The sequence below is a fragment of the Thioclava sp. F34-6 genome (assembly GCF_002213235.1).
GTDB classification, from domain to species: domain Bacteria; phylum Pseudomonadota; class Alphaproteobacteria; order Rhodobacterales; family Rhodobacteraceae; genus Thioclava; species Thioclava nitratireducens.
The window spans coordinates 166460-392626 of the sequence record NZ_NBOA01000003.1 but is presented as its reverse complement, the minus strand read 5'-3'; the positions used below and the strand labels follow the sequence as shown (position 1 = coordinate 392626).

The window sequence follows — 226167 nt, the reverse complement described above, 5'->3', positions numbered from 1 at the left end:
GAAAGCGTTCACCAAAGAGATTTGCGACGCCTGCAACGCGCCCACCGCAGCCTATGCCCGCTTCACCAGCGCGGAAGGTGCGAAGGGCTATGTCCGCGAACAGGGCGCCCCGATCGTGGTCAAGGCAGACGGTCTGGCCGCCGGCAAGGGCGTGATCGTCGCGATGACGCTCGATGAGGCCTTCAACGGCATCGACGAGATTTTCGGCGGCGCCTTCGGAAGCGCGGGCGCGGAAGTCGTGATCGAGGAATTCATGGAGGGCGAGGAAGCCTCTCTCTTCGTGCTTTGTGACGGCGAGAACGTGCTGGCCGTGGGCGGCGCGCAGGATCACAAACGTGTCGGCGAAGGCGATACCGGCCCGAATACCGGCGGTATGGGCGCCTATTCCCCCGCCCCGATCCTGAGCCCCGAGATCGAGGCGAAGGCGATGGACGAGATCGTCCGCCCCACCGTCGCCGAGATGGCCAAGCGCGGCACCCCTTTTCAGGGCGTCCTTTATGCCGGTCTGATGATCGAGAACGGCCAGCCGCGTCTCGTGGAATACAACGTACGCTTCGGAGATCCCGAATGTCAGGTGCTGATGCTGCGGCTCGGCGCACAGGCGCTCGACCTGCTGCTGGCCTGCGCGGAAGGGCGGCTGAACGAAGTGCAGGCGCAATGGGCGCCCGATCATGCGATGACGGTGGTTATGGCGGCACAGGGCTATCCCGGCGCCTATGAGAAAGGCTCGGTGATTGGCGGCCTCGACGCGCTGCCCGAGGACGGCTCGCACATGGTCTTCCACGCTGGCACCTCCGAAAAAGACGGCAAGATCGTAGCGAGCGGCGGCCGGGTTCTCAACGTGACAGCCCGCGGCGCGAACCTGCAGGAAGCGCGCGACCGCGCCTACGCGATGGTCGATGCGATCGACTGGCCCGAAGGCTTCTGCCGCCGCGATATCGGCTGGCGGGCGCTGAACTGACCTGATGGATGGAGGGGGCTCTGCCCCCGCTCGCGTTCCGCGAGCCCCCCGGGATATTTCCACCAAGCCGAAGGCGCGCAACGAAGTCTTAACGATGCCTGCGCTAACAAGAATTCGCGGAACAGGCGGGGACGCCGATGACCGCCCAAGACGAAAGTGCCCGGCTCGCCCGCCCTTCTGCGGATCGAGTCGGGCATTTTTCGTTTTCGGCTTGGGTCAAATATCCCGGAGGACTGGCGCAGCCAGCGGGGGCAGAGCCCCCTCGCTTGGCGCATCCTGATCCCGCCGGCTTGCGGTCCTCTTACCTCGCGAGACGCTTCCAACGCACCTCGGTGCCGCCTGCCGAAACGTCAGGCAGAAATTTTCCCCTTCGCGCAAAATTTCCTCTTGCAGCCTACGCCGCTATCCCCTAAATCCGCCTCCACCGAACCGGCGCGGGCGTAGCTCAGGGGTAGAGCATAACCTTGCCAAGGTTAGGGTCGGGCGTTCGAATCGCCTCGCCCGCTCCAGTTCGGTCAAATACCCAAGGATGCGGGCGTAGCTCAGGGGTAGAGCATAACCTTGCCAAGGTTAGGGTCGGGCGTTCGAATCGCCTCGCCCGCTCCAATACAAAAAAGCCTCCCTTCGGGGAGGCTTTTGTTTTTCCGCCGCACCGATCCTGCAATCGACAGCAGCCTGCTTGAGCGCGCCCCCTGCCCCGGCCTATAAGGCGATGAGTTTCAAGGAGGCGCCCAATGCGCAAGGCCACGATCAGCCGCAACACCGCCGAGACCGAGATCAGCGTCGAGATCGATCTCGATGGCACCGGTCAGTATGACAACAAAACGGGCGTGGGCTTTTTCGACCACATGCTCGACCAACTCGCGCGGCACTCGCTGATCGACATGACCGTGCGGGCGAAGGGCGACCTGCATATCGACGATCACCACACGGTCGAGGATACCGGGATCGCGCTGGGTCAGGCACTGGTGCAGGCGCTTGGCGACAAGCGCGGCATTCGCCGCTACGGCCATTTCGCACTGGCGATGGACGACACGCAGGTCTCCTGCGCGCTGGATCTGTCCGCGCGGCCGTTCTTCGTGTGGAATTGCGACATGCCCTCCCCGAAGATCGGCACGTTCGACACCGAGCTGGTGCGCGAGTTCTTCCAGGCGCTCGCAACCAATGGCGGGATCACGCTGCATATCGACCGGGTACATGGCTTCAACAGCCACCACATCGCCGAAGCCGCGTTCAAATCGGTCGCCCGCGCCCTGCGCATGGCGGTCGAGACCGATCCGCGTATGGGCGGCGTGCTGCCTTCGACCAAAGGGGCGCTTTGATGCTCACGGCACTGGTCGATTACGATTCAGGCAACCTGCACTCGGCCGAGAAGGCGTTTCAGCGCATGGCGAACGAGACCGGTCACGGCACGATCGTCGTGACTTCGGAGCCCGACGTCGTCGCGCGCGCCGACCGGATCGTGCTGCCGGGCGACGGGGCGTTTCCGTCCTGCAGCGCAGCGCTCTATCGCTTCGAGGGGCTGGCGCAGGCGATCGAAGAGGCGGTGACCGTGAAGGGCCGCCCCTTCCTCGGGATCTGCATCGGCATGCAGATGCTGGCGACGCGCGGCCTCGAGTTCCGCGAGACCGAGGGTTTCGGCTGGATACCCGGAGAAGTGGTGAAGATCGAGCCTTCCGATCCGTCGATGAAGGTCCCGCATATGGGCTGGAACGATCTGGTGGTCGGCTACAATCACCCGGTGCTGAAAGGTATCAACACCGGCGATCACGCCTATTTCGTGCATAGCTACCACTTCAACGTAGCCGAGCCCGAGCACCGTCTGGCCTATGCCGAATATGGCGCCGAGATCACCGCGATCGTGGGCCGTGACAATATCGTGGGCACCCAATTCCACCCCGAGAAGTCGCAGGCGACCGGGTTGCGGCTGATCGCGAATTTCCTCGGCTGGAAGCCCTGATGGCCCCCAAGGCGGTTCTGTCGTGGTCGTCGGGCAAGGATTGCGCGATGGCGCTGCATGCTTGCCGGACCGAAGGCCACGCGGATGTCGTGGCGCTGCTGTCGACGACCAACGAGGCTTTCGACCGGGTCGCGATGCACGGCACGCGCAATGAGCTGCTGCGCCGTCAGGCGAAGGCCACGGGCCTGCCGCTGATCGAGGTGCCGCTGCCCTGGCCCTGCTCGAACGAGGATTACGAGGCGCGGATGGCCTCTGCCATGGATCAGGTGAAGGCGCTAGGCGTCGAGACGATGGTCTTCGGCGATCTTTTCCTCGAAGACGTGCGCGATTACCGGATCGCGAAGCTGAAGCCGCTCGGCGTCGAGGCGCTGTTTCCGCTCTGGCAGCGCCCTACGGATCAGCTGGCGCGTGAGATGATCGCGGCGGGGTTCGTCACGCATCTGGTGACGGTGGACCCGAGCAAGCTCGATCCCAGCTTCGCGGGGCGGCGGTTCGATGAAAGCCTGCTGGCCGATCTGTCCGAAGGCGTCGATCCCTGCGGCGAGAATGGCGAGTTTCACACCGCCGTCAGCGCAGGCCCGATCTTCGACGCGGCGATCCCGGTGCGGGTGGGCGAAACCGTTATGCGCGACGGCTTCGCCTATGCCGATCTGATCCCGGAGTAACTCCGGCGAGAAATCCCGGCCCGCCGCATCCGCGCAAGGCCGGGGAGAAAAGTCACTTCACGCGCTGCCAGTCCTGCGATTTGCAGAAGAGGCCGCCGGCCACGCAACCCGCCAGCGCCATCGCGTTGCCCTGAACGGTAATCTTGCCGAGGTAGATCTTGTTGTTCGACGGACGCCAGACCTTGCCTTTGTACTTGTTGTCGCCCTGGGGCTCCATTCCGATCACGAGTTGCTTGCCGAGGTTCTCCGACTTGTACTCGCTGCCGCCCTTGAAGGTGCGCACGATGGTACCGCAGAATTTCGCACCGCAGGGCGCGATGTCCACATAGGCATAGGCGCCGTCATCGGGCTGCGTCTTCCAGGTGCCCTCGATCGGGTCGGCCAGCGCCGCGCCTGCGCCCAGTGCCAGAGTCGCTGCTGCGATCATCAATGTCTTCATGGCAAATCTCCTCCCTTTTGCCTGCTGGCCGCATCAGGCCATGCAAGACCGATTCCCGGCAAGACTGACGTGACGTCCGCGTCAGGCTTGGAAAATCCGCGAACCCGTGGCAAGAGGCGACGCGACAAATCAGGAGAGCCCCGATGATCCTCTACCCCGCGATCGACCTCAAGGATGGCCAATGCGTGCGCTTGCTGCATGGCGAGATGGACAAGGCCACGGTCTTCGGCGACGACCCCGCGGCGCAGGCGGCCAAATTCGAGGCGGCGGGCTGCGAATGGGTGCATCTGGTGGACCTCAACGGCGCCTTCGCGGGCGAGCCGGTGAACGCCGCCGCCGTCGAGGCGATCCTGTCGCGCATCAAGGTGCCCGCACAGCTGGGCGGCGGCATCCGCGACATGGCGACGATCGAGCGCTGGCTGGATAAAGGGCTTGCGCGGGTGATCCTCGGGACCGTCGCAGTCGAGAACCCCGATCTGGTGCGCGAGGCGGCGAAAGCCTTCCCCGGCCAGGTGGCCGTCGGAATCGACGCGCGCAACGGCAAGGTGGCGACCAAGGGCTGGGCGGAAGAGACCGATGTGATGGTCACCGATCTGGCGAAATCGTTTGAGGACGCGGGCGTCGCCGCGATCATCTACACCGACATCATGCGCGATGGCGCCATGGGTGGACCGAACATCGCCGCGACCGAGGCGCTGGCGCGCGCGGTCGAGATCCCGGTGATCGCGAGCGGTGGGGTCTCCTCCCTGCCCGACCTGATCGCCCTGCGCGACACCGGCGTGATCGCGGGCGCGATCTCGGGGCGCGCGATCTATGACGGAGCACTCGATCTGACCGAGGCGCTGGCTGCGTTGCGCGCCTGACGCAGCGCAGAGGAAATCCCGCAAAAGTGACACAAATCATTGCGTGGTGTGATTTTCCGCGTGAGGCTGGAGCCAGCGTTAACACCAAGTGTGGAGTGTGCCATGAAACGCATGATGACGATTGCCGCGGTGACTGCTTGCCTCGCAAGCGCCGCGCTAGCGAATGATACAAAGGGGTTTGTGGGTCTGAACTGGACCTTCGGCCCGGGCGCGAGCGGCCTTGAAGGGGTGTTCGGCGCGATGAATTACGACCTCGATCCGGATGGCGACATCAACGGGGCAAAGCTGTCACTGCATCTCGGCATGGGGCCGGGACCGGTGCAGGGCAAGATCAAGCTGACGGGAGTCGCCGGTCAGGACAACGCCATGGCGGAGCTGGGCATGGGCTATGGCAGCCGTGGCTGGTTCGGCACGGGCGGGCTGATGGGCGAGCATTGGACCGTCGGTGGCGATCTGTTCTTCCAGGGCGGCTGGGAAGGCTTCGGCGGCATTCACAGCCTGAAATTCGATCCTCCGAAGGCTTCGGCACCGCTGTCGCCCGGCTGAGTGAAATCGAGCAATCGATCGCATAAAGAGAGGGCGGCTTCGGCCGCCCTTTCACATGGCTCAGGCGCCCACGGACTTGCGCACCATATCCCAGTAGATATCGGCGACCATGGCGCGGCTCAGGCGTCCGCCTTCGCGGAACCATGTATTCACACCGGTCAGCATCGCGATGATCGCCATCGTCGCGAGTTTCGTGTCCGGGATTAGGAACACGCCTTCGTCCTGCCCGGCCTTCAGGATCTCTTCCAGCTCGGTCTCGTAGGTCTTGCGCAGCCCCTCGATCACCGCGAAATTCTCCGGGCTCAGGTTGCGCAGTTCCATGTAGCTGAGGAACACAGCCTCGGCCCGCTCGAGGTTGAAGCGGATGTGGAAGCGCACGAAACGCTCCAGCCGCGCATGGGCGTCGCCCCCGGCAGGCTCGGCGCGCCATGCGGCGATCAGCTCGTCCATATGGGTCTTGAGCAGATCGAAAAGCAGCGCTTCCTTGTCGGGCGTGTAGAGGTAGAGAGCCCCCGCCTGCACCCCCACCGCGCCCGCGATCTGGCGCATCGAAACGGCGGCAAAGCCGTACCGCGCAAAGAGCCTTTGCGCCTCGGCGCGGATCTTCGGGCCGGTAATCTCGGAATGGGAGCCTGTCTTGCGTGCCATGATACCGACGCTAACTGAACAAGCGTTCAATATCAAACCCGATTTGCGGCCCAATCGGCACTGGCAATGGGGCCGCGCGCGCAATAGTTTGGCAGCGTCCCGAGAGGAGAGACCATGCGCGCCCCTGCCCTGATCGCCCTGTTTGCCCTGCTGGCCTCGCTGACCGCCTGTTCGAAGCGGTCGACGGAGGGCTATCCGGCGCTGCTGCCGATGGACGAGATCCTGACCGATCAACCTCTCACCCCCGATCCGGCCCCCGAGCTGGAGGCGCGCGCCGATGCGTTGCGCGCCCGCGCAGACACGATGCGCAGCCAATAAAATCTCGCCACGGCGCGGTTGAAGCCGCACGCCGCGTTGCCCTGCCTGCGCTTTCCCGCTAACAGGGCGCAAACCACCAAGTTTCGCTCATGAGGTCCCTATGTCCGCCGTCTCCGATACCGCACCCTTGCGTCTTGGCATCGCGGGTCTCGGCACCGTGGGCATCGGTGTGGTGAAGATCTTGCAGCGCCATGCCGATCTGCTGGAAGCCCGCGCGGGCCGCCCGATCGAAATCACCGCCGTCTCGGCGCGCGACCGCACCAAGAACCGCGATGCGGACCTGTCGAGCTATGCATGGGAAGACGATGCGGTGACGCTCGCGCAGCGCGACGACATTGACGTCTTTGTCGAACTGATGGGCGGCCATGAAGGCCCCGCGAAGGACGCCACCGAAGCCGCGCTGAAAGCGGGCAAGGACGTGGTCACCGCGAACAAGGCGCTGCTCGCGCATCACGGTCAGGCGCTGGCGGAACTCGCCGAAAGCCTCGGCCGCACGATCCGCTACGAGGCCGCCGTCGCAGGCGGCATCCCGGTCATCAAGACGCTGACCGAAGGGCTTGCGGGCAACGGCATCCGCCGCGTGATGGGCGTGATGAACGGCACCTGCAACTACATCCTGACACGGATGGAAGATGCTGGCCTGCCTTATGACACGGTGTTCGAGGAGGCGCGCGCGCTTGGCTATCTCGAGGCCGATCCGAACCTCGATGTGGGCGGCATCGACGCGGGCCACAAGCTTGCCATCCTCGCCGCCATCGCCTTTGGCACGCAGGTCGCCTTCGACGACGTGACGCTGGAAGGGATCGGGCGCATCTCGATCGACGATATCCGCCGCGCGGGCGATATGGGCTACAAGATCAAGCTGCTGGGCGTCGCGCAGATGACCGGCCGCGGGCTGGAGCAGCGCATGACGCCGTGCCTCGTGCCCGCCACCTCGCCACTGGGACAGCTGACCGGCGGGACGAACATGACCGTGCTGGAAGGCGACTCGGTCGGCCAGATCGTGCTGCGTGGCGCAGGCGCGGGCGAAGGCCCCACCGCAAGCGCCGTTATGGCCGACGTGATGGACCTCGCGCGCGGGTTGCGGCTGCCGGTCTTCGGCCAGCCCGCCGACAAGCTCGAGGCCCCCACCCCCGCCGTGACCGCGATTGCGGCACCCTATTACCTGCGCCTGCAGCTGTCGGACAAACCCGGCGCGCTGGCGAAAGTCGCGACCGTTCTGGGCGAGGCGGGCGTCTCGATCAGCCGGATGCGCCAATACGGCCATGCCGACACCTCGGCCCCGGTGCTGATTGTCACCCACAAGACGACGCGCGACGCGATCGACGCGGCGATCAACGCGCTGCCCGCGACCCGCGTCGTCGAGGGCGAGCCGGTCGCAATCCGCATCGAAGAAGTCTGAGCATCGCGCGGCGAGAGCCATTTCGCCGCGCACCGCATTCCTGCTGATCTGACGCCGGGCGGCACCATAAGGCGCGCCCTATCCTCTCACGCCGGTTACATCGCCGTATCTTTTCACACCGCAAACGGCATAAGACCCCGGCTTGCGCGCCATTTTTCGCCGCGACAGGGGCTCGCCCCGCATGTTAGCGCTCCCGGGGTTGCCCTTCGGTCTCCCACAGGCTTTACCTGTCCGCAGCCCGTAACGCCCAGGCAGACAGGAAGACCTAAATGACCCCTCCGATTGATTTCAACGACCGCATGCTTTCGCTGGGCCTCGCCCGCGTGTCGGAAGCGGCGGCTCATGCATCAGCCGACCTGATCGGTCGCGGCGACGAGAAGGCCGCCGATCAGGCGGCGGTGAACGCGATGCGCGATCAGCTCAACAAGCTGGAAATCCGGGGCACCGTGGTCATCGGGGAAGGCGAGCGCGACGAGGCGCCGATGCTCTATATCGGCGAGGAAGTCGGCCAGGGCGTCGGCCCCGAGGTGGATATCGCGCTCGACCCGCTGGAAGGCACGACGCTTACTGCGAAGGACATGCCCAACGCGCTCACCGTGATCGCGATGGCGCCGCGCGGCACGATGCTGCACGCGCCCGACGTCTACATGGACAAGCTCGCGATCGGCCCGGGCTACGAGAAGGACGTGGTCTCGCTCGATATGACCCCGACCGAGCGCGTTCAAGCACTGGCCAAGGCGCAAGGCGTCGAAACCAAGGACATTGCGGTCTGCATCCTCGACCGTCCGCGCCATGAAGACATGATCGCCGAGGTTCGCGAGACCGGCGCGAAGATCCGCCTCATCACCGATGGCGACGTGGCGGGTGTCATTCACTGCGCCGAGCCCGATTTCACTGGCATCGACATGTATATGGGTTCGGGCGGCGCGCCCGAGGGCGTGTTGGCAGCCTCGGCGCTGAAATGCATGGGCGGCCAGATGTGGGGCAAGCTGTTGTTCCGCAACGACGACGAGCGGGGCCGCGCGAAGAAGGCGGGCATCACCGACCTCGACAAGGTCTATGCGCGCGACGACATGGTGCGCTCGGACGTGATCTTCGCCGCGACCGGCGTGACCGACGGGTCCATCGTGAAGGGCGTGAAGCGCGAGCCGACCTATATCGAATCCGAGACGATGCTGATGCGGTCGAAGACCGGCTCGCTGCGCCGCGTGATCTACCGCAACCCTGTGAAGTAACCGGCGCGCCTAGATATTTTTATCGAGAAGAAGAGAAAGGCCGGAGCGCGGTGCTCCGGCCTTTCGTCATTTTGGCTGGCGGCTACTCTGCCGCGTCGGCGTAGCTCTCGACCGGCGGGCAGGTGCAGATCAGGTTGCGGTCGCCGAAGACGTTGTCGACCCGGCCCACGGGCGGCCAGTATTTGTCGACGCGGAAGGCGCCTGCCGGGAAGCACCCCTGCTCGCGGGTGTATTTCCGGTCCCAATCGGCCACGAGGTCTTCGACCGTGTGCGGCGCGTGGCGCAGCGGGCTGTCCTCGGGGGTGATCTCGCCCGCCTCGATGTCGCGGATCTCGTCACGGATCGAGAGCATCGCGGTGATGAAGCGGTCGATCTCGGCCTTGGTCTCGGATTCCGTGGGTTCCACCATCAGCGTACCAGCGACCGGCCAGCTCATCGTGGGGGCGTGGAAGCCGTTATCCATCAGGCGCTTGGCGATGTCGTCCACCGTCACGCCCACCTCCGCGAAGGGCCGCGTGTCGATGATGCATTCATGCGCGACACGTCCACGATTGCCCATGAAGAGGATCGGGTAGCCCTCTTTCAGCTTCGCAGCGATGTAATTGGCAGCGAGGATCGCCACGCGGGTCGCCTGCGTCAGGCCCGGCCCGCCCATCATCAGGATATAGGCCCAGGAGATCAGCAGGATCGAGGCGGAGCCATAGGGCGCGGCACTAACCGGTCCCTCTTCGCCGCCGGTCTCGGGGTGGCCGGGCAGGTAGGGTGCGAGGTGCGATTTCACCCCGATCGGCCCCATGCCCGGGCCACCACCGCCATGCGGGATCGCGAAGGTCTTGTGCAGGTTGAGGTGGCTCACATCCGAGCCGATCTCGCCCGGTTTCACCAGCCCCACCAGCGCGTTGAGGTTCGCGCCATCGAGATAGACCTGACCGCCATATTCGTGGGTGATGTCGCAGATGCGTTTTACCGTCTCCTCGAACACGCCATGGGTCGAGGGATAGGTGATCATGCAGGCCGCGAGCTTGTCGCCCGCCTCTGCAGCCTTCGCTTCGAAGTCTTCGAGATCGACGTCGCCGTTGGGCGCCGATTTCACGACGACGACCTTCATCCCCGCCATATGCGCCGAGGCCGGGTTCGTGCCATGCGCCGACATCGGGATCAGGCAGACATCGCGCTGATCGTCGCCATTGGCGCGGTGATAGGCGGCGATGGTGAGAAGCCCTGCATATTCGCCCTGTGCGCCCGAATTGGGCTGCATCGAGAAGGCATCGTAACCGGTGATCTCGCACAGTTTCGCGGTCAGATCGTCGATCATCTCCGCATAGCCCTGCGCCTGATCGAGCGGCACGAACGGATGCAACGTGCCGAATTCCGGCCATGTGAGCGGCATCATCTCTGCCGCTGCATTCAGCTTCATCGTGCACGAGCCCAGCGGGATCATTGCGCGGTCGAGCGCGAGGTCGCGATCCGAGAGCCTGCGCATGTAGCGCATCATCTCGGATTCAGCACGGTTCATGTGGAAGACCGGATGGGTGAGGTAGTCGCTCTCGCGCAGCAGCGCATCGGGTACCGCCGGCTGCGTCGCCTTCGGCGCGGGATCGGTGATCCCGAAGGCGTCGAGCACCTTGGCGACGACGCCCGGATCGCTGGTCTCGTCGAGCGAGATACCGACCCGATCGCGGCCCACCTTGCGCAGGTTGATCCCGCGATGGCGGGCGGCCGCGAGGATGCCCTGCTGGCCCACGCCCACCTCGACGGTGATCGTGTCGAAGAAATTCGAGGGCTCCACCACGGCGCCTGCGGCTTTCAGCGCCTCGGCCAGTTGCACCGTCAGCAGGTGCACACGTTCGGAGATCGCGCGCAGACCGACGGGACCGTGGAACACGGCGTAGAAGCTCGCCATCACGGCGAGGAGCGCCTGCGCGGTGCAGACATTCGAGGTCGCCTTCTCGCGGCGGATATGCTGCTCGCGGGTCTGAAGGCTCAGGCGGTAGGCGCGGTTGCCTCGGCTGTCGATGGAGACGCCGACGATCCGCCCGGGCATCGCGCGTTTCATCGCGTCGGTGGAGGACATGAAGGCCGCATGCGGGCCGCCATAGCCCATCGGCACACCGAAGCGCTGCGCGGAGCCTACGGCTATATCGGCGCCCATCGCGCCCGGCTCTTTCAGCAGGCACAGCGCGAGCAGATCGGTCGCGACCACGGCGACGGCCTTCGCGGCATGAAGCGCCTCGCATTCGGCGGTGAAGTCGCGGACATGGCCATAGGTGCCCGGATATTGGAAGATCGCGCCGAAGACCTTCTCGGCTTCGAGCGTTTCGGGCGCGCCCACGATCACCTCGATCCCCAGCGGCTCCGCGCGGGTCCGGATCACGCCGATGGTCTGCGGGTGGCAATTCTCATCGACGAAGAAGGCAGTGGCCTTCGATTTCGACACGCGCTGCGCCATCGCCATGGCTTCCGCCGCTGCCGTGGCCTCATCGAGCAACGAAGCATTGGCGACCGGCAGCCCGGTCAGGTCCGACACCATCGTCTGGAAGTTCAGAAGCGCCTCGAGACGCCCCTGCGCGATCTCGGGCTGGTAGGGCGTATAGGCCGTGTACCAAGCCGGGTTTTCCAGAATGTTGCGCTGGATCGCGGGCGGCGTGACGGTGCCATAATAGCCCTGCCCGATCAGGCTGGTCATCACGCGGTTCTTCTTCGCGACGCCTTCCATCTTCTGCAGCAGCCCGTACTCGGTCAGCGGCGCCCAGCCCAGCGGCTCGGCCTGACGGATGCTTTTCGGCACCGTCTCGGCGATCAGCGCGTCGAGGTCCGGCGCCCCCACGGCCTTGAGCATCTCCTCCATCTCGGCCGGTGAGGGGCCGATATGGCGGCGATTGGCGAAATCGTAACTGTCGTAAGTCGTGGGGGTGAAGGTCATGGATATTACCCGATGAAGTCTTTGTAAGCGGCCTCGTCCATAAAGCCGTCGAGCGCGGAAGCGTCGGTGAGTTTCATCTTGAAGAACCACGCCTTGCCCAGCGGGTCTTCGTTCACGAGCGCCGGGTTGTCGGCCAGATCCTCGTTGATCGCGACGATCTCGCCGTCGAGCGGCGCGAGGATGTCGGAGGCGGCCTTGACCGACTCGATCACGCAGATCTCGTCGCCCTTCTCGACCGTGTCACCCACATCGGGCAGGTCGACGAATACGACATCGCCCAGCTGCTCGGAGGCGTGCTCGGTGATGCCCACGATCACGACGTCGCCTTCGGTCTTGAGCCACTCGTGGTCTTCGGTGAATTTCATGGAATGTCTCCCGGTTGGTTGTTCAGCGTTTGTAGGTTGCAGGGCGGAAAGGCATCGCCACGACCCTGGCGGGCAGACGCTTGCCGCGCACCTCGCCATAGACGGTGGCGCCTTCCTTCGTATCTGCGGGCAGATAGGCCATCGCCATCGGTGCCTCGATCGAGGGGCCGAAACCGCCCGAGGTCACACGCCCGATAGGCTGACCGCCCTCGGGTCCGGCGAAGATTTCCACGCCTTCGCGCATCGGCGCGCGACCCTCGGGGCGAAGCCCCATACGGAGGCGGCTCGGGCCGTTTTCCAGTTCGCTCAGGATGCGATCCGCCCCAGGGAAGCCGCCTTCGCGCTCTCCACCCTTGCGGCGCACCTTCTGGATCGCCCAGGCGATGTTGCCCTCGACCGGAGTCGTCGTGGTGTCGATGTCATGGCCGTAGAGGCAAAGCCCCGCTTCCAGTCGCAGGCTGTCGCGCGCGCCGAGCCCGATCGGCTCGACCGCCTCATCGGCGAGCAGTTTGCGGGCAAATTCCACCGCGCGGTCCGCGGGCACGGAAATCTCGTAGCCGTCTTCACCGGTATAGCCCGAGCGCGAGATCCAAAGCTCCGTCCCGTTCCAGTGATAGACGCCCACATCCATGAAGCGCATCTTGGCGGTGCCGGGCACCAGAGCCTCAAGAACGCCTTCGGCGGCAGGCCCTTGCAGCGCCAGAAGCGCGCGGTCGGTGAGTTCCTCGACCGATTCCAGATGCGCCCGCATATGCGCGATGTCGTCTTCCTTGCAGGCCGCGTTCACCACGACGAAGAGATGATCGCCTCGGTTCGCCACCATCAGGTCATCGAGAATGCCGCCATTCTCATCGGTGAACATCGCATAGCGCTGGCGACCCTCTTTCAGGCCCATCAGGCTGACCGGCACCAGCGCCTCGAACGCCTCGGCAGCGCCTTCGCCCGGCACGATCACCTGCCCCATGTGGCTGACATCGAACAGCCCTGCCTTGGCGCGGGTGTGCAGGTGCTCCTTCATCACGCCCAGCGGATATTGCACGGGCATCTCGTAGCCCGCGAACGGCACCATCTTGGCGCCCAGTTCCAGATGCAGATCGTATAGCGGTGTGCGTTTCAACTCGCTCATCGCGGCCTCCCCTTCAGCCGGATGATCCGGCATCGATTCATGAGCCCTCCGGCTCGCCCGATGCCCCCTCTGTCCGTGCCTGCGATGCAGACGCCTGAGATCGTTATCCCTTCGGCGGATGCCGCGATTGCACGCAGCATCACTCTCCAGAGTCCTTCGTCGGGCACGGTCCTTTTGCCTGAGAGTTTACCGGGGCGGTTGCTCCTTCGGCACCGAGGTTACCCCCGGATTCTCCCGTATCCGACTTCTTCCGATTACCTGAGGCCCCGCGCGACTGACAAGCCCCAATCGCCAAAAGCGCCGCTTCGCCGCCGAAAACGACCTCGTGAACGGGCAATTTGCCCAAACAAAAAGCGCGAGGAAAATCCCTCGCGCCTTTCGAATTGATCTCACGAGCCTGCGGCGGAGCCGTCAGCCGCGCGCCGGAACCTTGTGCAGAAGCGGCATCAGCTCGCCCATATCGGGCCCGTGCGCCATGCCGGTCACGGCCTTGCGCAGCGGCATGAACAGGCCCTTGCCCTTGCGCCCGGTCGCCTCCTTCACCTCAGAAGTCCAGTCCTTCCACGTGGTGTCGGAATAGGGCGGCGCGGGCAGCATCGTCATGGCCTGCGCGATGAACTCGCGATCTTCCTCGTCGATCTCCGGCTCCGCGCCGTTCAGACACAGATCGGCCCAGCCCTTCAGATCGTCGAGCTTGTCGATATTCTGCGAGGCGACCTTCCAGAAGCGCTCGCGCTGCTCCTCGGGGATGCCGAGATCCGCGATACGATCCGCCACGGCCGAGAACGGCAGGTGCTGGTTGCGCGCGCGGGTCAGCGGGATCAGGTCCGCCGGGTCGAATTTCGTGGGCGCCGAGCCGAAATGGTTCAGATCGAACCCGTCGGCCAGCTCGTCGATCGACATCTTCAGCTCGATCGGCTGGCTCGAGCCCAGACGCGCCATCATCGACAGCAGCGCCTCGGGGGCGATCCCTTCGGCGCGCAGATCGCGGATCGAGAGCGCACCGAGACGTTTCGACAGTTCCTCGCCCTGCGGGCCGGTCAGCAGCGAATGGTGTGCAAAGTTCGGAACCTTGCCGCCGATCGCCTCGATGATCTGGATCTGCGTCGCGGTATTGGTGACGTGATCGCCGCCGCGCACGATATGGGTGATGCCCATATCCGCGTCGTCGACCGGCGAGGCGAAGGTATAGAGCACCTGTCCCGAGGCCTTGATCAGCACCGGATCGGACACGCTTGCCGCATCAATCGACAGATCGCCAAGGATGCCGTCTTTCCACTCGATCCGCTCGAGTTCCAGTTTGAAGCGCCAATATCCTTCCTTGCCCTCGGCGCGAAGCGCGTCTCTTTCGGCATCCGACAGATGCATCGAGGCGCGGTCATAGACCGGCGGGCGACCCATGTTCAGCTGTTTCTTGCGCTTGAGGTCCAGCTCGGTCGGGCTCTCGAAGCATTCATAAAGCTTACCGTCGGCCTTCAGCTGTTCTGCCACCTCGGCATAGCGGTCGAGCCGAAGCGACTGGCGCTCTTCCCGGTCCCACTCGATGCCGAGCCATTCGAGATCCTGCTTCAGTGCGTCGATATATTCCTGCTTCGAGCGCTCCTGATCGGTGTCGTCAAGGCGCAGGATGAATTGACCGCCGGTCTTGCGGGCGATCAGGTAGTTCATCAGCGCGGTGCGCAGGTTGCCGACATGGATATAGCCGGTGGGCGACGGGGCGAAACGGGTAACGGTGGTCATCTGGGCAAACTCCTGTTGGCGCCTGCTCTTTCACAAGGCGGTGCGTTTGTCCATATGAGGGGCCATGCGAGAGGTGCAGAGCGGCTTGGAGGCGGCGATGGGCGAGGGTTACGATTGGGCGGATGTCACGGCGCCGGGCATCGAGGAGATCGAGGCGCTGGCCGAGGCCGCGCGCGCCGCCCTGCCCCCGGCTTTCGCGAAAGCTGCGGCAGAGGTCGCGATCCGGGTGGAAGAGTTCGCCTCCGAAGCGATGCTCGCCGATCTCGGCATCGAAGACCCTTTCGAGCTGACCGGGCTCTATGACGGCATCCCGTTGACCGAGAAATCCGTGATGGACCCCGGTGGCCACGCGGATGTGATCTGGCTCTTCCGACGTCCGATCCTCGACGAGTGGGTCTCGCGCGGCAACGAGCCCCTCGGTGCCCTCGTCACCCATGTTTTCGTGCACGAATTGGCACATCATCTGGGATGGTCCGACGGCGATATTTCTTCGATCGATCGCTGGTGGGAGTGAACCGAAGCGGCTCACGCTACGTTCACGAGTCTGTGGGAGCGGCGCGAAGCGCTCGACTTCGACATGCGAAGATCAACCATCGAGAGGGAGAGACCCGATGACCAGGACCTTCATGACCCGCCGTACAGCATTGAAAACCGCCGCTTTCCTGCCCGCCGCCCCCGCGCTTCTGACCGGGACCGGCGCCGCCGCGCAAAGCGCGAACGAAGCCCCGCCCGCGATCCCTCGCTATCGTCGGATGCAGATGGGAGATCTGACGATCACCACGCTGCTCGCCGGATCGCGCGAGCTGGAAGAGCCGCAGACGATCTTCGGGATGAACGCCAGCCCCGAGGACTTCGCCAAGCTCTCTGAGGCCAATTACATCCCTGCGGACAAGTCGCTTAACTTCTTCACCCCGACCCTGATCGAAACCGGCTCGGAGAAAATCCTCTTCGACACCGGCCTGTCGCCCGAGGGGATCACTTCGGCGCTCGCCGCCGCTGGGCATTCGCCCGAGGACATCACCCATGTCGTGATCACCCATATGCATGGCGACCATATCGGCGGGCTGATGGGCGATGGCGGCGAGACCTTCGCCAATGCTGCCTACATCACCGGCCAAAAGGAATTCGACCATTGGTCGAACGCGGGCAACGACACGTTCGAGGCCAAGGTCCGTCCGCTGGCCGAGAAGATGAGCTACCTCAAGGGTGGCGATTCGGTCGTCTCCGGCATCTCGGCGGTCGAAGCCTTCGGCCACACGCCGGGCCATATGGCTTTCATGGTGGAGTCGGGCGGCAAAGGTCTGATGCTCGCTGCCGACACGTCGAACCACTATGTCTGGTCGCTTCAGCGCCCGGAATGGGAAGTGAAATACGATATGGACAAGGAGCTGGCCGCGAAGACCCGCAAGGAGCTTCTGGGCCGTGTCGCCGCCGACAAACTGGCTTTCATCGGCTACCACATGCCCTTCCCGGGCGTGGGTCATCTCGAGGCACTCGACACCGGCTTCCACTTCCACCCGATCACCTATCAGCTCAACGTCTGATCCATCGTTTCGATTGTCCGGACGGTCCTTTCGCCGTCCGGGCGCCCACTACCTCAATCCCGCACGCCCCCTTGATCGCAGATCGTTAGCTGCGATGATCCCGATACCCACCACGGCTTCGGAGCCTGCGATGACCTCGATCCTCACGATCACGCTCAACCCGACGGTCGATCTGTCGATCGAAACCCCCGAAATCGCGCCCGATCGCAAGCTGCGCTGCACGCGGCCGCTGACCGATCCGGGGGGCGGCGGGTTGAATGTCAGCCGCGCGATCGCTGCCTTGGGCGGCAATTCCACGGCCTTCGTCGCCCTTGGCGGCACCACCGGGGACCGGGTGATGCGGCTCCTCGCCGAGGCCGGGATCGCTCTCTTCCCCTACCCCGCGCCGGGCGAGACGCGGATGAGCCTGACTGCCACCGACCAGAGCACGGGCGCGCAATACCGCTTCGTGATGCCCGGGCCGGACTGGGGCGCGCGCGATGTCGCCAAGGCGCTCAGCCGGATCGCGCGCGCCGCCCCTGAAGACGGGATCGTCGTGCTGTCCGGCTCGCAACCGCCCGGCGTGCCCGAGGATTTCCCCGCGCGGCTGGCGACGAAAATGGCCCGGACCAAGGCGCGGCTTTTCCTCGACACCTCCGGCAAGGCTCTGCACCAGTTGATGGAAAGCAAGGCGCAACCCGCCGACGTGCTGCGGATGGACGAACTGGAGGCCGAGGAGTTGGCGGACCGGAAACTGCCCGAGCGCAGCGACAGCGCCGACTTCGCGCAAAGCCTCGTGCAGCGCGGACTGGCCCATGCGGTGATCGTCGCGCGCGGCTCGGATGGCAACGTGCTCGCCACCAAGGACGCGCGCTGGTTTGCCGTGGCGCCTAAGGTCGATGTCGTCTCGAAAGTGGGCGCGGGCGACAGTTTCGTCGGGGCTTTCACACTCGCGCTCTCCCGCGGCAAACCTTTCCACGAGGCGTTGCAGCACGGCGCGGCAGGCGCGGCGGCCACCGTGACCACCCCCGCCACTGACCTGTGTTCCGCCGCGATGGTGCGCCGCCTTCTGCCGCATTGCCCCGTCGAGCCGATCTGAGCACTCTGCCCCTTTGCCTCGCGGCACCTGCGCGTTATGAAAGCGCCAAAGGAGCGCCGCCCATGCTGAAGACCCGCATTATTCCCTGTCTCGACGTCGCCGATGGCCGCGTCGTGAAAGGCGTCAATTTCGTGAACCTGATCGACGCGGGCGACCCGGTCGAGGCCGCGAAGGCCTATGACGCGGCAGGCGCAGACGAGCTGTGTTTCCTAGACATCCACGCGACCCATGAAAACCGCGGCACCATGTTCGATCTGGTGACCCGCACCGCCGAGCAATGTTTCATGCCGCTCACCGTGGGCGGCGGCGTGCGCACCCATGAAGACGTGCGCGCACTCCTGCTGGCAGGCGCCGACAAGGTCTCGTTCAACTCCGCCGCCGTGGCCGATCCGAACGTCATCACCGAGGCGGCCGACCGCTTTGGCAGTCAGTGCATCGTCTGCGCGATCGATGCCAAGACCGTGGAGCCGGGCCGCTGGGAAATCTTCACCCATGGCGGCCGCAAGCCGACCGGCATCGATGCGGTGGAATTCGCCCGCACCGTGACCGCGAAGGGCGCGGGGGAAATCCTGCTGACCTCGATGGATCGCGACGGTACCCGCGCAGGCTTCAATCTGGAGCTGACGAAGGCGATTTCGGACGCGGTGGACGTGCCGGTGATCGCTTCCGGCGGTGTCGGCAATCTCGATCACCTGGTGGAAGGCGTGACGAAAGGCGGCGCCTCGGCCGTACTCGCCGCCTCGATCTTCCACTTCGGAGAATACACGATCCGCGAAGCCAAGGAATATATGGCCGCCGCGGGCATTCCGATGAGGCTGCAATGAGCATTCTGGACCAACTCGCCGCGACCATCGAGAGCCGCAAGGGCGCCGATCCCGACACCTCCTGGACCGCGAAGCTGCTGGCCAAGGGCCCGGAGAAATGCGCCGAGAAATTCGGTGAGGAAGCGGTGGAGGCTATCATCGCCGCAGCGAAGGACGACCGCGAAAACCTGACCTACGAGGCGGCGGATGTGCTTTATCACCTCTTGGTGATGCTGGCGGCACGCGACGTAAAGCTGGCCGATGTGCTGGCGGAACTGGAGCGCCGCGAGGGCACCTCCGGCATTGCCGAGAAAGCCGCGCGCAGCTAAGGGGCGCTGCCCCTTCTTTCCTTCGGAAATTCATCCCAGGGATATTTCTGCAAGCCCGAGGACGCCCCGGAAACCTCTGGCATTCGGGCTTGTCGAAATATCCCGGGGGTGAGGGCGAAGCCCAAGGGGGCAGCGCCCCCTTTCCCCGTGCGAACCGCGTGCTAGCTGGCCTCTCAAACAGGAGGCTTTCATGGCTCAGACCCAAGACACCAACCGCAAGATCATCCTCGCCGAGCGCCCGAAAGGCGCGCCGAACGAGAACACGCTGAAACTGGAAACCGAGGCCGTGCCGCAGGCGGGCGAGGGCGAGATGCTGCTGCGCACCGTCTATCTGTCGCTCGACCCCTATATGCGCGGGCGGATGTCGGATGCGAAATCCTACGCCACCCCGGTCGAGATCGGCGGCGTGATGACCGGTCAGGTCGTGGCCGAGGTCATGGAGAGCGATGTCGCGGGCTTCTCGAAGGGCGATTACGTGCTCTCGCCCTCAGGCTGGCAGGATTTCTTCGTCTCGGATGGCACGCAGGTACTCAATCTCGGGCCGGAGCCGGAGAACCCGAGCTGGGCCTTGGGGATTCTCGGGATGCCGGGCTACACGGCCTATGCGGGCCTGCTGAAGATCGGCGAGCCGAAACCCGGCGAGACTGTTGTGGTTGCCGCCGCCTCCGGGCCCGTGGGCGCAACGGTCGGCCAGATCGCCAAGATCAAGGGCTGCCGCGTCGTCGGCGTCGCGGGCGGAGCCGAGAAATGCGCCCATGTCACCGGGACGCTGGGGTTTGACGCCTGCATCGATCACCGCGCCGAGGATTTCGCCGAACAACTGGCCGCGGCCTGCCCCAACGGCATCGACGTCTATTTCGAGAATGTCGGCGGCAAGGTGCTTTACGGCGTGCTGCCGCTTCTCAACCCCTTCGCGCGAATGCCGGTCTGCGGCATGGTCGCGTGGTATAACCTGCAAGGCCTGCCCGAGGGACCCGATCACGGGCCGCAGATCCTATCGACTATCCTGCGCATGAAGGTGAAGGTGCAGGGCTTCATCATCTTCGACAGCTTCCCGATCGAGCTTTATCAGGAATTCTCGGAGGCGATGACCGGCTGGCTGAAAGAGGGCAAAGTTCAGTACAAGGAGCAGGTGGTGGAGGGACTAGAGGCCGCGCCGCAGGCGCTTTACGATCTGCTGGAGGGCCGCAATTTCGGCAAGATGGTCGTGAAAGTCGGCTGAAGGCGAGAGATGTGCGCAGGGCTTTCGCATCCGTGACTTGCCCTGCGCCGCGCATCGCTTATCTCTACGCTTATGTTTGGACGCCTTTTCGATATGCTCAACGATCCCGCCCCCGATCCGATGGAGGGGGAAGATCGCGAATTGGCGCTAGGCGCACTTCTGGTGCGGCTCGCGCGGTCGGATGAAAACTATACCGAAGACGAGAAGATCCGGATCGACCGGGTTCTCGCGCAGCGCAACGGGCTTTCGAGCTTCGAGGCGACCGAGATGCGCAAGCGCGCCGAAGAGGTCGAGGCGGGTGCGCCCGATACCGTCCGCTTCACCCGCGCGCTGAAGGACAAGGTCGCCTACGAGGACCGCACCGGCGTGATCGAGGCGCTGTGGGACGTGGCGCTGGCCGACGGGGTACGCGACGCCCATGAGGATGCGCTGATCCGTCTCGCGGCGAAGCTTCTGGGCGTCAACGATGTCGATTCGGCGGTGGCGCGGCAGCGCGTCGAGGCCCGCCGAAGCTGAGTTAGAGGGACAGGCCGGCGTGGAGGCGCGACCGGTTCACGCATATTTTTTCCTCAGATGCTCGTGATTTCGGCCCCTTCCCCATCGTCAACCGGGCAGACGCAGTTGCAATCATCGGCCAAATCGCGCCAGATTGCGCGGATGGACAAAGAGAAGCTGCCTGCGTGACCCGAAACGAGCCTGCGCCCCAAGACGCGCCCGTCATCGAAATCCGTGACCTTCACAAGAGCTACGGCTCGCTCGAGGTGCTCAAGGGCGTCTCGATCACCGCCCCACGCGGCCATGTGGTGTCGCTGATCGGCTCTTCGGGCTCGGGCAAGTCGACCCTCTTGCGGTGCTGCAACCTGCTCGAAGACAGCCAGAAGGGCGACGTGATCTTCGAGGGCGAGCACGTCGCCTGGCGTGGCGAGGGACTCAATCGTCGTCCCGCCGACCGCGCGCAAGTCACCCGCTTCCGCACGAACCTGTCGATGGTGTTCCAGCAGTTCAACCTCTGGGCCCACATGACGATCCTGCAGAACGTGATGGAAGCGCCGGTGACGGTGCTGGGCCGCGACAAGGCAAAGGTCGAGAAGCTGGCGCGCGAATTGCTGGCGAAGGTCGGCATCGGCGACAAATGCGACGCCTGGCCCGCGCAGCTCTCGGGCGGCCAGCAGCAGCGGGCGGCGATCGCGCGGGCGCTGTGCATGGAGCCCAAGGCGCTTCTTTTCGACGAGCCCACCTCGGCGCTCGATCCCGAATTGCAGCAGGAGGTGGTGAAGGTCATCAAGGACCTCGCCGCCGAACACCGCACCATGATCCTCGTCACCCACGACATGCGGCTGGCACGTGACGTCTCGGACCACGTCGTCTTCCTGCACCAGGGCAAGATCGAGGAAGAGGGCCCGCCAGAGGCTCTGTTCGGCGCGCCGAAATCGACGCGCCTGCAACAATTCCTGTCGGCCACCGCGCCGGCGTGAACCAACCCAAGAACAAACAACGGGGAACCCAAGATGAAAAAACTGATCCTGACCGCCGCCATTCTCGGCCTGTCGGCCGGCATTGCCGCGGCTGAAACGGTCCGCATGGGCACCGAGGGCGCCTACCCTCCCTACAACTACATCGACGACAACGGCGAAGTTGCAGGTTTCGAGCGCGAACTGGGCGACAAGCTCTGCGAGATGGAGAGCCTCGATTGCACCTGGGTCACCAATGACTGGGATTCGATCATCCCGAACCTGCTGAGCGGCAACTACGACACCATCATCGCTGGCATGTCGATCACCGCCGAGCGCGAGAAATCGATCGACTTCACCCAGCCCTACTACCCGCCGGCGCCCTCCGCTTATCTCGCGATGGATCCGAACGTCGATCTCAAGGGCGCCGTGGTCGCGGCGCAGACCGGCACGATCCAGGCGGCCCATGTCGCCGAAAGCGGTGCGACGCTCGCCGAATACGCCACGCTCGACGACACGATCGCGGCGGTGAAGAACGGCGAGGCCGACGCGGTCTTCGCCGACAAGGACGCGCTCAAGCCCTTCGACGGTCAGGACAACCTGCAATTCGTCGGCGACGACGTGCCGCTGGGCAAGGGCATCGGCATCGGCCTGCGCAAGTCCGACACCGAGCTCAAGAACAAGCTCGATGACGGGATCTCGAAAATGAAGGCCGACGGCTCGCTCAACGAGATGATCAAGAAGTATTTCGGCGACAAAGCGCTGACCTTCAAAAACTGATCCAGAAAGCGGGGGGCGGGTCACGCGGCGCGCCCCCCGACCGATCCAGATGCTCAACAGCTGTTCCGATCCTTCCGCCCTTCACGGGCTTTCCTGGCTTCTGTGCTACCTGACAACGGGCAAGCACATGATGTTCTATGGCTCCTTTGGGATCGTGCTGATCCTGCTGGCCGTGACGGCGCCGGTGGCGCTGATCTTCGGTTTCGGGGGCGCGCTCGCCGCGCGGTCGACCCTCGCACCGCTGAAGCTTCTGGGACGCGGCTATATCGCGATGGTGCGCGGTGTGCCGGATATCATCTTCTTCCTCTTCGTGCCGATCGCGATGGACCAGGGGCTCGAATACCTGAAATCGCGCGCGATCTGCCCCGACCCCGGCCCCGCCTGGACGGGCAACGAGTTCCACGTCTGTGCCGCGGCGAAAATCCCGCTCGGTACCTCCCCACAATTCTACCACGAGGCCTATGGCTTCGCGCTGGCCGTGGTGGCCTTCTCCATCGTCTACGGGGCGTTCGCCGCGAACGTGCTGTTCGGTGCGATGCAGGCCGTGCCGCGCGCGCAGCTGGAGACCGCCGAGGCTTACGGCATGACTCGCGCGCAGGTGAACCGCCGCGTACTGATCCCGCAGATGTGGGCCTATGCGATCCCCGGCCTGTCAAACCTATGGATGATCCTCATCAAGGCGACGCCTCTGCTGTTCCTTCTGGGCATCGAGGATATCGTCTACTGGGCGCGCGAACTCGGCGCGACCAAGTCGCAGATCTACTCCTATCCACACCCCGACTGGCGGCTCTACTACTTCCTCGCGCTGCTGGTCTTCTATCTGGTGATGACCAAGCTCTCCGAGATCGTGCTGGCGCGCATCAACCGCCGCCTCTCCTTCGGGCAGGCCACGGCTGCCGGTGAAGCGCTGAGAAAGGCGGGCGCATGAGCTGCATTCAGACCATCGCGGATTACGGTCTGCGGTCCGTGGGCATCGGCGAGCGGCTGCTGCCGCGCTCCGATTTCACCATGTGCCAGCAATTCACCCTGATCGGCTCGGGGATGATCTGGAACCTCTATTTCGGCATCCTCGCGCTTCTGGCGGGCTTCTTCCTCGCGACCACGCTGGCAGTGGCGAAGAACTCCGAACGTGCAATTTTCCGCAAACCCGCGGACTGGTTCATTTTCCTGTTCCGCGGCTCACCGCTCTTCATCCAGTTTTTCCTCGCCTACGAGGCCTTCGCGATGCTGCCCCGGGCGGGCTTCCCGATCCTTGGCATCACGGTCGCGACGGACTGGATCACGCGGGCCTGGGCAGGCGCCCTGATCGTGCTGTTCTTCAACACCTCCGCCTATGCCGCCGAGATCTTCTACGGCGCGCTGCGCTCGGTTCCGAAAGGCGACATGGAAGCCGCGGACGCCTATGGCATGACCGGCTGGACCAAATTCCGCCGCGTGACATGGCCGACGATGCTCCGGCTCGGTTGGCCGTCCTACACCAACGAGGCGATCTTCCTGTTCCACGCCACCACGCTCGTGTTCTTCTCGGGCTTCCCGGCGTTCCGGCAGGAGGGCGACGCGCTCTATTACGCGAAATATTTCGCGGACAAGACCTTCAATCCCTTCATCCCCTACCCGATCGCGGCGTTCTATTTCATCCTGCTCACGCTCTGCGTCATCGCGGTCTTCGGGGTGATCAACCGCCGCCTGAACCGCCATCTGCCGCAGGAAAGCCGCAAGCGCTTCCGGTTCAGGCCGCAGATTATCAGGTGACACATGAACTGGCTGCACGACCATCCCGACGTTCGCACGATCCGCGTGGCGGCGGCCGATCTCAACGGGGTGGCGCGCGGCAAACGCCTGCCGGCTCGTTTCGCCGATAAGGTCTTCACCGAAGGGACGCGCTTTCCCTATTCGGTGATGAACCTCGACATCTGGGGCGAGGATGTCGAAGACAGCCCGCTTGTGTTCGAGTCCGGCGATGCCGACGGCCTTCTGATGCCGACAGAGCGGGGCTTCCTGCCGATGCCGTGGCTCTCGGCGCCGACGGCGCTGCTGCCGATCTGGATGTTTCACATGGACGGCACGCCCTATGCGGGCGATCCCCGGCAGGCGCTGGCCCGCGTCGTGGAACGCTACAAGGCTCTGGGGCTGACCCCCGTGGTCGCGACCGAGCTGGAATTCTTCCTGATCGACGATAGCGGCAAGACCCTGCGGGTGCCGCCCTCGCCGCGCTCGGGCAAACGCCGCACCGGCGGCGAGGTGCTATCGTTGCGCGCGCTCGACGCGTTCGACATTTTCTTCAGCCAGCTCTACGACGCCTGCGAGGCGATGGATATTCCCGCCGATACCGCGATCTCCGAAGCGGGTCCCGGCCAGTTCGAGATCAACCTTAGCCACCAACCCGACCCGCTGAAGGCCGCCGATGACAGCTGGCTGTTCAAGATGCTGGTGAAAGGGCTGGCACGCGCGCATGGTTTCGCCGCGTCCTTCATGGCGAAACCGTACGACGAATGGCCCGGCAACGGCATGCATATGCATTTCTCCGTGCTCGACGCCGAGGGCAACAACATCTTCAACGACGGCACGCCGCAGGGCTCGGATCAGATGCGCCACGCGGTCGCCGGCTGTCTGGCCGCGATGTCGGGCTCGGCGCTGATCTTCGCGCCGCATGAGAACAGCTATGACCGGCTGGTGCCCGACGCCCATGCGCCAACTGGGATCGCCTGGGCCTACGAGAACCGCACCTCGGCGCTGCGTATCCCGGCCTCTGGCCCGCAGGCGCGCCGGATCGAGCATCGCGTGGCGGGCGGCGACGTGAACCCCTACCTGATGATCGCCGCTATCCTGGGCGCGGCGCTGATCGGGATCGAAGACAAGATGGAAGCGCCCGAGCCGATCAAGGGCAACGCCTATGCGCTCGACCTGCCGCAGATGCCCACCGACTGGGAAGAGGCGATCGACGCCTTCCAGAATTGCGAGATCATGCCGCGCATCTTCGACCGCGAACTGATCACCAATTTCGCCATGACCAAGCGGCAGGAGCTGCATTACATGGCGGAGCTCTCGGATCAGGAACAGACCGAGCTTTACCTGGATACCGTCTGAAGGGGGCGCTGCCCCCTCGGGCTTCGCCCTCACCCCCGGGATATTTCTCCCAAGGGGAAGGGAGAGGCGGGGCGCAGTCAGAGGGGCCGCGCCTCTACCCGGATGAAGCTTTCGCCTCGGCCCGGGGATAGAGCCGGCCCATCGTCAGGCCGCGCGTGGCGTTGAGGATCATCAGCCCCGCCCAGAGCCCGTGATTGCCGAAAAGCGGGATCAGCACGAAAAGTGCCACCGTGTAGATCGCGACCGAGACGACCATCGCGTTGCGCATCTCGCGCGTCAGGGTCGCGCCGATGAAAATGCCGTCGAGCATCCAGGCCGGTCCCCCGATCAGCGGCGCGCCGGCGATCCAGATCAGGTAGTCGCGCGCCTCGATGCGGACATTCGGCGCGGTGGTCATCAGGTCGATGATCGCAGGGCCTGCGAGCAGGAAGACCGCGCCCAGCACGAGCGCGCCACCGATCCCCCATTGCGAGGACACGATGCTCGCCCGGCGCAGCCGTGCCGCGGAATGCGCGCCCACGGCCTGGCCCACGAGGCTCTCGGCGGAGAAGGCGAACCCGTCCAGCGCGAAGGCCGTGATCTGCAGGAATTGCAGCAGCACCTGATTGGCCGCGAGGGTCACATCGCCCTGCCCCGCGCCGAGGAACAGGAAGGAGGTGAAGCTCGCCTGCAGCAGGATCGAGCGGAGCATGATGTCGGTATTCACCCGCGCCATAGTCGCCAGTTTCACGCGGTCGAAGATCGCGCGCGCGCGCCACAGCCCTCCCGCAAAGGCAGCGCGACACAGCCAAAGCGCCAGCAGCACACCGCCGATTTCGGAGATGAGCGTGGCGCCGGCTACGCCTTGCACGCCCCAACCGAAGCCGAGAACGAACAGAAGATCCAGCCAGACGTTCAATGCGTTCATCGCCACCTGCAGCAAGAGGACCCCGCGCGTGCGCTCCAGCGCGATCAACCATCCGGTGAAAGCGTAGAGCGAGATCGTCAGCGGCGCGCCCCAGATGCGGATCTGCAGGTAGTCGCGGGCAAGACCCTCGACCTCGTCGCTCGCTGGGGCAAGCTGAAAAGCGGCCCAGAACAGCGGAAGTTGCAGCACGATGAGGCTCAGCCCGGCGATCCCCGCAATGATCAGCGCGCGCATCAGCCCGGCGGACACCTCGCCGGTGTCGCCCGTCCCATGCGCCTGGCTCACCAGCCCGGTTGTGCCCATCCGGAGGAAGCCGAAGATCCAGTAGAGCGAGGACAGGATCACCGCTCCGATCCCCACCGCCCCGATCGGCGCGGGCAGGCCGATCTGGCCGACGACAGCCGTGTCGACCGCGCCGAGGATAGGGATCGTAGCGTTCGAGAGGACGATGGGCAGCGCGATCTTCAGGACCCGCGCATGGGTAATCTCAGCCATTGGCGGAGGTATCGTCCCGCGCGGGCATCAGGAAGTGTCCGGTCGCCTGCGCGAAGATCCGGGTCCGGTTGTCCTGCCAGGCCTCGACATGGACGCTGGCGTAACGCCGCCCCGAGCGGTTGACCCGCGCCCGCGCATAGGCGTCGCGCGGCAGGCCGGAGCGCAGGTAATCCACCGTGAAGTCGATCGTCTTGGGCAGCCGCGGCAGGCTCTCGGGCGTCAGCGCGTCGAAATCGATCCGCCCCGCCTCGATATCGTCCCAGAGGTAGGACCAGCTGAGCTCGATGATCGCGGTGACCTCTAGAAAGGCCGCCGTCACCCCGCCATGGATCGCGGGCAGCATCGGGTTGCCGATCAGCTTGTGATCATAGGACAGAACACCGATCAGCTCGTCGCCGCGCCGGTCGAAACCGATGCCGAGGAATTGCGCGTAAGGAATGCCCTCGACGAGCATCTTGAGCGCGCCGTCACGGCGCTGCTTGACCTGCTGGACGGGTTCGGGCTTGGGACGGCTCATGCCTGGCCCTCCGATTTGGGTTTGTCGGGCCGCGAGACGGTGAAGGCACCGGTGGCAGTCGCCACGGGGCGCTCCGCGTCCTCGTCATGGGTGGTCGCACGCACGAAGGCCACCGAGCGGGTGACGTGATAGCATTCGGCCCGCGCGGTGATCTGCTGGCCGGGCGTCGCGGGGCGCATGTAATCGATGCGCAGATCGAGCGTCGCGGTAGAGGCGCCGGCCTGCGGGTGGCTCATTACGGCGGCGCCCGCGCAGGTATCCATCAGCGCCGAGACCGCGCCGCCATGGATCACGCCGGTGCGCGGATCGCCCACGAAGCGCGTGTCATAGGGCATCGAGAGGGTCGCGCAGCCGGGGCGGATCTCGTCCATCTGCATGCCCAGCGCGCGGGAATGCGGGATCGCCTCGATGAACTGGCGGGCCTGTTCGAGTATCTTGTCGTTCTCGTCGCTCATGAAATCATCCCCGAATGTCTTGCGCGACTATCCCCGCTGGCCGACGGGGTTACAAGACCCGCGCCTCAGCCCTGCCCCTGCGACATCAGGAAATAGCGCGCGATCCCGTAGAGGTAGAAACCGGTGAACATGATGTTGAGATATTTCAGCTGGCGCTCTGTATGCAGCCAGGCGTGATAGGCCCAGATCAGGCAGAATGGCAGGCTGAGAAACAGGTTGAGCGGGTACCAGTTCTGCACGATGGCAATGGTGGAGGCGATGCCGAGGGCGAGCGCGACCCATTTCATCTCTTGCTGATAGGCCGCAAGGCCACCTTCGCGCAGACGCAATGCCGAACGCATTCCCGCTCCTTCTGGTCGTCTTCGATATCGGGGATCGCGACCCCTCGGGCCTGCGATACGCTTGATATGCCACATGAAAGTAGACGCGTCCAGACGGGCGAGGCTCAGCGGCGCGCTGCGAAGAAATCCTTCAGGAGCGCCTCGGCCTCCGCCGCCCCGATGCCGTCGTAGATTTCCGGCACGTGGTGGCTCTGCGGATGCGCGAAGATGCGCGGCCCCTGCGCGACGCCGCCCGATTTCGGATCGGCCGCGCCATAATAGAGCCGCGCGATCCGGGCCTGCGAGATCGCCGAGGCGCACATCGGACAGGGCTCGAGCGTGACATAGAGGTCGTAACCGGGCAGCCGCTCCGAGCCGATCTGCGCACAGGCGTCGCGCATCGCGAGAATCTCGGCATGGGCCGTCGGATCGCCCAGCTCGCGCGTGCGGTTGCCCGCAGAGGCCACCACCCTACCGTCAGGGGAGACGACGACCGCGCCGACGGGCACTTCGCCGCGCTTGGCCGCCTCGCGCGCCTCTGCCAGCGCCTGTTGCATGAAAGACCGGAATTCCATGGCTCTTCATCGCCTGCAAACCCGCGCTTATCAAGACGCTTCCCACGCGCCTCGGAAAGGTGTAGATCGCGGTCTTTCGCGCCCGAGCGACTCGCGCGCCCCCTCCCCTAGAAGGAACCGGACATGACCGACACTCCCGAAAATTCCGCCCCGAAATCCGTCGAAAAATCCGCCGCGAAGGAACGCGTGGCCAAGGTGATCGCGCGCTCCGGCGTGGCCTCGCGCCGTGACGCCGAGAAGATGATCCTCGCCGGCAAGGTCGCGGTGAACGGCAAGCAGATCGACTCGCCCGCACTCGACGTGGCGGCCTCGGACAAAATCACCATCGACGGCAAGGCGATCGACGCACCGCAGGAGACGCGGCTGTGGCTTTACTACAAGCCGCTGGGTCTGGTCACGACCGAGAAAGACGAACAGGGCCGCCGTACGATTTTCGACGAAATGCCCGAAGGCATGCCGCGCGTGCTGAACGTGGGCCGTCTCGACCTCAACTCCGAAGGCCTGCTGCTCTTGACCAATGACGGCGGCCTCAAGCGCCGTCTGGAACTGCCCGAGACCGGCTGGCTGCGCAAATACCGCGTTCGCGTGAATGGCCGCCCGACCGAGCAGAGCTTCGAGCCGCTGCGCCAAGGCATAACCATCGACGGCGAAGAATTCCTGCCGATGGAGGTCTCGCTCGACCGTCAGCAGGGCGCGAATGCGTGGCTGACCGTGGGCATCCGTGAAGGCCGCAACCGCGAAATCCGTCGCGCCATGACCGAGATCGGCTTCCAGGTGAACCGCCTGATCCGGATCAGCTATGGTCCGTTCCGCCTGATGGACATGAAGGCAGGCGACGTCATGGAAGTGAAGCGCAAGATGCTGCGCGACCAGCTGGGCGGCCTGCTCGACGACAAGCCGGTGGGCGGCGAAGCGAAGCCCGAGCGCAAGGAGCGTGGGGATCGCCCGGAGCGCGGCGAGCGCAAGGACCGGGGCGACAAGCCGCGCTTCAAGCGGGATCGCGATGACGGCGGCCGCGATGACAAGCCGCGCTTCCGCAAGGATCGTGACGAAGGCGGCCGTGAGGATCGTCCGCGCAAGCCGCGCACGGGCGGCTTCAAGTCGCATCGTGACGAGGGCGACCGCGGAGATCGGGGCGAGCGCGGCGATCGTGGGCCGCGCTTCTCGAAGGACCGGGGCGACCGCCCGGATCGCGGGCCGCGTGGCGACAAGCCGCGCTTCAACCGGGACCGCGACGAGGGTAGCCGCGACGACAAACCGCGCTTCCGCAAGGACCGCGAAGAGGGCGGGCGCGAGGATCGCCCGTTCCGCGACGGGCCACGCAAGCCGCGGGCCGGTGGCTTCAAGTCGCATCGCGATGAAGGCGAGCGCGGCGATCGGGGTCCGCGTTTCTCGAAGGATCGTGGAGACCGTCCGGATCGTGGGCCGCGTGGCGACAAGCCCAGCTTCAACCGCGACCGCGATGACCGCTCCGGCGGGAAGTTCGGCGGCAAGCCCAGTGGGAAGTTCGGCGACAAGGCGCGCTTCAGCCGGGACCGCGACGAAGCGGGCCGCGACGACCGTGGCGGCGACAAGCCCCGCTCGGGCGGGTTCAAATCGCATGGTGGCAAACCGGGCGGGAAACCGCGTTCGGGCGGCTTCAAATCCCACGGCGACGCGCGCGGCGACCGGCCCGCACGTTCCGGCGGCTTCAAATCGCATGGCGGCAAGCCGGGCGGAAAACCCGGCGGCAAGCCCTTCGGCGGCAAGCCGCGCGGTGGCAACCGCGACTGACCGGCGAAAACACGCTGTGAGTGAGGGGAAAACCGCCGTGGTTTTCCCCTCACTTTTTTCCTCGGCGGGTTTACGCGAATTTCACACCGTCTCTCTGGCATAGACCCGCCAGCCTGCTTATAAAATATTATCAGGACGCCGGAATTCGCGTCCGATGGCAGGGGCTGGCGATGTCGCGCGAAGCGCAAAAGAGAATCGCTTTCTGGCTGATGATCGCGCTGACGCTGTCGGTCGCGTTCACCGGGAGCGTGTGATGGCTCAACGCTATGGCGGAAAATACTCGCCCCAAGGCCCGGCCAGCGGGCCCGACCTGCACGATCCCCGCAGCGTACCTCCCCATCGCCGTCCCGATGCTCGCCACCCCCAGGAAGGCCGTCCGTTCTGGATCGTGGCCGCCGCCCTGCCCTTTCTGCTGAGCGCTTTCGGCGACGGGCCCCTCACCTTGGCCCGCGCGCTCGCGGCTTTCGCGCTGATCGCGGGCGCCGCCTGGACGATCCGCGAGGGGCTGCGGGCGGAATTCGCCTATGTCGCCCGCGCCTCGGCCAAGCGGCCCGCCTTTCCTCGGAAGATTCTGGGCTCGGTCGCCTATGGGCTGGGCCTCGCCATCGGCGCACAAGCGCCCGGCCTCGGTGTGATCGGAGCCGCCGGGATCGGCGCGATCGGCACCGTTGTCTCGCTCGTGACCTTCGGTCTCGATCCGCTGAAGGACAAAGGGATGGACGGCGTCGATGAATTTCAGCAAGAGCGCGTCGCCCGCGTGGTCAAGGAGGGCGAGGCCTATCTGGAAGAGATGCGCAAGGCGATCACCCCCTCGGGCGAGCGTGTCCTGATCGGCCGGGTCGAGCAATTCGCCACCACTGCCCGCGATCTGTTCCGCGCGGTCGAGGAAGACCCCGGCGATCTGGCGCAGGCGCGGCGCTACATGACGGTCTATCTGCAGGGCGCGCGCGACGCGACGATCAAGTTCGCCGACCTGTGGCGCAACACCCGCGATCAGACCGCACGCGACGATTACGCGGCGCTGCTGGATGATCTGGAGGCGAATTTCACCGCGCGCACCAGGAAAATGCTGGAGGACGGCCGCGAAGGGCTGGAAATCGAGATCGACGTTCTGCGCGACCGGCTGGCGCGCGAAGGGGTCGTGCCGACGACCCGAAAGACATGACGAGGCGTGACGTGACACGTGACCCCGGGACCTGTCCCGACAGGCGCAAGGAGGCCCTGAGATGACCGAGACGACCCGCCAGAAGGCGACCGAGCTGATGACCGAAGTGGAAGGTGTCAGCGGCTCCCTGCTGCCCGAGCCGGGCCCGGCAGAGGCGGTGACCCCGCTCGATCAGGCTCCGCCGGAAACCGCCGAGGAAATCCGCAAGCGCATGGCCGAGCTGGACATGAGCGACACGAATTCGATCGTCCGCTTCGGTTCGCGCGCGCAGACCGATCTGCAATCGATCAGCCAGGAAATGCTCTCGGGCGTCAAGAACAAGGATGTCGGCCCCGCCGGGGACAGCCTGCGCCAGATCGTCACCACGATCCGCGGCTTCTCGGTGTCGGAACTCGATGTACGCCGCAAGCGCAGCTGGTGGGAGAAACTGCTGGGCCGCGCCGCTCCGTTTGGCAATTTCGTCGCCCGCTTCGAGGAGGTGCAGGGCCAGATCGACCGCGTCACCGACGAGTTGCTGAGCCACGAGCATAACCTGCTCAAGGACATCAAATCGCTCGATATGCTCTACGACAAGACGCTGCATTTCTACGACGAGCTCGCGCTCTACATTGCAGCGGGCGTCGAAAAGCTGGCCCAGCTCGACACGCAGGAAATCCCTGCAAAAGAAACAGAGATGGAAGCCGCTTCCGAAGATCAGAAAGTACTCAAGGCACAGGAACTCCGCGATCTGCGCGCCGCGCGCGACGATCTGGAACGCCGGGTGCATGATCTGAAACTGACGCGTCAGGTGACGATGCAGTCGCTGCCTTCGATCCGGCTGGTCCAGGAAAACGACAAGAGCCTTGTGACCAAGATCAACTCGACGCTGGTGAACACGGTGCCTCTCTGGGAGACTCAGCTGGCGCAGGCGGTCACGATCCAGCGCTCGCGCGAGGCGGCGGGCGCCGTGCGCGAAGCGAATGACCTCACCAACGACCTGCTGACCGCCAACGCCAAGAACCTGCGCGAAGCCAATGCCGAGATCCGCACCGAAATGGAACGCGGCGTTTTCGACATCGAGGCGGTGAAAGCGGCCAATGCCGATCTGGTCGCCACGATCGAAGACAGCCTGCGCATCGCCGACGAAGGCAAGCGCAAGCGGGCGGATGCCGAGAAGGAACTGATCGAGATGGAAGACAAGCTGCGCAACACCCTGTCGGCGGCGAAATCCTCCGCACAGGCCGGCGGAGCTGCGGGATGATGCGGATGCGTGCGGCCTTCCCGGTTCTTGCAGGGCTGGCGGCGCTGGCCCTTTCGGCCTGCACGCCGGGCTTGGGCGGCTCGCCGCTCGCACCGGACAAGACCGCGCGCCCGCCCAGCGCGCCAGCCGATCTCGACCGCTCCAAGGTCACGGAGCAGAGCGCGCTGTCGCGAGAGATGTCTGCCTATTTCGCCAAGACCGCCGCCGAGATGGAAAGCCGCGGCCAGCTGCGCACCGATGTCGCGCCGCGCGATGCACCGTTCAACCAGCGCCAACTGGTGCAGAACTTTATCCATATCGCGCTCTACGACGAATACGCGGCGCAGGGCGGCGGGTTCGTCGCCCGCCAGACCCCCTCTCGGCTGCGGCGCTGGGAGAAACCGGTTCGGATGGACGTCGATTTCGGCGCTTCGATACCCAAGGCCGACCGCGCCTCGGATGTCGCCGAAGTGCGCGCCTATGCGGGCAAGCTCGCGAGCGCCTCGCGCCATCCGGTCAGCGTTGTAAAGCATGGCGGCAATTTCCACGTGCTGTTCCTCAACGAAGACGAGCGTCGCGCGATCGGCCCGCGCCTGCGACAACTCGTGCCGGGGATCGATGAAAGTTCCGTCGAGGCGATCACGAACCTGCCGCTGTCCACCTACTGTGTCGTCTTCGCCTTCTCGCAGGGCGACAGCCCGATCTATACCGACGCGGTCGCGGTGATCCGCGGCGAGCACCCGCCGGAACTGCGCACCAGCTGTATCCACGAGGAGCTGGCTCAGGGGCTCGGCCTCGCGAATGACTATCCGCGCGCGCGGCCCTCGATCTTCAACGATGACGAGGAATTCTCGCTGCTGACCAAGCATGACGAGCTGCTGCTGCAGATGCTTTACGATCCGCGCCTGAAGCCCGGCATGACCGAACGCGAGGCCCGCCCGATCGTCACCACCATCGCCGCCGAATTGCTGGGCGGCGCAAGCTGAGAACCAAGAAGGAACCGCATCCATGGGCATTCTCGATTTCCTCTCGGGCGAATTCATCGACGTCATCGGCTGGACCGACGACACCCGCGACACGATGGTCTGGCGGTTCGAACGTGAGGGCCATGCGATCAAATACGGCGCCAAGCTGACCGTCCGCGAAGGTCAGGCCGCCGTCTTCGTCCATGAGGGGCAGCTGGCCGATATCTTCGGTCCGGGCCTCTACATGCTGGAGACGAACAACCTGCCGATTCTGACGACGCTTCAGCATTGGGATCACGGGTTCAAATCGCCCTTCCAGTCCGAAATCTATTTCGTCAACACAACGCGGTTCAATGACCTCAAATGGGGCACGAAGAACCCGGTCATGGCGCGCGATCCCGAATTCGGCCCGGTGCGCATCCGCGCCTTCGGCACCTATTCGATGCGCGTCACCGATCCGGGCAAGTTCCTGACCGAGATCGTCGGCACCGATGGCGAGTTCACCTCGGACGAGATCAGCTACCAGCTGCGCAACGTGATCGTGCAGGAGTTTTCGCGCGCCATCGCCAGCTCGGGCATCCCGGTCCTCGACATGGCGGCGAACACTGCGGACATGGGTAAGGTGATCACCAAGGCGATCGCACCCACCATTGCGAATTACGGGCTGGAGCTGCCGGAATTCTACATCGAGAACGTCTCGCTTCCCGAAGCGGTGGAGGCGGTTCTCGACAAGCGCACCTCGATGGGCATCGTGGGCGATCTGAACCGCTACATGCAATATAATGCCGCGGAGGCCATGGGGCAGCCGGGCTCGGGCGCCTCCGCCGGGATGGGCGCGGCGATGGGGGCCGGAATGGGCGCGGGCATGGGCATGGCGATGGGTCAGCAGATGGGGCCGTGGGGGCAGATGGGCCAACAACCCGCCGCCGCCGCGCCGCCGCCCCCTCCCCCGCCACCGGTCGAGAAGGTCTGGCATCTCGCGGTCAACGGCCAGACGCAGGGGCCCTTCGGGCGCGGCCATCTGGGACGCATGGTCTCGGAAGGCTCGCTCACCCGTGACAGTCTCGTCTGGACGCCGGGTCAGAACGGCTGGATGCGCGCCGAGGACGTGACCGAACTGGCGCAGCTCTTCACCATCGCACCGCCGCCGCCCCCGCCTGCTGCGAGCTGATCCGATGCTGGGTTTCCCGAAAGTGGGGCGGAGCGCAGCTGCCGCCCCTGCCGACCCACGCGGCGAGAGCCACTATCACTGCGAAAGCTGTGGAGCTGATCTGCGGTTTGCGCCGGGCCAGACGCGGCTCGTCTGCGACCACTGCGGCCATGTGCAGGACATTCCCTCCGCCACCGGGCGCGGTGAGGCCCGTTTGCGCGAATTGCCGCTCGACGATGCGCTGACCCGCGAATTGCCCGCGCAGGAGATGGAGGAGCACCGCACCGTCTCCTGCCCCAATTGCGGCGCCTCGATCGAGCTGCAGAATGGCGAGCACGCGACTGAATGCCCGTTCTGCGCGACGCCGGTGGTGGTCGATACCGGCACGACGCGGCTGATCAAGCCGCAAGGCGTGCTCCCCTTCCAACTGACCGAGGAACAGGCGCGCGCGGCGCTCTCGAAATGGCTCGGCTCGCTGTGGTTCGCGCCCAACGGGCTGTCGCAATATGCCCGCAAAGGCCGGCGCATGACCGGCATCTACGCGCCCTTCTGGACCTTCGATGCCGCCACCCGCACGCGCTATTCCGGGCAGCGCGGCGATGCTTACTACGTCACGCGCACGGTGCAGACCGACAAGGGCCCCCGCACCGAGCAGGTCCGCCGCATCCGCTGGACCCCGGTCTCGGGTCAGGTCGCGCGCGATTTCGACGATGTGGTGATCTACGCCGCGCGCTCGCTGCCGCCCGATTACGTGCAGGCGCTGCGCCCTTGGGATTTGACGGCGCTCGAACCCTACCGGCGCGATTACCTCGCGGGCTTCACCGCCGAGGGCTACACCGTGCAACTGCAAGAGGGCCATCATGCCGCGCAGGCAGAGATGATCCGCGTCATCCAGACCGACATCCGTCGCGATATCGGCGGCGACGAGCAGCGGATCGGCGCGATGGACCCGCAGTTCTCGGCCGAAACCTTCAAGCATATCCTGCTACCGATCTGGACCGCCGCGTACAAGTTCCGCGGCCGCTCCTACCGCTTCGTCGTCAACGCCCAGACGGGCCGCGTGCGCGGGGATCGCCCGTGGTCGGCATGGAAGATCGCACTGGCAGTGATTGCTGCACTAATCGTGGCGGGCGTGTTCTTCTACCTGAAGGGCCGCTGAGAGATCAGCCTTTTGCCAAGTCTTCCATCCCGAAGGCGACGCCCTGCGGCGCGAGCCATTCGGCGAAGCGCGCAATCTTCTCGTCAATCGAGCAGTTATTGGTCTGCCGCGCCATTTCGATGTCATAGGCGGCGCGAAGATCCATCTGGCGTTCGGGGCTCAGCTCTTTCCAGCGCGTCATGTCGTCTCCTTGCAAAGCCGAAGTGGGTTCCCGATATATCTTTCAACCCAATGTAAAGGAGGGGTGACATGACCCAATCCTCTCAAAGCTATCGTGTGACCTGCCTCGATTGCGGACAGGCCAACCGCGTCCCCGCCGAGAAGCTGGGCGCGAACCCGAAATGCGGCACCTGCGGCGGATGGCTCGTTTCGCACAAGGTGACGGAAGTAGATTTCAAGACGCTCGCCAAGGCCGAGAAGGACGACCTGCCGCTGCTGGTCGATTTCTGGGCGCCGTGGTGCGGCCCGTGCAAGGCGATGGCGCCGCAGTTCAACATGGCCGCAGAGAAGCTGACCCCGCATGTGCGGCTCGCGAAGATTAACACGCAGGTGAACCCTTCCGCGACTCAACGCTACCGGATTCAGGGCATTCCCGCTTTCATCCTGTTCGCGAAAGGCCGCGAGGTCGCCCGTGCCGCAGGGGCGCGCCCGGCAGGCGATCTGGTCAATTTCGTGAAGTCGAAAATCTCGGTGCCCGCATAAAGCGGATCGGCAGAAATTTTAGCGTGCGGCGCGGGCGGGCCGCTTGACAACGCCCGCGCCTTGCGCGAAATACCACGCCACGGTACGGGGCCTTAGCTCAGCTGGGAGAGCGCGTCGTTCGCAATGACGAGGTCAGGGGTTCGATCCCCCTAGGCTCCACCAAACCGCCTCTAAAAGCGCCCGACCTTCGGGCGCTTTTTGTGTTTTAAAGCGATCTCAAATACTTAGTGGAAGAGAGCCAGCCAGTGGCCCCGCTTTGTGGATGAACTATCCCCAGATTTCGTGGCACCCGCCCGGCTTATCCACCACAAATTGCTTTACAGAACGCAAACCTGCCTACACGATATGTTGTAGGGAAAGGCGGCTGCTACCGCCGTTCCTTGTAAAGCCGACAAGCCCTAGGGGAGCTGCACTCCGGGCATCTAAAAAGGCAGGGGGATACGAGCATGGCACTGAGCGAAGACTATCTGTACGCCGAGGAACTCCACCCGATCGACATCGTCGAGACGCTGGCCGAAGCCCATGAATGGGAATTCGACCGGGTTACCGATGACCAGATCGCAATGGCGGTCGAGGGTCAGTGGCGGACTTACTCGATCACCCTCGCCTGGTCGCCGATGGATGAAACCCTGCGGCTGATCTCCACTTTCGAGATGGATCCGCCCGCGACCCGTGAGGGCGCGCTCTACGAGCTTCTCAACCGCATCAACGACCGGGTCTGGACCGGCGCCTTCACCTTCTGGCCCGATCAGCGGCTGATGGTCTGGCGGCACGGGCTGGTGCTATCGGGCGGGCAGATGCCCGGGCCGGAGCAGATCGACCGGCTGATCGGCGCGGCTGTCGTGTCCTCCGAGCGGTTCTACCCGGCTTTCCAGCTGGCGACCTGGGGCGAGCGCACTCCCGAAGACGCGATGCAGGTGGCCATTGCGGAGGCCTACGGGCGCGCCTAATCTCCCCCCGAACAAAGGGGGAAGCATGAGCTTTGATAACATTTCCGACCGCGGCCTCGTCATTCTGGGCTGCGGACGCATGGGCGGCGCGATCCTTCAGGGGCTGTTGAAGGGCGGTCTGCCCGCAGCTTCGGTCTGGGTGGTCGATCCGAATCCATCCGACTGGCTGAAAGAGTCCGGCGTGAATCTCAACGCCGAACTGCCCGACAACCCGGCTGTCGTCCTCGTCGCGGTGAAGCCGCAGATGATGGCCGACGCGCTGCCGCAGCTGTCGGCCATGGCCGAAGGCGATACTCTGTTCGTCACCGTCGCCGCGGGGATCACCATCGAGGGCTACGAGAAGATGCTGGGCAAGCAGGCGCGTCTGGTGCGCGCCATGCCCAACACGCCCGCCGCGATCGGCCGTGGCGTGACCGCGATCGTCGGCAATCCGAACGCGACGAGTGACGATCTCGACACGGCGGATGCGCTGATGACCGGCGTGGGTCAGGTCGTGCGGCTCGACAACGAGGGCCAGATGGATGCGGTAATCGGCGTCTCCGGCTCGGGCCCGGCCTATGTCTTTCACCTGATCGAGGTGATGGCGGCAGCGGGCGAGGCCGAGGGGCTCGATCCCGACCTGGCGCTGCGGCTCGCCAAGGCGACCGTGGGCGGCGCGGGGCAACTGGCCGAGGACAGCGACGAGAGCCCGTCGAAGCTGCGCGAGAACGTCACCTCGCCCGGCGGCACCACGGCAGCGGCGCTCGAGGTTCTGATGGACCCCGAGGCCGGCATGCCGCCCCTGATGCGCAAAGCGGTCGCCGCGAATATCGCGCGCAACCGGGAGCTGGGGAAATGACCATCTCCTTCGACGACTTCATGAAGGTCGACATCCGGTGCGGCCGGATCACGCAGGCCGAGCCCTTCCCCGAGGCGCGCAAGCCCGCGATCAAGCTCTGGGTCGATTACGGCCCGGAGATCGGCGTGAAGAAAAGCTCCGCCCAGATCACGGTGCATTACGCGCCCGAGGAGCTGGTCGGCAAGCTGGTCTTCGGCGTGGTCAACTTTCCGCCGCGCCAGATCGGGCCGTTCATGTCCGAGGCACTGGTGCTCGGCGTGCCGGACGAGGCGGGCGAGGTCGTGCTGCTGACGCCCGACAAGGACGTCCCGATCGGCGGGAGGATGTATTGATGAAGCTCCTCGTGACCCGCAAGCTGACCGACGAAGTCGAGGCCCGCGTGGCGCGCGAATTCGACGTGACCTTCCGCAACGGGGCCGCGCCGATGACCGAGGAGGAAACCCGCGCGGCTCTGGCCGAGTATGACGCGCTTCTCGTCACGCTTGGCGACAAGGTGACGGCGGCGGCCTTCGAGGGCAGCCCGCGCGCGAAGATCGTGGCCAACTTCGGGGTCGGCTATAACCATATCGACGTGGCCGCCGCCGAGGCGAAGGGCATCACGGTGACCAACACGCCGGGCGCGGTGACGGACGCCACCGCCGATATCGCGATGATGCTGATCCTGATGAGCGCACGGCGCGCCTCGGCGGGCGAGCGGTTCGTGCGGCGCGGCGAGTGGACCGGCTGGACGCCGACGCAATTCCTAGGCCAGCACGTCTCGGGCAAGAAAGTCGGGATCATCGGTCTGGGCCGCATCGGCACGGCGATCGCGAAACGCTGCCATTTCGGCTTCGGCATGGAGGTGGCTTACACCAAGCGCACCCCCGTCGACCCGGGCTTCCCCGCGACGCATCTGAGCCAGGACGAGTTGCTCACCAGTTCCGATTTCGTGGTAATCGCGGTGCCGGCGAGCCCCGCCACGCATCACCTGATCGGCGCCGCCGAGATCGCGAAGATGCAGCCGCATGCGCATCTCATCAATATCGCTCGCGGCGATATCGTCGACGAGGCGGCACTGGTGGCGGCGATGCAGGGCAATGTGATCGCGGGCGCGGGCCTTGACGTCTATGAGCGCGAGCCCGACGTCCCCGAGGCCCTGCGCGAGATGGATAACGTCACGTTGCTTCCGCATCTGGGCACCGCCGCTCTTGAGGTGCGCGACGACATGGGCCACATGGCGGTCGACAATCTCATCGCCTTTCGTGACGGCAACACGCCGCCCAATCGCGTGTCGTCTTGACCTTTCACCTCCTTGGCGGGAGGCTCTGCCAAGGAGGATCCGATGCATCAAGCCGTCATTACCGGGACCGGGGTCTATACGCCGGAACACGTCATCACGAATGCCGAACTGGTCGAAGCATTCAACGCCTATGCCGATCTGTTCAACGCCGAGAACGCAGAGGCCATCGCCGCAGGCGAGATCGAGGCCAAGCCGCATAGCTCGGTCGAGTTCATCCTGAAAGCCTCCGGGATCGAGCAGCGCTACGTGATGGACAAGGAAGGCGTGCTGGACCCCACGCGCATGTATCCGCGCCTGCGCCAGCGTTCGGATGAAGAGCCCGGCATCATGGCGGAAATCGCGCTCGATGCCTGCCACAAGGCGCTGAAGATGGCGGGCCGCACGGGCGAGGACGTCGATCTGGTGATCTGCGCGGCCTCGAACATGGAACGCGCCTACCCCGCCATCGCGATCGAGATTCAGAAGCTTCTCGGCGCGGGCGGTTTCGCTTTCGATATGAACGTCGCCTGTTCCTCGGCCACTTTCGGCATTCAGGCCGCCGCCGACATGATCCGCACCGGCTCCGTGCGGCGCGCGCTGGTCGTGAACCCCGAAATCACCTCGGGCCATCTCGAGTGGCGCGACCGGGATTGCCATTTCATCTTCGGCGATGTGGCGACCGCGACGCTAATCGAACGGCACGAGGATGCGCCGCATGGTTTCCTGATCCGTTCCACCCGTTGCGCGACGGAGTTCTCGAACAACATCCGCAACAATAACGGCTTCCTGCGCCGCACCCGGCCCGATGGCGTGGCCGACCGCCGCGACATGCAGTTCATGCAGGAGGGCCGTAAGGTCTTCAAGGAAGTGCTGCCGATGGTGGCGGGCCATATCCACGACCACCTCACCGAGACTGGCGTGGCGACCGAGGACCTGCACCGCCTCTGGCTCCATCAGGCGAACAAATCGATGAACGACTTCATCGGCAAGAAAGTCTTGGGACGCGATCCCGAGGCGGGCGAGCAGCCCAATATCCTGCAGGATTACGCCAACACGTCGTCTGCCGGGTCGATCATCGCGTTTTCGAAATATTCCGACGATTTCAAACCGGGCGAGATCGGACTGATCTGTTCTTTCGGGGCGGGCTATTCGGTGGGCTCGGTCGTGGTCGAGAAGATCTGAGGCTTAGGCCTCTCCCATCGCCTCGCGCCAATGACGGCGGCAGAGGCTGACATAGGTCTCGTTGCCACCGATCTGCACCTGATCGCCATCGCGCAGCGCCTGTCCGTCCGGGCCCATCCGCACCACCATCGTGGCCTTCTTGCCGCAATGGCAGATCGTGCGGACTTCGCGCATCTCGTCGGCGAGCGCCAGCAGCGCCGCCGAGCCGGGGAACAGCTTGCCCTGAAAATCCACCCGCAACCCGTAGCACATCACCGGCACGCGCAGGTCATCGACCGCGCGGGCGATCTGCCAGACCTGCGTCTCGGTCAGGAACTGCGCCTCGTCCACGAAGATGCAGGCGCAGGGGCCGTCCGCCAAGCGCTTCTCGATCAGCGCGAACATATCGGTCTCTTCGGTGAAACAGGCCGCCTCCGCACCGATGCCGATCCGGCTCGCGATGCGCCCGTCGCCCGCGCGATTGTCGAGCCGCGCGGTCACGAGGAACGTCTCCATCCCGCGTTCGATATAGTTGTGGGAGGCTTGCAAGAGGATCGTGCTCTTGCCCGCGTTCATCGTGGAATAATGGAAGTAGAGCTTGGCCATGGCCTGCAATAGCCCGCGATTTTCAGGGGAGCAAGACTGCCCCAGCGACGTTCACGGACGGTCGGCGCTGTCCATCCAGATCGTGACCGGCCCGTCGTTCAGAAGCGCCACTTTCATATCCGCGCCGAACGCCCCGGTCTGGACCGGCAGGCCCAGAGATTCGAGGTGCCGGGCGAAATGCCGATACAGCCGATCGCCCTCTTCGGGCGGTGCGGCAGCAGAGAAACCGGGACGGTTGCCGCGCGAGGTGTCAGCGGCCAGCGTGAACTGGCTGACCACCAGACAGGCGCCGCCAATATCACCCACCGCGCGGTTCATCTTGCCCGCCTCGTCCTTGAAGATGCGCAGTTTCGAGACCCGCTCTGCCAGTTTCTCGGCCACTTTCTCGTCATCACCCTGCATCGCACAGCACAGGATCAGAAGGCCCGACCCGATCTCGGAGATGCGCTTGCCGTCGACGGTGACCGAGGCTTCGGAGACCCGCTGGACCAGCGCCCTCATGCCAGCTCGTCCGACCAGGGCGGGTTGGCCCCTGCCCGGCTGACGACGACCGCAGCGGCGGCCACGCCCAGCTTGAGGCAGTCGGAGATCAATTCGTCCTCGGCCCCTGCAAGCTTGCGTTTGTCGAGAGCATCGGCGCGATCCAGCGCCGCCAGAACGCCAGCGTTGAACGTGTCGCCTGCACCGACCGTATCGATTACCTCGACCTTGCGCGCGGGCACGAACACCTCGCAGTGCTTCGAGAAGCCATGCGCGCCGGTCGCGCCTTCGGTGACGAAGACCAGCTTCGGCCCCTTGGCGAGCAGCCCGCGCGCGAGATCGGCGATGGTGCCCGGCCCTTCGATCCAGCGCAGATCCTCGTCCGAGACCTTCACGATATCGGCCACGGCGAACATCCGTTCAAGCCGCGCGCGATAGGCCGTCTCGTCGCGGATGAAACCGGGACGGATATTCGGGTCGATCATCGTCACGCGGCTCTCCGCCTCGCGCAGCATCAGCGCCTCATAGGCCGCGCCGCAGGGCTCGACCGGCAGGGAGATGCCACCGAAGAACATCGCCTTCACCTCTGCCGGGATCGCAGGCATATCCTCGATCTTCAGCATGCGACCCGCGGTATTCTCGTCGTAGAAGGCGTAGCTCGCATGGCCGTCGGTGAGCGTCACGAAGGCCAGCGTCGTGGGCCGGTCCGAGCGGACCGAGAGCCCCGCATCGACGCCGCTATCAGAGAGTGAGTGGACCAGCATCTGCCCGAACAGATCCTCCGACAGCCCCGACAGGAAACCCGAGCGCGCCCCCAACCGCCCCAGCGCGATCGCGGTATTGAACACCGCTCCTCCGGGATAGGGCGCAAAGGCCGGCTCGCCTTGCGCGCTCTCGCGCGGGAGCATGTCGATCAGTGCCTCACCACAGCTCAGGATCATCGGGGCCTCTCCTCCGTCTTCGCGTTCCGATACCGCTAACACCTGCTACACGCGAAGCGGTCTCCGGGCAATCCCCGCTTGGGTCACGCTTCGCTCGGCCCGCCGCCACCGCCGCGCCGATTCCACCCTTCGATCAGCCATGCCCCCACCGTCAGCAGCGCTGCGAGGAGCAGCCAGACCCAGGCGGGCATCAGCGGCTGCACGCGGATATCGGTGGTGGCCGTTGCGCCGCGCGGCGTGATGCCGATCCAGCCGCGCCCTGCCGAGGGCCGCCCCGCACGCACCTCTCGGATATCGGGCACCCCGTCTTCGAGCCGCGTCACGCCGCCATTCGACGCCTCGACCACGGCAGCGAGGGGATCGCCGCTGGCAATCGTCTGTTCGAACTCGCGCGGGCTGGCGGGGCCCATCGCCACGACCCGCTCCAGATCGCCGTCCTTGAGCCGGTAGAGCCCTGCCTCGGGCGCGGTCCAGCGCGCGGTGAAGCGACCCGGCGCGGTCTCGGTCAGCGGCACTTCCTGCGTCGAGCCATCGGGCAGCGTCACGGTCACCGGCGGCGCGGTATCTTCCATCGTGCGACGGATGATCCGCATCGAAAGCGCGCCGGGATCGATCTCGGCATAGAGTGCCTCCTCTTCCAGCTCAGGCTCTTTCATCTCCCAATGCGCGATGCGGCGCAGCAATTCGAGCTGTGGCCCACCGCCGTCATAGCCGCGATCCCAGAGCCACGCCTGATCGGACGCCAAAAGCGCCACCCGCCCCTCGCCTTCGCGCGATAGCACCAGCAGCGGCTTGCCCTCGGCCCCGGACATGACGACCTCGCCGGTGGGGTTCGTCAGTTCGATCTGGCGCAGCCAGTGCCCCCAATGCGGGCCGTCTTTCTCGGCGGCCGTATCCTCGCCCTCGGGCGCAGGTGCCCCTTCCAGCCCGGCGGTCACCGGATGGCGCAGGCCCAGATCGGTCGGGCGCGGCAGAAAGCTTTCCGACATGACGCGGCCGGTGGGGCGCGCGGGCATGATGTCGCCAAGGCTCGTCTGATAGAGGCTCTCGACAGTTGCGAATTCCGGACCGGCGGCCACGAGGATCGCGCCGCCGCGCTCGACGTAATCCTTGATGTTGTCGAAATAGGCCGACGGCAGGATACCCCGTGCGCCGTAGCGGTCGAAGATGATCAGATCGAACTGGTCGATCTTGTCGACGAACAGCTCCTGCGTCGGGAAGGCGATCAGTGACAGCTCCGTCACCGGCACGCCGTCCTGTTTCTCCGGCGGACGCAGGATGGTGAAATGCACGAGATCGACGCCCGCATCCGACTTAAGAAGGTTGCGCCACGTCCGCTCGCCCGCATGGGGCTGACCCGAGACCAGAAGCACCCGCAGCCGGTCGCGCACGCCGTTGATCTGCACGGTCGCGACATTGTTGCGGTCGGTCAGCTCTCCATCCAGCGGCGTCAGCGTGAACTGCACCACGTTCTGCCCGCCATGGGTCAGCGTCAGCGGCAGTTCCAGATCGCGATCGGTGCGCACCTTGTAGCTTTTCGGGTCCTTGCCATCGATCGAGATCGTCAGATCGGCCACGCCGCCCGCGCTTTCGGGAACGGCGCCCATATCCTCGACCTTGAGACGGATATCGGTTTCCTCACCGATAATGCCAAAGGAAGGCGCGGTCTCGATCAGGATACGACGATCCCAGTCGCTGCGCTTGCCGGTCAGCAGCACCTGCAGCGGCGCGGGCAGATCGGGGGCAAGCTGCGCGTCATGGGCCTGCCCGTCGGTGACCATCAGCGCCCCCGCGACCCGGGCGCGCGGCTCGGCGGCCAGCGCCTCGGCGAGGCTCGCGCCCAGCTCGGTGCCGGCATTGTCGGCCCCGTCCGGAACGGTGATCCGGCGCGTCTCCACATTAGGCATCGCATCGAGCTGCGCTTGCAGACGTGCCACGGCGCGGTCGGTCTGTTGCCCGCGATCCGAGAGCTTCTGCGAGGAGGACCGGTCGTCGACCAGCAAAACGATATTCGACAGTGGCGTGGTCTGTTCGCGCTGCAAGGAGGGCTGCGCGATCGCGGCCAGCAGCACCAGCGCGGCCAAGGCCCGCAGCGCCCAGCCCTTAAGCCCGCGCCAGAGCGCCAGCGCCAGCAGAACGGCCGCCACAGCGGCCGCGCCCGCGATCACAGGCCATGGCAGAAGCGGCGCGAAGATTACCGACAGCCCGTTCATTGCCCCAGCCTTTCGAGAAGCGCAGGCACATGGACCTGATCGGATTTATAGTTGCCGGTCAGCACATGCATGATCAGGTTCACCCCGAAGCGATCCGCGATTTCGCGCTGACGCTCGCCGGTGCGGCCGCGCCCCACCGGGAACATCGGCATCCCGCGATCGTCGACGGCCCAGGCCGAGGCCCAGTCGTTACCGCCGATCACCACCGGCGTCACCCCGTCATTGAGGTTGCGAAACGGCATCCCCTCGGCGCGTTCGGCATCGGCTGGCGGAGCCTCCACCCAGATCGTGCCATCATAGCGACCGGGGAAATCCTGCAGAAGGTAGAAGGTGCGGGTCAGTACGTGATCATCCGGTATCGGCGCGAGCGGCGGAATGTCCAAGGGCGCGGCCAGCGCCTGCAAACGCTTGCCTGCAGGCGTCGCCTCGCCGAAGCCCGCGATATCGGCGTCGCGCGTGTCGAACAGGATCATCCCGCCGCCGCGCAGGTAGCGGTTCAGCTTGGCATATTCCATCGGGCTCGGTGCAGGCTGATCTGCCGTGATCGGCCAGTAGATGAAAGTAAAGACGGCCAGATCGTCGTTCTTCAGATCGACCATCATCGGCGCGGAAGGCTCGACCGTGGTACGCCGGTTGAGAACCTGCGACAGGCCCTTCAGCCCCGCCATCGAAACCCTGTCGACTTCGGCATCGCCGGTGGGCATCGCGGCCAGAACCACGTTGGACGCAGCCTCGATCGCGCGCGCCGGATCCATATCCTCGGAATGGGCTTGCGGCGGCGCGAAGCTTGCGAGGATCACGGCGGCCCCGAAAGCGGCGGCCTTCATCGCACGCGGCCCCCAGAGCTTGCCCGAGAGCGCCAGCGTCGCGAGGATGTCCAGCAGAAGCGCCGCAAGCGCAGCCCCCAGAAGCCAGCCTTTCAAGGGCATTTCGCGTTGTTCGAAAGCCCCTTCGACGGGGACATTCGCAGGCCAGCTCGCGGGCGAAAGCGTCGCGCCGCGCGGCAGGGCGTTCAGCGCGACCGAGCGGTCCTCGGCGGTGTAGATGCCCGGGCGCAGCTTCGGCCCCGGCTCGGCCTTGGCCAGCTCCTCGCCCGGCACACCTGCGGCAGCGCCTGCATCCTGCAGCCGCCCGAACCCGTCGAGCAGCTTCTGCGGCACCCAGGTCTGGCCCGCGAGATCAGCCTCTTCCGGCGCGGCGGGCCGGGCAGAGACCGCGAGCCGTTCCAGCATCTGCGGGAACAGCAGCGACAGCGGCAGGGTCGACCATTCGGCATTGGCGGTGACGTGAAACAGTACGACCGCCCCCTGCCCCATCTTGGCGCGGGTGACGAGCGGCGTGCCATCGGTCAGCGCGGCGATCGTGTGTTCGCTCAGGTCCGGCGCGGGCTCGGCCATGACCTGTGCCTTCACCGTCACGTCGTCGGGCACCGTCAGCCCCGTGAAGGGCGAGTTTTCCGGGAAGGGCGCCAGCGCGCGCGGATCGCCCCAGCTCATCGTGCCGCCCAGCGAGCGGCCTCCGGCGCGCAGCTGCACCGGCAGCAGCGTGTCGGCGTCGAGATTGGCATTGGCCATGCGCGGCCCTGCGAAGCGGATCAGCAGCCCGCCCTTCTCGACCCATTCCTGCAGTTTAGCCTGTTCGGGCAGATCGGCCATATCGGCGAGGATGATCACGTCCGGATCGGCGGTCAGCACGTCGGCAAGCGTGCCCTCGATCAGGTCCGCCGTTGGGGCGAGCGCCTGATGCAGGTAATGCGTGGGCGAGAGCAGCTCCAGCCCCTCGCGGTCGCGCGCACCCGACAGGATCGCGACCTTGCGGCGTTTGACCGCGTCATCGGTCAGGCTCACCGCACCGGCCGAGCGCATGCCCGTGACCTCGATCCGGGTAATCCGGTTGCGTAGCTCGGGCGGCAGATCGAAACGCAGCTCTGTTTCGCGGCTGTCGGTGAACTGAAGCGGCTGGCTCGCCAGCTCGCGCTCGACACCCGCCGGATCGCGCCCTACCGCGGCGACATCGCGCGGGCTGGGCGGAATAGTGGAGGCAAGCGCGGGCACGACGAGCGCGCCATCCTCGATCCGGGCCGCGCCCAGCGCCAGAACCGGCAGTTGCGGCTGCCAGACCTTGACCGGACCGCGCGCCTCCAGCGCGCTCAGAACACCGGCCCGGCTGTCGCGGGCCAACCCGTCAGACAGCCAGAGCGTCTCGAAATTCCCGTCCGGCAGGTTTGCGGCGTCGAAGTTCTGCGGCGCCCAAGGCTGCGGCTGGATGCCGGGGAGCGACTGGATCAGCGCGCCCGCATCCGTGAAACTCACCTGTGCGGGTGGCGGATCGGCCAGCGAAATTACAGCTGCCGGACGGCCCGCCTGCTGCGCATCCTTCAGCGCCGCCGTCATCCGCTCCACCCGGCGCGACCAATCGCGGGCAGAGGCCCAGCTACCGTCGACCACGATCAGGAGCGGCCCGGTTCCGGGCACGACCCGCTGTGGGTTCAGGACCGGCCCGGCAAAACCGATGATCGCGGCGGCCAGCGCCAGAAGACGGAGCGCCAGCAGCCACCACGGCGTGCGCGCGGCCTGCACTTCCTCGTCCTTGAGGCCCAAAAGCAGCGCGACGCCCGGAAAGCGCCTGCGGATCGGCGCGGGCGGTACCGCGCGCAGGATCAGCCAGATGATCGGCAACGCGGCGAGCCCCAGCAGAAGCCAGGGCGCGGTGAAGCCGATGGGGCCGAGCATCCACATCAGCGCCCCCTTTCGAGCGCGGAATAGAGCCAGAGCAGCGCCACCTGCGCCGGATCGCCCGTGTGATGGGTTGAGAACTGCCAGTCCGCGCTGCGCGCAAGCGTGGCGAGCTGATCGCGCCGTGCGGCCAGCCGGTCGAGATAACGCGCACGCAAATCGCCAGCCTTGCGCGTCTCATGGACCAGCGCGCCGGTCATCGACTGGAAGATCGTGCGCCCGTCATAGGGGAAGGCTTCCTCGTCCGGATCGAGCACCTGCATCATCACGCCCGACACGCCTCGATCCGCCAGACGCCCCAGCGCCGCCTCGATCGGGCCGAGATCACCGAAGAAATCCGACAGCAGCACCACGCGCGATTGCGGCGTGACGCCCGCGATTTCGGGCGCGCCGTAATCCTGCACGCCCGCCTCGCGCGACAGAAGGCCCGCAAGCTCCATTAGCTGCGCGCGTCCGGGCCGTGGTGGTGCGAGAGGGCCGGTCAGCCCCACGCGCTCACCGCCGCGCACCATCAGCACCGCGAGCGCGAGGCCCAACACCCGCGCGCGCTCGGATTTGGTGACGCGGGCGTTGCGACCGCTCTCGGCCCCGGTGAAGCGCATCGAGGCCGCATCATCGACCCACAGATGTACCGATTGCGCCAGTTGCCATTCGCGCTGGCGCACATATTGGCTATCAGAGCGCGCCGAGCGCCGCCAATCGACGAAGCGCAGCTCGTCGCCCGCATGGGCGGGGCGGTATTGCCAGAATTCCTCGCCCGATCCCGCGCGCCTGCGCCCATGTGACCCCATCTGAACGGTCGCCGCCAACTGCTCTGCCGCGACCAGCAGCGGAGGCAGCGCAGAGGCTGCCCCTTCCGCCTCGCGGCGCAGGCTCAGCGCGGGGGCGGGCCCCGACGCTGTGGTATCGGAGGTCACGCTCAAGCGGCGGCCCCGGCGGCGCGCGGCCCGGTGACCTCTGCCACGGCGCGGTCGATCAGGTCGCCCAACGTCTCGCCCCGGGCGCGGGCCGCGAAGCTCAGCGCCATGCGGTGGATCAGCACCGGGCGGGCCATTGCCTGCACGTCGTCCAGCGTCGGCGCCAGTCGGCCATTGATCAGCGCACGCGCCCGAACGGTCAGCATCAGCGCCTGCGCGGCCCGCGGCCCCGGTCCCCAGGCCAGCGCATCGCGGATGAAGTCGGGCGCCTCGGCCTCGCGCGGACGGCACAGCCGCACCAGATCGAGGATCGCATCGACAACCTTCTCGCCCACGGGCATCTGCCGCACGATCCCCTGCGCCTCGATTAGTTCGGCCGGGGTGAAGACGGTATGCGCGCCCTCCGCCGCGACACCGGTGGTCGCCAGCAGGATCGAGCGCTCTGTCTCGCGATCCGGGTAATCGACGTCGATCTGAACGAGGAAACGGTCGAGCTGGGCCTCGGGCAGTGGATAGGTGCCCTCCTGCTCGATCGGGTTCTGCGTGGCGAGAACGTGGAAGGGCGGGCCAAGCGGGCGATGCTCGCCGGCGATGGTGACCTCGCGTTCCTGCATCGCCTGAAGAAGCGCAGACTGGGTCCGGGGCGAGGCGCGGTTGATCTCGTCCGCCATCAGCAGCTGGCAGAAGACCGGGCCTTCGAGGAAACGGAACGCGCGGCTGCCGTCGGGCGCCGTTTCCAGAACTTCGGAGCCCAGAATATCGGCGGGCATCAGGTCCGGCGTGAACTGGATGCGGTTCGATCCCAGCCCCATCACGGTCGACAGCGTCTCGACCAGAAGCGTCTTGCCCAAGCCCGGCAAGCCGACCAGAAGCGCGTGCCCCCCGGACAGCATCGCCGCCAGAACCAGCTCCACCACCTGATCCTGCCCGATGAATCGCCGGTCGATCGAGGCGCGCGCCTGTGCGAGCTTGCCGCCAAGTCGTTCGATATCTTCCATCAGCTTTTCGGGCTCGGCCATGACATTCTCCCCGTTGATGCCTATCTTGCCAGCAAAGCAGATAACCACGCTCCGACCAACGGCCAAATTTGCATGACGGATCACAAACAGACAGTTTCGACCTCTTCCCCCACGGCAGATGGGCTTGCGGATGCAGCCAAGAAAGCCAGCAAAAAGGGCCCGCCGCCCGTGCATTTGTGGGATCCGCCCTTCTGCGGCGACCTCGATATGGAGATCCGCCGCGACGGGACGTGGTTCTATCTTGGCACGCCGATCGGCCGCGAGGCGCTGGTGCGACTGTTTTCATCGATTCTGAAACTGGAGGATGGGAAATACTATCTCGTTACCCCGGTCGAGAAGGTGGGCATCCGGGTCGAGGACGCGCCGTTCATCGCCGTCGATTTCACCGCTGAGGGCGAGGGCGACGACCAGTCGATTCGCTTCACGACCAATGTGGGCGACGTGGTTCTTGCCGATGCAGACCACGCGATCCGGGTGGAACATAGCGAGGATGGCGAGCCCCGCCCCTATCTGCATGTGCGCCGCGGACTGGAGGCGTTGATCGACCGCAAGAGCTTTTACCGGCTCGTCGATCTCGCCGTGACCCGCGAATTTGAGGGCGAAGATTGGACCGGTGTGATCTCGGCTGGCAGCTTCTTCCCGATCATGCGTGCCGCGGAGCTGTGATGTGCCGAAGTTCGCCGCGAACCTGACGTTCCTCTTCACCGAACTGCCTTTCATGGATCGTTTCAAAGCGGCAAGAAAAGCCGGCTTCGACGCGGTCGAGGTGCTGTTTCCCTACGACGCTTCCGCGCAAGAGATGCGCCACGAACTGATCCGTCACGACCTGAGCTTCGTGCTGATGAACGTGCCGCCGCCGAATTACACCGGCGGCGATCGTGGCTTCGCCGCGGTACCGGGCAGCGAAGCGCGCTTCCGCCGCGATTTCGACCGCGCGATGCGCTTCGCCGATATCCTGAAGCCACGCGCCATCCATATCATGGCGGGCAAGGCCGAAGGGGCGGAGGCCCGCGCGACCCATATCGAGAACCTGAAATGGGCGACGGCGCGCGCGCCGAAACGGGTCCTGACGATCGAGCCGGTCAACCCGACCGACATGCCCGGTTATTTCCTCGACAGCTTCGATCTCGCGGCGGAAGTGCTCGACGCGGTCGCTGCCCCGAACCTACATCTGCAATTCGACGCCTATCACGCGCAGATGCTGACCGGCGATCTGGCGGGCTGTTGGGCCGCGCACGGGCATCGCGCGGCGCATGTGCAATTCGCGGATGCGCCGGGCCGGGGCGCGCCCGGTTCGGGCAAAAGCGATCTCGCGGGCTTCTTCGCGACGCTTGATGCGGCAGGCTATGATGGCTACGTCTCGGCGGAGTACACGCCGAAGGGCAGCACACCGGAAAGTCTGGACTGGCTAAGCTAGGCCCCGCGCTCAATGCGCGGGGTGCGCCCCGTGCTCATGAGCATGGTCGTGATCGTGAGCCGCGTGGTCGTCATTTGCCTTGTGGTCGGCGCAGCCCAGATCCGCGCTTTCCGGCTCCAGCGTCGCATGATGGATGCCGAACTGGTGTGCCAGCATATCCTTGGCCCGCGCAATGACGGTTGCGTAATTCCGCCCCTCCGCCAGCACGAGATGCGCCTCGACGGAGACGCGCCGCTCGTCGATCTGCCACAGGTGGACGTGGTGGACACCCTCGACGCCTTCGACATCCCCCAGCGCACGGCGTACCTCGGTGCTGTCCTTCTCGGGCGGCGCACCGAGCATCAGGATGCGCAGCACCGGTTTCAGATCGGTGGCGACATGCCACAGGATGAAGAGCGAGATGCCGATGGTCAGGATCGGATCGACCATCTTCCAGTCGTAGAGCAGAATCACGACACCGCCCACGATCACGGCGACCGACGCCCCGGCATCGGCCAGATTATGCAGGAAAGCCGCGCGGATGTTCAGGCTGTGCTTGGAGAGCGCATAGGTCAGCGCCGCCGTCGCCAGATCGACGATCAGCGCCAGCGTCGCGAGCCAGACCACGATCCAGCCATCGACCTGAGGCGGATCGATCATCCGCCCGACAGCCTCCACGATCAGCCAGAGCGAGATCAGGATCAGCGCGATGTAATTGACGAAGGCCGCGATGACCTCGGCGCGCGACCAGCCGAAGCTCATCGCGGCATCCGCGCCGCGCTTGGCCAGCTTGCGCGCCCCGAAGGCCAGCACCAGCGCCGCCGCGTCGGAGAAATTATGAACCCCGTCCGCGATCAGCGCCATCGAGCCAGCGATCGCCCCGCCCAGCACCTGCGCGACCGTCAGGATGACATTGACGACCACCGCCCAGAGCACACGGTTATCGCTCGCATCGGCGTCGAGATGGTGGTGGTGATGATCGTGGGGCATGGGCGCTTTTCTCGAATCTCGGCGCCTGAGGCGCGGTTGGGACGCTCCGCAGGGGATGTTGGGGCCAAGTCGAACGCGATGCCCGCATTTTCGGCTTGGTCCAAATATCCCCGCCGGAGGCATGGGCAGTCTCAACATTGCGCGGCGGCGGGGTCAATGCGAGACAACTCGTTCGCGCGGATCAGCACACAGGTTTGTGCGTTGCCTCCTCACGTTCAATCACCAAAATGCGAGCGGAGAATTTTCCGACCCGAGAAGGAGACCCGATGATCCCCGCGCGCTATGCCCATTTCGTCTTCAGCCTGATCCTGTCGGGGATCATGTCATTTCTGGTCTCGGGCGTGGCGACCTACCGGGCGACGGGGCTTGTGGAGGACTTTCCGGCGCTCTGGGCGGCAAGCTGGCTCTCGAGCTGGATGTTCGCCTATCCTTCGGTGCTGCTGGTCGCGCCGTTGGCGCGGCGCGTGACCAATATCCTCGTGCGTCAACCCGCGGCTCAGTGAGCGGCGGCCCAGCTCTCCCCCTGCCCCGCGTCGACGACGAGCGGCACCGAGAGCTTCATCACCGGCTCCGCCGCGCCTTCCATCGTGGCCCGGGCGGTCTTGATCAGGTCGTCGATCGCGGCGTCCTCGACCTCGAAGATCAGTTCGTCATGCACCTGTAGCAGCATCCGGGCCGGGAGACCGTCGATCGCCTCGGGCATCCGCACCATCGCGCGGCGAATGATATCGGCCGCAGCCCCCTGGATCGGCGCGTTGATCGCGGCGCGTTTGGCGAAGCCCGCCGACGGGCCTTTCGCGCCAATATCGGGCGTATGGATTTTACGTCCGAACAGGGTCTGGACGTATTTGTGCTCCTTCGCGAAGGCCACCGTGTCGTCCATGTATTTGCGGATACCGGGGAAGCGTTCGAAATAGCGGTCGATGAAGCCCTGCGCCTCGGCCCGCGGGATGCGCAGGTTGCGGGCAAGGCCGAAGCCGGAAATCCCGTAGATCACGCCGAAATTGATCGCCTTCGCCTGACGGCGGATCTCCGGCGTCATCTGGTCGAGCGGCACGTCGAACATCTCCGAGGCAGTCGCGGCGTGAATGTCCAGTCCTTCCTTGAAGGCCTCGCGCATCTCGGGAAGATCCGCCACATGGGCGAGGATGCGCAATTCGATCTGGCTGTAGTCGAGCGACACGATCTTGCAGCCCTCGCGCGCCACGAACGCCTCGCGGATGCGGCGGCCTTCCTCGGAGCGCACGGGAATGTTCTGCAGGTTCGGATCGGTCGAGGCCAGACGTCCGGTATTCGCGCCCGCGATCGAGTAGCAGGTATGGACGCGGCCCGTTTCGGGATGGACATGGGTCTGCAGCGCATCCGTGTAGGTCGATTTCAGCTTCGAGATCTGACGCCAGTCGAGCACACGTGCCGCCAGCCGCGCGGCCTGCGGGTTGGTGTCTTCCATCGTGGTCACGTCTTCGAGCACATCCGCGCCCGTGCCGTAGGCCCCGGTCTTGCCCTTCTTGCCGCCCTCGACGCCCATCGTGTCGAACAGGATCTCACCCAGCTGTTTCGGCGACCCGACATTGAAGGGCTGGCCCGCGATCTCGGCGATCTCGTCTTCGAGTTGCGCCATCTTCTGCGCGAAGGCGTTGGACATGCGCGACAGCACCGAGGCGTCGACCTTCACGCCCGCGATTTCCATATCGGCCAGCACCGGCACCATCGGACGCTCCAGCGTCTCGTAGACGGTGGTGACGCGTTCGCGATGCAGCCGCGGCTTGAACTGATGCCAGAGGCGCAGCGTGATATCGGCGTCCTCAGCGGCGTAGCGCGTGGCCTTCTCGATCTCGACCTTGTCGAAGGTGATCTGGCTCTTGCCGGTGCCGATCAGTTCCTTGATCGGGATCGGCTGGTGGTTGAGGTAGCGATCCGACAGCGTATCCATCCCGTGGCCGTGCAGCCCCGAGAACATTGCGTAGGACATCAGCATCGTGTCGTCGATCGGCGCCACGCGGATCCCGAGCCGGGCGAAGATCTTGAAGTCATACTTCATGTTCTGGCCGATCTTCAGGATCGCCGGGTCTTCGAGCACGGGTTTGAGGAGCGCCAGCGCCTCCTTGAAGTCCATCTGGCCGGCGACACGTTCGGAGCCGCCGAAAAGATCATCGCCGCCGGAGATATGTGCGAGCGGCAGATAGGCCGCCTTGCCCGCTTCGGTGCACAGCGACACGCCCACCAGTTCGGCCTTCATGTCATTGAGGGACGTGGTTTCGGTGTCGACCGCGACCCAGCCCTTGGCGCGGGCCTCATCCAGCCACTGCGTCAGTGTCTCGGCATCGCTGATGCAGACATAGCTGTCGGGATCGAAGGGCGGCTGGTCCACCTCCGGCGCGGGGTCGACATGGCTTGCCTGCACGTCGGTGACGACGGGCGCGGGCGGCGGCTCGGCGCCGAATTTCTCGGCCACGCGGCGGGTCAGCGTGCGGAACTCCATCTCATTGAGAAAGCCCATCAGCGTATCGACATCGGGCTCGCGGATTTCCAGATCGTCGAGCGTGAACTCGATGGGGGTCTGATCGTCTAGAGTTACCAGCTGCTTCGAGAGGCGAATCTGCTCGGCCTTCTCGATCAGCGTCTCGCGGCGCTTGGGCTGCTTGATCTCGGAGGCACGTGCGAGCAGCGTCTCCAGGTCGCCAAATTCGTTGATCAGAAGCGCCGCCGTCTTCACGCCGATGCCGGGGGCGCCGGGGATATTGTCGACCGAGTCGCCTGCGAGCGCCTGCACGTCGATCACGCGCTCGGGGGCGACGCCGAACTTCGCCTCGACCTCCTCGACACCGATCGCGCGGTTCTTCATCGCGTCGAACATCTCGACCCCGCCGCCGACGAGCTGCATCAGATCCTTGTCCGACGAGATGATCGTGACGCGACCGCCGGCCTCGCGGGCCTGCCGGGCGAGCGTCGCGATGATGTCGTCGGCCTCGTAGCCCGCCAGTTCCTCGCAGGCGATATTGAACGCCTTTGTTGCCTCGCGTGTCAGCGGGATCTGCGGGCGCAGTTCCTCGGGCATCTCGTCGCGATTTGCCTTATAGAGATCGTAGAGGTCGTTGCGGAAGGTGTGGCTGCCCTTGTCGAAGATCACGGCTGCGTGGGTCGGCGCGTCGGAGCCCTTGGCGTCCTCGATGTATTTCCACAGCATGTTGCAGAATCCGGAGACCGCCCCGATCGGCAGCCCGTCGGATTTGCGAGTCAGCGGCGGAAGCGCATGATAGGCGCGGAAAATGAAGGCCGAACCGTCGATCAGATGCAGGTGACAGCCTTTGCCGAATGCCATTGCGGAGCCCTCCTTCGCGCGTTGGCCCCGGTTGTGCCACAGGGGGGTGCAGAGGGAAAGAGGATCGGCGACCGCTCAGCGTGAAGGGCCGCGCCCGAGCCTTGGGTGCGCGCTTCGCTGTCGTCTGGTTTGAGCAGTTCATTTCGCAAGCCCGTAGGGCAGAGAGGCTGTAGGCTCCATCACCAATGCGCCCTCCCGGGGGAAGGTCGTGCGCGGCCCGGGCTGGTCGGCCGCGCCGAGCGATACGCGTGGCGCCCCTTGCCAGAGCCCCCGAAATCCCCCATCTCAAGCGGCAACCGTAAAGGATTTGAGCTATGGACTATTCCAAAATGGGCGGCGCGAAGCCGCCGAAGAACACGCCCAAACATGCCGAGCATAACGCCTACGGCACCGACAAGACGCCTTTCAGCAAGAAGGACCCGAAGGCTGCGCTGCTTGAACGCATGAAACGCGCGGCACAGAAAAAGGACGGCTGAACGCCGTCCTTCCCTGTCGACTCAGACAGGTTCAGTGATCGTCATGCGCGTGATCGCGGTCGATCACGTATTTCTTGTCGCAATAGCCGCATTCGACGAAACCGGTGTCCCGCGGGATCGACAGCCAAACGCGCGGATGGCCGAGTGCCCCCTCGCCGCCGTCGCAGGCAACCTTCCAGGTGGTGACGACCTCGGTCTCGGGTGCGTCGGGGGCATTGGGCGAATGGGTGGCAGTCATGGATGCTCCGTATATATAAGGCACGAAAACCGCGCCCTGAAATCTGGGCTTCATTCTAGCAATCGCGAAAGGCGGGGCAAGTTGGAACAGCAGGCAATTGAAGTCACCGGGCTGCGCAAAACCTATGCAGGCGGCAAGAAGCAGGCACCGAAAGAAGCACTGAAGGGGCTCGACCTGTCGATCCCTGCGGGGTCGATCTTCGGGCTTCTCGGCCCGAACGGGGCGGGCAAGTCGACGCTGATCAACATTCTTGCCGGGCTGGTGAAGAAAACCGACGGGCGCGTCGTGATCTGGGGTTTCGATCAGGACGTGAACCCGCGCCAGTCGCGCGCCGCGATCGGGGTGATGCCGCAGGAACTGAACATGGATCCGTTCTTCACGCCCCGCGCGGCGCTGGAGATGCAGGCGGGACTCTATGGCGTGCCGAAATCCGAGCGCTGGACGGACGAGATTCTCGAACTGGTGGGCCTGTCGGACAAGGCCGAGGCTTATGCGCGCAACCTCTCGGGCGGGATGAAGCGGCGTCTGCTGCTTGCCAAAGCGCTGGTACATCGCCCGCAGATCCTCGTGCTAGACGAGCCGACCGCAGGCGTCGATATCGAGCTGCGCGCGATGCTCTGGCGCAATGTCCGCAAGCTCAATGAGCAGGGCATGACGATCATCCTGACCACGCACTACCTCGAGGAAGCCGAGGAAATGTGCGACGAGATCGCGATCATCAACAACGGCGAACTGATCGTGCGCGACACCACGCCGAACCTTCTCAAGCGGATGGACCGCAAGGCGCTGGTGGTGGAGCCGCGCAACGAAGTCACGATAGAGATTCGGCTTCCCGAAGGCGTCACGCTCGAGACCCGCGCGGGCGGACAGATGGCGTTTTCCTACTCGCGCAACGAGACCTCGGCAGAGGATATCCTTGACGCGCTGCGCGTCGCCGGGGTCGAGATTCGCGACATCGCGAGCGAACAGCCGGGCCTCGAGGAAGTCTTCGTCTCGCTGACCTCGAACCGTTAGAGCCCGTGGCTGCGGTCGTAGGCGTTGGGCGCGGGCGGCGCCCAGCCTTCGGGCGCTGATTTCGGGCGGTAGATTTCCACGCCCAGCGGGTAACATGCAGCCGTGTCCGAGCTGTGCTCGGCTGAACAATCCCCGCCCGGGCACGCCGACAGAACGCCCAGCAAATCGGTCTCTGCGAAGAATTCGAGATAATCACCGGGCCGGACCGGGCTCGCCTTCATGAAATACTGCCCGGTGTCGTGGGTGAAGCCGGTGCACATGAAGACGTTGAGCACGTCATGCACCAGCGCCTCCGCCTCGTGCAGAGGCAGATCACGGGCCGCGGCCAGCGCACGGGTCAGGTTCGAATGGCAGCAATGGTGATACTGTCCGCCATCGGACAGCAGGCAATGCGTATAAGGATCGCAGCGCGTGCCGATCACGTCATGGACCGAGCCACCGAATGCGTCGATGCCATACCAGTCGAGCGTATCCTCGGTAATCGTCGCCAGCGGGCGCATCGTCGGAAAGCCGGACCACAGCCGGTCGCCGCGGCTCAGATGCGTGCCATGCAGCGCGCGTGTCTTTCCGGAATAGAACCGCTCGGACAGGTCCGCCGAGAACAAATTCAGATCACCCACCTGCGGCCCCTCGACCGAAGCGATGCGGAAGAAATGTCCGGCGGGTACGTCGAAGGCCAGCGCCTCGCGCGGGGGCACGCGCAGGTCGGCGATCTTGTCCCAGTCCCCGCGCGCGGCGCGATAGGCGGGCAGGTCCGGTGCGGGCAGCGCGTCCGTCGGGTAACAGATCACCGGTGCGATATCGCGGCGGGTTTGGGCGTCTTCGGGCGCGGCGTGCTCGGGCGTCGGATGCATGGGGCTCCCTCCTTGTCGCGCCCACTCTGCCCTGCCCCGCCCAGGAGCGAAAGGCGCAAAGAAAAACCCCGGCGAAGAGCCGGGGCAGTCACGACGGAACTATTCGGGAGGTCACCGCTCAAGCCGCGGTGTAATACTCGTACATCAGCTCGACCGCTTCGAGACCGGTGGTCTCTTCAGCTTTCGCGGCCGGGGTGAACACAGGGGCGGATTTCTCCGGGGTGTAGTAGGCCAGATGCTCTTCGGCCACTTGAATCGGTTGCGCCCCTTTGGGGAATTTGACGATGTCGACCATGGAACTCTCTCCAGTCACGTTTCGAGTTCCTCCCTGCCACCCGATTTAGGGATTTTCGCGGGGATTCAAACCCAAAATGCTGCAACCGCGATATGCATTTGCCGCAACGCAGCAAAAAGGGCGGCTCGCGCCGCCCTTTCTACTATCTGCTGGGGGTGAGCCAGAGGCCGGCCCCAATATATGCGTCGGATCAGACGACCCGGTTGACCTGCATTCGCTTGATCTCGGCGATCGCTTTCGCCGGGTTCAGACCTTTCGGGCAGGTCTTGGTGCAGTTCATGATCGTGTGGCAACGATAGAGCTTGAAGGGGTCTTCGAGCTGATCGAGGCGCTCTGCCGTCGCTTCGTCGCGCGAGTCGATGATCCAGCGATAGGCGTGCAGCAGCGCTGCCGGGCCGAGATACTTGTCGCCGTTCCACCAGTAGCTCGGGCACGAGGTCGAGCACGAGGCGCACATGACGCACTCATACAGACCGTCCAGCTTCTTGCGGTCTTCGATCGACTGGCGCCATTCCTTCTCGGGACGGTTCGTCTTGGTCTCGAGCCAGGGCATGATCGACGCGTGCTGGGCGTAGAACATGGTTAGGTCGGGGATCAGGTCTTTCACCACCGGCATATGCGGCAGCGGGTAGATCTTCACGTCGCCCTTGATCTCGTCGAGACCGTAGATACAGGCCAGCGTATTGATCCCGTCGATGTTCATCGCACAGGAACCGCAGATGCCTTCGCGGCAGGAGCGGCGGAAGGTCAGCGTCGGGTCGATCTCGTTCTTGATCTTCAAGAGCGCGTCGAGAACCATCGGCCCGCACTTGTCCATGTCGATGAAATACGTGTCAAGACGCGGGTTCTCCCCGGTATCCGGGTCCCAGCGATAGATCTGGAACTTGCGGATATTCTTGCCATCCGGCTTCGGCCAGGTCTTGCCGACGCGGATCTTGGAATTCTTCGGAAGCGTGAACTGAACCATGGTTGGTCCCCTTTCCGTCAGTACGAATAGAGCGGCCGCGTGGGCATTCGGCCGGATTTTCTGTAAACGCAGGAGTCGTAGGCCGCGGACGGGTCGCCCTGCACCGAGGCGCCGATATTCATCTCGACCTTCATCTTCGAGCTGAAGCCGCTATTGGTGACGCCCATGCCCGCCTCGCCCGTGATGGGCGGCTTGGGCGCGAACTGGGCATAGCACTGGCGCTCGGCCTGCTCGACCGGGATAGGGGCGCAGGCGGCAAGGCCAAGCCCTGCCGCAAGAAGCCCATATGCCGGCGCGTGACGCATCAATAGACCCGCTTCTTCGGCGCGATCTTCTTGATCTCGATCCCGCCCTGATCCTCGGGGGTCAGCGGGTCCATGTGGACCGGGCGGAAGGTCAGATCGACGTTCGCGCCGTCGACATGCATGATCGAGTGCTTGCGCCAGTTGGTGTCGTCGCGATCGGGATAATCCTCGTGAGCATGTGCACCACGGGATTCCTTGCGTGCCTCGGCGCCCACGATGGTCGCCAGCGCGTTCGGCATCAGGTTCTCGAGTTCCAGCGTTTCCATCAGGTCCGAGTTCCAGATCAGCGACCGGTCCGTGACCTTGAGATCGTCGAGCTTGGCGGCGACCGCCTTCATCTTCTCGACCCCCTCGGCCAGCGTCTTGTCGGTCCGGAACACCGCCGCATCCGCCTGCATCGTGCGCTGCATCTCGTCGCGCAGCGCCGCGGTGGGCGTGCCGCCATCGGCGTAGCGCACCTTGTCGAAGCGCTCGAAGATGGCGTCGATCTTGGCTTTCGGGATGTCCGGGTTCGACGCGTTGGGATCGACGACCTCGCCGGCGCGGATCGCGGCGGCACGACCGAAGACCACGAGGTCGATCAGCGAGTTGGAGCCCAGGCGGTTCGCACCGTGCACAGAGGCCGAACCCGCCTCGCCCACGGCCATCAGGCCGGGCACGATCGCATCGGGATCGCCCTCTTTCGGGTTGATGACCTCGCCGTGGTAGTTCGTCGGAATACCGCCCATGTTGTAGTGCACGGTCGGCAGAACCGGGATCGGCTCTTTCGTGACGTCGACGCCGGCGAAGATTTTCGCCGATTCCGAGATACCCGGCAGGCGCTCGGCCAGAGCTTCCGGCGGAAGGTGGCTGAGGTTGAGGAAGATGTGGTCCTTGTGCTCACCCACGCCGCGGCCTTCGCGGATCTCCATGGTCATGCAGCGCGACACCACGTCGCGCGACGCCAGATCCTTGTAGGTCGGCGCGTAACGCTCCATGAAGCGCTCGCCTTCGGAGTTGGTCAGGTAACCACCCTCGCCGCGGGCGCCTTCGGTGATCAGGCAGCCCGAACCGTAGATGCCGGTCGGGTGGAACTGCACGAATTCCATGTCCTGCAGCGCGAGACCGGCCCGCGCGACCATACCGCCACCGTCGCCGGTGCAGGTATGGGCCGAGGTCGCCGAGAAATAGGCGCGACCGTAACCGCCGGTCGCCAGCACCACCATCTTCGCGTTGAAGACGTGCATTGTGCCGTCGTCGAGCTTCCAGCAGACGACGCCCTGACACTGCCCGTCATCGGACATGATCAGGTCGATCGCGAAATACTCGATGTAGAACTCTGCGTTGTTCTTCAGCGACTGACCGTAGAGCGTGTGCAGGATCGCGTGACCGGTGCGGTCCGCGGCGGCACAGGTGCGCTGCACGGGCGGGCCTTCACCGTATTCGGTGGTGTGACCGCCGAAGGGACGCTGGTAGATCTTGCCCTCTTCGGTGCGCGAGAACGGCACGCCATAGTGCTCGAGCTCGTAGACGGCCTTGGGGGCGTGACGCGCGAGATATTCCATCGCGTCGTTATCGCCGAGCCAGTCCGAGCCCTTGATCGTGTCGTACATATGCCACTGCCAGCTGTCCGGGCCCATGTTGCCCAAGCTGGCGGCGATGCCGCCCTGTGCGGCGACCGTGTGCGAGCGGGTCGGGAAGACCTTGGTCACGCAGGCGGTGCGCAGGCCCTGTTCGGCCATGCCGAGCGTGGCGCGCAGACCCGAGCCACCGGCGCCGACCACGACCACGTCGTAATTATGCGTTTCGTATTCGTAAGCAGCCATTATCTCGTCCCGTTATCAGTTGCCCAGCAGAAGGCCGATGAAGACCATCTTGCCGAGTGCATAGAGTGCGGTCGCCATGATCACGTAAGCCAGCGAATGCATCGCGATCTTGGTGGCCTTCGCGGCGGTGCCGTGGATGTAGTCCTCGATCCAGATCTCGGTGCCCTTCGCGAAGTGGCGCATCCCGACGATCACGACCAGCGCGGTCAGGATGGCCGGGAAGGGCTTCGAGAACGTGGTGATCACGGTCTGCTGGTCCGCACCCAGAGTGGTACCTACGATGTAGAGCCAGGTCGGGATCATGAAGGCGAGAGCCACGGCCGAGGCCGACATCCACCAGTGATGCTCGGGGCCAGTGCCCGAGGCGCCCTTGCCCACGGCGCGCTTGCGGTCGGTGAGGTAACGCATGAGGGCCTCCGTCAGAATTGGATGATGATGAGGGTCAGCACGGTCAGCACGACCGAACCGATGGTGCAGATCCAGCCGAGCATCTCGGCGGATTTGATATCCATGTATTTGCCCGCATCGAAGATCAGGTGCCGGATGCCGGCGAGGTAGTGATACCAGACGCCCAGCAGCGACAGGGTGAAGACGAGATCGCCAAACCACGAGGTCGCGATCGCGTTCACGAAATTGAAGTAATCGGGGCTGGTCGCGGCGGCGAGGAGCCACCAGACGAGCAGCAGAACGCCCACGATGATGCCGTTGCCCGTGATCCGCGTCATGATCGACGAGAAGGAGGTCATCTGCGGACGGTAGATTTGAAGGTGCGGGGAAAGCGGACGCTCAACCTGTTTCGCTTCAGCCATGATCGGTCCCTTTTCGCTGGGCTCGGCGCTCTCGTCGGCCTCGATCGGAGGCACGCGCTGGCGCGGAGCTGGCCGGAATTGGCTCTTTTACTAGCGTAATTTTCTCCCAAGTCACGGGGGGCAAGGTTGAAAACATGTCATTTGCGCGTAAAGAGCGGCGAAAAATTCGCTTTGTGATCACATAAATTCTGTGCGTGATCACATGTTAACGCTCCCGGGCGCCCTGCCCCCGGGAGTGAGTCTCTCGGGCGGCGATCAGATCGGCATCAGAGCCCAGTAGTCGAGGTCGAGCAGCACCTCGGGGAGATATTTGCCGTCTTCTCCCTTATAGCCGAACTCCGGCGCGCCCTGTTTCACGGCGACCAGACGCAGACGGATCGCGCCGACGCCAGGCGCGCCTGTCTCGGCCTTGTCGAGCACTTCCGACCACGCTTTCACCGTATCGCCCGAGAAGCACGGGTTGGCATGCGCCCCGGCATTGAGCGCCACGATCAACTGGGCGTTCGCCAGTCCGTTGAAGGACAGCGCGCGCGCCATGGAGATGACATGCCCGCCATAGATCAGGCGCCGGCCATCGGCACGGAAGGTCGCGTCGAAATGCACCTTGGCGGTGTTCTGCCACAGGCGCGTGGCGATCATGTGCTCGGCTTCCTCGATGGTCACCCCGTCCACATGGTCGATTTTTTCGCCGATCTCGTAATCGCCCCAACGATGCGGCTCGCCCGCCAGATCGAAATCATAATCCTCGAAGCTCAGCCCCTCGGGGATCACCAGATCCTCCGGCGCCACGACCGATGCCAGATCGGGCAGCACGGTCTCGGGCGCGGGCGCGTCCAGATCGCCTTTGCGCACCATCACCCAACGGACATATTCCAGCACAACCTCACCCGCCTGGTTCAGACCGCGGGTGCGGACATAGACCACGCCTGACTTGCCGTTGGAGTTCTGCTTGACCCCGATCACCTCGGATTCCGAGCGCAGCGTATCGCCCGGATAGACCGGCTTCAGCCAGCGCCCTTCCGCATAGCCGAGATTGGCCACCGCGTTGAGCGACACGTCCGGAACCGTCTTGCCGAAGACGACGTGGAAGGCGATCAGATCGTCGAGAGGCGAGCCATCCAATCCGCAGGCCGCCGCGAATTCGTCCGAGGAATAGAGCGCATGCCGCGCCGGGTAGAGCGCGTGATACAGTGCACGCTCCCCTTCCGCGACGGTGCGCGGGACAGCGTGACGGATCACGTCGCCCAGCTTGTAGTCCTCGAAGAATCGGCCCGGATTGGTTTTGCCCATTATTGCTCTCCCAGCTTCATGTCGGGGTGATACTCACCCTCGATCTCCTTGGTCACGGCCTGGGCACAGCGCATCACGCCATTCGCATGATCGTAGGCATATTGCGGATCGCCATGCAGCACCCAGCCCTTGGACAGCGCAAGGCTGACCTTGTGACAGAAGGCCGAGGTGTCTTCCTCGGTCAGAAGGCGGTAGATTTTCATGTCAGGCTCCGAACGGGTTGTGACCGAACCAGATGTGGATCATCGCGATCAGGCCGAAGAGGACGACCGTGCCGACGATGCCGCCGATCTCCTTGCCGACTTTCACCTCGGGCGTGACTTTCGCGGGCTTCGACTTCTTGTTGATCAGGATGACCTCCACCACGGCCCAGGCGAGCAGACCGCCGAACAGGATGATCCCCGGCAGGGTCGGGTTGACCAGCAGGTGCGCCAAGGCCCAGGTCTTCACCGCAGTCAGCTGCGGGTGGCGAATCTTGCCGCTGAGCCAGAGCTTCATGCCCGAGACCGCGAACAGGTAGACCGCGAAGAGCATCAGCAGGTTGTTGATCCCCTTGAGCGCCGCGTTCGGCGTCCAGAGGTAGAAGACCGGATCGCTTGCGCGCCAGCCGACGAACATCAGAACGAGGCTGATCAGGACGAGAGCGGCGACCATCGGACGCTCGGCCCCTTTGAGCGCGCGCCGGAAGCCCGGAAAGATCCGTTTTGCCAGATGTGCGAGCGACCAGATCAGGACGCCGAGGATGAGTAATGTCATTGCGATTGCCTCTTAGCTGCCAAGCGCGGCAATCGCCTCCGCTTTGGCGAGGACTTGCCGCGCCGTGACGATATGCAGATTTTCGACGATCTTTCCATCCACGACCGCGACACCCTGCCCCGCTTCCTCGGCTTTCTCAAAGGCAGCGATCTGGCGCCGGGCGAGGTCGATCTCGGCCTCGGAAGGGGCGAAGGCCGCATTGCAGACCTCGAGTTGCGCGGGGTGGATCAGCGTCTTGCCGTCGAAGCCCATGTCGCGCCCCTGTTCGCATTCGGCCTTGAGGCCCTCGTCATCCCTGAAGGCGTTATAGACGCCGTCGACGATGATCTTGCCATGCGCTTTCGCGGCGAGAAGGCACAGGCCCAGCCCCGTCTGCATCGGCAGGCGATCGGCGCGGAAGCGGCTCCCGAGTTCCTTCGCTAGATCGTTGGTGCCCATCACCATGCCTTCGAGCCGCGGATGCGCCGCGATATCGCCCGCGTTGAGCATCCCCAGCGCGGTCTCCATCATCGCCCAGAGCGGCACGCTCTGAATGAGATCGGCCACCGCGATAAGATCGGCGGGCGTGGAGACTTTCGGGATCAGGATCGCATCGACCTTGGCGCCTGCGCGGATCGCGTCGGCAAAGGCCAGCACATCCTCGCGCCCCCATTCGGTGTCGAGCCCGTTGACCCGCACGATCTTCATGCGCGGGCCATAATCGACCTCGGTCAGCGTCTTCGCAAGGAGCGCGCGCGCATTGACCTTCTCGTCGATCGCCACCGCGTCTTCGAGGTCGAAGATGATCGCGTCACAGGCAAGCCCGGTGGCCTTTTCCAGCGCACGCTGTTTCGAGCCGGGAATGTAGAGCACGGAACGGGTCGGGCGGGCCATTTGATTCTCCATCTCGCAATTTTCTTTCGCCAGATCGCACGAATGGGACAGAATCGGCAAGGCCAGATTTGCCGCATCGCAGAAAAATCACAACCGCCGACATCGCGCAGCGCCATCGTAAAGCTTCCTTGACAGCTGGACCGTCACTCTCGGATGATGCTTTCAGAGGGATCAAAATGCTGAACAAAACTTATGTGCTCACGCTCGGTCTGGCCGCAGCGATCGGCTTCGCTCAGGCTGCTTTCGGTGAGACGCGGGATCCGTCTGATCCGTCGCGCGCCTGTGGCAAGCGAGACGAGATCGTGGCCAATCTCGAAGCGAAATATCACGAGAGCCGCCGCATGGTGGCGCTCTCCGCAAATAACTCCGTGCTGGAAATTTTCGCGGCGGAGGCGGGCAACTGGACGATCATCGTCACCCCGGCGGATGGCGTGAGCTGCCTGATCGCCTCGGGCGAGGCATTCGAGGAACTCGACGGGAAACTTCCGCAGAAGGACGCGGCGCTTTAAACGCCGCCCCCTCAGTTCATGAGCGCTTGCTGGATCAGCTTCAGCGAGATTAGCAGGAGTGCCCAGATCACGACCTTGAAGAAGATTTCAGTGGGCATCCGCTTGACCAACCAGACGCCGAGGAACACCGAAGCCGAGGCCGGTATCGCCAGGATCAACGCGGTGCCGATGCTGTCCCAGCTTACTTCGCCAAGCGCGATATAAGGCCCGAGCTTCGCGAGATTGACATAGGAGAACAGGATCGTCGCCGTCCCCGCGAATACCTGCTTTGGCAGGTTCAGAGGGATCGTGTAGGCTTGGTAGGGCGGCGCGCCGGAATGGCTGACGAAACTGGTGATGCCCGCGATCGTGCCCCAGAACAGGCCCGGCGCGACCCGCGCTTCCTGCCGCGCACCATGCCGATGCCGGAACAGCGCGTTCACCGCGAAAACAGCGCCGATCACGCCGACCATCAAGGTCACCCAGCGTTCGGGCACGATCTCTGCGGTGGCCCAGCCGATACCGATACCGAAGGTCGCCGACGGGATCAGGATCGCCAGCACACGCCGGTCGTAATGCTTGCGATATGCCCAGAGGCCGAACATGTCCGCGATGATATAAACAGGCAGCAACAGGCCCGCGGCCGCGATCGGGTCCATCACGATCGCCAGCACCGGGACCGAGATCGAGGTTGCCATAGGAACGCCACCCTTCGACAGGCCCACCATGACGGCGGCGAAGACCGCCAAGGCCCAGCCGAGCGTTCCCAAATCCATCATCGCTTGTCCCTCTTCCCGCGGGCGCAGAGAATCGCCCTGCCCCGGTCGGTCCTCTTGCTGGCATGGCGCGCCGGGAAACGGAACCTCGCGCAGGCGGATGCGCGCCGCGGGTGGGGCAGTTTCTGCATACGAGTGCATACAAGCAGCCTCGCCGCAGCGCAGCACTCTTGCCCTTTGCGAGCCAAAGAGCTACTCCACCCGCGATCTATTTTCCAATCCATCCACCCGGAGGACCAAATGGCCAGACCCAAGATCGCCCTTATCGGCGCCGGCCAGATCGGCGGCACGCTCGCCCATCTCGCCGCCATCAAGGAACTCGGTGACGTCGTTCTGTTCGATATCGCCGAAGGTACGCCGCAGGGCAAAGCGCTCGACATCGCGGAGTCGGGCCCGGCGGAAGGCTTCGACGGCTCCTTCAAGGGCACCAACGATTACGCCGATATCGCGGGCGCGGATGTCTGCATCGTGACCGCTGGCGTTCCGCGCAAGCCGGGCATGAGCCGCGACGATCTGCTCGGCATCAACCTCAAGGTAATGAAATCGGTCGGCGAGGGCATTGCAGCCCACGCGCCCGACGCCTTCGTCATCTGCATCACCAACCCGCTCGACGCGATGGTCTGGGCGCTGCAGCAATTCTCCGGCCTGCCGGCACAGAAGGTGGTCGGCATGGCGGGCGTTCTGGACTCGGCACGTTTCCGTCACTTCCTGTCGCTGGAATTCGGTGTCTCGATGCGGGACGTGAACGCGTTCGTGCTCGGCGGCCACGGCGACACGATGGTGCCGCTCGCCCGTTACTCGACCGTTGGTGGCATCCCGCTGCCCGACCTCGTGCAGATGGGCTGGACCACGCAGGAGAAACTCGACGCGATCATTCAGCGCACCCGTGACGGCGGCGCCGAGATCGTGGGCCTCCTGAAGACCGGTTCGGCCTTCTACGCCCCGGCCACATCGGCGATCGAGATGGCGGAAGCCTACTTGAAAGACCAGAAGCGCGTCCTGCCCTGCGCCGCTTACGTCAAAGGCGCGCTCGGCCTCGACGGTCTCTATGTCGGCGTGCCGACCGTGATCGGCGCCAAGGGCATCGAGAAGGTCATCGACATCAAGCTCAACAAGGACGAGCAGGCGATGTTCGACAAGTCGGTCGATGCGGTGAAAGGTCTCGTGGAAGCCTGCAAGGGTATCGACAGCACGCTCGCTTGATCGAAATACAGGACTGATCCAATCTTGGGGCGCGCCTTTGTCGGCGCGCCCTTTGTTTTGGAGAGTGCCATGTGTTCCGCCCGTCTCGTCACGTGTTTCGCCGCCTTGCTCGCCGTTTCACCGATTGCCGCCCATGCGCAGGACGGGCCGGTCACCGCCAAGATCACGCGCAGCGATGCGCCTGCCGTCGATCCGATCTCGGCAAGGATCGGGGCGGAGGGGATCGCGGCTGTGCTGGCCGATCTGAAATCGCGGGACGCGCTCGCGCCGAAGGATCGCTTCGCGCTGGCGGGGCTGGAGTTCCTCGCAAGTCTCGAAGCCGCAACGAGATGGCAGATGGAGGCCGGCGCCGCCCGTGTGCTGATGCCCTTAATCGGCAATGTCCCCGGCGAAAGCGCCGCGCCGCGCGAAACCTTTACCGCCGATGCGGTCACGCGCGAAAGCGAGGCCCTGATCGCCGAGATGGATCGGGCGAGATCCGCGCTCGACGGTGTGGCCGATGGGCCGGAGTTCGGTCTTGCGATCGACCTGAACGACCTCTGGTTCGATCTGGATGGCAATGGCGCGCGCGATGACGGCGAGGCGGCGGTGACAATTCTGCGCGGCGTCTTCATGCCGCGCGCACCGGAGACCGAAGCCGCGGAGGCTCGGATCGTGCGCTTCGACAATGCGGATGCGGCTTGGCTTTCCGCCTATGCCCATCTGATCTCGGGCGCTGGCGAGCTGACCCTCGCCTTCGATCCTGAGCCGGCGATCGCGCGGGTGTTGGAAACCTACGCGAAACTCGTGGAAGCGCAGGAGAAAGCCGCCAGCGCGGGTCAATTCAGTTCGATGGACGGGCTGAGGATTTTCAGCTTCGTCGACCCGGCGGCTGCGCTTCTCGACATGCTCCACCAGCAACCCGACCCGCAACACACCCGCGCCGCGCGGGATCATTGGCTGGCAATGATTGCGGATAACCGGCAGTTCTGGGACCTTGCCGAAGCCGAGACCGACAATCAGGCGGAGTGGATTCCGAGCGACGCGCAGGATCAGGCGCTTGACGTCGAGTTTCCCGACCGTCTTGGCGAGACATGGCGGGGCGTGCTGAGCGATGGCGAGGCGCTCCTGACGAGCGAAAAGTCCTTCCCCTTCTGGCGCGTGCCGATCGGGGTCGATCTGGGCGCGTGGCTCGAAGACCCCGCGCCGTTGCCGTTGACCGGGGTCGTTCAGGGCTGGGCGCTCGATCCCTATTTCACCGACGCTCCGATGCTGACGCCCGAGAACTGGACGCGCTTTTCGCGGTTGGTCGGCAGCCGGACAGGCTTGATGATGTTCATGCTGAACTGACGAGCGGCTCCGGATCGAAGCCGAATTCGTCTTTTAGGCGAGCGATCAGCTCGGCCTCATGGAGAAGCAGCGCATGGTCGAACGACGCGGGCGAAAGGTCCACCTTGTCGCCAAAAAGCGCGCGCGTTTCGGCCGCGATCTTCACGTCCGGGCGGATCAGCAGCTCGTGGGCCTCCAACTCGGCTGCCTCGTAGTCGCGCATCCCCTGCACCTCCCACCAGAGCGCCTTCAGCTCGGCGGGATCGGCGGCGCGCTCAGCGGCTTCGGCGAACTGCGCCTTGCGGGACCCGACATAGGGCACGGGTTGCCCCTTCACCTTGGTCGTGGCGCGGCGCAGCATCTTGAGGATGAAGTGCAATGGCGTCAGCCCATCGAAATGCATCAACCGCCCATTATAGCTGGGTCTGTAAGGCAAATCGTTTTCCTTACTGTCCCAGTCTTTCAGCGGGTAGTGCACCCCGATCGCATAGCCCCGCCCGGCGCGCACGACGGGCTTCCCTGCGACATGACCCGCGAGACCTTTCTTCAGAAAGCGCGCGCGGAAGCCGTAGAACATCAGCCCGTCATCCTGAAACCCGTCCCAGCGCCGCCGGAACACGCCGCTGAAAATATCCGGGCCGGGTTTGTGGTCGAGATAGCAGCGCTCGTCGACTTCGAGACGCAGCCACGCTTTCTGTTCGCCTGTTTTCGCCAGTTCCCATTCGAGCGGGCGCACGAGGCTCACGAACTCATCCGCGTCGCAATGGATCATCCAATCGAGCTCGGTCTCGGTCAGCGCGCGGGTCGCGTTGTATTTCTGGCGGCCCTGATGGCGTGCGGGACGTTTCCGGCGCCAGCTGCGCTCCCAATCGTCATCGCCGGAATGGTGGATGAAGGCGCCTTCAACCGGCGCGAGCAGCGCCTCGGCCTCCGGGTTCGGGCGGTCGAAGAAGACGTGGACCTCGCTGGCGCCGATGCTCAGATGATGCGCGACATAGGCGGCCACCAGCGCAGCCGGTTCGTCCACCGTCGCCACCACGCCCCAGCGCGGCATATCTTGCCCTTGCGTCATCTAAATTCGATCCCTGCCAATGCGCTCAGCGCAGATAGGTTCAATTAACCGAGTCGTGCCAGTGCACCCATGCCACAGCGCAGCATTTTCCGATTTGTGATCACACCTTTCCGCCCTGTGATCACGTATGTCGCTTTTTCCGGGCGAGTGGGGCAGATTGTCGCGATTTCGGTTTGTCCCCCCGGCTTAAGCGCCTAGAACCCCCTCAAATCGCACCAGCATGGGGTATCCAAGGATGAATATCCACGAATATCAGGCCAAACAGCTTCTCAAGAGCTATGGCGCACCGGTCTCGGACGGCCGTGTCGTCCTCAAGGCCGAAGAAGCGAAGACCGCAGCCAGCGAACTCGATGGTCCGCTCTGGGTCGTCAAGGCGCAGATCCACGCCGGTGGCCGCGGCAAGGGCCACTTCAAGGAAGCCGAAGCCGGCGAAAAGGGCGGTGTCCGCCTGGCCAAATCGGTCGAAGAGGCTGAAACGCTCGCCAAGCAGATGCTCGGCAAGACGCTCGTGACGCACCAGACCGGCCCGGCGGGCAAGCAGGTCAACCGCATCTACATCGAAGACGGCTCCGACATCGAGCGCGAACTGTATCTCGCGCTGCTCGTCGACCGCGTGACCTCGCGCGTCTCGATCGTGGCCTCCACCGAAGGCGGCATGGACATCGAGGAAGTCGCGGCGAACACCCCCGACAAGATCCTCAGCTTCTCGATCGACCCGGCGACCGGCTACCAGCCGTTCCACGGCCGCCGCGTCGCCTTCTCGCTCGGCCTCGAAGGCCCGCAGGTGAAGCAGATGGTCGGCCTTCTCGGCAAGCTCTACCAAGCCTTCATCGAGAAGGACATGGAGATGCTCGAGATCAACCCGCTGATCGTCATGACCGACGGCAACCTCAAGGTGCTCGACGCCAAGCTCGGCTTCGACGGCAACGCCGTCTACCGCCACTCGGACATCGCCGCCCTGCGCGACGAGACCGAAGAAGACAGCAAAGAGCTCGAAGCGTCGAAATACGACCTCAACTACATCGCGCTCGACGGTGAGATCGGCTGCATGGTGAACGGCGCTGGCCTCGCAATGGCCACGATGGACATCATCAAGCTCTACGGTGCGGAACCGGCGAACTTCCTCGACGTCGGCGGTGGCGCCACGAAAGAGAAAGTGACCGAAGCATTCAAGATCATCACCTCGGACAAGAACGTCAAAGGTATCCTCGTGAACATCTTCGGCGGCATCATGCGCTGCGACATCATCGCCGAAGGCGTGATCGCTGCGGTGAAGGAAGTCGGCCTCGAAGTGCCGCTGGTCGTCCGCCTCGAGGGCACCAACGTCGAAAAAGGCAAGGAAATCATCGCGAATTCCGGCCTGAACGTCATCGCCGCCGACAACCTGTCGGATGGCGCAGAGAAAATCGTCAAAGCGGTGAAAGGCTAAGAATCATGGCAGTTCTCGTCAACGAAAACACCAAGGTCATCTGCCAGGGCTTCACCGGCTCGCAGGGCACCTTCCACTCCGAGCAGGCAATCGCGTACGGCACCAAGATGGTCGGCGGCGTGACCCCCGGCAAAGGCGGCCAGGAGCATCTCGGCCTGCCGGTTTTCAACTCGGTCCACGAGGCGAAAGCCAAGACCGAAGCGAACGCCTCGGTGATCTACGTTCCGCCGCCCTTCGCGGCTGACTCGATCCTCGAGGCGATCGACGCGGAAATGGAACTGATCGTCTGCATCACCGAGGGGATCCCGGTCCTCGACATGATGAAGGTCAAGCGCGCGCTGATCGACTCCAAGTCGCGTCTGATCGGCCCGAACTGCCCCGGTGTCATCACCCCCGACGCCTGCAAGATCGGCATCATGCCCGGCCACATCCACAAGCGTGGTTCGGTCGGCGTCGTGTCGCGCTCGGGCACACTGACCTACGAGGCGGTCAAGCAGACCACCGATATGGGTCTGGGCCAGTCCTCGGCCGTCGGCATCGGCGGTGACCCGATCAAGGGCACCGAGCATATCGACGTGCTCGACATGTTCCTCGACGATCCGGAAACGGAATCGATCATCATGATCGGTGAGATCGGTGGTTCGGCGGAAGAGGAAGCCGCGGAATTCCTCGCCGAGCAGAAGAAAAAAGGCCGTTGGAAGCCGACCGCTGGCTTCATCGCCGGCCGCACGGCCCCTCCCGGCCGCCGCATGGGCCACGCCGGCGCGATCGTCGCGGGCGGCAAAGGCGATGCGGAATCGAAGATCGAGGCCATGAAGTCGGCCGGTATCGTCGTCGCTGACAGCCCTGCCACGCTGGGCGAAGCGGTGATGAAAGCGATCAAGGGCGAATAAGCCCTCTCGAAACTGGCAGGGTCGCGGCGCACGCGGCCCTGCATCCAGACCAAGGAAAGGACCGGACCCATGTCGCTGCGGATCGCACGGCGCGCCTCCCTCCCCGTTTCGGGGACGGTCGCATGCGCCCTGCTCGAAAGCAGCGACGGGGGCCGGTCTTCTTCTGCGGCAGAGCGCGTCGCGAGCGGCGCATGGCTCGCCACGGAATTCGCCGGAACCTCCGCTCATGGCGGGCCCGTTCCGGTCCCGGCTCCCCGCTCGTCGGGCACCTCCGACCCCGCGCGCATCCCTGCCCTGCATGGAAGTCCCGAAATCAGCACCTACATCACTGAGCCAGAAGGCAATATGCCCGGGCAAGCAGGTGCCGGTTTCGACGTATCTGTGAGGGCCCCGCGCGCGAAGGAAAGGACCCAGCATCATGTGCCGTTCCACCCCCGTATCCGTCGCGAGGGCCTCTGCGCTCCGCGCGGCCCCGCCACCGCCTCGCGTGCCCCGCGCTTAGCGCGCTCTTCAACGGGCCGGCGATAAACGTTCGAGTTCCCGCAGATCCCTGTTTCACCGACCGAAGGTGAGGAAAATGACCGACCAATCCCCCAACGACCAGTTCAATGCCTCGCAGTTCCTGCAAGGCGCGAATGCCGAATATGTCGAGCAGCTTTATGCGAAGTTTGCCGAAGATCCGTCTTCGGTCGATACCGCCTGGGCTGCCTTCTTCGCCTCGCTCGGTGATCCCGATCAGGACGTGAGAAAATCCGCCGAAGGCGCAAGCTGGGAGCGTCGCGACTGGCCGCCGATGGCCGCCGACGATCTGACTGCGGCGCTGACCGGTGAATGGCCCGCCCCCGCCGAGGGCAAGGCCGCTGGCGACAAGATCAAGAAGAAGGCTGCCGAGGCCGGCGTCGCGGTCGACGAGGCGGCGGTCAAACGCGCCGTGCTGGACTCGATCCGCGCGCTGATGATCATCCGTGCCTACCGTATCCGCGGTCACCTCGCCGCCGATCTCGACCCGCTGGGGATGCGCGACACCGGCCAGCATCCGGAGCTCGATCCGAAGAGCTACGGCTTCACCGATGCCGACATGGATCGTCCGATCTTCATCGACAACGTGCTCGGCCTCGAGATCGCCTCGATGCGCCAGATCATGGATATCGTGAAGCGCACCTATTGCGGCACTTTCGCGCTGCAATACATGCACATCTCCGATCCCGAGCAATCGGCCTGGCTGAAAGAGCGTATCGAAGGCTACGGCAAGGAAATCACCTTCACCAAGACCGGCCGCCGCGCGATCCTCAACAAGCTCGTCGAGGCCGAAGGCTTCGAGAAGTTCCTGCACGTCAAGTACATGGGCACCAAGCGGTTCGGCCTCGACGGTGGCGAAGCGCTGATCCCGGCGATGGAGCAGATCATCAAGCGGGGCGGCCAGCTCGGCCTGCAAGAGGTCGTGGTCGGCATGCCCCACCGCGGTCGCCTCTCGGTCCTCGCGAACGTGCTGCAAAAGCCCTACCGCGCGATCTTCCACGAATTCCAGGGCGGCTCGTTCAAGCCCGAGGACGTGGACGGCTCCGGCGACGTGAAATACCACCTCGGCGCCTCCGCCGACCGTGAGTTCGACGGCAACAAGGTCCACCTGTCGCTGACCGCGAACCCCTCACACCTCGAGGCGGTGAACCCGGTCGCGCTCGGCAAGGTCCGTGCCAAGCAAGATCAGCTGGCCGACCGTTCGGACCGCTCCAAGGTCGTCTCGGTGCTGCTACACGGTGATGCAGCCTTCGCCGGTCAAGGCGTCGTGGCCGAGTGCTTCCAGCTCTCGGGCATTCGCGGTCACCGCACCGGCGGCACGATCCACCTCGTCGTCAACAACCAGATCGGCTTCACGACCGCGCCGCACTTCTCGCGCACCTCGCCCTACCCGACCGATCTCGCGCTGATGGTGGAAGCCCCGATCTTCCACGTGAACGGCGACGATCCCGAGGCCGTCGTGCACGCCGCCCGCGTCGCGACCGAGTTCCGTCAGAAGTTCCACAAGGACGTCGTGATCGACATCTTCTGCTACCGCCGCTTCGGTCACAACGAAGGCGACGAGCCGATGTTCACCAACCCGGTGATGTACAAGTCGATCAAGACCCACAAGACCACGCTGCAACTCTACACCGAGCGTCTGGTGGCCGATGGCCTGATCCCCGAGGGCGAGATCGAGGATATGAAAGCCTCGTTCCAATCGCATCTCAACGAGGAGTTCGAGGCCGGCAAGGTCTTCAAACCGAACAAGGCCGACTGGCTCGACGGTCGCTGGTCCGGCATGGAGCGGGAAAAGAGCGAATACGAGCGCGGCACCACCGCGATTTCGCCCGACACGCTCGAGGAGGTCGGCAAGGCGCTCGTGACCGCGCCCGAGGGCTTTGCCCTGCACAAGACGGTGCAGCGTCTGCTCGACAACAAGAAGCAGATGTTCGAGACCGGCAAGGGCTTCGACTGGGCGACCGCCGAGGCGCTGGCCTTCGGCTCGCTCGTGACCGAGGGCTACCCTGTCCGCCTGTCGGGTCAGGACGCCACCCGTGGTACCTTCTCGCAGCGCCACTCGGCCTTCGTGAACCAGGAGAACGAGGACCGCTATTACCCGCTCAACCACATCCGTGAGGGTCAGGCCCGCTACGAGGTGATCGACTCGATGCTCAGCGAATACGCGGTGCTCGGGTTCGAATACGGCTACTCTCTGGCGGAACCGAAGGCGCTGACGCTCTGGGAAGCCCAGTTCGGCGATTTCGCCAACGGCGCGCAGATCATGTTCGACCAGTTCATCAACTCGGGCGAGCGGAAATGGCTGCGCATGTCGGGCCTCGTCTGCCTGCTGCCGCACGGCTTCGAAGGTCAGGGCCCCGAGCACAGCTCGGCCCGTCTGGAGCGCTTCCTGCAACTGTCGGCGGAAGATAACTGGATCGTCGCGAACTGCACGACGCCGGCGAACTACTTCCACATCCTGCGCCGCCAGATCCACCGCGACTTCCGCAAGCCGCTGATCCTGATGACGCCGAAATCGCTGCTGCGTCACCCGAAGGCCGTCTCCACGGCGGAGGAGTTCACCACCGGATCGAGCTTCCACCGCGTCCTGTGGGACGATGCAGAGCGCGGCAATTCGGATCTGGAGCTGAAGGCCGACGACAAGATCAAGCGCGTCGTGATGTGCTCGGGCAAGGTCTATTACGACCTGCTCGCGCAGCGCGACGAGCGTGGGCTCGACGATGTCTACCTGCTGCGTCTGGAACAGTTCTACCCGTTCCCCGCGCAGGCGGTCACCAAAGAGCTGACCCGCTTCAAGAATGCCGAGATCGTCTGGTGCCAAGAGGAGCCGAAAAACCAGGGCGCCTGGTTCTTCGTCGAACCCTATATCGAATGGGTCCTCGCCAAGATCGACGCGAAACATGCCCGTGCGCGCTATGCCGGCCGCGCGGCGTCCGCCTCGCCCGCGACGGGTCTGGCAAGCCGCCACAAGGCCGAGCAAGACGCGCTCGTCAACGATGCACTGGAGGGTTGAATAGATGTCCACTGAAGTCCGCGTTCCCACGCTCGGCGAGAGCGTCACGGAAGCCACCGTCGCCACCTGGTTCAAGAAGCCCGGCGACACCGTGGCCGCCGACGAGATGCTCTGCGAGCTCGAAACCGACAAGGTGACCGTCGAAGTGCCGAGCCCCGCAGCCGGCACGCTCGGCGAGATCGTCGCCGCCGAAGGCGAGACCGTCGGCGTCGATGCGCTTCTCGCGACGATCGAAGAGGCTGGCGCCAGCCCCGCGCCGAAGAAAGAAGACAAACCGGCGGGAAAACCCGCCCAACAGCCCCAATCGAACGAGGGAAAGATGACCGACGTGATGGTGCCCAGCCTTGGTGAATCGGTCACCGAGGCAACTGTGTCGACGTGGTTCAAGAAGGTCGGAGACACGGTCGCGGCCGACGAGATGCTCTGCGAGCTGGAAACCGACAAGGTCTCGGTCGAAGTGCCGTCGCCCGCTGCTGGCGTTCTCAAAGAGATCGTCGCCGAGGAAGGCACGACCGTCGACGCCTCGGCCAAGCTGGCCGTGATCGCCGAGGGCGAAAGCGGTGGAACCGCCGCCAGCGCGCCCGCCAAGGAAGAGACCAAATCCGAAGCCCCCGCCGCCGGCGGCAAGGGCGGCAAGGGCGGCAAGGATGTCGAGGATGCGCCGTCCGCCAAGAAGCTGATGGCGGAGAAGGGCATCGACCCGGCTTCCGTTCAGGGTTCGGGCAAGGATGGCCGGATCATGAAGGAAGACGTGGCCAAGGCCGAAAGCGCGCCGAAGCAGGCCTCGGTTTCCGTCGCCTCGACGCCCTCGCAGGCGCCGCGCGGTCCGGTCAATGCCGATGACGCGTCGCGCGAAGAGCGCGTGAAGATGACCCGCCTGCGTGCGACCATCGCCAAGCGCCTCAAGGACTCGCAGAACACGGCCGCGATGCTGACCACCTATAACGAGGTGGACATGTCGGGCGTCATGAACCTGCGCAACGAGTACAAGGACCTGTTCCTCAAGAAGCACGGCGTGAAGCTCGGCTTCATGTCCTTCTTCGTGAAGGCCTGCTGCCACGCGCTGAAAGAGGTCCCGGAAGTGAACGCCGAGATCGACGGCAACGAGATCGTCTACAAAAACTACGTCCACATGGGCGTGGCCGTGGGCACCCCGAACGGCCTCGTCGTGCCGGTCGTGCGCGACGCCGACCAGATGGGCTTCGCCTCGATCGAGAAGACGATCGCCGAGATGGGCACCCGCGCCCGTGACGGCAAGCTCTCGATGGCCGAGATGCAGGGCGGTTCCTTCACCATCTCGAACGGCGGCGTCTATGGCTCGCTGATGTCCTCGCCGATCCTCAACCCGCCGCAATCGGGCATCCTCGGCATGCACAAGATCCAGGAACGTCCGATGGTCGAGAACGGCCAGATCGTCATCAAGCCGATGATGTATCTCGCACTCAGCTACGACCACCGCATCGTCGACGGCAAAGGCGCCGTGACCTTCCTCGTGCGCGTCAAGGAAGCGCTGGAAGACCCGCGCCGCCTGCTGATGGATCTGTAAGACCGGAACGAAGGCGGCATCCCCTGCCCCTTCGCTCTTGCTAAATATCCTCGGGGGGTCCGGGGGGCAGACAGCCCCCGGTCCTCCCTCACCTCCGGGAGCGACCGATGACCCCCGAACTGACCGTGCTCATACTCGCGATCCTGCTCCATCTGGGGCTGATGGTGGCGTATTCGGTGAAGGCCAATACCGAGCTCGGCACAAAATACCCCGTTTCCCCGCGCGACAAGACGCCGCCGCCGATCTCGACCCTGCTCGGACGGCTGCAGCGCGCGATGAACAACTCCTTCGAGGGGCTCATTCTCTTCGCCCCCGTCGCGCTGGTCATCGGACTGACCGGACAATCGAGCGCCGCCACCGTGGCCTTCGCCTGGATCTTCCTGATCGCGCGGCTCCTCTACATTCCGTCCTATCTGCTGGGCTGGGTGCCGTGGCGCTCGCTCATCTGGGGCTTTTCCTTCTTCGCAATTCTGGCGCTGGCGATTGCCGCGCTGATCTGACCTCCCGGCGCGAGGCCTGCTCGCGCCCCAACCCAAGGAGCAAGAACAATGGCTGACTATGATGTGATCGTGATCGGCGGCGGCCCGGGCGGCTATGTCTGCGCCATCCGCTGCGCCCAGCTGGGCCTGAAGACCGCCTGTGTCGAAGGCCGCGAAAGCCTCGGCGGCACCTGCCTCAACGTGGGCTGCATCCCGTCCAAGGCGCTGCTGCACGCCACCCACGAGCTGCACGAAGCCGAGCATAACTTCGCCAAGATGGGCCTGAAGGGCAAATCGCCTTCGGTCGATTGGAAGCAGATGCTGACCTACAAGCAGGAAGTCATCGACGGCAACACCAAGGGCATCGAGTTCCTGTTCAAGAAGAACAAGATCGACTGGATCAAGGGCTGGGGTTCGATCCCCGAGGCCGGCAAGGTGAAAGTGGGCGACGACGTCCATAACGCCAAGTCGATCGTGATCGCCACCGGCTCCGAGCCGTCGTCGCTGCCGGGCATCGAGATCGACGAGAAAACCGTCGTGACCTCGACCGGCGCGCTGTCGTTGAACAAGATCCCGAAGTCGATGGTCGTGATCGGCGCGGGCGTCATCGGTCTGGAAATGGGCTCGGTCTATGCTCGTCTCGGCGCGGATGTCACCGTCGTGGAATATCTCGACGCAATCACCCCCGGCATGGACGGCGAGGTCTCGAAGAACTTCCAGAAGATCCTGACCAAGCAGGGACTGAAATTCGTCATGGGCGCCGCCGTCCAGAGCGTCGACGTGAAGAACGGCAAGGCCACGGTGAACTACCAGCTGCGCAAGGATGAGAGCAACGCGTCGATCGAGGCCGAGACCGTCCTCGTCGCGACCGGCCGCAAGCCCTATACCGACGGTCTGGGGCTTGAGGGCGTGGGTGTGGAGATGCTGCCGCGCGGTCAGGTGAAGACTGACGCGCACTGGCAGACCACCGCCAAGGGCATCTACGCGATCGGTGACGCGGTCACCGGCCCGATGCTCGCCCACAAAGCCGAGGACGAAGGCATGGCTGTTGCCGAAGTCATCGCGGGTAAGCATGGTCACGTGAACTACGAAGTGATCCCGAGCGTGATCTACACCAGCCCGGAAGTCGCCTCGGTCGGTCAGACCGAAGAGGCGCTCAAGCAGGACGGTCGCGCCTACAAGGTCGGCAAGTTCTCCTTCATGGGCAATGGCCGCGCCAAGGCCGTGTTCCAGTCGGACGGCTTCGTGAAGCTGATCGCGGACAAGGAAACCGACCGCATCCTCGGCTGCCACATCATCGGCCCCGGCGCGGGCGACCTGATCCACGAAATCTGCGTGGCGATGGAATTCGGCGCCTCGGCACAGGACGTGGCGCTGACCTGCCACGCTCACCCGACCTTCTCCGAGGCCGTTCGCGAAGCCGCACTGGCCTGCGGCGACGGCGCGATCCACGCCTGATCGGCAAGGGTCGAGAGAAACGCGAAAGGGCGCCCCGCGGGGCGCCCTTTTCGTTTGGCGCGGTGGCCCGAACTCCGGTCACTAGCTCAGGCTTAGCCCTCGCCGTGATCCGCAGCCGCATCCATCTTCGCGGCGAATTCACGGCGCAGTTCCCGGCGGAGTTCGGCGGCGCGCCAGCGGTGGCGTTCCTCGTCCGTGTCGGGCTTCAGCGTCGGCACCTCTGCGGGTTTTCCGCTTTCATCCACCGCGACCATCGTGAAATAGCAGCTGTTCGTGTGTCGCCGCGTGCCTGCGGTGATGTTCTCGGCTTCGACGCGGATGCCGATCTCCATCGAGGTGCGGCCCGTATGGTTCACGCTGGCGCGAAACGTTACCAGCTCGCCCACGTTGATCGGTTGCTGGAAGGTCACCTGGTCGACCGACAGCGTCACCGCGTAGCGCTGCGAGTAGCGTGAGGCGAGCGAGAACGCGACCCGGTCGAGCCAGTTCAGCAGCGCGCCGCCATGCACCTTGCCCGAAAAATTCGCCTGATCGGGCGTCATCAGCACGGTCATCTCGAGGCGCTTGCGGTCCTCGAAGGTCAGTGTTTCGGTCATGGTTTTCCCTCATTGCCTCGCGCCATATGCGCGAAAGCCTCTCGTAGGGTCAATCCGCGCGATGCGCATGGCTCACTTGCGCGGCTTCGCCCGCAGCGTCGGATCGGCCTCGCGCGGGTCCTCGGGCCACGGGTGCTTGGGGTAGCGCCCGCGCATATCCTTGCGCACATCGGCGTAAGAGCCCTCCCAGAACCCGGGCAGGTCCATCGTGACCTGAATGGGTTTGTGGCCGGGTGACAGCAGCGTGATCCTGAGCGGCAGGCGTTTCGGGCCGACCGTCGGATGGGTGGTGACGCCGAACATCTCCTGCAGACGGATCTCGATGCCCGGCGCCTCGCCAGCGTAGTCAATGGGCACACGACGGCCGAGCGGAGTTTCGAAATGCGCGGGGGCAAGACGGTCCACCAGCTGCATCTGCTCCCAGTCGAGCGCTGCGCGCAGCGGATCGGTGAGGTCGAGCTTGCGCAGGTCGGCCTCGGTCCTCGCCTTGCCGAGATAGGGCAGAAGCCAGTTCTCGGCGGAGGCCAAAAGCCCCTCATCGGAGAAATCGGGCAGATCGGCCCCCTGCCCGCGCAGCAGCTCCACCCGCGCCTGCAGCCGGCGCGCCGCCGCGCTCATCGGCAGGCCGATCTGGCGCAATCCTGCCAGCGCGCCTTGCGCTACCGCCTCGCGCGGGGCGTCTTTCCACACGCGATCGTCGAGGACCAGCGCGCCGAACCGCTCCTGCTTGCGCGCGATCACGCGGCCCTCTCGCTTGGACCAGTCGCAGACATCCTGCCATGCGATCTGATCCGCGTAGAGGCGACGAAGCTCGGCCTCGGAGATCGCGATGCCTTGGCGCACTTTCGCCTCGCGCGGATCGCCGTCGAGATCGCTCACCACGATAAGGCGTTGCGCGCCCAGCGGATCGCCTTCGGCCACCACCGCCCCTTTGCCGCCCGAGAGCACGTAGCGCGGCGCATCCCCCTTGCGGCGAAGCCCCACACGGTCAGGGTAAGCGAGCGCGAGTTGCTCGGCGGAGGAATAGGTCTCGGGCGCTGCAGTGGCGAGGCGGGCCAGCCGCTTCGCCTCGGATCGGATACGCTCGATTGTGCCGCGATGGGGCGTATAGGGGTGGTGCGCCTCCAAGCGCTTCGGGTCGCGAATCGCGCTGAGGCGCAGCGTCAGGTCAGCGGGCGCGCCACGCAGCGGATCGCGTTCGGCCAGAAGGGCAGCAAGCGGTGCCGCCTCGGGGCCCGCGGTCAGCAGCATGTGCCCGAGGCGCGGGTGCAGCGGCAGTTTGGCGAGCTTGCGCCCGTGTTCCGTGATCAGCCCCGATTTCAGCGCGCCGAGTTCTTCCAGCAAAGCGCGCGCCTCGGCCATCGCAGGTGCAGGCGGCGGCGTCAGGAAAGCCAGATCGCCACCATCGGTGCCCCAGACCGCGAGTTCCAGCGCAAGTCCGGTCAGGTCGGCGACCTCGATCTCGGGCGGGGCGAAGGCGGGTAGCGCGCCCTCCGCGCCCTTGGTCCAGAGCCGGTAGCAGATGCCCTCGGCCACGCGCCCCGCGCGGCCCCGGCGCTGCTCGGCTTCGGCGCGGGAGACGGGTTCGGTGACCAGCCTCGCCATGCCGGAGCTTGGGTCGAACCGCGCCCGGCGTGCGCGGCCGCCGTCGATCACGACGCGGATGTCTTCGATGGTCAGAGAGGTTTCCGCTATGGCTGTGGCGAGCACCAGTTTGCGGCCCGAGGGCGCGGGCGCGATGGCGGCGCGTTGGGCGGCGAATTCCATCGCGCCGAACAGCGGGCGGATCGCGATGTCATCGGCCAAGCGGCCCTTCAGCAGCCCTTCGACGCGGCGAATCTCGCCCTCGCCCGGCAGGAAGGCCAGAAGGCTCCCGTCGGTGGCCTCCGCGGCCTCGGTGATCAGCCCAGCCATCGCGGCCTCGAACCGCATCGAACTATCCACCGGACGGTCCAGCCAGCGCGTCTCGACCGGAAAGGCCCGCCCCTCCGACACCACGATCGGCGCGTCGTCGAGCAATGCCGCCACCGGCTCTGCATCGAGCGTGGCCGACATCACCACCAGCGCCAGATCGGGCCTGAGCGCGCCGCGCACCTCCCATGTCAGCGCCAGCCCCAAGTCTGCGTTCAGCGAGCGTTCATGGAATTCGTCGAAGATCACGCAGCCGATGCCGGTCAATTCCGGGTCGGATTGCAGCACGCGCGTCAGGATGCCTTCAGTAACGACCTCGATCCGCGTGGATTTCGAGACCTTCGCCTCGCCCCGGATGCGGTAGCCGACCGTCTCGCCAACCTTTTCGCCCAAAGTGTCCGCCATACGCTCGGCGGCGGCGCGCGCGGCCAGCCGGCGCGGCTCCAACATGACGATCCGGCCCTTGATCTGGTCGAGCAGCGCGAGGGGCACGCGGGTCGTCTTGCCCGCGCCCGGCGGCGCCATCAGCACCGCGCGGCCATGCGATGACAGCGCCGCCCGCAGATCGGGCAGCACCACGTCGATCGGAAGAGAAAAGCGGTCTGTGTTCACCCGCCCCTTATTGCCGAGTGAGACGACCTTTTCCATAGAGCGTGTCGGTCTCGATCTTGTCGACCTGCAAACCGCCATTCGGGCTCGGCTCGTAATAGAGGGTGAAGGCGAAGCGGGACTTTTCCTTCATGTCCTTCTCGGAGAAGCCCGCGAGGCGGCGATATTCGCCCGAACAGACGATGTTCTTGCCATCGGGCTTGGGCTCGAAGAGCCGCACCTGCGAGCGCCGCGCGCCGTCATACATCTTCACGTCGAGCTTGCAGGCCTCGTCGCGCGGCACGTCACGCAGCACCGCATAGAGCGCCGTCAGCGGGTCGACCGTGCCGCCCTGTTTCGCGGGATCGACATCCCGGGGCGAGGGCTTGCGCGGTGGCTGCTGACTGACGGAAACCGGCGTGCCGTTATTGTAGATGATCTGGTGCTTGGACTTGCGTCCCGGTGCGTCGTCGACCTCTGAATATTTCATCGGGGTGAACTTCTGACCGTCATAGAGGCCGGAGACACTGGCCGAAAACTTGATTTTCCGCAGCAGCCCCACGAGGCCCGCCGTCTGCAACACGCCGTTCGCGCCATAGGCACCGTCGGTGATCTTGCCGTTGATCGCCAGCTCACCCGCGCGGATGCCCTTGAGCACCACGTCGAAGACGATCTTGTCGCTCTGATCGGCGCGCGCCGGCGCCGTGCCCAAGGGCGCGACTAGCAACGCTGCGCTCAGGATCGCAGCCACCGGGCGCGACGCAAGGCTCGATAGAAATCTCATTGGTATCCTCTTGTCAGGAATTTCCCATTCGCTCTGGACATAGGTCGCAGGGTGCAGGCAAGTAACCGATAAGTCTTCACGTCTGATGTCATTTTTGACACGAACACCCAAAATCAGCGAAAGCCTGCCGATGACCGATCAAAGCCCCGCCGACCTCGCTCCGCGCATTCTCGCCTCCGATCGTCGCGCTCTGGCGCGTGCGATCACGCTGGTGGAATCCGGGCGGGCGGAGCATCGCGCACAAGCGGTCGAACTGCTCGATACGCTCGCAGGTGAAGGGCGTCAGGCGCTGCGGATCGGGCTTTCGGGCACGCCGGGAGTGGGCAAATCGACCTTCATCGAAGCCTTCGGGATGATGCTGACCGGCAAGGGGTTGAAGGTCGCCGTGCTGGCGGTCGATCCGTCCTCGGCCCGCTCCGGCGGCTCGATCCTCGGTGACAAGACCCGTATGGAACGTCTGTCGCGCGATCCCAACGCCTTCATCCGCCCCTCGCCCTCACAAGCGCATCTCGGCGGCGTCGCGCGACGCACCCGCGAAGCGGTGAGCCTCTGCGAGGCGGCGGGCTTCGACGTCGTCCTGATAGAGACCGTGGGCGTCGGCCAGTCCGAGACGCTGGTAGCCGAGATGGTCGACCTGTTCGTTCTGCTGATGGCCCCGGCTGGCGGCGACGAGCTGCAGGGCGTCAAGCGCGGCATCATGGAGATGGCCGACCTGATCTTGGTGAACAAGGCGGATGGCGATCTGAAACCGGCCGCCATGCGGACGGTCTCGGATTACGCGGGCGCGCTGCGGCTGCTGCGCAAGCGCCCGCAGGACCCCGAGGGTTTCCCCAAGGCGCTGCCGGTCTCGGCCATGGAGGAGAACGGGCTGGAGAAAGCATGGGAAGAAATGACCGCGCTAGCCGAATGGCGCCGCGCGAACGGGCATTTCGATCAGCGCCGCGCCGAGCAGGCGCGGCACTGGTTCGAGGCTGAGGTCCGCGAGGGCCTCCTCGCGCGGTTGCGCCAAGATCCCGAGATCCGGGCGAAAATGCGCGAATTGGGCGACGCGGTGGCCAGCGGTGAAAGCGCGGCCTCTGCAGCTGCGGCCGTGATGCTGGAGCAGTTGGGCGGCTGAGCGCCGCTCTGCCCGGCTTACATATCGCCTTCTTTCTTATCCATGGTGGGCTCGGTATGTTCCGGCTCGCCGTGGGTCACGTCTTCATGTGAAATCTCCGGTGTGGAGACAGGCGCGGGATCCTGCGCAGTCTCGGTCGGCTGATCGCGGCTGAGATCGACCGGGACGTCGACGACCATCAGTCCGGTTTTCTCGAAACGCAGATTGAGCGTGACCATGTCACCCTGATGGAGCGACTGCTTCAGCCCCATGAACATGACGTGATCGCCGCCCCGCTGCAGGACATGCTCGCCCTTGGCGGGAACCTCGAAGCCTTCCTTGACTTCGAGCATCTGCATCGCGCCGTTCGGCCCCTGCTTGTGCGTATGCAGTTCGACACGCGCGGCAACGTTCGAGCTGACCGAGACGAGCCGGTCGTCGAGATCGGAGATGTTCTTGATCTCCATGAAGGCCGCCGCCGATTTCGACATCGGGGTCGAGACCCGGACATAAGGGTCGATGATCTGGATCTGGTCAGCGGCGAAGGCGGGGAGAGCGACGGCGATCAGCGCCGCGCTCATCAGGTATTTGCGGATCATTCATGTCTCCTGAGGCTGTATTCGTCTGAAGGCTGGGGATCAGACGGCTGCAGGCGGACCACGGGCGCGCGGCACCACGAAGGCCTGCGCCTGCGCGCTCTCGAGCTCGACCGTCTGCAGCCTGCGCCCCTCGCCCTGCGGCGGAGTCGGCAGGGCCGGAGCGACTGCGACGGCGGCCATCATCGCCAGCACCATGTCGGGACAGAGATGCACGGGGCCAGTCGGGTTGCCCTCGGCATCGACGCTGATCGTGGTCACGCCATAGCCGGTGCAGATCACCACCTCGCCCGCGACACGCGCCTGCCCGCGCGCAACCGCCATGGTCATGCTGGTCATGGCCAGCACGAGCGCCGCGACGATCCCGATCATTAGCTTGAAGCGCGTCCTCCACATGGCGCTCACACTAGCGTGAGGATGTGACGATGGGAATGCGACAGTTCAGCCGAACAAAGCAAAAACCCCGCGCCTCGGCGCGGGGTTTTCGAAAATTCCGATCCGGAAAGGGATCAGGCGGCAGCCTGAGCTTTCGCGATCGCTTTCTTGATCTTCAGAGCGTTCACCGAGAGGTCCGCATCCTTCGCCTTGGCGAGGAACGCGTCGAGACCGCCGCGATGGTCCACCGAGCGCATGCCGGCTGCGGAAACGCGCAGCTTGAAGCTCTGGCCCAGAGTATCCGAGATCAGGGAAACATCGTTCAGGTTCGGCAGGAAGCGACGACGCGACTTGTTGTTCGCGTGGCTCACTTTGTTGCCCGTCGTGGGGCCCTTGCCGGTCAGTTCGCAAACGCGCGACATGGCATTCTTCCTTCGTTTCTTACCTGGCCGAAGTTACGCGAATCGCGCGCCCGGCCCCAACATGAAAAGGCGCCGCTTGGCAGCGCCCGAAAATCTGTTGGCGCGGAATACGGCCAATGGCGCCTCGCGTCAAGTCGCCCAGGCCGATTTTATACACCTTCCCCACCGCTTCAGGGGCGGTTTCACCACCCGCGCTGAGCCAGATGGCGCAAACCCTGGGTCACATCGGTGCGCACGGCCAATCTCAGCGCCGGTTCGTCGCCCGCCCGCAGAGCGGAGAGAATCATCCGGTGATGGCGCGGCGGCTCGTTGCGCTGCAGCTTGGTATAGACCGCGCGCATCGTCGGCCCCAGCTGCAGCCAGACGGTCTCGATCACCGCGAGCATCGCGGGCGCCTGCGCGCGCAGATAGAGCGTGCGGTGGAATTCGAGGTTGGTGCGGATGTAGCCGACCGCATCCTGTTTCGCGACGGCCTCGGCATTGGCGACGTTGATCGCACCGAGACGGTCGATCAGCGCGAGGTGGGCGCGCGGCAGGGCACGGGCCGACAGTTCCGGCTCGATCAGCGCCCGCAGCGCGGCCAGCTCCTCGATCCGTTCGTTGGACAGCTCCGGCGTGGTTACCCGCCCCGAACTCGACAGCGTCAGCGCGCCTTCCGCAACCAGCCGCCGCAGCGCCTCGCGCGCGGGAGTCATGGAGACACCGTATTGCTTGCCCAAACCCCGCAACGTCAGCGCAGTGCCCGGCAGCAACTCCCCCACCATGATCTGCTGGCGCAAAGTGCGGTACAGCCGATCATGGGCGGCGGTCTCGATGGGGCGTGTGGAAATCGTTGTCATTCGCTTTTTGTGATCACGTTGCCGCCGCGGGTCAATCGCGAAACCGGATCGCATGGAGCGCGGAGCCTTCGCGCTTGAGCCATGCGCGCTCTGCCTTGAAGCTCGGCCGCAGGGATTCGACGACGCGCCAGAAGGCGGGCGAGTGATTCATCTCCTCCAGATGCGCGACCTCATGGGCCGCGACATAATCCAGCACGTCCGGCGGCGCCATGATCAACCGCCAGCTATAGGAGAGCGCTCCGGTCGAGCTGCAGGACCCCCAGCGCGAGCGGGTGTCGCGAATCGTGATCTTCGCGAAGTCACGCCCGATCTCGGAGGCGTAGCGCGCGGTCGCCGCATGCAGTCTCTGACGAGCTGCGTGTTTGAAGAAAGTCTCGACCCGCACGCCCAGCCGTGCCGGGTCTTCGGGCACGAGGAGGCGCGCGCCGTCGATCTTCGGGCTGCGCAGCGACGCGGGTTCGAGCATCAGCATCTGCCCCTGGAAGGGGACAGCTTGTCCGAATCGCACGGCCTGCGCGGGCGGGATCGCCCCGAGCGTCTTGCGCAGCCATTCGGTTTGCGAGCGCGCGAAGGCCAGCGCCTCTCGCTCGGACGCGCCCCGCGGGATCGTGAGCGCCACCCGCCCGTCGACCCGCGACACCCGCAATGAGAACCTGCGCGCGCGCCCGGAACGGCGCATCACCAACTCCACCTCGGGCAGTTCGGGAATGTGAGGTGGGCGGGACAGGGGCATTCTCCGGCAGGTTCGGTCACGAGGCGCGGCCATCGGGTCGCAGCCCCACAAGAAAGGCGCGAAAAGGCTTTGACACCCTGCGCGGCATGTGGCAGTTGGCTGCGACTCTGCTGGATATAAGTGCGCAGGAGAATTCCATGCCGAAAGAGGAATGGGGCGTCAAGCGTCTGTGCCCGCATTGCGCGAGCCGCTTTTACGACCTGAATAACGACCCGATGACCTGCCCGGTCTGCAACAACACCTTCACCCTCGAGGCTCTGACCTCGGGCAGCGGTCGCACGCTCGTGACCGACAAGACGTCGTCGCAGAAAGATGACGACGTCAATCTCGACGATGACGATCTCGACGACGATAACGGCGACGTGGATCTCGACGACGATCTGCTCGACGATGACGACGATGACGACAATGTCTCGCTCGATGACATCGCGGATGTCAGCACCGAGGACAAGGAAGACAACTGATCGGCTGGGCCGCTCGGACGAGAGATCAAGGCGCAACGGGAAACCGTCGCGCCTTTTTCTTTTTCCGGACGTGAGGCCGCGCCTTTCCCGCTCCCCCCTTGCCCCGACGCGCCCTCTACGCCAGCGCCGCTCAGGTGACGCACGGGAATACGCAGCGGACGAAAATTTCCCCCGCCTTCACAACAAATTCCTCTTGCGCCGCCCCGACGCTTTGCCTATACGCCTCCCCACACAGCGGGCCTGACCCGCTGGACCTCCGGTGGGGCCATAGCTCAGTTGGGAGAGCGCTTGAATGGCATTCAAGAGGTCAGGGGTTCGACTCCCCTTGGCTCCACCAAACAAACTTCCGAAAACGCATCCGATCACATCGCGCTTGTCGTGAGAAGTTTGCCGTTCGCCGCGCGCCGGCGCGGTCCGGTCGCCGTGCGCTTAGGCTCCCCCGCATAGGGCTTTCTTCCGCCGGCGAACGACACCGTGAGGACGTGGAGTGCGCGCCAACGCAGCCTTGTCGACCTCAATCGGTGCCAGCGCGCGCTTCGTGACGCGACCGACACAGGCGTTGTACTTCGTCGAGTAGCGTCCACCGAGGTCGACCTTTGCGCGCCGCCAACTCACTCGTGCGCGCGGTCTGATCGTCGGAGAACGGCCGCCCGCGATCGCGACGATAGCTTCTTCGCGCTGGGGCTCGTAGCCCGTTGCGCGTCTTCGGACGGAAAGCGTGGTTTCTGCGACATTTCGGGGCCACGGAGAAAATCGCTCACCATGTGCCGCACTTGTGGCTGGCCTCGACAGGCGACGTGCTCAGCGCGCCGCCAGCAATTGGCGTAGCGTGATGCGGGCCATGGGTCAGGTCTCCTCCGAAAGATATGTCTTGATGATCTCGACCTCTTCCGCCGCGCCGAACACGAGCGGCACGTTCTGGTGCGGCGCCTCCGGTACGAGATCGAGGATGCGCTTGGTGCCATCGGTGGCGCGGCCGCCTGCCGCTTCGATCAGACAGGCGATCGGCACCGCCTCATAGGCCAGCCGCAGCCGCCCCGCGCGATAGCCTTCGCGCCGGTCCGCCGGATAGAGGAACGCGCCACCTTTGAGCAGGATACGGTGCAATTCACCGACCGCCGCCGCCAGCCAACGCATGTTGAAATCGCGCCCGCGCGGGCCCTCTGCCCCGGCGCGCAACTCGGCGGCCCAGCGTTGCAGCCCCGGGCTCCAATGGCGCTCGTTCGAGGCGTTGTAGGCAATGGTCGACGCTTTGGGCGACAGCCGGACATCCTGCGCCGTCATGCGGAAGTCCTCGCCGTCATAGGTGGCGATCTGCACCCCCTGCCCGGCCGTGAACCCGAAATCCAGCGAATGCCCGAAGGAGGCATAACCCGCCGCGATCGCCTCCGAGCCCGGACGCCGGAAATCGGCAGGTCCGGTCGGATAGATCGCGAACAGCATGCCGAGCGGCGCGCCGATACCGATCGAGCCCGACCCGTCGATCGGATCGATCGCGAGATCGAATTGGCCTTCCGGGTCGAGCAGTTCGACCTCTTCGGCCTCTTCCGACAGCATGTGCCGCACACCCAGCCCGGCAAGCGCCGCAATGATGTGGTCATGCGCGCCAACATCGAGCGCCTTCTGCACATCGCCGCTCTCATTCTGACCACAGGGCGCGGCCGGATCGCCGGGCAACCTGCCCGCCGCGAGCCGCTGCTCGATCGGCGGCAAGGCATTCGCCAGCGCGGCGATGATCTCTCCAAGCCCGCCAGCAGGCAGGCAGTCACGCAGGTGCGCCGCCTGCGAGGGACGGTCGTTCGGCAAGGTCAGCATGTGGGAATTCCGTCAGTGAGTTGGGACCGGGCGGCGAACCGCCCGGCCCTCGGGAGTTCGCTCAGACCGTCGTGTGATACTTGGCATCGACCGCGTCAATGGCCTGAACGTTGTCCGCCGATTCCCCCTCGGGATCGAAGGACGAGGCCAGGAAGGCATCGGCGATGTCTTTCGCGAGCTCCACGCCCAAGACCCGCGCGCCCATCGTGATGATATGCGCGTTGTTCGAGATGCCGCAGTCGGTCGCGACGCGCAAAGCCACGCAAATCGCACAGTCGAGCGCGAGGCCGGGTCCCGGCGGCGTGATACTCCGGACACCACTCACCTAAGCCTCTGCCATACGTCATGCGCAACGTCTGGGACTGCAGCCACGCCAGCGCTTGACAGCTATCACCGCGCGCGTAACCGCATCAGTGGCGTGCTGATCATCTATATTTCGGAAGGGAGAGAAATGGCGGACCCGGGACGATTCGAACGCCCGACCCCTTGATTCGTAGTCAAGTGCTCTATCCAGCTGAGCTACGGGTCCGCTTATGTGGGGCGATGTAACGGCCACGTCGGAGCGATGCAAGAGCAAATTCGCGGCAATTTCGCAAAACCGTCAAAATTCCCGGATGCCCTCGCGGCAGCCCTGCGGATGGGTGCATCGCTGCCGGCGCGAAACCCCGCACGGGCTCAGGAGATTGCGCCGGCGCCCTTCTCGGAGACACAATCCAACGCGACATCGGAGGGCAGGAAGATGCGAAACTCGGTGCCGCTCCCATCGGTCCGAACGAGGTCCAGCCGCCCGCCATGGCCACGAATCAACTCCGCGGCAATAGCGAGGCCGAGCCCCGTACCGCCCGCTCGGGTGCCCCCGGTGAACGGCTTGAAGAGATGTTCGCGGGCGGTCTCGGGCAGTCCGGGGCCACTGTCCTGCACGCGAATCCACCAACCTTCGGAATTCTCGCCTGCGCCGATCTCTACCGTACCGTTCTTTCCGGTGGCCTCGATCGCCTGACGGGCATTGCGCACGAGGTTGTTGAGCACGCGGTAGAGCTGCTCGCGGTCGGCACGGATTACCAGGTTCGGCGGCATGTCGGTGACGAAATCGACGACCGGGCCTTCGCTCGGGTGTTCCTCGTTTTCCAGAACTTCCTGCGCCAGCTCGCCGAACATGAAGCGCGACAGCGTCGGCGGCGGTTCCTTGGCCTTGCCGAAGGCGAGCGTCGTTTCACACAGGTTGATCGCGCGCTCGATCGAGCCGGTCAGCTTCGGCGCCGCGCGCTTCACGCCGGGATCGTCCGAGCTTTCCATACGGTCGGCGAAGAGCTGCGCCGTGGTCAGGATGTTGCGCAGGTCGTGGCTGATCTTGGCGACCGCTTGCCCCAGCTGTGCGAGACGCTCCTTCTGGCGCAGCGACGCGGTGAGCTGCTGCTGCATCGAGGCCAAGGCCTCTTCCGCCACGCGCAGTTCCTCGACGCTGGCCTGCGGGGTTATGATACGCCGCGCGTCTTCGGGCGCGTCCGCGTAGGATGACATATGCGCTACAAGCCGCTTGATCGGCACGACCATCAGCCGCCGCACCAGCAGGAACAGCAGAACGGCGGTGATCACGGAGAAGACCGCCGAGATCGACAAGAGCCGTAGCCCGTATTCCACCATCGCGATCCGCATCGGCTCGGTCGCGAGCGTCACCTCGATCACGATGCCGCCCTTCTGCACCGGCTGCCCCAGCACCCGGATTACGCGATCCTCGGAATCGAAGAGCGCATGCACCGCGTCACGGATGCGCGTCCATTCGGTCGAATCGCGCAAATCGTAGGTTTCGGTCACGGGCGAGGGAATCGGAGAGGACAACACCAGCTGCCGCGCCGCATCTCTGCGCAGCACGACGTTGAAGACGCCCGCGTTGGAGAGCAGTTCCTTTTCCAGATCGGGCGCGATGGTGGTGTCTGTGGTCAGCAGCGCGAGCGAGGCGATTTGCGCCCGCTCGAGTCGCGTAAGAAGATAGTCCTCACGGAAATTCGCTAGCCCCGGCAAAAGGATCAACGCCTCGGCGAGCACCACGAAAACCGTGGTCAGGATCAGAAACCGTCCTGAAAGAGTGTTCACTTTCATCGCCTATCAAACGCAGAGCCGCCCCGCAGCGTCGGCCTGTCCCCTTCACTGTCACTCTTGATGCACCGCCCGTCAGGATGCAAGGATGCCATCCTGCGCGTCAGCCGCTCTTTGTGCACAAGATAGGTGGCTCGCACGAAAGGCAAAACCCCGTGAGCGGTCACGATCCATGCGAAGCGACCGAAAAAGCCGGAAAAAACCCGCTTTCGCGAATTGACTTGCCGGGGAGAGGTCACTAAAGAGCGGCTTCGAAATGCTATCTGGCCCTCGAATCCTGTTTCTGGGCCCGAACCGGAGTGAAAACGATGAAACGCACGTTCCAGCCGTCGAACCTCGTTCGCGCCCGTCGCCACGGCTTCCGCAGCCGCATGGCCACGAAGGGTGGACGCCGGGTTCTCAACGCCCGTCGCGCGAAGGGCCGTAAGCGTCTGTCGGCTTAAGGCCGTTACAGCCGCGACTGGCTTTTGACGCCGCCGGATGCTTTTCGCAGGTCGGGCCCTCGGGTCGGATCGGTGAAAAGACCGGCGGCTTCGCTATTTTGCGCGCCGTTTATTCGCCGGAGGTCCCCTGATGGCCGCCATACGCTCAGATGATCCGACTCGCCCGACCGCGGTTCTGCGGCAGCGGGCGGATTTCCTGAAAGCGGCCTCGGCGCAGCGTAAGGGGATGCCCGGCTTTCTGCTGCAGGCGCGCAAACGCCGCGAAGACGAGCCCGTCGCCCCCGATCTGATCCGCGTGGGGTTCACCTGCTCGAAGAAGCTCGGCAATGCGGTGGCGCGCAATCGCGCGAAACGCCGCCTGCGCGAAATCGCCCGCGCCGTTCTGCCCAAGGCGGGTCGGCCGGGCTGGGACTATGTTCTGGTCGGGCGCCCCGAGGCGACCGCAACGCGCGACTTCGCCGCCATGCTGGCCGAATTCGAGACCGTGCTCACGATCATTCACGATTTGCCGATCACCCCGCCGAGACCGCGCAAACCCAAGGGGAGCAAACGCAAATGAGCCCCCTCGCCCGAATCCTCGCCCTGCCGGTTCATGCCTATCGCTTGCTGCTCAGCCCCTGGATGGGGCACGGCTGCCGCTACCAGCCGACTTGCTCGGTCTATGCGCTCGAAGCGCTCGAGAGGCACGGCGCACTGAAGGGGGGATGGCTTGCCGGGAAACGGCTCCTGAGCTGCCACCCCTGGGGCGGGCATGGCTACGACCCGGTGCCTGGCGCCGATCCCGAACATGACGCCGCCCATCGTTGCGCCCATGCGCATGACGCGAAGGACACTCCAGATGCTTGATGACGAAGACAGCCCGATCCATCCGCTTTTCGCAGGAGCGCCCTCGACGACCGAGTTCAAGAAGCTGCGCAAGCGCATCGTGCGCGAAACCCGCGAAGCGATCGAGAAATACGGCATGATCGAACGCGGTCAACGCTGGCTGGTCTGCCTGTCGGGCGGCAAGGACAGCTACACGCTGCTGGCCGTGCTGCACGAGCTGCAATGGCGCGGGCTGCTGCCGGTGGAGCTGCTGGCCTGCAATCTCGATCAGGGCCAGCCGGGCTTCCCCGCGACCGTGCTTCCGGAATTCCTCGAGAAGATGGGCGTGCCGCACCGGATCGAATATCAGGACACCTATTCGATCGTGATGGACAAGGTCCCGCAGGGCCGCACCTATTGCGCGCTTTGCTCGCGGCTGCGGCGCGGCAACCTCTATCGCATCGCGCGCGAGGAAGGCTGCTCGGCCGTCGTGCTGGGTCATCACCGCGACGACATTCTCGAGACTTTCTTCATGAACCTGTTCCACGGCTCGCGCCTCGCGACGATGCCGCCCAAACTGCTGAATGAGGAAGGCGATCTCTTCGTCTATCGACCGCTCGCCTTCGTCGCGGAGGAGGATTGCGAGAAATTCGCCCGCGCGATGGATTATCCGATCATCCCTTGCGATCTCTGCGGCTCTCAGGACGGGCTGCAGCGCCAGCAGGTGAAGATGATGCTCGACGGCTGGGAGAAGAACACCCCCGGCCGCCGCAACAAGATGTTCAAGGCGCTACTCAACGCGCGCCCCTCGCACCTGTGCGACCCCGCGATCTTCGATTTCGCGGGGCTCGAGCGGCGCGCGGAGAGTGAAGCGGATTTTAACGAAAACGTCCCGGTTTTGCGCGAGCGCGATTAACCGGCTGAATACCAATTGCGCCTAACCTCGCCTGCGAAGGGGGCTCCTGAGGGGCCTGCATGTGCCACGGGGGTAGGTGTCATGGGAAAGGACGGGGGCAAGCGCGCCGCCCGCAAATCAGAGCTGCGCGCAAAATATCACGGCAAGCCGGGGCCGGTTCTGCTCCGTCGCGAGATGATCGCCTTCGTACCGGCCTGTGGGCTCGCCCTGCTTTGGGTGGGGCCCGAGGCGATGGTGTTGATCGGCCTTACCGCGCTTCTGGTGGGATGGATGACCCGCCCCCTGCCTGTCCCGCTTGAGACTGACGAGGAAGGCTGCGACCCCGCTACCGGCCTGCTGCCGCCAAATGCCGCGATCTCCGAAATGGCCGCATCCCTGCAAGACGCGCGGGCGCGCAATCGCCCGACCGGCTGCCTGATCCTCGGCCTCGACGCGCCGGAGCAGGCGCTTCGGCGCCTGCCGGCACGGGACTTCGACCTGCTGCTGCGCCGGATCGGCGAGCGGCTTCAGGGGCAGCTGCGCAGCGGCGACGTAGTCACCCGATGGGAGGGTGCCCGTTTCGCGGTCCTGCTGCGCCCGACGCCACGCCTCGGGCTCGAGGGCATGATCCAGCTTTGCGGGCGCCTGCAGGAAGCGGTAAGCGAGCCTTACTCGATCGCGGCACAGACCGAACAGATCACCATGCATATCGGCTTTCACCTCGTGGGCCGGAGTGATGCGTCTCCTGCCCATCGCGAGGACGCCGCCACGCTGGCCAAGGCCGAAGCGCACGCCCATGCGGAGGCGGAGGCGGCCCTGTCGCGCGCCGAAACCGCCGCCGAGCGCGCGATGCGCAGCGGCCCCGGCGCGATCCGCTCCTCCCGTTCCAACAAGATCGTCATGAAAGAGCCGGGCCCGCACCCGCTATCCGCCAGCGTGGGGGAGGCACTGGAGGCCGGGCATATAAAGGCGTTCTTCCTGCCGCAGATATCCACCGATACCGGGGACATCGTGGGATTTCAGGCAATCCCGCGCTGGCTTCACGCGCAGCGCGGGATCCTGACCGAAAGCGAGATTCTTCCCGCGATCGAAGCTGCAGGGCTCGGCGCGCGCTTCTCCGAGGTGATGCTCTACGCGGCCTTCGGTGCGCTGCGCGACATCTCGCGCGACGGCAGCGACTTCGGCCCGGCCTCGCTGCCATTCCTGCACGGCCAGATGGGCGACCCGAGACTGGCCGAGCGGCTGGCCTGGGAATTCGACCGGTTCGGGATCGCCCCGAACCGGCTGCGGCTGATCGTCCCGCAGGCGATGGTGGCGCGGCTCGACGATCCGGTTTGCTGTCGCACCCTGCACGAAATCAAACGCCTCGGCTGCCTGATCGAACTGGCGGGGTTCGGCTCCGGCCCCGTCTCGGCAGAAACGATCCACCGGCTCGGACCGCAGCGGCTGCGCATCCATCGCTCGCTCACCGCACAGATCGACCACAACACCGAACACCAGCGCCTGACCGCCGCGATCGTATCGATGGCCGAAGGTCTGGGGCTGAAAACGCTCGCCGAAGGGGTGCCGGGTATCGCCGAGCACGCGATGCTGTGCCAGCTGGGCTGCTCAGCGGTGCAAGGCCCGGCGATCGCCGCCCCGATGCCGATCAGCGAATTTCTCGATTGGGCAGAACGGCACCGCACCAAGCTCGCCGCGACGCCGCAAATCGGCCGGGGTTGAGCGGCCCCGCAGACCGCGCTCCGCCGCCGCGCGCCCGGCATCGTGACCAAGCACGCAGAGGCAAACCGTGCCCGATCGATCGTTTCAAGGGAAAATGGCTTGACCTTTGGCTGCCCCTTCTGTTGAACCCATGCAAGTTTTCGACAGGCTTGTGGACTTAGGGTTTCATGGACAACCAAAACAAGAATCTCATTCTCGCGGTGGTACTCTCCGCAGTCGTGCTGGGCGTCTGGACCTATTTCTTCCCGCCCACGCAGGACACGACGACCCCGCCGAGCGAGGTGACCACGCAACAGGCCGCGACGCCCGAAAGCACTGATATCGCACCGAAGTCTGCGGCCGACACCACCGGCGCGCCGGTCGATACGGCGACCATGTCGCAAACCGCGAGCGCCCAAGCCCAAAGCGCCGCGCGCATCGCGATCGACACCCCGGCGGTCGAGGGTTCGATCTCGACTCTCGGCGGGCGCTTCGACGACCTGTCGCTCAAGAAATACAAGGAAACGCTGGCGAAAGATTCGCCGGACGTGCGTCTCCTCTCGCCCATCAGCGGCAATACGGACAATTCGACCCTGCCCTATTACGTCGTATATGGCTGGCTGCCCGCGGGCGGTCTGCCGGGCGATCAGGTGCCCGGCCCGAATACGGTCTGGACGCAGGTCGGCAACGGCAAACTCACGCCCGACACGCCTGTGACGCTTCAGTGGGACAACGGCCACGGCCTGACCTTCCAGCGCGAGATCTCGGTCGATGACAAGTATCTCTTCACGATCAAGCAGTCGGTGCAGAACGGTACCAACGCCGCCGTGAAGCTTGCCCCATACGGTATCATCGCGCGTCACGGCATCCCCGAGGAGCGCCGCGTCTACGTGCTCCACGAAGGCCTCGTGGCGATGGATGACGGCAATCTCCAAGAGATCAAATACAAGAACATCACCAAGCTCGATAACAAGGGCGCCGAGGGTCAGGCCGAGATCAAGCAGGTGAAGGACGCCGGCTGGACGGGCTTTACCGACAAATACTGGCAGACCGTTCTGGCGCCGATCTCGGGCCCCTTCACCTCGGTGGTGAAATATTCGGGCGAGAAGTCCGACATCTACCAGACCGAGACCCGCCTGCCGGTGATCGACGTCGCGCCGGGCGCCAAGGGTGACGCGCAGACCCACCTCTTCGCCGGTGCGAAGGAATGGGAAACCCTGCGCGACTATCAGGACAATGTCCCGATCCCGAAATTCGTCGACTCGCTCGACTGGGGCTGGTTCTACTTCCTCACCAAGCCGATGTTCCGCCTCCTGCACTTCCTGCATGGCGCGATCGGCAACATGGGCTGGGCGATCATCGCGCTGACCTTCATCATCAAGCTGATCGTCTTCCCGCTGGCACGAAAGTCCTACATCTCGATGGCGCGCATGAAGGAACTGCAGCCCGAGATGGAGAAGATGAAAGAGGCCGCTGGCGACGACCGCCAGAAGATGCAGCAGGGCATGATGGAGCTCTACAAGAAGCACAAGGTGAACCCCGCCGCGGGCTGTCTGCCGCTTCTGATCCAGATCCCGATCTTCTTCTCGCTCTATAAGGTGATCTACGTCACGATCGAGCTGTATCACGCGCCGTGGATCGGCTGGATTCACGACCTATCGGCCCCCGATCCGACCTCGATCCTGAACCTGTTCGGCCTTCTGCCCTTCGCAGCGCCCGATCCGGGCTCGCCGCTCTTCATCCTGTCGCTCGGTATCCTGCCGATCCTGCTGGGTGTCTCGATGTGGTTCCAGCAGCGCCTGAACCCGGCGCCGACGGACAAGACTCAGGCGATGATCTTCGCGTGGATGCCGTGGGTCTTCATGTTCATGCTGGGCAGCTTCGCCTCGGGCCTCGTGCTTTACTGGATCACGAACAACACGATCACGTTCATCCAGCAGTACACGATCATGTCGATGCACGGGAAGCGGCCGGACCTGTTCGGCAATATCAAAGAGAGCTTCTCGCGGAAGAAACCCGCCGAAGAGAAGAAATGAGCGCAACGCTCTCTCGCATCTACCGACATCCGATCAAGTCGATCGGGGTAGAGGAACTGAAGGACGCGTCCCTTGAAGAGGGGCGCGTCTTGCCTTGCGACCGGGAGTGGGCGGTGCTGCATGAGCGCTCCAAGATCGGTGTCGATGCAGAGGGGCGCGCGGATGGCTGGGGCCAGAAGATCAACTTCGTGATCGGACGTTCCGCGGCGGGCCTGATGGGGGTGACGTCGCGGATGCTCGAGAACGGACACATTCTGCTGGAGCACCCCGAGCAATGGCATCTCGAGATCGATCCCGAGCGTGAGCTCGACCAGCGCAAACTGTTGGAATGGCTGCGCCCGTTCTGGCCCGAGAGCGCGCCGCGCCCGACCGCGCTGGTACGCGGCCCCGACCGGGCTTTCACCGATGATCCCCTGCCCTATGTCTCGCTGATCGGGCAGGCTTCGCTCGACGATCTCTCGGCGCGTGTGGGCAAGCCCATCGACCGCCGCCGCTTCCGCGCCAATCTCTGGGTCGAGGGCTGGGAGCCCTTCGCCGAGATGGACCTGATCGGGAAAACGGTACGCGTGGGCGAGGCGGAGCTGCAACTGCGCGCCTGTATCGGGCGTTGTCGCGCGACGGACGCCAGTATCGAGACGGGCGAGCGCGACATCGACATGCTGGCAGAGCTGGAACGCCATTACGGGCATACTGACCTTGGCGCATTCTGCCTCGTCACAAAACAGGGCCGCATCGCGCGCGGCGACAAGATCGAGGTACTCTGATGGAGTTGAATTTCCCGCTGGCCGAAGAGCCCGACGATTTCGCGCGTGAGCGTGGGCGCAAGCTGTTCGCCGCCCCCGTCGATTTCCTCAAGGGCGTCGTCGCGATGAAGGGGCTACCACCCGCCGACCGCATTGAGGTTTGCTTCGCGGGACGATCCAATGTCGGCAAGTCAAGCCTGATCAACGCGCTCACGAACCGCCGCAACCTCGCGCGCGCATCGAACACGCCGGGCCGCACGCAGGAGATCAACTATTTCACCACGCAGGACGGACCCTATCTGGTCGACCTCCCGGGCTACGGCTTCGCGCAGGCCCCGGTCGCGGTGGTCGCGAAATGGCAGGCGTTGCTGAAGGATTACCTGTCCGGCCGCGCAACGCTGCGGCGCGCCTTCGTGCTGATCGACACGCGCCACGGCGTCAAAGCGGTGGACGAGGAGATCCTGACGCTGCTTGACCGCGCCGCCGTCCCATTTCAGGTCGTGATGACGAAGGCCGACAAGGTCAGCGCGAAAGATTGCGAAAAGGTGCTGGATCAGGTGCGTAAGGCGCTGGCCAAACACCCCGCCGCCTTCCCCGAGATCGTACTGACCTCGTCCGAAAAGGGCGAAGGGATCGAGACGCTGCGCGCGATCATCGCCGGGCTGGAGTGACCCCCTGCCCGGCTTCTGTCGTCACTTGCCGAGGCAGTAGCGCATCACCGCCTTTTGCGCATGCAGACGGTTCTCTGCCTCGTCGAAGATCACCGAGGCTGGGCCGTCCATGACGCCGCTCGTCGCCTCGTCATTGCGGTGCGCGGGCAGGCAATGCATGAAAAGCGCGTCGGGCTTGGCGTGGCTCATCAGCTCCTCGTTGACCTGGTAGGGCCGCAGCTGGTTGTGGCGACGCTCCTTTGCGGATTCCGGATCATGCATCGACACCCAAGTGTCGGTGACAACCAGATCGGCGCCTTCGACCGCCTTGATCGGATCGCGCTCTATCGTGATCGGGTGCCCCGCCTTCTCGGCCAAGTCGAGCCACGCACGCTCGGGGTCGAGCGTTTCCGGCCCGGTGAAGGTCAGATCGAAGCCGAACTGCGCCGCGGCATGGGCGAAGCTGGCGAAGACGTTGTTGCCGTCGCCCGACCAGACCACCTTCTTTCCCGCGATCGGCCCGCGCTTCTCTTCATAGGTCATAACATCGGCCATGATCTGGCAGGGATGAGTGCGGTCGGTCAGGCCGTTGATCACCGGCACCGAGGCATATTCGGCCATCTCGAGCAATGTTTCCTCCTCGAAGGTCCGGATCATGATCAGATCGACGTAGCGCGACAAAACCCGGGCGGTATCGGCAATGGTCTCGCCATGGCCCAGCTGCATATCCGCGCCCGAGAGCACCATCGATTGCCCGCCCATCTGACGCACGCCGACATCGAAGCTGACGCGGGTCCGGGTCGAGGGCTTCTCGAAGATCAGAGCGACCATGTGCCCGGCGAGCGGCTGCTCGTCATCGGGCGCGCCTTTCGGACGACCGTTGCGGGCCTGCTTCATCGCGATGCCCTGGTCGATCATGGACCGCAGCGCGGCGGGGTCGGTTTTGTGGATATCGAGGAAATGGTTCATCGGTTTGTCTTTCGTGGAGGGGCCTGAGGGGCTGTCCGCCCCGCTGCGCTCCCGCGCAGCCCCCGAGGATATTTACGCCAAGAGGAAGTCAGGCGGCCTTTTCGAGTTGCGACGCGGCGGCATCGAGCCGGGTCACCGCCTCGGCCAGATCGGCCTCGGAAATGTTCAGCGCGGGCAGCAGGCGCAGCACGTTATCCGCCGCCGGGACGGTCAGCAGGTGCTGGTCATAGGCGGCGGCCACGAGATCGGCCGGCGCGCGCTTGCATTTGAGCCCCAGCATCAGTCCGGTGCCGCGCACGCTTTCGAACGTGTCGGGATGCGCCGCGATCAGCCCTTCGAGCTTCTGGCGCAGGAAACCTGCCTTGGCGTTCACCTGGTCGAGGAAAGCGGCCTCGGAGACGATCTCCATCACCTTGGCGCCGACCGCGCAGCCCAGCGGGTTACCGCCATAGGTCGAGCCATGCGTGCCCGCGACCATGCCGGAGGCGGCCTCCTCGGTCGCCAGCACCGCGCCCAGCGGGAAGCCCCCGCCGATGCCCTTCGCGACCATCATGATATCGGGCGTGACGCCTGCCCATTCATGCGCGAACAGCCGGCCAGAGCGGCCCACGCCGCATTGCACCTCGTCGAAGATCAGGAGCGCGCCGGTCTCGTCGCAGAGATCGCGCAGCCCTTTCAGGCATTGATCGGGCACCGGGCGGATGCCGCCTTCGCCCTGAATCGGCTCGATCAGGATAGCGGCGGTCTTGTCGGTGACGGCAGCCTTGAGCGCCTCGTGATCGCCCCAGGGAAGCTGGGTGAAGCCGGGCAGCAGCGGGCCGAAGCCCTTCACCATCTTTTCCGATTTCGGCGTGGCCGAGATCGCACCGGTGGAGCGGCCGTGGAAGGCGCCCTCGAAGGTGATGATCTCCACCCGGTCCTCGCCTTTCGAGGACCAGTATTTCCGCGCCATCTTGATCGCGAGTTCCGCAGCCTCGGTGCCGGAATTGGTGAAGAAGACCGTATCGGCGAAGGTCTTCTCGACCAGCGCATCGGCCAGCGCCTGCTGTTGCGGGATCTGGTAGAGGTTCGAGACGTGCCAAAGCTTCGCGGCCTGCTCGGTCAGCGCCTCGACCAGTTCCGGCGCGGCATGACCCAGCGCATTCACCGCGATCCCAGCGCCCATATCGAGATATCGGTTCCCGTCCGCCGTCTCGAGCCAGGAACCTTCGCCCTTAACGAAGGCGAGCGGTGCGCGATTATAGGTCGGCAGGACGGAGGGGATCATCGGGGTCAAGCTCCAGTAAGGGAAGGCAAATTCGTGCAACAGTCCCGGGGGGCTGTCAACATTCGGGGGCCTTCGGTCAGCGATTTGGGATTGGGTGTGGCGGCAGGCCACGGCAGATCGGACGTCAGGCGCTTCAGCGGCGACGTCGGGGACGGGAAATATATGCGGTCCTTGCGATCATGCATGGCGCTTACGCTGGGGCAGCGCGGAAGTAAAGAGGGATCAGCCAAGCGTCACGTCGAGGAACATCATCAGGATCAGGCCGAAGAGTAGCCCGGCGGTCGCGCGGTTCTGGTGCCCGTTGCGGTGGGTTTCGGGCAGGATCTCGTGGCTGATGATGTATAGCATGGCACCCGCTGCAAAGGTCAGCCCCCATGGCAGCAGTGCGCCGGAGACCGACACGGCAGCTGCGCCGACCAGCGCGCCCACGGGTTCGACCGCGCCGGTCATCGCGGTGACGAAGAAGGCCTTCCGCCGAGAATAACCCTGCCCGATCAGCGCGACGGCCACGGCAAGGCCTTCCGGGATGTCTTGCAGCGAGATGCCAGTCATAACCGAGAAGCCGTTCTCGTTGCCCGCGCCGAAAGCGACGCCGATCGACAGACCTTCGGGAAAGTTGTGAATGGTGATCGCGATCACGAAGAGCCAGATCCGCGCCAGTTGCGCCGCATCGGCACCCTCACGGCCGGAGGTGAAATGCTCGTGCGGCAGGGTCGCGTTCAGCCAGGCCACGAAGCCCGCGCCGATGGCGATCCCGATCGCGGCGATGGCGGCGGCGACCCAGACAGAGCCGAACATGGTCTCTGCCACGTCGATCCCCGGCAGGATCAGCGAGAAATACGACGCCGAGAGCATCACGCCCGCCGCAAAGCCCAGCATCGTATCGGCGGTGCGCTGGCTCATCGAGCGACCCAGGAGCGCCGGGATCGCCCCGGCGGCTGTCGCGACGCCCGCCACCATGCCGCCCATCAGGCCGAGCCATACCTCGTTCACGGCGCTCTCCTTTTCGTGTTCTCCCGGCGAGATGGGAACGGATCGGGCATGATTGCAAGCCTTGCGATGGGTGATTGCGCAAATTTCGCGCGATTGGTAAGGAAACTTAACCACGGAGAGAGGAACCCCCATGCCCGTCATCACCTCCATCGCCGATCTGAAACGTCTGCATAAGCGCCGCACGCCGAAGATGTTCTACGATTACGCGGAAAGCGGCTCGTATACCGAGCAGACCTTCCGCGAGAATACCGAGGATTTCGCGCAGATCCGGCTCAACCAGCGGATCGCGCGGGACATGACGGGGCGCTCGACGAAATCGACGATGCTGGGTCAGGACGTCGCGATGCCGGTGGCGCTGGCGCCGGTCGGGATGACGGGGATGCAGCGCGCGGATGGCGAGATCAAGGCGGCGCGCGCGGCGGAGAAGTTCGGCGTACCCTACACGCTGTCGACGATGTCGATCTGCTCGATCGAGGACGTGGCCGAGAATGTCAGCCAGCCCTTCTGGTTCCAGATTTATACGCTGACCGACGACGACTATAACAAGCGCGTGCTGGATCGGGCACGGGCCGCGGGCTGCTCCGCGCTGGTCATCACGGTCGATCTGCAGCTGCTGGGGCAGCGGCACAAGGACCTCAAGAACGGCCTGACGGCGCCGCCGAAATTCACCCCCGCCGTGCTGGCCGATCTCGCCACGAAATGGCGCTGGGGCATCGAGATGCTGCAGACCAAGCGGCGCTTCTTCGGCAATATCGTTGGCCATGTGGAGAGCGCCGCCGATCCCGCCTCGCTGGCAAGTTGGACGGCGGAAAAATTCGATCAGTCGCTCAACTGGGACCGGATCAAGCAGCTCATGGACATGTGGGGCGGCAAGGTGATCCTGAAGGGAATCCTGAGCGAAGAAGATGCCGAGATGGCGGCCGCCACAGGAGCCGATGCGATCGTGGTCTCGAACCATGGCGGGCGTCAGCTCGACGGGGCGCTCAGCTCGATCCGGATGCTGCCGAAGATCGTCAACGCAGTCGGCGACAAGACTGAAGTCTGGCTCGACAGCGGTATCCGCTCTGGACAGGACGTGCTCAAGGCGCTGGCGCTTGGCGCGAAGGGCGTGATGATCGGGCGCGCCTATGTCTACGGTCTGGGCGCGATGGGCGAGCCGGGCGTAACCAAGGCGCTCGAGGTCATCCAGAAAGAGCTGGACACATCGATGGCTCTGTGTGGCAAGCGCCGGATCGAGGATCTGGGCCGGGACGATCTGCTGATCCCGAACGGGTTCTTCGACACTTATTCCTGAGCGAGCAGGCGTTTCTCGAAGAACCGGTCCGGGTAGGGATCGTTGTTGTATCGCGGGATCTCGTGCCAGCCGAAGCGCTGGTACATTGCGATCGCTTCGGGCAGCGCTGAATTCGTGTCGAGCCGCAGGCGCAGGTGGCCCAGTTCGCGGGCCGAGACTTCGAGCGCGGTCATTAGCTGCCGCGCCAACCCCAAGCCGCGTGCGGCGGGGGCAATCCAGACGCGTTTCACCTCGGCATAGTCCGCCCCGCCCTTCAGGGCTGCGCAGCCCAGCGGCAATCCGTCGGACAAGGCGATCAGGAACGTGCCATGGGGCGGACGCATCTCGGCGGCCTCGGGGTCTTTCGACAGGCTCACGTCGAAGCCCCCGTCGAACCGGGCAGAGAGTTCCGCATAATATTTGGCCAGACAGGACTGCGCGCGCGGATCGAGTGGGTCGCAGGGCACAATCTCGATCTCGCTGCGCGTCAACGACGTCGCGATCAGGTCCATCGCCCCCAGCAGCGCGGCGTGATCGGGATGGCGGGACAGGATATCCGCCGCCTGCGCATCGGAGAGCCGTTCATATTCCGCGAATTCCGCCTGGCCCGCGTCGGTGAGCCGCGCGATGCGGCGCCGCCCGTCCTCGGGATCGTCCTCCATCACGATCAATCCCTCGCCCTCCAGCCCCCGCAACAGGCGGCTCATCTGCCCGGAATCGAGGGCCAATGCCTCGCGCAGTTTCGCGACATCCCCTTGCCCGCGCCCGATTAGGTTGAGCACCCGCGCAGAACCAAGCGGGCGGCCACGCCCCAGGAAAGACGAGTTGAGCGCCCCGAGCTGTCGGGTGACGGCCCGGTTGAACCGGCGTATACGTGCGATAGAATCCATGGAAATACCTGACTGAAGTCCGGAATATTTTCTGACTTTAGTCAGGTACCAAGCTGTGGCAACCCCGGTTTCCGTCCCGTCCCGGTTTCCGTAACGTCGTCGGTTTCCCCTTGCCATCCCGGCCAATCCCGAGTATTCGCGCGGCTTCATGGGCCCGACACCCTTGGAGGCGGCCCATCACTTTGACAAATTGGAGACCAGTTATGGCAAAAGAGATCGAAACGATCGAAGCCGTGGCGCGTACGGGGACGGGCAAGGGGGCCGCTCGGCAAGCGCGTCGTGAGGGCCTCGTGCCCGGTATCGTGTATGGCGACGGCAAGGACCCGGTTGCAATCAACCTCGACTACAACCGCCTGATCACCCGCCTGCGCAAAGGCCGCTTCATGTCCACCCTCTTCAACCTGAAGATGGAAGGCCAGGAAGACGTCCGCGTGATCTGCCGCGGCGTTCAGAAAGACGTCGTGAAGGACCTGCCGACCCATGTCGACTTCATGCGCACCCACCGCAACTCGCGCATCTCGCTCTTCGTGCATGTCGAGTTCATCAACCACGAGAAGGCGCCCGGCCTGAAGCGCGGCGGCACCCTCGTCGCAGTGCGCCCGGAAGTCGAACTCAACGTTCTCGCCGGCGATATCCCCGAGCAGATCGTGGTCGACCTCGAAGGCAAGCAGATCGGCGACACCATCCACATCTCCGACGTGGACCTGCCGAAAGGCGCCAAGCCCACCATCGAGCGTGACTTCGTGATCGCGAACGTCGCCCCGCCGAAAGGCTTCGGTGGCGGTTCCTCCGACGAGGACGAAGGCGAAGAAGCCAGCGAAGAAGCGACCGAAGAGTAATTCTTCTTCCGATGAGATTTTCGAGACGGGGCCTTTCGAGGCCCCGTTTTTCTTTGCGCGGCGCTTGATTCCCCGGATGCGCGGCAAACCGCCAACCAAACTCGTTCACATCTATGTGATCTCGAATTTCCTCGCCTTTTGCGCGAAACGCTATAGCCTCAAAGTTAATACAACCTAAAGGCTAGTCACATGCTGGAGCTATTCGCACTCGTTCTTGCAGCATTCGTGGTGCTACCGCCTAGAATGCTCAACGCAATTAGCCGCGCCCTCTATACGGTGCTGGGTCCGGTCCTGCGACCGTTCCGCATCTTTACGGCCCGACGACTCCCGCGCAACGGGTATGAGGAAATCGCGAAGTGCAATATCGAAGAGACCAGCGAACGCCTCTTCGATGAGTTTGCCCTTCCCGACACTCAAGAGCGCCCGATCGTCGTCGGCTCATCGGGACGCCCAGCCTACGTCGAACACCGCGCCGCCTGAACGCGACGACCCCCTTTCCCCTTCGCGCGCGCTCACTTATCCCGGAGTGAGCAGAGCCTCGACACCGTCGTTCGAAAGGGGAGACGCATGCAACTCTGGGTGGGCCTGGGAAATCCGGGCGCGAAATACGCGAACAACCGTCACAATATCGGCTTCATGGCGCTCGACCGGATCGCCGAGGATCACGGCTTCGCCCCGTGGCGCGGCAAGTTTCAGGGTCAGGTGAGTGAGGGCCGTTTCGGCTCAACCCGCGTTGTGCTGCTGAAGCCCGAGACCTTCATGAACTTGTCCGGCCAATCCGTGCGCGCGGCCGCCGATTTCTACAAGGTCGACGTCTCCGACATCACCGTCTTCCATGACGAGCTGGACCTCGCCCCCGGCAAGTGCCGCCTCAAACAGGGCGGCGGCCATGCGGGGCATAACGGGCTGCGCTCGATCCATCAGCATATGGGGCCCGACTACGCGCGGGTTCGGCTGGGGATCGGCCATCCGGGGCACAAGGACCGTGTGGCGGGCTATGTGCTCAACGACTTCCCGAAGGCGGAGCAGGAGATGCTCGACGATCTGCTGCGCGGGATTTCGGACGGCGCGCCCGCATTGGCGGAGGGCGACGGGTCGAAATTCCTCAATGCGGTGAGCCTGCGGGTCGCGCCGCCGCGCTCTTCGACCGGGACCAAGGGACCCACGAAGGCCGACACCCCTGCCCCGCAAAACGCCCCGCAAAAGAAAGAGGCCACGGAAACCCGCAGCCCCTTCGACAAGCTCAAGGATCACTTTCGCAAGTAATCACCAGCTTCCGGTGTTTTCCATGCTGGCCCAGGGTTCCTGGATCGGCAGCGACTCCCCCATCTGCAGCAGCTCGACCGAGATATTGTCGGGCGAGCGCACGAAGGCCATGTGACCGTCGCGCGGCGGACGGTTGATCGTTACGCCGTTGTCCATCAGGTGCTGGCACATCTCGTAGATGTTCTCGACGCGGTAGGCGAGGTGGCCGAAATGGCGGCTGTCCGAGGGCAGCCCGCTATCGCCGTCCCAGTTCCAGGTCAGCTCGACATCCGCCGTGCCGTCGTCCTGATCGGGCGGGCACATGAAGACCAGCGTGAAGCGGCCCTTCTCGTTTTCGATGCGGTTGCGTTCCTTGAGCCCCAGAAGCTCGTAGAAGGCTTTCGATTTCTCGAGGTCGAGCACGCGGACCATCGTGTGCAGATATTCGATTTTCATGAACAGGCTTCCTTGGAACTGATTGCGGTTAACCGGAGGATAGCTCCTGACGCGGCCGCGGCAAGCACCCCGGCTTATCCACAGGATATGGCGGTTCCTAGAGCCGCCCATCGCAGATATAGTGGAGGTCGATTCGAGACATCCGGAGGACATCATGGCGCTCACCCCCGAACAACAAGCCGAGATCGACGCACAGCGCGCCGAGACGCAAATGACCGCGCGGGCGGTTTCGCCGGGGATGGAGAAGCGGCTCTATACCGCCCATGAAGTGCTCGATCACGGGGTGGTCCGGGTCATCGACTACATGGGCGACGACAACGCGATCGTGCAGGCGGCGCGCGTCTCCTATGGCCGGGGCACCAAGACGGTGAACAGCGACGCGGGCCTGATCCGCTATCTGATGCGGCACTGGCACTCGACCCCGTTCGAGATGTGCGAGGTCAAATTCCACGTCAAACTTCCGGTCTTCGTGGCGCGCCAGTGGATCCGCCACCGCACCGCGAACGTCAACGAATACTCCGCGCGCTACTCGATCCTCGACCGCGAATTCTACATCCCCGAGGCCAGCCAGCTCGCCGCGCAATCGAGCCAGAACCATCAGGGCCGCGGTCAGGTGCTCGAAGGCGCCGAGGCCGCCCGCGTGCTCGACATCCTGCGCGACGACGCGATGCGCGCCTATGACCATTACGAGGACATGCTGACGCCCGACGAGGATGCAGGCAAACAGGGCCTCGCGCGGGAACTGGCGCGGATGAACCTGCCGACCAATATCTACACGCAATGGTATTGGAAGGTGGACCTGCACAACCTCTTCCACTTCCTGCGCCTGCGCGCCGACAGCCACGCGCAATACGAGATCCGCGTCTATGCCGAGACCATGTGCGACATCGTGCGTGACTGGGTGCCCGCGGCCTATTCGGCCTTCGAGGATTATAGGTTGGGCGGGGTGAACCTGTCAGGCAAGGCGGTGGAGCTGCTGAAGCGCCGTCTGGCGGGCGAGGAGATCACGCAGGAGACCTCCGGCATGAGCAAAGGCGAGTGGCGGGAGTTTACGGAGGTTTGGGGGTAACGAGTGCTGAACGTTAGTTATGAACCGTCCACCGGTTTGCCTTACATAGCGCTTTTAGTGGAAGCGCTAAGATGGCTTTCTTGGCCGGTGGCGATCGTTGTCATTGCGTTTATTTTCCGTGAACCACTCAAAGGTTTGTTGCGAAATATCAAGCACCTAACCGTTGGAAACAATCGCGCAGAGTTTATTCCGCAGCAACGCGGGAACTCCGGTGCGCTAGACGATTCACTGCCCGGTGAACAACGGTCGAATAAGGTTTTACCAATCCTTGAGGAGAATTTGACGCCTGCACAGCGAGAAATAAGGGATAGCGTCAGAGAAGAACTTGAAGACCATCCAGAGCACGAACGTCTAGAAATTCTGATCGCGGCTGTGGCGAAAGAACGGTTGCTGAGACATTTTGCGTCCGCATACAGCAACATTTTTGGCAGTCAGATTCGAGCTCTTGAATTGCTCAACCAGCGCGGTGGGCAGATATCTCTCGAAGAAGCGCGGAAGGAGTATGCAATACTCCAAAAGGAACTCACTGATCTCGCGTCTGTACCCTTCGAAGGTTACATCCGTTACTTGACTGATTTTCGTCTAGTCGACGTAGATGCAGAATGTATTCGCCTAACTCCTATTGGCCGAGACTTCGTAATCTGGCTGAACGCAATTGGCGCAAATAAAGACAAGCCGCTCTAGCAGGTTTTCTTCGCCCGGCCCCTAGGCCGGGCCGCGCCCGACCCGCCCCCAGGGCGGGCGCGATTGCGCCCACCCTCGGATCGGTCGCGGCACTCCTCGCGATGTCCAGAGCGTGCTAGGCTCATCCCATGACCCAACGCTTCCACGCCCCCCAAGCCCGCGACTATCCGACCGCGCTGCGCGAACTCCGCCAAGGTCGCAAGACTAGCCATTGGATCTGGTGGATCTTCCCGCAACTGGCCTCGCTCGGGCGGTCGCCCCGAGCGGTGGAATACGGGATCGCGGATCTGGCCGAGGCGCGGGCCTATCTCGCCGATCCGGTATTGCGGACGCGGTTGGTGGAGGCCTCCGAGGCGGTGCTCGCCCATGCGGGCACGCCCATCGAGGAGATCATGGGGCCGGTCGATGCGCTGAAGCTGCGCTCCTGCGCGACGCTGTTCGAGGCCGCCTCAAAGAAAAAGGAGCCGGTGTTCACCCGGCTCCTTGAGACGTTTTATGGGGGCGAGCGCTGCCCGCTGACGCTTGACGCCTTAGCCAGGTGACATCCCACGCAGGCGCTCGGAGCGGCGGCGCAGCAGTTCGACCGTGGTCAGAAGCGCGATCGACACGAAGACGAGGATCGTCGCCACCGCAAGGATCGCGGGGCTGATCTGCTCGCGGATACCGTTCCACATCTGACGCGGGATCGTCTGCTGGTCGTAGCCTGCCACGAAGAGCACCACGACGACTTCGTCGAAGGAGGTGACGAAGGCGAACAGCGCGCCCGAGACCACGCCCGGCAGGATCAGCGGCATCACGATCTTGAAGAAGGTCGTGCGCGGATCCGCGCCGAGGTTCTGCGCCGCGCGGGTCAGCGAGTGATCGAAGCCCACCAGCGTCGCGGTCACGGTGATGATCACGAAAGGAATGCCCAAGGTCGCGTGGGCCATGATGATGCCCGGATAGGAATGCGCGAGCCCGGTCTTCGAGTAGAAGAAGAACAGCCCCGTCGCGGTGATGATGATCGGCACGATCATCGGCGAGATCAGCACCGCCATGATGGCACGGCGGAACGGCATCTCGGGGCGCGACAGGCCGAGGGCTGCCAGCGTGCCCAGCACCGTCGCGAGGATCGTCGAGAAGAAGCCGATGATCACCGAGTTCTTCGCCACGTCGATCCAGGTCGAATGCTGCCAGGCATCCATCCACCACGACCAGCTGCGCTCGACCTGCGGCTCCTGCATCCCGAAGGTCAGCAGCATGTCATACCAGCGCATCGAATAGCCGGAGGGGTCGAAGCTCAGCATCTTCTCGGTGAAGGTGAAGTAAGGCTCCGCGTTGAAGGACAGCGGAATGATCACCACGATCGGCGCGATCAGGAAGAAGAAGATCAGACCACAGATCACGAGATAGGCGTAGTGCCAGGTTCTCTCGAGCGGGCTTGCATATGCGGGAACGGCCATCTGTGTTTCTCCTCAGCCCAGCTTCATGTTGTCGATGCCCACCAGCCGGTCATAGAGCCAGTAGAGGATGATGACGCCGCCCAGCAGCATCGAGGCGAGTGCTGCCGCGAGCGACCAGTTGAGCGATTTCTGCATGTGGAAGGCGATCATGTTCGAGATCAGCTGACCGTCTGCACCACCGACAAGGGCGGGGGTGATGTAGTAGCCGACCGAGAGGATGAACACGAGAAGCGCCCCTGCCCCGATCCCCGGCAACGTCTGCGGCAGGTAGATGCGGCGGAAGGCGGTCCACGAGGTGGCGCCAAGGCTGCGGGCCGCGCGGACATAGCTCGGCGGGATGGTCCGCATGACCGAGTAGAGCGGCAGCACCATGAAGGGCAGCAGGATGTGGGTCATCGCAACGATCGTGCCGGTCTGGTTATACATCATCTCCAGCCGGTTATCGTTGCCGATCAGGCCCGACCAGACGAGCAGATCGTTGATCACGCCCTGCTGCTGCAGGAGCACCATCCACGAGGTCGTCCGCACCAGCAGCGAGGTCCAGAAGGGCAGCAGCACGAAGATCATCAGCAGATTGGATTTCGCCAGCGGCAGCGAGGCCAGAAGATGCGCGATCGGGAAGGCGAGGATCATGCACAGCACGGTGATCACCAGAGACAGGATCGCGGTACGGGTGAACAGCTTGCCGTAGATCGCGCGCTGCGGATCGACCGGCACGATATTGTTGTCCTTGTCGCGGGTGTGATCCATCGCGGCGAGGTAGAAATCCACCGTATAGGGGCTCGAGGCAGAGCGCATCGCCCGCCACAGGTTCGGATCGCTCCACCCCTCGTCCACGCCGAGGATGGCCTCTTTCCATGGCGGATCGAGACGCTCGATCTTGCGCGCGGTCGAGGTGAAGAGCGAGCGCGTGCCCGCGACGTCATAGTTGATCCGCGTCCCCGCCTCGCCCTGCGTCCGGTTTTCCTTCATTTGCTTGAGGTCCGAGGCGAGCGCCGCATAGGCGCTCTCGTCGATGGGCGAGCCCAGCGGATGCGCGTCGAACCATTGCCCAAGCGCCGGCGCATTCTTCGAGAAGCCGTCGTTATAGACCGATTGAAGCAGCATCTGCCCGATCGGAACCACGAAGGTGATCAGGACAAAAAGGAACAGAGGCGCGACCAGCAGGAAGGCGCGGCGTTTGGCGCGGGCCTGCGATTTCGCGAGGGCGACCTTCAGCGGCAGCCCGTCGGCAGTCTTCAACTGTGTTGGTTCAGGGCCGTTTAGGCTCGCATCCATCGTTGCGTCGCTCATCGTGTCTCCTTGGCCCCTCAGGGCAGCGGGGCGAGCTGCGCGCGCAGTTTCGCGGCTTGCTCGGCGGGAATATCGGGCAGCATCACCCGCGTCGTATAGTTACCGTGGAGCTTGCCTTCGCGTCGGAAGCTCCAGTCGGAAATCTGGTTCGGCGCGAAGGTAATCTCGTCTCCTGCATGCGCCTTGAAATGCACGGGCTCGTTCATCAACGTGCCGGTGATTTTCTGCGCGGAGATCGAAATCGGCGCGATCCAGATATGTTCGAGGCCATTGGCGGGGGTATCGATCCCTGCCTTGAGCATGAAACGCGAGCCGGACCGGGCACGCACCGCGGGAATGAAGACGGTTTCATAAGTCGCGCGGGCTTGGCCGATCGCCATGTTCATCTGCGTATCGCCGGTCTCGTAGCCGACCACCGCATCTTCATCCGCTCGTGCGGGCAAGGTGACGGACAGCGACAGACAAAGGCCGAGGCACAAGCTGGCCAGAGACGACCGGAAGGCTGACATCCACGGGGCTCCTGACATCGAACAGGTCGGGCCGCGCGGCGGAGTGCCGCGCGACCCTCGCAGGACTTAGCCAGCGAGCCAAGCGTTGAAGCGCTCGCTCAGTTCGGTGTCGTGGTCCGCCCAGAACTCCGAGTCATTGACCAGAGCGTTCGACATGTTCTCAGGCGCGGTGGGCATATGCGGGCCCATCTTGGTCTTGCCGTCCTGATACATGCCGACCAACGGAGCCGAGGACTTGCGCGCCGGACCGTAGGAGATCCACTTCGCCTGATTGGCGAGCTGCTGGGTCTCGGTCGCGAACTTCAAGTATTTCTTCGCGGCTTCCATATGCGGCGCCCCTTTCGGGATCACGAAGAAGTCGAAGTCCAGAAGCTGGCCGTCCCAGACGATCTTGAAGGGCTGGCCCTCGGCGACCTCGGCGTTGAAGATACGGCCGTTATAGGCGGTCGACATCACCACTTCGCCATCGGCCAGCAGCTGCGGCGGCTGCGCGCCGGCATCCCACCACACGACATCGCTCTTGATCTTGTCGAGCTCGGCGAAGGCCTTGTCGACGCCCTCGGGTGTGCCGAGCACCTTGTAGACGTCCGCGGCCGGAACGCCTGCGCCCATCAGCGCCACTTCGAGCGTGCCTTTCGCCGACTTGCGCAGCCCGCGCTTACCCGGGTATTTCGCGGTGTCGAAGAAATCGGCGATCGAGGTCGGCGTGCCGTCGACCTTGTCCGCATTGTAGGACATCACGGTCGACCACACGATGTTGGCGACGCCGCAATCGGTGAAGGAGCCGTCGATGAAGTCCTCGCTCGCTGGGGTGCCGTCGGGGGCGGCGGCGAGATCGGTGTCGGGGTCGATCGGCTCGAGCAGACCTTCGTCGCACAGGCGGATCGCGTCGGACTTCTCGACGTCGGCCACGTCGACCGAGACGTTGTTCGCCTCGACCTGCGCCTTGATCGGGGTGCCGGGGTTGTCGGCGGCTTCCATGTTCACGTCGATGCCGGTCGCCTCGGTGAAGGGCTTGTTATAGGCCTCGACCTGGCTCTTTTCGTAGGCCCCGCCCCAGGACAGGACAGTGACTTGCTCGGCCTGCGCCGCCCCGGCCACGAGGCCGACGAGCGCCGTGCTCAGGATCATAGCTTTTTTCATCTTGGTTTTACTCCCAGTTGGTTGAGCTTTTGTGGTTTTGCGGCGTTTTCGCCGCTTGGCCGCGTGTTGCGGCAGATCGGAGCGTGCGGAGCTTGGCCCGCATGCTCCGCATTCTCAGAGATCGAGCGCGCGCGCGTCCTGCGGGTGCCAGCCGATCTTGACCGTCTGGCCTTCCGTCAGTCGCACCTGATCGAGCGTGTTGCGCGATTTCATGACGAATTCCCGCGATCCCGCGACCTTCATCCGGGTGCGCAGTATGTCCCCCATGTAGATCACTTCGAGTACGTCCGCGGTGATCGTATGGGCGCCCGAAGGCATCATCTCGGGCTTGAATTCGACCCGCTCGGGGCGGATCGAGACCAGCGTCTCCTGCCCCGCCTCGCGAATGTTGACCGCCGTCGCGTCGATGATCTCGCCATTCTCGAGTCGCACCGTGCAGGTGTCGCCGTTCAGCGTCTCGACCTTGCCCGGAAGCTTGTTGTTCTCGCCGATGAACTGCGCGACGAAGCTGTTCTGCGGGCGCTCGTAGAGTTCATCCGGCGGTGCGAGCTGCTGGATGCGCCCGTCGTTGAACACAGCGACGCGGTCCGACATGGTCAGCGCCTCGCCCTGATCATGGGTGACGTAAACCACGGTAATCCCGAGGCTTTCGTGCAGGTGCTTGATCTCGAACTGCATATGTTCGCGAAGCTGCTTGTCGAGCGCACCGAGCGGTTCGTCCATCAGGACCAGCTCGGGGTCGAACACCAGCGCGCGCGCCAGTGCGATCCGCTGCTGCTGACCGCCTGAAAGCTGCGCCGGACGGCGATGGATGAAGCTCCCCATCTGCACCATGTCCAGCGCACGCTTGATCTTGGTTTCGCGCTCATCCTTGCCCATGCCCCGCACTTCGAGCGGGAAGGCGAGATTCTCGCCTACGGTCATGTGAGGAAAGAGTGCGTAGTTCTGGAACACCATGCCGATGCCACGCTTGTGCGGAGGCACCATGTTGATGTTCTGGCCGTCGAGGCGTATCTCGCCATTCGTGGCGGTCTCGAAACCTGCAAGCATCATAAGGCAGGTCGTTTTTCCGGATCCAGACGGGCCGAGCATCGTTAGAAACTCACCCTTGCCGATCGAGAGATTGAGATCTTTCACGACGAGCGTTTCGCCGTCATAGCTCTTCTGCACGCGGTCGAATACGACGAATCCATCGCCGCTAGCTGCGTTGTTCAAAGCGGGCTCCCCGTTGTTTTTTGTCGTTGGTCATTTCCCGTGCATGTGACTAAAGCAAGGGCACTTCCGTTTTTCAACCCGGAAATCAAAAACCCGCGTCACAGGGCTATCACAGCACGGATTCGCCCGAAAAATTGCCGTTTTGCGTCACCTGTCGCGCAAGGAGCGACCAAGACTTGCATTTGGAGCGGTAAAATTGCCGCTGCGTCACCATGACCGGACACGCGGACCATAGACCGTATTGAGCGTCGCGCCGAGGAAATGGACCTGGGTCAGATCGGGTCGCGCGCGCAGCGGAGCGGCCAGGTCGAAGGAGGGCAGCGCAGGTAGCGCCAGCGGCCCGGTCCAAAAGCCTTCGACCCACGCGCCTTAGGCCTTGACCAAGGTGTGACGCGGCAGCAGCAGCCAGACGCAATGTTGCGCGTATAGGACGAGCGCCCGGCGATTACCGGACGCGCAGGGCTGCAGCCGGACCGGACGCAGCCGCGAATTGGCAGCGAGCTGCCCCGAACCGGCGGTGCGCGCACCATAGAACCGGCTGCGGCCCGTCATCCAGCGTGGTGACAAGGTCGCCCGGCTGCAGGCTCTTGACCCGGCGCGGACCGCGCGGCGTCGAGAGCCGGGTGCCTTTCGTGACGCACGGAGATTCCCATCGCGTAAAGCTGCGGCGACCCCGCCGGATCGAGTGGCGGAAACTATTCTATCCGCGTCGCCACCCGACTCGCGCAAAGACGCCCGCGGGGAGATCGCTCACGAGCGCGCCATTCGCGTCAATCTATGCCGAGACGATCCGAGGCCCCCGCGCTGCGTCCCCCCCTGCTCGACGCTCGTGACGATTCCGCCGAGCCGCTCGAAGCTGACCGTACAATTGGCGCTGATCGTGCCCTCGGGGATATGACGATTCCGGTGATGTGACAGGTCATGCGATCCTCGCTCAGCGTAAGCTGCTGTCGAGGAACAGGACCAGCAAAAGCGTCTACCGGGCGCTGAGCTGAGCGCACGGCGCCCGCCAAAGCGAACTAACCATCTGAAAGATAATGAAAAACGCCAAGAATCCGCCAAGCGACGATGCACATGCATCTTCGACGTGTCACGGTGAACTCGATCTGGGGGATAACCCGCGTCGGGTCAGTCAGATCTCTCCTAGGGAGAGAGATGGTGCGGTCGAGAAGACTCGAACTTCCACGGGAGTTACCCCACAGCGACCTCAACGCTGCGCGTCTACCAATTCCGCCACGACCGCACTGTCTAGGCTTGGTGTGGCGCGTATTAGCCAAAGGCTTGGGGGATGAAAAGGGGGTATTTCGGGATTGGCGAGAATTTTTCTCATTCACGCTCTTGCCGTCGCGACAGGCCGGGCGGTCCCGGCCTGCGCAAGCGATAGGTTATTGCGGCGCCGCGGTTTCCACGAGCTCTGCCGCTTTCGCGGCAAAGCTTGGCAGGGCCATCGCGGGCTTCGGCGCCGACGACGCATCGGCGCGGCCGTTCATCATCAGGGCCGCCTTGCGGATGAGACCGCTACGCTCGGGCTGTGCGGGCGCGAAGACCGGCTGCGCCGAAAGCGCGTTCTCGTACCAATCCATCGCGAGATCGGGGCGCTCGGCGGTGCCGATTCCCTGCATAAGGTGATGGCCGACAAGCTCGTCATAGGCTCCCTCGCCCAGACCACCCAGAACCAACGCCGATCCCAGCGCCACCTCCATGTCGTCGGTGCGGTAGCCGACCGACAGGCAGACCTTCGCGGTGCCCGACAGCTGCGCCGGGCTCATGCCCGAACCGGCGATGAAGCTTTTCACCTTGGCAAGCGTCGCCTCGCGCGGGGTGCTGCCGACGGCGGCCACCTGCTCGGACAGAAGCGCCCCGAAATCGCGGCATTGCGCAGCGATCTGCTCGGGGGTGAAGCCGCCGATCTTGGCCTCCAGCGCCGCACCTTCATCGAGCGCGTACCCGCGCGCGAGGCAGAACTGCTCGCCCAGAGCCTGCCCCGGATCGGTCAGCGAGGCCTCCGTGACGAAGCCGCCATTCGACGAGGTGACGAGACTGGTCTTCGAACAGAAAGACGCAAGCGACATCGGCACCGGTTCGGCAACCGGCGCGGGCGCGACGAAGGACGGCATCGCAGGCGCCGGCTGCGACGCCATCTGCGTCGAGAAAGACGGCGCAGCAGGGGCCGGAGCTGGCGCAGGTGCTGCAGCCGTGACCGGCGTGTTGTTCTGAACGTTCGCTCCAGTCTTCTGACAGGCCCCCGCCTGACAGGTAAACATGGCAGGCGTCGCGTTATAGGCTTGGAAATCGTTGCGCGAGAAGCCGCTCGGCGTCGAGGCGAAGACCCGCACCGCGCAGCTCTTGTCGTTGCACCAGAAGCCCGGCCCCAGCACCGAGGTGTCGAGCAGGTAATCGGTTCGACCGTCATTGTTCAGATCGGCCAGCTGCACGAAGCCCGACCGCGCCATCAACTGCTGCGGTTCGACATTGGAGCTGCGCGCGATCTCGAACACGGCCTCGGAAATCTGCGGCGGCAAACCACCGATCGAGTTGCCGGCATAGGTCGCATCTCCGGTGCCCAGCATCTGGTCGCGCGTCTGCATCAGCAGGCCGCGCATCCCCTGCGGATGGGTCGAGATCGTCTGCGCAACCGCCGAACCGCCAAGGCTCGCCTTCTGATAGGCGGTGGTGAGGATGCTGCGCTGAATATCGGTCAGCTCGCCCGTAATCGGGAAATCCATGAAAGCCTGGTATTGCAAGATACCCGCGCGCGAGTTGCGCCCCAGCACCCCGTCCGGTGTGCCGACATTCCATCCGAAGTGGTTGAGCGAGACCTGCACCTCGCGATTGGCCTCGCGCTGCGCCGACGACATGGTCGGCTTCTTGTAATAGGTGCGCTTGGTGACCGTACGCGGCTGGCGGTTGGCCTCGTTCACGATCGCGCCGCCGATGATCCCTCCGATCACCCCGCCCACGATATCCGAGCCGCCCGCCAATGCTGGCGTGGCCGGTCCGCCCGTAGCGACGGCGAGCGCAAGACCCGCCAGAACGAACTTGTGTTTCATTCCTGAACCCTCCAATCAAATGACTTCCGGTCTTGCCTGTTGCCCCGCAAATTCCATGTTTCTGCACGACAGGACCGGTCGGAATGTGACCGGCGCGGGGGGTGCGCGACCTTACCAATAGGTAAAGTTTGCGCTCCGAATCGGTGATGTGGCAAGAATTATTGACGTCGGGTGAGGAATTCCGGCGGGTGAGGTTAAGAAATGGTGGAATGGCGCGTAAGTGACAGCCCGGTCCCGTACGACGAGGCACTTGCCTTCATGGAAGACCGCGTCGCCAAGATCGCCGCAGGCGAAGCCGAGGAGATGATCTGGCTGCTCGAGCATCCGCCGCTCTACACGGCCGGCACCTCCGCCAAGCGTGAAGACCTTGTCGATCCCGACCGTTTCCCCGTCTTCGAGGCCGGGCGCGGCGGTCAGTACACCTATCACGGGCCCGGCCAGCGCGTCGCCTATGTCATGCTCGACCTGAACAAGCGCGGGCGCGACGTGCGCTGCTTCGTGCGCCAGCTCGAAGACTGGGTGATCGCCGCGCTCGACGAATTCAACGTGAAAGGCGAAATCCGCGACGGCCGCGTCGGCGTCTGGGTGCAACGTCCCGACAAACCGAAGGCGGCAGACGGCAGCCTGCGCGAAGACAAGATCGCCGCGATTGGAGTGAAGCTGCGCAAATGGGTCAGCTTCCACGGCATCTCGATCAACGTGGAGCCCGATCTTTCGCATTTCGACGGAATCGTCCCTTGCGGGATTCGCGAGCACGGGGTCACCAGCCTCGTCGACCTCGGCCTGCCGGTGGGAATGGCCGATCTTGACGTCGCGCTGCGTGCGACATTCAGTCGCATTTTCGTGAGTAAACTAAATGCGACCTCGGAAGTTTAGTGGACACATAGGCAATCATGCATGTTAGAACGCCCTTCAAGGCAGCGTGACTGCCCTGTGAAAGCCGGGTCGGGAGGGCTCGAGCTTTAACTCAAAACCAACAAGGAAGACGCGATGAAACTCAGCCTTATTGCCATGATCACCGCCGTCGCCGTTGCGGGCCCCGCGCTCGCGCAGGACGTCGAGAAAGGCAAAGACGAATTCAAACGGTGCAAGGCCTGTCACTCGATCGTCGCCCCCGATGGCACGGCGATCTTCAAAGGCGGCAAGGTCGGCCCGAACCTCTACAATGTCATCGGCCGCAAGGTCGCATCCGTCGATGGCTATAAATACAAGGACGGGATCAAGGAATACGCCGAAACCGGCGCCGTCTGGACCGAAGAGCTGCTCGCCGAATACATCACCGATCCCACGAAGTTCCTCGAGGAACAAACCGGCGATCCCAAGGCAAAATCCGGCATGGCCTACAAGCAGCGCAAGAACCAGGAAGACATTGCGGCCTATCTCGGCTCGGAAGAAGTGTCGCCCGACGCGCCCGAGTCCTGATCGCGAAACGAACATATCACGCGTTCGTTGGCGGACCCTTTCGAGGGTCCGCTTTTTTGTGAGCCGCGTCGCGGATTCGCAACTGTCGCGCGGGGCGGTCTCAGCCCGCGCTCCGCGTGCCAAGGGCGCGAGATCACGGATCACTCACACCTGACAGAGCTGCGACATTTTTTCACGGCAGCGTGTGCTGAATTCTTGCCCTGCCCTCCAAATCTTCATAACCTCCCGACATTCAGACCCAAAGGGACGGGAGACCCGGGTCTGTCGGGAGAAATGGGAGATCACTATGGCGGACGCAGCCGTTCACGGCGAGGGCGCACATGAGTCGCGCGGGTTCTTTACCCGCTGGTTCATGTCGACCAATCACAAGGATATCGGGATCTTGTATCTCTTCACCGCAGGCGCGGTGGGGCTGATCTCGGTCCTGTTCACAGTTTACATGCGCCTCGAGCTGATGGAGCCGGGCGTGCAATACATGTGCGCCGAAGGCGCGCGCTTCATCGCTTCGGCTGAGGAATGCACCCCCGACGGGCACCTCTGGAACGTGATGATTACCTATCACGGCGTCCTGATGATGTTCTTCGTCGTCATCCCGGCGCTGTTCGGGGGCTTCGGCAACTACTTCATGCCGCTCCAGATCGGCGCGCCGGACATGGCCTTTCCGCGGATGAACAACCTCAGCTACTGGCTCTATGTCGCGGGCACCTCGCTCGGGATCGCCTCGCTGCTGGCGCCGGGTGGCGGTGGCGGCTCGGGCTCGGGCGTGGGCTGGGTGCTCTACCCGCCGCTATCGGTCCACGAGGGCGGTTATTCCATGGACCTCGCGATCTTCGCCGTGCACGTCTCGGGCGCCAGTTCGATCCTTGGCGCGATCAACATGATCACGACCTTCCTCAACATGCGCACGCCGGGCATGACGCTGCACAAGGTGCCGCTCTTCGCCTGGTCGATCTTCGTGACCTCCTGGCTGATCCTGCTCTCACTGCCGGTTCTGGCAGGCGCGATCACCATGCTGCTGATGGACCGCAACTTCGGCACCACCTTCTTCGATCCGTCGGGTGGCGGCGATCCGATCCTGTACCAGCACATCCTGTGGTTCTTCGGACACCCCGAGGTCTACATCATCATCCTGCCGGGCTTCGGCATCATCAGCCACGTCATCGCGACCTTCTCGCGTAAGCCGGTCTTCGGCTACCTGCCGATGGTCTATGCGATGGTGGCGATCGGTGTTCTGGGCTTCGTCGTCTGGGCGCACCACATGTACACGGTCGGCCTGTCGCTGACCCAGCAGAGCTACTTCATGGTGGCGACGATGGTGATCGCGGTGCCAACCGGCGTGAAGGTGTTCAGCTGGATCGCGACGATGTGGGGCGGCTCGATCGAGTTCAAGACACCGATGCTCTGGGCGATCGGTTTCCTGTTCCTGTTCACTATCGGCGGCGTGACCGGCGTGGTGCTCAGCCAAGCCCCGCTCGACCGCGTCTACCACGACACCTATTACGTCGTGGCGCACTTCCACTACGTGATGTCGCTGGGGGCGGTGTTCGCGATCTTCGCCGGCGTCTACTTCTGGATCGGCAAGATGTCGGGGCGCCAATACCCGGAATGGGCCGGCAAGCTGCACTTCTGGATGATGTTCATCGGGTCCAACCTGATCTTCTTCCCGCAGCACTTCCTCGGCCGTCAGGGCATGCCGCGCCGCTACATCGACTACCCGGAGGCCTTCGCCACCTGGAACTTCGTCAGCTCGATCGGTGCGTTTATCTCGTTCGCCAGCTTCGTGTTCTTCCTCGGCATCGTGTTCTACACCCTGTTCAAGGGTAAGCGCGTCACCGAGAACAACTACTGGAACGAGTATGCCGATACGCTGGAGTGGACCCTACCCTCCCCGCCGCCGGAGCACACTTTCGAAGAGCTCCCGAAGCGCGAGGATTGGGATCACGCACACGCGCACTAGTGATCTACATCTCCTGATAACGAGAACGGCCCCGGAGCGATCCGGGGCCGTTTGCAAAAGGGCGAAAGGTTGCAGGAAGGACCGGGCGGATCATGCCCTATCGCTGGACGGATACCGAAGGCCAAACCATGGAGGCGCCCCGCTCCGAGGCTGCGCCCCTGCCCGATCAATTGCATCTGTGGCCCTACCGCTCCCTGCCGCGTAAAGGTTTCGTCTTCTTCATCGCGGCGACCGTCGTCATGGTCAGCCTGCCGCTACTTTCACTGCTGGGTCACGTGGAGCTTTGGGGGCTCTTGCCCTTCATCGCGCTCGCCATCGCGGGGGTGTGGTGGGCGATCTCGCACAGCTATCGCACGGGCGAAGTGCTCGAGATCCTGACATTCAACGGGCCCGAGCTGCACCTTATCCGCCACGAACCGGGCAAGCCGTCGCGCGACTGGGCGGCGAATCCACATTGGGTACAGGTCGATCTTCACGGAAAAGGAGGGCCGGTCGCAGCCTACCTGACCCTGCGAGGCGGCCCGCGCGAGGTCGAGATCGGTGCTTTCCTCACGCCCGAGGAACGGCAACGACTGCACCGCGAACTGGTGATCCGGCTCGCAGCCACGCGTGCGCCGCTGCCCTCCTGATCCCCGCGGCAAGCGGACAGATCAGTCGTCCTTGCTGTCCGGAAGATCCTTGCGCTTGGTGCTCGCGATATCGTCGAGCTCGCTCTCGGACATGCTGTCATACATTTCCTTCGAGGCGCCCTGAAGATCGCCGACCTTCATCTCGCCGCGCTTGGCGGCAAGCGCCGCGCCCGCAGCTTTCTGCTGTGCCTTCGATTGTGCCGGCATCGCCGCCTCCTTTCAAAAATGCGCAAAAGAAAACGCCCCACGAGGGGGCGTTGTTCCCGGCCAGCGAAGGCAGCCGCCGATCACGAGGCGAGGCGATCCTTCACCATCGGGCCCGCCTTCGAGAAATCCATCTGTCCGGTGTATTGGCCTTTCAGCTCACCCATCACGCGGCCCATGTCGCGAATCGAATCCGCACCGAGTTTCGCGATGGCCGCTTCGATGGCAGCATTCACCTCGTCTTCGGTCAGCTGGCGCGGCAGGAATTCCTCGATCACGCGGATCTCGGCCTGTTCCTTCTCGGCCAGTTCCAGCCGCCCGCCCTCTTCATAGGCCCGCGCGCTTTCCTGACGCTGTTTCACCATCTTTCCCATGATCGCAAGCACTTCGGCGTCGCCGACAGTGCCCTCGCCCTCGCCTTCGGCACGCATCGCGATCTCGCGGTCCTTGATGGCGGCATTGACCAGCCGCAGCGTCGAGAGCCGCTCCTGATCCTTTTCCTTCATCGCCGTTTTCAACGCGGCGGCGATCTTGTCGCGCATTTGCATCACATCGTGTCCCTACTTCCGTGAAGGCGCCAGAATAGCGGCATTGCGAAACGCGCACAACTCTTGCAAGTTATTGATAAATAAGCAATTCGCAATTATCTCGTGCCCTCTTGACCCCCGCGCCCAGCGCGTCTAGGTTCCGGCGAATTTTGACATCGGGGAGTCGCGCCATGCCTGCAAGCCAGTCCGCATCGGAAAAGCCCACTGCATTGATCGCACTCGCTGATGGCTCGCTGTTCTACGGGAAGGGCTTCGGCCGCCCGGGCGAGACAGTGGCCGAACTGGTCTTCAACACGTCGATGACCGGCTATCAGGAAATCATGACCGACCCCTCCTATGCGGGCCAGGTCGTGACCTTCACCTTCCCCCATATCGGCAATACCGGCGTGAACCCGGAAGATGACGAAACCAACGATCCCGTTGCCGCCGGAATGGTGGTGAAATGGGACCCGACCGAGCCGTCGAACTGGCGCGCCGCCGAGACTCTGGTCGAGTGGCTGGAGAAGCGCGGTCGCATCGGCATCGGCGGCATCGACACTCGCCGCCTCACCCGCGAAATCCGCCAGCAAGGCGCGCCGCATGTCGCGATCGCCTACAACCCCGACGGGGTCTTCGACATCGAGGCGCTGGTACGCAAGGCCCGCGAATGGTCCGGGCTCGAAGGGCTCGATCTCGCGAAAGACGTGACCTGTGCGCAAAGCTACCGCTGGGACGAGATGCGGTGGGCCTGGCCCGAGGGTTACAAGAAAGCCGAAGGCAACGACCTGAAAGTGGTCGCCATCGACTACGGCGCGAAGCGCAACATCCTGCGCTGCCTCGCCTCGGCTGGCTGCGACGTGACCGTGCTGCCTGCCACCGCGACGGCCGAGGACGTGCTCGCGCTTGAACCCGATGGGGTCTTCCTGTCAAACGGTCCGGGCGATCCGGCAGCGACCGGGGAATATGCCGTGCCGATGATCAAGGGCGTTCTGGAAACCGAGCTGCCGGTCTTCGGTATCTGCCTCGGCCACCAGATGCTGGCGCTCGCGCTTGGCGCGAAGACCGTCAAGATGAACCACGGACACCACGGGGCAAACCACCCGGTGAAGGACCTGACCACCGGCAAGGTCGAGATCACCTCGATGAACCACGGTTTCGCGGTCGACAGCCAGACCCTGCCCAAGGGTGTGACCGAGACCCATGTCTCGCTGTTCGACGGCTCGAACTGCGGTATTGCGATGGCCGATCGCCCGGTCTTCTCGGTGCAGTATCACCCCGAGGCGAGCCCTGGCCCGCAGGACAGCTACTACCTGTTCGAGCGCTTCGCGACCGCGATGCGCGCGCGCAAGTCGTAACGCTCTTCCGGCGACTATAGGCTCCGAACTGAGGTTAACTGCCTATTAATCAAACGCTCGCATCCTGCCTTCCAGGACAGATGCGAGGTTTGGCATGGGCGCGCGGCAAAAGCTTTTCAAAACACCAGCGACTGACGCCAAACCGGCGCCGCTGCTGCTGACCAATCCAATCGCGAATTCCATTGCTCCGCTCAGACGGCGCAGCCTTGATGCCAAGCCAAAACGACACGCCGGCCGCGCCGCGCGCCCACCTCTGGGAGAAATCCTGCTGGATCGGGACGCGGTCGATCCGGCCGATCTGCTTACGGCGTCGGCGCTTCGGCAGCGCGAAGATGTAAGGCTTGGTGATATCCTTCTCGCGAATGGCTGGGTACACGAGACCGATCTGATGGCCGCCTTGGCTGAACAACGACATGCCTCAGTGGTCGACCTGCAAGCCGAGCCGCCCGATCCTCGCCTCATCGATGCCATCGGACCGGAGCTTTGCCTGAAGCACGCGATGGTTCCCTGGCGGCGCGTCGGCGGCGTCACCCTCATCGCGACCGCACGGCCCGAGGATTTCGAGGCTCTACAGGCTTCGCTACCCGCGTGCCATGCGCCCTACCGGCTCGTACTGGCCGCGGAACGCTGCGTGCATGACAGCCTGCTCACATGCCGCGAGACCGCGCTGATCCGACACGCAGAGATCAAGGTCGACCCGGTCGAGAGCTGCCGCAACCATAACGAACGGCGCGCCAGCCGGATCGCGGCGGGGCTCGTCGCGGTGACCGGGCTCGGAATGTTGCTTGCGCCCAACCTGCTTCTCGGGCTTTTCTTCGGGTGGGTGATGCTGACGCTCGTGGGTTCGATGGCGCTCAAGCTCGCAGCCTTTGCGAGCGAGATCACCGAACAACGCAAGCCCAGCCCCGACCCACTCATCCGGGGCGCGCCGAAAGGGCGGCTGCCGATCATCTCGGTGATGGTCCCGCTGTTTCGCGAGACCGACATCGCGGCGCGGCTCGTCTCGCGGCTCGGCAAGCTGCGTTATCCGCGCGAATTGATCGATGTGATCCTCGTCATCGAACATAGCGACACGATGACCCGTGCGGCTCTTGCGAACGCCGATCTGCCACGCTGGATGCGGGTGGTCACGGTACCGGACGGGCCGATCAAGACGAAGCCGCGCGCATTGAACTACGCGCTGAACTTCTGTCGCGGCTCGGTGATCGGCGTCTGGGACGCCGAGGACGCGCCCGAGCCGGATCAACTGCAGATCGTCGCCCAACGCTTCCTCGCGGCCCCGCCCGAGACGGCCTGCCTGCAAGGGGTTCTCGACTATTACAACCCGCGCACCAATTGGCTCGCGCGCTGCTTCACCGTGGAATATGCGACGTGGTTCCGGATGTTCCTGCCCGGGCTCGCGCGGCTCGGCTTCGTCGTGCCCTTGGGCGGAACGACCCTCTTCTTCCGCCGCGACGCGCTGGAGGAGCTGGGCGGCTGGGACGCGCATAACGTGACCGAGGATGCCGATCTTGGCGTACGTCTCGCGCGGCACGGCTACCGCACCGAATTGATCGCTGCCGCCACCTTCGAGGAGGCGAATTGCCGCGCCCTGCCTTGGGTCAAACAGCGCTCGCGCTGGCTCAAGGGCTACGCGATGACATGGGCGGTGCATATGCGCGATCCGGTGCAGCTCTGGCGCGATCTGGGCACGAAACGCTTTCTCGGCGTGCAGATCCTGATCCTCGGTTCGCTCTCGCAATATGTTCTGGCGCCGGTCTTGTGGAGCTTTTGGCTCGCGCTGTTCGGGCTGTGGCATCCGATCGCGAGCGCCCTGCCCGGCCCGGTCTTCGCGTTAGTTATGGGGACTTTCATTCTGTCCGAGTTGATCGCGATCACGACCTCTGCCTGGGCCTGCCGGGGGGCGGAGCATCGCAACCTGATAAAATGGATCCCGACGCTCCACCTCTATTATCCGCTGGGCGCGCTGGCGGGCTGGAAGGCGCTCTACGAACTGATCACGCGCCCCTTCTACTGGGACAAGACGAGCCACGGCATTTTCGACGACAGTGACGCGACAGCGTCGGAGGCCCGACCCGGCGACGAGATCGCCCCGGCAGAGGCCGCGGCGCGCCCGCCCCCGCAACACGAGGCCCATGCACCGCTTATCGGATAATCAGAGAGCCTCGGCCCAGTGGCCCGCCGTCCCGTGATGCGCCGCGTCGAGCGTGAGGCGCGTCTCGAAGGCGCGCGAGATGTGGGCGCGCAGCGCCGAGGCCGCCGCGTCGCCATTGCCCTCGCGGATCGCATCGACAATCGCCTGATGCTCGTCGAGCGCCGCCTCGCCCCGGCCCTTCACCGCAAGAGAGGTGGTCGCGAGAAGCGCCATCGAGCGGTGCACAAGATCGAGCTGCTGGACGAGGTAACGATTATGCGAGGCGAGGTGAATTTGGTGGTGGAACCGGCGGTTGGCCCGGCTCAACGCCTCCGGATCGTCGAGTTGACCGCGATCTTCGTCGATCATGTTCTGCAGCACCCGGACCTCTTCGGGAGCCGCATGTTTCGCAGCCAGCTGCGCCGCCAGCGCCTCCAGTTCGGCGCGCACGACATACAACTCCGCCAACTGGTTGTGATCGAGCGAGGCGACGATGAGCGAACGCCCGTCGCGGGCCAGCATCTGTTGGGTTTCGAGCCGCTGCAACGCCTCGCGCACCGGGGTGCGTGACACTCCGAACCGCTCCGCCAATTCGGATTCGACCAAGCGGTCCCCGGGGCGGTAGACGCCTTCGTCGATCGCGTCGAGTATGAGAGTGTAGGCGTCTTTTTGCATGCATCCTGCTTTCGAGATCTGCCAGAGATTAGGCGCGGCGCGCACCCGGTGACAAGCACATTGCACCCGCGCGCCCCGCAACTTAGCTTGCAGCCCATGACAGACAGCACCGCGCCTGCCCCCGCCTCCGCCTCCCCCGCCGACCGCGACCTCGCTGCCGAGTTCGCGCATGTCGACGCCTGGGTGTTCGATCTCGACAACACGCTCTACCCGCCGGAGGCGCGACTCTTCGACCAGATCGAGGTGAAGATGACCGATTTCGTGATGCGCTCGCTGGGCGTTGATCGGGCGCGGGCCGATCACCTGCGCAACCACTACTGGCAGCTTTACGGCACCACGCTGGCCGGGCTGATGCACGAGCACGACGTCGACCCGGCGCCCTATCTGCACGAAGTCCACGAGATCTCACTCGATCATTTGGTCAAGGATGATGCGCTGCGCGAAGGCATCGACGCGCTCCCGGGCCGCAAGATCGTCTACACGAACGGCTCGGCCCCCTATGCCACACGGGTCATCGAGGCGCGTGGGCTGACCGGGCTTTTCGACGGGGTCTATGGTGTCGAGCACGCGGAGTTTCATCCAAAGCCGCGCGGCGAAGCCTTCGACCGGATATTCGCGCAGGCCGGGATCGAGCCCACGCGCGGCGCTATGTTCGAGGACGACGCCCGCAACCTGCGCCATCCCCACGCGCTCGGCATGAAGACCGTGCATGTCGCCCCCGCCCCTGCGCCAGAGGATCACATCCACTACCACACCGCCGATCTCGCCGGGTTCCTCCGGGAGATCACGCGCGATTGAAGGCAAAGTGACGACTCTGCGACAATATGGCACGGCTTCGCGCCTTTATCGGTCCGCGATGCATCTTTAAGTGACGGGGGCCTGTCAGGGAGACAGCAAACGGGAGAATCGATATGACCATGACGACTGCCGACTCCGGCGTTTCGGCCTATGCGGCCAATCATTCCGAAACCGAGCACAAGCAGATTACGCCTGCTTTCATGTTCACCCTCGCGCTTGTCGTCGTGGCTCTGGCCGCTGGCATGGTTGTGACCATGGGCCTCGGTGGCCTCATCCTCTGGGCTGTTGGCGCGACCTGGATCATGCTCGCCCTCCTCGTCGTGATGACCGCAGGCGGCTGACGTCGTATTCGAAGAATTCTCGCCCATGGCGAACACGGCCCGGATCCGCGCGATCCGGGCTGTTTCTTTTTGTGCTCCCCCTTCGGGATTTGCGCGGGGCCGTCTCGCGTTCCGCTGTGTCGCCACGTCGCATCCCAGCGGCGGATCATTGCACCTGCCCGCGCCGGAGGGCAAAATGGCACGGACATTGACGGAGGCGCCCCATGGCCGAGACCCGCACACCCATCGACACCGATATCCTGATCTCCGGCGGCGGGGTCGCCGGCCTGACCGCAGCCGCGGCCTTCGGGCAGGCGGGCTTCACCACGATCTGCGTCGATCCCACGCCGCCGGTCACCGAAGAAGCAGCCGTGGGCGCGGATATGCGCTCGACCGCGTTCCTGCGTCCTTCGCGGGAGGTGCTGAAAGCGGCGGGAATCTGGGATCGGCTCCTGCCCTATGCCGCGCCGCTGCAGATCATGCGGATCGTCGATGCGGGCGGCGAAAGCCCGACCGCACGGCTGACCCGCGATTTCGACGCGGCCGACTTGTCCGACGAACCCTTCGGCTGGAACTTCCCGAACTGGCTGCTGCGCCGCGAGCTGGTGGCCGCCCTTGCCGATAATCCGCTCGTCGATTTCCGCCCCGGCATCGCGACGACCGGCCTCGTGACCCGCGAAAGCGGCGCCGAGGTGACGCTGTCCGACGGCACCCATGTGCGCGCCCGTCTCGTGATCGGGGCCGATGGCCGCAATTCCTTCGTGCGCGAAGCGGCTGGCCTCGGCGTAAAGACGATCCGCTACGGCCAGAAGGCACTGGCCTTCGCTGTCACCCACCCGATCCCGCATGACAACGTCTCTACCGAGATCCACCGCTCGGGTGGCCCGTTCACGCTGGTGCCGCTGCCCGACCGCGATGGCAAGCCGTCTTCCGCGATCGTCTGGATGGAGCGCGCCGCCGAGGCCGAGCGCCTCGCCGCGCTGCCCACGGAAGCGTTCGAAGCGGCGATCATGGAACGCTCGACCGGGCTTCTCGGGCCGCTGAAGCTGGAGACCCGCCGCGCCGTCTGGCCGATGATGACGCAGATCGCGGATCGGTTCTCGGGCCAGCGTGTGGCCCTGATCGCCGAGGCCGCCCATGTCATTCCGCCGATCGGCGCGCAGGGGCTGAACATGAGCCTCGCCGATCTGGCCTGCCTTCTGAAGCTGGCCGAGGAAGACCCGGTGCATCTAGGCGAGGCGAAGATGCTCGACGCCTATCACCGTCGCCGCTGGCCGGAGGTGAAGGCGCGCGAGGTGGGGATCGATCTGCTCAACCGTGCCTCGATGGTCGAGGCCCAGCCACTGCGCGATCTGCGCGCGGGCGTCTTGGGCGCGCTCTATTCGCTCGGACCGGTGCGCAAGACGTTGATGAAGGCGGGGCTTGGCGTGCGTTAAGCCGCTGCCGGGCGCGGACGCAGCCATGCACCGCGCCAGAACCGGCGCATCATCATCGCCCCCGCCGATGCGAGGCCGAGGACGAGGCCGAACCACAGCCCCACCCCGCCAAGATCCAGCGTGAAGGCGAGAAAGTAGCTGGCCGGGATGCCGATCAGCCAATAGCTCGCCACCGCCATCCACATCGGCACGCGCGTATCCTGCACGCCACGCAGCAGTCCCAGAGCCATCACCTGCATCAGGTCGAACAGCTGGAAGATCGCCGCGACCATCAGAAAGCGAACGCCGTAGAGGACGATCTCGGGCGTGGCCGGGTTCTCCGCATCGAGAAACAGGCGCGTGAGCCAAGGCCCCGCGAAGACGAAGACCGCGACCGTCAGCAAACCGAAGCCCAGCGACATCCCCGTCACCGCCAACGCCCCGTCACGCAGCAGGCGCGGATCACGGCGCCCATGCGCCCGACCTGCCCGCACGGTGGCGGCGTTCGAGAGACCGACATGCACCATGAAGGTGATCGAGGAGACCTGCAGCGCGATCCCGTGCGCGGCCAGTTCGACCGTGCCGATCCAGCCCATCATCAGCGCCGAGGCCTGAAACATCGAGCCTTCCGCGACGGAGGTCAGCCCCACCGGCAGCCCCATCTTCGCAACGATCCAGAACGCCTCCCAATCGGGCCGCCAGAAGCGCTGGAACAGCCGGATATGAGTCAGTCCGGGCGCACGCGCGGCATAGATCGCCTGCGCGACGAGGTTCAGCACCATCGCGCTGAGCGAAGCGATCGCCGCACCGCGCACGCCCAGTTCAGGCGCGCCCCAATTGCCGAAGATCAGGATCCAGTTGACGCCCGCGTTCAGCAGAACGGCCCCCAGCGTGATCCAGAGCAGCACCGCCGTGCGCTCCTGCGCCGACAGGTAGGACCGGATCACCATCATCGCGAGCCCCGGCGCGAGCGCGAAGCCGAGGATGCGCAGGTAATCCTGTGCGAGCGCCGCGATCTCGGGCTTCTGACCCAGCAGCTCCAGCACCGCGCCGGAATTCCAGAACAGCGGGAGCATCGCGACGCCGAACAGGATCGATAGCCAGATCCCCATTCGGGTGTCGCGCCGCGCCTGCACCTCGTCATCCGCGCCCAGACTCGCCGAGACGCGCCCCATCACCGCCAGCGCGATCCCGTTGCCCAGCATGAAGATAGAGAAGAAATAGGAGGTGCCCAGCACCAGCGCCGCCAGCGCCTCGACGCCATACCAGCCCACCATCACCGTATCGGTCACGTTGAGCAGCATCTGCGCGAGATTGGAGCCGATCAGCGGCAGGCCCAGAGTGAAGATCGCCCGCACATGGCGGGCGAGAGGCATCGCTTGGCTCTGCGACTGGGGCGGCGGCGCGCTCTGATGGGGATCGTTGCTCGTCATGAGCGAGCGCTAGCCCCGCCCGCTGCGGCGGTCAAGAGAGCGGTTACTCCCCCACCTCTTTCTTGCCGGTAATCATCGGCTTGACGAGATTCACGCCCTTCCACGCCCGGTAATAGACGATGGCCGCGATATGGATGCCGACCACGATCAGCAGCAAGGTCGAGACAAGCTCGTGAATCTTGGGCGCCCAGCTCGTGCTGATGCTCTCGGGCACGGAGCCCGCAAGCGGACCGACGTTGATATAGTCCTGCGGATCGGATGTCAGCCCGGTCACGACCTGCACGATCAGTAGCCCCAGCATCACGACGACAGACCAGCCGCCAAGCGGATTATGCCCGACATGGTCGGAGCTTTCCTTGGATGGCAGGTGGCGAAGATAATCCGCCACCTCCTTGGGCCCATAGAGGAAGTGCGAGAACCGCGCCGTGCGCGGCCCCACGAACCCCCAGATCAGACGCACCGCCAACAGTCCCGCGATGACGTAGCCCGCATAGAAATGCCATGTCATCTGGTTCGGCCCCCACTCCCCCAGGCCCCAGGCAACGGCAAAAGCCAGTACCAGAAGCCAGTGGAACAGGCGCACGACGGGATCCCAGACCGTGACGGTCTTCTTCGCGGGGGCGGCGGCAGTGTCTTTCATCAGGTGTTACTTCGCGCGGAACTCGTCATGGCAGCTCTTGCAGGCGCCGCCGAGTTTCCCGACGGCCGGCTGAAGCGTGTCGAGGCTTCCCGCTGCGGCAGGCATCTCCGCCGCAGCCTGATGCAAACCGTCGAGCTTCTGTCCGAAGAGATCCATGTTCGACCAGATTTCCGACTTCGCGTGGGTCTCCATCATGTCGTCGACCGAGGTACCCTCGACGAAGAGCGGACGGATATCGACCTTGGCGAGCGCCGCGATGTTGTCAGCGGCGGTCTGTGCCTTGGCCGCGTCGAACTCGGTCTTGCCCTGCGCCATTGGCGCGAGCACGGCCATCTGGGCGCCGAGCAGATCGAAATAGCCCTGGCGCGCGTCCACCGCATCCTTGGGCGATTGCGCGAAAGAGGCGGTAGCGGCGAGGGTCAAGGTCAGGGCGAGGAGAGGCTTGCGCATGAGGAACTCCAGTCTGCGATGGCGAAAACGTATCGAATTGATGTTACACGCAATCGTGTCATTCCGAAGACACTCCTTTGTGCGCAAACACACATCTCCCCTCGCGGAGCGATAGGCACGCGCGGGCGCTTCGGCGAGTTCCGGCCGACCGCCGAGGGAGGATGCAAAAACGCCTGAATACCGTGCAGAAAGCGCGACGGAACATCGAGCGTTATGCGTAGAAGCCGCGCGAAGTCCCGAATTTCCTGCCGAAAGCTTCAGAATCACCGCGCGGGTTTGCGGGCGACGAAATCGATCAGCGCCGCGCGCCCGGAATGGCCCGCGCCCTCGTCTAGATCGGCATCGTAATCGGCCTGATGCAGCACCTCCCAGCGCGGGAAGGCGTCACGCAGGAGATCGAGATCGTAAAGCTGTTCCACGATCCCCGGGCCGCCCGTGCCGTAGCGCGGCTGGCGGCGCGCGAAGCCGTGGATCAAAGCGAGACCGCCGGGTTTGAGTGCGGTCGCAATGCCGTCGAAAATCTCTGCCCGAAAGGCGGGGTCGGCGAACTGGATGAAGCAGGCGAGCACGGCGTCGTATTCCCCCCGCGGCCAGTCGTAGCCGCGCAGATCGGCGTCGATCGTCTGCATAGACACGCCCCGCTCCTGCGCCAGTTCGGCAGCCTTTCGGCGCGCGTTTTCCGAGGGTTCTAGGGCGGTCACCTGCAGTCCGAGGCTCGCGAGATAGGTGCCGTTGCGACCTTCGCCATCGGCGATACTCAGAAGCCGCGCCCCAGGCGCGAGACGCCACGCCTGACGCGCCACGAAATCCGCCGGTGTCGTGCCATAGAGATACTCGTCTCCGGCGAATCTTTCGTTCCAGCCCATGCGCTCCTCCGGTTCCTCTCTTTGACATGGATTGCGACACGCCAAGGGACAAGGCGAAAGGGGCCCGGGAGTTCCCGCTCGGCGATCACATGCTCAGGATTTGGTCACGCGACGCTGATCGGGATGAAGAGATGCACCAAGAATATGCTGCGAGGAATGCACGACATGGCTCGCATGGCCGACGATCAGCGGATCGGGCGGTGTCGCGATCGAGGGATCCTTGTCGGGATAGTCCAGCGTCGAGAGGAAATGCTTCATGCAGTTCAGCCGCGCGCGCTTCTTGTCGTTCGATTTCACGATGGTCCAAGGGGCATCGGCGGTATCTGTATAGAAAAACATCGCCTCCTTCGCCTCGGTGTAATCGTCCCAGCGATCGAGGCTTGCCAGATCGATCGGCGACAGCTTCCAGCGCTTGAGCGGATCGGTTTCACGTGCCGTGAACCGGCGGCGTTGCTCCTCGCGGGTGACCGAGAACCAGTATTTGTAGAGCCGGATGCCCGAGCGCACGAACATCCGCTCCAACTCCGGGGTTTGGCGCATGAATTCGAGGTAGTCGTTGGGTTTGCAGAAGCCCATCACGCGTTCGACGCCCGCGCGGTTATACCAGCTGCGATCGTAGAAGGTCATCTCCCCCGCGGTCGGCAGATGCTCGACATAACGCTGGAAATACCATTGACCCTGCTCCTCCTCGGAGGGCTTGTTGAGCGCCACGACCCGGGCGAAGCGCGGATTGAGATGCTCGGTGAAGCGCTTGATCGTGCCGCCCTTGCCCGCCGCGTCGCGGCCCTCGAAGAGGATCACGAATTTCTCGCCGGTCTCCTGCGCCCATTTCTGGACCTTGAGCAACTCGGCCTGAAGCTGCGCTTTCTCCGCCTCGTAAGCGGGGCGCGCCATTTTGCGACGATAGGGATATTTGCCCGTCTCGAAGGCCAGCCGCACCGCGTTGGGATCGACGCGCGGGAATTGCTTCGGGCCCGCCTCCTTCAGCAGGGCCTCGACGCCTGCGGGCGATCCCTCCGCCGGACGGGAAGGCGCGTCGACCGCCATCTCGGCGGCCGCGGCTTTTGCAGTCGTATCCCGTTCGGTCGTGGCCTGATCCTTCATGCCTATCCCTCCGTTGGCTGAACCTTGCGAAGCGTCGCGCAATCCCGCGTGATGTGCCTTGATACGTGTCAAAAACCCGTGTCTGCTGGCCTTCCGGCGGATAAAAACGCCCCCAAAATCGCGCGAAACGAGGGAACGGACATGATCACGATCTACGGCAACTATCATTCGCGGGCGAGCCGGGCGCTCTGGCTGCTCGAGGAGTTGGGCCTGCCGTTCCGTCTGCGCCGAGTCGTGCAGGCGAACCGGTTCAAGGATCCGCTCGCGCCGGAGGTGCCGCTCAACACCCGCTCGCCCGAGTTCCGCAAGCTCTCGCCGATGGGCGCGATCCCGGTGCTGGAGGAAGACGGGTTGATCCTGACGGAGTCGCTTGCGATCAACCTGCATCTCGCTCGCAAGGCGGGCGGGCCCCTTGCCCCCGCGCATGAGCGCGAGCTGTCGCTGATGGAGCAATGGGCGCTCTTCGCCGCGACCTGGATCGAGACCGACGCGCTCGCGCTCAGCTTCGTCTATCGCCGCAAGGAACAGGACACGCCCGAGGGCAAGGCCGAGATCGCATCCCTCTGCTCGAAGCTCGCTCGCCCGCTGACGACGCTCGAGACCCATCTGGAGACGCATAGCCATATCGTGGGTGGCCGGTTTACCGTGACCGATCTCAATCTGGCGGAGGTTCTGCGCTACGGGCAGGACCACCCCGAGTTCCTCGCCCCCTATCCGCGACTGCAAAGCTGGATCAAGCTTTGCCAGAGCCGCAAGGCCTTCCGGGCAATGTGGGACAAGCGCGAGGCCGAGGCGATTTGATTCGGCGGGTTCGGCGTAACGTCTAGACCGAAAGGTATACGCGCAGGGATGCACGTCCGCGTCTTTGCTCAAACCATGGGCAGGCGCTTAGCCACCACTTCGCCTTTCGGTCAGGTCCGCCTTACCAAGCGGTCAGGATTTCCGCAGCAGGGCAAATTCAGGTTTGGCCAAGACCTTTCCCTTACGTCATCTTTACGGGGTGAAGAGGGTTAGAGGGCACCATGCCTGCCTTGCTTGGATACAGCTTGTGTTTGAGTGCGACGCTGGTCGTGATCGCGGGCGATTTCATTCTGAAATCCGCGGTTGAAAGGGGGCACGCGCTGCATTCGCCGTCTGTCTTGCTCGGTGGCGCGCTTTATGCCGCCTCGGCAGCAGGTTGGTTTCTGGCCTTGCGGCAGGTGTCGCTGGCGCAAACCGGCGTGGCCCCGACGCTTTTCACGTTGATGGCTCTGGTGACGATGGGGGTCGTACTGTTCGGCGGAAAACTCGCCCTGCGGGAAGTCCTCGGTATCGCAATGGCGGTGGGGTCGATGCTGCTCATGGCGCGCGTCGCTTGAGAGTCGGTCGTTTCCGGGGGTTGTGGGGCTTTCGGAACGCATCGGGGCGGTGGGGTCTTCTTGCTCCTCCGCCCCAACCTGCGGTATCTCTTGTTTAGAAAACTACAAGAGAAAGCGAGCAGCATGGCCGACGATCTTCTGACGCCCCAGACCGATTCCTATGACGCCTCCTCGATCGAGGTGCTCGAAGGTCTCGAACCCGTGCGAAAACGCCCCGGCATGTATATCGGCGGCACGGACGAACGCGCGCTTCATCACATGGTGGCCGAGGTGCTCGACAACTCGATGGACGAAGCGGTGGCCGGTCACGCCAGCCGCATCGAGGTCGAGCTGCTGGCCGATCACTCGATCGTCGTGCGCGACAACGGGCGCGGCATCCCGATTGACCCGCACCCGAAATTCCCGGGCAAATCCGCGCTGGAAGTCATCCTGTGCACACTGCACGCAGGCGGCAAGTTCTCGGGCGATGCCTACGAGACCTCGGGCGGTCTGCACGGGGTGGGCGCTTCGGTGGTGAACGCGCTGTCGGATTCGATGGTCGTTCAGGTAGCCAAGAACAAGGAGCTATATGAACAGCGCTTCTCGCGCGGCATCCCGGAAGGTCCGGTCGAAAAGATCGGCGCGGCGCCGAACCGGCGCGGCACCACGGTCACTTTCCATGCCGACGAGCAGATCTTCGGCCATCACCGGTTCAAACCCGCACGTCTGCTGAAGATGGTGCGCTCGAAGGCGTATCTCTTCTCGGGCGTGGAGATTCGCTGGAAATCCGAGATCGACGACGGCGAGACGCCGACCGAGGCCACCTTCCACTTCCCCGGCGGCCTCGCCGATTACCTGACCGAGACGCTGAGCGGCGCCAGCACCTATGCCGACCGCCCCTTCTCGGGCAAGGTCGAGTTCCGCGAGAAGTTCAACGTGCCGGGTTCGGTCGAATGGGCGATCAACTGGACGCCCTCGCGCGACGGTTTCATCCAGTCCTACTGTAACACCGTGCCCACCCCCGAGGGCGGCACCCATGAGGCGGGCTTCTGGTCCGCCATCCTCAAGGGCATCCGCGCCTATGGCGAGCTGGTGAACAACAAGAAGGCTGCGCAGATCACCCGCGACGACCTGATCACCGGCGGCTGCGCGCTGGTCTCGTGCTTCATCCGCGAGCCGGAATTCGTGGGCCAGACCAAGGACCGTCTGGCCACCGTCGAGGCGCAGCGTCTGGTCGAGGGCGCGGTGCGCGACCACTTCGACAACTGGCTGGCCTCGGACACGAAATCCGCAGGCGCGATCCTCGATTTCCTCGTGCTGCGCGCCGAAGAACGCCTCAAGCGCCGGCAGGAGAAAGAGACCCAGCGCAAATCGGCCACCAAACGGCTGCGCCTCCCCGGCAAGCTGGTCGACTGTTCGGCCACGAACCGTTCGGGCACCGAGCTGTTCATCGTCGAGGGCGACTCGGCAGGCGGTTCGGCCAAGATGGCGCGCGACCGTAAGAACCAGGCGCTGCTGCCGCTGCGCGGCAAGATCCTCAACGTGCTCGGCGCGGCAAGCTCAAAGCTCGGCTCGAACCAGGAGATCAACGACCTGACGCAGGCGCTCGGCGTCGGCCTCGGCACCAAGTTCAACGTCGACGACCTGCGCTATGACAAGATCATCATCATGACCGACGCGGACGTGGACGGCGCGCATATCGCCTCGCTCCTGATGACCTTCTTCTTCACCCAGATGCGCCCGATGATCGATCAGGGGCACCTCTATCTCGCCTGCCCGCCGCTCTACCGCCTGACCCAGGGCGCCAAACGCATCTATGTGGCCGACGACGCCGAGAAGGAGGCGATGCTGGAGAAAGGTCTGGGCGGCAAGGGCAAGATCGACGTGCAGCGCTTCAAGGGTCTGGGCGAGATGGACGCGAAGGACCTGAAAGAGACCACGATGAATCCCGAGACGCGCAAGTTGATCCGGGTCACGATCCACGACGACGAGCCGAACGAGACCGGCGATCTGGTGGAGCGCCTGATGGGCAAGAAGCCCGAACTGCGGTTCCAGTATATTCAGGAGAACGCCCAGTTCGTGGAGGAGCTGGATGTTTGAGGAGGCGAGGTGACGGAGCCTCGTTATCAGGTCCAAGAGGATTTACCTGACGACTATTTGCTCGCGCTCGGGATCTACGTGCAGACCTGTGCGCGGATTGAGTTGTGGGCGGCGCGTCTCGTTTGTTTGACCGAAGGCTTAGAGCCGCGCTCTCCTGAGTTCACGGAGCGAACCGATAAACTTCGGCAATTCACGAAGCCATTAGCTAAGAAATTGAAGTCTGCTTTAGATACGGTTTCATCCGATGAAAACGTAAAGTCAGAATTAGCCGAACTTGGGCAGCAAATCCTGACAAGCTTAGATGACCGGCACAGAGCAGTGCACGGAGTTCATTTCATCCATGAAGGCCGTCTGGTGATCGAAGCCGGCACAAAAAGAAACAACGAGCGGCTAAAGATAGCCGCATACGATCCAGCGATCATACAGGCGGCTATTACAAATGCCGATCGCGTGCTCCGCCTACTCAAAGAGTATTGCGAGACATATAGATGATGAGTTCGGCCCGGGCGACCAGCCCGGGCAGCGCCCGACCCTCCCCCAAGGAGGGCGCATTGGCGACGCAGCCCACAGCCTCCCCGTCTTCCGGGCTTGCAAGATAAACCGCTCAAACCAACCGACAGCGAAGCGCCCACCCAAGGGTCGGGCGCTGCCCTCATCTCTCATCACACGCGCCCGTCCGGCCCTTCGCTCGCGCTCCGGGCGTTCTCTGGAGAGTCCTTCTACCGGAAGGCCGCTAGTCCCGGCTCACCCCTCCCCCGGGAGGGCGCATTGGCGATCCAGCCCACAGCCCCACCGTCCTCCGGGCTTGCAAGATAAACCGCTCAAACCAACCGACAGCGAAGCCCCCTACACCGCGACGCGCGGCGCGTTCGCCGCTGAAGGCTTCCAAAGGAAGCCCTCCGAGACGCGGCTCACCCCAAGGTCGGGCGCTGCCCCCCTCACTCGGCACGAAACGGACGCGGGCTTGGATCATCTCCGGCGGCGCGATACCAAGGCGCGACACGTCACAACCTCCGGATCCCGACACATGCCCCAGATTTGCTCCCAAAGCCTCAGCGTCACCATCGCCGATCTGGGCGCCGAGATGCAGGGGCTGAGCTATCAGGGGCAGGAGCTGCTCTGGGAGGGTGACCCGGCCTGGTGGAGCGGGCAGGCCCCGATCCTGTTTCCCATCGTCGGCCTTCCCGCGCCCGAAGGGGTGACGATCGACGGCACGCCCCACGCGATCTCCAAGCACGGCTTCGCCCGCGACCTGCCCTTTCGCGTGACCGAGCTGACGCAATCCCGCTGCTGCCACCTGCTCGAACCCTCGCATGACACGGCGGCCTATCCGTTCGATTTCCGCCTTGAGATCGTCCATGAGGCCGTGGGGTCGGAGCTGAGCGTCACCGCTACTGTGAGCAATGCGGGCGAGCGAGAGATGCCGTTTTCCTTCGGCTTTCACCCCGCGTTTCGTTGGCCGCTGCCCGGCGCGACCGGCCCGCATCGGATCGAGCTTAGTAACGGGGCGGAGCCTGCGCTCGCTCGGCTCGTGGATGGTATGCTGGGGCGCGCGCGGATGCCCTCGCCCTTCACGGCGGGCGCGCTGACCCTCGATCCGGCACAGTTTGAAGACGACGCGATGATCTTCCCTGAAGGCGCGGGCGACGGGCTGCGCTATTGCGGAGAGGGCGGGCCGGTGCTCGATTTCCGCTTTTCCAACCTACCCAATCTCGCGCTGTGGCAGAAACCCGGTGCGCCCTATATCTGCATTGAGCCGTGGCACGGGCTGCCTGCTTCGGAAGGCGCCGGGCCGGAACTGGCCGCGCGACCCGACAGCATGATCTTGCCCCCCGGCGGGCAGGAGACATTTGCGATGAACCTGAGGGTAAGCGGATGATCCCCTACCTCGCCTATGGCTCCAACCTGCTGACCTCCCGGCTTGCCGCGCGCTGCCCTTCGGCGCGCGTCATCGGCCATGCGGAGATCCCCGGACATTCGCTCGATTTCTCGAAACGCGGGCGCGACGGGAGCGCGAAGGCCACGATCACGCAGGGCGACGCGAGCACCCGAGGCGTGTTGTTTGAGATCGCGGAGAGCGACATTCCAGCGCTCGATGCCGCCGAGGGGGCCGGGCTGCATTACGAGAAAATCACGCTAGTACTCGAGGACGGCGCACGTGCCTTCACCTATCGCGCCTTGCAGCGCCGGGACGGGATCGCGCCGTTCGAATGGTATCTCGCCCTGATCCGCGCAGGGCGGCGCGAGCATGGTCTGGGTCTGGACGACCTCGCGCCGGTCGTGCCGATCCCCGACCCGGAGCCCGATCGCCCCGGCTTCATCGCGGCGCGCGAGGCACTGGAACGGGCGGGCTATCGCGACTGGCGCAGCGCGCTCTGACCGATCGGGCGCATCGGCATCCCCGGCCCCGTCAGCACCGCTACCCCCGGCCCGACCAGCGACGACAGCTCCGGCCCGTCGCAATCCAACCCGCCGGTATAGGTGCCGAACGCGGGTAGGATCAGGTGATCGCGACCGATGAGAAACGCCCGATAGGCGCGCCGGGCGATCTTGGCTTTGGGATGGTAATGGCCGGAAAGGTCCGGCCCGACACCGGCGATATGGCGCAGCGTGAGCGGGCCGATCTGCGTCTCCTCGACGGTCCGGCCCAGGCCGATCGGATCGTGGTTTCCCGCGATCCATAGCAGCTTGGTCAGGGCCGCGAGCCGGGTTAGACGGCCGGCGATCTCCGGGGCGATTTCGCTCGCGGCCGCGTCGTCATCGAAGGCGTCACCAAGGCTGATCAGCCGCGAAGGCCGCAGGCGCAGCACCTCGGCCTCGAGCCGGATTACCGTGTCGAGGCTCTCGAAGGGCGGCAGCAGCGCACCGCCGCGCCGCGCCATCCGCTCGGACTTGCCCAAGTGAAGATCGGCCACGATCAGCGCGTCCTCCTCGCGCCAATAGAGCGCGCCCGACGGTTGCGCCTCGAACCGCTGCCCCGCGAAGGTGATCTCTCTCATTCCAGCCCCGCCTCGCGCATCATCGCCTGCGCCTCTTCTTCCATCAGTCGTGCCTCGCCCGTGCCGCCGCGAATGCCGACCTGCCCATGTTCGAGCAACAGCGGCGCGGCCAGCGGCGTCACATGCGGGGCGCGGATATGCACGATTCTCTGCCCTTGGGCCAGCATCTCCTCGATCCGCTCGAAATCGACAAGACCGCGGCTAGCCTCTTCGCGAGTGATGCGCAGAAGGAGGTGATCGGGATCGTAGCGGCGCAACGTGTCATAGAGGATGTCCGAGGAAAACGTCGCCTGTTTGCCCGATTTGCGCTGCCCCGGCAGATTGCGCTGAATGAGCCCTGCAATCGTCGCGATCGACCGAAACGCGCGCTTCATCACCGCGTTGCTCTCCAGCCAGTCGCGCAGGCCTTCGCGCAGACCTTCGACCGACAGCAGCGGGGCGGGATCCTCTACCGGGTCGATCGACCAGATCAGCAGCGCGTAATCGGTGGCTACGAAGCCGAGCGGCCCCAGTCCCGCCTGCTCCATCCGGTGCGTCAGCAGCAGTGCGAGCGTCTGATGCGCGTTGCGCCCCGCGAAGCCATAAAGACAAAAGAATGCCCGTCCGCCGCGCAGGAAGGTCTCGCAGGTCAGTGTACCGGGTGCTGGCAGGGTCGAGATATCGCGCTGCAATGCCAGCCAATCGCGGGTGTGGGGTGGCAACTGGTCCCAGTCTTCCGGCGAGGCGATCAGCCGTTGCACCCGCTGCGACAGCTCCAGCGAGGTCGCCATCTTCAGCCCCGAGAAGACGGCGATCTTCGGCTCGCGCGTGGCGGCATTCGTCACCTCGACGACCATCTCGCGCAGGCTCTCGTAGCGCACAACCTGTCCGCCGATCAAAAAGGTATCGCCGGGGGTCAGAGACGAGGCAAAGCCTTCCTCGACCTCGCCCAGAGGCGTGCCGCCGCGCCGGGATTTGCGGCGGACTTTCAGCTTCTCGATCTCGGTGATCGTGCCGATATTCATCCGCAGATCGCGGGTCGCGCGGGGGTCGCGGAGCTGCCATTTGCCATCACGCTGCAGCAGGCGCTGCCAGCGGTCATAGGCCCGCAGCGCGTAGCCGCCCGTCGCGCAGAACTCGAGACAGGCATCGAAATCGGCGCGCGGCAGCGTGGCGTAGGGCCCGGCCCCCAGCACCTCGGCATAAAGCGCATCCGCCTCGAACGGCCCGGCGCAGGCGGTCAGCAGGATATGCTGGCACAGCACGTCGAGCGGGCCGCGCCAACGTCGTCCGCCGCCGTCGAGATCGTTCTCGCGCACGGCCTCCAAAGCGGCGGCGCATTCGACAATCTCGAAGCGGTTCGCGGGCACTATCCGGGCGCGCGAAGGCTCGTCATATCGGTGATTGGCGCGCCCGATCCGCTGCACGAGGCGTTTGACGTTCTTCGGTGCGCCGACCTGCAGGACCAGATCGACATCGCCCCAGTCGAGCCCCAGATCGAGCGAGCCGGTGCAAACCACCGCGCGCAGAGCGCCATTCGCCATCGCCTCCTCGACCTTGTGCCGCGCTTCCCGCGAAAGCGAGCCGTGATGCAGCCCGATCGGCAGGGCGTTGTCATTCACCTCCCAGAGCGCCTGAAAGAACAGCTCCGCCTGTGCGCGCGTGTTAAGAAAAACGAGGCTGAGGCGTGCGTCCTCGATCGCCGCCATCACGTCGCGCGCGGCGTGCCGTCCGCCGCCGCCGGCCCAAGGCGCGGGGAGCTCGGTCGGCAACATCTCGATATCAGGCGGCGGGCCCGGGTCGGCCATGATCACCCGCGCGCCGCCCATGAAATCTGCGAGCGCCTGCGGGGCCTCGACCGTCGCCGACAGCCCGGTGACGGTCAGGCCCGGCGACAGGCTGCGCAACCGCGCGACGCCCAGCATCAACTGGTCGCCCCGCTTGCTTTCGGCCAGCGCATGGATCTCGTCGAGCACCACCCGTTTCACCCCCGCGAAAATCTTCGGCGCCTCGGGGTATGACAGCATCAGCGCGAGGCTCTCTGGCGTCGTCAGCAGGATCTGCGGTGGATCGACCCGCTGACGACGGCGCTGCGTGGCCGAGGTGTCGCCGGTGCGATCCTCGATCCGCAGGTCCAGCCCGATCTCGTCCACCGGTGCGCGCAGGTTGCGGGCGATATCCTTCGAGAGAGCCTTCAGGGGCGAGACATAGAGCGTGTGCAAACCGTCATGGTTCTCCGCCAGATCGACGAGCGACGGCAGGAAACCGGCCAGCGTTTTGCCGCCCCCGGTCGGCGCGATCAGGAGCGTATCTTCGCGCGACGCCAGCACCTCCAATTGGTGTCTATGCGGCTCCCAGCCGCGGCTGGCGAACCAGTCGGAGAAGCGTTGCGGCAGGAGGGGCGTGGCGGCGGTGTCGGGCATCGGATGAAAGGTAGGTGAAGGCGGCGGATGCGCAAGCTTTGCCGCGTGTCTTCCGGGGGCGTCGCGCGCGCGCCGCGCAAGACCATCGTCTCCCGTATGAGGCGCCCTGCGTCGCGCCACGCGGCGCGCTCCCCGCTCAGGCTTCCACTGGAAGCCCGCCGAGACGCGCTCTCCCCAACATCTCGCACCATCGCACAGTCCACCCGCGCCATCTCGCCACTGTTCATCGGGCGATCCATGTTATATTCAGGCCCGCGACAGGAAATTGCCCGAGTCCCCTCGGGCGCGACAGAAACGGAAATCTTATGGCCTTTTATCGTTCCCGTAGATCCACCCATGGCCGCAACATGGCAGGTGCGCGCGGTCTGTGGCGCGCCACCGGCATGAAGGATGACGACTTCGGCAAGCCGATCATCGCGGTCGTGAACTCCTTCACCCAATTCGTGCCCGGTCACGTCCACCTCAAGGACCTCGGCCAGATGGTCGCGCGCGAGATCGAAAGCGCGGGCGGTGTCGCGAAAGAATTCAACACAATCGCCGTCGACGACGGGATCGCGATGGGCCATGACGGGATGCTCTACTCCCTGCCCTCGCGCGAAGTGATCGCCGACAGCGTCGAGTACATGGTCAACGCCCATTGCGCCGATGCGATGGTCTGCATCTCGAACTGCGACAAGATCACCCCCGGCATGATGATGGCCGCGATGCGCCTGAACATCCCGGTGATCTTCGTCTCCGGCGGCCCGATGGAGGCCGGCAAGGAAGGCGCGGAAATCATCGGTCACGACCTTGATCTGGTCGATGCGATGGTCGCGGCGGCCGACGAGAAATACTCCGACGAGGACGTGCTCGCGATCGAGAAGGCCGCCTGCCCGACTTGCGGGTCGTGCTCTGGCATGTTCACCGCGAACTCGATGAACTGTCTCGCCGAGGCGCTGGGTCTGGCCCTGCCGGGCAACGGCTCGATGCTCGCCACCCATGCTGACCGTAAGGAACTGTTCCTCGAGGCGGGCCGCAAGATCGTCGAGATCACGCGCCGCCATTACGAGCTGGAAGACAAGGGCCTGCTGCCGCGCGAGATCGCGACCTTCGAGGCCTTCGAGAACGCGATGAGCCTCGATATCGCAATGGGCGGGTCCACGAATACCGTGCTGCACCTGTTGGCGATCGCGCATGAGGGCAAGGTCGAGTTCACGATGGAAGACATCGACCGGCTGAGCCGCAAGGTTCCGGTGTTCTGCAAGGTCGCGCCGGCGAAGCAGGACGTCCATATGGAAGACGTCCACCGCGCGGGCGGCATCATGGGCATCCTCGGCGAGATGAACCGCGCCGGCCTGATCCACGAACACGTGCGCACCGTGCACTCGGAAACGATGGGCGAAGCGCTCGCGAAGTGGGACGTGATGGTCGCGAATGACGACGCCATCCACCAGTTCTACCGCGCGGCTCCGGGCGGCGTGCGCACCACGCAGGCGTTTTCGACAGAGAACCGCTACAAGGAACTCGACCGCGACCGTAAGGGCGGCGTGATCCGCACCGCGGAACATGCCTTCTCGCAGGATGGCGGTTTGGCGGTGCTCTACGGCAACATCGCCGAGCAGGGCTGCATCGTGAAAACCGCAGGCGTGGACGACTCGATCCTGAAATTCTCGGGCCCCGCGAAGGTGTTCGAGAGCCAGGACGACGCTGTGTCGGGCATCCTCACCGGCAAGGTCGTCGAGGGCGAAGTGGTCATCATCCGCTATGAAGGCCCGCGCGGCGGCCCGGGGATGCAGGAGATGCTCTACCCGACCTCCTATCTGAAATCGAAAGGCCTCGGCGCCAAATGCGCGCTGTTGACCGACGGGCGGTTCTCGGGCGGCACGTCGGGCCTCTCAATCGGCCATGTGAGCCCGGAAGCGGAAGAAGGCGGCACGATCGGCCTCGTCGAGACCGGCGACATCATCGAGATCGACATCCCGAACCGCACGATCAACCTCGCCGTGGCCGACAATGTTCTGGCCGCGCGCCGCGAGGCGAAAGGGCCGCTGCCGTGGAAACCGGCAGAGCCGCGCAAGCGGGCCGTCTCGACCGCACTCAAGGCCTATGCGCTGCTGGCCAGCTCGGCGGCGAAGGGCGGCGTGCGCATCCTGCCCGATTGATCGGCTGACATCGCGATTTGAAACGGCCGTCCCTCGGGGCGGCCGTTTTCGTTCACGCGGCATCGCTCTCGGGAAGGCTTTCCTCCCAGCCGAGCCGCTTGCGGATCGCATGGGCGAGATAGCTCATTGCCAGGGCCGAGGCCCCACCCAGCACCGTCCCCGCGATCCGGCCCCACGCGTTCGACAACGGCGCATCATTGCCCATCGAGACCATCACCACGATCAGCGCGGTCAGGAAAGCCACGAAGGTCGGGTAATGCGCGGGCGGAGCAAACAGGATCGCGGTCACGCCGAATATCACGTAGAGCCCCGGCATAAGCGCGCTGTGCGGCCCGAGCCCCAGCACAAGCAGGCTCGCTCCGACCGCACCTGAAAGCGTCGCGAGGCTGCGCACGAAGACGCGCTCCCATGTCATGCCCGGGCGCGGGCGCAACATCAGCAACGCTGACAGCGGTGCCCAGTAGGGGTGGTTGATCGAGAGGCCGACCGCGATCCCGTAGGACAGCCCCACCGCGCCCATCGCCTGCAGCCCCTGCCCGATCAGCGAGTTGAGCGGCGCGATGCCGTCGGGCGGCACCTGCCCGTCAAGCGTTGGACCGGTTTCGGGCGCGAAGTGTTTCCAGATCACCCGAACCGCCTCTTCCACGGCCAAGACCCAGACCATCGCGCCGCCGACGGCGAGCAGCACCGGCCCGGGCGACGGGATGAACTGCACGAGAAAGGTCGAGAGCGAGAAGAACAGCCAACTTTGCAGGAACAGCCACCACAGGCTCATATCTCGGCGTGACAACAAGCCCACCGCGAAGGCGCCGAGCAGCATTCCCGGTACGCTCAGCGCGACGCCGCCGATCATGACCTTCGCAGCGACCATCCCGGCGAAGATCCCGACGAGCTTACCGGCGATGTCGAGGAAGGTGACGGGCCAGCGGCGGTTGCGGATCGACTTGCCCTGCCCCGTCGAGGTGGCAAACCCCGCGCCGAGCGCCGCCAGTTCCTGCCCGCGCGGCAAATCGAGCATCAGCACGATCCCGACCAGCCCGCTCAGCGCCAGCGCTGCGGGCAATCCGCGCGACCAGTTGAGCGCGGGCAGCCGCGAGATCGAGACATTGGGCAGGGACACCGTGAACACCTCTCAATGCAGCCAAAGCGCCTCATGGCCGCGCTGGTTCCCCGTTAGACGCCGATCCGGTCCAGAAGCCCCGCCACCATTCCGTGATAACCGGCCCCGAACAGGCGCAGATGCACGAGCGCGGGCCATAGCTGATAGATCGCCCGGCGCGCTTCCCAACCGGGCGGCAGCGCGCCGTAGCCCACGGCAAATTCCCGCCCCGGCGCGCCGAAGAGATGAAGCATCGCGAGATCGACCTCCGCGTCGCCGTAATAACATGCCGGGTCGATCAACCCGCTCAGGTGCCCCTGGTCGCCCAACACGTTTCCCGCCCAGAGATCGCCATGCAGCAAGGACGGGAACGGGCGTGGCGGCAGATGTTCCTCGATCTGCGCCGCGAGCCTCTCGACCCGGCAGGCGAGCGGCGCGGGCAGTTCGGGCAGCGACGGGCGCAGCCTTGCCTCGGCCCAGAACTCGGTCCATGTCGCTTGCCCTGCGTTCGGGATCGGCACCGGGCCGAAAGCGTAATCGACGGGCCAACCATAGGGCGTATCATCGGGCGCCCCCGGCGCACGGTGTTGGCGGAGAAGCGACTCGCCGAGTTCCAGCCAGCCCGCGCCCCTCAGCCCGCCGCTCTGGGGTAGCGCCTCCATAACGAGGCAGATCCGAGAGACCGCAAGCACCTTCGGCACCCGCGCGCCCGCCTCGGCCAGCGTTCGAAGCATTTCTGCCTCGGTCTCCGGGCTCGGCCCGCCCTTGGCGATCACCCGCTCCCCACTCGGCAGGTCCATCGCCAGAACCGGGCTCAGATCGCCGCCCGCCAACGGCTTGACCCGCCGCGGGCTCATATCCAGCAAGCGTGCAGCTTCGGTTCCTATCCGTTCGGCTTCGTCCATCTCGCCCTCCCGGTCCGCTCGGGTTGCCCGTTCCGTCGCGGCTACCGGCGAATATCCGCCCTGTGCAGCCCGATTACGGTTGCGTGCGTGCCCCCATCCGGTGCAAATGCCCTTTGTTGCCGTCGATCCGCTTCTCCTTTGCGGGTCAGCCCTTCGCGCAGCTTAGACATTCCGGACGCCTTCGTGTCGAGGACATGCGCGTAGCGCTCTCGACCCGTGGGACCGTCCGCTTTTACGTTCCCGTTCGGGAACAGTACGAGACCCTGACGGAGATTCCCCACACTCGTCTCCGTCGGGCAGCAGCCGCCGCGAACCCCTTGCGGCGGCTGCGTTCACCCGACCCCGCTCATCGCAGGAAGGCGTTCCCGGCGCGGCTCGCAGCAGTTGGCGTAACGGCCTCGCAAAAAGCGAAAGGATCAGCCACCAAGGGCTGATCCAGACAGCCAGCGCGAGCGCCAGCAGCAATAGGGTAGCAGAGCCGATAGGAACGATATGCAGGGCACTGCGTGGCTCGTCCCTTTGCCTCCGCGTCGTTCAAACTGTCGCCTTCGCGCCCTTCGGTCCGGCGATTAGCCAGATGATGAAGCCAATCACCGGCAGGATGATGATCAGCAGGATCCACAGCACTTTCTTGCCGGTGGACGCTCCCGAACCAAAGATCGACACGATGGCCCAGATGTCGAGGATGAGGACGATGAGGCCCCCGATCATGCTCAGCATAACTTCACTCCTTTATCGGTTCTTTCCGGCATTTGCCGGTTTTCCTTGGCGGGGAAACTTGCGTCTTCAACGCTTTGTTCCCCGCATTCCCCGATTCAGACGGATGTGACAGGTCGCTGAGGCGGTCATGGGCGTGACACCGCCGCCTCCGCGACGGAATCGCCCCCCGGCTCAACGCCCCGGAGTGAGTTTGCGGATCAGGACGTAGAAGGCGGGCACCATGAAGACACCGATGAAGGTTGCCGCCGCCATCCCGCCCAGCACGCCGATGCCGATCGCGTTCTGCGCCGCGGCCCCCGCCCCGGTCGCGATCGCCAGCGGCACCACGCCCAGCATGAAGGCGAGCGAGGTCATCAGGATCGGGCGCAGGCGGAGCCGTGCCGCCTCGATGGTCGCGGGGATCAGCTCCTTGCCCTCGGCCTCGAGGTTCTTGGCGAATTCCACGATCAGGATCGCGTTCTTCGCCGCCAGACCGATGGTCGTGAGGATACCCACCTTGAAATAGACGTCATTCGACTGCCCGAAGACCCACGCCGAGACCAGCGCCCCCAGAACGCCCACCGGCACGGCGAGCATCACTGACAGCGGGATCGACCAGCTCTCGTAAAGCGCAGCAAGGCAGAGAAATACCACAAGCACCGAGAGCGCATAGAGATAGGGCGCCTGATCGCCGGACTGGCGTTCCTGATAGCTCAACCCCGTCCAGGCGACCGCGTAGCCGCCGGGCAGGTCACTGACCAACTGCTCCATCGCGTCCATCGCCGCGCCGGAACTTGCGCTGTCCGACGCCTGACCCGAGATCTCGATCGCATTGGCCGCGTCATAGCGCGACAGCCTTGGGGCGACCGATACCCATTTTGTCGTCGCGAAGGACGAGAACGGCACCATCTCGCCCGACGCGTTCCGCGCGTACCAGGTGTCGATATCTTCCGGCTGCATCCGGTAAGGCGAATCGGCCTGCACGATCACCGGGCGTAAGTTGCCGTTGAGGTCGAAGTCGTTCACCGATCTCCCGCTGAAGATCACCGACAGCATCGAATTGAGGTTGCTCAGCGTCAGACCGAAGCTTTCGGCCTTCTGCTGGTCGATATCCAGCTGCAGTGCTGCCTTGTCCTCATCGCCGCTGACCCGGACATTGGTCAGGCGGCTATCCGATTTCGCCTCGGCCACGAGCTGATCGCCTGCCTCCTTCAGCCCAGCGGTCCCGTTATTGCCCTGATCCACCAGATACATCTGGAAGCCCGAAGAATTGCCGATCCCGCGGATCGTCGGCGGTTGCAGAAAGAAGACCTGCCCCGCGCGCAGACCTGCGAAATGGGCGTTCGCCCGCCCCGAAATCGCGGCGGCGGTTTGATCCGCGCCAGTGCGCTCACCAAAATCCTTCAGCTTGGCGAAGACCATCGCAGTGTTCTGTCCGCCACCCCCGAAGGAAAACCCGAGCGTCGCGAAGACTGAAGCCACATCGGACTTCTCCTGCGTCAGCAGGTATTGGGTGATCTGGTCGACCACATCCGACGTCTGTGCCGTCGTCGACCCTTCCGAAAGGTTCACCATCGCCATGAGAACGCCCTGATCTTCCTTCGGAAGGAAGGAGGACGGCAGCCGGGTCATCACGCCCCAAGCGCCCGCCAGCACGAGAACCAGCACCAGCGCCATCAGGAAGGGTTTGCGCACGATGCGCGCGACCGCACCGGCGTAGCCGCGCTGCACTTTCGCGAAACCGGTATTGAAAGCGCGCGCCGGCGCAATCGCGCGGCCCGTCGAGGGGCGCAGGAGTTTGGCCGCCAGCGCAGGCGTCAGGATCAGCGCGACCACGGCAGAGAGCACCATCGCGGTGATGATCGTCACCGAGAATTGCCGATAGATCACGCCCGTCGAGCCGGGAAAGAACGCCATCGGCAGGAACACCGCCGACAGCACAAGCGCCACCCCGATCAGTGCGCCGGTGATCTGGGACATGCTTTTCTCGGTGGCTTGGAGGGGACTGAGCCCCTCCTCCTCCATCACGCGCTCGACGTTCTCCACCACGACGATCGCGTCATCGACCAAGAGGCCAATCGCCAGCACCATCGCGAACATTGTCAGCGTGTTGATCGAATAGCCCGCGACCAGCAGCACCGCGAATGTGCCCAGCAGCACCACGGGAACTGCGACGATCGGGATCAATGTCGCGCGCCACTTCTGCAAGAATACGAGGATCACCAGCAGCACCAGCACGATCGCTTCGGCCAGCGTGTGATAGACCTTCTCGATGGAAAGCTGCACGAAGGGCGAGGTGTCGTAGGCGATCTGGAACTTGACACCCTCGGGCAGCGACGAAGACATCCGATCCAGCGTCGCACGCACTGCCGCCGCCGTATCGACTGCATTCGCGCCGTTCGCGAGGTTCACGCCGAACCCTGCCGCGTTCATGCCGTTGAACCTGGAATTGGTGCCGTAATTCTCCTGCCCGATCTCGATCCGCGCGACATCGCCCAGATAGACCGCAGAGCCGTCGGGTTCTGTTTTCAGCAGGATCTTCTCGAACTGTTCGACCGAGGTCAGCTGGCTCTGTGCGGTGATCGTGGCGGTGAACTGCTGGCCTTCGGTGGTGGGCAGATCGCCCAGCGAGCCAACCGAGACGGTGGTGTTCTGCGCCTGTACTGCCGCGGTCACGTCGGTCGGCGTCAGCTGGTATTGCTCGAGCTTGTAGGGATCGAGCCAGACCCGCATCGCGTAGCCCGAGCCGAAGACGTTGATCCCGCCCACGCCCGCAGTGCGCTCGATCGCTCCTTTCACTTCGGTGTCCAGAATGTTGCCCAGCTCGACGGTCGAATATTTGCCATCGGTCGAGACCAGTGCCCCGACCATCAGGATGTCCGAGGACGAGCGCGAGACATTCACCCCGGAGGTCTGCACCGCATCAGGCAGCGCATTCTCGACCTTGCGGATCTTGGTCTGCACCTCGTTCTCGGCATCGATCGGATCGACCGAGCCGTCGAAGGTCAGCGTCAGCCGCGCTGAGCCCTGGTTGGAAGAGCTCTCCATGTAGAGCAGCCCGTCGAGCCCGGTCAGCGAGTCCTCGATCGGCGTCGTCACCGAGTTCTCGACCGCCTGCGCGGTCGCCCCGGAATAGCTGGCGGAGATGCGGATCGTGGTCGGCGCGACCTCTGGATATTGCGAGACGGGAAGCTGCGTGAGCGCGTAGCCGCCGGCGAGCATCGTCACCAGCGCGAGCACGATCGCGAAGACGGGGCGATGGATGAAGAAGCGGATCATGCCGGGTTCACTCCGCCTTCGCCGTATCGGTCTCGTCACCCGAGGGGCTCGCATCCTTCACGACCCCCTGCGCGTTGATCGTCACCGGCACCGTCTTGATCTCGGCCCCGTCGCGCAGGTTCTTCAGCCCGTCGAGGATCACCTGATCGCCGCTCTCGATGCCGCCGGTCACGATCCACGCGTTCTGATAGGTTCCCGCCGTCGTCAGCGTCACCTTCTTCGCCGTGCCGTCCGCGGCGACGAAGGCCGAAAGCGACCCATCCCCTTCCCGCGTGGTCGCGCGCTGCGGTACGAGGATCGCCTGTGTCGTGCCCAAGGTGATCTTCGCGCGCAGGAACTGGCCCGGCAGGATCAGCCGGTCGGGATTGTCGAACTTGAACCGGAAATCGACCGTGCCGGTGGTCGAGGATACGGTCGCGCCGGGGCTGACCAGCGTGCCGGTGCCGTCGTATTCCTCACCGGTCTCCAGCAGCAGCGAGACCTTCAGTTGATCGCCGCGTTGAAGCGTACCCTGATCGATCCGTTGACGCACCCGCATGATCCGCGCCGCACTCTCGGAAACATCGACATAGATCGGATCGAGCCGCGTTACCGTGGTCAGCGCGTCGGACTGGTTCGCCGTGACCAGCGAGCCGACGGAGACGTTCGCCACATCCGGGTAGCCGTCGATAGGCGAGCGGATCACCGTGCGGTCGAGATTGAGCTGCGCGGTCTGAAGATCGGCCTCGGCACTCAGCGCGGAGGCCTTGGCTTGGGCCAGCGTGACCCTCGCCGTCTCCAGATCGCTCACCGAAATCGAAGTCTTCTCTAGCTTGGTGTAGCGGTCCACCTGCGATTGCGCGGCCTGCACATTGGCGTCGGCGCTCGCCTTCTCGGCCTCTGCAGCGGTCAGTTCGGCCTGATAGGTGTCGTCGTCGATGTGAAACAGCGCGTCGCCCGTCGCGACTTTGTGACCCGCCTCGTAATCGATCGAGGCGATGGTGCCGGCGACGCGCGGGCGGATATCGGTCTGCTCATAGGCCACGGCGCGGCCCGGCAGGGTGACGGTATAGGGCACGGACCGTGTCTCGACCTGCATCACGCCGACCTCGGTCGGGCCACGCGCGCCGCCCGGCATTCCCTGCGCCAATGCCTGCGCGGCGACCCCGCCCGCAAGCAGCATCCCAAGCGCGGCGCGCCGCGTCATCCGACCAATGCTCATACTGAAACTCCTGTCCGCAGCCCGGTTGTCCCGGCGTTGTTCCATTTCTACGATAGGCCCGCTTCATTCTGTCGCCACTCGCGCGCGGCGGGAAATGCAGGAAACAAATCCTGCGAGCCGTGAGTCTCGGGAAAGACGGCTTGTCTTACTTATTGTTTTAAAACGTAAACTTTCCAATCAACGCAGCCGCTCGCGACATCCGCACCGCAATCCCGGTGTCAGTTCGCGCCCTGCGCGGAGTTCACGTATTCGCGAGATACCGGGGGGCAAACCGCCTCGCGACCGCACCGCGTAAAAAAGGGCGCCGATGGCGCCCCTTTCGGCCTCTGTACAAGGCAGTTCAGAGCGTGATGCGATAGAGCGCGAAGCCGCCCTCGCCGTCGCCCGCCTGCTCGATATCGAGACCCCGGGATTTCACGTCCTCGACATAGGCCTGTGCCTTCGGGCCGGTCTCGAACAGCACCGTCGCGCCGCCCGCGGGCGCGAAGGACCAGTTCGCGTCGGCCTTCGGGTTGATCGTGCCCTTGTCGTGGATGTAGCGCACGATCACGTCGCGGTTGGTGTCGGGCGCACGGTAGATCACGGTCGAGCCGTCCGCGCCGGGGAAGCTGCCGCCCCCCGAGGCGCGGTAGTTGTTCGTCGCGATCACGAACTCGGCCTTCGGATCGATCGGCTTGCCCTCGAATTTCAGATCGACAATGCGGTTCGCGTCGGGGTTCACCGCCACGCCGTCCTTGTCGAATTTCGCGGGCTGGGTGATGTCGATCTGGTAGGTCACGCCGTCGATCACGTCGAAATTGTAGGACGGGAAATCGGGGTTCAGCAGCGTCGCGTCCTTCGCACCCGGCTCGATCTGGTTGAACATGCCTGCAGAGCGCTCCAGCCAGTCCTTCACCTGCGCGCCGGTGACCTTCACCGCCTGTAGCGTGTTCGGATAGAGATAGAGGTCGGAGACGTTCTTGATCGCCACCGGCCCTTTCGGAACATCGGTGAAGTAATCCGGACCGCCGCGCCCGCCGGCCTTGAACGGCGCCGCCGCCGACAGAAGCGGCAGCTTGCCTTCGGGCGTGCCCTCCAGCAGTTTCTTCACGTACCAGATCTGCGCGTTCGAGACGATCTGCACAGAGGGATCGTCGGCCACCAGCGCGAAGTAGGAATAGAGCGGCGCTTCGGTCTCGCCCACCTTGGCGCGGACATATTTGAGCGTCTCTTCATGCACCTGATCGGTGGCCGCGAGGATCGGCTTGTAATCGGTGGTCAGCGGCGTGATCGAACGATCCTCGCCGCGCGCGAAAATCGGGCGGATCTCGGAGCTATGGCTATCGATCTTCCACTTGCCGCCGTCGCGGCTCAGCATCAGGTCGATCAGCCCCATGTGGTTGCACCAGAAGCCCGCCTGCACCGCGGGCTTGCCCTGAAGCGTGCCCTTCTCATTGTCGATCCCGGGGCCCGAGAAATCCTTGCCGGGGAAGTTACGGTGCTGGTGCCCGGTGATCACCGCGTCGATGCCGTCGACGCCTGCGACGTAGAAGGCAGCGTTCTCCATGCCGTCGGTCTGAGGACCGTTGTCGATTCCGGTATGGGCGAGCGCCACGACCAGATCGGCGCCCTCCTCGCGCATCTGCGGAACCCATGCTTTCGCGGCCTCCACGATGTCGCGGGTCTGGTAATTGCCCTCGAGATGCGCGCGGTCCCATTGCATGATCTGCGGAGGCACGAAGCCGATCACGCCGACGCGGATCGGCATCTTGTTTCCAGCCCCATCGGTCAATTCGCGGTCGAGGATCAGGTAGGGCGGCAGGTAAAGGTCGTCCTCGCGCGGGGTCGCGCCCAGCTTATGGGCGAAGTTCGCGCAGACCATCGGGTAGTTTGCGCGGTCGTTCACCTTCTTGAGGAAATCCATCCCGTAGTTGAACTCGTGATTGCCCAGCGTGCCGCAATCATAGCCCAGCAGGTTCATCGCCGCGATGACCGGGTGGGTGTCGCCCTCCTTCATTCCCTTGGAGTATGCGATGTAATCGGCCATCGGGTTGCCCTGCATATAATCGCCGTTATCGAAGGTCAGGGTGTTGGCGGCTTCCGCGCGCACGCCTTCGATCAGGGTCGCAGTGCGCGACAGGCCCACGGTATCGACAGGCTTGTCGGCATAATAATCGTAGGGCCGGATATGGCAGTGAATATCGGTAGTGCACAGCAGGCGCAGGTGCGCCTGACCTTCAGCCGCGCGCGCGGTGAACGGGTGGACCATCACGAGACCGCCCGCGGCGGTGGTGGTAACGAGAAACTGACGACGCGAAATAAGCGACATAGGGGGATCCTCCGAGACAATTGGCTCCTTGCCGGAGCGCTCTATCCGGGGATCGTAACAGTCTTTTGACCGATTGGACAAAGACCTTGCGTCAACCTGCGCAAATCCGCGTGAGCGGGCGAAGCATCACCGCCCGCCGCACAAGATTTCAGCTCTCCGACAGCACCGCCTGCACTTCGGCCGCAGGGCCGGGATGGTGACAGAAGACCTGACGCCCGGCGACCTCCTCGGTCGGCGGAGTCGTGGCGCAGACCTCGCTCGCCCGCGGGCAGCGGGTGCGCAGCGGGCAGCCCGATGGCGGGTTCAGCGGGCTCGGCAGATCGCCTTCCAGCGCGATCAGGGTCTTGTTGCGCGCGATCTCCGGGTCTGGGATCGGCACCGCCGACAGAAGCGCCTGCGTGTACGGGTGCTGTGGCTCTGCAAAGATCTTCTCGGTAGCGCCCGCCTCCATCATCTGGCCCAGATAAAGCACCATCACCTCGTCGCAGACATGGCGCACAACGCTGAGGTCATGGGCGATGAAGATGATCGTCAGGCCCAGATCGCGGCGCAGATCTTCGAGAAGCGCGATCACCTGCGCCTGAATCGAGACATCGAGCGCCGAGACCGGCTCGTCGCAGATCAACAGCTTCGGCTCCACCACCAGCGCGCGGGCGATACCGATGCGCTGACACTGACCGCCCGAGAACTCGTGCGGGTAGCGGTTGATCTGGTTCGGCAGAAGACCGACCTTCTCCATCACCTCGCGGACCTTCTGCTTGCGCTCCTTGCGGCCCATCTTCGGGCGATGGGTGCGCAGCGGCTCAGCGATGATCTCGCCCACGGTCATCCGCGGGTCGAGCGAAGCCAGCGGATCCTGAAAGATCATCTGGATGTCGGAACGGTATTTCAGCATCTGCCGCGGCGAGAGCGGCAGCAGATCGGTCTTGCCCTCCCAAATGATCTCGCCCTCGGCGGGCAGCATCCGGATCAGCGCGCGGGCCAACGTGGACTTGCCACAGCCGGACTCGCCCACGATGCCGAGCGTCTTGCCCTGCTCCAGCTTGAAGTTCACGCCATTGACCGCGCGCAGCTTCGGCGGCTCGGTCCACGGCAGGTCCGAGGCGCGGCGGATTTCGAAAGTGACCCGAACGTCGCGGGCCTCGATCAGCGGGGTCGTCATGCGGCGGCCTCCTCGATCGTTTCAATGGAACGGTGGCAAGCGCGGGCGCGGCCCGGCGCGAACTCAGTCAGCGGCGGCATAACGTCGGCGCAGACCTCTTCGACGAAATCGCAGCGCGGGCAGAATGGGCAGCCCTTCGGCGCGCCGGTCATGTTCGGCGGATTGCCCCGGATCGGGGTCATCGCGACTTCCGCATCGAGACGCGGCAGCGCGGCCAGCAAGCCCTTGGTATAGGGATGGGTCGGGTTGGCGAACAAAGGATCCACGGGCGACTGCTCCATCACCTGACCGCCATACATGACGATCGCCCGCTCGCAGAAGCCCGCGACGACGCCCAGATCGTGGGTAATCAGCACGGTCGCCATGCCCAGCTCGCGGCGCAGCTCGCCCAGCAGGTCCATGATCTGCGCCTGCACGGTGACGTCGAGCGCGGTCGTCGGCTCATCTGCGATCAGCACATCTGGTTTGCACAGAAGGGCCATCGCGATCATCACGCGCTGGCGCATCCCGCCCGAGAATTCATGCGGGAACAGACGCACGCGGTTCTTCGCGTCCGGGATCTTCACCAGTTCGAGCATATGCGCGGCCTCAGCCACGGCGGCGCGCTTGCCCAAGCCCTTATGCAGCATCAGCACTTCGGCCATCTGGTCCGAAATCCGCATATAGGGGTTGAGCGCGGTCATCGGATCCTGAAAGACCATCGAGATCCGGTCGGAGCGCAACTTGTTCAACTCGGGCTCGGGCAGGTTCAGGATTTCCCGCCCGTCGAATTTCACCGAGCCCGAGGCCTTCCCATTCGCGGCCAGTAGCCCGAGGATCGAGAAGCTGAGCTGCGACTTGCCCGAACCGGACTCGCCGACGATGCCCAGCGCCTCGCCGCGCTCGAGCGCGAAGCTGACGCCGTTGACGGCGTGAACCTCGCCCTCCTGCGTTGCGAACCGGACATTGAGGTCGTTGACTTCCAACAATGGCATATCAGCGCTCCTTCGGGTCGAGCGCGTCACGCAGCCCGTCCCCTACGAAATAGAAACCGAACAGGGTGGTGACGAAGAAGAACAGCGGGAAGGCCAGCTGCCACAGCGTGCCGTAGCTCATCGTCCCCGCCCCTTCAGAGATCAGCGCCCCCAGCGAGGTCTGCGGCTCCTGCACGCCGAGCCCGAGGAAAGAGATGAAACTCTCCGTCAGGATCATCAGCGGCACCAGAAGCGTCGCGAAGACCACCACCACGCCCACGAGGTTGGGCAGGATGTGGCGCCGGATGATCGTGGGGGCCGGCACGCCGATGGCGCGCGCGGCCTCGACATAGTCGCGGTTCTTCAGGGTCAGCGTCTGGCCGCGCACGATCCGCGCCATCTCCAGCCAGGATATCAACCCGACGCCCACGAAGAGCATCCCGATCGAGCGGCCATACATGACCAGCAGCAGGATCAGCACGAACATGTAAGGGATTGCCAGCAGGATATCGACGAGGCGCATCATGAAGCCGTCGACGCGGCCCCCGAAATAGCCTGAGATCGCGCCATAGACCGTGCCCACGGACACCGCGATCAGCGTGCCGATCACGCCGACCAACAGCGAGATCTGCGTGCCCTGCACGGTGCGCGCGAACAGATCGCGGCCCAGATCGTCGGCGCCGAAGTAATGGCCGTTGGCGAAGGACGGCGCAGAGGCCGTGGCATCGCCCATCACGTTGTAGTCGATGTCGGAATTGTTCCACGCCGCGATCAGGTTGCCGAACAGCGCGAAGGCCACGACGAAGACGAGCAGCGCCAGCCCGAAAATCGCGGCCTTGTTGTTGAAGAACCGCCGGCGCGCGTCCGCCCAGAGCGAGCGGCCCGCCACGTCTTCGCGGCTCGTTGCCTCGGCGAGCGAGGTCATCTTGGATTCGTCTATGACCATGTCAGTACCGGATTTTCGGGTCGATCCATCCGTAGACGATATCGACGACAAGGTTGAACAGGATGGTCAGCGTGCCCAGCAGGATCGTGATCCCCATCATCACCGCGTAATCGCGGTTGAGCGCGCTATCCACGAAGCTTTTGCCGATCCCGCCCGTGGTGAAATACACGTCCACGATCACCGAGCCGGTGATCATCGAAACGAACGCCGGACCGAGATAGGAGATCACCGGCAGCAGCGCGGGTTTCAGCGCGTGACGCATGATGATCTTGCGCTTCGGCAGACCCTTGGCCCGCGCGGTGCGGATGTGGTTTGAGCTCAGCGTCTCCAGCATCGACGAGCGCGTGATCCGCGCGATCGAGGCCATGTAAGAGGTCGAGAGCGCGATCACCGGCATTATCCAGAAGCGCGGATCGTCGAAGCTCCAGCCGCCGCCGGGCAGCCAGTGCAGCGACAGCGTAAACACCAGCACGAGGATCGGCGCCATCACGAAGTTCGGCAGCACCTGCGCGCCGATGGAAATGCCGACGGCGAGGTAGTCGAGCCACGAGTTGCGCTTGATCGCGGCGGTGACGCCGAGAGTGACGCCTACCAGAACGGCGGCGATGAAGCTGAGGAAGCCGTAGGTCAGCGTGACCGGGAAGCCCTGCGCGATGATGTCGTTCACCGAGCGGTCTTTATAGGAGAACGAAGGCCCGAAATCGAAATGGGCGACCACGTTCCACAGATAGGTCGCGATCTGCTTCCAGAGCGGCTGGTCGAGCCCGTATTTCGCGTTGAGATTGGCGAGCACCTCGGGCGGCACGGCCCGCTCCGACGAGAACGGCCCGCCAGGCGCCGTGTGCATCAAGAGGAAGCTCGCGATGATGAGCACCAGGAGCGTCGGGATCGCGATGGCCAGACGCTTGAGAATGTAGACGATCATAAGAGTGTCCCGAAATAAGTCGGGCGGGCCGATCGCGCGGCCCGCCCGTTATCGTTTCAGCCGGCTTACTTTGCGACCTTGTACATGTTCTTCGCGTACCAGTTCAGCTGGACGTTATCGAACGGGTAGCCCTTGATCTGCGGGTTCAGCAGCATCGGCAGCGAGTAGGCGTAGATCGGCGCGAGCGGCATGTCCTCGGCGAGGATCTTTTCCGCCTTGGTATAGTCCTCTTGCGGATCTTCCGCCGTCTTCGAGTCCTTCATCAACTTGTCGTATTCGGAATTCGACCACTGACCCGAGTTCTGATCCGACCACGAGGTGTTCACGTCGAGATAGGTCGAGGCCTCGTTGTAGTCGGCACACCATGCGGTGCGGGCCACGTCGAAGTCATGCTGCCCGTTGAGCTTGTCGAGATAGACCTTCCACTCGTAGTTCTCGAGCGTCGACTTCACGCCGATCTGCTTCCAGAACTGCTGCACCGCGATCGCGATTTTCTTGTGGTCGGCCGAGGTGTTGTACATGATCCGCAAGTTCAGCGGGTGATCGGGGCCGTAGCCGGCTTCCTTCAGAAGCTCCTTGGCCTTGTCCATCCGTTCCTGCTGGGTCATGTCGGCATAAGCCACGTCCGGCGCCTTGAAGTTCGCGGTCGCCCAGTGGGTCCAGGTATAGGCCGGTTTCTGGCCGCCCTTGAGGATCTTGTCGACGATGATGTCGCGGTTGATCGCGTAGGACAGCGCCTTGCGGACCTTCACGTCCTTCAGCGCCTCGGGGCCGTTCGGGCCGACGTTGAAGCGGTAGGCGTAGACGCAGGAGCGCGGCGGAGCGTGCGCGGCATCCGGATACTCATCTTTCAGACGCGGATACTGACCCGCCGGGGTCTGCACGAAGTCCAGCTCCCCCGCCTCGTAGCGCGTCAGCGCCTGGTCGTTGTCCTGGATCGGGATGAACTTCAGATCGGTCAGCGTGACATTCGCGGCATCGTAATAAGCGTCGTTCTTCACCAGCTCGATCGAGTCGCCGATTTTCCAGCTCTTCAGCTTGTAAGGACCGTTGACGACCATGTTCTCGGGCTTGGTCCAGTCGGAACCGTATTTCTCCACGATCTTTTGCGGCACCGGGAAGGTCGAGGACAGAACGAGCATCTGGCGGAAATAGGGGATCGCGCTGTCGAGCGTGACCTGCAGCGTGTGGTCATCGAGCGCCTTCACGCCAAGTTCGCTCGGCTTCTTGTCGCCCGCGATGACGTCATGGGCGTTCTTCACCTGCATCAGCTCGATATACCACGAGTATTGCGAGGCGGTCGCCGGATCGGCGAGGCGCCGCCATGCGTAGACGAAATCCTGTGCGGTGACGGGATCGCCGTTCGACCATTTCTCGTCGCGCAGGTGGAAGGTGTAGGTCTTCTTGTCGTCGGAGACCTCGTAGCTCTTGGCGAGCGCAGGCACGAGATTGCCGTGATCGTCCTGCTGGTAGAGACCTTCGAACATCTGCTGAAGAACGTCGTTACCGTCCTTCGATGTGCTCAGATCCGGATCGAGCGTCTTCAGATCGTCCTGCAGCCAGTAGGTAAAGGTCTGGTCAGCGGCGAGCTTGGTGCCTTCGGGCACTTTGCTTGACTGGGCGAGAACGGGTGCGGCGCTGCCCAACACCAGGGCAAAAGCGGAGATCGCGGCAATCGACTTCAAGGGATACCTCCATTTCCGGGGTCCGGTCGCGCGCAACGTTAAGGCGAGCGCGGGGCCCCGTTTTTTCGTTGATAGGGCATCAAGGGCATGATCGCGGCATGGCGCAAGTCTGACGTAACGGTGCTCACACCCATGTGAGAGCGCATTTCGCGGGCCTCCGGGAAATCTTTTTGAAACTTGCGCGAGGCCCTTTTTTTTCGCAACGAACGCCAAGCCCCGTTGCCCGCACCCAAGCTTCCCCGCACCGTTTCCCTTCGAATCCCTGCGCCCGCGATGCATCCACTCGCGCGCCCCTGTGCGTATGTATTTTGACACACTCGAAAGTTGTTCCGCGTGCCCCCTCCGAAAGACCCACTATTGACCAGCTTCGCCCCTCCGCTAGCTACCCTTGGCGTTACAGCCGCGACAGAACGGACTCCGAATGGCCGAACCCGAACAAGCATCCCCGCTTTCGCCCACCCGCCGCTGGGCCGCCGCAGCCGTATTGCTGCTGGCGAACTTCATGAACCTGATCGACATCACGATCGTCAACGTCGCCCTGCCGTCGATGAAGGAAGAGTTGTCGGCCCCGCCGAACCTGATCGAGTGGATCGTCGCGGGCTATACCTTCTCCTTCGCGATCCTGTTGCTGCCGGCGGGACGGATGGGCGACTTGCTGGGACGGCGCAAGCTGTTCGTCTCGGGCATCGCGCTGTTCACTACCGCCTCGCTGATATGCGGCATCGCCCCGGGCATCGGCACGCTGGTCACCGCACGCATCGCGCAGGGCGTCGGTGCCGCGATCATGACGCCGCAGACGCTGGCGCTGGTGCCGCGCTTGTTCCCGCCAGAGCAGCGCGGCGCTGCCTTCGGCCTATTCGCGCTGACCGCCGGGCTGGCCTCGGTGGCAGGGCCGATCATGGGTGGGTTCCTGCTCACCGCCGATATCTACGGGCTCGGCTGGCGTCCGATCTTCCTCGTGAACATTCCCCTCGGCATCGCCACCTTCATCGCCGCGCTGATGCTGGTGCCCAAGGGACAGGGCAACCGCAAGCTGGGCATCGACAAGGTGGGCATCGCGATCGCCGCCGTGGCGATGCTGGCGCTGCTGTTCCCGCTGGTCGAGGCGCCGTCGATCGGCTGGCAGGGATGGATGTATCCAATGATGCTCGCGGCCCCGGTCCTTGGCTGGATCTTCATCCGCTGGCAACGTCATCAGGAAGAGCGCAAAGCCCCGCAGCTTCTGCCGATGCGCCTGCTGCGTTCCGGCTCGTTCCTGTCGGGCAGCCTTCTGAACGCGGCGCTATTCACTGCGGTACCGAGCTATTTCTTCACCATCGCCCTCTACCTGCAGGCGGGCTACGGGCTCACCCCGCTGCAATCGGGCCTGACGACGACGCCCTTCCCGGTCGGCGTCCTGCTTGCTTCGGCCACGACCGGCTGGTTCGGCGACCGCTGGATACGCTGGCGCGTGACCGGAGGCGGCATGCTGCTCGCGACGGGCTTTGCGGGCCAGCTATGGGCGATCTGGTCGATGGGCGACGCGATCAGCTGGTGGCGAATGGCACCTTGGTTCTTCCTTGGCGGCTTCGGGATGGGCAACACGGTGTCGCCGCTGTTCCAGGTCGCGCTCTCGTCGGCGGACAGCAATGACAGCGGCTCGGCCTCGGGTGCGGTGCAGGCGCTCCGTCAGGTCGGAATCTCCTTCGGGATCGCGATCATGGGCGGGATTTTTTTCGGCATGTTGGGCGGCGCGGATCAGGGCGATCACGAGGCCTATCGCAGCGCGATGATGTCGGCGATCGGCTACGCGCTCGTTGTAGCGACGGGGGTGATCCTCACACCGTGGTTCACGCCGATGAAGCTGGAGCGCGCCAAGGACTGACGCCTCCGCCCCCTCGCGCGATGACACGATCGTGCGCGCCAGCCCTACCCTGCGACGCTCGCCGCGAGCGCGGCGCGCCCCATCTACCCGGACCAGAGGGGCCGTCCGAACCGGGCCCCCGACAGATGCGAAAGGAGCGATCCATGCGTTACAGACCTCTCGGCCCCAGCGGCCTCCTCGTCTCGGAACTTTGCCTCGGCACGATGACCTTCGGCGGGTCGGAGGGCATGTGGGGCCAGATCGGCCAGCTGCGGCAGGATGACGCCGACGGGCTGGTGAAGACCGCGATCGACGCGGGCATCAACTTCATCGACACCGCGAATGTCTATGCCGGTGGCGAGAGCGAGCGCATCCTCGGCCAGAGCCTGCGCAATCTCGGTATCGCCCGCGACGAGGTGGTCATCGCGACCAAGGTGCTCGGCCCGATGGGCGAAGGCATCAACCAGCGCGGTGCGTCGCGCTATCACATCATGGAGCAGTGCAAGCAGAGCCTGGAGCGGCTGCAGCTCGACCATATCGACCTCTATCAGATCCACGGCTTCGACCCGATGACGCCGATCTCGGAAACGCTGGAGGCGCTGACTACGCTCGTTCAGCACGGCCATATCCGCTATATCGGCCTGTCGAATTGGGCCGCGTGGCAGGTGATGAAGGCGATCGGCATCGCCGAGGCCCGCAAGCTCGCCCCGATCCTGTCGCTGCAAGCCTATTACACGATCGCCGGGCGCGATCTGGAACGCGAAGTGGTGCCGATGCTGCGCGACACCGGCATGGGCCTGATGGTCTGGAGCCCGCTCGCAGGCGGTCTGCTGTCCGGCAAATACGACCGCGACGGCAAGGGCTCCGACGGGCGCCGCGCCAATTTCGACTTCCCGCCGGTCGAAAAGGACCGCGCATTCGACCTGATCGACGCGATGCGCCCGATGGCGGAGAAGCGCGATGCGAGCGTGGCGCAGATCGCGCTGGCATGGCTTCTGCATCAGGAAGTGGTCACCAGCGTCATCGTCGGTGCAAAGCGCGAGGACCAACTGACCGACAACATCGCCGCGACGAAGATCAGGCTCGACGCGGACGAGTTGGAGAGCCTCGACAAGCTCAGCGCCCTGCCCGCGGAATATCCCGGCTGGATGCTGGAGCGTCAGGGCGAATACCGTCAGCGCTGAAATAGGGGCGCACATCTCTCACGACACCGCGGTGGGCGGGGCGACGAAATCGCTCCGCCCGCTTTTTCGTGCTGCTGCATCCTCTCGCATGCTGGCCACCAAAGCGGCAGAGGCCCCCGTGCCAAGCGCGTTCCTGCGCCCGGGGCTCAAATCAGTTCAATTTTCATGGACCTCAAAAGACACACCGCGCGTTGGGCGATAAAGCACCTACCAAGGAGAGTTCCGTTGGCACATTCCCGCTCAGCGTCACGGCCACGCAGCATCCTGACTGTTTTGGGGGCGCTCGTCGGCGCCGCCATCGCGATCTGGAATTACGTCACCCCCATGACCGGCGTGACCGGCACGTTCGGCGCAGGGCTGGTGATCGCCTCCTCCGTTTTGATCGCTCTCGCAGGGATCGCGATCCAGATGACAGAGCCGGGCGGAATCCGCACGACATTGCGCGTCCTCGTGGCGCTCGGCCTGATCGGCACCGCTGCAGCTGGCTATTTCCTGCATGAATGGTGGCTGATCGCGGCGATGGGCGTCGTGCTGATCGGCCTCATTTACGACATCGCCTCGAGCCGGGGCGCGCGTTCGAAAGGAGCTTACGCATGAACCGCAAGACCGTCTCGCTCGCCTTCGCCCTCGCCTTCTTTGCGGCCGCCGGGTACGCGCAGGACACGACCGCGACCGACAGCACCGCAACAGATACGACGACCCAACCCGCAGCCGACAGCGGCACGACCGATACCGGCACCACGTCGGGCACGGATACGGCAACCACGGATGCAGGCACGCAATCGGACACGTCCGGCACGGGCGCCGGTACGAACTCGAGCACCGACGCCGGCACGAACACCGATACGGGCGCTACCGCAGACAGCGGTTCCACGGAGACGGGTTCCACGGGCACCCAATCCGACACCCAAACCAATCAGAACCAGCAGACCAACGACCCTGCCGCCAACGAGTCCACGCCTTCCGGCCCCGAGGCCAGCGCGGATCAGGCCAAACCGGTGGCGGATAGCGTCGCCCAGCCGATGCTCGCCAGCGGCACGCGCGAGCGCAACAGCAAACCGCTGGTGCCCGAGAAGCCCGTCTGGAACAGCTTCCACGGCCAGCTCTCCGCACAGAAATATTCGCCGCTGACCCAGATCAATCCCGACAACGTGGGCGATCTGGAGAAGGTCTGGCAGGTCCATACCGGCGACGTCTCAGATGGCTCGGGCGACAAGCCCGCGACCGTTTGGTCGGCCACGCCGATCTTCGCCAATGATACGCTCTATATCGGCACGCCCTTCTACCGCGTGCTGGCGCTCGACCCGGCCACGGGCGAGCAGAAATGGGCCTTCGACACGAAATCCAAGCTTGAGGCGCTGACCCAGCCCGCGCTGAAGAACCGCGGCGTCGCCTATTGGCAGGCCGAGAACCCGGTCGCGGGCAAGGTCTGTCAGAAAATCGTCTATATCGGCACGATGGACGCGCGGCTCTTCGCGCTCGACGCCGATACCGGCAAGCCCTGCCCCGATTTCGGCAAGGACGGCGTGCTGGACGTGAACCAGTGGAACACGGTCAACGACCGCTTCCCGCTTTCGGTTCTGCAGCCGCCGACGGTTGCGGGCAATCACCTGATCCTCGGCTGGGCCGGTCAGGACTGGGAATGGGCCGAAGCTCCTCCCGGTGCGGTCTTCTCGGTAGATGCGCAGACCGGCAAACTGCAATGGTCCTTCGAGACCCTGCCCGAGAACATCCGCCGCAAGACCGGCACCGCGAATGTCTGGACCGCGATGTCCGTCGATCCGGGTCTGAACATGGTCTACCTCCCGGTGGCCTCGCCCTCGCCGAACTATTGGGGCGGCAACCGAACGCAGCAAATCCCCTACGCAACCTCGACCACCGCGCTCGATCTCGATACCGGCAAGGTCGTCTGGTCGCGCCAATGGGTCCACCACGACATCTGGGACTATGACATCAACTCCGCGCCGACGCTGATGGACATCACCGTCGACGGCAAGGAAATCCCGGCGCTGATGCAGGGCACCAAGATGGGCTTCCTGTTCGTCGTGAACCGCGAGACCGGCGAAGATGTCTGGCCGATCGAGGAACGTCCCGTCCCTCAAGGCGACGGCACGGTGAAAGGTGAGGTCTATGCGAAGACCCAGCCCTTCCCGACCAAACCGGCGCCGCTTCTCGACCAGTCGAAAAAGCCGGAGGTCTGGGGGATTGCCGATCTAGTTTCCGGCGGCGCCTGCTCGAAGCTGTTCGACAACCTCACCTACAAGGGGATGTACACACCCCCGACCACCACCGGCGAAGGCACGCTGGCCTATCCCGACAGTGCGGGCGGCGTGCAGTGGGGCGGCGTGGCCTTCGATCCGAACGCTCAGATCGCGGTCGTGAACACCTCGCATATCGTGCAGTACATCAAACTGTGGGAGCGCCAGAACTACGAGAAGAACGCCAGCGGCTCGGGCAACGAAGCGGGCTTCTACCCGCAGAAAGGCGCGCCCTACGGCATGAGCCTCGGCAACGCGCTGAACTGGCTCGGGATGCCGTGCTGGAAACCGCCCTTCGGCGAGCTGGTCGCGATCGACATGCACACCGGCGACGTCAAGTGGCGCAAGCCGCTGGGCAGCTCGCAGAAATACGGGTTCTTCATGCCCGAGAGCATGGGTTCGCCCACGATCGGCGGTCCGGCGGTGACCAAGTCGGGGCTGATCTTCATCGGCGCGACGATGGATGCCAAGGCGCGCGCCTACGACATCCAGACCGGCAAGGAGTTGTGGTCCTCGCAGTTGTCGGCCCCGGTCGTCGCGAACCCGGCGATCTACGAGTACAAGGGGCGAGAATACGTGGCCTTCATCTCGGGCGGCAACTCGATCCTGAAGCCCGCCGTGGGTGATCTGGTGGCCGTCTACGCGCTGCCGCAGAACTGATCGCGGCGCAAAACACAGGGCGGGCGGCGCGGCACGGACCTCGCCCCCGCCCAAGACGCGAACCGCGTCCGCAAAGCCCTCACCGCAACGTGAGGGCTTTATCTCAGGAACCTGTGCCGCGCGCGCGGTGTTCCACATTCAGCTGGTTTGAGCGCCTGCCTCCCCAGATGGCTGCGCCAAGCCCGAATTCCGGACAAGGGGGACCCCATGAAGGTTTCATTTCACGTCAATGGCGAGGCGCGCGCGCTCGACCTCGATCCACGCGTGACGCTGCTCGACGCGCTGCGCGATCATCTACAACTCACCGGCTCGAAGAAGGGCTGCGATCATGGCCAGTGCGGCGCCTGTACGGTGCTCGTCGATGGCCGCCGGGTGAATTCCTGCCTGAGCCTCGCAGTGATGCATGAAGGCTCCGAGATCACGACGATCGAAGGGCTCGGCACGCCCGAGAACCTCAACCCGCTGCAGCAGGAATTCGTTTCCTGCGACGGCTACCAGTGCGGCTATTGCACACCGGGTCAGATCATGTCCGCGACGGGCATGCTGGCCGAGGCCAGGGAAGGCGCTCCCAGCCATGTCAGCGACAGCCTCACCGGAAAATCGGAGCTGACCGATGCCGAGATCGCAGAACGCATGAGCGGCAACCTGTGCCGCTGCTCGGCCTACCCCTTCATCCGCGAGGCCATCTCGCGTGTCGCCGAAGCGGAGGAGAAATAATGAGACCATTCGATTATCTTCGCGCGAACGCGCTGGACGAGGCGGCCTCCAAGGCGGGTGAGGGCGCGCAGTTCATCGCGGGCGGCACCAACCTGCTGGACCTGATGAAGCTGCAGGTGATGACCCCCGAGACGGTTATCGACATCAACCATATCGACGGGCTGGACAAGATCGAGCCGCATGAGGGCGGGCTGAAGATCGGCACGTTGGTGCGCAATGCCGACCTTGCGGCCGATCCGCAGGTGCGCCGCGCCTATCCGGTGCTGTCGCGCGCGCTGCTCGCCGGCGCTTCGGGACAGATTCGCAACAAGGCGACCACGGGCGGCAACTTGCTGCAACGCACCCGTTGCCCCTATTTCTATGATCCCGCAATGGCCTGCAACAAGCGCGACCCCGGTGCGGGCTGCGCCGCGAAGGGCGGCGTCAGCCGCATGCTCGCGATCCTGGGCACCTCGGCCGCCTGTCGCGCAGCCCACCCCTCCGATATGGCGGTGGCGATGCGCGCGCTCGATGCGCAGGTGGAAATCCGCGGCACCGATGGAGCGACCCGCACCGTGGCGCTGGACGAGCTTTATCAGCTGCCCGGCGAAACCCCGGAGATCGAGACCTGCCTCGAGCCGGGCGAGATCATCACCGCAGTGATCCTCCCTGCCCCGCAGCCGAACGCGACGCAAAGCTATCGCAAGATCCGCGACCGCGCCTCTTACGCATTCGCGCTCGTCTCGGTCGCCGCCGTGGTCGAAATGGACGGCGAGACGATCAAGACCGCCTCGATCGCTTTCGGCGGCATCGGCGCGCGCCCCTGGGCGGATGCGCAAGTCAACGCGATGCTCGAAGGCGAGACCCCCTCGGAGGAGCTGTTCGGCAGGGCCGCCGACGTGCTGCTGGCCGACGCTGTCACCGACGAGGGCAACGATTTCAAACGCGAGATGACCCGCCGCGCATTGGTCGCGGTGATGCGCGAGGCGACGGGCATGGCCCCGGCCTCGACCGGAACGGACAAGGTGGAGGCGCTGGCATGAGCGACACGTTCACGATGGATGAAGCGCAGCCGCGGCTGCTGGACGAAACCAATCAGGGTCTGGTCGGCGCCCCGCTCGATCGTCCCGAGGGCAAGCTGAAAGTCACCGGCACCGCGCCCTATGCCGCCGAATTCGCGCTTGAAGGCATGGTCCACGGCGTGATGCTGCGCGCGACAATCACGCGTGGCAAGGTCACCGGCTTCGACGAGAGCGAAGCGAAGAAACTGCCCGGATATGTCGGGCTGTTCCACGGGCCGAAATTCGTGCGCAACCCGGCGCAGGGCATGGCGGGTGCGTCGCCCGTACAGCCCGGAGACCGCATTGATTATCACGGCCAGCCGATCGGCCTCGTGGTCGCGGAAAGCTTCGAGACCGCGCGCGATGCCGCCGCCCGGATCAAGATCAGCTACGAACAGAACCCCGGCGCACCGGTCGACCCGGCCGGGGTGGATCTCGAACTGAACGAGGGCCGCGAAAGCATCCAGGGCGACCTCGACGCCGCGATGGAGAAGGCCGCGCAGTCGGTGGATATCGAATACACCACCGCTGGTCACGTCTCGGCGGCGATGGAGCCGCATGCCGGTATCGCCGAGTGGAAGGACGGTCGCCTTGTTCTACATGGGTCGCTGCAGATGGTGCGATTCAACAAGGAGGAGCTGGCCGATGCGATTGGCGTCGAGTCGGACAAGGTGCATATCCTCGCGCCCTATGTGGGCGGCGGGTTCGGCTCCAAGCTGGGTATTTCTTCGGAACATATCGCGGCGGCGCTGGCCTCGCGCGAGCTCGAACGCCCGGTGCGGATCGTGCTGAGCCGTCAGACCGTTTTCGACGCCGTGCTGCGCCGCACCGAGACGTGGCAGCGTCTTCGTCTCGCCGCCGACGAGAGCGGCAAGCTGACCGGGATCGGTCACGAGGATCGAGTCTCCAATCTCGAAGAGGAAGCCTTCTCCGAACCGGTGAATGCCGCGAGCCGCTTCATGTATGCCGCGCCCAACCGGGTGATGCGTCAGCATATCTCTCGCAATCACCGCACGCCCTCGGGCTCGGTCCGCGCACCCGGTGAAGCGGTCGGCACCTTCGCAATGGAGACTGCGATGGACGAACTCGCGGAGAAGCTGGGTATCTGCCCGGTGGAACTGCGGCTGCGCAACATACCCGAAAAGCATCCCGAAACCGGTCAGGCCTATTCGGCCCGCGCGCTGGAGGAAAGCCTGCGCGAAGGCGCGAAGCGCTTCGGCTGGGACCAGCGCCCCAAGACAGGGACGCGCCGCGAAGGCGAATGGCTGATCGGCATGGGCGTTGCGGGCGCCGGGCGGTCGAACTTCCTCGTGCCCTCTGCGGCGCGCGTCACGCTCAGCGCGGACGGTGCATTGGTCGAGACCGACATGACCGATATCGGTACCGGTAGCTACGCCATCCTCGGCCAGATCGCGGGCGAGATGCTTGGCCTGCCGATCGATAAGGTCTCCGTGCATCTGGCCGATAGCGACCTGCCGGGCGCGTCGGGCTCGGGCGGCTCCTTCGGGGCGTCGTCGTCTGGGTCTTCAGTCTTCCTCGCCGCGCGCAAGATCCGCGAACAGCTTGCCGACAAGCTCGGCTGCCGGATCAAGGATCTGAAGCTCGGCAACGGCGAGGTCTCCGGCGACGGCAAGAGCGCGAAGCTGGTCGATCTGCTCAGCGATCCGATCAGCGCCGAAGGCAGGATCGAGGGCGGCAAAACCGCCGAGACCCACTTCTCGGCAGGGTATGGCGCGCATTTCGTTGAAGTCGCCGTGAACGAGGTGTCGGGCGAGGTGCGGGTGCGTCGGATGCTCGGCGTTCTCGGGATCGGTCGCGTGCTGAACGAGAAGACCGCGCGCAGCCAGGCCGTCGGTGGCATGGTCTGGGGCGTGGGCGCGGCATTGCTCGAAGAGCTTGGTCACGATCCGCGCACCGGCCATATTGTCACCCGGGATCTGGCCAATTACCATGTCGCCTCGCATGCGGATATTCCGCGCGACATCGAAGTGGTCTTCCTGCCCGAACGCGACGACGAGGCCAACCCGATCCAGTCGAAGGGCGTCGGCGAGCTCGGGATCTCGGGCTCCGGCGCCGCGGTGATCAACGCGATCCACAACGCGACGGGCATTCGGCTGCATCACTATCCGGCCACGCCGGACAAGGTTCTCAAGGGGTTTGCTGATGGACGGTAGTCCGCTCCGCGCGCGCGCACATACTGAAACCCGGCTCGGCATGGCGGAGATACCGCTGCCCGCGCCGGGACGGTTGGCGGCGCTGGCCATTCTGACGCGGATCGAGGGGGCGGGTTACCGCCCCCTCGGTGCGGCTATGAGCCTCGACGATCGCGGCGACATCCGGGGCCATCTCTCGGCGGGCTGCATCGATGCCGATATTGAGCTGCATCTGAAAAAGGTCGCACAGGACGGCTGCCCGCGGCACTTGCGCTACGGCGAAGGCTCGCCCTTCATCGACCTCGTGCTGCCCTGCGGCGGCGCGCTCGACATCGCCGTGATCCCTGCCCCGCCGGTCTCCGCTCAAGAGCGGATGGCCAAGGCGGTCGCTGCCCGCATGCCGTTTTCGCTACACCTGTCGGGCGCGCAGGGCGTTCTGACGCTCGCGCCGCAGCCCGAGACCGATCTGAGCCTGCATCTCGTGCCCGAGCCGCGTTTCGTGGTCTTCGGCACGGGGATCGAAGCCGAGACTTTTGCCCAGCTCGCGGCGGGGGCGGGCTATCAGGCCGATCTCGTCATGCCCGAACCGGTGACCCTGCCCGGCGTGACGAGCCACGAATTCCGGCGCAGCAACCCGCTTGGCGAGATCGCGCCCGATCCACGCATGGCGGCGCTGTTGTTCTTCCACGATCACGACCGGGAAATCCCGATCCTCGCGCAGCTTCTGGAAAGCGACGCGTTCTTCATCGGCGCGCAGGGAAGCCGCCGAACGGCACGTCAGCGCGCGGTGGCGCTGCGCCGCAAAGGGCTCTCGGAAGCCGCGATCTCTCGGCTGCGCGGTCCGGTGGGCCTCATCGAACAGGCGCGCGAGCCGCGGCTGTTGGCGGTCTCCGTGCTGGCCGAAGTGCTGCAACTCGCGCGGGTCTGAAGCTTGGCGCGCAAGATCATGGGCGTGGTTCTTGCGGCGGGCGCGTCGCGGCGCTTCGGTGCCCGTGACAAGCTGGCCGCGCGTTCCGGCGGAGAGGCCGCGCTCGTGCTGCGTGCCGCGAAGACGCTGCGGGGCCTTGGCCTCCCCCGACGTGCCGGGATCACCCGCGGCCACCGGCTTCCGAAGGAGCTACGCGGCGCGGGCCTCGACCTTCTCTGCATCGGTCCGGGCCGCGCCCAGAGCGCGAGCTTGCATCGCGCGATCCGCGCCGCGCACGCCAGCGGGGCCAGCCATCTCCTGATCGTCCTTGGCGACATGCCCAATGTCTCGCGGGCGCATCTGCGCCAGCTTCTCGCGACACCCGGACCGCATCCGGGGATGGCCACCTCCGAGGGCCGCCTCGCACCGCCCGCGCTGATCCCGCGCAGGCTGTTCGGCGCGGCTTTGCGGCTGACAGGCGACCGCGGCGCCGGGGCGTTGCTGCGCCGCGCCCCCGACCTGCGACGGATTTCGCTGCCGCCCGGAACGCTGCACGATATCGACCGCCCCGATGACTTGCGCGAAGCCCCGCGATAGGCGCGACACGCGGGGAACTGCGCCGAGACCCCCGGCGTTCTCGCCCCATGAAAGATCTGCCCGATCTCGTCTATTATCCCGATGACCGACCAGGCATCACGCGCCGGCGCTGCGGGCGCGGGTTCACCTATACCGCCCCGGATGGCACGACCATCGCGCGCGGTGCCGAGCGTAGGAGGATCGAGGCGCTGGCGGTGCCCCCTGCCTACGAGGACGTCTGGATTTCACCACGTCCGAACGGGCATCTGCAGGCGACGGGGCGCGACGCGCGGGCGCGCAAGCAATACCGCTACCACCCTGACTGGACCGAGTTTCGCGCGCAGCGCAAATTCGGCCGGCTCGCGGAATTCGGCACCGTGCTGCCACGCCTGCGTCGCGCGATCCTGAACGACCTGCGCGGCCATGATCCGGGCGACCGGGCCTTCGCGCTGGCCGCGGTTCTGGCGCTGCTCGACCGGACTGCGATCCGCGTCGGCAATGCCGATTACGCCCGCGAGAACCGCAGTTTCGGTGCGACGACATTGCGTGGCGCACATATGACGCTCGACGGGGACACGCTGCATTTCTCCTTCACCGGCAAGGGTGGCGCGCAGGTCGAAAGCGAGCTCCGCGACAAGACGCTGGAACGCGCCCTGACGCGACTCGACGATTTGCCGGGCGCCGAGCTGATCACGTGGCTGGACGAGGCGGGAGAGCCCCACTCGGTGCGCTCCGAGGAGGTGAACGCCTTCCTCACTGATCGCACCGGGGCCGAAGGGCTGACGGCGAAGACCTTCCGGACGTGGAACGGATCGGCGGCGGCGCTCGAGGCGGCGATGCGGCAGGCGGATGACGGGCGCGTGACGATCAAGGCGATGGCGGAGGCTGCCGCCGCGCGCCTTCACAACACGCCGGCGATCGCGCGCAATTCCTATATCCACCCCGAGGTAATTGCTCTGAGCGAGGCCGAGCCGGAGACGCTCACCAGCCTCGCTCAGGACGCTCCGGCGGTAGACGGGCTGCGCCGCGCCGAGGCGCAGTTACTCCATCTTCTCGACGGCTGACCGCTTCGAACGCCCGCGATCACGCACAATCACGAATCCGCGCAAAATTGCGAGCCGCGCGTGATCCGATGCCGCGCATCTCCCGTATCTCTCACATGATCCAACATCGGATCTGCCAACGATCCAACCAAGGGAGAAAGAGAATGCTGAGAAGAACCTTCATGGCCGCTGTCCTCGCCGGAACGGCGCTCGTTTCCGCCCCCGCCCATGCCGACAATCATGGCGGAATGGATATCGTCGACACCGCCGTGAACGCAGGCAGCTTCGAGACGCTCGTGGCCGCCGTGCAGGCTGCGGGTCTCGTCGACACGCTCAAGGGCGATGGCCCCTTCACCGTCTTCGCGCCCACGGATGAGGCCTTCGCCGCGTTGCCCGAAGGCACCGTCGATGACCTGCTCAAGCCCGAGAACAAGGACAAGCTGACCTCGATCCTGACTTATCACGTCGTGCCCGGAAAGGTAATGTCCGGCGATCTGAGCGACGGGATGATGGCCGCGACGGTGCAGGGCTCGGAAGTCACGATCAAGAGCGACCCCGCGGTCATGGTCGACGACGCCAGCGTCACGCAGGCGGATGTCGAAGCCAGCAACGGCGTGATCCACGTGATCGACAAGGTGATCATGCCCAAGTGACGGGCTTCAGGCAAAGCCCCGAGCATTAGGGAGGCCTGTCGAGGGTCCGCTTTTCGACAAGCCGATTCCGGGCCGTTCGCGCAGCTTCATGCGCGAGCGGCTTGTTCTTTGACCGAGCGCTCGGCCCCGGACAGAACCCGTTCAGGCATGTGCGCTCAGGATCGAGCCGCTCCCGCCAGGATCGCCGCCACCGGCGACCAGGTCGCTTTCCGCGGGCAGATCGTCGGCGTGAATGACCGGCGCTCCGGTGATACGCGACAGGTTCTGCGCGATTGCTTCGATTGCGACATGGCACGCGTGATCGCCATCGTGCTTGGGCACGAAGATGCGCGTCAAACCATGCGCCTGCATGATGTAGGACAGCACATGCGCGATCGAGCCATGCTCTTCCGGATCGGAGAGCGCCTCGTCTTTATAGGTCAGGAAGGATGCGCAGATCGGCGTCGCGCCACAAGCGCCGAGCTGGGCGATCAGCGCCCCGCGCCCACCGCCTTCTTGCGACAGGCAAACGATGTGAGAGCGGTCATCCTTCAGTGCCTCGATGAACGCGCCGTGGCACTCGAGATCGCAATTCCCGGGGTGAAGCATCAGGACGAGCGCGCCCTCCTCCGACGCGGTCGTCTCCAGATTTCGTGACATCATGGTCATATCAGACCTCCTCCTTTGAAATAGAGCGGCGCGCGCCCGGGTCGAATTCCCGGCCTTCTTCTTCGTCCCGAAGCCATTCGGCGGCGCGCCCGGTAATGCGCAACGCGGGTGTGCAGGCGGCGAGCCGATTGAGGAAGCTGCGCGCCCAGATCCGCGTATCGGTCGCCTCGACTACCTTCAGGCAGGCGGTATGGCGCGCCTGACGCTCCTCGAGCGGCATCGTGAGCGCCCGGCGGATCGCGGCCGCCGTCTCGTCGACGTCATGCGGGTTGACCAGCAGGGCCTCGGTCATGTCCTCTGCGGCGCCCGCGAAGCGCGACAGCACCAACACGCCCGGATCTTCCGGGTCCTGTGCCGCGACATATTCCTTCGCCACGAGGTTCATCCCGTCCGCAAGCGGCGTGACGAGCGCGGCCCGTGCGCCGCGCAGCAACCCCGCGATCTCGTCGCGCGGCACGGGGCGGTGCAGGAAACGGATCGGCGCCCAATGGACCTCGCCGAAGCGCCCGTTCACCTGCCCCGCGATCTGCTGCAGGTCGGTGGTGATCTCCTGATAGGCCCGCACGCTTTCGCGCGACGGCGGCGCGATCTGCACCAGCGAGGCGCGCGGCCCCGTGTCGTAGCTTTCGAGGTAGCGTTCGAACGCGCGGAAGCGTTGCGGCAGCCCCTTGGAGTAGTCGAGCCGGTCGACGCCGATGACATAGGCGTCTCCGAACAATTCGTGCGCGGGCGGCGGCGCGCAGTCCTGCGCCGCCCGGGCGAAACTCTCAGCCGAGATACCGATCGGAAAGGACCGGACGGATACCTCCTGCGCGCCGAATTTGATCGCACCGTCGGGCAACATTTCTGCCCTCGGATCAGCGCGGAACATCTCGAGACAGCGCGCCACGTCGGCCCGCGTCTGCAACCCGACGAGATCGTAATGCGCCAGCCAGCGCGCGAAGGCGGGCGGATCGGGCAACACGTCGAGATCGGTGATGTTGGGGAAAGGGATGTGAAGGAAAAAGCCGATGCGATTGGTTACGCCGAGGCTGCGCAGCTCCTCGGCCAACGGGAAGAAATGGTAGTCGTGAATCCAGATGTGATCTTCGGGCGAGATCACCTCGACCATCTGCTGCGCGATGCGGCGGTTCACCCGCAGGTAGCCCTCGTCGAAGCTGCGATTGATCTCGACCAGATCGGTGCGGTGATGCGCGATCGGCCAGAGCACGGAATTGGCGAAGCCGAGGTAATAAGCCTCGCGGTCTTCTTCGGTCAGACGGAACGCGAGCTTGTCGTATTGGGTGCCCCCCATATCGATGAGGGCGGGCTCTTCGGACCCGATCTCGGGATGCGCGCCGATCCAGATGCCGCCCTTTTCGCGCAGCGCCTCGTGGAGCGCCACCACGAGCCCACCCGAGGGCGTCGCCTCGGAGGGAATGCGGTTGGACACGACGATGAGACGGGCGGGCATGACTGAAAAAACCTCCGGATTGAACGAATGGTGACGGCTGTCACGTCTGAAATATTCGTCCGCTCAACGCCCCCTTGAAGCGCGCAGTTCCGCCCGATGGCGGAGCGTCGGCAAAAAAGTTTAGGCGATTAACATAAGACATTCCGAACTTTTTGTTCGGGTACATTTTTTCATATCTTTTCATCTTGTTCCGAGAAGTCCGGGAAAAACAGCTTGCTTCGCGCGCGTACGAGGGGACGCCAAAGCGGGATGACAATTCACTTCCGCAGTGTCGCGCGCACGGAACCTCGACGGAGGCGACTGGTTGGCTTTTCAACAAGCGAAACCTGCCACGGAGAGCGACATGTCACACCCGGCTCAACCCCGCACCGAAGACGCGCGTCCGGCGCCGCGGGGGCTGCGCGCATGGGTCACGCGCGAGCGGATCGCCCTCTGGCTGCCGATCGCGATTTTCCTTCTGCTGGTCCTGATCGCTTCCCATATCCTGCTGCTGATCTTCGCCGGGCTGCTCATCGCGGTTTTTCTGCGCATGGGCGGGAACGCGATCGCGCGCAGGCTCCGTATTGGCGAAGGCTGGGGGCTCCTGATCTACGCGCTGCTGCTGATCGGGCTTGGGGTGCTGTTCTTCGTATATGCAGCGCAGGGGCTGTCAGACCAGCTCGACCAGTTGCTGAGCGCCCTGCCCGAGGCACGAAAGCAGGCACAGCAATTCATCGACTCGCATGGCTGGCTGCATTCCTTCACGCGCTCGATCGATCTGGGCGCGATGGCGCCGTCCGGCGAAGGAGCCGCGACGACCGTGATGGTGTCGATTGGCATGCTCGGGAACGCGTTGCTGATAACCTTCATCGGTGTCTACGGCGCGGTGGAGCCGCAGCTGTATCGGCGCGGGATCGCCGCGCTCTTTCCGGCCTCTGACCGCGACTGGATCGTCGCGAGTTTCGCGACCGGCTGGGCGGCCCTGTCTGGCTGGCTCTTCGCGCAGATGATTTCGATGACGGTGATCGGCGTGCTGACCTTCATCGGCCTTTGGGCGCTGAACGTGCCGCTGGCCGCGATCCTCGCGATCCTCGCAGGGCTTCTGACCTTCATTCCCAATATCGGCCCGGTCCTGTCAGCGATCCCCGCCATGGCGATGGGTCTGACGGTGAGTCCGATCACGATGCTTTGGGTCGTGCTGCTCTATCTCGGCGTTCAGGCGCTCGAGAGCAATGTCGTCACACCGCAGATCCAGGAGAGGGCGATGTCGCTGCCGCCGGCGCTGGTGATCGCGTTCCAACTGCTGATGGGCAGCTTCTTCGGCATTCTCGGGCTCGCGCTCGCGACGCCTCTGCTCGCGGTCCTGATGCTGATGACGCGGCGCCATTACCTGCCGCTCGTCAGGCCCGAGACCGCCTGACCACCTTTCCTTTCCATCCTTCCGGAGCTTTCGTTGACCACTTTCCTCATCCTCCTCGGCGCCGCCCTCGTCGCGATTTCACTTTGGGACATCCTTCTGTGCGCGTTGGGCGCAGGACAGTCCGGGGCGCTCTCGCGTGCCGTCGCGCGGTTCGGCTTCGCGCGGATGCGCACGATCGGTCACACGTGGATCGCGCATCGGATTTGCGGACCGGTGACGATGGCGTGGCTGGGCGCGGTCTGGATCGCTGCGGTCGCCTTTGGCTGGAGCCTGATCTTCTTCGCAGCGAGCCGATCGCTCGAAACGACAAAGGGCCTGCCTGCGGCGAGCTTCGCCGACAGCCTCTCCTACGCCGGGCACCTTCTTTCGACGCTGGGCGGCGGCTACGCCAACCCCGCGGGCACCGGCTGGTCGCTGATCTCGGTCATCACCGGGGTGACGGGAATGCTGGTGCTTACGCTGGCGGTGAGCTTTGTCTTCTCCACCACGCAGGCGGCAGCGCAGGGCCGCGCGGTGATGGCGCTGGCTGAGGTATTTCCCCCGGGCTCCGACGAGTTCACCGGGCAGTTCCTGCCGCAATTTTCCAGCTACGTCGCACAGGTGAAATCCATTCCCTTCGCCCTTTTCTACAGCACCGCGCGGCCGCAGAGGAGACTGCCGCGCGGGATCTACCGCCTCTGGAGAGACGCACGCCTGACAGAGACACAGCGCCGCGCGCTCCGGATCATCCTGCATGAAATCCCCGGGCTGGAGGAGGTCGCACCCGAGCGGTTCGACGGCGCGCTTCTCGACTGGGCGATGCGCCACGACCTGTGCCCGAACGAGATGAGGCGCAGCCAATGACACACAGCCTCGCAGGACCAAGAAACGCGCATAACGTGGAGCGGCCCGCATGGTTCCGTGAAAAAAACGTGTTGGGCAGCCGAACTTGTCCGACGAGGAGGTCGGTCTACCGTTTCCGCACACCCCCTTGTGCACGCGAGTTTGCCATGTCCCTTGCCGCATCGATCCGCAGAGCCCCCCTCCTTTCCGGAGCGGTCTTGGCCGTCTGGATGGGCTGGGGCTGGACCGGCGCGGGAGAGGCGCGAGCAGAGAGTTTTCTCGACCCGGCCGGGCCGATCGCCTCCGCTCAGGTTACTCATTTGAAGATCATCCTGATCCTCATGGCGATCGTCGTGATTCCGGTTTTCGCGGCGACCCCTTGGTTGATCCGGCGATACCGCTACGGACGCTCGAAGGGCGAATACCGCCCCGACTGGTCGTTCGCCACGGTGTTCGAAATTCTGGCCTGGGGCGTGCCGATCCTGGTCGTACTGATGCTTGCCGTTTATCTGTGGCAGCGGACCCACACGCTCGATCCTTACAACCCGGTGGCGGGCAAGGCAGGCAAGCCGCTGGTCGTCGATGTGGTCGCCTACGACTGGAAATGGCTATTCCTCTATCCCGAAGAAGGCGTGGCGAGCGTGGGCGAGCTGGCCTTCCCTGCCTCGCGCCCGCTCGAGCTGCATCTGACCTCCGACACGGTGATGCAGAGCTTCATGATCCCGCGGCTGGGCAGCCAGATCTACGCGATGAAAGGGATGCAGACGAAGCTGCATCTGGCCGCCGACGGCCCCGGCACCTTCGAGGGCCGCAACACGCAGTTTAACGGCGAAGGGTTCTACACGCAGAATTTCAAGGCGAGCGCCATGAACGACGAGGTATTCGCGCGCTGGGTGAAGGCGGCGAAGGCGCGCGGCCTGCCTCTCGACGACAAGGCACGCGCAGCGCTGGAGGAAAAAAGCAACAAGGTCGAACTGGCCCGCGCGCTCGACCAGCCTACCGAGCAGCCGATCCTGTTCTCGACCGCGCCGAGCGGAATGTTCGACGAGATCGCCGGCCTGAAGGAGACGCAACAATGAACACATGGAGCAGCATCTGGGGTTTCCCCTTCGGACGCCTGACGCTGGACGCGCTGCCGGTCACCGAGATCGTGCGCGCCGATGGCAGGACCGAGTTGCTCTCCGGCATCACTGGCACTGCCGCTGCGGGCATGGCGGTGCTGGGCTTCGTCGTCGTGGTTTTCTTGATCACGGTGAAAGGATGGTGGCGACCGCTCTGGAGCGAGTGGCTGACTTCGGTCGATCACAAGAAGATCGGCATCATGTATATCGTCTTCTCCTTCGTGATGCTGGCGCGGGCGCTGGCCGAAGCCTTCGTGATGCGCAGCCAGCAGGTGGTGGGCCATGACGGCGGTGGGATCGTGATGCCCGACCATTTCGCGCAGCTCTTCACCACCCATGGCACGATCATGATCTTCTTCATGGCGATGCCCTTCCTGACCGGCATGATCAATTTCGTGATGCCGTTGCAGATCGGCGCGCGCGATGTGGCCTTCCCGGTGCTGAACTCGGTCTCGCTGATGCTGACGATCGCGGGTGGCCTGATCCTGATGATCTCGCTGGTGCTCGAGCCCTTCTCGACCGGCGGCTGGTCCGGTTACCCGCCCTATACGGAAGCCGCCTACAACCCCGGCGCGGGGCCGGATTACTGGATCTGGGCGGTGACGCTGTCGTCGATCGGGTCGACTTTCACGGGGCTGAATTTCGCCGTGACGATCTACAAGAAGCGCTGCCCCGGCATGAAGCTTATGCGGATGCCGCTGTTCACCTGGACGTCGCTCTGCACCTCGATCCTGATGATCTTCGCGATGCCGCCGCTGACCATCGCGACGGCGCTGCTCGCGCTGGATCGCTACATGGGCTTCCACTTCTTTACCAATGGGGGTGGCGGCAACATGATGAACTACGCCAACCTGTTCTGGCTGTTCGGCCATCCGGAGGTCTATATCCTCATCCTGCCCGCGTTCGGCGTCTGGTCGGAGGTATTCTCGACCTTCTCGGGCAAGACGCTCTACGGCTACACCGCGCTGGTGATCGCGACGATGGCAATCGCGGTGCTGAGCTTCACCGTTTGGGTCCACCATTTCTTCACGATGGGCCAGAGCGCCAATCTGAATGCCGCCTTCGGCATTGCCACGATGACGATCGGGGTGCCCACAGGGGTCAAGATCTACGACTGGATGCTGACGATGTTTCGCGGGCGGGTGCGCATCTCGGTGCCGATGCTTTACGCCATCGCCTTCCTGTTCCTGTTCACCATCGGCGGGCTGTCGGGCATCATTCTGGCGAACCCGTCGGTCGACTACCAGGTCCACAACACGCTGTTCCTCGTGGCGCATTTCCACAACATGCTGATCCCCGGACTGCTTTACGGAATGATCGCGGGCTACACGATGTGGTTTCCCAAGGCCTTCGGGTTCCGGCTCGACGAGAAATGGGGCTACCGCGCCGCGTGGTGCTGGATACTCGGCTTCATGGGGGCGTTCTTCCCGCTCTACGTACTGGGGCTGATGGGAATGCCGCGGCGGATGTCGGGCTATTTCTCCGGACAGTGGCTGCCATGGACGATCATCGCGTTGGGCGGCGCGGTCCTGATCCTCGCCGGTTTCCTCGCGCTGATCGTGCAACTCTGGGTTTCGGTGCGCGATCGCAAGCGGCTGGCCGTGCCGGTAGGCGATCCGTGGGACGGGCGCTCGCTCGAATGGGGCATCCCCGCCCCCGCGCCGGAATGGAACTTCCCCGCCCTGCCCCGTGTCGAAGGCCGCGACGCCTTTGCGACGCTGAAAGTCTCGGGTCATGATCTCGGCCCGCCCGAGGACGGGTTCGAGGATATCTGGCTGCCGAAGAACGCCGCGTTCGGCCCGGTGATCGGGGCGCTCGGCACGGCGCTGGCCTTCACGCTGACATGGTACATGTGGTGGGCGGTTCTGCCGCTTGCGGCGCTGGTGCCGCTGGTGATCATCGCTCAGGGCTTCCGGCGCGACACCGAGAAGCGCGTCCCTGCCGAGGAAGTCCGCAAGGAATGGCGCGCCTTCCGCGAACTGGCCGCACGCACGCGGCGCGTGCCCCGCACGTCCGAATACACCCGCGACAACCGCGGCCACGCCATACCGATGTCGCAGGAGGCCACGCGATGAGCCAGACCACCCGTCATCCCGGCCTCAACCTCGGTTCCAAGCACCAGAGCGCCGACGACCAAGCCGAAACCGAAGTCTTCGGCTTCTGGGTCTTCATGATGTCCGATGCGATCCTGTTCGGCCTGCTGATGGCGACCTATGTGGTGATGCGGCCCAACACGAATGGCGGCCCCGGCCCGCAGGAACTGTTCGAGCTGAAGTCGATCTTCATCGAGACGATGCTGCTGCTGACGTCATCGGTCGCGATTGGCTTTTCTCATCTCGCACTCAAGCACGAGCCGCGCCCGGTGAAGATGGTGCTGTGGTTGCTGATCGCGATGGCGCTCGCGCTGACCTTCGTGGGCTTCGAAATCCACGACTTCCTGAAGATGTTCTCGGAAGGCGGCACACCTCAGCGCAGCGGATTCCTGTCGTCCTTCTTCGCGCTGGTGCCGCTGCATGGGCTGCACGTCACGTTCTCCTGCCTCTGGGCCGTCGCGATCCTGGGGCAGATGCTCGTTTACGGTCTGGACGACCGGGTGAAGCTGTCGATGGTGCGCCTCGCCGTGCTCTGGCACTTCCTCGACATCGTCTGGATCGGAATTTTCTCCATCGTCTATATCGGGGGGCTGGCATGAGCGAACATGACGAAAGACGCCAAGAGGCCCGCAGCTACCTGATCGGCTATGCGCTCGCGCTGGCGCTGACACTGCCGATCTTCGCACTGGTGGCGTGGGATCTGCTGCCGAAAGTGGCGATCTGGTGGACAACCGCCGTGGCCGCGATCGTGCAGATCGTGGTCCATTTCCGCTTCTTCCTGCATATTCGCCTGAAGGGGCAGAAGCAGGAAGACCTGCATCTGATCCTGTTCACCACGCTGATCTTGCTGCTGATGGGCGGCGGGACGCTGTGGCTGCTGTGGAACCTGCACGCGCGGATGATCTGAGCCGATCAGGCCCCGAAGCGGCCGATCTCGAAGCCAGCCTCGGTCAGGTGCCCGCGCAGTGCCCGCGCCATCGCCAGCGCCTCTGCCCCGTCGCCGTGCAGGCAGACCGTGTCGATCTTGCAGGGGATTTCCTTGCCCGAGGCGGTCACGATCGCGCCTTTGCGCAGCATCTCCTCGATCCGCGCGCCGACCTCTCCGGCGTCATGCAGCACCGCACCGGGCTTCGATCGCGCCATCAGCGAAGCGTCGTCCTCGTAGGCGCGATCGGCGAAAATCTCGCCCGCCCAATTGGCCTCCAACTCGCGCGCAACCTGCTCCATCGGGGTCTGCGGCAGAACGACGAGGATGATGTCGGGCTGCACTTTCAGGGCGGCGGAATAGCAGGCCCGCGCGATCTCGATATCCTCCGAGGCCATGTTCGACAGCGCCCCGTGCAGCTTGAAATGCCGCACCGCGCCACCCGCCGCGCGGGCCATCGCCTGCGCGGCGCCCAGTTGATAAGTGACCAGATTCGTCAGCTCCTCGGCGCTGAGCTTGATCCGCCGACGGCCGAAGCCCTGCAGATCGGCAAAGCCCGGATGCGCGCCGATACCGACATCGTTGGCCACAGCTGCGCGCATCGTCTGCGCCATCACATCCGGGTCGCCCGCGTGGAAACCGCAGGCGACATTGGCGGAGGTAATGACCTCCATGAGCGCGGCGTCGTTGCCCATGATCCACGGGCCGAAGCTTTCTCCGATATCGGCGTTCAGGTCGATCTTAGCCATTTTCTTCCTCCAATTCGCGCCCTGCCGTCACGCCGCTGATCAATTGGTAGCTGAGCAGGTCATGAATGTCGTGCGGATCGCGGATCAACGGGCGCAGCTTGGCCCGCTGTGCCTGAAGCTGCGCCTCCCAGCGCAAGACCAAGGCGTCGGCCTCGTCCAGCGTCACCGCTTTGAACCGCAGGTTCGTCCCCGGCGCGGCTTGGGCGATGCGCGGCAGATCGCAGGGCAGCACGGTGCCGATCCGAGGGTAGCCGCCGATGGTCTGGCATTCGGCGAGAAGCACATAGGGCGTGCCCGCGCCCGTCATCTGAATATCGCCCTCGAAGATCACGTCCGAGGCGAGCCCCTTGGCCTTGTCCGAGGTCAGCGCAGGCGCATCGCTCTCGAGCGCCACGCCCTGACGGTTGCCCTGCCGCGCGCGGGTGAATTCGGTCGTGGTGAGCCGCGCGAAAGTGGCCTCGTCGAACAGGCCCGTTTGCGGCCCCGGGATGATCCGCAGCGTGCCCCCCGAGAAACGGTCGTCCTGTGTGAGAACCATCGCGGGCGCGTCGGGCTCGGGGTCCGTGCCAAGCGGCAGGCGCGCGCCCGCTTCCAGCGCCGATCCGATCCCGGCGGCGAGATGCGCCGAGCGGCTGCCCAGCACTTCGGCCGTCTCGATCCCGCCCGCGAAGGTGAGGTAGCCGAACATGCCTGCACGTGCGGCACCGATCGACAGCACCTCGCCTGGTTCCATTCTGTGGCTCGCGCCCCAGCGCAAATTCCTCCCGTCCAGCTCCGCCTGCATCGGCGCACCCGTCAGGGCGATCCGCGTCGGAGCCGTGACCTCGAACCGCCCGCCGCTCACCGCCATTTCCAACGCGGGAAGCGGTTTGCGCGACCCCAGAAGCGCCGCCGCCTCGACCAATGCGAGCGGATCGACCGCGCCACCGCGCGAGATGCCTTGCGCCATGCGACCGGGGCGGCCCATGTCCTGCACGCTCACGCTTGGCCCGACGCTCCGCAGGATCAGCGACCCGCCGCTCATGACCGCACCTCGCAACGCGCGCCGCCCATCGGATCGCCCGCTTTCAAAAGCGCGTCCATCTCGGTGCCGGAGACCGGCGCGAGGCGAACCTCGTCGCCCGCATGCAGCGGCACGGGGTCGGTTTGGTCGGGGCGGAACACATCGAAGGCCGTCCGCGCGATCTGATGCCAGCCAGTGGGCGAGGCATTCGCGAACAGCACCAATTGGCGCACCGCCACGCAGAGCGCGCCTTTCGGCACGCGCGGGTTCAGCTCGGACCGGCGCGCGAGATTCCAATGCTCGGGCAGCAGACCGAGATAGGGTTGACCGGGCGCGAAGCCGATGGCGAGGACGCTCAGCTGGGTCGCCGTGATCTCGTCGATGGCCGCTTGCGGAGAAAGCCCCGCAAGCTTCGCCGCCTCTTCCAGATCGGGACCGTGTTCGCCGCCGAACGCCACGGGCAAATGCCAGACGCGCTGCGCGGGATGCGGCGCCGCACTCAGCCAATCGGCCTCGGACAGCAGGGTCTCCAGCCGCTCGGCCATCTCGGCCCGCGTTACCGCCTCCGGATCGAAACGCAGCAGAACCGACACGAGGCTGGGGACGACCTCGCGCAAACCGGCCAGATCGCTCTCCGTCACGCGCTGATGAAAGCTCTGCGCCGCCGCAATCGCGTTGGGCTCTGCGACCAGCGCGAACCGCACCAGAAGCCCGTCTCCGCCAGCCGGCAAAATCTGCGGGCTATGCGCTTGGGCCGTTCCGGGCCGCAATGCTTCTTCGAGCATCATGTCAGGGCATCTCCACTGGCTCAGACCGCGATTTTGAAACTTATCGTTGACTTTGATTTCATTTTACAGACAATTTGTCAACGTTATGAAAAAGAGGCGGACACGAATTCCGCCGCGACCCGACAGGAGAGAGATATGATCAGATTTGCTGCAAGCTTCGCGGTTGCGCTGGGACTGGGCACAGCCGCTCAGGCGCAGACCTGGGACATGCCGACGCCCTATGGCGACACCACCTTCCACACCGTGAATATCCGCGACTTCGCCGAGGACGTGTCGAAAGCGACCGACGGCAAGCTGGAGATCAAGGTGCATTCGGCGGGTTCGCTCTTCCCGCATTCCGAGATCAAGAACGCCGTGCGCTCGGGTCAGGTGCCGATCGGAGAGTTCTTCCTCTCGACGCTCTCGAACGAAGATCTGGCTTTTGGCGTCGACAGCCAGCCTTTCCTCGCCACCAGCTACGATCAGGCCGAAAAGCTTTGGGAGGCGCAGAAGCCCGTCATCACCAAGCTTCTCGACAAGCAAGGGCTGATGCCGCTGTTCTCGGTGCCGTGGCCGGCGCAGGGGCTCTATACCAATGGCGAGATCAAATCCGTGGACGACCTCGCAGGGCTGCGCTTCCGCGCTTATAACCCGGCGCTGGAAGAATTTGCGACGCTCGCCAAGGCCGCGCCCGTGCAGGTCGAAGCGGTCGACATTCCGCAGGCCTTCTCGACGGGTCAGCTGCAAGCGATGATCACCTCGCCCTCGACCGGCGCGAATTCCAAGGCGTGGGACTTCGTCGACACCTACACCAAGATCGACGCCTGGCTGCCCAAGAACATCGTCGTGGTGAACAAGCGCGCCTTCGACCGTCTGAGCGAAGACGAACAGAAGGCCGTGATGGATGCCGCCGCCACCGCGCAGACCCGCGGTTGGGAGATGTCGAAGAAAGAGGCCGCCGAGAAGACCGCCGAGATGAAGGATAACGGCATGGCGATCGTCGATCCGAGCCCCGAATTGGAGCAGGGTCTAAAGAAGATCGGCGACGAGATGCTGGCCAACTGGAAAGAAAAGGCCAGCCCCGACGCGCTTGAGGTGCTCAAGGCCTATCAGGGCAACTGAGCCCGCTCGATCCGGGGCCCTTCCGCCACTGCGGGAGGGCCTTTTTCGATGCTCTTCATCACAAAAGCCCTCGGAGTATCCACCATGCGTCGCCTGCTCGATCAGGTCTATCTTCTGTCCGGAGGGATCGCCGCCGTCTCGATCCTCGCGATCTGCCTGCTGGTCACGGCACAGGTCGGGCTGAACGTGCTCGCCCGTCTGGGCGGGCCCGCTCTCTCCTACACGATCCCCTCCTATGCCGATTTCGCGGGCTATTTCCTCGCGACGGCAAGCTTCATGGCGCTGGCCCACACACTGCGCCACGGCAGCCATATTCGCGTCAATCTCGTGCTGACCCGCCTGCCCGCCCGTGGCCAATGGGTCGCCGAGCTCGTAGCGCTCGCGCTTGGCTTCGCGGCCAGCGCCTACGCTGTGTGGTTCGCGACCTCGCTGATGCTCGAGAGCCTGCATTACGGCGATATGTCCACCGGCATCGTCGCGATCCCGATCTGGATTCCGCAATGTGCGATGGTCGTCGGGCTGGGCCTTCTGGCGCTCGCCTTCATCGATACGCTGATCGAGAGCGTCCGCGCCAAGCGCCCGGTGCTCGTCGATGATGTTTCGGAGTAAACCATGTCCGATCCGATGACCTTCGCAATTCTTCTGGGCCTGCTTCTCGTGCTGCTCGCAGGCGGCGTCTGGGTGGCGCTGTCTCTGCTGATCGTGGCGCTGGCGGGGCTCAGCTTCTTCTCCGGCGCGCCGACCGGGCTCGTCATGGCGACCACGCTTTGGGGCAACAGCCATAGCTGGCCGCTCGCCGCGCTGCCGCTTTTCATTCTGATGGGGGAGATCCTGCTCCGCTCGCGGCTGTCCGAGGACATGTTCTCCGGCCTCGCCCCGTGGCTGGGCCGCGCACCGGGCCGCTTGCTGCATGTGAACGTGCTGGGCTGTGCGATCTTCGCGGCCGTTTCGGGCTCGTCCGCGGCGACGGCGGCCACGATCGGGCGCATGTCGGTGCCCGAGCTCACCCGCCGCGGCTATCCCGAGAGCCTGATCCTCGGCACGCTGGCGGGCTCGGCCACGCTTGGCTTTCTGATCCCGCCCTCGGTGATCCTGATCGTCTACGGCGTCGCGACCGAGCAATCCATCGCGCGCCTCTTCATCGCGGGCATCCTGCCGGGGCTGATGCTGGTCAGCCTGTTCGGCGGCTATGTCGCGCTCCGGGCGTGGATGAATCCCGCGTCGATCCCGCGCGAGGACATCACCCTGAACCTGCGCGAGAAGCTGCGGGCCTCGCGCCGCCTGATCCCGATCGTGATCCTGATCGGCGGCGTGATCGGCTCGATCTATACCGGCGTCGCCTCGCCCACCGATGCTGCGGCCGTGGGCGTGGTCTTCTCGGTGATCCTTGCGATGGCGACGGGCAGCTTCCGCTGGCGCGACTTCAAGGACGCGCTGTTCTCGGCCACCCGCACCAGCGCGATGATCGCCTTCATCCTGCTCGGCGCCTCGGTGCTGTCGGTTTCGATGGGCTTCACCGGCATTCCGCGCAACCTCGCCGCGTGGATCGGCACCTTCGGGCTGTCGCCCACCGCGCTGCTTGCAGTGCTGACCGTGTTCTTCATCCTGCTGGGTTGCTTCCTCGACGGGATCTCGGTCGTGGTGCTGACCACCTCGATCATCCTGCCGATGGTGGAAGCCGCCGGGATCGACCCGCTGTGGTTCGGCATCTACCTCGTGCTGGTCGTCGAGATGAGCCAGATCACCCCGCCCGTGGGCTTCAACCTCTTCGTGATCCAGGGGCTGACCGGCTACAACATCCTCAAGGTCGCCCGCGCGGCGCTGCCTTTCTTCGGGCTGCTGTTGCTGGCGGTTCTGCTGATTACGCTGGTCCCGGGGATCGTGACCTACCTGCCCTCGCTGATGGGCAACTGAGCCAACGACCCGCGCGACCTCAGAGCGAAGAGGCCGCGCGGCTCGCCTGATCGTAATAGCCCGACAGCACACGCAGGGCCGAGGCGATCTCACGTAGATCTTCGCCCGCCATACCGCCTTTCTGGATCGGCTCGAGCAGGCATTCCTCGCGCACTTTCCGATAGCGTTCGCACAGATCGCGCCCGCTTTCCGAGGTGCGGTAGAACACTTCCTTGCCGCGCTTCTCGGAATCCAGCAGCCCCAGCTTCAACAGCTTGCGCAGCGCATAATTGACCGTATGCGTGTCCTCGATATTGAGCAGGAACGTGATGTCGTTGAGCCGCTTTTCGCGGTCGCGGTGATTGGTGTTGTGCAGCACGAGGATTTCGAGCGGCGAAAGCTCCATCCCCGAGGCCGCCATGCAGCGCTGCATCCATCGCGCGAAGGAGTTGTAGGCGATGATCATCCCGTATTCGAATTCCGAGGCTTCCCAGCCCGGCCCTTCGGCCAGATGGCGGGATGAGACGATGCGGCGTTCTCCTGCGGGCATGAGCGGCACTCTCCTTTCGTGCGTGTACGCCCTCACCTTATAGACATTTCGCTGACATTCTATCCTTGAGAGAAATTTGGCGCGCGCTTTTGCAGGTTCGCCATCACCATTTCCATCTGCGCGGGACCGCCGATGATCTCGGCCTGCAACTCGGCCTCCAGCGCCAACCCGCCGCCGGGCGGCATCGTCCATGCCTGCTCCACCAGCGCCTTGCTCGCCGCCAGCGCCTCGGGGGAGCGCAGGGTGAATTCGGCGGCCATGTCGCGCGCCGCCCGCAGCGGGGCCTCGGCCACGCGCGTGATCAAACCGAGCTTCTGCGCCTCACCGGCCTCCAGCACCCGGCCCGTCATCATCAGCTCTTTCGCGATATCCGCGCGGGTCAGTTTCGGCAGGCTCTGCGAGATGCCCATATCGGGGATCAGCCCCCATTTCGCCTCCATGATCGACAGCCGCGCATCGGGCGCCGCGATCCGGAAATCCGCACCGAGCGCGAGCTGCATCCCCGCCCCGAAGGCCACGCCCTCGATCGCGGCGATCACCGGAACCGGCAGCTGCGCCCATCGCGTCACCGGGCGCTGAAATCGGTTCGCGCCCTGCGCATCGGGTTCGGCCATCTGCGCCTTCACCCCCGCCAGATCGGCCGCGAAGCTTTGCATCACACTCAGGTCGAGCCCGGCCGAGAAACAGCCGCCCGCGCCGCTCAGGATCACCGCGCGCAGGCCCTTTTGCTGCGACAGGCTCTGCGCCGCCTCGGCCAGCACGTCGAACATCTCCAAGGTCCAGGCGTTCTTCTTTTCCGGGCGATTGAGGATCACCTCCGCCACGCCCTCCGCGCTTACCGAAATCTGCACCGGATCGGCCATGTCCATCCTCCTCGCTTGGCTCTGCGCACTATGCAGACCCGCCGCCCCCTCGCAAAGCGGAACGCGGGGTCATAGGTAGGAGATCAACAGGCGCGCGCGGCGTTGGACAGCCCTGCGCGGCGCGCTAGCTCTGCCCCGACGGAGGTTCCCCATGCAGCAATTCTCACTTCTCGATCTATCGCCCCTGCCCGAAGGCAAGACCGCAGCCGATGCGCTGGCGGGAACAGCCGACCTGGCCCGGATGGCCGAAGACGCGGGCTATCACCGCTTCTGGCTGGCCGAGCATCACAACATGCCCGGCATCGCCAGCGCCGCGACCTCGGTGCTGATCGGCCATGTCGCCTCGGTGACCAAGAGGATGCGCGTCGGCGCGGGCGGCATCATGCTGCCCAACCACGCACCGCTGGTGATCGCCGAGCAGTTCGGCACGCTCGCCACGCTCTATCCCGACCGGATCGACCTCGGGCTGGGCCGCGCACCCGGCACCGATGGCGGCACCGCCCGCGCCCTGCGCCGCAACATGTCGCCCGAGGACACGTTCCCCGCAGACGTACAGGAGCTGCTCGCCTATTTCAGCGACGAGGCAGAGAATTTCCGGGTGCGCGCCATTCCGGGCGCAGGCACGCATGTGCCGATCTGGATCCTCGGCTCGAGCCTCTACGGCGCGCAGCTTGCCGCCTATCTCGGCCTGCCCTACGCCTTCGCGTCGCATTTCGCGCCCGACATGCTGGGCGATGCGCTCGACATCTATCGCAGAAGCTTCCGTCCGTCGGTCCATCTCGACAAGCCCTATGCGATGATGGCCGCCGGGGTCTTCGCCGCCGACACCGATGAGGAGGCGCAATATCTGCGCTCGTCTCAGGTGCTGGCCTTCGCGCGGCTGCGCTCGGGTATGCCGGGCAAGCTGCCGCGCCCGACCGAGGATCTGTCCGAGGTGCCGCCGCAGATGATGGTTCAGGTGCAGCGCGCGCTGTCCTGCTCGGCCACGGGTTCCAAGGACAAGGTACGGGACGATCTGGCGCGTCTGATCGCGCAATACGAGCCCGACGAGCTGATGGTGACCGGGATGATCCACGACGCGGAGGCGCGTCAGAAGTCCTTCAAGATCGCCGCCGAGGTGCTGAGCGAGTTTCGCGAGCAACCTGCCGCGGCCTGAGGCACGGCGCGACACTCAGACATGCAAAGAGGCGGGCGCGGAAGCCCGCCTCTTTTCGTTTCGATCCGGTTGGCCTCAGTGCCCGGTGATCGCCGGGAAGGCCACCAGCAGCCCCACCGCGAAGATCTGGATCGCGATGAAGGGGAGCAGCGAGCGGAAGATCTCGCCCAGAGAAATGTCCTTCGGCGCGACCGACTTCAGGTAGAAAGCAGCTGGCCCGAAGGGCGGCGACAGGAAGCTCACCTGCATGTTCATCGCGAACACGACGCCGAACCAGACCGGGTCGTAGCCAAGGTCTTTCACGATCGGCACGAAGATCGGCATCGTCAGCAGCGCGATCCCGACCCAGTCGAGGAACATGCCGAGAAAGAACAGGATCGCCATCATCGTGAGGATCACGATGATCGGGGTATCCGACACGCCCTTCAGCAGCGCCGAGACGAAGTCGATCCCGCCCATCAGGTTGAACACGCCGACCAAAGCCGAAGCACCGATACCGATCCAGACGATCATCCCGCAGGTCGCGAGCGTCTGCAGCGCGGCCCCTTTGAGCATCGAGAGCGTCAGCTCGCCCCGGATGATGGTCGAGAGCATCACGCCCGCCACACCAAGCGCCGAGGCCTCGGTCACCGAGGCGATGCCACCATAGATCGAGCCCAACACGAAACCGATAACCAGAACCGGCAGGATCAGGCCCTTCAGCAGCTTGATTTTTTCCGACCACGGACGGTCGTCGGGCTCCGGCGCAGGCGCCAGATCGGGGTTCAGCTTCACCCGGATGATCACGAAGATCACGTAGAAGGCCGCGAGCATGAAGCCCGGGATGAAGGCAGAGGTGAACAGATCGCCGATGGAGACGTTCGCGGTGAGACCGTAGATGATCAGCACGATCGACGGCGGCACCATGGTGCCCAGAGAGCCGCCCGCACAGATCACGCCAATGGCGAGCTTGCGGTCATAGCCCTGGCGGATCATCTGCGGCAGGGCCAGCAGACCCAACAACACGATCTCGCCGCCGATGATGCCAGACATCGCCGCGAGAATGACCGAGACGAAGATCGTCTGGATCGCCACCGCGCCGCGCATCCGGCCACCGACGAGCTTCATCGCCTCGAACAGATCGCGCGCGATGCCCGATCGGTCCAGAAGCGCCGCCATCATCACGAACATCGGCACCGAGACGAAGACGAAACTCGATACGAAGGAATAGACGCGGCTGGTGATCAGCGGCACCGCCATCGGGCCGAACCAGCCGAGCGCGAAGATCAGCGCCACCAGCAGGGTCACGAAAGCCAGCGGCATACCGGTCAGCAGCAGGCCGATCAGCAGCGCGAACAGCAGGACCGTCCCGTAGCCGATCCCCAGAGCGGAGAGGTCGAAACTCAGCAGATGCTCGATCATTTACCCGCCTCCGATGCGAAGGCAGCCCGCAGGTAGTTCACCGCCATGATCACGAATTGCACCACCATCAGGCCGAGCACCACGAGGAGAAAAATCTTCAGGTAAGCCGGGAACGGCGGATCCCAGGCGCTGCCCGAGGTCTCGAAATGGACGCCGCCGCCGGGGCGCATCGTCGCCTTGATGACCATGCCGTAGGCGGCCCAGGCGAAGAAGCCCGCCGCGAAGAGACAGATCAGCGAGATGATCGCGTCGAGGATGCGCTTCGCCCGGCCGGTCACCAGATCGTAGATCAGCACGACGCGGATATGGCTGTTGCGCACAACGCAGTAGAGCCCGCCATAGACGAAAGCCATCGCGCAGAGGAAGATCGTGGTCTCATGCGCCCAGATCGTCGGGCTGTTGAAGCCGTAGCGCAGCACGACCTCGTTTAGCAGGATAAGCGCAGAGGCGATGATACCGATCGCGAAAACGATCCCCACGGCGTTGATCGCGCGGCCGAGGATGCCCGCTTCGGCGATGGTCGCCGCTTCGTCCTCGCTCTGCACCGGTTCCGGCGTGTGCGGATCATGTGCGGGGTGATCCACCCCGGTCTTGTCGGGTTGTGACATTGCAAAAACCGCTGCTGTCAGGAAACTGGAGAAATGCGGGGCCGCAATGGCAGCCCCGCACCGTTAGGGTATCAGATCAGAGAAGGTTGTTCTTCTTCAGATAGTCGGTCAGGACGTCATAGACGTGCTGCGCCTTCTCCGACTTCTTGGCGACCTTTTCCCACTGGGTGATCGCGATGCGGCGGAACTTGGCGCGCTCTTCATCCGACCAGTCGTGGACGTGGATCTTGCCGCCTGCTTCGGCCTTGGCCACGGCCTTCTTGTCGGCAGCCGCGAGATCGCTAACTTCCTTGTCCGCGAATTCCTTAACCGACTCTTCGAAGGCTTTCTGCAGATCGGGCGAGAGCGCATCCCACTCTTTCTTGTTCATCGCGACGCCGACGAGCGGCATCGAGTGGAAGCCCGGATAGACCGGGTTCGGCGCGATGTCGTTGAGGCCCTGCGCCTGGTTGGTCGAGAACACGGTGTAGTCAGCCGCGTCGATCACGCCCTTGTCGAGCGCGGTGTAGACTTCGGACCCCGGCAGGTTCACCGGAGCAGCACCCGCCGCCGCGAAAACGTCCTGCACAAGGCCTTCCGGCGCGCGCATTTTCAGGCCCTTCAGGTCAGCCACGCCGTCGAGCGGCACTTTCGACACGAGCGCTTCAAGACCGGTGGTGGTCGAGCCGATGTAATGAACGTCATAGGGCTCGAACAGGTCGTTCGCGAGCTTCTGGCCACCGCCATTGTTCATGAAGTCCAGCAGCTGATCGGTGCTCGACCATGCGCCGACCGGGTTGCCCAGCAGCGAGAAGGCCGGGTCCTTGCCCGCGAAGTAGGAGATGTCGGTCACGATGCCGTCGATGATGCCGGCGCCGGTCGCGTCCAGCGTCTCGTTATGCTCGACGACGGAGCCCACGGGCATCATCTCGACCTGGATCTGGTTGTCGGTGCGCTCGGCGAGGTTCTTCGCCCAGTTCTGCTGGAGTTCGAAGTTCGGATTGCCTGCCGGGTCCGAGCTCTGGAACTTGTACTTGTGGGTTTCGGCATTCGCAGCGCTGGCCAGCGCCAGAACGGCGACGCTCGCGAGGGCGATTTTACGGATCGGTTTCGTCATGGTGTCCTCCCTTAATAGACGAAATCAAACTTGCGAGGCCGTGAGGCCCCAGGCGTTCAATATCTGCGAACAAAGCGCCTCGGGCGCTTCGCGGATATCGCAGGTCTGCGGGGCCTCGTCGGGCCCCGGCAATTCCAGATCGGCCAATTGGCTGTCGAGCAGCGCGATCGGCATGTAGTGATTTTCGCGCGCGGCCATTCGCGCTGCGATCAGGTCGTGCGGCCCGGTGAGATGCGCGAGATGAATCACGCCGAGGCTCTGGCGCAGGCGATCCCGATAGGACCGCTTGAGCGCCGAACAGGCGAAGGCGACCGTCTTGCCGTCGCGCCCCGCCTCGATCACGCCCTTCGCCACGAGGTCCAGCCAGTCCCAGCGCATCTCGTCGTTGAGCGGCAGACCGGCGGCCATATGCGCGACATTCTCGGGCGGATGGAAATCGTCAGCATCGAGGAACACGCCACCCACGGCCTGCGCCACGAGCCGCGCTACCGTCGTCTTGCCGGTGCCGCAGACGCCCATCACTAGGACCGGTGTCGCGTTCGCGCTGCTGCTGTTTGCCATCTTGCCTTACCGGGTTCACAGGTGTTTCTTGGGCACTGAGGGGTAATGTAAGCGGTTACATTCGTCAATCGCACTTTTGAGCAGGGGCGCGCTCGCAGGGAGGATAAATGAATAAAAACAAGGAAACAAAATCAGTTACGATGCGCGACGTCGCCGATCATGTCGGTGTAAGCGTTGCCACGGTTTCGCGTACCCTGCGCAATCCCGAGGTCGTTTCGCAGGCCGTGCGCGACAAGATCGCCGCCGCCATCGAATCGCTCGGATACCTTCCCGACCCCGCGGCCCGCGCCCTCGCCTCGACCCGCTCGGACATCATCGGGGTGATCCTGCCCTCGGTGTCGAACAACGTCTTTGCCGATGTGATGGACGGTATCTATTCCGCGGTCGAAGGCACGCATCACTCAGTCCAGCTCGGCTATTCGCGCTATGCGCCGCTGTCGGAAGAGAACCTGATCCGGGTCTTCCTGCGGCAGCGCCCGGCGGGACTGATCGTGACCGGGATCGACCAGACCGAGGCCGCGCAGGCGCTGTTGCGCGAGGCGGGCTGCCCGGTGGTGCAGATCATGGAGACCGGCGACGCCCCCTATGACCGAATGATCGGCTTTTCGCATTACGACGCCGCCCGCGCCGCCACCGCGCACCTGTTCGCACAGGGCTATCGCCGTCCCGGTTTCCTCGGCGCGCGGATGGACCCGCGCACGCAGCGCCGTCTCCACGGTTTCCGCGACGAGTTGCGCGCGCAGGGCGTCGAGGAAGGCAAGCGTATCCAGACGACCACCCGCGCCTCCTCGGTGACGCTGGGCAGCCACCTGCTCGCACAGCTTATGGATATTGCCTCCGAGACCGACGCGATTTTCTGCATCAACGACGACCTCGCCCTCGGCGCGATGTTCGAAGCGCAGCGCCGCAACCTGCGCATCCCCGACGATCTCGGCATCTGCGGCTTCAACGACATGGAGATGATGGCAGCCGCCGAGCCGTCGATTTCCTCCGTGCGCACGTTCCGGCGCGAAATGGGCGAAGGGGCCGTGCAACTGATCCTCGACTCCCTCTCTGGTACCGCGGCACAGGAGAAGATCGTCGACCTCGGCTACCAGATCGTGCAGCGTCGCTCCACGCGGGGGCACTGAGCGTAAGCCCGCCGCGAGACGCGGGGAAACGCGAGGTGCAACGGGGTGCGGGATCGGCAGGCTGCTCGCGCTGACTGGCTCGCCACCGGATGACGCACTGTTGTGGCATTCGGCCGTTCTCCTCGCCCTCGCGCCGGTCGCGGCCTATCTGGCTGGCGAGGGGACCGAACGCGCCGCGCCGCGACGGGGTCGAGCAGCGCGCCAAACAGAATCGGGAGAGAGGTCACATGACGCCAGCCGTTTTCGCCATTCCGGGAGACATCGCCCAGCTATCCGGCGGGTTCATCTACGAGCGCAAGTTGCTCGAGGCGCTGCGGGCGGAGGGCCGCAACGTCGAGCATCTCGAACTGCCGCCCGGTTTTCCCGATCCGACACCCGAGGAAACCAAGGCCGCGCGCGCGCAATTGACCGCCATCCCCGGGAGTGTTCCGGTGATCCTAGACGGGCTGGTATTCGGCTCGATCGATACGCAGGTACTCGATGACATGGCGGCGCCCGTGGTGGCGATGCTGCACCATCCGCTGGGCCTCGAGACCGGCCTCTCCGAAGACCGCGCGCGTCATCTGCTGAGGCGCGAGAGAGAAAATCTGCGCCGCGCCGCGCATGTCGTGGTGCCGAGCCCGCATACCAGCACGATCCTGCAAAAGGAGTTCGGTGTCGCTCCGGAGAAGATTTCCATCGCCCTGCCCGGCTTCGACCGTCCTCCGGCGCTGGAGAGCGCGAAACCGAGCCCGCCCTTGATCCTGTCGGTCGGGCTGTTGGCCGCGCGCAAGGGCCATGACGTCCTGATCGACGCCTTGGCGGAGATCGGAGACCTGGACTGGCGCGCACAGATCGTCGGCGGCGCGCACGATCCCGACGTGGCGGACGCGCTCGCCCAGCAGATCGATCGGCTCGGACTGGCTGCGCGGGTACAGCTTGCCGGACGGATGGAACGCGACGCGCTCGACGCGGCCTATCGCGACGCCGCGATCTTCGCGCTGGCGACCCGCTACGAGGGCTACGGGATGGTCTTCGGCGAGGCCATGCTGCACGGGCTGCCCATCGTGACCTGTCGCACCGGCGCCGTGCCCGACACGGTGCCGCCAGACGCAGGTTTTCTCGTTCCGGTGGATGCCCACCTCGACGTCGCCGAGGCGCTGCGACAGCTTCTCGGAGATGCCGAACTGCGCGCCCGGATGGGTGCGGCATCGGCAACTGCGGGAACGGCTCTGCCCGACTGGCGCGACACGTCGGCGATCATGGGGGCCGTGCTGGACAGCCTCATGGCGTGACCGCAATCAGCCTCCCGCGCCGCCTCCCTGCGCGCGCGCGAATTCAGCGTGTCCGCTTCCGGTTCCGACACGTTTTTCTGAATTACGTGAGTGATCCGAAAAGGAACGTGGGCCGAGCGGGCTCGTTTCATTCCCGTAATTTGAAAAGGAGGCATCTCATGCAATCCAAGATTCGCACCCTGACCGCTGGTATTGCCGCATCGCTCATGGGCACGATGGCGATGGCCGCCACGCCCGCATCCACGATCGACCACGCGAAGGGCGTCCAGCCGCGCCCCGACCTGGACCAGCAGGTCGCCGCAGCGCTTAAGCAATGCGCCAGCCTCGAGGATTCCTGCAAGAAAGTCGCCACCGACTCCGCTGCCGTCCTCGTCTTCCCCGAAGTGACCACGATCGACCTCGGCGTCGGTGGCTCGGGTGGCTCGGGTGCCATGGTCCAGAACGGCAAAATCCAAGGCTATTATGACATCGGCAAAGCCTCGGTCGGTCTCCAGATCGGCGCCAAGCAGGCCAGCCAGATCTATGTCTTCCCGACCAAAGAGTCCGTCAAGCAAGTGCAGAGCGGCGGCGAATGGCATGTCGGCGCCGGCGCAGGCATCACCGTGGTAAACGCCAATGCCACCGCGAACGCGTCCTCCGGCAATCCGCGCGTCTATGTCTTCGACAGCTCGGGTCTGAACGGCGGCGCGAAGATCAGCACCCTGCGCATCTGGAAAGACGGCGACAACAGCTAATCGCCGGCGCCCTTCCCGCCGAGGGAAGGCCCGCGATGAGAAAGGCCCCGGGGAATGATCCTCCCCGGGGCCTTTTTACCATAGTAGAGCGCGCCGTTCAGGCCTTGCGCGCGTCGCTGATCGCCTTGCGCAGCGTGTCGGCATCGACCGCGCCGGGATAGACGTCGCGCCCGACGATATAGGCGGGCGTGCCGCGCAGCCCGATCGCGACTGCCTGCGCATCGTTACGCGACAGCAGCGCGTCGATCTCCTTGCGGTTGGCCTTGTAGCCCGCCATCGCCTTGTCCGGATCGACGCCGGCATCGGAGAGTGTCTTGTCGATCAGATCGTTCGACAGCTTTCCTTCCGTCGCCATCAATGCCTCGAGCCCTTCCTTGTATTTGCCCATGCTCTGCGCGCCGAGCACCAGCTGCGAGGCATAGACGGAGGGCGCGCCGAAGATCGGCCAGTCCTTCATCACGACGCGCAAATTGCCGTCTTCTCGGGTCACCTTCTCGACCACCGGGTGGTTCGATTTGCAGTAGGGACACTGGTAGTCGAAATACTCGACCAGCGTGATATCGCCATCCGGGTTGCCAATCGCGGGCGCGACCGGATCGTGGAACACCGCGTCCGGCGAGATGTCGACCTCGGCAAGGCTCGCCGTCGGCAGGATCAGCGTGGAGCCTGCGGCGACGCCGGCAAGGGTGAGAAAATTCCGGCGATCGATCATGTATTGTCTCCTGTGGTCTGGGGGAAATCTTCGGGTGAGTAGGGAACGGGCGGTAGCGGCTGGCCCGGCGGCACGGTACCCTTGCCGCTCTCGGCACGGGTCAGCACGACGACATGCGTGCCAGAGCGGACGCGGTCGGCGAGGTCGATGATGTCCTGATTGAACAGCCGTATGCAGCCCGCCGAGGTCGCCTTGCCGATGGAACTGTCATCCATCGTTCCATGAATGCGGTAGAGCGTATCCTTGTTCCCGCGGTGGATATAAAGCGCCCGCGCGCCCAAGGGATTATCCAACCCGCCTTCGAGCCCATCCTTGACCGGTCCGTAAAGCTCGGGATCCTCCTTGATCATGCTCTGCGTCGGCGTCCAGCTTGGCCAGTCCCGCTGATAGGGGATGCGTCCCTTGCCGGAAAAGCCGCGCCCGTCCTCGCCCACCGCGACGGTGTAGCGTAGCGCGCGGTTATTCTTCTGCACGAGGTAGAGCTTGCGCGCCCAAGGGTCGACCACGATGGTGCCGGGCGGCTCGTCGGTCCAGTAATCGACTTCCTGCCGCGCTTTCTCCTCGCTCAGATACTCGGGCTTCACCGCGGGGATCGTGCGCCCGTCGTCCTCCATCGCGCTGTAGATCGCTTTTACGCGTGCGCTGAGCTGCGGCGCTTGCGGCGCGGGCTGTGGGTTAGAGGCAGGCGGTTCGGGTGCACAGGCCGCGAGTGCGATCAGGGCAAAAGGGACGAGGCGGGTGAGGGTCATTGAGCGATCTCCGAAAGCGAGGTCGTGAGTTTCGGCGCGGTGACATCCCCGATCAGGCGGGTGCCCTGCGCCTCCGTGTGATCTGGGTTGAGGAAGATCAGCGTCGGCGGGCCGATCACGCCCAACCGTTTCAGAAGCGCCTGCTGCGGCGCGCCGGTTTTGGTTACATCGACCGCGATGGGCGTGACGTCGCGCAGTGCGGCCTGCACCCGCGGGTCGGGGATCACCTCGCGCGCGATGGTCGCGCATTCGGTGCACCATTCGGCGGTGGTGATCAGCATCACCGGCGCGCCCTTCGCAGCGGCCAGCGCAGCGTCGAGCGCTTCGGGCGTCTCGACATGGGTGAAGTCATCCTCCGTCAGCACGCCCGACGAGGCAGCCGCGACGGTCTGGCTCGCTGCGAAGGGAGCAAGCGGCCGCAGTGGATCGCTGGCCCCGCTTGCCGCACCGATACCCTCGATGGCACCGGCCAACAGTGCCGCGACGCCAAGCGCGCCCCCGGTGCGGCGCAAGCCCGAGCTTTCCGGTCCGAACCGGTCGCGACCGCCCAGGGCCACGCCCGCGCCGATCAGCAGCAGCGCCCAGAGCGCGAGGATCGCGGGACCGGCGATGACGCGGCTCAGCAGCCAGATCGCCACGCCCAGGAAGACGAAGCCGAAGGCGCGGTTCACGCCGACCATCCATTCGCCCATGCGCGGCAGGATCGCCGAACCGAAGAGCCCCACGGCCATCAGCAACACGCCCTGTCCCAACCCCAGCGCAAACAGCGCCGAGGCCCCGAGCCCGGCGTCACCCGTCTGCGCGATATAGAGGAAGGCCCCGGCCAGCGGGGCCGTCACGCAAGGTCCGACGATCAGCGTCGACGTGAAGCCGAGGATCGCCGCCCCCGCAAGCGTGCCGCGCCGCCCCTGCACGGAGCTCACCTTGTTGGTAAGCGCCTGCGGCAGGCGCAGCTCGAACAACCCGAAGGAGGACAGCGCGAGGACGGCAAACAGCAGCGCCAGCGCGATCACCGTCGCAGGGGCCTGCATCAGGAATTGCAGGTTCTGCCCAGACCACGCTGCCACGATGCCCAGAAGCCCGAAGGCCACCGCCATCGCCAGTACATAGGTTCCGGTCAATGCGAGCCCGCGCGCAGGCGTCAGGTCTTTTCCTTGCGCGCCGAGCATCCCGGCCACGATCGGCACCATTGGCAGAACGCAAGGGGTGAAGGCCAGAAGCAGACCGAAGCCGAAGAACGAGGCCACCACCAGCGCCCAGCCGCCTTTCGCCGCTATCCCTGCGACGAGCCCGTCATCGGAAGAGAGGCTCAGCTCGCTCCCGCTTTCTTCGGAATTGGATGCAGCCGGTGAAGGGCTTTCGGCCTCGGAGGACGCCGCAGGCGCAGAAGACGAGGCAGGCGCGTCGCTCCGCGCATAATCGGGCACCCCGGCGGCTTGGTTCGACTGCGCCGCGCCGGATGCAGACGCAGTCGCGGCCCCATCCGGCGGCACGATCTCGCGGCTTTGCGGCGGGTAGCAAAGCCCCTTTTCTTCGCAGCCCTGCCAGTGCAGCGTGAAGGGGCCGGTGATGTCGCTCACCACGGCCTCGGTGTGATCATGCCAGACCTCGACCGTGCCGAAATTCGGATCGTCCTTCATCTCGCCCGGCTGCGTCTCGATCACCGGCGCATCGCCGTCCTCGGCGCTGACCGTCAGGTGATCGCGATAGAGGTAATAGCCCGGCGCGATGTCAAACGAGACGGCGAGCGTCCCGTCATCCTGCCACTCGGTCTCGACCTGAAACGCCGCTTCGGGCGACAGCGGACCGCTGCCTCCCTTGGGCTTCAGAAGATCGAAGCTTTGCGCCGCAGCGAGGCCGGGCAACAGCAGCGAGATCAGAAACACGCCCCAGAGGGTGCGCAGCGATAGACGGGAAAGAGCCTTTGCGTTCATGTTGGCCGGATCGCGGGCGAAGCTTAAGTCAGTCTTAAGATTCGTGCGCTGTATCCGCCGCGAAGGAGAAAAGATGCGCATACTCGTCGTCGAAGATGACAGCATATTGGCGGATGGCCTGCGGGTCGGGCTCGGCATGGCCGGCTTCACAGCCGATGTCGTCTCCTGCCTCGAGGACGCGCGCGCAGCACTCGCAGGGGCGGAGTACCGCGCGCTCGTGCTGGACCTGATGCTGCCCGATGGCTCTGGGCTCGAACTGCTGCGCGAATTGCGCGCAGGCCGCGCCGGGCTGCCGGTGTTGCTTCTGACCGCGCGCGATCAGGTCGAGGACCGGGTCGCGGGGTTGGACGCAGGCGCTGATGACTATCTCGGCAAGCCTTTCGACCTGGACGAGCTGGCTGCGAGGCTGCGCGCCCTGTCGCGCCGGTCGGACGGGCGAGCGGCAGCGCAGATCGCCCATGCCGGGCTGGAGCTCGACCCCGGCACCCGTAGCGCGGCCTTCAACGGCCAACCGCTGAAACTCTCGCGCCGCGAATTCGCGGTGTTGCAGGCACTGGCCGAACGCCCCGGACGGGTGCTTGCGAAATCGGATCTCGAAGACCGGCTCTACGGCTGGGACGAAGAGGTCGAGAGCAACGCCGTCGAAGTTCATATCCACCATCTGCGCGCGAAGCTCGGGCGCGATTTCATCGAAACGCTGCGCGGCATCGGCTACCGGCTGCGCCCAGAGGAGACCTCGCCATCTCGCTCCGCCTCCGCCTCTTCCTGATCCTCACCGGCGCGACGCTGGCCGTCTGGCTTTCGGCGGTGCTCTGGATCGAGAATTCCACCCGCGCCGAGGTGACGCGCGTGCTCGACGCGCGTCTGGTCGAGGCGGCGCGCATGGTCTCGTCTCTGGTCTCGAAAAACCAGATCGCGCTGAACCGTGACGATCCGGCGCAGATCACCCTCTCGCATGACGAGAGCTACGAGCATCAGCAATTTTGCCAGATCTGGTCTTTCACCCAAGGGCTCGTGGGACGCTCGAACGGGGCGCCGAGCGCGCAGCTGGTGCCCGCCGATGCAACAGGCTTTCGCGATGTGACGCGCGACGGCAAGGCGCTGCGGGTCTACACGATCATCGACCCCGATCTGGGCGGGCAGGTCACGGTGGGCGACAGTCTCGCGATGCGCAACCGGCTGGTGCGCGACGTGATCGAGGGGTTCCTGTGGCCCGCGCTGGTGATCCTGCCGGTGATGTGGGGATTGATCTGGCTTGCGATCTCGCGCGGGTTGGCACCGCTAGACCGCTTCGCCCGCGATCTGGACGCGCGGCCCAGCGAGGATCTGCGCGCGTTGCCCGGCACTGCCCAGCAACCACGCGAGATCCGCCCGCTCGCCGGAGCGCTCGACGACCTTCTGGCACGACTGGCCGCCGCGCGCGGGCGCGAGCGCGAGTTCATCGCCTACGCCGCGCATGAGATGAAAACGCCGCTCGCCGGGCTGAAAACACAGGCCCATATCGCGCGCCATGCGCCCGATACCGACACCCGGGAACACGCCCTTGCCGCAATCTCGACGTCCGTCGACCGGACCGACCGGATGGTGCGGCAACTTCTCGATCTGGCGCAGGTGGATAGCCGCGAGACGCGGGCGACCCCGGTCGAACTGACCGGGCTGCTGCGGCAGGTGCTGGGCGATCTGGCGGGGCTTGCGGCGCGGCGGGGGGTGACACTGGAACTCGACAGCGCTCTGGACGCCCCGAGCGTCGGGAGCGATCCGCTGCTTCTGTCCCTCGCCCTGCGCAACCTGATCGAGAACGCGGTGCAGGCGAGCCCGGACGGAGCAGCGATCAAGGCGCGTGTGACCGGGTCCGACGACGCGCTTTTGATCGACATCCATGATGGCGGGCCCGGCCTGCCGCCAGAGATCGCGCAGCAGGCGGGACAGAAATTCGTCAAGGGCAAAGGTGCCGATGCGAATGGCTCTGGCCTAGGCCTCGCGATCGCGCGCGATGCGTTGGCGCGTCTGGGGGCCACGCTGCGTTACGAGATGCGCGACGACGGGCATCACACGCTGGTCGACCTGCCCACCGCGTGAGGGAGGCAGTCACTCCGAGGCGTCGAGCATATCTTTGAGCTTGTCGACCCGACCCTGGCTAATCGAGACAGCATCGGGAAACGCGATCTCTGCATCACGCTCCAGCGCCGCGCCCAGATCGAAGGCGTTGGCCTTGCGGACTTTCTTCAGCTCGTCCCACGAGACCGGCATCGCGACCGGCGCACCGGGCCGTGCGCGCAGCGAATAGGGCGCGATCGCTGTCGCTCCCTCGCCGTTGCGCAGCCAGTCGACGAAAATCCGACCCTTCCGCTTCGACTTCGACATTTCGGCGGTATAGCGTTTGGGCGACCGCGCGACGAGAAGATGCGAGAAGACCGGCGCAAAAAGCCTGACCGTCTCCCATCCGGCACTGCGCCGGAGCGGCACCGTCACGTGGATACCCTTGCCGCCGGACAAGAGCGGCCAGCTCGGCATGTCCAACTCGGCCAGCAGATCGCGGATCTCGAAGGCCGCATCTTTGACCCCGGCGAAATCCAATCCCTCGTCGGGGTCGAGGTCGAAGACCAGCCGGTCGGGCCGCTCCAGCCGATCGACGCGGCTGCCCCAGATGTGGAACTCTATCGTGCCCATCTGCGCGGCCGCGACCAGACCCTCCGCTGTGCGGATCATCATGTACTGCGCGGTCTTGCCGTCACTCTCGGTGATCTCGACATTCTCGATCCCGTCGGGAAAGCCCCGGCCCGCGTGTTTCTGGAAGAAGCGCTCGCCGCCCAGACCTTCGGGCAGCCGGAGCAGCGACACCGGATGCTCGGCAAGATGCGGCAGGATGCGATCGGCCATCGCCTCGTAATAACGCGCGACATCGAGCTTGGTATAGCCGGCGCCCTCGAATACCACCCGCTCGGGCGAGGAAATCCCGATCCCCGCGACGTTCGGGCGCTCCTCGGAGGGTGCGTCGTTATCCAGCCGTACCGTGCGCGCGGGCTTGTCCTCGCGCAGCCCGAGGAAGACCGCATGCCGCAACCGGTCGCCCCCGGTGCGCTCGGCATAGCGAATCTCGGCTACCAGTTCGGGCGTGATCCAGTGCATGCCCTTGGCCTCCGATGCCTCGACATCAGCGGGCGCGGTCTTGCGGGCGAGCGGTTTCATCGCCTTGGCCAACGCCTCCGCCTGATCCTCGTCGAAGCCGGTGCCGACCTTGCCGACATAGCGCCAGCCGTCGCCCTCGGCGGTCCCCAGCGCGAGCGAGGCGAAGGGCCGGCCACGCTTGTCGCTTTCCTGCCAGCCGAGAATGACGAACTCGTCGCGGCGCTCGCATTTGACCTTCATCCACGATTTGGAGCGGGTCCCGCGATATGGTGCGTCGATGCGCTTTGCGATCAGCCCCTCGCCGCCCGCTTTGCAGATCGTGTCGAAGGCACCCTCGGGGTCTTTGGAGATCACCGGGGAGAGCTGCGCAGGCCCCAGCGCGGGGAGCGGCTTCATCACCTCCTCCAGCATCCCGCGGCGTTCGGAGAGCGGCGCTTTGCGCAGGTCCTCGCCGTCGCGCGACAGGATATCGAATCCGTAGAAGCGGAACGGCCCGCCTGCCGTGATCGCCTTTTGCAATTCCGAGAACCCGTCGAGACCTGCGCCTGCGACGATCTCGCCGTCGATCAGGGCGCTGTCGCAATCGGTCTCAGCCAAGGCGGGCAGCAGGCCTTCGAAGCGATCCGTCCAATCCTTGCCGTTGCGTGTGAAGACGCGCGGGCCGTCGTCTCCAAGCGCGATCAGTGCCCGGTAACCGTCGAATTTCAGCTCGTGCCACCACCCCTCGCCCGCGACCATCTTGTCCGACAGGGTCGCCAGCTGCGGCTTGCAGAAGCCAGGGCGTTTGCCGCCTTGCGTCTCGACGGACGGCTTGTCGGCGGCGATCTCGCGCATCGTGCGCTGGCTGAGAACAGAGCGGCGATAGCGCGCAACCGGATCGCGCGCGCCGCTGGCCGCGTCCTCCGCCTTCGTCAGCAGCCAGTTCTCGCGCCTGCCTTCGGTTTTCATGCGGATCAGGTGCCACTCGCCTGTCAGTCGCGCGCCATGCAGGCGCAGGTGCAGATGCCCTTTCTTGAGCGCCTTGCCGACCGGGATCAGCGGCTGCCAATGCCCCAGATCCCACAGCATCACCGTGCCCGCGCCATAGTTGTCCTTCGGGATCGTCCCCTCGAAGGTGAGATAGTCGAGCGGGTGATCCTCGGTCCGCACCGCGAGCCGCTTTTCACCCGGATCGAAAGACGGTCCCTTGGTGATCGCCCAGGACAGCAGCACGCCCTCCCATTCGAGGCGCAGATCGAAATGGGTGCGCGTCGCGTCGTGTTTCTGTATCGAATAGCGCGGCGCGAGATGGCCCGAGGCGGTGCCGCCATCGGGCTCTGGCGTCTGCGCGAAGTCGCGCATCTCGAGATAACGATCGAGGCTTCCCATCACGCCGACTTCTTGGTTGAGGACTTCGCGCCGGAGGATTTGCTGGATTTCGACCCGGATGACTTAGCGCCGGAGGTTTTCGATGACGATTTGCGACCCGTCGATTTGCCCCCGGATTTGTCGCTGCCATCGGCCTTGAGGCTGTCCTGCAGCGCCGACATCAGGTCGACCACGTTATCGCCGCCTCTGCTGCTGTCATCCTCGCCCGCCTTGGCGCGGGGCGTCTTCTTCGACTTGCGTTTGCGGTCGATCAGATCGCGCAAAGCCGCGTCGTAGTGATCGGTGAAGGCGGAGGCGTCGAAGCTGTCGGTCTTGCGGTCGATCAACTGAGTGGCGACCTCCAGAAGCTCTTTGTCCGCAGGTTCGTCCTCGATGTCGGAGAACAGCGGGTCGGCTTCGCGGATCTCGTCGGCATAATGAAGCGTCTCCAGCAGGATGCCGTCGCCGCAGGGCCGCAGCGCGCAGAGATATTCCTTGCCGCGCATCACCAGTTGGCCAAGCCCCACCTTCTTCGATTGCCGCAGCGCATCGCGCACCACCCGGTAGGCATCCTGCGCCAGATCGTCGGTCGGCACGACGTAATAGGGCCGGTCGTAATAAAGCGGCGGGATTTCGGACGCGTCGACGAATTGCACAAGCTCTAGCGTCTTCTTTGTTTCCAGCTTGATCGCGTCGATCTCTTCGGGCTCCAGCAGCAGATATTCATCGTCGCCGAGCTCGTAGCCCTTGAGGATCTCGTCGGCGTCGATGGGCCCGATGCCGGGGACGGTCTTCTCATAATGGACACGCTTGCCCGAAGGCCCATGGATTTGCCGGAACGACAGTCGCGCGCCGGATTTGGTCGCGGAGTGGATTTCGACGGGGATGCTGACCAGCGACAGTCTGAGCTGGCCTTTCCAGATCGCGCGTGAGGCCATGAGCGGCTCCTTTGGCTTGACCTTGGAAGAACGCCCGCTGCCGCGCGGGGTTCCGCGCCGGGCTCGGGCGCTTGATGCATCTTCCGCATAGACCCGCACAATATCGAGCGTCGCCTCCATTTGTACCCTTATCAAAGCCGGCACACGAGAAATCGCCGAACCGGCGAGCGGCCCGGTGGCCGCCGGGGCAATCGGTCATGGAACAAAGGCCGGAGAACGAGCGTTCGCCCCCCTGTCGGATTTATATCCATACCGATGGAAGCGCCTTTGGCCCCCTTGCGGTCACCAGCATGTGCCTGCCGCTCTCGGAACCTTGCGAAGGCGCCTCGCATTCGGTCAGCAACATCATCACGAACAGGAGCAGAGCATGGCGAAAATCGCATTTCTTGGCATGGGAGCGATGGGCTCGCGGATGGCGCGAACCCTTCTGGATGCGGGCCACGATCTTGTCGTCTGGAACCGGACGCCGGAGCGCTGCGACCCGCTGATCGAGGCCGGAGCCACCGGCGCGAAGACCCCGCGCGACGCCGCCGCAGCCGCCGAGTTCACGATCTCGATGCTGCGCGACACCGATGTCTCGCGCGAGGTCTGGTGCGACCCGGAAACGGGCGCTTTCGCAGGTCTTCCGGAAAGTTCCGTCGCAATCGAAAGCTCGACCATTACGCCCGAAGGTGCGGCAGAGCTGGGCGAATTCGCCCGCGAGCGTGGGCTGACCTTTCTGGAAGCGCCGGTATCGGGCACGCTGCCACAGGCCGAGAACGGCGCGCTGGTCTATTTCCTCGGCGGTGAGGCTGAGACCGCCAAGCGTGTGAATGACGTGCTCGAGCCGCTCGCCAAGGCACAGCATCATGTCGGCACGTGGGGCATGGGCGCGCGAATGAAGCTCGCGACGAACGCCATGCTGGGCGTTCAGGTCGCGGCCTGGGCGGAGATCATTCCGATGCTGGAGCGCGGCGGCATGGATATCGATCTTGCGCTCGAGGCGCTCTCCTCCACCCCGATCTGGACGCCGAACGCGCCCTATATCACCGGCACGATGCAGCGCTCGGATTTCACCCCGCAATTCCCGGTCGACCTGATCTCGAAGGATTTCCACTATGCCATCGCCGAGGGCGGAGAAGCGCGGATGCCGATGACCGAAGCCGCCAAACGCCTCTTCGCGCGGGCGAGCGAAGCCGGCCATGGCGATGAGAACATGACCGGCGTCGTGCAGGTGAACCGCGACTGACGCGCCGTCAGCCAGCCGGTTGCGGGATCAGGATGCGGTCGAAGAAATCCGCGACCGCGTCCACCGCATCGAGCGGCAGAACCTGCGCGACATATTGATCGGGGCGCAGCACCAGCAAGGCGCCCTGCACCCGGTCGATGCCGCGCAGATCGAAGATGTCGGGGCCGGTGACGTCGGGGCAGAAGACCTTCTCGTAATCGACCAGCCCGTAGCGCCCCTTCTTGGGCCGCAGGAGCGCGGGCAGCGCCTCGATCAGCATCTCGCGGTGGGGCGTCTGGAAGACTGCGCGAAGGTCGATGACGCTGTCGATATCCGCGCCCTCCGGCGTGAAGCGGTGAAGCAGCCCCTCCGGCCCGTTGAGCCAGTCGCATAGCTGCGCGATCGCCCCGCCTGTCTCGCCACTGTCGCCTTCCGGCGCGAAGGCCAGAAGCCGCCAGCGTCCATCCGCCTTGAACGCCTGACCCAGCTGCATCGGCTTCGCATCCGCCAAGCGCACCACCGGCGCAGAGTGGAACCGCTTGCCCACGACCTGCCCGGCAGCGAGTGCCTGATGCGCTGTGTCGCCGATCAGAAGCCCCGACGCGTATTGCGTTTCGACCCCTGCGGTATAGCGCCCGTGCTTCTGGAAATAGGCCTGAAACTGCGCCTCTTCCTCCTTGGTCTGCGGCTTCGCGCTGAACAGCCGCGCCATGTCTCGGTCGAAATCGATGAGCTCCTGCGCCTTGGCCTGCCGCTCCTCCGAATAGGTCCGGAGAAGGCCTGGCCGCGCCTGCCCGCGCAGCACGGCAGCCAGTTTCCAGCCGAGGTTGAACGTATCGGCCATCGAGACATTCATCCCCTGCCCGGCCTTCGGGCTGTGGGTGTGACAGGCGTCGCCCGCGATGAAGATGCGCGGCTCGGTCGCGCCGTCGCCGTCTCTGTCGCTGTCGCTATCGTCGAACCCGTCGCAGACACGCTGGCCGATCTCATAGGCCGACCACCATGCGACCTCCTTCACTTCCAACGTATAGGGAGCGAGGATGGCCTGCGCCTTTTCGATCAGCATCTCGGCGCTGACATTTCGGTCGGCGGCGCGTTCGTCGCCATGCAGCGCGTCGAGCTCGATATAGAACCGCACCAGATAGCCGCCTTCGCGCGGGATGATCAGTACGCTGCCCTCGGCGGATGACTGGATCGCCGCCTTGAGCCGGATATCGGGGAAATCGGTGACCGGCAGCACATCCATCACGCCCCAAAGCTGGCGCGCGGATTCGCCGTGCAATTCGCGCCCGATGGATTTGCGCACCGTGCTGTGCGCGCCGTCGCAGCCGACGACATAGCGCGCGCGGATCGTCTCGGTCCCGCCCGGCGCATCGAGGCAGTCGAATGTAGCGACGAGCGGATAATCGGGATCGTCGGTGCGGGTGAGCATGGTCAGCGCGCGGTCGTAATCGGGGGTCAGGCGGCGCGGGCCGTTGCGCATCGTCTCGAGGTAGAAATCATGGACCCGCGCCTGATTGAGGATGACATGCGGCATCTCGGAGAGATCGTCGGCCACGTCCTGAATCCGGTCGGCCCGTTGCAGCCCGTCGCCTTGCGCGCCGGGCCGCCAGAAGGCGACCTCGTTCACCCAATAGCCCTCTTTCATCACCTTTTCGGCGAAGCCGAAAGCCTCGAACATCTCGACCGAGCGGCAGGCGATTCCATCCGCCTGCCCGACTTCGAGCGGGCCGGGCTTGCGCTCGGTGATGCGCACGGAAATCTCGGGGAAGGCTGCAAGCTGCGCCGCGAGCGTCAGCCCTGCCGGGCCGCAGCCGACAATCAGAACGTCGACCGTGTCGAGCTTCTCACCCGCCTGCGGATGACGCGGCGCGATGGCCGGATCGCCGGGGTTGAACCCGTTCAGATGAAACTGCATAGCTCGCCCTCCCAATTGATATGCATACTTACCATTAGCGGAAGGACTGGCGCCGCGTCAATATAGTAAGTACACTTACATAAATCGCGGAAGAACCGGAGCGCAGCTTATGCCGAACGAATTCGAGACCATGCCCGGCCACCTTATCCGGCGGCTGAACCAACGCTCGACGGCGGTGTTTCAGAAACGGATCAAGGACGCCCCGCTGGAGCTGACCTCTGTGCAATTCGCGGCGCTCGATGCCCTGTCGCGCGAACCGGGGATGGATCAGGCGCAGCTGGCGGCGCGCATTGCCTATGACCGCGCGACGATCGGGGACGTGGTGAAACGGCTGGTGCAAAAGGGGCTCATCGAGCGGACCGTCAGCGAGACGGATCGGCGCGCGCGCAGCTTGCATCTGAGCCCCAAAGGCGCGGAGGCGCTGGAGGGCGCACGGCCAGTGGTGACTCGGCTGCAGGCGGAAATCCTGGAAGGGTTGAGCGAGGAAGAGGCCGCGCAGTTCATCGTGCTCGCCCGCAAGGCGGTCGCCCCGCAGGACTGAAAAGGGAGGCGGATCGCGCCGCCTCCCCCAAATCTTTCCGTCCGGACGGGCTCAGCCCTTCTTCAGGTCGAGCTTGTCCATCGGCATCGAACGCACGCGCTGCCCGATCAGCACCGAGACCGCGTTCGCGATCGCCGGCGGCACGGCGGGCAGCGGCGGCTCGCCCACGCCCCCCATCTTCGCACCACTCTCGATCACCTTCGCATGGATGCGCGGCGCCCGCGCGCCCCCGAGGATCGGGTAGTAGTCGAAGTTGCGCGCCGTCGGCTTGCCATCCTTGTAGACGACCTCTTCGATCAGCGCCTCCGAGGTGCCGAGGGTCGCAGCACCCATGATCTGCGCCTTGATGATCGATGGATTCACGATGCTGCCCGGGTCGAGCACGTCCCAGACGTCATGCACCACGATCTTGCCGTCCTGGATCGAGACTTCGGCAATCGCCGCAGCCTCGCTGCCGAAGGGCGAGGCCATCGCGACACCGCGGGCGCGGCGGGTGCCATCCTCGGCATCGAAGGGACCACGCTTCCAGCCGCCCGACAGATCGCCGACCGCTTTCAGCAGATTTGTCAGACGCTCGTTCCCTTCGAGCAGCTTCATGCGCAGCTCATAGGGGTCCTGCCCGCCCGCATCGGCCATCTCGTCGAGGAAAGCCTCGTAGAAGAAGTCGTTCATCGAATGGCCGACCGAGCGCCAATAGGCGAGCGAGGTCGGGTTCTCGACATAGTTCTGCGCAATGCGGCGGTTCGGGATCGCGTAGCTCTTGCCGGTCAGCCCCTCGACGGCCATCGCATCGACCTTGTCGGGGTTGTGACCGTTCAGCGCCTCGGTCGGACCTTCGCAGGCGGAGATCGCCTCCAGCGCCACCGGCATGCCGTTCTTATCCAGCGCGCCACGGAAACGCACCGCCGCCATCGGGCGTAGCGGGTCGCGCAGGAATTCCTGCTCGCGCGTCCAGATCACCTTGATCGGCTTGCCGACCTCCTTCGCAAGCTGGACCGCCTGCGGGAAGGGGTTGGCCGACGGGTACAGAAAGTGCCGCCCGAAGAAACCACCCAGCATCGGCGAGTTGACCTTCACCTGCTCGGGCTTGATCCCCGCCGCATCGGCGATCTGGGTCTGGAACTGCTCGGGCGCCTGGTTGGGCAGCCAGATGTCGAGCGTGCCATCCTCGTTGAACCGCGCCAGCGTCGAGGCTGGTTCGATCTGGGCGTGGTGCAGATACTGGCTCTGGTAGGTCGCATCGACCGTCTTCGCTGCCCCGTCGAAGCCCGACTTGATGTCGCCTTCGCTCTCGGCCTCGGTGCCGTCGCCCTTGGTGTTGGCCAGTTGCTTGGCGAACTCCTCGGTCGAGAAATCGGCGGGCATGTAGCGGATTTTGGACTTCTCCTCCTCGCTCGGCTCCTGCCAGTCGACCTTGGCGGCTTCGACCGCCGTTTTCGCGTCCCAGAAGCGCTCGGCCACGACAGCCACCGCGCCGTCGAGCTTATGCACCGACATGACGCCGGCCATGCCCTTCACCTCGTCGAGGTTGCTGATATCGCCGGGTTTCAGCCCCAGACGCGGTGCGTGCTGGACGGCTGCGTGGAGCATACCGTCGACCTTGGCATCCATCGCATACATCGCCTTGCCGGTCGATTTCTCGTAGACGTCGACGCGCTTCACGGGCTCGCCGATCCACTTGAAGTCTTTCGGGTCTTTCAGCGTCACGGAATCCGGGCTGGGCACTTCCTGGTCGAGCGCATCGCCCGCCAGCTCGCCGTAGCCCACCGACTTGCCGGAGCCCTTGTGGACCACCTTGCCTGGCTCGGTCGACAGTTCGGACACCGGCGCGTCGAGCTTCTTCGCCGCTGCTTCCAGCATCATCTGCCGTGCAGCCGCGCCGAGCTTGCGCATCGTGTCGTAGCTGGTACGCACCGACATCGAGCCGCCGGTGATCCGCATCTTGCCGTAGACCACGAGGTAATCGCTGCCTGCAGGTGCGTTCTCGACGATGAAGCTGTCGGGGGCGACGTCCATTTCCTCGCCCACGATCTGTGCCATCGCGGTGAAGACGCCCTGCCCGCCTTCGTTGAAGGGGCTCAACAGACGGACCTTGCCGTCCTTGCGCAGCTCGAGGAAGGCCGGGACGTTGGCGCCGGGCGGCATCTCCTGCGCGGCAGCCGCAGCCTTGTTGGGCGCGACGCTCAGGCCGAAGCCCAGCACGAGCGAGCCCGCGGTGATACCGGCCGAAGCCAGCAGGAAGCGGCGACGCGAGACGTTCTCGGGCGCGCCGGTCGGGTAGCCGGGATCGGAAATCTTGGGATCGTGGTCGTTCATTGCGCATCCCCCCCTTTCGCTGCATCGGTACCGGCAATCGAGGCGATCGTATCGTTGATCGCGTTGTAGGTGCCGCAGCGGCAAAGGTTGGTCATAGCTGCCGTGATGTCATCTTCGGTGGGCTTGTCGTTCGACTTCAGCAGCGAGGTCGCCGCCATCACCTGACCCGATTGGCAATAGCCGCATTGCGGCACTTCCTTGTCGACCCACGCCTCGACGACACGCTTGCCGACGGGGTCGTTCTCGATCTCTTCGATGGTGGTGACTTCACTGTCGCCCACCGCGCTGACCGGCAGCACGCAGCTGCGCTGCACGGTCCCGTCGAGCAGCACCGAACAGGCGCCGCATTGCGCGATCCCGCAGCCGAATTTCGTGCCGGTCATGCCCAGCTCATCGCGGATCACCCATAGGAGCGGGGTATCCGGGCCGGACTGCACGTCGACGGACTTGCCGTTGATCTTCAATTTCATGAGTTCCTCCTCGCCGTTTTATCGGTGAGCGCCCGCGCGGCGCTTGTTGGCCGACCTTCACGTAGGGCGCACACGGCGCGAGGCACTAAATTTTCGTGAAAACTTCGCGAGAAGAGGGAACCGTCTCGGGTGCCGAGGCGTCAGCGCGGCGCGACGCCCTGCCCTCGGTCCGGTTCCGTGAAAGCAGGGACACAGCGCACCGCGCCGATGCCGTTCGAGACGCGCGTGGCGCTTGCGCTCAGCCGCGCCAGGTGCGGATGGGGCCGCAATCGACATGCACGAAATGCTCGCTCGGATAGTAGCCGACACCGCCGCCACGGATACGCAGGGCCACCTTGTGCAGCATGCTGGTCGAGACATGCGGGTGCGTGATGTCGAGCGCCTCGCCGCGCATGTGGAAGCTGTGCGTCGCGCCATGCACCAGCCGGTTCGTCTTCGGCGTGCGATAGCCCGACACCAGCATCAGCGGCGTGCTCTGCTCGAGGAGCTTTTGCATGTTGTAGGCGATGTTGATCGTGCGGTTGTCGATCTTCACCTCCTTCTCCTGACGCCAGTCGCGGGCGATCCGGTAAAACTCGCGCATCGCCTGCTCGTCATATTGCCCCTTCGAGAAATAGACTGCGTCGAAATTCTCGTTGGTATGGGGGTTGTGGAAGCTCAGGCGACGCTCGTCCGTCTGACCTGCTGCCTGTGCCGGGGTGACGATGTAGGGGGTTGCAAGTACGCCCGCCGCGCCCAGGAGAAACTCGCGTCGAGCCAGACCCGTTGCCTTTGCCATGATAGATGTCCCTTCAAATTCGTATCGAAGGGCGCAAATTCGAAATTTCGGGACGGAACAAAAGGGCGGGCCCGGGTTCCATCGACGGAACCGGCAGCCAAATGCCGAGTTGTCAGCGACGACTTGCCGACAGATGCCTTTGCCTCAAGGTCATCTGAACGGTTGTGATCTCTTGAAACCCGCTCAGCCCTTGCAGGTCACGACGGCGAGAGGGAGCGCGAGGGCAGCCTCACACGGGGGAGAGGCCGGATTTCCGCTTCCGGACACGTCACCGCGCCTGAAAGCTCCACCCGATTCGCCCCGTGGAGACTTGGACCCCACGAAGACGCAGCAGCTTCGCGGTGCGCCTTTCGGTCACCTGTAAGTCCTGCCTAACGCCGAATGTCGACATGGGTTCCGGAAAAAATCGGCATGCGTGTGGGATTGGTCGCACTCGCGCGCGGGGAACAGCGCGCAGCTGGGGGCGTTCGTCCCTGCGCGCCATCCCTGCCCGCCTCTCATTCTCAGACCGCCGAAAGGACCGACCCATGCCCGAGCAACCGACCCCGACCGAACGCGAGGCGATGGCCCGTTTGATCGCCAAGGCCAAAGAAGCCGCACAAGAACCGGGCAAGGCGGGGATCGCCGCCGCGATCCTGCGCGACGGGGAGATCATCGCCGAAGGCGAGAACGAGGTGCATCTCGACTGCGATCCGACCCGCCATGCCGAGATCGTCGCGATTGCGAAGGCGACACGCGCGCAGAACGACCCGTCGCTCGATGGCTGCGTGTTGCTCACCACCTTGCAGCCCTGCGAAATGTGCCTCTCGGCAGCGCGCTTCGCCGGGATCACGCGGATCATTTTCGGCGCGCAGAAGGAAAACGTCGCCGGAAAATATTTCGTCTTCCCCGACCTGACACTGTCGGAATTCCGCACTGCGGGCGGGGCTTTCGAGGCGATCGGCGGCGTGCTGGAAGAAGACGTCGTCGCGCTCTATGCCGACGGCGAGGAATGATGCCTGCTGCAGACAGTGAGCGTGACAGCAAAAAGGCGGGGCCGCCCCCCCGCCTTTTCCCGTTCTCGTAGACGACCGGCTCAGCCGCTGATGCTCTTGGCCGAGGCCATGCCCGGCGCTTTCGATTCACCGCCCAGCTTGTCGCGGACCGCTTTCTCGATCCGAGCGCCAATGTCACCATCGACGTTACGCCAGTACTCAAACGCCCGCTGCAGCACCTTCTCGCTGACGCCATCGCAGAGGTGTCCGGTGACGTTGGTCACGAAACGCTCGCGCGCCGCGTCATCCATCACCTCGCGCACCAACGCGCCCGCCTGGCTCCAGTCGTCGTCATCCTCGCGCTGTCTGTAGGCCTCGCGCACCATCTCGCCATCGGCATACCAGAGGCCGGCCTCGGCCTGCTGCGGATGCGCCTCCGGACCGCCGTAGGAATTCGGGAAATAGACCGGGTCTTCCGACTTGTTCACCCGCATCTCGCCGTCCTTGGTATAGGCGTTGACCTCGCTTTGCGGCTTGTTCACCGGGATCTGCTTGTAGTTCACCCCGAGCCGCGCGCGATGCGCATCGGCATAGGAGAAGCCCCGCGCCAGAAGCATCTTGTCGGGCGAGAGACCGACGCCGGGCACCATGTTGTTGGGCTCGAAGGCCGCCTGCTCGATCTCGGTGTGGAAATCGGTGGGATTGCGGTCGAGAACCATCTTGCCGACCTCGATCAGCGGGTAGTCTTCGTGCGGCCAGATCTTGGTCAGGTCGAAGGGGTTGATGCGATAGGTCTTGGCATCCTCGAAGGGCATGATCTGGAAATACAGCGTCCAGCTCGGATGGTTGCCTTCGGCGATCGCGTTGAACAGGTCGCGGCGGTGAAAGTCGCTATCGGCGCCAGCCATCTGATCGGCTTCGTCCTGCGTGAAATGGGCGTTGCCGTCGCCTTGGTCGGTCTTGAAATGGAACTTCACCCAGAACATCTCGCCGGCTTCGTTGACGAGCGAATAGGTGTGGCTCGAATAGCCGTTCATCTCTCGCCAGGTGCGCGGGATGCCGCGATCGCCCATCAGATAGGTCACCTGATGCGCGCTTTCGGGCGAGAGGGTCCAGAAATCCCACTGCATGTCGTGATCGCGCAACCCGTTATCGGCGCGGCGCTTCTGGCTTCGGATGAAGCTCTGGAACTTCAGCGGGTCGCGCACGAAGAAGATCGGGGTGTTGTTGCCCACCATGTCGAAATTGCCGTCCTCGGTATACATCTTCACCGAGAAGCCGCGCGGGTCGCGCCATGTGTCGGGGCTGCCGCGCTCGCCGGCCACGGTGGAAAAGCGCGCGACGATGTCGGTCTTCGCACCCGGCTGAAACACTTTCGCCTTGGTGTATTTCGAGACGTCGCCCGTGACCTCGAAATAACCGAACGCGCCCGAGCCCTTGGCGTGCGGCTGACGCTCCGGAATACGTTCGCGGTTAAAATTCGCCATCTGTTCGATGAGGTAGTGATCGTTCAGAACGATCGGACCGTCGGAACCGACCGTGAGCGAATGTTCGAGACTTTGGACGGGGGCGCCCCCGTCTGTGGTGGCGGGGCGTCCGCGCTTGTCGTTCGTCATGTCGGAACCTCTGATATTGGAGAATAATGGTTCCGAAACGCGGGGGGTATGGCGGAGTTCCTTGAAGTTTTCCCGACAGAATTCACGGCTACGGCATATGACGCAGCCCGGCTGGGCACGATCGCCAGCTCGATCGCCTCCGGTTTTTGCGTGTCACGCTCAGGAACCGATTACATTGCGGCGCATTGGTCCCGTTGGCGCGTCGCCGTTTCTTCCGCATATTTCTTCCGCATATGGAGCCCTCAATGACCCCGAGTTCGCTGCGTTTCGATCCGTTTGCGGGGCGACCCGATACTCTTGGCGCGCGCGTCACGGGAGACGGCGTGAATTTCGCGATTTTTTCCGGAGAGGCCGAGAAGGTGGAGCTCTGCCTTTTCGACGACGAGGGCAAAGAGGAATTGACGCGGCTGGAAATGCCGCAGCAGGAGGGCGGGATCTGGTTCGGGCATCTGCCCGGCGCGCAGGAAGGCCTCGCCTATGGCTACCGCGTGCATGGACCTTTTGCCCCCGAGGACGGCCTTCGCTTCAATCCCAACAAGCTGCTGCTCGATCCCTACGCGATGGCGATGCGCGGCTATCTGAAATGGGACGACGCGCTCTTTGGCTATCCCGTCGGAGGCTCTGACCTCGAACAGGACACACGCGATTCCGCGCCCTTCATGCCGAAGGCGATCGTGGCCGATCCGCAATTCGACTGGGATCAGGATCAGGTGCTCCATCGCCCGTGGTCGGAGACCGTGATCTACGAGGCTCATGTGAAAGGTATGACGATGCGCCATCCGGGTGTCGTGCAGGCCGATCGCGGGACATTCCGGGCGTTGGCCTCGCCGCCGATCATCGACCACCTGCTGAAGCTCGGCGTGACGACGATCGAGCTGCTGCCGATCCACGCCATCGTGCAGGACCGACATCTGGTCGAGAACGGCCTGTCGAATTACTGGGGCTACAATTCCATCGGTTTCTTCGCCCCCAATCGCAGCTATCTGCCGGGCGAAGACGTGCACGAGGTACGCGCCGCGGTAAAGCGCTTCCACGAGGCCGGGATCGAGGTGATCCTTGACGTCGTCTATAACCACACCGCCGAGGGCAACGAGCTTGGCCCGACGCTCAGCTTCAAGGGCATCGACAACCGCAGCTACTACCTCCTCTCGCCGGAAAACCGCCGCCACGGCTTCGATACCACCGGCACCGGCAACACGCTCAACGTGGCCCATCCGATGGTGCTTCGCCTCGTCATGGACAGCCTGCGCTACTGGGTTGAGGCGGTGCATGTCGACGGCTTCCGCTTCGATCTTGCGTCCACCTTGGGGCGCGAGCCGGACGGCTTCGAACGTGAAGGAGCGTTCTTCAACGCGATCCGACAGGACCCGGTACTCTCTGGCGTGAAGCTGATCGCCGAGCCATGGGACGTGGGCGAAGGCGGCTATCAGGTGGGCGGCTTCCCCTGGCCCTTCCGCGAATGGAACGACAAGTTCCGCGACGACACCCGCGCCTTCTGGCGGCGCGACCCCGGCATGGTGCCGAAGCTTGCCGACCGGCTGATGGGCTCGCCCGTGCAGTTCGACCACACGCACCGGCCCGCCACCTCGTCGATCAATTTCCTCGCCGCCCATGACGGGTTCACGCTCTGGGATACGCTGAGCTACAACCACAAGCACAACGAAGCCAATGGCGAGGACAATCGCGACGGCCACGACCACAACCTGTCCGACAATATGGGCGTCGAAGGCCCGACCGACGACCCCGAGATCGACGCCGCCCGGCTGCGCCGAGCACGCGCGATGCTGGGTACGCTGATGGTCAGCCACGGCGTACCGATGATCCTCGCGGGCGACGAGATGGGCCAGAGCCAGAACGGCAACAACAACGCCTATTGTCAGGATAACGAGACGACCTGGATCGACTGGGAGGGCGCGCGGGTCGATCTGCGCGACAGCGTCGGCGCGATGATCGCGTTCCGGCAGGACTGGCGCTATCACCTCGCCCCGCCCGCCTTCGCTCCCAACGTCGCGACCCCGGTCAGCGACTGGTGGCATCCCTCCGGGCGTCAGATGAAGGACGACGACTGGCAGGATGGTGGTCTGTGCTGCGTGGGGCTGCGGCACCGGCTGGAGGGCTATCCGGAGTTGCTGATCGTCGCCAATGCGGGCGGCGCCTGCGAGTTCACGCTGCCCGGTAAAGGCTGGCACCATATCCTCGACACGACGCGGGACAATCCGCGCTGCGACGAAGCTGGGGAGGAGAAAATGAATCTGCCTTGGCAATCGCTGCACGCGTTCTGTCGCGCCGAGGAGGCATCGCCCGACGAGGCGACTTCGTGAGAGAGGCGAGCGATCCCCTGCCCCTGCGCTGGGGCGCGCATCCCGGAACAGGCGGGTCGTGGGACTTCGCCATCTGGGCCCCTGCGGCAGAGCGCGCAGAACTGATGCTGGACGGGACCGCGCATGACATGGCACCGGTCGGAAACGGCGGCTGGCAGGCCTCGATCCCGGCGCGCGACGGCCTATCCTACACGTTCCGCCTCGACGGCACCGACTACCCCGACCCCGCCGCGCGTCTCCAGCAAGGCGATGTTCACGGCCCCTCGCTGACCCACGACCCGGAGGCCTACGACTGGGGCGCCCCGTGGCATGGGCGCCCATGGGACGAGGCGGTGATCCTCGAAATCCATATCGGCACCTTCACCCCCGAAGGTACCTTTGCCGCCGCTGCGGAACGCCTGCCCGAACTGGCCGACCTCGGCATCACGGGCATCGAGATCATGCCGGTGTCGCACTTCCACGGCGCGTATGGCTGGGGCTATGACGGGGTGCTCCTGCGCGCCCCGCATCCCGCCTATGGCTCGCCCGATGAGATGCGGGCGTTCATACGCGCAGCCCAAAGCAACGGGATCGTGGTAATACTCGACTTGGTGCTGAACCACTTCGGCCCGTTCGGAAATTACCTTCATTCTTACGCGCCCGAAGCCTTCGGAGGGGAAGCTACGCCTTGGGGAGATGCGATCGACTTCACCCGGCCCGAACTGCGCGCGCTGCTGCGCGACACGGCGACGGGATGGATCGACGAATACCGCCTCGACGGGCTGCGGCTCGATGCAGTCCATGCGATCCGGGATCCGTCCGAGCCGCATTTCCTGTTTGAGCTTCTGCAAACGATCCGCGCGAAGGAGCGCGAACGCCCGATCCACCTGATCCTCGAGGACGAGCGCAACCTCCCCGATCTGCGCGAGGCCGGTTACGATGCGCAATGGAACGACGATTGGCACAATGCGCTGCATGTCGCGCTGACCGGCGAGACGCAGGGCTACTACAAGGCCCATGCCGCTGACCCGTTCGGTGATCTGGCACGCGCAATGACGCGGGGCCAGGTCGAGGAAGGTCAGACGCGGGCCGACGGGACGAAAGCTCGTGGCGCGCCCGCTGCTCATCTGCCTTGGTCCGCATTCGTGAATGCCAACCTCACCCATGACCAGGCAGGCAACCGCCCCAAAGGCGAACGCCTCCTGAGCCTGATCGGCGACGAGGCGGGTGCGGTGAGCCATGCGCTGTTACTGCTGATGCCCTTCACGCCGATGCTGTTCATGGGCGAGGAGGTCGGCTCCACAGCGCCCTTCCCCTTCTTCGCAGACCCGCCGAAACACGCCGTCGCCGCGCTGCGCGAAGGCCGAACGAAAGAGCTGCAAGGCCTCGGCTATGACACGAGCGCGATGATCGACCCCGCCTCTCCTGACACGCCGCGCCTGTGCTACCCTTACGGTGACACCAGGCGGCGCACGCGGGAGTGGTTGCGGCTGACGCGCGAACTTCTGAGCCTGCGCCGGAGGCATCTGCTGCCGCTTCTGCGCAGTGGCAAGCGCGGGCCCGGCGAGGTCACGCGCCACGGACTGAAAGCCTTCCATGCGCGCTGGCCATTCGGCGCCGGGACGCTCGACATTCTGGTTAGCCTCGGCGCGCCCGCATCCAACGCCGCGCGCCGGGACACCGCGCTGTTTTCCATGGGCGACCCGCGTCGGGACGCCTTCGCCATTGATGTGAGGATTGATTGATGCCGTCCGAGGAGCCCGCCGCCACTCATCCGATGATCGCCACCTACCGGCTGCAGCTGCGAAACGGCATAGATTTCGCGACGGCGAAAACCTTTCTGCCCTATCTCGCAGACCTGGGCGTGAGCCACCTCTACCTCTCGCCGATCTTCACCGCGACGGAAGGCTCAACCCACGGCTACGACGTCGCCAACCCGCAGGAGATCGACCCGGTCCTCGGCGGCGAGGCAGGGTTTCGCGACCTGTCGGAGGCTGCGCAGGCGCGGGGGCTGGGCGTCGTGCTCGACCTGGTGCCGAACCACACGGCACTCTCGCTCGACAATCCGTGGATACGCGATGCGATGCGCCACGGCCCCGACAGCGCATATGCTGAATACTTCGCGATCGACTGGTCCCAGAAGCTGATCCTGCCCTTCCTGCCCGAGCCGCTCGACGACATGCTGGCGGCAGGCAAGCTGCGGCTGACCGAGGATCACCGCGGCGCGGTGGAATGGGAGGGTGGATGGCTCCCGCTCGCCCCCGGGACGGCAACGCTGGGCGACGTGGCCTCCGTGCTGACGCACCAGCATTGGCAGCTGCGCGACTGGACGCGCGAACGCGGCGCGCTCTCGCATAGGCGCTTCTTCAATGTCACCGGTCTGATCGGGATGCGCGTCGAAGACCCCGCCGTCTTCGACGCGATGACCGAATTGCCGGCGCGGTTGGTGCGCGAGGGGCTCGCCCACGGGCTGCGGATCGACCATATCGACGGGCTCGCCGATCCCGTCACCTATCTCGAACGGCTGCGCCGGACTGTGGGCGACGCAGTGCCGATCTGGGTGGAGAAAATCCTGACCGGCGACGAGGCGATGCCCGCCGAATGGCAGACCGATGGCACCACGGGTTACGAGGCGGGGCGCCAGATTTGCCGCGTGCTCACCGCGCCCGATGGGTTCGAACGGCTCGACACGCTTTGGCGCGATCGCACCGGTGGCTGCGACGATTACGAGACGCTGTGCCGGGAAGCCCGCGCGCAGGTGATCCCCGAGGACCTCGCCGCCGAACTGCACCAGCTGATCGACCTCGCGCAGGCGGCGCTCGCGGTGGACCTCCTCGACCCGCCCGACGCCGAGACGTTGCGCGACGCGATGCTGGCGTTGCTGATCCACTTCCCGCGCTATCGGACCTATATCACCGCGCCGCCCGCCTCGCCCGAGGATCGCGCGGTGATCGAAAGGACCGTGGCAGGGGCCGCGGAGACACTACCGCAGCGCGAGGCGCTCGATCTGCTCGCGGGGCTTCTGTTGGGCGGCACGGATAAGGCGAGCCGCAAGTTTCGCATACGCTTCCAGCAGGTCACGGGTGCGGTGGTGGCGAAGGCGCAGGAGGACACCGCCTTTTTCCGGCACACGCGCTACCTCGCCGCGAACGAAGTGGGCGCGGAGCCGGATATGCCGGTTCTGGACGCAGAAGGGCTCAATGACTGGTTTGCGAGTGCGCAGGGACAACGCTCCGGCGGCCTGACACTCACCTCCAGCCATGACACGAAACGGGGCGAGGATACGCGGATGCGCGTCGCGGCGATCTCGCATCGTCCCGAGACTTTCGCCGCTTTGTTCGATGCCGCGATGCAGGCGGCCGCACCTGCAGCCCCCGGCTTCGTCTGGTACGCCACGCAGAGCCTCTCGGGAATCTGGGACGACCCCGCCCCCGGACCGGAGCTGTCCGAACGCCTGACAGAGCACCTCCGAAAGGCCCTGCGCGAAGGCGGAGAGATCACGCGCTGGTCCTTCCCCGACATCGAGGCCGAAGAAACCGCCTTGGACGCCGCCCGCCGGATTTGCGCGGCGTGGGAGGCGCAGCCGCCAGCAGAACTCGCGCGTCTGATCGCGACGGGGAAACGCTTGTCGCTGCTGCAACTGGCGCTCAAGATGATGCTTCCGGGCATGCCCGACATCTATCAGCGCGGGGAGCGGGCGCTCTACGAATTGACCGACCCCGACAACCGCCGTCCCTTCGCCCTGCCGGAGACGCTGACGCCTTTCGAGCGGAGCAAGTCAGAGGCCACCCGCCAGCTGCTGAGTTTACGCAGAGCGGCGGCGGAGGTGTTCCGCTCGGGCGCAGCCGAAGCCTCGGAGCGCAATGGGGTCTTCACGCTCACCCGTCGCTCGGACGGGCGCGAGATCACGCTCCGATTCTGCCGCGACCTCACCGACCTTCGTGACGGCGTGCTGTTCGAGATTTCCGATTCGAGCGCTGCGGACGCCTCTGGGACCCTCCGCTTTCCGCCACCCGGCTGACCGACCGGCGGGATCGATCCGACCGGCTTTTGACACATCGCGCGAGACCTCCCCCTAGACTCAAAGGGTTATCGGGCACCACTCGAAATAGTAAAAAAACTTGCGCGAAAATCTTACCGCGAACCGGCGGAAAACCGGGAACCGCGGCCCCGATTTGTGGCTTTTATTCATGAAAAGCGTTAAACTTTTGAATGTCGCAGCGTCACGGGGAGGAGCTCTGATGCTGACTCGAAAACGGCCCAATTTATTGAACGGTTGTCTTCCAGTGGTCTTGGCCGGCGGGCGCGGGAAGCGTCTCTACGAGCTGACCGAGAACATGTGCAAGCCTGCCCTGCCCTTTGGCGCTGGCGGCCTGCGACTGGTGGATTTCACCCTTGCCTCGTTGCACGCCGCAGGTTTCACGCGCGCCATCATCGCCACCCAGTACCGGCCCGCGCCGTTGATCCGGCACCTGCACGCCCGATGGGCGGACAGCTTCCCCGACGGGCTGCTGATCCGCGACGCGACGCGGCTTTCGCGCGGCGGCTATCGCGGCACGGCCCATGCGCTTCTCGCCAATCTGAACCTGCTGGAGCGCGAAGGCGTTAACGACATTCTGGTGATGCCTGCCGATCAGATTTGCGACATCGATCTGCGTCCGTTCATCCAGCGCCACCGTCTGAGCGATGCGCCCGCGACACTGGTCGCCGCGACCCTCGCGTCTTCGGACGCGGAGCATCACTCGGTGCTTGAGGTCGCGCAGGATGGCCATGTCAGCGCGCTCACCCACCGCCCGAGTTCGCCTGCCGAGATCGACGGCAGTTCAGGGCGCAGCCTGGTCGCCACCGGCATTTACCTGTTCAAGACCGCGTGGCTCCGCGAGGAATTGCCGAAACTGGCGCTGGGACGTTTCGACATTTCGATCGGGGCCGATCTGCTGGAAATCGCACTGCGCGAGAAGGCCCTGCAAGCCTACCGCCTGCCACGCGGCGAAAACGGCCGCGAAGCCTATTGGCGAGATATCGACACGCTCGACGATTATCGCTCCGCGCTTCTCGATTTCGCGGCACCGCAGGGAACCACGACGCGCGGCAGTCCGCCGCTGAGCTGCCTGCATCTCGATGTGCCTCCGGGCGTCATCGGGGTCGGTCGGCGCTCTGCGCTGACGGCGAAAGGATCGGTGTCGCCTGACTGCCACTTGACCGATACGCTGCTGGCGCCCGATGTCTCGCTGCCGGCGGGAACGATCGTTGAAGGGATCGGACGCAGCAACATGCGCTGGTTCCGGCGCAGCGGCGACACCAACCTGATCACGCAGGCAATGGTCGACCGCTCGATCGCGCGGCTGCACTAGGCGCAGATAACGACCGAACGGATTTTCGGAATGGGCCGACGCGATCTGCTCGGGCAATCCGGGTTGGGCGGAGACCCCGATACAGACCCAACTGCACACCGCCGCGGCGACGGCGCGCAAAGGTGTCACCGCCGGATCCGCTCCGGGGGCTTAGACCGCAGCGAAAAGCGGCGCGCCGATATAGGAGCCTTTCGGTGCTGCGGGCGGCACCCAGAACAGCCCCGATCCGGTGTGGGAAATGTATTCGTTCAGCAGATCCGACGCCCCGAGCCGCCGTTGCAACGCCTCGAAATGCGCAGGATCGTTCTGGTAGCTGATGAAGAACAGCCCCGCATCGAGCCGCCCGACCGCGTTCAGACCGCCGGTGAAGTTGTAGCCGCGCCGCAGGATGCGGATGCCTTCATTGGTCTCATGCGCCGCGAGCCGGATATGCGCGTGCGTCGGGATTACCGGCTCGCCTTGCGCGTTCTTCGCCTTGAAGTCAGGCGTGTCAAATTCATCCGTGCCAGTCAGCGGCGCGCCTGTAAGCTTGTGCCGCCCGAAGACATCGTTCTGGTGGCTGACCTGCGCGTTGTCCCAGTTCTCGATATGCATCTCGATCCGGCGCATCACCTGATAGGTGCCGCCATGCTGCCATTCGGGCCCGTCATTGGCCCAGACATGCTGCGCGAGTTGCTCGGGCGTGGTGATGTTGCGGGTGCCGTCGCGATAGCCAAAGAGGTTGCGCGGCGTCTCCTGCCCTGCCCCGGCCGAGGCGCGCCCGAAGCCGAGTTGTGTCCAGCGCACGGTCGCGGCGCCAGTGCGTTTCGCGATCCGCGCGAGAATGCGCACCGCGTGATAGGCGACCTGCGGATCGTCGGCGCAGGCCTGCAGCGAGAGATCGCCGCCGCTGATCTCGGGGCGCAGGGCGTCCGAGGGCAGATCGGCGAGCGGCCGCAGATGCGGCGGAGCCTTCGCCGCCAGCCCCATCTCGGGCGAGAACACGCGCAGGCCTAGACCCACCGTGACCGTCAGCCCCGCCGGGCCGAGACCGAGCGCCTCGCCGGTCTCGAGCGCGGTCGCCGCGGCGCGGTCGGGCTCGACCGGGCCGACCGGCTGCCCTTCCATCATCAGCCCGATCGAGGCCGACCAGCGCGCGAGCAGCACTTGCAGCGCGCGCGGATCGGTCCCGGTCAGGTCGAAGGCCATGGCCATCAGATGCTGCTGCGGCGGCGTGGCGATCCCGGCCTGCGGCCCGGTCCCGTAAAAGGCGTAGCGCCTCTGGTCCGGGTCGGGCATGGCGTCGGGCTCGACCTTGCCGGTCTCCGCCGCCTGCCCCGCCGTGGCGAAGGTGCCGCCAAGCGCTGCCGCGCCCAGAAACAGCCCACGCCGTGACAGTCCTGCCGGTTTATCGTCTTGCCCGCGCATCATGGCCTCCTTCGTCTTCAGCTTGCCGTGGCGACTTTTTCGGCGATCCGCGACAGCGGCTCCTGCAGCATCTGGATCGCGCGGCTCAGCTTCACCGCGTCCGATTTGCGCAGCTCGGCATCGTAGATCTTGTAGCCGCCCAGAGCGTCGGGATCGCGGTAGTCTTCGAGCATCGTCTGCACATCCGCGAAGCGCTGCGCGATGGTCTCGGCGACGTCCGGGTCGATCCGCTTCAGCCCCGGCTCGAGGAAGGCGAACGCCTGATGCGCGCCTTCGATATTCGCCGCGAAGTCAACGAGGTCGATGTGGCTGTAGGCCTCTTCCTCACCGCTGATCTTGCCGCTTTGCACTTCTTCCAGAAGGGCCGCCGCGCCGTTCGCGAGATCCTCGGGGCGATACTCGATCCCGCCGGACAGATCGGCGAGCATCTTGACGTTCTTCACCAGCTCCGCCGCATAGGCCTTGGTCTCTTCGGTGATTTCGCCTTTCTCGAACAGGTCGCGCTCCACCGCGTGGAAGCCGTGCCAGCCAACCGCCGGGTCGAGGTTCGAGGCGCGCATGTCGATCAGGTAATCGAGGTTGCCCGAGTTATCGGTCGGGTCGGTGCCGGGAAGGACGAAGCCTTCGACGTCAGGCTCGATCCGCTCGTAGAACGGACGGGCCTGCGCATAGGCCGCCTTCGCGCCCTCCACGTCGCCCGCATCGACTTTCGCGGCGAGCCGTTCGCTTGCGGTCACCATCGCGCCGACCATGCCTTCGACGTAGTTCGCGTAGCCTGCGGTGCCTTCGTCCAGCAGATCGCCGATCGCGCTTTGCGCGCGCTGCTTGCTCTCGCCGGTCACGGTGAAGGCTACGGTGTCTTCGGCAGCGCCCGGGCAATAGATGCGATAGTCGCCACCGTCGAGCGTGACGGTGAAGCTCGATGCGGGCAGGCCGGGGGCGAGGTTCTCTTTCTCGCCGAGGATACGGCTGTCCGACAGCAGCTCCAGCTCGGAAATCGCGGGGGCGGATTCATTGGTCACCGTGAAGGTGATCGGCCCTGCCGCCGCGCTGTCGTGATCGAGAACGCAGGCACCGCCATTCTCGCCAGTCAGCGTGATCGCGACCTGCGCGGCCCCGTTATTCGTGGGCGCATCGGCCAGTGCGGGCTGCGCGAAGAGCGCGGTTGCGGCGAGAAGTGGAATGGCGCGGCGGCGCGCGCGGGGCGACATGTTCATTGTCAGGCTCCTGTATTTGCTCTGCGGAGTTGGCTTGGTCAGAGGGACCTGGCGGGGAAAAACGGTGCGGGGCGCGCACGGGCGAGCGCGGAGGCCGCCAGCGCAAGCGCGATGAGGAAGAGGATCACGGGCAACTCTCGGGCCCAGAACTGATGCTCGATGCGGGCGCGGCGCAGCGCACGCAGCGCATCCGCGGCCTCTTGCGTGGCGGCAGGGGCCATGACCCAGGCGCCGGTTGCCGAACCGCTGGGCGCTGAATCGACGCGCAGCGTGCGCGGCGTGGTCAGCCCACCGCCCGACAGGCGTAGCGTCACCGCGCTATGGCCCTGCGCATCGAGAAGCGCATCGCCCGCTGTCCAGACGGTCACTTGCTCCAGCCGCGTCCATTCGGCCACGAAGGGCCCGGGGTTGCGCGCGGGGCTGACGCCCACCGGCAGCCGCCCACCCGCGAGCTGCGCAAGCGTGGCGAGATCGATCTCGCCGGGGGCGCCCGCGATCTCGGTCTGGCTCTGCACTTGGCGATGCAGGGACGGGAGACCCAGATGCCGTTCCGGCGTCGCTTCGGCGCCCGTCAGATCGACGCGGGTCGCACCTATTTCGAGCATGTGTCCCTGCAGACGCAGATCGGGTCCGGCGGAGGTGTCGACATCTCCTTCAAGCATACGCGGCGCATGATCGGGCAGCGTCACCTGCGGCTGCGGCCAAAGCGCCGCGATGCCGACGGCCAATGCCGCGAAGGCGACCGCGAGAGAGCCGCGCAGCCATTGCGCCGTGCGGGGATCGGGGCGCAGCGCACGCGGCCAATAGGTCAGCGCCGCGACCGGGACCAGATAGGCGATCCAGCCCAGCAGTTCGATCAGGCGCGGATCGGCGGGAATGCCCAGCACACCCGTGATCAGCGCCGAGCGCACTGTGCCGGGGGCCACGAGCCAGCTCAGATCGGCAATGTGCTGCTGCCCCGCCAGCAACCAGCCCGCCTCATGGGCCGAGCGCAACGTCTGCAGCACCAGCCCGGCCGCAACGAGGATCAGGAACACGCCGGTCCAGCGGAAGAAACGCCCCAGATTGAGCCGCATCCCGCCCTGCGCGATCGCCCAGCCGAGCGCGACCGAGGCTGCGAGGCCAAGCGCCGCGCCGAGGCCCGCCCAATGTCCGGTCTGCGCGCCCGAAATCGTGGCGAGCAGGAACACCGCGGTCTCAAAGCCTTCGCGCAGCACGGCGAGGAAGGCCATCGCGGCTAGGGCGATCCGGCTCCCCTGCCCCAACGCCGCGTCGGCGTCCCGC

General features: G+C 64.8%; 217 protein-coding genes, 6 tRNA genes and 1 riboswitch (2 of these 224 only partly in view). Of the genes, 117 read left to right on the top strand and 106 right to left on the bottom strand.

All coding sequences use genetic code 11. From position 1 onward, the window contains the following. The 6 genes from purD to B6V72_RS08050 all read left to right on the top strand — a co-directional run. Positions 1 to 961, top strand: partial view of a phosphoribosylamine--glycine ligase gene (purD, locus tag B6V72_RS08075; protein WP_088735284.1) — the 3' portion only. The gene continues 305 nt to the left of window position 1, outside the view; only the last 961 of its 1266 coding nucleotides appear in the window; the start codon falls outside the window, past its left edge; the stop codon is at positions 959 to 961. A gap of 434 nt (positions 962 to 1395) precedes the next feature. Continuing rightward, positions 1396 to 1470 (top strand) — tRNA-Gly (locus tag B6V72_RS08070). 22 nt (positions 1471 to 1492) lie between these two features. Next, positions 1493 to 1567, top strand: a tRNA-Gly gene (locus B6V72_RS08065). A 128-nt stretch (positions 1568 to 1695) separates the two neighbouring features. Next, positions 1696 to 2283: an imidazoleglycerol-phosphate dehydratase HisB gene (gene hisB, locus B6V72_RS08060; protein WP_088735283.1), complete on the top strand. Its 588-nt coding sequence runs from the start codon at positions 1696 to 1698 to the stop codon at positions 2281 to 2283. Continuing rightward, on the top strand, positions 2283 to 2921 hold the full coding sequence (gene hisH / locus B6V72_RS08055) for an imidazole glycerol phosphate synthase subunit HisH (RefSeq protein ID WP_078546243.1): 639 nt from the start codon (positions 2283 to 2285) through the stop codon (positions 2919 to 2921). The genes hisB and hisH overlap by 1 nt, the downstream gene beginning before the upstream one ends. After that, the gene (locus B6V72_RS08050) at positions 2921 to 3586 is read left to right on the top strand and encodes an adenine nucleotide alpha hydrolase (RefSeq protein ID WP_240497704.1); all 666 of its coding nucleotides are present in this window, start codon (positions 2921 to 2923) and stop codon (positions 3584 to 3586) included. Before hisH ends, B6V72_RS08050 begins: the two co-directional genes overlap by 1 nt. 52 nt (positions 3587 to 3638) lie before the next feature. On the opposite strand, the gene B6V72_RS08045 is transcribed toward B6V72_RS08050, so the two are convergent. Continuing rightward, positions 3639 to 4025, bottom strand: coding sequence for a DUF2147 domain-containing protein (locus B6V72_RS08045; protein ID WP_088727003.1), 387 nt, complete (start codon positions 4023 to 4025; stop codon positions 3639 to 3641). Positions 4026 to 4168: 143 nt separating this feature from the next. Between B6V72_RS08045 and hisA the strand changes: the two genes are divergently transcribed. After that, complete coding sequence (gene hisA / locus B6V72_RS08040) at positions 4169 to 4888, top strand: 1-(5-phosphoribosyl)-5-[(5-phosphoribosylamino)methylideneamino]imidazole-4-carboxamide isomerase (RefSeq protein WP_075776131.1); 720 nt, start codon at positions 4169 to 4171, stop codon at positions 4886 to 4888. 102 nt (positions 4889 to 4990) lie between these two features. Further along, positions 4991 to 5434, top strand: a complete 444-nt coding sequence (locus tag B6V72_RS08035) for a hypothetical protein (protein ID WP_088735281.1) — start codon at positions 4991 to 4993, stop codon at positions 5432 to 5434. Between the two features lie 60 nt (positions 5435 to 5494). On the opposite strand, the gene B6V72_RS08030 is transcribed toward B6V72_RS08035, so the two are convergent. After that, positions 5495 to 6082 carry a TetR/AcrR family transcriptional regulator gene (locus B6V72_RS08030; protein ID WP_088727005.1) on the bottom strand — a complete coding sequence of 196 codons (588 nt, stop codon included), beginning with the start codon at positions 6080 to 6082 and terminating at the stop codon, positions 5495 to 5497. 114 nt (positions 6083 to 6196) lie between these two features. Here B6V72_RS08030 and B6V72_RS08025 point away from each other — a divergent pair, with 114 nt between their 5' ends. The 3 genes from B6V72_RS08025 (at position 6197) to glpX (ending at position 9037) form a co-directional block, all read left to right on the top strand. Continuing rightward, positions 6197 to 6400: a hypothetical protein gene (locus B6V72_RS08025; RefSeq protein ID WP_088721917.1), complete on the top strand. Its 204-nt coding sequence runs from the start codon at positions 6197 to 6199 to the stop codon at positions 6398 to 6400. Positions 6401 to 6500: 100 nt separating this feature from the next. Then, the gene (locus tag B6V72_RS08020) at positions 6501 to 7802 is read left to right on the top strand and encodes a homoserine dehydrogenase (RefSeq protein ID WP_088735280.1); all 1302 of its coding nucleotides are present in this window, start codon (positions 6501 to 6503) and stop codon (positions 7800 to 7802) included. A 269-nt stretch (positions 7803 to 8071) separates the two neighbouring features. Next, positions 8072 to 9037: a class II fructose-bisphosphatase gene (gene glpX / locus B6V72_RS08015; RefSeq protein ID WP_075776136.1), complete on the top strand. Its 966-nt coding sequence runs from the start codon at positions 8072 to 8074 to the stop codon at positions 9035 to 9037. A gap of 82 nt (positions 9038 to 9119) precedes the next feature. Here the strand turns inward: glpX and gcvP are convergent, their stop codons facing one another. The 4 genes from gcvP to gltX all read right to left on the bottom strand — a co-directional run bounded on the left by gcvP (position 9120) and on the right by gltX (position 15191). Then, positions 9120 to 11960, bottom strand: coding sequence for an aminomethyl-transferring glycine dehydrogenase (gene gcvP / locus B6V72_RS08010; protein WP_075776137.1), 2841 nt, complete (start codon positions 11958 to 11960; stop codon positions 9120 to 9122). 5 nt (positions 11961 to 11965) lie between these two features. Next, positions 11966 to 12325 (bottom strand): glycine cleavage system protein GcvH, encoded by a 360-nt coding sequence (gene gcvH, locus B6V72_RS08005; protein WP_088719058.1) that lies wholly within the window; start codon positions 12323 to 12325, stop codon positions 11966 to 11968. 22 nt (positions 12326 to 12347) lie between these two features. Further along, a complete protein-coding gene (gcvT, locus tag B6V72_RS08000) occupies positions 12348 to 13451 on the bottom strand; it encodes a glycine cleavage system aminomethyltransferase GcvT (protein ID WP_088735367.1) in 1104 nt (367 codons plus the stop codon). A gap of 156 nt (positions 13452 to 13607) precedes the next feature. Continuing rightward, a riboswitch (glycine riboswitch) is annotated at positions 13608 to 13698 on the bottom strand. A 164-nt stretch (positions 13699 to 13862) separates the two neighbouring features. After that, positions 13863 to 15191 carry a glutamate--tRNA ligase gene (gene gltX / locus B6V72_RS07995; protein ID WP_088735279.1) on the bottom strand — a complete coding sequence of 443 codons (1329 nt, stop codon included), beginning with the start codon at positions 15189 to 15191 and terminating at the stop codon, positions 13863 to 13865. A 97-nt stretch (positions 15192 to 15288) separates the two neighbouring features. On the opposite strand from gltX, the gene B6V72_RS07990 reads away from it, so the two are divergent. The 12 genes from B6V72_RS07990 (at position 15289) to B6V72_RS07935 (ending at position 25485) form a co-directional block, all read left to right on the top strand. Further along, on the top strand, positions 15289 to 15705 hold the full coding sequence (locus B6V72_RS07990) for a metallopeptidase family protein (protein WP_075776224.1): 417 nt from the start codon (positions 15289 to 15291) through the stop codon (positions 15703 to 15705). 97 nt (positions 15706 to 15802) lie between these two features. After that, entirely contained in the window at positions 15803 to 16735 is a 933-nt protein-coding gene (locus tag B6V72_RS07985) for an MBL fold metallo-hydrolase (protein ID WP_088735278.1), read from the top strand. Positions 16736 to 16865: 130 nt separating this feature from the next. Beyond that, entirely contained in the window at positions 16866 to 17813 is a 948-nt protein-coding gene (locus B6V72_RS07980; RefSeq protein WP_088735277.1) for a 1-phosphofructokinase family hexose kinase, read from the top strand. Positions 17814 to 17875: 62 nt separating this feature from the next. Beyond that, complete coding sequence (gene hisF, locus B6V72_RS07975; RefSeq protein WP_078603953.1) at positions 17876 to 18637, top strand: imidazole glycerol phosphate synthase subunit HisF; 762 nt, start codon at positions 17876 to 17878, stop codon at positions 18635 to 18637. Next, on the top strand, positions 18634 to 18945 hold the full coding sequence (locus B6V72_RS07970; protein ID WP_088719062.1) for a phosphoribosyl-ATP diphosphatase: 312 nt from the start codon (positions 18634 to 18636) through the stop codon (positions 18943 to 18945). Before hisF ends, B6V72_RS07970 begins: the two co-directional genes overlap by 4 nt. A 190-nt stretch (positions 18946 to 19135) precedes the next feature. After that, positions 19136 to 20167, top strand: a complete 1032-nt coding sequence (locus tag B6V72_RS07965) for an NADP-dependent oxidoreductase (protein ID WP_088735276.1) — start codon at positions 19136 to 19138, stop codon at positions 20165 to 20167. 93 nt (positions 20168 to 20260) lie between these two features. After that, a complete protein-coding gene (locus B6V72_RS07960; RefSeq protein WP_240496911.1) occupies positions 20261 to 20683 on the top strand; it encodes a TerB family tellurite resistance protein in 423 nt (140 codons plus the stop codon). Positions 20684 to 20847: 164 nt separating this feature from the next. Beyond that, positions 20848 to 21642: an amino acid ABC transporter ATP-binding protein gene (locus B6V72_RS07955; protein WP_088719064.1), complete on the top strand. Its 795-nt coding sequence runs from the start codon at positions 20848 to 20850 to the stop codon at positions 21640 to 21642. A gap of 33 nt (positions 21643 to 21675) precedes the next feature. Then, entirely contained in the window at positions 21676 to 22398 is a 723-nt protein-coding gene (locus B6V72_RS07950) for a transporter substrate-binding domain-containing protein (protein ID WP_075776147.1), read from the top strand. A gap of 49 nt (positions 22399 to 22447) precedes the next feature. Then, entirely contained in the window at positions 22448 to 23326 is an 879-nt protein-coding gene (locus tag B6V72_RS07945) for an ABC transporter permease subunit (RefSeq protein WP_075776148.1), read from the top strand. Continuing rightward, positions 23323 to 24150 (top strand): ABC transporter permease subunit, encoded by an 828-nt coding sequence (locus B6V72_RS07940; protein WP_075776149.1) that lies wholly within the window; start codon positions 23323 to 23325, stop codon positions 24148 to 24150. Before B6V72_RS07945 ends, B6V72_RS07940 begins: the two co-directional genes overlap by 4 nt. Positions 24151 to 24153: 3 nt before the next feature. After that, on the top strand, positions 24154 to 25485 hold the full coding sequence (locus tag B6V72_RS07935) for a glutamine synthetase family protein (RefSeq protein ID WP_088719065.1): 1332 nt from the start codon (positions 24154 to 24156) through the stop codon (positions 25483 to 25485). Between the two features lie 94 nt (positions 25486 to 25579). Here B6V72_RS07935 and B6V72_RS07930 read toward each other — a convergent pair whose 3' ends face one another. The 5 genes from B6V72_RS07930 to B6V72_RS07910 form a co-directional block, all read right to left on the bottom strand. Next, positions 25580 to 26887, bottom strand: a complete 1308-nt coding sequence (locus tag B6V72_RS07930) for an MATE family efflux transporter (protein ID WP_088735275.1) — start codon at positions 26885 to 26887, stop codon at positions 25580 to 25582. Further along, complete coding sequence (locus tag B6V72_RS07925) at positions 26880 to 27404, bottom strand: PaaI family thioesterase (RefSeq protein WP_088735274.1); 525 nt, start codon at positions 27402 to 27404, stop codon at positions 26880 to 26882. The genes B6V72_RS07930 and B6V72_RS07925 overlap by 8 nt, the downstream gene beginning before the upstream one ends. After that, positions 27401 to 27859: a PaaI family thioesterase gene (locus B6V72_RS07920; RefSeq protein ID WP_088735273.1), complete on the bottom strand. Its 459-nt coding sequence runs from the start codon at positions 27857 to 27859 to the stop codon at positions 27401 to 27403. The genes B6V72_RS07925 and B6V72_RS07920 overlap by 4 nt, the downstream gene beginning before the upstream one ends. 65 nt (positions 27860 to 27924) lie before the next feature. Next, entirely contained in the window at positions 27925 to 28200 is a 276-nt protein-coding gene (locus B6V72_RS07915) for a peptidase (protein ID WP_075776154.1), read from the bottom strand. A gap of 104 nt (positions 28201 to 28304) precedes the next feature. After that, entirely contained in the window at positions 28305 to 28754 is a 450-nt protein-coding gene (locus B6V72_RS07910) for a nucleoside deaminase (RefSeq protein ID WP_088727013.1), read from the bottom strand. A 123-nt stretch (positions 28755 to 28877) separates the two neighbouring features. On the opposite strand from B6V72_RS07910, the gene B6V72_RS07905 reads away from it, so the two are divergent. The 6 genes from B6V72_RS07905 to B6V72_RS07880 all read left to right on the top strand — a co-directional run bounded on the left by B6V72_RS07905 (position 28878) and on the right by B6V72_RS07880 (position 36185). Beyond that, the gene (locus tag B6V72_RS07905) at positions 28878 to 30527 is read left to right on the top strand and encodes a pseudouridine synthase (RefSeq protein ID WP_088735272.1); all 1650 of its coding nucleotides are present in this window, start codon (positions 28878 to 28880) and stop codon (positions 30525 to 30527) included. Between the two features lie 253 nt (positions 30528 to 30780). After that, entirely contained in the window at positions 30781 to 31692 is a 912-nt protein-coding gene (locus B6V72_RS07900; protein ID WP_088735271.1) for a 5-bromo-4-chloroindolyl phosphate hydrolysis family protein, read from the top strand. Positions 31693 to 31753: 61 nt separating this feature from the next. Continuing rightward, the gene (locus B6V72_RS07895) at positions 31754 to 32932 is read left to right on the top strand and encodes a toxic anion resistance protein (protein ID WP_075776158.1); all 1179 of its coding nucleotides are present in this window, start codon (positions 31754 to 31756) and stop codon (positions 32930 to 32932) included. Then, on the top strand, positions 32929 to 33897 hold the full coding sequence (locus tag B6V72_RS07890; RefSeq protein ID WP_075776159.1) for a DUF2927 domain-containing protein: 969 nt from the start codon (positions 32929 to 32931) through the stop codon (positions 33895 to 33897). The genes B6V72_RS07895 and B6V72_RS07890 overlap by 4 nt, the downstream gene beginning before the upstream one ends. A 22-nt stretch (positions 33898 to 33919) precedes the next feature. Beyond that, entirely contained in the window at positions 33920 to 35047 is a 1128-nt protein-coding gene (locus tag B6V72_RS07885) for an SPFH domain-containing protein (protein ID WP_075776160.1), read from the top strand. Between the two features lie 4 nt (positions 35048 to 35051). Further along, positions 35052 to 36185, top strand: a complete 1134-nt coding sequence (locus B6V72_RS07880) for a zinc ribbon domain-containing protein (RefSeq protein WP_240496912.1) — start codon at positions 35052 to 35054, stop codon at positions 36183 to 36185. A gap of 4 nt (positions 36186 to 36189) precedes the next feature. Here B6V72_RS07880 and B6V72_RS19160 read toward each other — a convergent pair whose 3' ends face one another. Beyond that, positions 36190 to 36366, bottom strand: coding sequence for a hypothetical protein (locus tag B6V72_RS19160; RefSeq protein WP_168173025.1), 177 nt, complete (start codon positions 36364 to 36366; stop codon positions 36190 to 36192). A 68-nt stretch (positions 36367 to 36434) separates the two neighbouring features. Between B6V72_RS19160 and B6V72_RS07875 the strand changes: the two genes are divergently transcribed. The 7 genes from B6V72_RS07875 (at position 36435) to B6V72_RS07845 (ending at position 41115) form a co-directional block, all read left to right on the top strand. After that, on the top strand, positions 36435 to 36887 hold the full coding sequence (locus B6V72_RS07875; protein WP_088735270.1) for a thioredoxin domain-containing protein: 453 nt from the start codon (positions 36435 to 36437) through the stop codon (positions 36885 to 36887). Positions 36888 to 36973: 86 nt separating this feature from the next. Then, positions 36974 to 37049 (top strand) — tRNA-Ala (locus B6V72_RS07870). A 284-nt stretch (positions 37050 to 37333) separates the two neighbouring features. Beyond that, positions 37334 to 37837, top strand: coding sequence for a YbjN domain-containing protein (locus B6V72_RS07865; RefSeq protein ID WP_075776162.1), 504 nt, complete (start codon positions 37334 to 37336; stop codon positions 37835 to 37837). 25 nt (positions 37838 to 37862) lie between these two features. Then, positions 37863 to 38675 carry a pyrroline-5-carboxylate reductase gene (gene proC, locus B6V72_RS07860; protein WP_088735269.1) on the top strand — a complete coding sequence of 271 codons (813 nt, stop codon included), beginning with the start codon at positions 37863 to 37865 and terminating at the stop codon, positions 38673 to 38675. Next, the gene (locus B6V72_RS07855; RefSeq protein ID WP_075776164.1) at positions 38672 to 39007 is read left to right on the top strand and encodes a tRNA-binding protein; all 336 of its coding nucleotides are present in this window, start codon (positions 38672 to 38674) and stop codon (positions 39005 to 39007) included. The genes proC and B6V72_RS07855 overlap by 4 nt, the downstream gene beginning before the upstream one ends. Beyond that, the gene (locus B6V72_RS07850) at positions 39007 to 39954 is read left to right on the top strand and encodes a D-glycerate dehydrogenase (protein ID WP_088719074.1); all 948 of its coding nucleotides are present in this window, start codon (positions 39007 to 39009) and stop codon (positions 39952 to 39954) included. Before B6V72_RS07855 ends, B6V72_RS07850 begins: the two co-directional genes overlap by 1 nt. Before the next feature lie 42 nt (positions 39955 to 39996). Continuing rightward, positions 39997 to 41115 carry a beta-ketoacyl-ACP synthase III gene (locus tag B6V72_RS07845; RefSeq protein WP_088735268.1) on the top strand — a complete coding sequence of 373 codons (1119 nt, stop codon included), beginning with the start codon at positions 39997 to 39999 and terminating at the stop codon, positions 41113 to 41115. A gap of 3 nt (positions 41116 to 41118) precedes the next feature. On the opposite strand, the gene B6V72_RS07840 is transcribed toward B6V72_RS07845, so the two are convergent. From B6V72_RS07840 to B6V72_RS07810, 7 genes are all read right to left on the bottom strand, one after another. Next, the gene (locus tag B6V72_RS07840) at positions 41119 to 41700 is read right to left on the bottom strand and encodes a thymidine kinase (protein ID WP_075776167.1); all 582 of its coding nucleotides are present in this window, start codon (positions 41698 to 41700) and stop codon (positions 41119 to 41121) included. Between the two features lie 51 nt (positions 41701 to 41751). After that, positions 41752 to 42201, bottom strand: coding sequence for a D-aminoacyl-tRNA deacylase (gene dtd / locus B6V72_RS07835; protein WP_088735267.1), 450 nt, complete (start codon positions 42199 to 42201; stop codon positions 41752 to 41754). Beyond that, positions 42198 to 43121, bottom strand: a complete 924-nt coding sequence (locus B6V72_RS07830) for a carbohydrate kinase (protein WP_088724675.1) — start codon at positions 43119 to 43121, stop codon at positions 42198 to 42200. The genes dtd and B6V72_RS07830 overlap by 4 nt, the downstream gene beginning before the upstream one ends. An 83-nt stretch (positions 43122 to 43204) precedes the next feature. After that, positions 43205 to 45334 carry a hypothetical protein gene (locus B6V72_RS07825; protein ID WP_088735266.1) on the bottom strand — a complete coding sequence of 710 codons (2130 nt, stop codon included), beginning with the start codon at positions 45332 to 45334 and terminating at the stop codon, positions 43205 to 43207. Continuing rightward, complete coding sequence (locus tag B6V72_RS07820; protein ID WP_088735265.1) at positions 45331 to 48072, bottom strand: DUF4159 domain-containing protein; 2742 nt, start codon at positions 48070 to 48072, stop codon at positions 45331 to 45333. Before B6V72_RS07820 ends, B6V72_RS07825 begins: the two co-directional genes overlap by 4 nt. Next, positions 48072 to 48992 carry a DUF58 domain-containing protein gene (locus B6V72_RS07815; protein WP_240497703.1) on the bottom strand — a complete coding sequence of 307 codons (921 nt, stop codon included), beginning with the start codon at positions 48990 to 48992 and terminating at the stop codon, positions 48072 to 48074. Before B6V72_RS07815 ends, B6V72_RS07820 begins: the two co-directional genes overlap by 1 nt. Further along, positions 48989 to 50005 (bottom strand): MoxR family ATPase, encoded by a 1017-nt coding sequence (locus B6V72_RS07810; protein ID WP_078519704.1) that lies wholly within the window; start codon positions 50003 to 50005, stop codon positions 48989 to 48991. Before B6V72_RS07810 ends, B6V72_RS07815 begins: the two co-directional genes overlap by 4 nt. Before the next feature lie 72 nt (positions 50006 to 50077). Between B6V72_RS07810 and B6V72_RS07805 the strand changes: the two genes are divergently transcribed. Then, a complete protein-coding gene (locus B6V72_RS07805) occupies positions 50078 to 50671 on the top strand; it encodes a DUF1285 domain-containing protein (RefSeq protein WP_088721933.1) in 594 nt (197 codons plus the stop codon). A 1-nt stretch (position 50672) separates the two neighbouring features. Then, on the top strand, positions 50673 to 51422 hold the full coding sequence (locus tag B6V72_RS07800; protein WP_088735264.1) for a TIM barrel protein: 750 nt from the start codon (positions 50673 to 50675) through the stop codon (positions 51420 to 51422). Between the two features lie 9 nt (positions 51423 to 51431). On the opposite strand, the gene B6V72_RS07795 is transcribed toward B6V72_RS07800, so the two are convergent. Then, positions 51432 to 52391, bottom strand: coding sequence for a cation diffusion facilitator family transporter (locus B6V72_RS07795; RefSeq protein WP_088735263.1), 960 nt, complete (start codon positions 52389 to 52391; stop codon positions 51432 to 51434). A 266-nt stretch (positions 52392 to 52657) separates the two neighbouring features. Between B6V72_RS07795 and B6V72_RS07790 the strand changes: the two genes are divergently transcribed. After that, on the top strand, positions 52658 to 52894 hold the full coding sequence (locus B6V72_RS07790) for a DUF2798 domain-containing protein (protein ID WP_075776176.1): 237 nt from the start codon (positions 52658 to 52660) through the stop codon (positions 52892 to 52894). Here the strand turns inward: B6V72_RS07790 and polA are convergent. Further along, on the bottom strand, positions 52888 to 55713 hold the full coding sequence (gene polA / locus B6V72_RS07785; RefSeq protein WP_088735262.1) for a DNA polymerase I: 2826 nt from the start codon (positions 55711 to 55713) through the stop codon (positions 52888 to 52890). The two genes, B6V72_RS07790 and polA, sit on opposite strands and share 7 nt — an antisense overlap. A 314-nt stretch (positions 55714 to 56027) precedes the next feature. Here polA and B6V72_RS19155 point away from each other — a divergent pair, with 314 nt between their 5' ends. Continuing rightward, the gene (locus B6V72_RS19155) at positions 56028 to 56189 is read left to right on the top strand and encodes a hypothetical protein (protein ID WP_166504559.1); all 162 of its coding nucleotides are present in this window, start codon (positions 56028 to 56030) and stop codon (positions 56187 to 56189) included. 31 nt (positions 56190 to 56220) lie between these two features. Here B6V72_RS19155 and B6V72_RS07780 read toward each other — a convergent pair whose 3' ends face one another. After that, positions 56221 to 56427, bottom strand: a complete 207-nt coding sequence (locus B6V72_RS07780; RefSeq protein WP_075776178.1) for a zinc-finger domain-containing protein — start codon at positions 56425 to 56427, stop codon at positions 56221 to 56223. A gap of 81 nt (positions 56428 to 56508) precedes the next feature. On the opposite strand from B6V72_RS07780, the gene B6V72_RS07775 reads away from it, so the two are divergent. After that, a complete protein-coding gene (locus B6V72_RS07775; RefSeq protein ID WP_240497702.1) occupies positions 56509 to 57441 on the top strand; it encodes an ABC transporter ATP-binding protein in 933 nt (310 codons plus the stop codon). On the opposite strand, the gene B6V72_RS07770 is transcribed toward B6V72_RS07775, so the two are convergent. The 11 genes from B6V72_RS07770 to B6V72_RS07725 form a co-directional block, all read right to left on the bottom strand. Continuing rightward, positions 57438 to 58295 (bottom strand): DUF1989 domain-containing protein, encoded by an 858-nt coding sequence (locus B6V72_RS07770; RefSeq protein WP_088735260.1) that lies wholly within the window; start codon positions 58293 to 58295, stop codon positions 57438 to 57440. The genes B6V72_RS07775 and B6V72_RS07770 overlap by 4 nt on opposite strands. A 118-nt stretch (positions 58296 to 58413) precedes the next feature. Further along, positions 58414 to 58590 carry a hypothetical protein gene (locus tag B6V72_RS19150; protein ID WP_168173024.1) on the bottom strand — a complete coding sequence of 59 codons (177 nt, stop codon included), beginning with the start codon at positions 58588 to 58590 and terminating at the stop codon, positions 58414 to 58416. 190 nt (positions 58591 to 58780) lie between these two features. Beyond that, positions 58781 to 59557 carry a succinate dehydrogenase iron-sulfur subunit gene (locus tag B6V72_RS07765; RefSeq protein WP_075776181.1) on the bottom strand — a complete coding sequence of 259 codons (777 nt, stop codon included), beginning with the start codon at positions 59555 to 59557 and terminating at the stop codon, positions 58781 to 58783. Positions 59558 to 59574: 17 nt separating this feature from the next. Continuing rightward, positions 59575 to 59862: a hypothetical protein gene (locus B6V72_RS07760; RefSeq protein ID WP_075776182.1), complete on the bottom strand. Its 288-nt coding sequence runs from the start codon at positions 59860 to 59862 to the stop codon at positions 59575 to 59577. Beyond that, a complete protein-coding gene (gene sdhA / locus B6V72_RS07755) occupies positions 59862 to 61667 on the bottom strand; it encodes a succinate dehydrogenase flavoprotein subunit (protein WP_088719084.1) in 1806 nt (601 codons plus the stop codon). Before sdhA ends, B6V72_RS07760 begins: the two co-directional genes overlap by 1 nt. Positions 61668 to 61682: 15 nt before the next feature. Then, positions 61683 to 62075 (bottom strand): succinate dehydrogenase, hydrophobic membrane anchor protein, encoded by a 393-nt coding sequence (locus tag B6V72_RS07750; RefSeq protein WP_075776184.1) that lies wholly within the window; start codon positions 62073 to 62075, stop codon positions 61683 to 61685. 11 nt (positions 62076 to 62086) lie between these two features. Then, on the bottom strand, positions 62087 to 62476 hold the full coding sequence (sdhC, locus tag B6V72_RS07745; protein ID WP_075776227.1) for a succinate dehydrogenase, cytochrome b556 subunit: 390 nt from the start codon (positions 62474 to 62476) through the stop codon (positions 62087 to 62089). 255 nt (positions 62477 to 62731) lie between these two features. After that, positions 62732 to 63766, bottom strand: coding sequence for a MaoC family dehydratase (locus tag B6V72_RS07740; protein ID WP_075776185.1), 1035 nt, complete (start codon positions 63764 to 63766; stop codon positions 62732 to 62734). Further along, a complete protein-coding gene (locus B6V72_RS07735; protein ID WP_075776186.1) occupies positions 63766 to 63969 on the bottom strand; it encodes a DUF1737 domain-containing protein in 204 nt (67 codons plus the stop codon). Before B6V72_RS07735 ends, B6V72_RS07740 begins: the two co-directional genes overlap by 1 nt. A 1-nt stretch (position 63970) precedes the next feature. Then, entirely contained in the window at positions 63971 to 64522 is a 552-nt protein-coding gene (locus B6V72_RS07730; protein WP_088721939.1) for an NnrU family protein, read from the bottom strand. 12 nt (positions 64523 to 64534) lie between these two features. Beyond that, the gene (locus B6V72_RS07725; RefSeq protein ID WP_088722180.1) at positions 64535 to 65407 is read right to left on the bottom strand and encodes a CoA ester lyase; all 873 of its coding nucleotides are present in this window, start codon (positions 65405 to 65407) and stop codon (positions 64535 to 64537) included. Between the two features lie 164 nt (positions 65408 to 65571). Here B6V72_RS07725 and B6V72_RS07720 point away from each other — a divergent pair, with 164 nt between their 5' ends. After that, positions 65572 to 65904, top strand: a complete 333-nt coding sequence (locus B6V72_RS07720; RefSeq protein WP_075776188.1) for a hypothetical protein — start codon at positions 65572 to 65574, stop codon at positions 65902 to 65904. A gap of 11 nt (positions 65905 to 65915) precedes the next feature. Here B6V72_RS07720 and B6V72_RS07715 read toward each other — a convergent pair whose 3' ends face one another. Beyond that, positions 65916 to 66662: a sulfite exporter TauE/SafE family protein gene (locus tag B6V72_RS07715; RefSeq protein ID WP_341865728.1), complete on the bottom strand. Its 747-nt coding sequence runs from the start codon at positions 66660 to 66662 to the stop codon at positions 65916 to 65918. A gap of 237 nt (positions 66663 to 66899) precedes the next feature. Here B6V72_RS07715 and mdh point away from each other — a divergent pair, with 237 nt between their 5' ends. After that, the gene (gene mdh, locus B6V72_RS07710; RefSeq protein ID WP_075776189.1) at positions 66900 to 67862 is read left to right on the top strand and encodes a malate dehydrogenase; all 963 of its coding nucleotides are present in this window, start codon (positions 66900 to 66902) and stop codon (positions 67860 to 67862) included. 69 nt (positions 67863 to 67931) lie between these two features. After that, positions 67932 to 69191, top strand: a complete 1260-nt coding sequence (locus tag B6V72_RS07705) for a hypothetical protein (protein ID WP_088735259.1) — start codon at positions 67932 to 67934, stop codon at positions 69189 to 69191. Here B6V72_RS07705 and B6V72_RS07700 read toward each other — a convergent pair. After that, positions 69178 to 70242: a glycosyltransferase family 2 protein gene (locus B6V72_RS07700; RefSeq protein ID WP_088735258.1), complete on the bottom strand. Its 1065-nt coding sequence runs from the start codon at positions 70240 to 70242 to the stop codon at positions 69178 to 69180. The two genes, B6V72_RS07705 and B6V72_RS07700, sit on opposite strands and share 14 nt — an antisense overlap. Before the next feature lie 235 nt (positions 70243 to 70477). Between B6V72_RS07700 and sucC the strand changes: the two genes are divergently transcribed. The 6 genes from sucC (at position 70478) to lpdA (ending at position 79579) form a co-directional block, all read left to right on the top strand. After that, on the top strand, positions 70478 to 71671 hold the full coding sequence (gene sucC, locus B6V72_RS07695) for an ADP-forming succinate--CoA ligase subunit beta (protein ID WP_075776192.1): 1194 nt from the start codon (positions 70478 to 70480) through the stop codon (positions 71669 to 71671). Positions 71672 to 71676: 5 nt separating this feature from the next. Next, positions 71677 to 72564, top strand: a complete 888-nt coding sequence (gene sucD, locus B6V72_RS07690; protein WP_075776193.1) for a succinate--CoA ligase subunit alpha — start codon at positions 71677 to 71679, stop codon at positions 72562 to 72564. A gap of 577 nt (positions 72565 to 73141) precedes the next feature. After that, positions 73142 to 76096 carry a 2-oxoglutarate dehydrogenase E1 component gene (locus tag B6V72_RS07685; protein WP_075776194.1) on the top strand — a complete coding sequence of 985 codons (2955 nt, stop codon included), beginning with the start codon at positions 73142 to 73144 and terminating at the stop codon, positions 76094 to 76096. Positions 76097 to 76100: 4 nt separating this feature from the next. Next, complete coding sequence (odhB, locus tag B6V72_RS07680) at positions 76101 to 77642, top strand: 2-oxoglutarate dehydrogenase complex dihydrolipoyllysine-residue succinyltransferase (RefSeq protein WP_088735257.1); 1542 nt, start codon at positions 76101 to 76103, stop codon at positions 77640 to 77642. A gap of 107 nt (positions 77643 to 77749) precedes the next feature. Continuing rightward, positions 77750 to 78142, top strand: a complete 393-nt coding sequence (locus B6V72_RS07675) for an MAPEG family protein (RefSeq protein ID WP_075776196.1) — start codon at positions 77750 to 77752, stop codon at positions 78140 to 78142. A 48-nt stretch (positions 78143 to 78190) separates the two neighbouring features. Further along, positions 78191 to 79579 carry a dihydrolipoyl dehydrogenase gene (lpdA, locus tag B6V72_RS07670; protein ID WP_075776197.1) on the top strand — a complete coding sequence of 463 codons (1389 nt, stop codon included), beginning with the start codon at positions 78191 to 78193 and terminating at the stop codon, positions 79577 to 79579. A gap of 92 nt (positions 79580 to 79671) precedes the next feature. Here the strand turns inward: lpdA and B6V72_RS07665 are convergent, their stop codons facing one another. The 3 genes from B6V72_RS07665 to B6V72_RS07655 all read right to left on the bottom strand — a co-directional run bounded on the left by B6V72_RS07665 (position 79672) and on the right by B6V72_RS07655 (position 83458). Next, positions 79672 to 80175, bottom strand: coding sequence for an acyl-CoA thioesterase (locus B6V72_RS07665; protein ID WP_088719090.1), 504 nt, complete (start codon positions 80173 to 80175; stop codon positions 79672 to 79674). A 72-nt stretch (positions 80176 to 80247) separates the two neighbouring features. Then, on the bottom strand, positions 80248 to 82698 hold the full coding sequence (gene hrpB, locus B6V72_RS07660; RefSeq protein WP_240497701.1) for an ATP-dependent helicase HrpB: 2451 nt from the start codon (positions 82696 to 82698) through the stop codon (positions 80248 to 80250). Positions 82699 to 82705: 7 nt separating this feature from the next. Next, positions 82706 to 83458: a DUF3108 domain-containing protein gene (locus tag B6V72_RS07655; RefSeq protein ID WP_088721945.1), complete on the bottom strand. Its 753-nt coding sequence runs from the start codon at positions 83456 to 83458 to the stop codon at positions 82706 to 82708. 130 nt (positions 83459 to 83588) lie between these two features. Here B6V72_RS07655 and meaB point away from each other — a divergent pair, with 130 nt between their 5' ends. Further along, the gene (meaB, locus tag B6V72_RS07650; RefSeq protein ID WP_088719093.1) at positions 83589 to 84575 is read left to right on the top strand and encodes a methylmalonyl Co-A mutase-associated GTPase MeaB; all 987 of its coding nucleotides are present in this window, start codon (positions 83589 to 83591) and stop codon (positions 84573 to 84575) included. Between the two features lie 17 nt (positions 84576 to 84592). On the opposite strand, the gene B6V72_RS07645 is transcribed toward meaB, so the two are convergent. From B6V72_RS07645 to B6V72_RS07625, 5 genes are all read right to left on the bottom strand, one after another. After that, positions 84593 to 85153: a copper chaperone PCu(A)C gene (locus B6V72_RS07645; RefSeq protein WP_075776202.1), complete on the bottom strand. Its 561-nt coding sequence runs from the start codon at positions 85151 to 85153 to the stop codon at positions 84593 to 84595. A gap of 39 nt (positions 85154 to 85192) precedes the next feature. Beyond that, positions 85193 to 85522, bottom strand: a complete 330-nt coding sequence (locus B6V72_RS07640) for a hypothetical protein (RefSeq protein WP_088735255.1) — start codon at positions 85520 to 85522, stop codon at positions 85193 to 85195. A 137-nt stretch (positions 85523 to 85659) separates the two neighbouring features. Continuing rightward, positions 85660 to 85947, bottom strand: coding sequence for a 50S ribosomal protein L28 (gene rpmB, locus B6V72_RS07635; protein ID WP_075776204.1), 288 nt, complete (start codon positions 85945 to 85947; stop codon positions 85660 to 85662). A gap of 182 nt (positions 85948 to 86129) precedes the next feature. Next, positions 86130 to 86786: a GntR family transcriptional regulator gene (locus B6V72_RS07630; protein WP_075776205.1), complete on the bottom strand. Its 657-nt coding sequence runs from the start codon at positions 86784 to 86786 to the stop codon at positions 86130 to 86132. 31 nt (positions 86787 to 86817) lie between these two features. Next, the gene (locus tag B6V72_RS07625) at positions 86818 to 87519 is read right to left on the bottom strand and encodes a SprT family zinc-dependent metalloprotease (protein WP_088719095.1); all 702 of its coding nucleotides are present in this window, start codon (positions 87517 to 87519) and stop codon (positions 86818 to 86820) included. Between the two features lie 137 nt (positions 87520 to 87656). Between B6V72_RS07625 and B6V72_RS07620 the strand changes: the two genes are divergently transcribed. Continuing rightward, the gene (locus B6V72_RS07620; protein ID WP_075776207.1) at positions 87657 to 87983 is read left to right on the top strand and encodes an FYDLN acid domain-containing protein; all 327 of its coding nucleotides are present in this window, start codon (positions 87657 to 87659) and stop codon (positions 87981 to 87983) included. 261 nt (positions 87984 to 88244) lie between these two features. Then, positions 88245 to 88320: transfer RNA gene (locus B6V72_RS07615), tRNA-Ala, on the top strand. 509 nt (positions 88321 to 88829) lie between these two features. Here B6V72_RS07615 and B6V72_RS07610 read toward each other — a convergent pair. The 4 genes from B6V72_RS07610 to B6V72_RS07595 form a co-directional block, all read right to left on the bottom strand. Then, positions 88830 to 89798 (bottom strand): class 1 fructose-bisphosphatase, encoded by a 969-nt coding sequence (locus B6V72_RS07610; RefSeq protein ID WP_088719096.1) that lies wholly within the window; start codon positions 89796 to 89798, stop codon positions 88830 to 88832. A 61-nt stretch (positions 89799 to 89859) separates the two neighbouring features. Continuing rightward, positions 89860 to 90123 (bottom strand): RpiB/LacA/LacB family sugar-phosphate isomerase, encoded by a 264-nt coding sequence (locus B6V72_RS19375; RefSeq protein ID WP_240497700.1) that lies wholly within the window; start codon positions 90121 to 90123, stop codon positions 89860 to 89862. A 127-nt stretch (positions 90124 to 90250) separates the two neighbouring features. Continuing rightward, a tRNA-Arg gene (locus tag B6V72_RS07600) sits at positions 90251 to 90327 on the bottom strand. Positions 90328 to 90473: 146 nt separating this feature from the next. After that, entirely contained in the window at positions 90474 to 91898 is a 1425-nt protein-coding gene (locus B6V72_RS07595) for a HAMP domain-containing sensor histidine kinase (protein ID WP_075776230.1), read from the bottom strand. A gap of 305 nt (positions 91899 to 92203) precedes the next feature. Between B6V72_RS07595 and rpmH the strand changes: the two genes are divergently transcribed. The 8 genes from rpmH (at position 92204) to yihA (ending at position 99188) form a co-directional block, all read left to right on the top strand. Next, on the top strand, positions 92204 to 92338 hold the full coding sequence (rpmH, locus tag B6V72_RS07590) for a 50S ribosomal protein L34 (protein ID WP_075776231.1): 135 nt from the start codon (positions 92204 to 92206) through the stop codon (positions 92336 to 92338). A 130-nt stretch (positions 92339 to 92468) separates the two neighbouring features. Beyond that, the gene (gene rnpA, locus B6V72_RS07585; protein ID WP_077701152.1) at positions 92469 to 92897 is read left to right on the top strand and encodes a ribonuclease P protein component; all 429 of its coding nucleotides are present in this window, start codon (positions 92469 to 92471) and stop codon (positions 92895 to 92897) included. Beyond that, positions 92894 to 93184, top strand: coding sequence for a membrane protein insertion efficiency factor YidD (yidD, locus tag B6V72_RS07580; RefSeq protein WP_075776232.1), 291 nt, complete (start codon positions 92894 to 92896; stop codon positions 93182 to 93184). Before rnpA ends, yidD begins: the two co-directional genes overlap by 4 nt. Continuing rightward, the gene (gene ttcA, locus B6V72_RS07575; RefSeq protein ID WP_075776233.1) at positions 93177 to 94058 is read left to right on the top strand and encodes a tRNA 2-thiocytidine(32) synthetase TtcA; all 882 of its coding nucleotides are present in this window, start codon (positions 93177 to 93179) and stop codon (positions 94056 to 94058) included. Before yidD ends, ttcA begins: the two co-directional genes overlap by 8 nt. Positions 94059 to 94139: 81 nt before the next feature. Beyond that, positions 94140 to 95759 carry a GGDEF domain-containing protein gene (locus tag B6V72_RS07570; protein ID WP_088735254.1) on the top strand — a complete coding sequence of 540 codons (1620 nt, stop codon included), beginning with the start codon at positions 94140 to 94142 and terminating at the stop codon, positions 95757 to 95759. A gap of 167 nt (positions 95760 to 95926) precedes the next feature. After that, the gene (gene yidC / locus B6V72_RS07565; RefSeq protein ID WP_088724661.1) at positions 95927 to 97774 is read left to right on the top strand and encodes a membrane protein insertase YidC; all 1848 of its coding nucleotides are present in this window, start codon (positions 95927 to 95929) and stop codon (positions 97772 to 97774) included. Then, a complete protein-coding gene (locus tag B6V72_RS07560) occupies positions 97771 to 98538 on the top strand; it encodes an MOSC domain-containing protein (RefSeq protein ID WP_088735253.1) in 768 nt (255 codons plus the stop codon). The genes yidC and B6V72_RS07560 overlap by 4 nt, the downstream gene beginning before the upstream one ends. Beyond that, complete coding sequence (gene yihA / locus B6V72_RS07555) at positions 98538 to 99188, top strand: ribosome biogenesis GTP-binding protein YihA/YsxC (RefSeq protein WP_075776237.1); 651 nt, start codon at positions 98538 to 98540, stop codon at positions 99186 to 99188. Before B6V72_RS07560 ends, yihA begins: the two co-directional genes overlap by 1 nt. A gap of 21 nt (positions 99189 to 99209) precedes the next feature. Here yihA and argF read toward each other — a convergent pair whose 3' ends face one another. The 3 genes from argF to B6V72_RS07540 all read right to left on the bottom strand — a co-directional run bounded on the left by argF (position 99210) and on the right by B6V72_RS07540 (position 102372). Next, positions 99210 to 100136: an ornithine carbamoyltransferase gene (argF, locus tag B6V72_RS07550; protein ID WP_075776238.1), complete on the bottom strand. Its 927-nt coding sequence runs from the start codon at positions 100134 to 100136 to the stop codon at positions 99210 to 99212. 88 nt (positions 100137 to 100224) lie between these two features. Beyond that, positions 100225 to 101403: an aspartate aminotransferase family protein gene (locus tag B6V72_RS07545; RefSeq protein WP_088735252.1), complete on the bottom strand. Its 1179-nt coding sequence runs from the start codon at positions 101401 to 101403 to the stop codon at positions 100225 to 100227. 222 nt (positions 101404 to 101625) lie between these two features. After that, positions 101626 to 102372: a ZIP family metal transporter gene (locus tag B6V72_RS07540; protein ID WP_088719409.1), complete on the bottom strand. Its 747-nt coding sequence runs from the start codon at positions 102370 to 102372 to the stop codon at positions 101626 to 101628. Positions 102373 to 102526: 154 nt separating this feature from the next. Between B6V72_RS07540 and B6V72_RS07535 the strand changes: the two genes are divergently transcribed. Continuing rightward, a complete protein-coding gene (locus B6V72_RS07535; protein WP_088735251.1) occupies positions 102527 to 103690 on the top strand; it encodes an alpha-hydroxy acid oxidase in 1164 nt (387 codons plus the stop codon). Here B6V72_RS07535 and B6V72_RS07530 read toward each other — a convergent pair. After that, positions 103681 to 104559 (bottom strand): helix-turn-helix domain-containing GNAT family N-acetyltransferase, encoded by an 879-nt coding sequence (locus B6V72_RS07530; RefSeq protein ID WP_088719105.1) that lies wholly within the window; start codon positions 104557 to 104559, stop codon positions 103681 to 103683. The two genes, B6V72_RS07535 and B6V72_RS07530, sit on opposite strands and share 10 nt — an antisense overlap. Before the next feature lie 203 nt (positions 104560 to 104762). On the opposite strand from B6V72_RS07530, the gene B6V72_RS07525 reads away from it, so the two are divergent. The 3 genes from B6V72_RS07525 to pth all read left to right on the top strand — a co-directional run bounded on the left by B6V72_RS07525 (position 104763) and on the right by pth (position 106664). Next, positions 104763 to 105398 carry a 50S ribosomal protein L25/general stress protein Ctc gene (locus B6V72_RS07525; RefSeq protein ID WP_078539807.1) on the top strand — a complete coding sequence of 212 codons (636 nt, stop codon included), beginning with the start codon at positions 104763 to 104765 and terminating at the stop codon, positions 105396 to 105398. 189 nt (positions 105399 to 105587) lie between these two features. Further along, complete coding sequence (locus B6V72_RS07520; protein WP_088719106.1) at positions 105588 to 105878, top strand: hypothetical protein; 291 nt, start codon at positions 105588 to 105590, stop codon at positions 105876 to 105878. An 87-nt stretch (positions 105879 to 105965) separates the two neighbouring features. Continuing rightward, positions 105966 to 106664 carry an aminoacyl-tRNA hydrolase gene (gene pth / locus B6V72_RS07515; protein WP_088735250.1) on the top strand — a complete coding sequence of 233 codons (699 nt, stop codon included), beginning with the start codon at positions 105966 to 105968 and terminating at the stop codon, positions 106662 to 106664. Here pth and B6V72_RS07510 read toward each other — a convergent pair whose 3' ends face one another. Beyond that, a complete protein-coding gene (locus tag B6V72_RS07510) occupies positions 106665 to 107099 on the bottom strand; it encodes a VOC family protein (RefSeq protein ID WP_075776245.1) in 435 nt (144 codons plus the stop codon). It lies immediately after the preceding gene. 154 nt (positions 107100 to 107253) lie between these two features. On the opposite strand from B6V72_RS07510, the gene thyX reads away from it, so the two are divergent. The 3 genes from thyX to B6V72_RS07495 all read left to right on the top strand — a co-directional run bounded on the left by thyX (position 107254) and on the right by B6V72_RS07495 (position 109394). Then, positions 107254 to 108168 carry an FAD-dependent thymidylate synthase gene (gene thyX, locus B6V72_RS07505; protein WP_075776246.1) on the top strand — a complete coding sequence of 305 codons (915 nt, stop codon included), beginning with the start codon at positions 107254 to 107256 and terminating at the stop codon, positions 108166 to 108168. A 3-nt stretch (positions 108169 to 108171) separates the two neighbouring features. Further along, complete coding sequence (locus B6V72_RS18970; RefSeq protein ID WP_143597869.1) at positions 108172 to 108852, top strand: hypothetical protein; 681 nt, start codon at positions 108172 to 108174, stop codon at positions 108850 to 108852. 128 nt (positions 108853 to 108980) lie between these two features. Then, on the top strand, positions 108981 to 109394 hold the full coding sequence (locus tag B6V72_RS07495; RefSeq protein ID WP_088735248.1) for a DUF1810 domain-containing protein: 414 nt from the start codon (positions 108981 to 108983) through the stop codon (positions 109392 to 109394). On the opposite strand, the gene B6V72_RS07490 is transcribed toward B6V72_RS07495, so the two are convergent. From B6V72_RS07490 to B6V72_RS07455, 8 genes are all read right to left on the bottom strand, one after another. Then, the gene (locus tag B6V72_RS07490) at positions 109383 to 110294 is read right to left on the bottom strand and encodes an ABC transporter permease (protein ID WP_088735247.1); all 912 of its coding nucleotides are present in this window, start codon (positions 110292 to 110294) and stop codon (positions 109383 to 109385) included. The two genes, B6V72_RS07495 and B6V72_RS07490, sit on opposite strands and share 12 nt — an antisense overlap. 12 nt (positions 110295 to 110306) lie before the next feature. Beyond that, complete coding sequence (locus tag B6V72_RS07485; RefSeq protein WP_088735246.1) at positions 110307 to 111587, bottom strand: ABC transporter permease; 1281 nt, start codon at positions 111585 to 111587, stop codon at positions 110307 to 110309. 17 nt (positions 111588 to 111604) lie between these two features. Then, on the bottom strand, positions 111605 to 112096 hold the full coding sequence (locus B6V72_RS07480) for a DUF2314 domain-containing protein (protein WP_168173023.1): 492 nt from the start codon (positions 112094 to 112096) through the stop codon (positions 111605 to 111607). Between the two features lie 66 nt (positions 112097 to 112162). Continuing rightward, complete coding sequence (locus tag B6V72_RS07475; protein ID WP_075776251.1) at positions 112163 to 113239, bottom strand: ABC transporter substrate-binding protein; 1077 nt, start codon at positions 113237 to 113239, stop codon at positions 112163 to 112165. A gap of 114 nt (positions 113240 to 113353) precedes the next feature. Continuing rightward, positions 113354 to 114454 (bottom strand): ABC transporter ATP-binding protein, encoded by a 1101-nt coding sequence (locus B6V72_RS07470; protein ID WP_075776252.1) that lies wholly within the window; start codon positions 114452 to 114454, stop codon positions 113354 to 113356. 445 nt (positions 114455 to 114899) lie between these two features. Continuing rightward, the gene (locus tag B6V72_RS19490; protein ID WP_088719410.1) at positions 114900 to 115136 is read right to left on the bottom strand and encodes a Hint domain-containing protein; all 237 of its coding nucleotides are present in this window, start codon (positions 115134 to 115136) and stop codon (positions 114900 to 114902) included. Positions 115137 to 115610: 474 nt separating this feature from the next. Further along, a tRNA-Leu gene (locus B6V72_RS07460) sits at positions 115611 to 115697 on the bottom strand. 142 nt (positions 115698 to 115839) lie between these two features. Beyond that, on the bottom strand, positions 115840 to 117504 hold the full coding sequence (locus B6V72_RS07455; RefSeq protein WP_088735244.1) for a peptidoglycan-binding domain-containing protein: 1665 nt from the start codon (positions 117502 to 117504) through the stop codon (positions 115840 to 115842). A gap of 201 nt (positions 117505 to 117705) precedes the next feature. On the opposite strand from B6V72_RS07455, the gene lipB reads away from it, so the two are divergent. From lipB to B6V72_RS07435, 4 genes are all read left to right on the top strand, one after another. Next, the gene (gene lipB / locus B6V72_RS07450) at positions 117706 to 118380 is read left to right on the top strand and encodes a lipoyl(octanoyl) transferase LipB (protein ID WP_075776254.1); all 675 of its coding nucleotides are present in this window, start codon (positions 117706 to 117708) and stop codon (positions 118378 to 118380) included. Positions 118381 to 118494: 114 nt separating this feature from the next. After that, positions 118495 to 118926 carry a c-type cytochrome gene (locus tag B6V72_RS07445; RefSeq protein ID WP_075776255.1) on the top strand — a complete coding sequence of 144 codons (432 nt, stop codon included), beginning with the start codon at positions 118495 to 118497 and terminating at the stop codon, positions 118924 to 118926. A 286-nt stretch (positions 118927 to 119212) separates the two neighbouring features. Continuing rightward, on the top strand, positions 119213 to 120883 hold the full coding sequence (ctaD, locus tag B6V72_RS07440) for a cytochrome c oxidase subunit I (protein WP_075776256.1): 1671 nt from the start codon (positions 119213 to 119215) through the stop codon (positions 120881 to 120883). A gap of 92 nt (positions 120884 to 120975) precedes the next feature. Further along, positions 120976 to 121512: a DUF2244 domain-containing protein gene (locus B6V72_RS07435; RefSeq protein ID WP_088735243.1), complete on the top strand. Its 537-nt coding sequence runs from the start codon at positions 120976 to 120978 to the stop codon at positions 121510 to 121512. Positions 121513 to 121533: 21 nt separating this feature from the next. Here the strand turns inward: B6V72_RS07435 and B6V72_RS07430 are convergent, their stop codons facing one another. Both B6V72_RS07430 and B6V72_RS07425 read right to left on the bottom strand, forming a co-directional pair. Beyond that, entirely contained in the window at positions 121534 to 121719 is a 186-nt protein-coding gene (locus B6V72_RS07430) for a DUF3008 family protein (protein ID WP_075776258.1), read from the bottom strand. An 80-nt stretch (positions 121720 to 121799) separates the two neighbouring features. Beyond that, positions 121800 to 122264, bottom strand: a complete 465-nt coding sequence (locus B6V72_RS07425) for a GatB/YqeY domain-containing protein (RefSeq protein WP_075776259.1) — start codon at positions 122262 to 122264, stop codon at positions 121800 to 121802. A gap of 170 nt (positions 122265 to 122434) precedes the next feature. On the opposite strand from B6V72_RS07425, the gene carA reads away from it, so the two are divergent. Continuing rightward, entirely contained in the window at positions 122435 to 123598 is a 1164-nt protein-coding gene (gene carA / locus B6V72_RS07420; RefSeq protein ID WP_088719116.1) for a glutamine-hydrolyzing carbamoyl-phosphate synthase small subunit, read from the top strand. Positions 123599 to 123647: 49 nt separating this feature from the next. Here the strand turns inward: carA and B6V72_RS19365 are convergent, their stop codons facing one another. Then, on the bottom strand, positions 123648 to 124013 hold the full coding sequence (locus B6V72_RS19365) for a hypothetical protein (RefSeq protein WP_240497699.1): 366 nt from the start codon (positions 124011 to 124013) through the stop codon (positions 123648 to 123650). On the opposite strand from B6V72_RS19365, the gene B6V72_RS07415 reads away from it, so the two are divergent. Next, positions 123987 to 125753 carry a glycosyltransferase gene (locus B6V72_RS07415; protein WP_240497698.1) on the top strand — a complete coding sequence of 589 codons (1767 nt, stop codon included), beginning with the start codon at positions 123987 to 123989 and terminating at the stop codon, positions 125751 to 125753. The two genes, B6V72_RS19365 and B6V72_RS07415, sit on opposite strands and share 27 nt — an antisense overlap. Here the strand turns inward: B6V72_RS07415 and B6V72_RS07410 are convergent, their stop codons facing one another. Further along, positions 125754 to 126407, bottom strand: coding sequence for a GntR family transcriptional regulator (locus B6V72_RS07410; RefSeq protein ID WP_075776261.1), 654 nt, complete (start codon positions 126405 to 126407; stop codon positions 125754 to 125756). It lies immediately after the preceding gene. A gap of 96 nt (positions 126408 to 126503) precedes the next feature. Between B6V72_RS07410 and B6V72_RS07405 the strand changes: the two genes are divergently transcribed. The 3 genes from B6V72_RS07405 (at position 126504) to B6V72_RS07395 (ending at position 128961) form a co-directional block, all read left to right on the top strand. Continuing rightward, positions 126504 to 127205, top strand: coding sequence for a pyrimidine 5'-nucleotidase (locus tag B6V72_RS07405; RefSeq protein WP_088727047.1), 702 nt, complete (start codon positions 126504 to 126506; stop codon positions 127203 to 127205). A 113-nt stretch (positions 127206 to 127318) separates the two neighbouring features. Then, positions 127319 to 127546: a hypothetical protein gene (locus tag B6V72_RS07400; protein WP_075776263.1), complete on the top strand. Its 228-nt coding sequence runs from the start codon at positions 127319 to 127321 to the stop codon at positions 127544 to 127546. Between the two features lie 203 nt (positions 127547 to 127749). Further along, entirely contained in the window at positions 127750 to 128961 is a 1212-nt protein-coding gene (locus B6V72_RS07395; protein WP_088735241.1) for a UbiH/UbiF family hydroxylase, read from the top strand. Here B6V72_RS07395 and B6V72_RS07390 read toward each other — a convergent pair. From B6V72_RS07390 to ppk2, 5 genes are all read right to left on the bottom strand, one after another. Then, positions 128958 to 130316 carry an MATE family efflux transporter gene (locus B6V72_RS07390; RefSeq protein ID WP_088735365.1) on the bottom strand — a complete coding sequence of 453 codons (1359 nt, stop codon included), beginning with the start codon at positions 130314 to 130316 and terminating at the stop codon, positions 128958 to 128960. The genes B6V72_RS07395 and B6V72_RS07390 overlap by 4 nt on opposite strands. A gap of 100 nt (positions 130317 to 130416) precedes the next feature. Beyond that, complete coding sequence (locus B6V72_RS07385) at positions 130417 to 131013, bottom strand: cytochrome b/b6 domain-containing protein (RefSeq protein ID WP_088719120.1); 597 nt, start codon at positions 131011 to 131013, stop codon at positions 130417 to 130419. A 6-nt stretch (positions 131014 to 131019) separates the two neighbouring features. After that, positions 131020 to 131463 carry a cytochrome c gene (locus tag B6V72_RS07380; protein WP_075776266.1) on the bottom strand — a complete coding sequence of 148 codons (444 nt, stop codon included), beginning with the start codon at positions 131461 to 131463 and terminating at the stop codon, positions 131020 to 131022. 263 nt (positions 131464 to 131726) lie between these two features. After that, positions 131727 to 132329, bottom strand: coding sequence for a class I SAM-dependent methyltransferase (locus tag B6V72_RS07375; protein ID WP_088719121.1), 603 nt, complete (start codon positions 132327 to 132329; stop codon positions 131727 to 131729). 93 nt (positions 132330 to 132422) lie between these two features. Further along, positions 132423 to 133376 (bottom strand): polyphosphate kinase 2, encoded by a 954-nt coding sequence (ppk2, locus tag B6V72_RS07370; protein WP_088735364.1) that lies wholly within the window; start codon positions 133374 to 133376, stop codon positions 132423 to 132425. A gap of 198 nt (positions 133377 to 133574) precedes the next feature. Between ppk2 and B6V72_RS07365 the strand changes: the two genes are divergently transcribed. The 6 genes from B6V72_RS07365 (at position 133575) to B6V72_RS07340 (ending at position 139249) form a co-directional block, all read left to right on the top strand. Next, positions 133575 to 134234, top strand: coding sequence for a glutathione S-transferase family protein (locus B6V72_RS07365; protein ID WP_088724648.1), 660 nt, complete (start codon positions 133575 to 133577; stop codon positions 134232 to 134234). Between the two features lie 221 nt (positions 134235 to 134455). Next, entirely contained in the window at positions 134456 to 134791 is a 336-nt protein-coding gene (locus B6V72_RS07360) for a hypothetical protein (RefSeq protein ID WP_143597868.1), read from the top strand. A 123-nt stretch (positions 134792 to 134914) separates the two neighbouring features. After that, entirely contained in the window at positions 134915 to 136870 is a 1956-nt protein-coding gene (gene parE / locus B6V72_RS07355) for a DNA topoisomerase IV subunit B (protein ID WP_075776271.1), read from the top strand. A 9-nt stretch (positions 136871 to 136879) separates the two neighbouring features. Then, a complete protein-coding gene (locus tag B6V72_RS07350; RefSeq protein ID WP_088735240.1) occupies positions 136880 to 137362 on the top strand; it encodes a hypothetical protein in 483 nt (160 codons plus the stop codon). A 535-nt stretch (positions 137363 to 137897) separates the two neighbouring features. After that, a complete protein-coding gene (locus B6V72_RS07345) occupies positions 137898 to 138749 on the top strand; it encodes an aldose 1-epimerase family protein (protein ID WP_088735239.1) in 852 nt (283 codons plus the stop codon). Continuing rightward, positions 138746 to 139249 (top strand): gamma-glutamylcyclotransferase family protein, encoded by a 504-nt coding sequence (locus B6V72_RS07340; protein WP_088735238.1) that lies wholly within the window; start codon positions 138746 to 138748, stop codon positions 139247 to 139249. Before B6V72_RS07345 ends, B6V72_RS07340 begins: the two co-directional genes overlap by 4 nt. Here the strand turns inward: B6V72_RS07340 and pdeM are convergent. Continuing rightward, positions 139222 to 139869 (bottom strand): ligase-associated DNA damage response endonuclease PdeM, encoded by a 648-nt coding sequence (gene pdeM, locus B6V72_RS07335; RefSeq protein ID WP_075776276.1) that lies wholly within the window; start codon positions 139867 to 139869, stop codon positions 139222 to 139224. The two genes, B6V72_RS07340 and pdeM, sit on opposite strands and share 28 nt — an antisense overlap. Beyond that, positions 139866 to 142271 carry a ligase-associated DNA damage response DEXH box helicase gene (locus B6V72_RS07330; protein WP_088735237.1) on the bottom strand — a complete coding sequence of 802 codons (2406 nt, stop codon included), beginning with the start codon at positions 142269 to 142271 and terminating at the stop codon, positions 139866 to 139868. Before B6V72_RS07330 ends, pdeM begins: the two co-directional genes overlap by 4 nt. A gap of 305 nt (positions 142272 to 142576) precedes the next feature. On the opposite strand from B6V72_RS07330, the gene ilvD reads away from it, so the two are divergent. Next, on the top strand, positions 142577 to 144412 hold the full coding sequence (gene ilvD, locus B6V72_RS07325; protein WP_075776278.1) for a dihydroxy-acid dehydratase: 1836 nt from the start codon (positions 142577 to 142579) through the stop codon (positions 144410 to 144412). Between the two features lie 52 nt (positions 144413 to 144464). Here the strand turns inward: ilvD and B6V72_RS07320 are convergent, their stop codons facing one another. From B6V72_RS07320 to B6V72_RS07270, 11 genes are all read right to left on the bottom strand, one after another. Continuing rightward, the gene (locus B6V72_RS07320) at positions 144465 to 145532 is read right to left on the bottom strand and encodes an FUSC family protein (RefSeq protein ID WP_146696182.1); all 1068 of its coding nucleotides are present in this window, start codon (positions 145530 to 145532) and stop codon (positions 144465 to 144467) included. A 53-nt stretch (positions 145533 to 145585) separates the two neighbouring features. Further along, positions 145586 to 146416: a fructosamine kinase family protein gene (locus B6V72_RS07315; RefSeq protein ID WP_240497697.1), complete on the bottom strand. Its 831-nt coding sequence runs from the start codon at positions 146414 to 146416 to the stop codon at positions 145586 to 145588. A 534-nt stretch (positions 146417 to 146950) separates the two neighbouring features. Further along, positions 146951 to 147136 (bottom strand): PLDc N-terminal domain-containing protein, encoded by a 186-nt coding sequence (locus tag B6V72_RS07310; protein WP_075776281.1) that lies wholly within the window; start codon positions 147134 to 147136, stop codon positions 146951 to 146953. Positions 147137 to 147307: 171 nt separating this feature from the next. Next, the gene (locus tag B6V72_RS07305; protein WP_088735235.1) at positions 147308 to 150394 is read right to left on the bottom strand and encodes an efflux RND transporter permease subunit; all 3087 of its coding nucleotides are present in this window, start codon (positions 150392 to 150394) and stop codon (positions 147308 to 147310) included. Positions 150395 to 150401: 7 nt separating this feature from the next. Next, positions 150402 to 151595, bottom strand: a complete 1194-nt coding sequence (locus tag B6V72_RS07300) for an efflux RND transporter periplasmic adaptor subunit (protein ID WP_088727055.1) — start codon at positions 151593 to 151595, stop codon at positions 150402 to 150404. Positions 151596 to 151935: 340 nt separating this feature from the next. After that, a complete protein-coding gene (locus B6V72_RS07295; protein ID WP_088735234.1) occupies positions 151936 to 153903 on the bottom strand; it encodes a bifunctional 2',3'-cyclic-nucleotide 2'-phosphodiesterase/3'-nucleotidase in 1968 nt (655 codons plus the stop codon). A gap of 148 nt (positions 153904 to 154051) precedes the next feature. Next, on the bottom strand, positions 154052 to 155065 hold the full coding sequence (locus B6V72_RS07290; protein WP_088735233.1) for an oligopeptide/dipeptide ABC transporter ATP-binding protein: 1014 nt from the start codon (positions 155063 to 155065) through the stop codon (positions 154052 to 154054). Further along, the gene (locus tag B6V72_RS07285) at positions 155062 to 156039 is read right to left on the bottom strand and encodes an oligopeptide/dipeptide ABC transporter ATP-binding protein (RefSeq protein ID WP_088719134.1); all 978 of its coding nucleotides are present in this window, start codon (positions 156037 to 156039) and stop codon (positions 155062 to 155064) included. The genes B6V72_RS07290 and B6V72_RS07285 overlap by 4 nt, the downstream gene beginning before the upstream one ends. Position 156040: 1 nt before the next feature. Then, positions 156041 to 156964 (bottom strand): ABC transporter permease subunit, encoded by a 924-nt coding sequence (locus B6V72_RS07280; protein ID WP_075776287.1) that lies wholly within the window; start codon positions 156962 to 156964, stop codon positions 156041 to 156043. A 1-nt stretch (position 156965) separates the two neighbouring features. Next, on the bottom strand, positions 156966 to 157889 hold the full coding sequence (gene oppB, locus B6V72_RS07275) for an oligopeptide ABC transporter permease OppB (RefSeq protein ID WP_075776288.1): 924 nt from the start codon (positions 157887 to 157889) through the stop codon (positions 156966 to 156968). A 65-nt stretch (positions 157890 to 157954) separates the two neighbouring features. Then, entirely contained in the window at positions 157955 to 159574 is a 1620-nt protein-coding gene (locus B6V72_RS07270; RefSeq protein WP_240497696.1) for a peptide ABC transporter substrate-binding protein, read from the bottom strand. Between the two features lie 421 nt (positions 159575 to 159995). On the opposite strand from B6V72_RS07270, the gene B6V72_RS07265 reads away from it, so the two are divergent. The 11 genes from B6V72_RS07265 to B6V72_RS07215 all read left to right on the top strand — a co-directional run bounded on the left by B6V72_RS07265 (position 159996) and on the right by B6V72_RS07215 (position 172608). Then, on the top strand, positions 159996 to 161438 hold the full coding sequence (locus B6V72_RS07265; protein WP_075776289.1) for an MFS transporter: 1443 nt from the start codon (positions 159996 to 159998) through the stop codon (positions 161436 to 161438). 143 nt (positions 161439 to 161581) lie between these two features. Continuing rightward, positions 161582 to 162601 carry an aldo/keto reductase gene (locus tag B6V72_RS07260; protein WP_088735231.1) on the top strand — a complete coding sequence of 340 codons (1020 nt, stop codon included), beginning with the start codon at positions 161582 to 161584 and terminating at the stop codon, positions 162599 to 162601. A gap of 225 nt (positions 162602 to 162826) precedes the next feature. Beyond that, positions 162827 to 163198, top strand: coding sequence for a hypothetical protein (locus tag B6V72_RS07255; protein WP_075776291.1), 372 nt, complete (start codon positions 162827 to 162829; stop codon positions 163196 to 163198). After that, positions 163195 to 165519: a pyrroloquinoline quinone-dependent dehydrogenase gene (locus tag B6V72_RS07250; RefSeq protein WP_088735230.1), complete on the top strand. Its 2325-nt coding sequence runs from the start codon at positions 163195 to 163197 to the stop codon at positions 165517 to 165519. Before B6V72_RS07255 ends, B6V72_RS07250 begins: the two co-directional genes overlap by 4 nt. A 207-nt stretch (positions 165520 to 165726) precedes the next feature. Continuing rightward, positions 165727 to 166236 (top strand): 2Fe-2S iron-sulfur cluster-binding protein, encoded by a 510-nt coding sequence (locus tag B6V72_RS07245; RefSeq protein WP_088721975.1) that lies wholly within the window; start codon positions 165727 to 165729, stop codon positions 166234 to 166236. Then, positions 166236 to 167258, top strand: coding sequence for a xanthine dehydrogenase family protein subunit M (locus B6V72_RS07240; protein ID WP_088735229.1), 1023 nt, complete (start codon positions 166236 to 166238; stop codon positions 167256 to 167258). The genes B6V72_RS07245 and B6V72_RS07240 overlap by 1 nt, the downstream gene beginning before the upstream one ends. Further along, the gene (locus tag B6V72_RS07235; RefSeq protein ID WP_088735228.1) at positions 167255 to 169450 is read left to right on the top strand and encodes a xanthine dehydrogenase family protein molybdopterin-binding subunit; all 2196 of its coding nucleotides are present in this window, start codon (positions 167255 to 167257) and stop codon (positions 169448 to 169450) included. The genes B6V72_RS07240 and B6V72_RS07235 overlap by 4 nt, the downstream gene beginning before the upstream one ends. Next, positions 169440 to 170357 carry an XdhC family protein gene (locus tag B6V72_RS07230; RefSeq protein WP_075776295.1) on the top strand — a complete coding sequence of 306 codons (918 nt, stop codon included), beginning with the start codon at positions 169440 to 169442 and terminating at the stop codon, positions 170355 to 170357. Before B6V72_RS07235 ends, B6V72_RS07230 begins: the two co-directional genes overlap by 11 nt. A 3-nt stretch (positions 170358 to 170360) precedes the next feature. Then, entirely contained in the window at positions 170361 to 170933 is a 573-nt protein-coding gene (locus B6V72_RS07225; protein WP_088735227.1) for an NTP transferase domain-containing protein, read from the top strand. 47 nt (positions 170934 to 170980) lie between these two features. Then, on the top strand, positions 170981 to 171976 hold the full coding sequence (locus B6V72_RS07220) for a DNA topoisomerase IB (RefSeq protein ID WP_088735226.1): 996 nt from the start codon (positions 170981 to 170983) through the stop codon (positions 171974 to 171976). 143 nt (positions 171977 to 172119) lie between these two features. After that, positions 172120 to 172608 (top strand): fasciclin domain-containing protein, encoded by a 489-nt coding sequence (locus tag B6V72_RS07215; protein ID WP_088735225.1) that lies wholly within the window; start codon positions 172120 to 172122, stop codon positions 172606 to 172608. A 141-nt stretch (positions 172609 to 172749) separates the two neighbouring features. Here B6V72_RS07215 and B6V72_RS07210 read toward each other — a convergent pair whose 3' ends face one another. Further along, on the bottom strand, positions 172750 to 173256 hold the full coding sequence (locus B6V72_RS07210) for a hypothetical protein (protein WP_088719143.1): 507 nt from the start codon (positions 173254 to 173256) through the stop codon (positions 172750 to 172752). Between the two features lies 1 nt (position 173257). Then, entirely contained in the window at positions 173258 to 174709 is a 1452-nt protein-coding gene (locus B6V72_RS07205; RefSeq protein WP_088735224.1) for a trehalose-6-phosphate synthase, read from the bottom strand. Between the two features lie 343 nt (positions 174710 to 175052). On the opposite strand from B6V72_RS07205, the gene B6V72_RS07200 reads away from it, so the two are divergent. The 6 genes from B6V72_RS07200 (at position 175053) to B6V72_RS07175 (ending at position 181051) form a co-directional block, all read left to right on the top strand. Next, positions 175053 to 176108: an AI-2E family transporter gene (locus B6V72_RS07200; protein WP_088735223.1), complete on the top strand. Its 1056-nt coding sequence runs from the start codon at positions 175053 to 175055 to the stop codon at positions 176106 to 176108. Positions 176109 to 176141: 33 nt separating this feature from the next. Further along, positions 176142 to 176951: a hypothetical protein gene (locus B6V72_RS07195; protein ID WP_088735222.1), complete on the top strand. Its 810-nt coding sequence runs from the start codon at positions 176142 to 176144 to the stop codon at positions 176949 to 176951. Between the two features lie 197 nt (positions 176952 to 177148). Further along, on the top strand, positions 177149 to 178009 hold the full coding sequence (locus tag B6V72_RS07190) for a hypothetical protein (RefSeq protein WP_075776301.1): 861 nt from the start codon (positions 177149 to 177151) through the stop codon (positions 178007 to 178009). Then, on the top strand, positions 178006 to 180126 hold the full coding sequence (locus B6V72_RS07185) for a cbb3-type cytochrome c oxidase subunit I (RefSeq protein WP_088735221.1): 2121 nt from the start codon (positions 178006 to 178008) through the stop codon (positions 180124 to 180126). The genes B6V72_RS07190 and B6V72_RS07185 overlap by 4 nt, the downstream gene beginning before the upstream one ends. Then, entirely contained in the window at positions 180123 to 180743 is a 621-nt protein-coding gene (locus tag B6V72_RS07180; RefSeq protein WP_075776303.1) for a cytochrome c oxidase subunit 3, read from the top strand. The genes B6V72_RS07185 and B6V72_RS07180 overlap by 4 nt, the downstream gene beginning before the upstream one ends. Then, positions 180740 to 181051, top strand: coding sequence for a cytochrome C oxidase subunit IV family protein (locus tag B6V72_RS07175; RefSeq protein ID WP_075776304.1), 312 nt, complete (start codon positions 180740 to 180742; stop codon positions 181049 to 181051). The genes B6V72_RS07180 and B6V72_RS07175 overlap by 4 nt, the downstream gene beginning before the upstream one ends. Positions 181052 to 181056: 5 nt before the next feature. Here B6V72_RS07175 and B6V72_RS07170 read toward each other — a convergent pair whose 3' ends face one another. Genes B6V72_RS07170 through B6V72_RS07160 form a run of 3 tightly spaced genes read right to left on the bottom strand, consistent with a single transcriptional unit; the run spans position 181057 to position 183609 of the window. Beyond that, positions 181057 to 181818 (bottom strand): 5-oxoprolinase subunit PxpA, encoded by a 762-nt coding sequence (locus tag B6V72_RS07170; protein WP_075776305.1) that lies wholly within the window; start codon positions 181816 to 181818, stop codon positions 181057 to 181059. After that, complete coding sequence (locus B6V72_RS07165; RefSeq protein ID WP_088735220.1) at positions 181811 to 182842, bottom strand: urea amidolyase; 1032 nt, start codon at positions 182840 to 182842, stop codon at positions 181811 to 181813. Before B6V72_RS07165 ends, B6V72_RS07170 begins: the two co-directional genes overlap by 8 nt. Then, positions 182839 to 183609 (bottom strand): allophanate hydrolase subunit 1, encoded by a 771-nt coding sequence (locus B6V72_RS07160; protein ID WP_088735219.1) that lies wholly within the window; start codon positions 183607 to 183609, stop codon positions 182839 to 182841. The genes B6V72_RS07165 and B6V72_RS07160 overlap by 4 nt, the downstream gene beginning before the upstream one ends. Before the next feature lie 135 nt (positions 183610 to 183744). Between B6V72_RS07160 and B6V72_RS07155 the strand changes: the two genes are divergently transcribed. The 3 genes from B6V72_RS07155 to B6V72_RS07145 all read left to right on the top strand — a co-directional run bounded on the left by B6V72_RS07155 (position 183745) and on the right by B6V72_RS07145 (position 186624). Then, positions 183745 to 184710, top strand: a complete 966-nt coding sequence (locus tag B6V72_RS07155) for a TRAP transporter substrate-binding protein (RefSeq protein WP_088735218.1) — start codon at positions 183745 to 183747, stop codon at positions 184708 to 184710. An 84-nt stretch (positions 184711 to 184794) separates the two neighbouring features. Next, complete coding sequence (locus B6V72_RS07150; RefSeq protein WP_075776308.1) at positions 184795 to 185319, top strand: TRAP transporter small permease; 525 nt, start codon at positions 184795 to 184797, stop codon at positions 185317 to 185319. A gap of 3 nt (positions 185320 to 185322) precedes the next feature. After that, entirely contained in the window at positions 185323 to 186624 is a 1302-nt protein-coding gene (locus B6V72_RS07145; RefSeq protein WP_088735217.1) for a TRAP transporter large permease subunit, read from the top strand. Between the two features lie 19 nt (positions 186625 to 186643). Here B6V72_RS07145 and B6V72_RS07140 read toward each other — a convergent pair whose 3' ends face one another. Together B6V72_RS07140 and B6V72_RS07135 are read right to left on the bottom strand one after the other, a co-directional pair. Beyond that, entirely contained in the window at positions 186644 to 187153 is a 510-nt protein-coding gene (locus B6V72_RS07140) for a winged helix DNA-binding protein (protein WP_088719151.1), read from the bottom strand. Positions 187154 to 187212: 59 nt separating this feature from the next. Then, positions 187213 to 188016, bottom strand: coding sequence for a crotonase/enoyl-CoA hydratase family protein (locus B6V72_RS07135; RefSeq protein WP_088735216.1), 804 nt, complete (start codon positions 188014 to 188016; stop codon positions 187213 to 187215). A gap of 151 nt (positions 188017 to 188167) precedes the next feature. Here B6V72_RS07135 and B6V72_RS07130 point away from each other — a divergent pair, with 151 nt between their 5' ends. Further along, positions 188168 to 189172 carry an LLM class flavin-dependent oxidoreductase gene (locus tag B6V72_RS07130; RefSeq protein ID WP_088724626.1) on the top strand — a complete coding sequence of 335 codons (1005 nt, stop codon included), beginning with the start codon at positions 188168 to 188170 and terminating at the stop codon, positions 189170 to 189172. Positions 189173 to 189247: 75 nt separating this feature from the next. Here B6V72_RS07130 and B6V72_RS07125 read toward each other — a convergent pair whose 3' ends face one another. The 4 genes from B6V72_RS07125 to B6V72_RS07110 all read right to left on the bottom strand — a co-directional run bounded on the left by B6V72_RS07125 (position 189248) and on the right by B6V72_RS07110 (position 192838). After that, complete coding sequence (locus B6V72_RS07125) at positions 189248 to 190573, bottom strand: TRAP transporter large permease subunit (RefSeq protein ID WP_075776313.1); 1326 nt, start codon at positions 190571 to 190573, stop codon at positions 189248 to 189250. Continuing rightward, entirely contained in the window at positions 190570 to 191181 is a 612-nt protein-coding gene (locus B6V72_RS07120; protein WP_077701141.1) for a TRAP transporter small permease, read from the bottom strand. The genes B6V72_RS07125 and B6V72_RS07120 overlap by 4 nt, the downstream gene beginning before the upstream one ends. 76 nt (positions 191182 to 191257) lie before the next feature. After that, the gene (locus tag B6V72_RS07115) at positions 191258 to 192277 is read right to left on the bottom strand and encodes a TRAP transporter substrate-binding protein (protein ID WP_075776314.1); all 1020 of its coding nucleotides are present in this window, start codon (positions 192275 to 192277) and stop codon (positions 191258 to 191260) included. Positions 192278 to 192301: 24 nt separating this feature from the next. Next, a complete protein-coding gene (locus B6V72_RS07110; RefSeq protein WP_075776315.1) occupies positions 192302 to 192838 on the bottom strand; it encodes a gluconokinase in 537 nt (178 codons plus the stop codon). Positions 192839 to 192945: 107 nt separating this feature from the next. Between B6V72_RS07110 and B6V72_RS07105 the strand changes: the two genes are divergently transcribed. From B6V72_RS07105 to B6V72_RS07095, 3 genes are all read left to right on the top strand, one after another. After that, complete coding sequence (locus tag B6V72_RS07105) at positions 192946 to 193968, top strand: LacI family DNA-binding transcriptional regulator (RefSeq protein WP_088735215.1); 1023 nt, start codon at positions 192946 to 192948, stop codon at positions 193966 to 193968. Between the two features lie 227 nt (positions 193969 to 194195). Continuing rightward, positions 194196 to 195242 (top strand): glycosyltransferase family 4 protein, encoded by a 1047-nt coding sequence (locus B6V72_RS07100; RefSeq protein ID WP_088735214.1) that lies wholly within the window; start codon positions 194196 to 194198, stop codon positions 195240 to 195242. Positions 195243 to 195400: 158 nt separating this feature from the next. Beyond that, entirely contained in the window at positions 195401 to 195976 is a 576-nt protein-coding gene (locus B6V72_RS07095) for a YSC84-related protein (protein ID WP_088719154.1), read from the top strand. A gap of 97 nt (positions 195977 to 196073) precedes the next feature. On the opposite strand, the gene B6V72_RS07090 is transcribed toward B6V72_RS07095, so the two are convergent. Genes B6V72_RS07090 through dsbD form a run of 3 tightly spaced genes read right to left on the bottom strand, consistent with a single transcriptional unit; the run spans position 196074 to position 199371 of the window. Then, entirely contained in the window at positions 196074 to 196688 is a 615-nt protein-coding gene (locus B6V72_RS07090; protein ID WP_088721995.1) for a DsbA family protein, read from the bottom strand. Continuing rightward, positions 196685 to 197437 carry a L,D-transpeptidase gene (locus B6V72_RS07085; protein ID WP_075776320.1) on the bottom strand — a complete coding sequence of 251 codons (753 nt, stop codon included), beginning with the start codon at positions 197435 to 197437 and terminating at the stop codon, positions 196685 to 196687. Before B6V72_RS07085 ends, B6V72_RS07090 begins: the two co-directional genes overlap by 4 nt. After that, a complete protein-coding gene (gene dsbD, locus B6V72_RS07080) occupies positions 197434 to 199371 on the bottom strand; it encodes a protein-disulfide reductase DsbD (RefSeq protein WP_240497695.1) in 1938 nt (645 codons plus the stop codon). Before dsbD ends, B6V72_RS07085 begins: the two co-directional genes overlap by 4 nt. 73 nt (positions 199372 to 199444) lie before the next feature. Here dsbD and B6V72_RS07075 point away from each other — a divergent pair, with 73 nt between their 5' ends. Both B6V72_RS07075 and B6V72_RS07070 read left to right on the top strand, forming a co-directional pair. Beyond that, positions 199445 to 200140 carry a response regulator transcription factor gene (locus B6V72_RS07075; protein ID WP_075776322.1) on the top strand — a complete coding sequence of 232 codons (696 nt, stop codon included), beginning with the start codon at positions 199445 to 199447 and terminating at the stop codon, positions 200138 to 200140. Beyond that, positions 200113 to 201450: an ATP-binding protein gene (locus B6V72_RS07070; protein ID WP_346394083.1), complete on the top strand. Its 1338-nt coding sequence runs from the start codon at positions 200113 to 200115 to the stop codon at positions 201448 to 201450. Before B6V72_RS07075 ends, B6V72_RS07070 begins: the two co-directional genes overlap by 28 nt. Positions 201451 to 201459: 9 nt before the next feature. Here B6V72_RS07070 and ligD read toward each other — a convergent pair whose 3' ends face one another. Both ligD and B6V72_RS07060 read right to left on the bottom strand, forming a co-directional pair. Next, entirely contained in the window at positions 201460 to 203868 is a 2409-nt protein-coding gene (ligD, locus tag B6V72_RS07065) for a DNA ligase D (RefSeq protein WP_088735212.1), read from the bottom strand. Then, positions 203868 to 204785, bottom strand: coding sequence for a Ku protein (locus tag B6V72_RS07060; RefSeq protein WP_075776325.1), 918 nt, complete (start codon positions 204783 to 204785; stop codon positions 203868 to 203870). The genes ligD and B6V72_RS07060 overlap by 1 nt, the downstream gene beginning before the upstream one ends. A gap of 367 nt (positions 204786 to 205152) precedes the next feature. On the opposite strand from B6V72_RS07060, the gene B6V72_RS07055 reads away from it, so the two are divergent. After that, positions 205153 to 206013 carry an NAD(P)-dependent oxidoreductase gene (locus tag B6V72_RS07055; protein WP_088735211.1) on the top strand — a complete coding sequence of 287 codons (861 nt, stop codon included), beginning with the start codon at positions 205153 to 205155 and terminating at the stop codon, positions 206011 to 206013. 7 nt (positions 206014 to 206020) lie between these two features. On the opposite strand, the gene B6V72_RS07050 is transcribed toward B6V72_RS07055, so the two are convergent. Continuing rightward, the gene (locus tag B6V72_RS07050; protein ID WP_088735210.1) at positions 206021 to 207910 is read right to left on the bottom strand and encodes an FAD-dependent monooxygenase; all 1890 of its coding nucleotides are present in this window, start codon (positions 207908 to 207910) and stop codon (positions 206021 to 206023) included. Positions 207911 to 208019: 109 nt separating this feature from the next. Here B6V72_RS07050 and B6V72_RS07045 point away from each other — a divergent pair, with 109 nt between their 5' ends. Then, on the top strand, positions 208020 to 208451 hold the full coding sequence (locus B6V72_RS07045; protein ID WP_240497694.1) for a MarR family transcriptional regulator: 432 nt from the start codon (positions 208020 to 208022) through the stop codon (positions 208449 to 208451). A 51-nt stretch (positions 208452 to 208502) separates the two neighbouring features. Here the strand turns inward: B6V72_RS07045 and B6V72_RS07040 are convergent, their stop codons facing one another. The 3 genes from B6V72_RS07040 to B6V72_RS07030 all read right to left on the bottom strand — a co-directional run bounded on the left by B6V72_RS07040 (position 208503) and on the right by B6V72_RS07030 (position 212015). Then, positions 208503 to 210767, bottom strand: a complete 2265-nt coding sequence (locus B6V72_RS07040) for a molybdopterin cofactor-binding domain-containing protein (protein WP_088735209.1) — start codon at positions 210765 to 210767, stop codon at positions 208503 to 208505. After that, on the bottom strand, positions 210764 to 211237 hold the full coding sequence (locus B6V72_RS07035; RefSeq protein WP_088735208.1) for a (2Fe-2S)-binding protein: 474 nt from the start codon (positions 211235 to 211237) through the stop codon (positions 210764 to 210766). The genes B6V72_RS07040 and B6V72_RS07035 overlap by 4 nt, the downstream gene beginning before the upstream one ends. A gap of 238 nt (positions 211238 to 211475) precedes the next feature. Continuing rightward, complete coding sequence (locus B6V72_RS07030; RefSeq protein WP_088735207.1) at positions 211476 to 212015, bottom strand: DUF882 domain-containing protein; 540 nt, start codon at positions 212013 to 212015, stop codon at positions 211476 to 211478. 527 nt (positions 212016 to 212542) lie between these two features. On the opposite strand from B6V72_RS07030, the gene B6V72_RS07025 reads away from it, so the two are divergent. Next, positions 212543 to 213010, top strand: a complete 468-nt coding sequence (locus B6V72_RS07025) for a nucleoside deaminase (RefSeq protein ID WP_166504562.1) — start codon at positions 212543 to 212545, stop codon at positions 213008 to 213010. Positions 213011 to 213090: 80 nt separating this feature from the next. Here the strand turns inward: B6V72_RS07025 and B6V72_RS07020 are convergent, their stop codons facing one another. Next, a complete protein-coding gene (locus tag B6V72_RS07020) occupies positions 213091 to 214605 on the bottom strand; it encodes a catalase (protein WP_088722005.1) in 1515 nt (504 codons plus the stop codon). Between the two features lie 245 nt (positions 214606 to 214850). Between B6V72_RS07020 and glgX the strand changes: the two genes are divergently transcribed. From glgX to B6V72_RS07000, 4 genes are all read left to right on the top strand, one after another. Beyond that, complete coding sequence (gene glgX / locus B6V72_RS07015; RefSeq protein WP_240497693.1) at positions 214851 to 216926, top strand: glycogen debranching protein GlgX; 2076 nt, start codon at positions 214851 to 214853, stop codon at positions 216924 to 216926. Next, on the top strand, positions 216923 to 218650 hold the full coding sequence (gene treZ, locus B6V72_RS07010) for a malto-oligosyltrehalose trehalohydrolase (RefSeq protein ID WP_240497692.1): 1728 nt from the start codon (positions 216923 to 216925) through the stop codon (positions 218648 to 218650). The genes glgX and treZ overlap by 4 nt, the downstream gene beginning before the upstream one ends. After that, a complete protein-coding gene (gene treY, locus B6V72_RS07005) occupies positions 218650 to 220926 on the top strand; it encodes a malto-oligosyltrehalose synthase (RefSeq protein WP_088735205.1) in 2277 nt (758 codons plus the stop codon). The genes treZ and treY overlap by 1 nt, the downstream gene beginning before the upstream one ends. A gap of 220 nt (positions 220927 to 221146) precedes the next feature. Beyond that, entirely contained in the window at positions 221147 to 222259 is a 1113-nt protein-coding gene (locus B6V72_RS07000) for a sugar phosphate nucleotidyltransferase (RefSeq protein WP_168173022.1), read from the top strand. 150 nt (positions 222260 to 222409) lie between these two features. Here B6V72_RS07000 and B6V72_RS06995 read toward each other — a convergent pair whose 3' ends face one another. The 3 genes in view from B6V72_RS06995 to efeU are tightly spaced (at most 38 nt apart) and all read right to left on the bottom strand, a layout consistent with a single transcriptional unit that may run on beyond the window. Beyond that, positions 222410 to 223666, bottom strand: coding sequence for a Dyp-type peroxidase (locus B6V72_RS06995; RefSeq protein ID WP_088735358.1), 1257 nt, complete (start codon positions 223664 to 223666; stop codon positions 222410 to 222412). Positions 223667 to 223683: 17 nt separating this feature from the next. Next, positions 223684 to 224883, bottom strand: coding sequence for an iron uptake system protein EfeO (gene efeO / locus B6V72_RS06990; RefSeq protein WP_206185775.1), 1200 nt, complete (start codon positions 224881 to 224883; stop codon positions 223684 to 223686). Positions 224884 to 224921: 38 nt separating this feature from the next. Beyond that, on the bottom strand, positions 224922 to 226167 hold the 3' portion of the coding sequence (efeU, locus tag B6V72_RS06985) for an iron uptake transporter permease EfeU (protein ID WP_088735203.1). It continues 299 nt past the right edge of the window; 1246 of the gene's 1545 nt are visible here — the last part of the coding sequence; its start codon lies beyond the right edge, outside the window; it ends in the stop codon at positions 224922 to 224924.

Coding starts and splice junctions, on each gene's coding strand:
- hisB (WP_088735283.1), top strand. CDS start 1,696: ATGCGCAAGGCCACGATCAGCCGCAACACCGCCGAGACCGAGATCAGC.
- hisH (WP_078546243.1), top strand. CDS start 2,283: ATGCTCACGGCACTGGTCGATTACGATTCAGGCAACCTGCACTCGGCC.
- B6V72_RS08050 (WP_240497704.1), top strand. CDS start 2,921: ATGGCCCCCAAGGCGGTTCTGTCGTGGTCGTCGGGCAAGGATTGCGCG.
- B6V72_RS08045 (WP_088727003.1), bottom strand. CDS start 4,025: ATGAAGACATTGATGATCGCAGCAGCGACTCTGGCACTGGGCGCAGGC.
- hisA (WP_075776131.1), top strand. CDS start 4,169: ATGATCCTCTACCCCGCGATCGACCTCAAGGATGGCCAATGCGTGCGC.
- B6V72_RS08035 (WP_088735281.1), top strand. CDS start 4,991: ATGAAACGCATGATGACGATTGCCGCGGTGACTGCTTGCCTCGCAAGC.
- B6V72_RS08030 (WP_088727005.1), bottom strand. CDS start 6,082: ATGGCACGCAAGACAGGCTCCCATTCCGAGATTACCGGCCCGAAGATC.
- B6V72_RS08025 (WP_088721917.1), top strand. CDS start 6,197: ATGCGCGCCCCTGCCCTGATCGCCCTGTTTGCCCTGCTGGCCTCGCTG.
- B6V72_RS08020 (WP_088735280.1), top strand. CDS start 6,501: ATGTCCGCCGTCTCCGATACCGCACCCTTGCGTCTTGGCATCGCGGGT.
- glpX (WP_075776136.1), top strand. CDS start 8,072: ATGACCCCTCCGATTGATTTCAACGACCGCATGCTTTCGCTGGGCCTC.
- gcvP (WP_075776137.1), bottom strand. CDS start 11,960: ATGACCTTCACCCCCACGACTTACGACAGTTACGATTTCGCCAATCGC.
- gcvH (WP_088719058.1), bottom strand. CDS start 12,325: ATGAAATTCACCGAAGACCACGAGTGGCTCAAGACCGAAGGCGACGTC.
- gcvT (WP_088735367.1), bottom strand. CDS start 13,451: ATGAGCGAGTTGAAACGCACACCGCTATACGATCTGCATCTGGAACTG.
- gltX (WP_088735279.1), bottom strand. CDS start 15,191: ATGACCACCGTTACCCGTTTCGCCCCGTCGCCCACCGGCTATATCCAT.
- B6V72_RS07990 (WP_075776224.1), top strand. CDS start 15,289: ATGGGCGAGGGTTACGATTGGGCGGATGTCACGGCGCCGGGCATCGAG.
- B6V72_RS07985 (WP_088735278.1), top strand. CDS start 15,803: ATGACCAGGACCTTCATGACCCGCCGTACAGCATTGAAAACCGCCGCT.
- B6V72_RS07980 (WP_088735277.1), top strand. CDS start 16,866: ATGACCTCGATCCTCACGATCACGCTCAACCCGACGGTCGATCTGTCG.
- hisF (WP_078603953.1), top strand. CDS start 17,876: ATGCTGAAGACCCGCATTATTCCCTGTCTCGACGTCGCCGATGGCCGC.
- B6V72_RS07970 (WP_088719062.1), top strand. CDS start 18,634: ATGAGCATTCTGGACCAACTCGCCGCGACCATCGAGAGCCGCAAGGGC.
- B6V72_RS07965 (WP_088735276.1), top strand. CDS start 19,136: ATGGCTCAGACCCAAGACACCAACCGCAAGATCATCCTCGCCGAGCGC.
- B6V72_RS07960 (WP_240496911.1), top strand. CDS start 20,261: ATGCTCAACGATCCCGCCCCCGATCCGATGGAGGGGGAAGATCGCGAA.
- B6V72_RS07950 (WP_075776147.1), top strand. CDS start 21,676: ATGAAAAAACTGATCCTGACCGCCGCCATTCTCGGCCTGTCGGCCGGC.
- B6V72_RS07945 (WP_075776148.1), top strand. CDS start 22,448: ATGCTCAACAGCTGTTCCGATCCTTCCGCCCTTCACGGGCTTTCCTGG.
- B6V72_RS07940 (WP_075776149.1), top strand. CDS start 23,323: ATGAGCTGCATTCAGACCATCGCGGATTACGGTCTGCGGTCCGTGGGC.
- B6V72_RS07935 (WP_088719065.1), top strand. CDS start 24,154: ATGAACTGGCTGCACGACCATCCCGACGTTCGCACGATCCGCGTGGCG.
- B6V72_RS07930 (WP_088735275.1), bottom strand. CDS start 26,887: ATGGCTGAGATTACCCATGCGCGGGTCCTGAAGATCGCGCTGCCCATC.
- B6V72_RS07925 (WP_088735274.1), bottom strand. CDS start 27,404: ATGAGCCGTCCCAAGCCCGAACCCGTCCAGCAGGTCAAGCAGCGCCGT.
- B6V72_RS07920 (WP_088735273.1), bottom strand. CDS start 27,859: ATGAGCGACGAGAACGACAAGATACTCGAACAGGCCCGCCAGTTCATC.
- B6V72_RS07915 (WP_075776154.1), bottom strand. CDS start 28,200: ATGCGTTCGGCATTGCGTCTGCGCGAAGGTGGCCTTGCGGCCTATCAG.
- B6V72_RS07910 (WP_088727013.1), bottom strand. CDS start 28,754: ATGGAATTCCGGTCTTTCATGCAACAGGCGCTGGCAGAGGCGCGCGAG.
- B6V72_RS07905 (WP_088735272.1), top strand. CDS start 28,878: ATGACCGACACTCCCGAAAATTCCGCCCCGAAATCCGTCGAAAAATCC.
- B6V72_RS07900 (WP_088735271.1), top strand. CDS start 30,781: ATGGCTCAACGCTATGGCGGAAAATACTCGCCCCAAGGCCCGGCCAGC.
- B6V72_RS07895 (WP_075776158.1), top strand. CDS start 31,754: ATGACCGAGACGACCCGCCAGAAGGCGACCGAGCTGATGACCGAAGTG.
- B6V72_RS07890 (WP_075776159.1), top strand. CDS start 32,929: ATGATGCGGATGCGTGCGGCCTTCCCGGTTCTTGCAGGGCTGGCGGCG.
- B6V72_RS07885 (WP_075776160.1), top strand. CDS start 33,920: ATGGGCATTCTCGATTTCCTCTCGGGCGAATTCATCGACGTCATCGGC.
- B6V72_RS07880 (WP_240496912.1), top strand. CDS start 35,052: ATGCTGGGTTTCCCGAAAGTGGGGCGGAGCGCAGCTGCCGCCCCTGCC.
- B6V72_RS19160 (WP_168173025.1), bottom strand. CDS start 36,366: ATGACGCGCTGGAAAGAGCTGAGCCCCGAACGCCAGATGGATCTTCGC.
- B6V72_RS07875 (WP_088735270.1), top strand. CDS start 36,435: ATGACCCAATCCTCTCAAAGCTATCGTGTGACCTGCCTCGATTGCGGA.
- B6V72_RS07865 (WP_075776162.1), top strand. CDS start 37,334: ATGGCACTGAGCGAAGACTATCTGTACGCCGAGGAACTCCACCCGATC.
- proC (WP_088735269.1), top strand. CDS start 37,863: ATGAGCTTTGATAACATTTCCGACCGCGGCCTCGTCATTCTGGGCTGC.
- B6V72_RS07855 (WP_075776164.1), top strand. CDS start 38,672: ATGACCATCTCCTTCGACGACTTCATGAAGGTCGACATCCGGTGCGGC.
- B6V72_RS07850 (WP_088719074.1), top strand. CDS start 39,007: ATGAAGCTCCTCGTGACCCGCAAGCTGACCGACGAAGTCGAGGCCCGC.
- B6V72_RS07845 (WP_088735268.1), top strand. CDS start 39,997: ATGCATCAAGCCGTCATTACCGGGACCGGGGTCTATACGCCGGAACAC.
- B6V72_RS07840 (WP_075776167.1), bottom strand. CDS start 41,700: ATGGCCAAGCTCTACTTCCATTATTCCACGATGAACGCGGGCAAGAGC.
- dtd (WP_088735267.1), bottom strand. CDS start 42,201: ATGAGGGCGCTGGTCCAGCGGGTCTCCGAAGCCTCGGTCACCGTCGAC.
- B6V72_RS07830 (WP_088724675.1), bottom strand. CDS start 43,121: ATGATCCTGAGCTGTGGTGAGGCACTGATCGACATGCTCCCGCGCGAG.
- B6V72_RS07825 (WP_088735266.1), bottom strand. CDS start 45,334: ATGAACGGGCTGTCGGTAATCTTCGCGCCGCTTCTGCCATGGCCTGTG.
- B6V72_RS07820 (WP_088735265.1), bottom strand. CDS start 48,072: ATGTGGATGCTCGGCCCCATCGGCTTCACCGCGCCCTGGCTTCTGCTG.
- B6V72_RS07810 (WP_078519704.1), bottom strand. CDS start 50,005: ATGGCCGAGCCCGAAAAGCTGATGGAAGATATCGAACGACTTGGCGGC.
- B6V72_RS07805 (WP_088721933.1), top strand. CDS start 50,078: ATGACGGATCACAAACAGACAGTTTCGACCTCTTCCCCCACGGCAGAT.
- B6V72_RS07795 (WP_088735263.1), bottom strand. CDS start 52,391: ATGCCCCACGATCATCACCACCACCATCTCGACGCCGATGCGAGCGAT.
- B6V72_RS07790 (WP_075776176.1), top strand. CDS start 52,658: ATGATCCCCGCGCGCTATGCCCATTTCGTCTTCAGCCTGATCCTGTCG.
- polA (WP_088735262.1), bottom strand. CDS start 55,713: ATGGCATTCGGCAAAGGCTGTCACCTGCATCTGATCGACGGTTCGGCC.
- B6V72_RS19155 (WP_166504559.1), top strand. CDS start 56,028: ATGGACTATTCCAAAATGGGCGGCGCGAAGCCGCCGAAGAACACGCCC.
- B6V72_RS07780 (WP_075776178.1), bottom strand. CDS start 56,427: ATGACTGCCACCCATTCGCCCAATGCCCCCGACGCACCCGAGACCGAG.
- B6V72_RS07770 (WP_088735260.1), bottom strand. CDS start 58,295: ATGCATCCGACGCCCGAGCACGCCGCGCCCGAAGACGCCCAAACCCGC.
- B6V72_RS19150 (WP_168173024.1), bottom strand. CDS start 58,590: ATGGTCGACATCGTCAAATTCCCCAAAGGGGCGCAACCGATTCAAGTG.
- B6V72_RS07765 (WP_075776181.1), bottom strand. CDS start 59,557: ATGGTTCAGTTCACGCTTCCGAAGAATTCCAAGATCCGCGTCGGCAAG.
- B6V72_RS07760 (WP_075776182.1), bottom strand. CDS start 59,862: ATGCGTCACGCGCCGGCATATGGGCTTCTTGCGGCAGGGCTTGGCCTT.
- sdhA (WP_088719084.1), bottom strand. CDS start 61,667: ATGGCTGCTTACGAATACGAAACGCATAATTACGACGTGGTCGTGGTC.
- B6V72_RS07750 (WP_075776184.1), bottom strand. CDS start 62,075: ATGCGTTACCTCACCGACCGCAAGCGCGCCGTGGGCAAGGGCGCCTCG.
- sdhC (WP_075776227.1), bottom strand. CDS start 62,476: ATGGCTGAAGCGAAACAGGTTGAGCGTCCGCTTTCCCCGCACCTTCAA.
- B6V72_RS07740 (WP_075776185.1), bottom strand. CDS start 63,766: ATGGGCAAAACCAATCCGGGCCGATTCTTCGAGGACTACAAGCTGGGC.
- B6V72_RS07735 (WP_075776186.1), bottom strand. CDS start 63,969: ATGAAAATCTACCGCCTTCTGACCGAGGAAGACACCTCGGCCTTCTGT.
- B6V72_RS07730 (WP_088721939.1), bottom strand. CDS start 64,522: ATGACATTACTCATCCTCGGCGTCCTGATCTGGTCGCTCGCACATCTG.
- B6V72_RS07725 (WP_088722180.1), bottom strand. CDS start 65,407: ATGGAGAATCAAATGGCCCGCCCGACCCGTTCCGTGCTCTACATTCCC.
- B6V72_RS07720 (WP_075776188.1), top strand. CDS start 65,572: ATGCTGAACAAAACTTATGTGCTCACGCTCGGTCTGGCCGCAGCGATC.
- B6V72_RS07715 (WP_341865728.1), bottom strand. CDS start 66,662: ATGATGGATTTGGGAACGCTCGGCTGGGCCTTGGCGGTCTTCGCCGCC.
- mdh (WP_075776189.1), top strand. CDS start 66,900: ATGGCCAGACCCAAGATCGCCCTTATCGGCGCCGGCCAGATCGGCGGC.
- B6V72_RS07705 (WP_088735259.1), top strand. CDS start 67,932: ATGTGTTCCGCCCGTCTCGTCACGTGTTTCGCCGCCTTGCTCGCCGTT.
- B6V72_RS07700 (WP_088735258.1), bottom strand. CDS start 70,242: ATGACGCAAGGGCAAGATATGCCGCGCTGGGGCGTGGTGGCGACGGTG.
- sucC (WP_075776192.1), top strand. CDS start 70,478: ATGAATATCCACGAATATCAGGCCAAACAGCTTCTCAAGAGCTATGGC.
- sucD (WP_075776193.1), top strand. CDS start 71,677: ATGGCAGTTCTCGTCAACGAAAACACCAAGGTCATCTGCCAGGGCTTC.
- B6V72_RS07685 (WP_075776194.1), top strand. CDS start 73,142: ATGACCGACCAATCCCCCAACGACCAGTTCAATGCCTCGCAGTTCCTG.
- odhB (WP_088735257.1), top strand. CDS start 76,101: ATGTCCACTGAAGTCCGCGTTCCCACGCTCGGCGAGAGCGTCACGGAA.
- B6V72_RS07675 (WP_075776196.1), top strand. CDS start 77,750: ATGACCCCCGAACTGACCGTGCTCATACTCGCGATCCTGCTCCATCTG.
- lpdA (WP_075776197.1), top strand. CDS start 78,191: ATGGCTGACTATGATGTGATCGTGATCGGCGGCGGCCCGGGCGGCTAT.
- B6V72_RS07665 (WP_088719090.1), bottom strand. CDS start 80,175: ATGACCGAAACACTGACCTTCGAGGACCGCAAGCGCCTCGAGATGACC.
- B6V72_RS07655 (WP_088721945.1), bottom strand. CDS start 83,458: ATGAGATTTCTATCGAGCCTTGCGTCGCGCCCGGTGGCTGCGATCCTG.
- meaB (WP_088719093.1), top strand. CDS start 83,589: ATGACCGATCAAAGCCCCGCCGACCTCGCTCCGCGCATTCTCGCCTCC.
- B6V72_RS07645 (WP_075776202.1), bottom strand. CDS start 85,153: ATGATCCGCAAATACCTGATGAGCGCGGCGCTGATCGCCGTCGCTCTC.
- B6V72_RS07640 (WP_088735255.1), bottom strand. CDS start 85,522: ATGATCGGGATCGTCGCGGCGCTCGTGCTGGCCATGACCAGCATGACC.
- rpmB (WP_075776204.1), bottom strand. CDS start 85,947: ATGTCGCGCGTTTGCGAACTGACCGGCAAGGGCCCCACGACGGGCAAC.
- B6V72_RS07630 (WP_075776205.1), bottom strand. CDS start 86,786: ATGACAACGATTTCCACACGCCCCATCGAGACCGCCGCCCATGATCGG.
- B6V72_RS07625 (WP_088719095.1), bottom strand. CDS start 87,519: ATGCCCCTGTCCCGCCCACCTCACATTCCCGAACTGCCCGAGGTGGAG.
- B6V72_RS07620 (WP_075776207.1), top strand. CDS start 87,657: ATGCCGAAAGAGGAATGGGGCGTCAAGCGTCTGTGCCCGCATTGCGCG.
- B6V72_RS07610 (WP_088719096.1), bottom strand. CDS start 89,798: ATGCTGACCTTGCCGAACGACCGTCCCTCGCAGGCGGCGCACCTGCGT.
- B6V72_RS07595 (WP_075776230.1), bottom strand. CDS start 91,898: ATGAAAGTGAACACTCTTTCAGGACGGTTTCTGATCCTGACCACGGTT.
- rpmH (WP_075776231.1), top strand. CDS start 92,204: ATGAAACGCACGTTCCAGCCGTCGAACCTCGTTCGCGCCCGTCGCCAC.
- rnpA (WP_077701152.1), top strand. CDS start 92,469: ATGGCCGCCATACGCTCAGATGATCCGACTCGCCCGACCGCGGTTCTG.
- yidD (WP_075776232.1), top strand. CDS start 92,894: ATGAGCCCCCTCGCCCGAATCCTCGCCCTGCCGGTTCATGCCTATCGC.
- ttcA (WP_075776233.1), top strand. CDS start 93,177: ATGCTTGATGACGAAGACAGCCCGATCCATCCGCTTTTCGCAGGAGCG.
- B6V72_RS07570 (WP_088735254.1), top strand. CDS start 94,140: ATGGGAAAGGACGGGGGCAAGCGCGCCGCCCGCAAATCAGAGCTGCGC.
- yidC (WP_088724661.1), top strand. CDS start 95,927: ATGGACAACCAAAACAAGAATCTCATTCTCGCGGTGGTACTCTCCGCA.
- B6V72_RS07560 (WP_088735253.1), top strand. CDS start 97,771: ATGAGCGCAACGCTCTCTCGCATCTACCGACATCCGATCAAGTCGATC.
- yihA (WP_075776237.1), top strand. CDS start 98,538: ATGGAGTTGAATTTCCCGCTGGCCGAAGAGCCCGACGATTTCGCGCGT.
- argF (WP_075776238.1), bottom strand. CDS start 100,136: ATGAACCATTTCCTCGATATCCACAAAACCGACCCCGCCGCGCTGCGG.
- B6V72_RS07545 (WP_088735252.1), bottom strand. CDS start 101,403: ATGATCCCCTCCGTCCTGCCGACCTATAATCGCGCACCGCTCGCCTTC.
- B6V72_RS07540 (WP_088719409.1), bottom strand. CDS start 102,372: ATGGGCGGCATGGTGGCGGGCGTCGCGACAGCCGCCGGGGCGATCCCG.
- B6V72_RS07535 (WP_088735251.1), top strand. CDS start 102,527: ATGCCCGTCATCACCTCCATCGCCGATCTGAAACGTCTGCATAAGCGC.
- B6V72_RS07530 (WP_088719105.1), bottom strand. CDS start 104,559: ATGGATTCTATCGCACGTATACGCCGGTTCAACCGGGCCGTCACCCGA.
- B6V72_RS07525 (WP_078539807.1), top strand. CDS start 104,763: ATGGCAAAAGAGATCGAAACGATCGAAGCCGTGGCGCGTACGGGGACG.
- B6V72_RS07520 (WP_088719106.1), top strand. CDS start 105,588: ATGCTGGAGCTATTCGCACTCGTTCTTGCAGCATTCGTGGTGCTACCG.
- pth (WP_088735250.1), top strand. CDS start 105,966: ATGCAACTCTGGGTGGGCCTGGGAAATCCGGGCGCGAAATACGCGAAC.
- B6V72_RS07510 (WP_075776245.1), bottom strand. CDS start 107,099: ATGAAAATCGAATATCTGCACACGATGGTCCGCGTGCTCGACCTCGAG.
- thyX (WP_075776246.1), top strand. CDS start 107,254: ATGGCGCTCACCCCCGAACAACAAGCCGAGATCGACGCACAGCGCGCC.
- B6V72_RS07495 (WP_088735248.1), top strand. CDS start 108,981: ATGACCCAACGCTTCCACGCCCCCCAAGCCCGCGACTATCCGACCGCG.
- B6V72_RS07490 (WP_088735247.1), bottom strand. CDS start 110,294: ATGGCCGTTCCCGCATATGCAAGCCCGCTCGAGAGAACCTGGCACTAC.
- B6V72_RS07485 (WP_088735246.1), bottom strand. CDS start 111,587: ATGAGCGACGCAACGATGGATGCGAGCCTAAACGGCCCTGAACCAACA.
- B6V72_RS07480 (WP_168173023.1), bottom strand. CDS start 112,096: ATGTCAGCCTTCCGGTCGTCTCTGGCCAGCTTGTGCCTCGGCCTTTGT.
- B6V72_RS07475 (WP_075776251.1), bottom strand. CDS start 113,239: ATGAAAAAAGCTATGATCCTGAGCACGGCGCTCGTCGGCCTCGTGGCC.
- B6V72_RS07455 (WP_088735244.1), bottom strand. CDS start 117,504: ATGAAACACAAGTTCGTTCTGGCGGGTCTTGCGCTCGCCGTCGCTACG.
- lipB (WP_075776254.1), top strand. CDS start 117,706: ATGGTGGAATGGCGCGTAAGTGACAGCCCGGTCCCGTACGACGAGGCA.
- B6V72_RS07445 (WP_075776255.1), top strand. CDS start 118,495: ATGAAACTCAGCCTTATTGCCATGATCACCGCCGTCGCCGTTGCGGGC.
- ctaD (WP_075776256.1), top strand. CDS start 119,213: ATGGCGGACGCAGCCGTTCACGGCGAGGGCGCACATGAGTCGCGCGGG.
- B6V72_RS07435 (WP_088735243.1), top strand. CDS start 120,976: ATGCCCTATCGCTGGACGGATACCGAAGGCCAAACCATGGAGGCGCCC.
- B6V72_RS07430 (WP_075776258.1), bottom strand. CDS start 121,719: ATGCCGGCACAATCGAAGGCACAGCAGAAAGCTGCGGGCGCGGCGCTT.
- B6V72_RS07425 (WP_075776259.1), bottom strand. CDS start 122,264: ATGCAAATGCGCGACAAGATCGCCGCCGCGTTGAAAACGGCGATGAAG.
- carA (WP_088719116.1), top strand. CDS start 122,435: ATGCCTGCAAGCCAGTCCGCATCGGAAAAGCCCACTGCATTGATCGCA.
- B6V72_RS07415 (WP_240497698.1), top strand. CDS start 123,987: ATGGCCGCCTTGGCTGAACAACGACATGCCTCAGTGGTCGACCTGCAA.
- B6V72_RS19365 (WP_240497699.1), bottom strand. CDS start 124,013: ATGTCGTTGTTCAGCCAAGGCGGCCATCAGATCGGTCTCGTGTACCCA.
- B6V72_RS07410 (WP_075776261.1), bottom strand. CDS start 126,407: ATGCAAAAAGACGCCTACACTCTCATACTCGACGCGATCGACGAAGGC.
- B6V72_RS07405 (WP_088727047.1), top strand. CDS start 126,504: ATGACAGACAGCACCGCGCCTGCCCCCGCCTCCGCCTCCCCCGCCGAC.
- B6V72_RS07400 (WP_075776263.1), top strand. CDS start 127,319: ATGACCATGACGACTGCCGACTCCGGCGTTTCGGCCTATGCGGCCAAT.
- B6V72_RS07395 (WP_088735241.1), top strand. CDS start 127,750: ATGGCCGAGACCCGCACACCCATCGACACCGATATCCTGATCTCCGGC.
- B6V72_RS07390 (WP_088735365.1), bottom strand. CDS start 130,316: ATGCCTCTCGCCCGCCATGTGCGGGCGATCTTCACTCTGGGCCTGCCG.
- B6V72_RS07385 (WP_088719120.1), bottom strand. CDS start 131,013: ATGAAAGACACTGCCGCCGCCCCCGCGAAGAAGACCGTCACGGTCTGG.
- B6V72_RS07380 (WP_075776266.1), bottom strand. CDS start 131,463: ATGCGCAAGCCTCTCCTCGCCCTGACCTTGACCCTCGCCGCTACCGCC.
- B6V72_RS07375 (WP_088719121.1), bottom strand. CDS start 132,329: ATGGGCTGGAACGAAAGATTCGCCGGAGACGAGTATCTCTATGGCACG.
- ppk2 (WP_088735364.1), bottom strand. CDS start 133,376: ATGGCGGTCGACGCGCCTTCCCGTCCGGCGGAGGGATCGCCCGCAGGC.
- B6V72_RS07365 (WP_088724648.1), top strand. CDS start 133,575: ATGATCACGATCTACGGCAACTATCATTCGCGGGCGAGCCGGGCGCTC.
- B6V72_RS07360 (WP_143597868.1), top strand. CDS start 134,456: ATGCCTGCCTTGCTTGGATACAGCTTGTGTTTGAGTGCGACGCTGGTC.
- parE (WP_075776271.1), top strand. CDS start 134,915: ATGGCCGACGATCTTCTGACGCCCCAGACCGATTCCTATGACGCCTCC.
- B6V72_RS07345 (WP_088735239.1), top strand. CDS start 137,898: ATGCCCCAGATTTGCTCCCAAAGCCTCAGCGTCACCATCGCCGATCTG.
- B6V72_RS07340 (WP_088735238.1), top strand. CDS start 138,746: ATGATCCCCTACCTCGCCTATGGCTCCAACCTGCTGACCTCCCGGCTT.
- pdeM (WP_075776276.1), bottom strand. CDS start 139,869: ATGAGAGAGATCACCTTCGCGGGGCAGCGGTTCGAGGCGCAACCGTCG.
- B6V72_RS07330 (WP_088735237.1), bottom strand. CDS start 142,271: ATGCCCGACACCGCCGCCACGCCCCTCCTGCCGCAACGCTTCTCCGAC.
- ilvD (WP_075776278.1), top strand. CDS start 142,577: ATGGCCTTTTATCGTTCCCGTAGATCCACCCATGGCCGCAACATGGCA.
- B6V72_RS07315 (WP_240497697.1), bottom strand. CDS start 146,416: ATGGACGAAGCCGAACGGATAGGAACCGAAGCTGCACGCTTGCTGGAT.
- B6V72_RS07310 (WP_075776281.1), bottom strand. CDS start 147,136: ATGCTGAGCATGATCGGGGGCCTCATCGTCCTCATCCTCGACATCTGG.
- B6V72_RS07305 (WP_088735235.1), bottom strand. CDS start 150,394: ATGATCCGCTTCTTCATCCATCGCCCCGTCTTCGCGATCGTGCTCGCG.
- B6V72_RS07300 (WP_088727055.1), bottom strand. CDS start 151,595: ATGAGCATTGGTCGGATGACGCGGCGCGCCGCGCTTGGGATGCTGCTT.
- B6V72_RS07295 (WP_088735234.1), bottom strand. CDS start 153,903: ATGTCGCTTATTTCGCGTCGTCAGTTTCTCGTTACCACCACCGCCGCG.
- B6V72_RS07290 (WP_088735233.1), bottom strand. CDS start 155,065: ATGACGACCCCGCTGATCGAGGCCCGCGACGTTCGGGTCACTTTCGAA.
- B6V72_RS07285 (WP_088719134.1), bottom strand. CDS start 156,039: ATGCCATTGTTGGAAGTCAACGACCTCAATGTCCGGTTCGCAACGCAG.
- B6V72_RS07280 (WP_075776287.1), bottom strand. CDS start 156,964: ATGGTCATAGACGAATCCAAGATGACCTCGCTCGCCGAGGCAACGAGC.
- oppB (WP_075776288.1), bottom strand. CDS start 157,889: ATGATCGTCTACATTCTCAAGCGTCTGGCCATCGCGATCCCGACGCTC.
- B6V72_RS07265 (WP_075776289.1), top strand. CDS start 159,996: ATGGCCGAACCCGAACAAGCATCCCCGCTTTCGCCCACCCGCCGCTGG.
- B6V72_RS07260 (WP_088735231.1), top strand. CDS start 161,582: ATGCGTTACAGACCTCTCGGCCCCAGCGGCCTCCTCGTCTCGGAACTT.
- B6V72_RS07250 (WP_088735230.1), top strand. CDS start 163,195: ATGAACCGCAAGACCGTCTCGCTCGCCTTCGCCCTCGCCTTCTTTGCG.
- B6V72_RS07245 (WP_088721975.1), top strand. CDS start 165,727: ATGAAGGTTTCATTTCACGTCAATGGCGAGGCGCGCGCGCTCGACCTC.
- B6V72_RS07240 (WP_088735229.1), top strand. CDS start 166,236: ATGAGACCATTCGATTATCTTCGCGCGAACGCGCTGGACGAGGCGGCC.
- B6V72_RS07235 (WP_088735228.1), top strand. CDS start 167,255: ATGAGCGACACGTTCACGATGGATGAAGCGCAGCCGCGGCTGCTGGAC.
- B6V72_RS07230 (WP_075776295.1), top strand. CDS start 169,440: ATGGACGGTAGTCCGCTCCGCGCGCGCGCACATACTGAAACCCGGCTC.
- B6V72_RS07220 (WP_088735226.1), top strand. CDS start 170,981: ATGAAAGATCTGCCCGATCTCGTCTATTATCCCGATGACCGACCAGGC.
- B6V72_RS07215 (WP_088735225.1), top strand. CDS start 172,120: ATGCTGAGAAGAACCTTCATGGCCGCTGTCCTCGCCGGAACGGCGCTC.
- B6V72_RS07210 (WP_088719143.1), bottom strand. CDS start 173,256: ATGACCATGATGTCACGAAATCTGGAGACGACCGCGTCGGAGGAGGGC.
- B6V72_RS07205 (WP_088735224.1), bottom strand. CDS start 174,709: ATGCCCGCCCGTCTCATCGTCGTGTCCAACCGCATTCCCTCCGAGGCG.
- B6V72_RS07200 (WP_088735223.1), top strand. CDS start 175,053: ATGTCACACCCGGCTCAACCCCGCACCGAAGACGCGCGTCCGGCGCCG.
- B6V72_RS07185 (WP_088735221.1), top strand. CDS start 178,006: ATGAACACATGGAGCAGCATCTGGGGTTTCCCCTTCGGACGCCTGACG.
- B6V72_RS07180 (WP_075776303.1), top strand. CDS start 180,123: ATGAGCCAGACCACCCGTCATCCCGGCCTCAACCTCGGTTCCAAGCAC.
- B6V72_RS07175 (WP_075776304.1), top strand. CDS start 180,740: ATGAGCGAACATGACGAAAGACGCCAAGAGGCCCGCAGCTACCTGATC.
- B6V72_RS07170 (WP_075776305.1), bottom strand. CDS start 181,818: ATGGCTAAGATCGACCTGAACGCCGATATCGGAGAAAGCTTCGGCCCG.
- B6V72_RS07165 (WP_088735220.1), bottom strand. CDS start 182,842: ATGAGCGGCGGGTCGCTGATCCTGCGGAGCGTCGGGCCAAGCGTGAGC.
- B6V72_RS07160 (WP_088735219.1), bottom strand. CDS start 183,609: ATGATGCTCGAAGAAGCATTGCGGCCCGGAACGGCCCAAGCGCATAGC.
- B6V72_RS07155 (WP_088735218.1), top strand. CDS start 183,745: ATGATCAGATTTGCTGCAAGCTTCGCGGTTGCGCTGGGACTGGGCACA.
- B6V72_RS07150 (WP_075776308.1), top strand. CDS start 184,795: ATGCGTCGCCTGCTCGATCAGGTCTATCTTCTGTCCGGAGGGATCGCC.
- B6V72_RS07145 (WP_088735217.1), top strand. CDS start 185,323: ATGTCCGATCCGATGACCTTCGCAATTCTTCTGGGCCTGCTTCTCGTG.
- B6V72_RS07140 (WP_088719151.1), bottom strand. CDS start 187,153: ATGCCCGCAGGAGAACGCCGCATCGTCTCATCCCGCCATCTGGCCGAA.
- B6V72_RS07135 (WP_088735216.1), bottom strand. CDS start 188,016: ATGGCCGATCCGGTGCAGATTTCGGTAAGCGCGGAGGGCGTGGCGGAG.
- B6V72_RS07130 (WP_088724626.1), top strand. CDS start 188,168: ATGCAGCAATTCTCACTTCTCGATCTATCGCCCCTGCCCGAAGGCAAG.
- B6V72_RS07125 (WP_075776313.1), bottom strand. CDS start 190,573: ATGATCGAGCATCTGCTGAGTTTCGACCTCTCCGCTCTGGGGATCGGC.
- B6V72_RS07120 (WP_077701141.1), bottom strand. CDS start 191,181: ATGTCACAACCCGACAAGACCGGGGTGGATCACCCCGCACATGATCCG.
- B6V72_RS07115 (WP_075776314.1), bottom strand. CDS start 192,277: ATGACGAAACCGATCCGTAAAATCGCCCTCGCGAGCGTCGCCGTTCTG.
- B6V72_RS07110 (WP_075776315.1), bottom strand. CDS start 192,838: ATGGCAAACAGCAGCAGCGCGAACGCGACACCGGTCCTAGTGATGGGC.
- B6V72_RS07105 (WP_088735215.1), top strand. CDS start 192,946: ATGAATAAAAACAAGGAAACAAAATCAGTTACGATGCGCGACGTCGCC.
- B6V72_RS07100 (WP_088735214.1), top strand. CDS start 194,196: ATGACGCCAGCCGTTTTCGCCATTCCGGGAGACATCGCCCAGCTATCC.
- B6V72_RS07095 (WP_088719154.1), top strand. CDS start 195,401: ATGCAATCCAAGATTCGCACCCTGACCGCTGGTATTGCCGCATCGCTC.
- B6V72_RS07090 (WP_088721995.1), bottom strand. CDS start 196,688: ATGATCGATCGCCGGAATTTTCTCACCCTTGCCGGCGTCGCCGCAGGC.
- B6V72_RS07085 (WP_075776320.1), bottom strand. CDS start 197,437: ATGACCCTCACCCGCCTCGTCCCTTTTGCCCTGATCGCACTCGCGGCC.
- dsbD (WP_240497695.1), bottom strand. CDS start 199,371: ATGAACGCAAAGGCTCTTTCCCGTCTATCGCTGCGCACCCTCTGGGGC.
- B6V72_RS07075 (WP_075776322.1), top strand. CDS start 199,445: ATGCGCATACTCGTCGTCGAAGATGACAGCATATTGGCGGATGGCCTG.
- ligD (WP_088735212.1), bottom strand. CDS start 203,868: ATGGGAAGCCTCGATCGTTATCTCGAGATGCGCGACTTCGCGCAGACG.
- B6V72_RS07060 (WP_075776325.1), bottom strand. CDS start 204,785: ATGGCCTCACGCGCGATCTGGAAAGGCCAGCTCAGACTGTCGCTGGTC.
- B6V72_RS07055 (WP_088735211.1), top strand. CDS start 205,153: ATGGCGAAAATCGCATTTCTTGGCATGGGAGCGATGGGCTCGCGGATG.
- B6V72_RS07050 (WP_088735210.1), bottom strand. CDS start 207,910: ATGCAGTTTCATCTGAACGGGTTCAACCCCGGCGATCCGGCCATCGCG.
- B6V72_RS07045 (WP_240497694.1), top strand. CDS start 208,020: ATGCCGAACGAATTCGAGACCATGCCCGGCCACCTTATCCGGCGGCTG.
- B6V72_RS07040 (WP_088735209.1), bottom strand. CDS start 210,767: ATGAACGACCACGATCCCAAGATTTCCGATCCCGGCTACCCGACCGGC.
- B6V72_RS07035 (WP_088735208.1), bottom strand. CDS start 211,237: ATGAAATTGAAGATCAACGGCAAGTCCGTCGACGTGCAGTCCGGCCCG.
- B6V72_RS07030 (WP_088735207.1), bottom strand. CDS start 212,015: ATGGCAAAGGCAACGGGTCTGGCTCGACGCGAGTTTCTCCTGGGCGCG.
- B6V72_RS07025 (WP_166504562.1), top strand. CDS start 212,543: ATGCCCGAGCAACCGACCCCGACCGAACGCGAGGCGATGGCCCGTTTG.
- B6V72_RS07020 (WP_088722005.1), bottom strand. CDS start 214,605: ATGACGAACGACAAGCGCGGACGCCCCGCCACCACAGACGGGGGCGCC.
- glgX (WP_240497693.1), top strand. CDS start 214,851: ATGACCCCGAGTTCGCTGCGTTTCGATCCGTTTGCGGGGCGACCCGAT.
- treY (WP_088735205.1), top strand. CDS start 218,650: ATGCCGTCCGAGGAGCCCGCCGCCACTCATCCGATGATCGCCACCTAC.
- B6V72_RS07000 (WP_168173022.1), top strand. CDS start 221,147: ATGCTGACTCGAAAACGGCCCAATTTATTGAACGGTTGTCTTCCAGTG.
- B6V72_RS06995 (WP_088735358.1), bottom strand. CDS start 223,666: ATGCGCGGGCAAGACGATAAACCGGCAGGACTGTCACGGCGTGGGCTG.
- efeO (WP_206185775.1), bottom strand. CDS start 224,883: ATGAACATGTCGCCCCGCGCGCGCCGCCGCGCCATTCCACTTCTCGCC.